The sequence below is a fragment of the Photobacterium sp. Ph5 genome (genome assembly GCF_022129445.1).
Taxonomy (GTDB): Bacteria; Pseudomonadota; Gammaproteobacteria; order Enterobacterales; family Vibrionaceae; genus Photobacterium.
Genome location: NZ_JADQAQ010000002.1, coordinates 1 through 167,139, shown reverse-complemented (window position 1 = coordinate 167,139; position 167,139 = coordinate 1). Strand labels below are relative to the sequence as shown.

The 167,139-nt window shown below is 37.9% G+C and carries 163 protein-coding genes and 3 pseudogenes; 78 read left to right on the top strand and 88 right to left on the bottom strand.

The annotated features are described in order from the left end of the window. Positions 1-210: 210 nt before the first annotated feature. The 10 genes from I3259_RS01700 (at position 211) to I3259_RS01655 (ending at position 8,350) form a co-directional block, all read left to right on the top strand. Positions 211-564 carry a hypothetical protein gene (locus I3259_RS01700; protein WP_238028032.1) on the top strand — a complete coding sequence of 118 codons (354 nt, stop codon included), beginning with the start codon at positions 211-213 and terminating at the stop codon, positions 562-564. 151 nt (positions 565-715) lie between these two features. Next, complete coding sequence (locus I3259_RS01695; protein WP_238028031.1) at positions 716-1,387, top strand: hypothetical protein; 672 nt, start codon at positions 716-718, stop codon at positions 1,385-1,387. A gap of 455 nt (positions 1,388-1,842) precedes the next feature. Continuing rightward, positions 1,843-2,283: a hypothetical protein gene (locus I3259_RS01690; RefSeq protein ID WP_238028030.1), complete on the top strand. Its 441-nt coding sequence runs from the start codon at positions 1,843-1,845 to the stop codon at positions 2,281-2,283. 303 nt (positions 2,284-2,586) lie between these two features. Next, positions 2,587-3,468 (top strand): NAD(P)-dependent oxidoreductase, encoded by an 882-nt coding sequence (locus tag I3259_RS01685; protein ID WP_238028029.1) that lies wholly within the window; start codon positions 2,587-2,589, stop codon positions 3,466-3,468. 195 nt (positions 3,469-3,663) lie between these two features. After that, on the top strand, positions 3,664-4,875 hold the full coding sequence (locus I3259_RS01680; RefSeq protein WP_238028028.1) for a hypothetical protein: 1,212 nt from the start codon (positions 3,664-3,666) through the stop codon (positions 4,873-4,875). A 965-nt stretch (positions 4,876-5,840) separates the two neighbouring features. After that, positions 5,841-6,365, top strand: coding sequence for a chloramphenicol phosphotransferase CPT family protein (locus I3259_RS01675; protein ID WP_238028027.1), 525 nt, complete (start codon positions 5,841-5,843; stop codon positions 6,363-6,365). A 128-nt stretch (positions 6,366-6,493) separates the two neighbouring features. Next, the gene (locus I3259_RS01670) at positions 6,494-6,712 is read left to right on the top strand and encodes a DUF6500 family protein (RefSeq protein WP_238028026.1); all 219 of its coding nucleotides are present in this window, start codon (positions 6,494-6,496) and stop codon (positions 6,710-6,712) included. 105 nt (positions 6,713-6,817) lie between these two features. Continuing rightward, positions 6,818-7,243, top strand: coding sequence for a GNAT family N-acetyltransferase (locus I3259_RS01665; protein ID WP_238028039.1), 426 nt, complete (start codon positions 6,818-6,820; stop codon positions 7,241-7,243). Positions 7,244-7,309: 66 nt separating this feature from the next. After that, the gene (locus tag I3259_RS01660) at positions 7,310-7,852 is read left to right on the top strand and encodes a DinB family protein (protein WP_238028025.1); all 543 of its coding nucleotides are present in this window, start codon (positions 7,310-7,312) and stop codon (positions 7,850-7,852) included. An 81-nt stretch (positions 7,853-7,933) separates the two neighbouring features. Beyond that, positions 7,934-8,350: a lysozyme inhibitor LprI family protein gene (locus tag I3259_RS01655; RefSeq protein WP_238028024.1), complete on the top strand. Its 417-nt coding sequence runs from the start codon at positions 7,934-7,936 to the stop codon at positions 8,348-8,350. A 74-nt stretch (positions 8,351-8,424) separates the two neighbouring features. On the opposite strand, the gene I3259_RS01650 is transcribed toward I3259_RS01655, so the two are convergent. Then, entirely contained in the window at positions 8,425-9,258 is an 834-nt protein-coding gene (locus I3259_RS01650; RefSeq protein ID WP_238028023.1) for a pyruvate, water dikinase regulatory protein, read from the bottom strand. 167 nt (positions 9,259-9,425) lie between these two features. Here I3259_RS01650 and ppsA point away from each other — a divergent pair, with 167 nt between their 5' ends. The 3 genes from ppsA (at position 9,426) to I3259_RS01635 (ending at position 13,076) form a co-directional block, all read left to right on the top strand. Continuing rightward, on the top strand, positions 9,426-11,801 hold the full coding sequence (gene ppsA, locus I3259_RS01645; protein ID WP_238028022.1) for a phosphoenolpyruvate synthase: 2,376 nt from the start codon (positions 9,426-9,428) through the stop codon (positions 11,799-11,801). A gap of 318 nt (positions 11,802-12,119) precedes the next feature. Next, positions 12,120-12,617 (top strand): DUF2867 domain-containing protein, encoded by a 498-nt coding sequence (locus I3259_RS01640; protein ID WP_238028021.1) that lies wholly within the window; start codon positions 12,120-12,122, stop codon positions 12,615-12,617. Between the two features lie 108 nt (positions 12,618-12,725). Further along, positions 12,726-13,076 carry a GlpM family protein gene (locus tag I3259_RS01635; protein ID WP_238028020.1) on the top strand — a complete coding sequence of 117 codons (351 nt, stop codon included), beginning with the start codon at positions 12,726-12,728 and terminating at the stop codon, positions 13,074-13,076. 99 nt (positions 13,077-13,175) lie between these two features. Here the strand turns inward: I3259_RS01635 and I3259_RS01630 are convergent, their stop codons facing one another. Beyond that, a complete protein-coding gene (locus tag I3259_RS01630; RefSeq protein ID WP_238028019.1) occupies positions 13,176-15,275 on the bottom strand; it encodes a S9 family peptidase in 2,100 nt (699 codons plus the stop codon). A 480-nt stretch (positions 15,276-15,755) separates the two neighbouring features. Between I3259_RS01630 and I3259_RS01625 the strand changes: the two genes are divergently transcribed. Continuing rightward, positions 15,756-16,286: a hypothetical protein gene (locus tag I3259_RS01625; protein WP_238028018.1), complete on the top strand. Its 531-nt coding sequence runs from the start codon at positions 15,756-15,758 to the stop codon at positions 16,284-16,286. Between the two features lie 249 nt (positions 16,287-16,535). Here I3259_RS01625 and I3259_RS01620 read toward each other — a convergent pair whose 3' ends face one another. The 5 genes from I3259_RS01620 to I3259_RS01600 form a co-directional block, all read right to left on the bottom strand. Next, positions 16,536-17,609, bottom strand: a complete 1,074-nt coding sequence (locus I3259_RS01620) for an acyltransferase (protein WP_238028017.1) — start codon at positions 17,607-17,609, stop codon at positions 16,536-16,538. Positions 17,610-17,775: 166 nt separating this feature from the next. After that, the gene (locus I3259_RS01615; RefSeq protein ID WP_238028016.1) at positions 17,776-18,600 is read right to left on the bottom strand and encodes a DUF2807 domain-containing protein; all 825 of its coding nucleotides are present in this window, start codon (positions 18,598-18,600) and stop codon (positions 17,776-17,778) included. A 304-nt stretch (positions 18,601-18,904) separates the two neighbouring features. Continuing rightward, positions 18,905-19,531: a TPM domain-containing protein gene (locus I3259_RS01610; protein ID WP_238028015.1), complete on the bottom strand. Its 627-nt coding sequence runs from the start codon at positions 19,529-19,531 to the stop codon at positions 18,905-18,907. Continuing rightward, a complete protein-coding gene (locus I3259_RS01605; RefSeq protein ID WP_238028014.1) occupies positions 19,525-20,283 on the bottom strand; it encodes a TPM domain-containing protein in 759 nt (252 codons plus the stop codon). Before I3259_RS01605 ends, I3259_RS01610 begins: the two co-directional genes overlap by 7 nt. Then, complete coding sequence (locus tag I3259_RS01600) at positions 20,283-20,882, bottom strand: LemA family protein (RefSeq protein WP_238028013.1); 600 nt, start codon at positions 20,880-20,882, stop codon at positions 20,283-20,285. Before I3259_RS01600 ends, I3259_RS01605 begins: the two co-directional genes overlap by 1 nt. 930 nt (positions 20,883-21,812) lie before the next feature. Between I3259_RS01600 and I3259_RS01595 the strand changes: the two genes are divergently transcribed. Together I3259_RS01595 and I3259_RS01590 are read left to right on the top strand one after the other, a co-directional pair. Beyond that, positions 21,813-22,217, top strand: coding sequence for a DUF6088 family protein (locus tag I3259_RS01595; protein ID WP_023935358.1), 405 nt, complete (start codon positions 21,813-21,815; stop codon positions 22,215-22,217). Further along, positions 22,214-23,153, top strand: a pseudogene (locus I3259_RS01590) (nucleotidyl transferase AbiEii/AbiGii toxin family protein). The gene I3259_RS01595 and the pseudogene I3259_RS01590 overlap by 4 nt, the downstream one beginning before the upstream one ends. Before the next feature lie 459 nt (positions 23,154-23,612). Here the strand turns inward: I3259_RS01590 and I3259_RS01585 are convergent. Next, positions 23,613-25,625, bottom strand: coding sequence for an ATP-binding protein (locus I3259_RS01585; RefSeq protein ID WP_238028012.1), 2,013 nt, complete (start codon positions 25,623-25,625; stop codon positions 23,613-23,615). Positions 25,626-26,068: 443 nt separating this feature from the next. On the opposite strand from I3259_RS01585, the gene I3259_RS01580 reads away from it, so the two are divergent. Continuing rightward, positions 26,069-27,004, top strand: coding sequence for a nucleotide-binding protein (locus I3259_RS01580; protein ID WP_238028011.1), 936 nt, complete (start codon positions 26,069-26,071; stop codon positions 27,002-27,004). Between the two features lie 264 nt (positions 27,005-27,268). Here I3259_RS01580 and I3259_RS01575 read toward each other — a convergent pair whose 3' ends face one another. Next, the gene (locus tag I3259_RS01575) at positions 27,269-27,847 is read right to left on the bottom strand and encodes a hypothetical protein (protein WP_238028010.1); all 579 of its coding nucleotides are present in this window, start codon (positions 27,845-27,847) and stop codon (positions 27,269-27,271) included. A 265-nt stretch (positions 27,848-28,112) separates the two neighbouring features. Further along, positions 28,113-29,600 carry a SulP family inorganic anion transporter gene (locus I3259_RS01570; RefSeq protein ID WP_238028009.1) on the bottom strand — a complete coding sequence of 496 codons (1,488 nt, stop codon included), beginning with the start codon at positions 29,598-29,600 and terminating at the stop codon, positions 28,113-28,115. Positions 29,601-30,057: 457 nt separating this feature from the next. On the opposite strand from I3259_RS01570, the gene I3259_RS01565 reads away from it, so the two are divergent. The 9 genes from I3259_RS01565 to nirD all read left to right on the top strand — a co-directional run bounded on the left by I3259_RS01565 (position 30,058) and on the right by nirD (position 42,094). Then, complete coding sequence (locus I3259_RS01565) at positions 30,058-31,095, top strand: ion channel (RefSeq protein WP_238028008.1); 1,038 nt, start codon at positions 30,058-30,060, stop codon at positions 31,093-31,095. Positions 31,096-31,341: 246 nt separating this feature from the next. After that, a complete protein-coding gene (locus tag I3259_RS01560; RefSeq protein ID WP_238028007.1) occupies positions 31,342-34,041 on the top strand; it encodes a nitrate reductase in 2,700 nt (899 codons plus the stop codon). 15 nt (positions 34,042-34,056) lie between these two features. After that, positions 34,057-34,944 (top strand): uroporphyrinogen-III C-methyltransferase, encoded by an 888-nt coding sequence (gene cobA, locus I3259_RS01555; RefSeq protein ID WP_238028006.1) that lies wholly within the window; start codon positions 34,057-34,059, stop codon positions 34,942-34,944. Between the two features lie 124 nt (positions 34,945-35,068). Next, on the top strand, positions 35,069-35,644 hold the full coding sequence (locus I3259_RS01550) for an ANTAR domain-containing protein (protein WP_238028005.1): 576 nt from the start codon (positions 35,069-35,071) through the stop codon (positions 35,642-35,644). Between the two features lie 257 nt (positions 35,645-35,901). Then, a complete protein-coding gene (locus I3259_RS01545) occupies positions 35,902-37,362 on the top strand; it encodes a CmpA/NrtA family ABC transporter substrate-binding protein (RefSeq protein WP_238028004.1) in 1,461 nt (486 codons plus the stop codon). Positions 37,363-37,371: 9 nt separating this feature from the next. Beyond that, positions 37,372-38,346, top strand: a complete 975-nt coding sequence (locus I3259_RS01540; protein ID WP_238028003.1) for an ABC transporter permease — start codon at positions 37,372-37,374, stop codon at positions 38,344-38,346. Between the two features lie 20 nt (positions 38,347-38,366). Then, positions 38,367-39,200: an ABC transporter ATP-binding protein gene (locus tag I3259_RS01535; RefSeq protein ID WP_238028002.1), complete on the top strand. Its 834-nt coding sequence runs from the start codon at positions 38,367-38,369 to the stop codon at positions 39,198-39,200. Positions 39,201-39,209: 9 nt separating this feature from the next. Next, positions 39,210-41,726 carry a nitrite reductase large subunit NirB gene (nirB, locus tag I3259_RS01530; protein WP_238028001.1) on the top strand — a complete coding sequence of 839 codons (2,517 nt, stop codon included), beginning with the start codon at positions 39,210-39,212 and terminating at the stop codon, positions 41,724-41,726. Next, complete coding sequence (gene nirD / locus I3259_RS01525) at positions 41,723-42,094, top strand: nitrite reductase small subunit NirD (protein ID WP_238028000.1); 372 nt, start codon at positions 41,723-41,725, stop codon at positions 42,092-42,094. Before nirB ends, nirD begins: the two co-directional genes overlap by 4 nt. Positions 42,095-42,193: 99 nt before the next feature. Here nirD and I3259_RS01520 read toward each other — a convergent pair whose 3' ends face one another. After that, the gene (locus I3259_RS01520; protein WP_238027999.1) at positions 42,194-42,445 is read right to left on the bottom strand and encodes a DUF2999 family protein; all 252 of its coding nucleotides are present in this window, start codon (positions 42,443-42,445) and stop codon (positions 42,194-42,196) included. Positions 42,446-42,691: 246 nt separating this feature from the next. Between I3259_RS01520 and I3259_RS01515 the strand changes: the two genes are divergently transcribed. Beyond that, entirely contained in the window at positions 42,692-43,111 is a 420-nt protein-coding gene (locus tag I3259_RS01515; protein ID WP_238027998.1) for a septal ring lytic transglycosylase RlpA family protein, read from the top strand. Positions 43,112-43,155: 44 nt separating this feature from the next. Next, positions 43,156-43,914, top strand: coding sequence for a hypothetical protein (locus I3259_RS01510; protein ID WP_238027997.1), 759 nt, complete (start codon positions 43,156-43,158; stop codon positions 43,912-43,914). 60 nt (positions 43,915-43,974) lie between these two features. Here I3259_RS01510 and I3259_RS01505 read toward each other — a convergent pair whose 3' ends face one another. The 3 genes from I3259_RS01505 to I3259_RS01495 form a co-directional block, all read right to left on the bottom strand. Further along, complete coding sequence (locus I3259_RS01505; protein ID WP_238027996.1) at positions 43,975-44,733, bottom strand: DUF2076 family protein; 759 nt, start codon at positions 44,731-44,733, stop codon at positions 43,975-43,977. 354 nt (positions 44,734-45,087) lie between these two features. Next, complete coding sequence (locus I3259_RS01500; protein ID WP_238027995.1) at positions 45,088-45,789, bottom strand: HAD family hydrolase; 702 nt, start codon at positions 45,787-45,789, stop codon at positions 45,088-45,090. Positions 45,790-45,941: 152 nt separating this feature from the next. Then, entirely contained in the window at positions 45,942-46,268 is a 327-nt protein-coding gene (locus I3259_RS01495; RefSeq protein WP_238027994.1) for a hypothetical protein, read from the bottom strand. Positions 46,269-46,492: 224 nt separating this feature from the next. Between I3259_RS01495 and I3259_RS01490 the strand changes: the two genes are divergently transcribed. Continuing rightward, positions 46,493-48,232, top strand: coding sequence for an amidohydrolase (locus I3259_RS01490; protein WP_238027993.1), 1,740 nt, complete (start codon positions 46,493-46,495; stop codon positions 48,230-48,232). A 75-nt stretch (positions 48,233-48,307) separates the two neighbouring features. On the opposite strand, the gene I3259_RS01485 is transcribed toward I3259_RS01490, so the two are convergent. Next, a complete protein-coding gene (locus tag I3259_RS01485) occupies positions 48,308-48,799 on the bottom strand; it encodes a hypothetical protein (protein WP_238027992.1) in 492 nt (163 codons plus the stop codon). A 511-nt stretch (positions 48,800-49,310) separates the two neighbouring features. Here I3259_RS01485 and I3259_RS01480 point away from each other — a divergent pair. After that, a complete protein-coding gene (locus I3259_RS01480; RefSeq protein WP_238027991.1) occupies positions 49,311-49,535 on the top strand; it encodes a PepSY domain-containing protein in 225 nt (74 codons plus the stop codon). Between the two features lie 54 nt (positions 49,536-49,589). Here I3259_RS01480 and I3259_RS01475 read toward each other — a convergent pair whose 3' ends face one another. The 4 genes from I3259_RS01475 to I3259_RS01460 all read right to left on the bottom strand — a co-directional run bounded on the left by I3259_RS01475 (position 49,590) and on the right by I3259_RS01460 (position 54,310). Continuing rightward, a complete protein-coding gene (locus I3259_RS01475) occupies positions 49,590-49,775 on the bottom strand; it encodes a hypothetical protein (protein WP_238027990.1) in 186 nt (61 codons plus the stop codon). Positions 49,776-50,248: 473 nt separating this feature from the next. After that, positions 50,249-51,490 (bottom strand): GGDEF domain-containing protein, encoded by a 1,242-nt coding sequence (locus I3259_RS01470; protein ID WP_238027989.1) that lies wholly within the window; start codon positions 51,488-51,490, stop codon positions 50,249-50,251. Positions 51,491-51,631: 141 nt separating this feature from the next. Next, positions 51,632-52,210, bottom strand: coding sequence for a DUF1415 domain-containing protein (locus tag I3259_RS01465; RefSeq protein WP_238027988.1), 579 nt, complete (start codon positions 52,208-52,210; stop codon positions 51,632-51,634). Between the two features lie 75 nt (positions 52,211-52,285). After that, positions 52,286-54,310: an exoribonuclease II gene (locus tag I3259_RS01460; RefSeq protein WP_238027987.1), complete on the bottom strand. Its 2,025-nt coding sequence runs from the start codon at positions 54,308-54,310 to the stop codon at positions 52,286-52,288. A 740-nt stretch (positions 54,311-55,050) separates the two neighbouring features. On the opposite strand from I3259_RS01460, the gene I3259_RS01455 reads away from it, so the two are divergent. Next, positions 55,051-56,958, top strand: coding sequence for a DEAD/DEAH box helicase (locus tag I3259_RS01455; RefSeq protein WP_238028038.1), 1,908 nt, complete (start codon positions 55,051-55,053; stop codon positions 56,956-56,958). A gap of 117 nt (positions 56,959-57,075) precedes the next feature. Continuing rightward, positions 57,076-58,091, top strand: a pseudogene (locus I3259_RS01450) (IS110 family transposase). 261 nt (positions 58,092-58,352) lie between these two features. On the opposite strand, the gene I3259_RS01445 reads toward I3259_RS01450, so the two are convergent. Continuing rightward, a complete protein-coding gene (locus I3259_RS01445) occupies positions 58,353-59,330 on the bottom strand; it encodes a helix-turn-helix domain-containing protein (RefSeq protein WP_238027986.1) in 978 nt (325 codons plus the stop codon). Positions 59,331-59,485: 155 nt separating this feature from the next. Here I3259_RS01445 and I3259_RS01440 point away from each other — a divergent pair, with 155 nt between their 5' ends. Together I3259_RS01440 and I3259_RS01435 are read left to right on the top strand one after the other, a co-directional pair. Next, entirely contained in the window at positions 59,486-61,336 is a 1,851-nt protein-coding gene (locus I3259_RS01440) for a beta-ketoacyl synthase (protein WP_238027985.1), read from the top strand. A gap of 74 nt (positions 61,337-61,410) precedes the next feature. Beyond that, positions 61,411-62,433: an HAD family hydrolase gene (locus tag I3259_RS01435; RefSeq protein WP_238027984.1), complete on the top strand. Its 1,023-nt coding sequence runs from the start codon at positions 61,411-61,413 to the stop codon at positions 62,431-62,433. Between the two features lie 76 nt (positions 62,434-62,509). Here the strand turns inward: I3259_RS01435 and I3259_RS01430 are convergent, their stop codons facing one another. Beyond that, positions 62,510-63,808: a DEAD/DEAH box helicase gene (locus tag I3259_RS01430; protein ID WP_238027983.1), complete on the bottom strand. Its 1,299-nt coding sequence runs from the start codon at positions 63,806-63,808 to the stop codon at positions 62,510-62,512. A gap of 367 nt (positions 63,809-64,175) precedes the next feature. On the opposite strand from I3259_RS01430, the gene I3259_RS01425 reads away from it, so the two are divergent. Beyond that, positions 64,176-65,540 carry an EAL domain-containing protein gene (locus I3259_RS01425; protein ID WP_238027982.1) on the top strand — a complete coding sequence of 455 codons (1,365 nt, stop codon included), beginning with the start codon at positions 64,176-64,178 and terminating at the stop codon, positions 65,538-65,540. A 71-nt stretch (positions 65,541-65,611) separates the two neighbouring features. Here I3259_RS01425 and I3259_RS01420 read toward each other — a convergent pair whose 3' ends face one another. Continuing rightward, positions 65,612-67,258 (bottom strand): ABC-ATPase domain-containing protein, encoded by a 1,647-nt coding sequence (locus I3259_RS01420; protein WP_238027981.1) that lies wholly within the window; start codon positions 67,256-67,258, stop codon positions 65,612-65,614. Between the two features lie 210 nt (positions 67,259-67,468). Between I3259_RS01420 and I3259_RS01415 the strand changes: the two genes are divergently transcribed. Continuing rightward, the gene (locus I3259_RS01415; protein ID WP_238027980.1) at positions 67,469-67,807 is read left to right on the top strand and encodes a gamma-glutamylcyclotransferase family protein; all 339 of its coding nucleotides are present in this window, start codon (positions 67,469-67,471) and stop codon (positions 67,805-67,807) included. Positions 67,808-67,883: 76 nt separating this feature from the next. Here the strand turns inward: I3259_RS01415 and I3259_RS01410 are convergent, their stop codons facing one another. Continuing rightward, on the bottom strand, positions 67,884-68,261 hold the full coding sequence (locus tag I3259_RS01410) for a DUF2541 family protein (protein ID WP_005364537.1): 378 nt from the start codon (positions 68,259-68,261) through the stop codon (positions 67,884-67,886). 236 nt (positions 68,262-68,497) lie between these two features. Then, the gene (locus tag I3259_RS01405; RefSeq protein ID WP_238027979.1) at positions 68,498-68,677 is read right to left on the bottom strand and encodes a prolyl oligopeptidase family serine peptidase; all 180 of its coding nucleotides are present in this window, start codon (positions 68,675-68,677) and stop codon (positions 68,498-68,500) included. A 96-nt stretch (positions 68,678-68,773) separates the two neighbouring features. Between I3259_RS01405 and I3259_RS01400 the strand changes: the two genes are divergently transcribed. From I3259_RS01400 to I3259_RS01390, 3 genes are all read left to right on the top strand, one after another. Next, entirely contained in the window at positions 68,774-69,247 is a 474-nt protein-coding gene (locus tag I3259_RS01400) for a GNAT family N-acetyltransferase (protein ID WP_238027978.1), read from the top strand. 377 nt (positions 69,248-69,624) lie between these two features. Next, positions 69,625-70,521, top strand: a complete 897-nt coding sequence (locus I3259_RS01395) for a phosphotransferase (protein ID WP_238027977.1) — start codon at positions 69,625-69,627, stop codon at positions 70,519-70,521. 87 nt (positions 70,522-70,608) lie between these two features. Continuing rightward, complete coding sequence (locus I3259_RS01390; protein WP_238027976.1) at positions 70,609-71,244, top strand: RimK/LysX family protein; 636 nt, start codon at positions 70,609-70,611, stop codon at positions 71,242-71,244. 52 nt (positions 71,245-71,296) lie between these two features. Here the strand turns inward: I3259_RS01390 and I3259_RS01385 are convergent, their stop codons facing one another. Next, positions 71,297-72,109 carry a DUF2797 domain-containing protein gene (locus tag I3259_RS01385; protein ID WP_238027975.1) on the bottom strand — a complete coding sequence of 271 codons (813 nt, stop codon included), beginning with the start codon at positions 72,107-72,109 and terminating at the stop codon, positions 71,297-71,299. A 273-nt stretch (positions 72,110-72,382) separates the two neighbouring features. Here I3259_RS01385 and I3259_RS01380 point away from each other — a divergent pair, with 273 nt between their 5' ends. Further along, a complete protein-coding gene (locus I3259_RS01380; RefSeq protein WP_238027974.1) occupies positions 72,383-72,748 on the top strand; it encodes a DUF3703 domain-containing protein in 366 nt (121 codons plus the stop codon). 121 nt (positions 72,749-72,869) lie between these two features. Here I3259_RS01380 and I3259_RS01375 read toward each other — a convergent pair whose 3' ends face one another. From I3259_RS01375 to I3259_RS01360, 4 genes are read right to left on the bottom strand one after another with little or no spacing between them, the layout of a single operon-like run. Further along, positions 72,870-73,727, bottom strand: coding sequence for a metal ABC transporter permease (locus tag I3259_RS01375; RefSeq protein WP_238027973.1), 858 nt, complete (start codon positions 73,725-73,727; stop codon positions 72,870-72,872). Continuing rightward, complete coding sequence (locus tag I3259_RS01370; RefSeq protein ID WP_238027972.1) at positions 73,720-74,610, bottom strand: metal ABC transporter permease; 891 nt, start codon at positions 74,608-74,610, stop codon at positions 73,720-73,722. Before I3259_RS01370 ends, I3259_RS01375 begins: the two co-directional genes overlap by 8 nt. Before the next feature lie 14 nt (positions 74,611-74,624). After that, positions 74,625-75,485, bottom strand: a complete 861-nt coding sequence (locus I3259_RS01365; RefSeq protein WP_238027971.1) for a manganese/iron ABC transporter ATP-binding protein — start codon at positions 75,483-75,485, stop codon at positions 74,625-74,627. Next, positions 75,485-76,396 (bottom strand): metal ABC transporter substrate-binding protein, encoded by a 912-nt coding sequence (locus I3259_RS01360; RefSeq protein ID WP_275949772.1) that lies wholly within the window; start codon positions 76,394-76,396, stop codon positions 75,485-75,487. The genes I3259_RS01365 and I3259_RS01360 overlap by 1 nt, the downstream gene beginning before the upstream one ends. A 196-nt stretch (positions 76,397-76,592) precedes the next feature. Between I3259_RS01360 and I3259_RS01355 the strand changes: the two genes are divergently transcribed. Together I3259_RS01355 and I3259_RS01350 are read left to right on the top strand one after the other, a co-directional pair. Then, positions 76,593-77,282 carry an SDR family oxidoreductase gene (locus I3259_RS01355; protein WP_238027970.1) on the top strand — a complete coding sequence of 230 codons (690 nt, stop codon included), beginning with the start codon at positions 76,593-76,595 and terminating at the stop codon, positions 77,280-77,282. Positions 77,283-77,308: 26 nt separating this feature from the next. Continuing rightward, positions 77,309-77,812 (top strand): GNAT family N-acetyltransferase, encoded by a 504-nt coding sequence (locus tag I3259_RS01350; RefSeq protein WP_238027969.1) that lies wholly within the window; start codon positions 77,309-77,311, stop codon positions 77,810-77,812. Between the two features lie 74 nt (positions 77,813-77,886). Here I3259_RS01350 and I3259_RS01345 read toward each other — a convergent pair whose 3' ends face one another. Continuing rightward, positions 77,887-78,240, bottom strand: coding sequence for an SMR family transporter (locus I3259_RS01345; RefSeq protein WP_107206869.1), 354 nt, complete (start codon positions 78,238-78,240; stop codon positions 77,887-77,889). 197 nt (positions 78,241-78,437) lie between these two features. Between I3259_RS01345 and I3259_RS01340 the strand changes: the two genes are divergently transcribed. Further along, positions 78,438-79,652, top strand: coding sequence for a hypothetical protein (locus I3259_RS01340; protein ID WP_238027968.1), 1,215 nt, complete (start codon positions 78,438-78,440; stop codon positions 79,650-79,652). A gap of 55 nt (positions 79,653-79,707) precedes the next feature. Here the strand turns inward: I3259_RS01340 and I3259_RS01335 are convergent, their stop codons facing one another. From I3259_RS01335 to I3259_RS01320, 4 genes are read right to left on the bottom strand one after another with little or no spacing between them, the layout of a single operon-like run. After that, positions 79,708-80,643 carry an amino acid ABC transporter permease gene (locus I3259_RS01335; RefSeq protein ID WP_238027967.1) on the bottom strand — a complete coding sequence of 312 codons (936 nt, stop codon included), beginning with the start codon at positions 80,641-80,643 and terminating at the stop codon, positions 79,708-79,710. A 4-nt stretch (positions 80,644-80,647) separates the two neighbouring features. Then, positions 80,648-81,460 (bottom strand): transporter substrate-binding domain-containing protein, encoded by an 813-nt coding sequence (locus I3259_RS01330; RefSeq protein ID WP_238027966.1) that lies wholly within the window; start codon positions 81,458-81,460, stop codon positions 80,648-80,650. A gap of 28 nt (positions 81,461-81,488) precedes the next feature. Then, the gene (locus tag I3259_RS01325) at positions 81,489-82,307 is read right to left on the bottom strand and encodes an amino acid ABC transporter permease (RefSeq protein ID WP_238027965.1); all 819 of its coding nucleotides are present in this window, start codon (positions 82,305-82,307) and stop codon (positions 81,489-81,491) included. 7 nt (positions 82,308-82,314) lie between these two features. Beyond that, complete coding sequence (locus I3259_RS01320; RefSeq protein WP_255721034.1) at positions 82,315-83,055, bottom strand: amino acid ABC transporter ATP-binding protein; 741 nt, start codon at positions 83,053-83,055, stop codon at positions 82,315-82,317. A 453-nt stretch (positions 83,056-83,508) separates the two neighbouring features. Here I3259_RS01320 and aroG point away from each other — a divergent pair, with 453 nt between their 5' ends. Further along, positions 83,509-84,561 carry a 3-deoxy-7-phosphoheptulonate synthase AroG gene (aroG, locus tag I3259_RS01315; RefSeq protein ID WP_238027964.1) on the top strand — a complete coding sequence of 351 codons (1,053 nt, stop codon included), beginning with the start codon at positions 83,509-83,511 and terminating at the stop codon, positions 84,559-84,561. A gap of 94 nt (positions 84,562-84,655) precedes the next feature. Here aroG and I3259_RS01310 read toward each other — a convergent pair whose 3' ends face one another. Continuing rightward, a complete protein-coding gene (locus tag I3259_RS01310) occupies positions 84,656-84,844 on the bottom strand; it encodes a hypothetical protein (protein ID WP_238027963.1) in 189 nt (62 codons plus the stop codon). A 279-nt stretch (positions 84,845-85,123) separates the two neighbouring features. On the opposite strand from I3259_RS01310, the gene I3259_RS01305 reads away from it, so the two are divergent. Beyond that, entirely contained in the window at positions 85,124-85,600 is a 477-nt protein-coding gene (locus I3259_RS01305; protein WP_238027962.1) for a hypothetical protein, read from the top strand. A 79-nt stretch (positions 85,601-85,679) separates the two neighbouring features. Here I3259_RS01305 and I3259_RS01300 read toward each other — a convergent pair whose 3' ends face one another. Next, a complete protein-coding gene (locus I3259_RS01300; RefSeq protein WP_238027961.1) occupies positions 85,680-87,119 on the bottom strand; it encodes a hypothetical protein in 1,440 nt (479 codons plus the stop codon). A 177-nt stretch (positions 87,120-87,296) separates the two neighbouring features. On the opposite strand from I3259_RS01300, the gene I3259_RS01295 reads away from it, so the two are divergent. Both I3259_RS01295 and I3259_RS01290 read left to right on the top strand, forming a co-directional pair. After that, on the top strand, positions 87,297-87,890 hold the full coding sequence (locus I3259_RS01295) for a rhomboid family intramembrane serine protease (RefSeq protein ID WP_238027960.1): 594 nt from the start codon (positions 87,297-87,299) through the stop codon (positions 87,888-87,890). Between the two features lie 49 nt (positions 87,891-87,939). Beyond that, positions 87,940-88,287, top strand: coding sequence for a DUF1840 domain-containing protein (locus tag I3259_RS01290; RefSeq protein WP_238027959.1), 348 nt, complete (start codon positions 87,940-87,942; stop codon positions 88,285-88,287). A gap of 4 nt (positions 88,288-88,291) precedes the next feature. Here the strand turns inward: I3259_RS01290 and I3259_RS01285 are convergent, their stop codons facing one another. Further along, entirely contained in the window at positions 88,292-88,909 is a 618-nt protein-coding gene (locus tag I3259_RS01285; protein WP_238027958.1) for a DJ-1/PfpI family protein, read from the bottom strand. A 175-nt stretch (positions 88,910-89,084) separates the two neighbouring features. Between I3259_RS01285 and I3259_RS01280 the strand changes: the two genes are divergently transcribed. Both I3259_RS01280 and I3259_RS01275 read left to right on the top strand, forming a co-directional pair. After that, on the top strand, positions 89,085-89,291 hold the full coding sequence (locus tag I3259_RS01280; RefSeq protein WP_238027957.1) for a DUF2986 domain-containing protein: 207 nt from the start codon (positions 89,085-89,087) through the stop codon (positions 89,289-89,291). A 147-nt stretch (positions 89,292-89,438) separates the two neighbouring features. Beyond that, positions 89,439-90,941: a DEAD/DEAH box helicase gene (locus tag I3259_RS01275; RefSeq protein WP_238027956.1), complete on the top strand. Its 1,503-nt coding sequence runs from the start codon at positions 89,439-89,441 to the stop codon at positions 90,939-90,941. 135 nt (positions 90,942-91,076) lie between these two features. Here the strand turns inward: I3259_RS01275 and I3259_RS01270 are convergent, their stop codons facing one another. Further along, the gene (locus tag I3259_RS01270) at positions 91,077-92,132 is read right to left on the bottom strand and encodes an endonuclease/exonuclease/phosphatase family protein (RefSeq protein ID WP_238027955.1); all 1,056 of its coding nucleotides are present in this window, start codon (positions 92,130-92,132) and stop codon (positions 91,077-91,079) included. Positions 92,133-92,210: 78 nt separating this feature from the next. Further along, entirely contained in the window at positions 92,211-92,834 is a 624-nt protein-coding gene (locus I3259_RS01265; RefSeq protein ID WP_238027954.1) for a 3'-5' exonuclease, read from the bottom strand. A 220-nt stretch (positions 92,835-93,054) separates the two neighbouring features. Between I3259_RS01265 and mrdA the strand changes: the two genes are divergently transcribed. After that, positions 93,055-95,040, top strand: a complete 1,986-nt coding sequence (mrdA, locus tag I3259_RS01260; protein ID WP_238027953.1) for a penicillin-binding protein 2 — start codon at positions 93,055-93,057, stop codon at positions 95,038-95,040. A gap of 92 nt (positions 95,041-95,132) precedes the next feature. Here mrdA and I3259_RS01255 read toward each other — a convergent pair whose 3' ends face one another. From I3259_RS01255 to I3259_RS01245, 3 genes are all read right to left on the bottom strand, one after another. Beyond that, positions 95,133-96,863, bottom strand: coding sequence for an ATP-binding protein (locus I3259_RS01255; protein WP_238027952.1), 1,731 nt, complete (start codon positions 96,861-96,863; stop codon positions 95,133-95,135). Then, a complete protein-coding gene (locus I3259_RS01250; protein ID WP_238027951.1) occupies positions 96,863-97,399 on the bottom strand; it encodes a heme NO-binding domain-containing protein in 537 nt (178 codons plus the stop codon). The genes I3259_RS01255 and I3259_RS01250 overlap by 1 nt, the downstream gene beginning before the upstream one ends. Before the next feature lie 163 nt (positions 97,400-97,562). Next, positions 97,563-98,084 carry a hypothetical protein gene (locus tag I3259_RS01245; protein ID WP_238027950.1) on the bottom strand — a complete coding sequence of 174 codons (522 nt, stop codon included), beginning with the start codon at positions 98,082-98,084 and terminating at the stop codon, positions 97,563-97,565. 264 nt (positions 98,085-98,348) lie between these two features. On the opposite strand from I3259_RS01245, the gene I3259_RS01240 reads away from it, so the two are divergent. Next, positions 98,349-98,804, top strand: coding sequence for an Ivy family c-type lysozyme inhibitor (locus tag I3259_RS01240; RefSeq protein ID WP_238027949.1), 456 nt, complete (start codon positions 98,349-98,351; stop codon positions 98,802-98,804). 162 nt (positions 98,805-98,966) lie between these two features. Here I3259_RS01240 and I3259_RS01235 read toward each other — a convergent pair whose 3' ends face one another. Further along, entirely contained in the window at positions 98,967-99,302 is a 336-nt protein-coding gene (locus I3259_RS01235; protein ID WP_238027948.1) for a hypothetical protein, read from the bottom strand. A gap of 210 nt (positions 99,303-99,512) precedes the next feature. Here I3259_RS01235 and I3259_RS01230 point away from each other — a divergent pair, with 210 nt between their 5' ends. Continuing rightward, positions 99,513-100,151, top strand: coding sequence for a glutathione S-transferase family protein (locus I3259_RS01230; RefSeq protein ID WP_238027947.1), 639 nt, complete (start codon positions 99,513-99,515; stop codon positions 100,149-100,151). A gap of 276 nt (positions 100,152-100,427) precedes the next feature. Here I3259_RS01230 and I3259_RS01225 read toward each other — a convergent pair whose 3' ends face one another. From I3259_RS01225 to I3259_RS01205, 5 genes are all read right to left on the bottom strand, one after another. Further along, a complete protein-coding gene (locus I3259_RS01225) occupies positions 100,428-101,219 on the bottom strand; it encodes a nitroreductase family protein (protein ID WP_238027946.1) in 792 nt (263 codons plus the stop codon). A gap of 325 nt (positions 101,220-101,544) precedes the next feature. After that, positions 101,545-102,324 carry a hypothetical protein gene (locus I3259_RS01220; protein ID WP_238027945.1) on the bottom strand — a complete coding sequence of 260 codons (780 nt, stop codon included), beginning with the start codon at positions 102,322-102,324 and terminating at the stop codon, positions 101,545-101,547. Further along, entirely contained in the window at positions 102,321-104,270 is a 1,950-nt protein-coding gene (locus I3259_RS01215; protein WP_238027944.1) for a hypothetical protein, read from the bottom strand. Before I3259_RS01215 ends, I3259_RS01220 begins: the two co-directional genes overlap by 4 nt. A 12-nt stretch (positions 104,271-104,282) precedes the next feature. After that, complete coding sequence (locus I3259_RS01210) at positions 104,283-104,792, bottom strand: RNA-directed DNA polymerase (protein ID WP_238027943.1); 510 nt, start codon at positions 104,790-104,792, stop codon at positions 104,283-104,285. Continuing rightward, positions 104,783-105,169: a hypothetical protein gene (locus I3259_RS01205; protein WP_238027942.1), complete on the bottom strand. Its 387-nt coding sequence runs from the start codon at positions 105,167-105,169 to the stop codon at positions 104,783-104,785. Before I3259_RS01205 ends, I3259_RS01210 begins: the two co-directional genes overlap by 10 nt. Positions 105,170-105,478: 309 nt before the next feature. Here I3259_RS01205 and I3259_RS01200 point away from each other — a divergent pair, with 309 nt between their 5' ends. Continuing rightward, positions 105,479-105,694 (top strand): DUF3955 domain-containing protein, encoded by a 216-nt coding sequence (locus I3259_RS01200; protein ID WP_238027941.1) that lies wholly within the window; start codon positions 105,479-105,481, stop codon positions 105,692-105,694. 82 nt (positions 105,695-105,776) lie between these two features. Here I3259_RS01200 and I3259_RS01195 read toward each other — a convergent pair whose 3' ends face one another. Continuing rightward, positions 105,777-106,874, bottom strand: coding sequence for a YdcF family protein (locus tag I3259_RS01195; RefSeq protein WP_238027940.1), 1,098 nt, complete (start codon positions 106,872-106,874; stop codon positions 105,777-105,779). Positions 106,875-107,230: 356 nt separating this feature from the next. Between I3259_RS01195 and I3259_RS01190 the strand changes: the two genes are divergently transcribed. Then, positions 107,231-107,617: a lysozyme inhibitor LprI family protein gene (locus I3259_RS01190; RefSeq protein WP_238027939.1), complete on the top strand. Its 387-nt coding sequence runs from the start codon at positions 107,231-107,233 to the stop codon at positions 107,615-107,617. A gap of 119 nt (positions 107,618-107,736) precedes the next feature. Here I3259_RS01190 and I3259_RS01185 read toward each other — a convergent pair whose 3' ends face one another. From I3259_RS01185 to I3259_RS01175, 3 genes are all read right to left on the bottom strand, one after another. Continuing rightward, positions 107,737-108,369 carry an SDR family NAD(P)-dependent oxidoreductase gene (locus tag I3259_RS01185; RefSeq protein WP_238027938.1) on the bottom strand — a complete coding sequence of 211 codons (633 nt, stop codon included), beginning with the start codon at positions 108,367-108,369 and terminating at the stop codon, positions 107,737-107,739. A gap of 218 nt (positions 108,370-108,587) precedes the next feature. After that, positions 108,588-109,277, bottom strand: coding sequence for a hypothetical protein (locus tag I3259_RS01180; protein WP_238027937.1), 690 nt, complete (start codon positions 109,275-109,277; stop codon positions 108,588-108,590). A gap of 163 nt (positions 109,278-109,440) precedes the next feature. Further along, positions 109,441-110,304, bottom strand: a complete 864-nt coding sequence (locus tag I3259_RS01175; RefSeq protein ID WP_238027936.1) for a LysR family transcriptional regulator — start codon at positions 110,302-110,304, stop codon at positions 109,441-109,443. Between the two features lie 196 nt (positions 110,305-110,500). Here I3259_RS01175 and I3259_RS01170 point away from each other — a divergent pair, with 196 nt between their 5' ends. Both I3259_RS01170 and I3259_RS01165 read left to right on the top strand, forming a co-directional pair. Continuing rightward, positions 110,501-111,106 carry a glutathione S-transferase family protein gene (locus I3259_RS01170; protein ID WP_238027935.1) on the top strand — a complete coding sequence of 202 codons (606 nt, stop codon included), beginning with the start codon at positions 110,501-110,503 and terminating at the stop codon, positions 111,104-111,106. A gap of 43 nt (positions 111,107-111,149) precedes the next feature. Then, a pseudogene (locus tag I3259_RS01165) lies at positions 111,150-111,578 on the top strand (DUF3291 domain-containing protein); the annotation flags it as partial. 164 nt (positions 111,579-111,742) lie between these two features. Here I3259_RS01165 and I3259_RS01160 read toward each other — a convergent pair. Both I3259_RS01160 and I3259_RS01155 read right to left on the bottom strand, forming a co-directional pair. Beyond that, positions 111,743-112,894: a YibE/F family protein gene (locus tag I3259_RS01160; RefSeq protein WP_238027934.1), complete on the bottom strand. Its 1,152-nt coding sequence runs from the start codon at positions 112,892-112,894 to the stop codon at positions 111,743-111,745. Between the two features lie 73 nt (positions 112,895-112,967). Further along, positions 112,968-115,088, bottom strand: coding sequence for a 5'-nucleotidase C-terminal domain-containing protein (locus tag I3259_RS01155; RefSeq protein WP_238027933.1), 2,121 nt, complete (start codon positions 115,086-115,088; stop codon positions 112,968-112,970). Positions 115,089-115,288: 200 nt separating this feature from the next. Here I3259_RS01155 and cutA point away from each other — a divergent pair, with 200 nt between their 5' ends. Together cutA and I3259_RS01145 are read left to right on the top strand one after the other, a co-directional pair. Next, entirely contained in the window at positions 115,289-115,606 is a 318-nt protein-coding gene (cutA, locus tag I3259_RS01150) for a divalent-cation tolerance protein CutA (protein ID WP_238027932.1), read from the top strand. Positions 115,607-115,855: 249 nt separating this feature from the next. Further along, a complete protein-coding gene (locus I3259_RS01145) occupies positions 115,856-116,878 on the top strand; it encodes a methylenetetrahydrofolate reductase (RefSeq protein ID WP_238027931.1) in 1,023 nt (340 codons plus the stop codon). 148 nt (positions 116,879-117,026) lie between these two features. Here the strand turns inward: I3259_RS01145 and I3259_RS01140 are convergent, their stop codons facing one another. The 3 genes from I3259_RS01140 to I3259_RS01130 form a co-directional block, all read right to left on the bottom strand. Beyond that, on the bottom strand, positions 117,027-117,326 hold the full coding sequence (locus tag I3259_RS01140) for a hypothetical protein (RefSeq protein WP_105062438.1): 300 nt from the start codon (positions 117,324-117,326) through the stop codon (positions 117,027-117,029). A 164-nt stretch (positions 117,327-117,490) separates the two neighbouring features. After that, on the bottom strand, positions 117,491-118,963 hold the full coding sequence (locus I3259_RS01135) for a DASS family sodium-coupled anion symporter (protein WP_238027930.1): 1,473 nt from the start codon (positions 118,961-118,963) through the stop codon (positions 117,491-117,493). A 307-nt stretch (positions 118,964-119,270) separates the two neighbouring features. Further along, positions 119,271-119,768: a cyclin-dependent kinase inhibitor 3 family protein gene (locus I3259_RS01130; protein ID WP_238027929.1), complete on the bottom strand. Its 498-nt coding sequence runs from the start codon at positions 119,766-119,768 to the stop codon at positions 119,271-119,273. Positions 119,769-119,937: 169 nt separating this feature from the next. Between I3259_RS01130 and I3259_RS01125 the strand changes: the two genes are divergently transcribed. Continuing rightward, the gene (locus I3259_RS01125) at positions 119,938-120,486 is read left to right on the top strand and encodes a flavodoxin family protein (RefSeq protein WP_238027928.1); all 549 of its coding nucleotides are present in this window, start codon (positions 119,938-119,940) and stop codon (positions 120,484-120,486) included. Positions 120,487-120,574: 88 nt separating this feature from the next. Here the strand turns inward: I3259_RS01125 and I3259_RS01120 are convergent, their stop codons facing one another. Both I3259_RS01120 and I3259_RS01115 read right to left on the bottom strand, forming a co-directional pair. Continuing rightward, positions 120,575-121,204, bottom strand: a complete 630-nt coding sequence (locus I3259_RS01120; protein ID WP_238027927.1) for a hypothetical protein — start codon at positions 121,202-121,204, stop codon at positions 120,575-120,577. 210 nt (positions 121,205-121,414) lie between these two features. Continuing rightward, a complete protein-coding gene (locus I3259_RS01115; RefSeq protein WP_238027926.1) occupies positions 121,415-122,281 on the bottom strand; it encodes a lipase in 867 nt (288 codons plus the stop codon). Positions 122,282-122,612: 331 nt separating this feature from the next. Here I3259_RS01115 and I3259_RS01110 point away from each other — a divergent pair, with 331 nt between their 5' ends. Beyond that, positions 122,613-124,310, top strand: a complete 1,698-nt coding sequence (locus I3259_RS01110; protein ID WP_238027925.1) for an SgrR family transcriptional regulator — start codon at positions 122,613-122,615, stop codon at positions 124,308-124,310. Between the two features lie 65 nt (positions 124,311-124,375). Here the strand turns inward: I3259_RS01110 and I3259_RS01105 are convergent, their stop codons facing one another. The 6 genes from I3259_RS01105 to ltaE all read right to left on the bottom strand — a co-directional run bounded on the left by I3259_RS01105 (position 124,376) and on the right by ltaE (position 128,914). Beyond that, positions 124,376-124,594: a helix-turn-helix transcriptional regulator gene (locus I3259_RS01105; RefSeq protein WP_005364730.1), complete on the bottom strand. Its 219-nt coding sequence runs from the start codon at positions 124,592-124,594 to the stop codon at positions 124,376-124,378. A 9-nt stretch (positions 124,595-124,603) separates the two neighbouring features. Beyond that, complete coding sequence (locus tag I3259_RS01100; protein ID WP_238027924.1) at positions 124,604-125,155, bottom strand: DUF2975 domain-containing protein; 552 nt, start codon at positions 125,153-125,155, stop codon at positions 124,604-124,606. A gap of 213 nt (positions 125,156-125,368) precedes the next feature. Then, positions 125,369-125,830, bottom strand: coding sequence for a hypothetical protein (locus I3259_RS01095; protein WP_238027923.1), 462 nt, complete (start codon positions 125,828-125,830; stop codon positions 125,369-125,371). Beyond that, positions 125,827-126,789 carry an ATP-binding cassette domain-containing protein gene (locus I3259_RS01090; protein ID WP_238027922.1) on the bottom strand — a complete coding sequence of 321 codons (963 nt, stop codon included), beginning with the start codon at positions 126,787-126,789 and terminating at the stop codon, positions 125,827-125,829. The genes I3259_RS01095 and I3259_RS01090 overlap by 4 nt, the downstream gene beginning before the upstream one ends. Beyond that, entirely contained in the window at positions 126,789-127,631 is an 843-nt protein-coding gene (locus I3259_RS01085) for an ABC transporter ATP-binding protein (protein WP_005364738.1), read from the bottom strand. Before I3259_RS01085 ends, I3259_RS01090 begins: the two co-directional genes overlap by 1 nt. A 278-nt stretch (positions 127,632-127,909) precedes the next feature. Further along, entirely contained in the window at positions 127,910-128,914 is a 1,005-nt protein-coding gene (ltaE, locus tag I3259_RS01080; protein WP_238028035.1) for a low-specificity L-threonine aldolase, read from the bottom strand. 248 nt (positions 128,915-129,162) lie between these two features. Between ltaE and I3259_RS01075 the strand changes: the two genes are divergently transcribed. Continuing rightward, the gene (locus tag I3259_RS01075) at positions 129,163-129,456 is read left to right on the top strand and encodes a hypothetical protein (protein WP_105062422.1); all 294 of its coding nucleotides are present in this window, start codon (positions 129,163-129,165) and stop codon (positions 129,454-129,456) included. 92 nt (positions 129,457-129,548) lie between these two features. Here I3259_RS01075 and I3259_RS01070 read toward each other — a convergent pair whose 3' ends face one another. Genes I3259_RS01070 through I3259_RS01060 form a run of 3 tightly spaced genes read right to left on the bottom strand, consistent with a single transcriptional unit; the run spans position 129,549 to position 131,813 of the window. After that, positions 129,549-130,886 (bottom strand): HAMP domain-containing sensor histidine kinase, encoded by a 1,338-nt coding sequence (locus I3259_RS01070; protein WP_238027921.1) that lies wholly within the window; start codon positions 130,884-130,886, stop codon positions 129,549-129,551. Beyond that, positions 130,876-131,535 carry a response regulator transcription factor gene (locus tag I3259_RS01065; protein WP_238027920.1) on the bottom strand — a complete coding sequence of 220 codons (660 nt, stop codon included), beginning with the start codon at positions 131,533-131,535 and terminating at the stop codon, positions 130,876-130,878. The genes I3259_RS01070 and I3259_RS01065 overlap by 11 nt, the downstream gene beginning before the upstream one ends. After that, positions 131,532-131,813: a hypothetical protein gene (locus I3259_RS01060; protein ID WP_238027919.1), complete on the bottom strand. Its 282-nt coding sequence runs from the start codon at positions 131,811-131,813 to the stop codon at positions 131,532-131,534. Before I3259_RS01060 ends, I3259_RS01065 begins: the two co-directional genes overlap by 4 nt. 313 nt (positions 131,814-132,126) lie before the next feature. Here I3259_RS01060 and I3259_RS01055 point away from each other — a divergent pair, with 313 nt between their 5' ends. Both I3259_RS01055 and I3259_RS01050 read left to right on the top strand, forming a co-directional pair. Then, positions 132,127-132,453: a peptidylprolyl isomerase gene (locus I3259_RS01055; RefSeq protein ID WP_105062419.1), complete on the top strand. Its 327-nt coding sequence runs from the start codon at positions 132,127-132,129 to the stop codon at positions 132,451-132,453. Positions 132,454-132,676: 223 nt separating this feature from the next. After that, a complete protein-coding gene (locus tag I3259_RS01050) occupies positions 132,677-133,336 on the top strand; it encodes a tellurite resistance TerB family protein (protein WP_238027918.1) in 660 nt (219 codons plus the stop codon). Between the two features lie 61 nt (positions 133,337-133,397). On the opposite strand, the gene I3259_RS01045 is transcribed toward I3259_RS01050, so the two are convergent. The 3 genes from I3259_RS01045 to I3259_RS01035 form a co-directional block, all read right to left on the bottom strand. After that, positions 133,398-133,718 (bottom strand): hypothetical protein, encoded by a 321-nt coding sequence (locus I3259_RS01045; protein WP_238027917.1) that lies wholly within the window; start codon positions 133,716-133,718, stop codon positions 133,398-133,400. Positions 133,719-133,879: 161 nt separating this feature from the next. Then, positions 133,880-134,158, bottom strand: a complete 279-nt coding sequence (locus tag I3259_RS01040) for a hypothetical protein (protein WP_238027916.1) — start codon at positions 134,156-134,158, stop codon at positions 133,880-133,882. Between the two features lie 153 nt (positions 134,159-134,311). After that, positions 134,312-135,376 (bottom strand): hypothetical protein, encoded by a 1,065-nt coding sequence (locus I3259_RS01035; protein ID WP_238027915.1) that lies wholly within the window; start codon positions 135,374-135,376, stop codon positions 134,312-134,314. Positions 135,377-135,770: 394 nt separating this feature from the next. Here I3259_RS01035 and I3259_RS01030 point away from each other — a divergent pair, with 394 nt between their 5' ends. Continuing rightward, positions 135,771-136,049, top strand: a complete 279-nt coding sequence (locus I3259_RS01030) for a hypothetical protein (protein ID WP_238027914.1) — start codon at positions 135,771-135,773, stop codon at positions 136,047-136,049. A 3-nt stretch (positions 136,050-136,052) separates the two neighbouring features. Here I3259_RS01030 and I3259_RS01025 read toward each other — a convergent pair whose 3' ends face one another. Genes I3259_RS01025 through I3259_RS01005 form a run of 5 tightly spaced genes read right to left on the bottom strand, consistent with a single transcriptional unit; the run spans position 136,053 to position 140,997 of the window. Next, entirely contained in the window at positions 136,053-136,994 is a 942-nt protein-coding gene (locus I3259_RS01025) for a hydroxymethylglutaryl-CoA lyase (protein ID WP_238027913.1), read from the bottom strand. Continuing rightward, positions 136,978-137,781, bottom strand: coding sequence for an enoyl-CoA hydratase-related protein (locus I3259_RS01020; RefSeq protein ID WP_238027912.1), 804 nt, complete (start codon positions 137,779-137,781; stop codon positions 136,978-136,980). Before I3259_RS01020 ends, I3259_RS01025 begins: the two co-directional genes overlap by 17 nt. Before the next feature lie 16 nt (positions 137,782-137,797). Then, the gene (locus tag I3259_RS01015; protein WP_238027911.1) at positions 137,798-139,405 is read right to left on the bottom strand and encodes a carboxyl transferase domain-containing protein; all 1,608 of its coding nucleotides are present in this window, start codon (positions 139,403-139,405) and stop codon (positions 137,798-137,800) included. A 13-nt stretch (positions 139,406-139,418) separates the two neighbouring features. Beyond that, the gene (locus I3259_RS01010) at positions 139,419-140,579 is read right to left on the bottom strand and encodes an isovaleryl-CoA dehydrogenase (protein ID WP_238027910.1); all 1,161 of its coding nucleotides are present in this window, start codon (positions 140,577-140,579) and stop codon (positions 139,419-139,421) included. 31 nt (positions 140,580-140,610) lie between these two features. Then, positions 140,611-140,997, bottom strand: coding sequence for a MerR family DNA-binding transcriptional regulator (locus I3259_RS01005; RefSeq protein WP_346015663.1), 387 nt, complete (start codon positions 140,995-140,997; stop codon positions 140,611-140,613). A 200-nt stretch (positions 140,998-141,197) separates the two neighbouring features. Between I3259_RS01005 and I3259_RS01000 the strand changes: the two genes are divergently transcribed. The 4 genes from I3259_RS01000 (at position 141,198) to I3259_RS00985 (ending at position 145,715) form a co-directional block, all read left to right on the top strand. Further along, positions 141,198-142,472: a thiolase family protein gene (locus I3259_RS01000; protein WP_238027909.1), complete on the top strand. Its 1,275-nt coding sequence runs from the start codon at positions 141,198-141,200 to the stop codon at positions 142,470-142,472. A gap of 36 nt (positions 142,473-142,508) precedes the next feature. Beyond that, positions 142,509-143,708 (top strand): enoyl-CoA hydratase/isomerase family protein, encoded by a 1,200-nt coding sequence (locus I3259_RS00995; protein ID WP_238027908.1) that lies wholly within the window; start codon positions 142,509-142,511, stop codon positions 143,706-143,708. 103 nt (positions 143,709-143,811) lie between these two features. Then, a complete protein-coding gene (locus I3259_RS00990; RefSeq protein ID WP_238027907.1) occupies positions 143,812-144,570 on the top strand; it encodes an SDR family oxidoreductase in 759 nt (252 codons plus the stop codon). Positions 144,571-144,833: 263 nt separating this feature from the next. Further along, entirely contained in the window at positions 144,834-145,715 is an 882-nt protein-coding gene (locus I3259_RS00985; RefSeq protein WP_238027906.1) for a VirK/YbjX family protein, read from the top strand. Positions 145,716-145,804: 89 nt separating this feature from the next. Here I3259_RS00985 and I3259_RS00980 read toward each other — a convergent pair whose 3' ends face one another. The 6 genes from I3259_RS00980 to I3259_RS00955 all read right to left on the bottom strand — a co-directional run bounded on the left by I3259_RS00980 (position 145,805) and on the right by I3259_RS00955 (position 150,764). Further along, positions 145,805-147,148 carry a TrkH family potassium uptake protein gene (locus tag I3259_RS00980; RefSeq protein ID WP_238028033.1) on the bottom strand — a complete coding sequence of 448 codons (1,344 nt, stop codon included), beginning with the start codon at positions 147,146-147,148 and terminating at the stop codon, positions 145,805-145,807. 20 nt (positions 147,149-147,168) lie between these two features. Further along, complete coding sequence (locus I3259_RS00975) at positions 147,169-147,831, bottom strand: TrkA family potassium uptake protein (RefSeq protein WP_238027905.1); 663 nt, start codon at positions 147,829-147,831, stop codon at positions 147,169-147,171. 401 nt (positions 147,832-148,232) lie between these two features. Beyond that, positions 148,233-148,622, bottom strand: a complete 390-nt coding sequence (locus I3259_RS00970; RefSeq protein ID WP_238027904.1) for a hypothetical protein — start codon at positions 148,620-148,622, stop codon at positions 148,233-148,235. A gap of 77 nt (positions 148,623-148,699) precedes the next feature. Next, positions 148,700-149,377, bottom strand: a complete 678-nt coding sequence (locus I3259_RS00965) for a hypothetical protein (protein ID WP_238027903.1) — start codon at positions 149,375-149,377, stop codon at positions 148,700-148,702. A 157-nt stretch (positions 149,378-149,534) separates the two neighbouring features. Then, a complete protein-coding gene (locus I3259_RS00960) occupies positions 149,535-149,891 on the bottom strand; it encodes a VanZ family protein (RefSeq protein ID WP_238027902.1) in 357 nt (118 codons plus the stop codon). Positions 149,892-150,005: 114 nt separating this feature from the next. Then, positions 150,006-150,764 carry a hypothetical protein gene (locus I3259_RS00955; RefSeq protein ID WP_238027901.1) on the bottom strand — a complete coding sequence of 253 codons (759 nt, stop codon included), beginning with the start codon at positions 150,762-150,764 and terminating at the stop codon, positions 150,006-150,008. A gap of 298 nt (positions 150,765-151,062) precedes the next feature. Here I3259_RS00955 and I3259_RS00950 point away from each other — a divergent pair, with 298 nt between their 5' ends. Further along, positions 151,063-151,269 (top strand): TOBE domain-containing protein, encoded by a 207-nt coding sequence (locus I3259_RS00950; RefSeq protein WP_238027900.1) that lies wholly within the window; start codon positions 151,063-151,065, stop codon positions 151,267-151,269. 61 nt (positions 151,270-151,330) lie between these two features. Here I3259_RS00950 and I3259_RS00945 read toward each other — a convergent pair whose 3' ends face one another. The 3 genes from I3259_RS00945 to I3259_RS00935 form a co-directional block, all read right to left on the bottom strand. Further along, the gene (locus I3259_RS00945) at positions 151,331-152,029 is read right to left on the bottom strand and encodes a spondin domain-containing protein (protein WP_238027899.1); all 699 of its coding nucleotides are present in this window, start codon (positions 152,027-152,029) and stop codon (positions 151,331-151,333) included. Between the two features lie 10 nt (positions 152,030-152,039). Beyond that, positions 152,040-152,741, bottom strand: a complete 702-nt coding sequence (locus I3259_RS00940; RefSeq protein ID WP_238027898.1) for a spondin domain-containing protein — start codon at positions 152,739-152,741, stop codon at positions 152,040-152,042. A gap of 142 nt (positions 152,742-152,883) precedes the next feature. Then, positions 152,884-153,411 (bottom strand): NAD(P)H-dependent oxidoreductase, encoded by a 528-nt coding sequence (locus I3259_RS00935; RefSeq protein ID WP_238027897.1) that lies wholly within the window; start codon positions 153,409-153,411, stop codon positions 152,884-152,886. 117 nt (positions 153,412-153,528) lie between these two features. On the opposite strand from I3259_RS00935, the gene I3259_RS00930 reads away from it, so the two are divergent. Both I3259_RS00930 and speG read left to right on the top strand, forming a co-directional pair. Then, positions 153,529-154,431 carry a LysR family transcriptional regulator gene (locus I3259_RS00930; protein WP_238027896.1) on the top strand — a complete coding sequence of 301 codons (903 nt, stop codon included), beginning with the start codon at positions 153,529-153,531 and terminating at the stop codon, positions 154,429-154,431. Between the two features lie 158 nt (positions 154,432-154,589). Continuing rightward, entirely contained in the window at positions 154,590-155,114 is a 525-nt protein-coding gene (speG, locus tag I3259_RS00925) for a spermidine N1-acetyltransferase (protein ID WP_105062386.1), read from the top strand. Positions 155,115-155,370: 256 nt separating this feature from the next. On the opposite strand, the gene I3259_RS00920 is transcribed toward speG, so the two are convergent. Next, positions 155,371-156,042: a glutathione S-transferase gene (locus I3259_RS00920; RefSeq protein ID WP_238027895.1), complete on the bottom strand. Its 672-nt coding sequence runs from the start codon at positions 156,040-156,042 to the stop codon at positions 155,371-155,373. 205 nt (positions 156,043-156,247) lie between these two features. Between I3259_RS00920 and I3259_RS00915 the strand changes: the two genes are divergently transcribed. Both I3259_RS00915 and I3259_RS00910 read left to right on the top strand, forming a co-directional pair. Then, positions 156,248-157,666, top strand: a complete 1,419-nt coding sequence (locus I3259_RS00915) for a coniferyl aldehyde dehydrogenase (protein ID WP_238027894.1) — start codon at positions 156,248-156,250, stop codon at positions 157,664-157,666. Then, complete coding sequence (locus I3259_RS00910) at positions 157,659-158,099, top strand: RDD family protein (RefSeq protein ID WP_238027893.1); 441 nt, start codon at positions 157,659-157,661, stop codon at positions 158,097-158,099. The genes I3259_RS00915 and I3259_RS00910 overlap by 8 nt, the downstream gene beginning before the upstream one ends. Positions 158,100-158,180: 81 nt before the next feature. On the opposite strand, the gene I3259_RS00905 is transcribed toward I3259_RS00910, so the two are convergent. Next, positions 158,181-158,753: an alkylphosphonate utilization protein gene (locus I3259_RS00905; RefSeq protein WP_238027892.1), complete on the bottom strand. Its 573-nt coding sequence runs from the start codon at positions 158,751-158,753 to the stop codon at positions 158,181-158,183. A 376-nt stretch (positions 158,754-159,129) separates the two neighbouring features. Between I3259_RS00905 and I3259_RS00900 the strand changes: the two genes are divergently transcribed. Next, positions 159,130-160,185 carry a serine protease gene (locus I3259_RS00900; protein WP_238027891.1) on the top strand — a complete coding sequence of 352 codons (1,056 nt, stop codon included), beginning with the start codon at positions 159,130-159,132 and terminating at the stop codon, positions 160,183-160,185. A gap of 165 nt (positions 160,186-160,350) precedes the next feature. Continuing rightward, entirely contained in the window at positions 160,351-161,589 is a 1,239-nt protein-coding gene (locus tag I3259_RS00895) for a trypsin-like serine protease (protein ID WP_238027890.1), read from the top strand. A 480-nt stretch (positions 161,590-162,069) separates the two neighbouring features. Here I3259_RS00895 and I3259_RS00890 read toward each other — a convergent pair whose 3' ends face one another. Further along, positions 162,070-163,062, bottom strand: coding sequence for a lipoate protein ligase C-terminal domain-containing protein (locus tag I3259_RS00890; protein ID WP_238027889.1), 993 nt, complete (start codon positions 163,060-163,062; stop codon positions 162,070-162,072). 340 nt (positions 163,063-163,402) lie between these two features. On the opposite strand from I3259_RS00890, the gene I3259_RS00885 reads away from it, so the two are divergent. The 3 genes from I3259_RS00885 to I3259_RS00875 form a co-directional block, all read left to right on the top strand. After that, positions 163,403-165,382, top strand: a complete 1,980-nt coding sequence (locus I3259_RS00885) for a methyl-accepting chemotaxis protein (RefSeq protein WP_238027888.1) — start codon at positions 163,403-163,405, stop codon at positions 165,380-165,382. A 2-nt stretch (positions 165,383-165,384) separates the two neighbouring features. Beyond that, complete coding sequence (locus I3259_RS00880) at positions 165,385-166,731, top strand: ABC transporter substrate-binding protein (protein ID WP_238027887.1); 1,347 nt, start codon at positions 165,385-165,387, stop codon at positions 166,729-166,731. Between the two features lie 113 nt (positions 166,732-166,844). Then, positions 166,845-167,139 (top strand): transposase (locus I3259_RS00875; protein ID WP_238027886.1); only part of this gene is annotated, 295 nt, incomplete at its 3' end.

Sequence of the window (167,139 nt, the reverse complement as noted above, 5' to 3'; positions counted from 1 at the left end):
AACGATTATATTGGTTAACCTCTAAAACTGTGGCCAGTATTTATTGACCACTACAGTCAAGCATATGGGAAAGGTGGAAGTAGGAATGCATTAGATAGACTTCTAAAGCATGAAACATTACAAAAAATAGCTTTATCTCCTAAACCAGATAATACAACACTATCGTTACTACTTCTTGAAATCGAACCTAACAATAAATTAATTACTGCGATGAATCCATTTGCAAAAAATAAAGATAACGATGGCCTCAGAATAAAAGCAGGGTTAGATAAATTATTTAATACCACTGAACAGGAAAGAATATCCTTATTCGAAGCTGCATTAATACGCTATTTTTACCCTCAATTTAATAAAGAATTTAAAGATAGTTTCCCTTCGACTAATTTAAAAGTATTACAAGATTGCTATAAAAAGGACTTTTCAGCTGTTTTTGCTGAAATCTTTATTGATGAACTACCTTTCAAACTAAGATCTGAGAAAGTAGGTGTTTCACATTATCATTGTGCTAAACATAATCTGCACATAGAAAAAGAAAGAGAAGCATTCTTTTATAGTGATTCGTAAATATTCGCCTAACAAATGCATCAACACGATTTACTACATTCGGCGTTGTAGGTTTGTCTTTGGTTTCAGTGATTAAGGTAGTAAAATTCAGCTTAATCTGCATAGTAGTAAACGTGTTATGCAGGCGTTATGAGTTTTAAGTAGGTAGTTAATGGAAAATAAACAGATTTTTGTTGAGCATCCTCGTAAGTTTTTTGCTAGAACTCAGGTAATGACTCGTTCTTATATGTGTATCGCTGAATCAGAATATAGCAATTGTATATTGGTCGAAAATGCAGATACTTCAAATTTTGATGATTTTGAATTAGCAGAACAAAGTAATAAAGCTACAGCACATGCGCTTAAGACAATAGTATTTTCAGCCATGTGTGTTGAAGCTGCAATTAATGATTATGCAGGAACACATTTAGGGGATAAGTACTTTGAAAACCATTTATGTAATTTGGATGTAGTATCAAAGTGGGTGGTAATACCAAAGCTTGTTTGTGGAAAAGAAATCAAAAAATCTTCGGCAGCATTTGGTGCTTTAAAACAATTAATTCGCTCTAGAAACCAATTAGTACATAGTAAATCTCGTGAATTAGATCCAACTAATCCTAAATTAATGGAGCAAATGGAAGCGGCAAATATAAAATTTAATTCGGATTTTAATAATTCACTTAAAGCTGTCTACTTATTAGCAATGGAAATGGATAATTTAGTCGGAATTTATAACCCCATTAGAATGATGGATAGAGCTAGCCCTTGGTTCGATGAACTAGCTGAACCAGTAAAAGTTTTATTTGATGAATGTAGAAAGATAGTCACAAAGAATAATTCATAACAAATAAGGATATGTGTCGCGAAGCCGACACCTATCCGAAGTGTTGGACAAGCCAAAGCCACCTTATATAAGCAAATGTTGGAAATATCGTGAAGGGGAATACCAAAAAGCAGTCGAGCGCTATCCTTGGTGTGAACCAATAACTTTAACATTCTAATTTATAATAAAATCCTCTTTAATTCTGAAGCGTTAAAGTCATTATCCTTATTATTTAACGTTGGTTATCTGGGGCGAAATATTCCCTCTAATTGCATGGCATGTTGGCAGTAGAGGCAAAAATTCTTTCCTTTTATGATTGATTTCAAAAAGAAAGAAATACTTTTTGCTAAGTCGATACCGATGATTTTATTCTGAGTCAGGGTCTTTACCTGCACATTGATTGAATAGCAACTTCGACGAGGTTCAGAATGTATTGTGATTATGAGTTTTTAGTTGCATCAGCTAAGGCATTTATTATGTTTGGAGGGATCTTTTTAGCAGCCTACCTTGCGTATCGAATTGTCCGCTTGTTGTTAGTTAAACTTTACGTATATCAAAGTCTAACTACGCGGACAAAATCTGATATCGCTAAAATCATCGAGTTGTCAGAAAAAATAACTGTCCCTGGTCGATTACCTGAAAATTATGGAGTGCTGTGGCGCAGTGCGATGAGGAATAGAGATAATTTGGACTTAATGAAAAGTGCTGTTGCTATATTTGAGTTAGCGTTATGTGGGTACAAACAGCCCGTTGGTGACTCATCCAATAAACTAGAACTCATTCGTCTGCTGGAACAGTTTAAAGAAGAAGCAACTACCCAGAAAAAGAGTTTCTATGAAACGAGTCAAGCAAAGTTAATTTCAGCGTCATATTTGCTAGTTTCAAAGCACTTATTGCAGTCTAAAACATCGCTATAGCATGAGTTAAAGCCATCTAAGGTTTATTATTTCGCTATCTTGTTTTTTGCAGCTGCAGGAAGTCGCTTTGTAGTCAATCAATGCGGACTTAACGAATTAAGTGCAGCAGGACTAATGTTGGTATGCTGTTTTTTGTTATTTATATGCCAACCAATTAGGAAAGCGAAGTGATAACAAAGCTATAAAATCGGCTTTAAAACATGTGGTATTCTCGGCTTACTTTTAGTTCAGTTTTTTATTTTTCGCCGTTTATGGCGGCATCAGCTGTTAAAATGGTTTCGTGTATTTAAATAGGCAGTAAAGTTGAAAATTTTAATTACAGGCACGGCAGGTAGAGTAGGTCGTGCAATCTACATCAACTTAATGAAAAACCATGAAGTTGTTGGAATAGATAGGACGCCATGTTCAACCGCTGATTACGTTGGGGATATCCGTGATACAGCTTTATTGAATAAAGCTTTAGAAGGTGTTGAGGTTATTATTCATACCGCGGCTCTGCATGCCCCTCATGTAGGGTTGGTATCTGACAGTGAATTTGAAGACATTAATATAAAAGCAACCGAGCAATTAGCCTTGATGGGTGTAAAAAAGGGCATTAAACATTTTGTGTTTACGAGCACGACAGCCCTTTATGGTTTTGCATCAACGCCAGAGGGTGTAGCGGGTTGGGTTAATGAAACAGTAATGCCAAGTCCTAAAACGATTTACCACAAATCAAAGATTCAGGCAGAACAGATACTTGAAAATATCTCCAATTTATTCAATTTACCTGTCACTGTTCTTCAAATGTCTCGCTGTTTCCCAGAGCCGGTAAACGTAATGGCTGTTTATCGTTTAACTCGTGGCATTGATGCTCGAGATGTTGCCAGTGCTCATGCTTGTGCTGTAGAAAAACGTTTATCGGGATTTAGACGTTATATCATTTCTGGACAAACACCATTTAGCAAAACATGTTGTGAAAAGCTGTATCAAAACGCGGATGAGATTATACGAGAGTTTGTTCCAGACCTTGCTGAAAGCTTCGCGAATCGAGGTTGGCGTTTACCTCAATCACTTGATCGTGTTTATGATTCAACGTTGGCACAACAAGAACTCGGTTGGCAGCCAAAATATGGTTATGAGAGCGTATTAAATATGCTCGATAATGAAATCGCTGAGGTTCTTCCAATCATAAGCCACAGCTAAAAATAAGGATATGTGTCGAGCAGTCGGCACATATTCGAAGTTTAGTGATGTATCTAACTAACGAGTAATGGGATGAAGTGCACTACTATCGTAATTGATGCTTGGTGTTCATTTATTTTGTTAGGTGGGGTGACTAAGGTGATATTGATAAAAATTATCTGAACGGATAGATAACCATAACGTAAGGATACAAAAATGGTCAAAAATCACTTTAGAGTTAATATATTTAACTACATTGGTAGCCTCTTGTTAATTACAGCGAGTAGTTCGGCTGCTGCATTTTATGATGCATACCCTGAAAGCGAAGGGCCTTATAGTAGCGGTCCAGCATCTGAAAATTTACAGTGGTTAGGTGAAGACTTCTCAAGTTACAGTGATGGTCAGCAGCTAGAATGTTCGAATAATAAAGGTGCCAGAGATCATTTTGATGTTACCTCAGGATGTTTACAGGCTAAATATGTGGATAGTTGGAAACTAGGTTGGACGGACGATAAAGTATTTCGTGTCGTTGCGATTGGTAAAGACAGCAATGACAGCGAAATAAAGTATACCGATCAAACGAATCAATATCGTGCGTACATTAAAACATGGAAAAACTCTGGCTCTATACCTGCATGGTCTGGTTTACATGCGTTTGCTCGTTATCAAACATCTGATGACTTATATGTCGGCTCTATTCGTTATGACGGTAATGTCACGATTAAAGTTAAATACCAAGGGGCTTATACCACTCTTGCTCAAACCAAATTAACCAATGGCGTTAAAAACTACCTTAATACAGCAGGTAAACTTGCTGCTGGTCAATGGTATGACATTCACTTTTCTGTTGTGGGTAATAAATTAACACTCGCTCTTGATGGTGTTGAACTATTGTCTGTTAACAACGATTTATTAACAGAGGGTACGATAGGTATCCGCACCGATAATCTTTCTGCTTATCTTGATGATTGGCAATTACTTCCTAGTGATTCAATTGTTGTCGATCCGCCAACCGATCCTGAAATACCCACTGATCCCGAAATACCAGCACAGGTCGTTGAGTTTATCCCCGGTAAAACGAACGTCATCAATGGTGATATCTATTCGTATGATGGACAGTGTTATCAAGCCCAAAATAACCCTGGCAGTTGGGAGGTTCCAAGTAATGCGTCATGGTTTTGGGTTGCGATTGAATGTATAGATAACCCTACGCCACCAACTGATCCTGAACCACCGACAGAGCCTGTGCCGCCAACAGATCCGCTACCACCAACAACCGCTGTTGAGTTTATACCGGGCTCAACAAAGGTTAAAAATGGAGATACAGTTACTTATAACAATATTTGTTATCAAGCAAAGAACAGTCCGGGGAGCTGGGAAACGCCTAGTGAGAATTCATGGTTTTGGGATGTGGTGAGTTGCCCATAGTCACCAGAATATAAAAACCTCAGTCTAATCACCGGACTGAGGTTTATTTTCAAACAAAGTCTAATTGGTTGAATAAACTAAACGATCTTATATTAATTAATATTACAAATATCTATAAAGCTAAAGTTGTTCAGGAATAATATGGTTTTTAAATTTATATTTAAGTTGGTGTTTATAATTGTATTTGTTTTGGGATTAATGTTGATTTTCATAGATATTATAAATACATATAATTATTCAAAAGTAAGCAGTTGGAAAAGTTCTAAAGCGAGAATAATTCAATCTGAATTAGTTTATAAAAATGTCGACTCAAGAGGTCGAACAAGGATGAAGTGGTGTTTTGAATTTTTGTATGAATATTACGTTAATAACCAGAGAATAACGTCAAATCAAATTCGGAAAGGAAATGTTGTTTATTGTTCAAAAAGCAAAGATTATGCTTATAAAGAAATAGCGAATTATCCTTATGGCTCAGTCGTTGATGTGTATTATGATCCTACTCGTGTTAGCGATTCAGTTTTAGAACTTAAAATAATTAATTTTCACTCCCCGTTACTTTTAGGTGTTTTTTTATCGGTACTAGGTTTTTTCGCATTTAGAATCAAAAGGTTCCGAAAAAGTAGTAGGTAACATCTAAGGGTATGTACATGTAGTCGACATCAATCCGAAGTGAATTGTTAATAATAAATATCTTATTGAATAATGACACGAATTTTCTTGATATATTTAATGGTTGATATGTCTAGCGATGTATCTAATTGGTGAGTAATGCGATGCAGTGCACTACTCTTGTTATCAATGGTTATCAGTCATTTACCGTATAAGGTGAGATGAGTAAGGTTTTGTTTATAACGATAATATAAATGATGTTGTTGCTCTGCATTTACCAACGTAATCTATGTTTTTTAATCTTCAGATAGCAACTCTATTTAATAAGTAATTAAACTAGAAAAAGGAATTAGATTATGTACCCAGATGTGATTTTACTTAACGGAACTGGAAGTGCTGGTAAAACGAGCTTAGCTAAAGAATTACAAGAATTATTATCCATACAATATTTAAATTTTAGTATTGATAGTGTTTTATATGCCTTGCCACCAACAGATTTAAGAAAAATGATAGAAGGCAATCATATAAATCGTTCTGGATATGATTATGGTCAATTAACCGAAGGCTACCATAATAGTGTTAAAGGGTTATTAGAAGCCGGTTGTAAACTTATTGTCGATAATGCTTGGATAAATGAAGATGAAATTAATGCGCTAGAAAAGACGTTGAATGGATATCACGTAGTACGTGTCAAAGTAATGTGCCAATTGGATATCTGTATAGCACGAGAATTAGCACGAGGGGATCGTGCCATTGGCTTAGCTGAATCGGAGTATCCACTAGTTCATCAATTTATGAATTATGACGTAACAGTCGATACAAGTGATATACAACCAAAAGAAGCCGCAATACAGTTATTAAAGCAATTAGAACTTTGCTGAATAAAAACTATGGCTAGTAAGTTGATATGTCGCGAAGCGGTTATTTCTATAGAATTACTATGCGAGCCATATTTTGAATACGTATTTGATTTGCATTGAGTAGTGAAGTGACAGGTTAATGGGAAATAATGAGAACGGTATTAAGAAATAAAATCATTGAAGTATGTGATAAGAAGATAGCTATCAAAGGTGAAAATGTTGGCGTGTCTTTTTATGCGTTTTTCAAAAACAAAAATGATGATCCAGAGCTATTAATGGAAGCGGCTGAGTGGTGGATCAAAACTCATCAACTCGATCATTTTGAAAAAGCAGCCAAGATCAAAGTAATGGTCGTCGCTGGTGAATAAAAATCCCGCTTTGATATCGCAGAATAATGGATAAATAAAGGCGTTAAGAGAGCTTTCATGTTAGTTTTCACGCACTGTTTTCGTTTATCGCCATTGGAGCAAATATTGAAAATTGAAGTATCTGTTCAGCCATCTGAGCATCAATTACAAGTGATAAGTGATGGTATTAGTGCATTTAACGCACCGTATTTACCCAATGATGGTGAGTTTGAATCAGGCTTACGTTTTGCGATTATGGCGCAGAATGATAAAGATGAATATATCGGTGGGCTGCAAGCGAGTGTGGTATGGAGTTATTGCGTGTTGGAGTTACTTTGGTTGTCGGAAGAAACTCGTGGGCAAGGTGTAGGCTCTCAACTTATCGAACAATTAGTGGCGTTCGCGAAAGAAAAACAATTAACACAAATACGTACTGAGACGTTAGATTTTCAAGCTAAACCGTTTTATGAAAAGCAGGGATTTAAAGTCTACGGTGAAATTAATGATTCACCGAAAGGGCATAAAACGTACTTCTTAGTGAAGGTGTTGTAATTAATCGAAATATCGCAGGTTTTTAATGCTGTATTTGAATAAACATTAAATGATTAAGAGGCAAAAATGGATTTATCCTCAAATTTTAGGATGCTGGCGCGGTATAACCAGCGAATGAATAATCAGCTATTAAGTGCATGTAAACAGCTTACAGATGAACAACTGTATCAAAATACCAATGCATTTTTTCCAAGCGTAATGGCGCATTGGAATCATATTCTGTTTGGCGACTTAATTATGCTGCGACGTTTAATTGCTAATAATATTGTTGAGGTTAATTCGGAGATCTTAGAGCAATTACCGGTAGCGAAAAGGATTAATGATACATTTGTAACAACAATGGATGAACTATCACAATTACGTACGTTAGTTGATACTGTGTATATTGATATAACAAAGGGATTTACCGCATCGACCTGTAATGAAATCGTGAAATATACAACAACAGATGGTCAGGTCATTGAGCGTTATGTTGGTGAGTTTTGTCAGCATATTTTTAATCACCAAACGCATCATCGCGGTCAAATGACCTGTCTTTTGAGTCAATTTGGTGTTGATTTTGGTTGTACAGATTTGCCTATGATTGTTCCCGAAGGTGCTCGTAGCTAGACATGCTTTTGGGTAGAGTAGGTTCAGTTGAGCTAATATCTTTGTTATTACATGTCGCTTATATTTTAATGAGGTTTCTCAATGAAAAAGTACCTGCTCATTACATTGGTTTGTTTGTCATTCCCGTCGTTTGCAGCCAAAAAAGTATTAGATTGCGATAACCCTCGTAACACATTAGAAATTAATGATTGTGCATCGTTAACGCTAACCTCTGCACAAGAAGAATTATCTAAATATTTAGCTGCCAGCGTTGAGCACAATAAAACAGATCCCGAGTTAGTGAAGGCGATAGAGCAAGCGCAAAAAGATTGGGAGGTGTATATGAAAGCGCAATGTAATGCTGTTTATACCCAATGGCGTGACGGTACGATCCGTAATGTGATGGCGTTAGATTGTAAAACCCAGCTTACCAAAGAAAGAACTCATGATATCTGGATGCATTTCTTAACTTATATGGACAGTACCCCTCCAGTACTACCAGAACCACCAAAGAACTAATATAAAAGCTCTGTACAAACCGGTTGTGCAGAGCTTTTTTAGTTGAAGTCATAAGTAGTCATTACAAACGAGCATTAGAATAAACGGCGTTGTAATCCAGTTCTTTCTAATATACGGGTTGAGATCTCTTCTACCGACATACTTGATGTATTGATATAAGGGATCGCTTCTCTGCGAAATAAACTCTCGACACTCAGTAGTTCCTCTTCACATTGTTTTTCACTGGCATAATCACTGTTAGCGAGTCGGCTGCTGCGAATTTCCGTTAAACGCTCTGGATCTATGGTTAAGCCAAACAGCTTATGACGATGAATTTCAAATTCAGGTAGTAAACGCATTTTTGCTAAATCTTCAGCAATAAACGGGTAGTTAACTACTCTTAAACCAAATTGCATTGCCATATAAAGGCTGGTGGGCGTTTTCCCACTGCGTGATACGCCAAGCAATATCAAATCAGCGTCTTCTAAACCACGAAGAGAAATACCGTCATCGTGGGAAAGGGTGTATTCGATAGCTGCTATTCGATCAAAATAGCCGTCTTGATCTTTACCGACACTGTGTGAGCGTTGCAGTTGTGGCTTTGGTTCTAGTTGTAGATCGTCGGCAACAAAATTAACCATGGTTTGTAAAACATCGTAGAACAGGGCGTTGGCTGACAGTAACTGTTGTTTAATTTCAGGTACGACCATAGAGAAGAAAACTAAAGGCTTTTCTCCCGTCGCTAAAAAAGATCGTTCAAGCTCTTTAATCACTTCAGCGACCTTGTGTCCATTTTCTGTGAAAGGAAAGGTCTGTTCATTGACTTTTAATGGAAATTGCGCAAGGACAGCATGCCCAACGGTTTGACATGTTATGGCTGTTCCATCAGAAATGTAGAACACGTCACGAGTTTTAATTTTGTGATGCATAATAAGTTCAAATAAGGATTTTTTTTTGAGATAAGATGTGAATAAAGTATAGAAAAGTCGTCGTATGTTCTGTAACTAATGCCACAACCTGACGAAAAAGTGGTTTTTTTACGCAGTAACGCAAACGATTGCTTTTAATTGGTAGCTGAATTATTTCGGAGATACACATGCAAAAGTACACCCTTTGGTTCAACACTTTATCAATGAATGATGTGAACCAAGTTGGCGGAAAAAATGCCTCGCTTGGTGAAATGGTATCAAACCTTTCAAATGCGGGAGTGTCTGTTCCTAACGGATTCGCGACTACCTCTTACGCATTCCATGAGTTTTTAGAGTATGAAGGGCTAAATAATCGTATTTACGATTTGCTTGGCGCTCTTGATGTTAATGACGTAGATGCATTACGTGAAACAGGTGCTACCATCCGTAATTGGATTTTAGATGCGCCGTTTCCACTTGAATTAGAACAGAGCATCCGTCGTGATTACCTTGAATTGATTGACGGTAATCAAGCACTTTCCGTTGCGGTTCGTTCATCTGCAACCGCAGAAGACTTACCCGATGCTTCCTTTGCGGGGCAACAAGAAACATTTCTTAATGTAAAAGGTGTTGATGCGGTATTAGAGGCAACGAAACATGTTTATGCCTCGCTATTTAATGATCGTGCGATTTCTTATCGCGTTCACCAAGGTTTTGATCATAAAGGCATAGCACTATCGGCAGGTATTCAGCGCATGGTGCGCTCCGATAAAGCAGCGTCAGGTGTAATGTTTACGCTTGATACTGAATCAGGCTTTGATCAAGTGGTGTTTATTACCTCATCTTGGGGTTTAGGTGAAATGGTGGTTCAGGGGGCAGTTAACCCTGATGAGTTTTATGTCCATAAACCAATGCTAGAAGCTGGGCATGAACCGATTGTTAGAAAGAATTTTGGTTCAAAACTCATCAAGATGATCTATTCAGATAATCAAGAAATTGGTAAACAAGTAGACATTGTTGATACTTCAGCTGAAGAACAGTACCAGTTCTCAATTAATGATGAAGAAATTAAAGAGCTTGCTAAACAAGCGATGATCATTGAAAAGCACTATCAACGTCCGATGGATATTGAATGGGCGAAAGATGGTATTGATGGCAAGCTTTACATTGTTCAAGCACGTCCAGAAACAGTGTGCTCGCAAGAATCTCAAAACGTAATTGAACGCTATGAGTTGAATAATAAAGCCGATGTGTTATTAGAAGGTCGCGCGATTGGGCAGCGTATTGGTAGCGGTAAAGTACGCTTGGTTGATTCGCTTGATCAAATGTCACTGGTTCAAGAAGGGGATGTCCTTGTCACTGATATGACAGATCCTGATTGGGAACCTGTGATGAAGCGTGCTTCTGCGATTATTACCAATCGTGGTGGTCGTACTTGCCATGCTGCTATTATTGCCCGTGAATTGGGTATCCCTGCGATTGTTGGTTGTGGTAATGCAACTGAAGTCTTAACAGATGGCACAACGATTACTGCTTCTTGCGCGGAAGGCGAAACAGGTTATGTTTACCAAGGTGAATTGAATTATGAAGTTCGACGCTCTGCGGTAGATGAATTACCAATACTACCAACCAAAGTGATGATGAACGTAGGTAATCCAGAGCGTGCGTTTGATTTTGCACAATTACCGAATGAAGGAGTAGGTTTAGCGCGTTTAGAATTTATCATCAATAAAATGATTGGTATTCACCCGAAAGCGTTACTTAACTTTGATGCACAAAGCGACGAGCTAAAAGCGCAGATCAGCGAGAAAATCAAAGGCTATAACGATCCTATTGATTTCTATGTAAGTAAACTGACTGAAGGCATCTCAACCATAGCTGCGGCATTTTGGCCTAAGCGTGTGATTGTACGTATGTCTGATTTCAAATCGAATGAATACAGTAACTTGATTGGTGGTAAAGAATTTGAACCCCATGAAGAAAACCCAATGCTAGGTTTCCGTGGTGCTTCTCGTTATATATCACCGGTATTTGAAGATTGCTTTGAACTGGAAACACAAGCGATAAAACGTGTTCGTAATGAAATGGGCTTAAAGAACGTAGAGATTATGATCCCGTTTGTTCGTACACCGAGTGAAGCTGCATCTGTGATTGAGTTACTGGCGAAAAACGACTTACGCCGTGGCGATCAAGGTTTGAAAGTGATCATGATGTGTGAACTTCCATCAAACGCAGTGCTTGCGGATGATTTCTTAAAGTACTTTGATGGTTTCTCGATTGGTTCGAACGATATGACGCAACTAACGCTTGGTTTGGATCGTGACTCTGGTGATGTTGCGCATCTCTTTGATGAGCGTAACCCTGCGGTTAAAGCAATGCTGAAAATGGCGATTGATGCAGCAACGAAAGCGGGTAAGTACGTCGGTATTTGTGGTCAAGGACCATCAGACCATGATGATTTAGCAAAATGGTTAATGGAGCAAGGTATTAGTTCTGTTTCACTAAACCCTGATACTGTGATCGATACTTGGTTAAAGCTTGGTAATGTGAATACCAGCCATTAATACTTATTACTAACTTGGTTGTACTGCTATGAAGGGCTCAGAGAATCAATCTCTGAGCTTTTTGCTATGGAGATTATAGTAATGTGCATTTGGTAATAGCCTTGATAAAGTCAGTTTTGACATTGTTATCCATAGATAAAGACAGTGAATTGAAGAGTCTGGACAGGATAAAAGTATCAAGGTGAAAAAAGTGTAGAAACGATGATGTAGATTAATTGTAAATATCATTTAGGAATGTGCGTTCGCACCACTTATCCCAAGTATCTGGAAATGGAATATTTGTTAATGTAGAGATACGTTTATCAGGGAGAGCTTACAATGATCAAAGAAATCACCTTTCCAAGTTCAGCAGGGATCTCAGGCAACGAAAAAGGCCGCTATTATCGTGATTCTTTTTCCTTCAATATTAGTCAACAAAACTTAAATGCCATTGATGTGTATTATGCTATTTTTGCCCATTTACCTAAGCCTGTAATTATTGCAATGAAAATAAGAAATAAGATTATGGGGTGGCTGGGTTTTTCAGCGGGCGCAACGGAAATGTCGTTACCAAAAGAGCAAATAGCCACAGGTAAACAAGCTGGTTTTCTTGTATTTGAATCGGTATCGGAAACGGAGGTAGTTGCAGCTGCTTATGAGAAAAATATGGATATGTGGTTATCCGTATTAAAGCTTTCTGAAAGAGAATACGCGGTTTCAACATTGGTGAATTTAAAAACACGATCTGGACGTTTATACATGGTGTTGATTAAGCCTTTTCATAAGCTGGTAGCTAAGTTCTGTATTGCTCAAGCATTGGGTGCAAAGCGTATTTAAACAGTTAATAAGGTGTAACACATTACTATTAACTCTTGTTTAGAATTTTAAGGTAAATTGCTGCTATCTAAGAAGTGATCACTGCGATCTGATAAAGGAAGATCATTGATGGTAGCGTTATTTTTCAAGTGTTTGTTAGGCGCTTTTGCTGTTTTGCTCATTGCGTTACTTTCTAAAAGTAAGAGCTTTTATATCTCAGGCTTAGTGCCGTTATTTCCCACCTTTGCTTTAATCGCTCACTACATTGTCGGCACAGAACGCACCATGGCAGATTTGCGTATGACGGCATTATTTGGGCTTTATTCGTTAATTCCGTATGCGGCCTATCTCATCGCTGTTTATTATTTTAGTTATAAATATGAGCTAGTTTGGACACTATCATTGTCAGCATTAGTGTGGGCGTTCTTTGCTTGTTTACTGCTGGTGGGATGGACGAAGTTCAGTCCAGTGTTGAGTTAATTGAGATACAGTAAGCATGGCGTGCTCGATGATTATGTTATTCTTGAGCACGCCATAAAATTAATGGGATTAAACCGATCTATTTAGCTTGGTGACTAATCACTTAGTCGATTTTTCGTTTAGTAAATCGATAAAGAAAGCATATTCTAGAGCATCTTCATGGAGTGCTTTAAAACGACCTGACGCACCACCGTGACCTGCTTCCATATCGGTTTTAAACAATAAACGATTATTGTCTGTCTTCATTTCACGCAGCTTAGCAACCCATTTCATTGGCTCAAAGTATTGTACTTGTGAGTCATGCAGCCCTGTTGTGATTAACATATTTGGGTAGTCGTGGTTACCGACATTATCGTATGGCGAATAACTTAACATGTACTCGTAATACTCTTTTTGATTTGGGTTACCCCATTCATCGTATTCGTTCGTTGTTAGTGGGATCGACTCATCAAGCATAGTCGTTACAACGTCAACAAACGGTACTTGTGCTGCAATTCCGCAATACAATTCAGGCGCTTGGTTGGCAATGGCACCCATTAATAAACCACCCGCAGAACCACCAACGGCAAAGATCTTATCTTTAGCGCCATAGCCTTGCTCAACAAGGGCTTTGGTCACATCAATGAAATCATTAAAGGTGTTTTGCTTGGTGAGTTTCTTTCCATCTTCATACCAAGGGCGACCTAGCATTTCAGAACCACGAATATGGGCAATCGCATAAACAAAACCACGATCAAGTAAGCTTAAACGTGATGATGAGAAACTAGGATCAATGGTTGAACCATAAGAACCGTAGCCATATTGATAAAGCGGATTGGTGCCATCTTTTTTAAATAAGTCTTTACGGTAAACCAAAGAAACAGGTACTTGTTTACCGTCACGAGCGTTGATCATCAAGCGCTCAGATTGGTAATTATCAGCGTTAAAATCACCTAGTACTTCAGCCTGTTTTAATAACGTAAATTCACTGTTATCAAGGTTGATATCAAAGTGAGAAGCTGGCGTTGTCATACTTGAATAGTAAAGGCGAAGCTTATTGGTATTAAGCTCTTTATTACCATAGAAGAAAGCGGTGAATGCTTCATCATTAAAGTGTAATTCACGCTCTTCATTGCTATCTAATTGGCGAACTGTCACATGGGTTAAACCATTTGAACGTTGCTGATATACAAGGTAGTTATCAAATAGCTCGTAATCTTCCAGCATCACCCCTTCAGCTGGCGCTATTACATCTTGCCACTTTGACTTATCACCAAGCTGATCGGTTGAAACCTTCATTAAGCGGAAATTAACAGCATTATAATTAGTCAGTACGTAGAACTGCTGTCCAAGTTTCGAAATACTGTACTCTAAGCCTTCTTCACGCGCTAAGAATGGTTTTGCAGTGGCGTTTGGATCGTTAGCATCGATAATAGAAACCGCACTGGTTTCAGTGCTTGAATGCCAAATATACACCAATTCGTTATCTTTACTTTTACCTATTGAGGTATAAAACGTTTGATCTTTTTCTTCAAAAATCAACACGTCTTCTGTTTGGTTTGTACCTAATTGATGACGATAAACCTGATAACCCAGTAAGGTTTGCGGATCTTTTTTGATGTAGTAAAACGCCTTGTTATCGTTTTGCCACGCAATAGAGCCACTGGTACCTGTGATTTCATCAGATAGGTATTCATCTGTTGTTAGGTTTTTTACTTTGATAGTGTAAATACGACGGCTAACGGTATCTTCACCATAAGCCAGTAAATTTTCATCTTGGCTAATGCTCAGGCTTGAAACGTTATAGTACTCGTGGTTTTTTGCCAGTTCGTTAATATCAAGTAATACGGTTTTATTCGTTCCTGCAAAATCGTCAGCTCGAACTGAAACAGGATATTCATTATCACCCGTTACTTCGCTTGAATAGAAGTAACTGCCTTGTTTTACGGGCACTGAATTATCATCTTTTACAATTCGACCTTTAATTTCGTCAAACAGCTGTTGTTGTAATGTTTCTGTATGCAGCATAACCGCTTCGGTATAGGCATTTTCTGCATTTAAGTGTGCAATGATCTCAGGATCACTGCGTTTATCATCACGCATCCAATAGTAATTATCAGTACGTGTATCACCATGGATGGTCATTTCATGTGGAACTTTTTTTGCGACTGGCGCTTTAAGTGAAGCAGCATGAACCACGTTTGTTGTTTTTGTATTCACAATAATGTCCTTCCAAGTATTTTCTTTTTATTGAGCATAAAAGAAAATTTAAAATAGGGTACAACGATTGCGATAAGGCGTTGTATTTGTTGTTATTTTTTTAAGTCAGATTTAAGTGTAAATAAAAGCGATAAGAGTTTAGTTACGGTTTTATTGTGCTCTGCTTATTTCTTATATCTTGGGGTATTTCTCTATTTTTCAATCCTTAGAACTAAAATCGTAGAATCAGGATCAAAAGTAATAGTGACCTATTTCTGGTTTTTTTATAATAAACAGTGAGATATGTAATTGAAGATTTCAATTTTATAAAAAAATAGTCAAGGTGTTGGTTTTAATGAGAAATTTATAAAATACACTGTTTGTTTTTTATCAGTAAGAGTGAACAGGCAGTAAAAAAGAATGCAATGTGATTATGGTCACAATTTTTCGTTTATTCAGGGCTAAGATAATAAATATAACTAATTGATAGTAGATATGTTTATGAAAAACGCGTGGGTTATAGCCTTAGGAATTGTTCTTGGCGCTATCGTTATTGGTGGGCAGTCTTTTTACCATTTATTGACCTCACAGAATATTCTTAATGTCGCAAGTGGTGAGGTTAGGCTGGGTGAAGTTTATGATGAGCAATTAACCACCACGGTTACGATTACTAGCGAGGATAATGAGAGACCTATCTTGATGATCACGGCAGATACAGATCAGATCGCAATGGATGTGAAGCAAGAGTTGAGTCAAATGGTAAAAGAAGCGAATGAAACGCTACCAGCACATGAAAAGATGCGTTTAGAAACGGCCTATTTTGATACAAATGTGAATATTGAGCTAACAACAGAAGTGGAATACCACTCTCAGTATCAGAAAGATATGCAGTTAACGATTGATGAAACCGAGTTGCCTCATCATGCTAGCGAGCAGTATCACTTTGCTGAAGCTGTCGATATGTTAAATACTTACGCAAGTAAAATGGATACGATTTACCATCAGAACGATTCCTTTATTCATAAAATCTAGGTCTTGTAAGGCGATCTGGATAGAGTGTACAGCTAGTGGGAAGAAGAGTAATGCTGTGTATCTCTCAAATGTAACATTAATCCTAATGGTTAATATCTAGCTGTGTGGGCGGACAGAAAGAAGCATACTTTTTGTAGAGGATATAGTGTAGATGGATTAGTTTGTGGTTGCTACTGTGGCTCATACGAAGAATTAATCTGATAGGCTGCGACTCCATCATCAGATGACAGAGTCACATGTTTAGCTTGTTCAGAAGATACGTTTTAGGACGGGTGTCTTACAAATAAGATAGCCAATCGCAAAAGAGCCTATCACCGAAGGAATAGCAATAACTACAAAGTTTATTAAGGGAGTCTGGGTCATAAAAGACTGGTAAAAATCTGCGGTCAATTTCATTGGGACATTCTGCACAACGTATGCAGCAAAAGCGGTACGGGTCAACATTGAACTCCATTGTCCCTTGGTATTGAAGAGCTCTTTGAAGCAATATAGTAGAAACATCGACATTCCTATCACGGTGAACCCACGAATAACCATATCTGCATCAAAACCATAGCTGGAAGCTATTGGTCTGATGAATGCTATAGCTATAATCCACATTAGGATCCCAGAAAACGCGTGTTTCAATTCCAGCTTATCCAGCCACTGATACCTATAAGCTAGGACGCCAAAGTAAAACATGCTGATATACATTGGAAAATTTTTAAGAAGGCGAAACCCTAAGAAAGTGCTGCCTAGCGTATCCATAAGATACAAGCCAAAGAAATTGACGGGAATCATTATTATGGTAAACAGTAGAATCTTCCAAAATGAAGGGATCGGTTTATCAACGAAAACTTTTTGACTCCCAGCGGTGATTTGAGAACAGAGTGCAAATACTCCGCTAAACACTATCAGGGTCCAACAGAACCAGGTAACTCCCAAATCAATATTTCCGGTAAGGAAAAAGCCTTTAATGTTTGATACGGCATAGTCAAGTGACATCATTGGAAGAATCACAAGCAAGGTCATTAAAGTAGGGATCCCGAGGCGTTTCAGTTTATCCAACATAAACTTTCCAGCCCCTTTACGCTCAAAGGAGGGGAGCACGAAGTAGGCAGAGATAAAGAAAAACAGCGACATAAAAAATGACGCATTGATATTCAAAAATGTGCCTAAAATCGTATATTGATATTGCATTGACTCTTTGACTTGGGGCAAATTAAATCCGATTGGTTCCAAGTTTGCAGTCATTGCACTATGGTGCAAAATCACAATTATCGTTAACACCCACTTGATATTATCCAGGTAGTCGTAGCGCTTAGCTTTTATTGAATTATTCATTAGTTTCCTGTTTTGTTTAACCTTTTTAAGCCCCAAAAAAGACAGCATGATAAGAATAAAAACAGCTGGTTTATGCGAGTGTTTTGCTAATTTAAACCAGTTATTTATTGTTTCTATCGAATCACAAGCTCGTGACGATTATCGTAGATAAGAGTAATGGGTAGGCTTACATTGAGTGTATTTGCCCTGATCCAGTTATTGATACCGATTTAAATACTGGTGAGCCTGTAACATAAAGATCACCACTACCTGAAATATTGACCGCAGCCTGATCTTTGACATCGGCATAAACATTTCCAGAGCCTGAAATATGAATATCGGCATGACTAGCCTGGACGCCTGATTTATATGTTCCTGAGTTCTCAAGTTTAATAGTTTGCAAATTTACCTTACCTTCTGAAATATTAATGGAACCACTATTGGCAAGTGATGAATCAAGGTTATTTGCATTAAGGTTGCTGATATCAATTGACCCACTATTTTTCAGGTTAAGCTGGAAGTTATTTGTATTTAAATTTCCAACTGAAATACTGCCACTATTAGCGAGTGCAATATTGGTTGAATCACTGACATTAATTTGTTTAGTCGAAATGCTACCGCTATTTTCGACATTTAAATCAAGATCTTTTGCCTTGATGTTAGAGGAAATAATAACTTTTCCTGAGTTCTTCGTACTAATTCCAGTGATGTCTTTCATAACAACGTAGTATTTCACTGAGTTAGGTCGATAGTTATTACTATGTTTTAGGCTTAAATTGAGTGTGTTCCAAGTTTTGGATACATCAAGTTCGGGTACGAGTGCCTTATCGATCTCTATTCTAAGAGAGTCCTTATTCCCTTGTTTGATGAAAAGATCACCCGCTGAATTTAAAGCGATCTTGGAAACCCCTTGAATATCTTTATGCATTGTTACGGTTTCAGCCATAGCTTTTGAAAAAGAGAGGGTACCAACAGCTAGTAACACTGTTACGAAAAGTGAGCTTTTTCTCATTGGACGTCCTTTTAATCGGTTAATTACGGCATACAATGTGGCTGTGTACGTTAGACAAAAAATATTCAAAGAAAATATAGTGATATTTTGTTAACAGCGACTGAGCAAATGTAAATCATTGCAACCAAATGATATATACAAGGTTGTTTAGTTAACAAATAACGGGACGTGATGTTAGGACGTAACACTGATTCAGTAGTCTAATACGTTGCTGCCGAGAAGCACCTAAATGCTTATATACACATAAAAATGGTAATAAAGAAAAAGGCGCTCAGTGAGCGCCTTTTGGGTGTGGTATTTGAGATTAACTAATCACGACTAAGCAATTAGGTAACTCATTTTTGTTTTCAGTTAATGGATAAGCATTAGCCAGTAACTTGCTTGATTGCTCTAAGCACTGCAGAAAGCCTTCATAGGTTTTTCCTGCGCGAACATTGGTTGTGAAATCAGCAACAATAGAGCTCCATGCTTCATCACTGATTTGTTCACTAATACCGAAGTCCGTTAATATTTCAACGTAATGTTCGGCTTCACAAACAAAAATCATCACGCCTAAATGCTGCTTGGTTCGATGAATACCATTGGCGAGAAATTGCTCTCTTGCCACAAGGCTAGCACGACGATGTTTCACTGCTTTTGGTACCAGACGATATTTAATCGCAGGGATCCTAAATAACAAGGTAAACGCGATAAAGCCGACTAACTGACATAATAGAACATCGTTTAACTCTAACCAAAAAGGTAAAAAATTGAGTAGGGCGGGAATAAATAACGCAATAATTGCTGCCCATAATGTCGGTACAAAATAATAGTCGTCGGCTTTAGTTGCAACAACAGTCATTAATTCAGCATCGGTTGTTTTTTCAATTTCCCCAATTACTTGGCTGATTGTTTCTAGTTGTTCATTAGTAAATAACTTCAAATTTACCATCCTCCTGATGCGCCGCCGCCACCAAAGCCACCGCCGCCACCGCTAAAACCACCGCCACTGCTGCCTCCGCCAAAGCCACCACCATTACCGCCAGAGCGAGGGAAATTCCCCGAACCAAAACCACCACTGGTGAATACATCACCATTGCGACGATAATATTGTGAACGATTACTTCTGCGTCGGCTAAAGGCGATAATTTGAATCACGATGACAAAGAGTATGAATAGGTAAAGATCATAAGACGGTTTTTCTTCTTGAACCACAGGCTTATATTCACCTTTAATTGCACCAAGGATCGCTAATACGCCATTTTCAATCCCTTTGGCAAATTGTCCTGATTTAAACTCAGGTTTTATTTCGTGGTTGATGATACTAATGGCTGTCGCATCTGGCAGTGCACCTTCTAAGCCATAACCAACTTCAATCCGGATTTTCTTGTCGTTATAGGCAACAATTAATAGCACACCGTTATCATGCTCTTTATTGCCAATCCTCCATTTACGACCGAGTTGATACCCATAATCGGCAATAGGGATCCCATTTGTTGATGGAATGGTAACAACAACGACTTGGTTTGAAGATTGTTTCTCTTCAGCCGCAAGCAGTTGCTCTAGCTGTTTTGTTTGCGAAGCATTAAGGATATGCGCATCATCCACCACACGTCCCGTCAGTTTTGGGAAGGTGGGTTGTGCAAAACAAACTTGGCTAACTAGCAACAAGAGTCCGGTAAAATACAGGACTTTTTTTATCATTAGAATGCTACCTTAGGTGCAACATCAGCATTGGGTGTCGTTGCTGAGAAGTTTGGTTTAACGGTTAAATCGCTATACATGATCCAATGCCAAATACGACCTGGGAAAGTACGAATTTCTGTATTAAAGGCTTTAACGCTATTAATGTAATCACGACGAGCAACGGCAATACGGTTTTCTGTGCCTTCAAGTTGTGCTTGTAGTGCGATAAATTGCTCATTGGCTTTTAAATCAGGATAACGCTCAGACACGACCATTAAACGAGATAGCGCACTGCTTAGTTGTCCTTGGGCTGCTTCAAACTTTTTAAACGCTTCTGGGTTGTTTAAAGTTTCAGGGGTAACCTGCATTGAAGAGACTTTTGCACGTGCTTCTGTAACAGCCGTTAAGGTATCTTTTTCATGGCTAGCATAGCCTTTCACCGTTGCTACAAGGTTCGGGATCAAATCAGCACGGCGTTGGTAATTATTTTCAACTTGTGCCCAGTCTGCATTTACTTGTTCATCGAGCGTTGGAATTGTATTAATACCGCAACCGGTCAGTTGGAGCAGTAAAGCGAAGCTAAATACCCATTTCAGTACTTTTTGAAAATTAAACATTCGTATCCCTTATGTTATGTATGGTCATGATTATATTTACGCTGTTATTGATAATTGAACAATGCAAAATAACGTAGTTTATACATGTTAAGTATAAATAAAATTAAATAATTATCATAAATATGTCATTGTTATTTTTAGTATAAAAAAACAATAAGACGCAATTATTATGGCAAAAATAAAGGGTGTGTTAGGTGGTTAGCACATTTTAATGTGTAATAACTATCTTACTTGTTACTAGCTGACTTTTTGGTGACTGTAAGTAAAGAAAGTGTGTTTCTTTGATAGTCGCGATTTCTTTGCGAATTGAAGTTAAAGAGGAGAGATGCTGTAACATTCGTCATGCTTAACGATGCCTTTTTACATTATGCATTGGCAATACATCTAACTCAGAATTGTCCAACATCGAGCTAGCTCAAATTTGCCCCATTTCGTGTTATGGCTGATGTTTGCAACATTTTCAGAAGCTACTTTTTGGCTCAATTTATTTCATGCCTTTAATGTAAAGTTAAGTGCACAATAATTAGTGGCGTTTTAAGTAAAGGCAGCAGTAGAAGCTCGATCCATGAGCGTACAACCAATACAAAAGTGTTGCTCACTGATCGTTTTAAAGCCCTACGAACGAGGTTACAGGTCAAAACAGCCCAAGACTAATAATTCCTCTCCCTGTCAGTGAGTACACATGAGCTTCATTCGGTAGTCACGCGCTATATAGCCATTTACTCCAATATAAAGGTTAGATTTAGAATTAGGTCGATTATAAATGCTAAAGCAGGTCGTTAATTTGTAAGTGTAAAAAATCAAATAAAAACATAATCATAAGTTGGTAATAAAAATATTCACGTCGTATTTTCTATTAAATGGATGCCGTAATCAAATTACGATGGGCTCAAGTATACTAAGATCAAGCACTATGTAGGAGGGTGAATTATGACAGCAACTGACCGTATTTATAAAAAGATAAAACGCTCTCGCCGCTATGTGTTCGAACGTAAAGATTTCGACAACTATGCGAGCTATAGCCAAATTGGTCGTGTCTTGAAAAAACTCGTGGATAAAGGTGTACTGATGAAAATCGGATATGGCTTATACACCAAGTCAACGATCAACAGCCTAACTAATAAACCGATGCCAATGAACCCCGGTGGTACTGACGCAATCATGCGTGAGGTCCTAAAATTGCGCGGTGTAGATTTTGAGATGGATGCCATGTCATTGAAGAGCATCAATGGACAGTCCACTCAAATACCAGCGTCTATCAGATACACGTGGGATTCTAAGCATTTCAACCGTAGCCTTAAGGTTGGTAATAGAGTATTGAATAATCGACAATGAGCATACCAAAACTAAAAAAGCAGTTTCTTGAAGTCTCTTATGCCCTCGACTTAGGTAACCCATCGATCACAGAAAAGGACTATTGGGTGGTGTCACTGCTTGCATGTTGGAAAACGTGGAAAGTGAGCACCACCGGCTCGTTTTTTCAGGTGGAACAGCTTTGGCCAAGTCCAACATTAAGATCCTGCGTATGTCTGAAGACGTCGACATAAAATTGATTCCAACTCAGGAATTTCTCGACAAGGGCACAGGTGCGAAGAAAAGAGCTCGTAAGGCGTTAGTCGAACACCTCATTGCGAGGTTAGTTGAGCACCCTTATCTGAATTACAGTGATAAAACGGTACGCGATGAGTATCGCTATGTCGAAATCGAAATAGAGTACCCTCAAAATACCATCAAGCACCGTGTCTACGACCTTATATCAAACTTGAGCTCATCGAAACCATTGAACTTCAAGGCGTTGAATCTCGCTCTATTTCATCGCTGGTAGCACAGAGCTACACGCAACCTGCCGAAGTAAGCGCTATGTCGTGTATTTCCATTGATTCGACGTTGGTTGAAAAAGTGCTTTTCATGTTACGCCGCACCATGTCAGTCAAGCGGGATCCAAAGCGTAAGGATGACGAAACATTGATTCGTCACATCTACGATGTTCACTGCATTAGCGCAGAGCATACGATTGATATAGACGTGTTAAAGCCGATGTTTGATACCGTGTTGGAAGAAGACAAGGAGCGATATGGAAACCAACATCAGGAGTTTGTTGACGATCCACGTAATGAGTTAAAGCTGGGATTAGAAGAGCTAGGAGCCAACGAGGAGTTTCGTAAACGTTTTGACGCGTTTGTGGCCCCAATGGTGTACAACACAGAACCACATTACTTTGATACCTGTTTTGCCTCATTAAAAGGTATTTCAGAGCAGCTTATTAGATAACCTTCCGATGCCTCCTGCTGCTTTTTGGCTACACTCCCAGTTGTAGGGGTACTATGCTGAAAAAGTCTAAGTTGGTTACCTCCTCTATCTCATTAACCATATAGCTCTAAAGATGTGGTTGATGAGCTTACTAAGCTAATTGATAGTTTCCCCAAATTTAAGTTATCCGAAGAAGGCGCTTGCGAGCGAATACTCCAGCTCATTTCTGTCCACATTCGAGCTAGCTTCCATGGCTAGCTCAGCAATGCCCCATTGTTTGATAGTTCTTTTACTCATTCGCATACTGTTCATAGGGTTTTGCCCTACTAGAAGTTATCCATTCTTCTAATGCTGTTCGTTGTGAATCCCCGTGTTGTATCACGGGGTAAATTCGACGTAACTATCAACCATTACAACACTAAAACGGTCTAATCAAATAATAGTCAAGTCAGTAGAGTTAGCAGCATGGCTCCGGCTAGTTTAGGATATTTCAGAACCCAGTTCTACAGCTCTTTCACTTAGTTGGTCTGGTGTTTTGTTCATTATGTTCTGAGCTTGAATTTCCAAATTATCTAATAGATGTTTATATTTTATTTTGTATCCACTAAATATGTTATCCCATGTTTTACAGAATATACGATGCTCATTCGACTCACTTTCAAACAACAGACCTGGCGTACCTTTAAATTGCTTTAGGTTCCCTCGAACTATGGATGTACTCTTATCTTGTCCCATATCTTTAGCTATTAGCAGGAACTCCCAATGGTGATTCCCATCCGTAAATTGGCGGTTGGACTCGATAACCGAAAAATACTTCATCAACTGGTTATAGTGAATATCTTTTATATTCTCAGAAGCGCGTTTTAGCTCAATGACTAAACATTTATAGTACTCTTTTCCATTTACATCGACTTCTTTGAATCGGCGAGTACAAAATATATCCATTTCGGCATTTTTATCTTTATGAGTAACAGAGCCCTTCTGGTAATAATCCTCGTTACCGTTAATTTCGAGTAATGCTTTTAGTGCGTCTTCAAAGTCTGGTTCTTCAGCAGTTAGTAAGTTGTATTGCTCACCAAATATCCATAGATTATTTTCAATAATTTTTTGAATATGCTTCTCTTTTGAATCTGAGGTATGATCATCAATGAGGCTCTTCAGGATATCTAGAACCTCTTGTCTCTTGGTGATTTTACTAATTGCTTTTGTGATGTTCGACAGTTTGTTGTCTTTTAGAATACCAGCTAGGTCACTTTCTTCTTTACTCGATAAGTTAATGACCCCATCAAGTATGCTAAACAAATTTTCTGAAGGACTAAATGAGATTCTATCAAGTAAACCGATAAACACTCTCATATGCTTCTTATTATCTTTGATTTTCCCGAACAAAGATGGCTCAGCTTGATAGAGTATTTTTATCGTATTTTTTAAAGTTTCTTCTTTATACTCCGCGATAATGTCAACTTCGCCCATTTTTCGATAGTTGGGGAAGATTTCATTTTCATCATATTCTTCGATTAATCGCTCAACCTCTTTGAGCTTATAGGAACGGTACGAATCAGAAAGAGCATTTCTAGATTTTGTAAGAACTTCGATGAACTCCGGACTATCAAGGTTGAAATTGTCATCTAAGTTTAGTTGACCTTGAGTTGGCTCAAAATTATCAAAAAAGTCTGATTCCACATATGCGCTGGTATAAAATCCAGCTTTTTTAAGCTTAGATGAGGCTTTGTAAATAACCTTTTGTGTTTTTTTATTTATAAAGTAAACATATGAGTTACATTTCGGGTTTTTAGCCCAAGTTACATAACGAGCAGAAAAGTCAAAACCACCTACAACGTATTCGTCAGGCGTAATTTTGTGGTCGATTGGTTTTAGTTTTTTTCCATCAATCTTTATAGAAGTCTGATCTGACACCAGTAAATAGCAAGAAAGGTGTGTTTGAAGGTAAGGCACTATTTGTTGGTCGAAAACCTGCTTGTTCAAGTCTGAATTGATGCGCTCATACTGGACTCGTGTACCTTTTCTGAATGCATCAGCATCTAATTTTGTAAGTTCTTTCCTACTAAATACACTTAGATTATCCGCATTCATAGTAATAGAGCAGGTACCAAATTTTGATTTACTTATCCATTTTGCTTCATGTGCAAATTTATGGAATGCAAATCGACCTAGACCTTTTTCGCCTTTAGTCATAGGGGATCTATAAGAACGTTTCTGAGAATCTTTATACTTTTTGAATGTAAAAGGGATACTGTCATACGGAATGCCATCGCCATTATCTGTAACAACGATTCTCATTATGTTACCGAATTCATTTAGCAATTCGATCTCTAGATTGACTTCTGTTGAGTTTGCATCCAAAGAGTTCCAAATTGACTCAATCATAGACTCAGCAAAATTGAATTTAGAGAACTCGCTCATTATCGCTGCATGTGAGGTTTCTATTGACTCTGCTATCTGTTCGTCTACCGTAGCAACTGAAGTATTCATGGTTTAATCCTTTTTATGTTATGAGCCAAGTTTAACTGAATAATACTCTCCTCGAAATATCAATAGTCACTAAATTTCATAGACCTATAAGTTTTTGAGATAGGTGTTGTACTTGTCTATATGAAGTAGAAGCATAGGCTTCAAAAATTAAAATCCGAACTATGAGTCCGGCTTGTTTCTCCTTGATATGACCAAAAAAGAAGACTGGCACTTAAACAAGGAATTTCATTGTTCCAGTCACAACCACCATATCAACATGTATCAAATAATGTTAGTTAAGCTCAATTAAGCTTTGAACTGCACCCAATCTTTCTAAATTATTGATTAGATGGAATTTATAACTGGTGTAGTTCTGTTGCGGTGGTAAAATATCTCTAATATAAGGAGAGTTTATGGCAACACTGGCAAAAAGAGATATCAGGCTACTAGAGACGTACTTGCAAATGAGCAGCGGTCATTTACTCGATTTCTCACACAGGACTTTGGCTGAGTTTTTTGAAGACTACAGCATTGATATTGATGAGGCTCAATATCAAGTAGGTTCTGGGTCGAAAGCTAACCGCATGAGAGGTTTTTGGCAAGTAAGTAGCGATATGGTCGTCGGACGTGTACTTAAAGGTTTGATTGACTACTACGATGATAAGCGTGCGTCTGGTTTTTATAATGACGCGTCTGGCTACAGTGATGAACTAAGGGATAAGTGTTTAAATATCGCCAATCAGTTAAGTCGTGGCACATACTCAACTCAACTTAATAGTCAACAAAGCGATATAGCCCCTATCAAGCAACCGATAGGGAATACGATTCAACCGTCATGGTTCCCCTCAACACAACAAACGACTCAAGCACCAGTGCGGCAAGATTTTCAAAAGGCTGTACAAGCGATATTTCAACAACCTGTACCAACTGAGCAACCAATGAATCCAGCAACCCAAGCCGGTAAACAGAAAGTGTTTATCGTACATGGTCATGATGACAACCTGAGAATGCAGGTTGAACTCTTTGTTAGAACTGTAGGCTTAGATCCTATAGTACTCATGAACCAAGCTAGTGGTGGTAATACTATCATCGAGAAGATTGAAGAGTATGGGGATGTGGATTATGCGATTGTCCTCTATACATCGTGTGATGAGGGTAGAAAAAAAGGAACTCAAAACTTAAAGGACCGAGCTAGACAGAACGTTGTCTTTGAGCATGGGTATTTCATTGCGCGACTAGGGCGTAAGAAAGTCTCAGCAATGGTTAAGCCTGAAGTTGAGATTCAAAACGACATTCAAGGAGTCGTCTATATACCAACAGACACAAACTGGCAAAATCAGCTACTTAAAGAATTTCATAAAGCTGGATTAAAATTTAATGCGAACGCACTGTTTTCCTAGATAAGCCCGTAAAGTTAGAAATTAGTTATTCTTGAGTGCACGGTTGCAATACCTCACGTAATCCGAAAAATCAGAGTACGCTTTTGTTCATAACTTACTTTTGTCCACAAATGAGTTAGCTATTTAGCTAACTCAATTGTGATCACAAAGCGACTCTGTAGCATCTTAACTACCTAACAAAAACGTAGCGATAAAACCCATTGTTATGATTAATAGTTAAGGCATCAAGCAACCCAATCGGGGGAATAATTGGGTTGCTTGATATTAGGCGTTTAACACCTTCTGATTGCTTGAGTGCCAATCAAAATAGGAGTTGTTACAACCATAGTTTCTTGTTGAGCCTTTTACAATTTTGATCGCATTATCTGAAGACTCAGAAAACGTAAATGGCTGGGTTGATTCGCTATACCAGTGTTTATCACCTTGATGAAAAGTAAGGCGAAAGTTCACAATTTGTAATGCATCGTTAATTTGATAAAAGCCCTGATCTTCGGTGGTTACTGAGGTCTGTATTTTTCTTGCTTTATCGTTATAAACAAAATCTGTGGTATGAATATCGTAATGGTTACCTGTTCGTATAATGTTGAGTTTTCCATTTATTACGATTTCAGCAGTATTGATATCAATCGGGCAGTGAAAGTTTTTTCTTGTTGATGTTTTATTAATACACTTTTTTGCCTGCTCTAGAATGGTTTGGTTTATATCAAGCTCTAACTTTGATTGCAGTGTTTTTTCTTGCTTAGAAAAATGCGCAATATTAGCCGTTGGTTGTTCGGTTTTATTGTAATAAAAGCAGCAAATCATAATCAGTGCTACTGCGCCTATAAGTCCATATTTCTTCATAACTATGTAATTGACTGTTGTTTTATTGCAGACAATAAACGAGGTGTTTAGGGCTGTAAATAGACTTGAGCAAGGGCAAAGCGAGTATCACAAAGAAATGACAAACGTGAATCGAATATGAAGACGAAGATAGTCATTGTTAAGTTCATGGCTAGGGGGTAAGCAGATAATTGCCAAAATTTAGTGTGTTTATATTAAAAAGTCAGTGAGCTAGTTTGTTGCTAACTCACTGATTATATAGTCATATGTTAACTATTGATTGTTATTAATGTCCAGTTAGCAGTGCATCAAGAGCGTCTGGTTTATCGTGTATACAGAACTTATCGACAATAGTACGGGATGCCGAGTTCATTCCAATGAGGTCGACATGAATTCCTGAACGACGAAACTTGAGAATGACTTTATCTAATGCTGTTACCGAACAAACGTCCCAGAAGTGCGCGGATGATAAGTCTATCGTGACTGTCTCTATCATTTCTTTAAAATCAAATGACTCGATAAACTTATTGGATGAGGCAAAAAAGACTTGTCCAATAATGACATACTCTCGGGATTTATTTTTCGTCAGATCACTTTTCTGAACGGTCATATGGCTAATTTGGTGCGCGAAAAACAATGACGCAAGTATTACACCGACTAATACGCCTATAGCCAAATTATGGGTTGCGACAACGATGCCGACTGTCGCTAGCATGACAAGGTTAGTCGATAGTGGGTGCTTTTTAAGATCCAATATCGATCGCCATGAAAAAGTACCGATTGCGACCATGATCATCACAGCAACTAATGCAGCCATTGGGATCTGTTTTATCCAAGGGCCAAGAAAAACAACCATAAATAATAAAAACACACCAGCAGCTAAAGAAGACAGTCTTCCTCGTCCACCTGATTTTATATTAATAATGGATTGCCCAATCATGGCACATCCCGCCATTCCACCGAGCAGGCCTGTAAAAATATTGGCAATGCCTTGACCTTTACATTCTTGGTTTTTATTACTTGCTGTATCGGTGAGATCATCAATGATAGTTGCGGTCATCATTGATTCTAATAAACCAACCGCGGCAAGTCCTATCGCATAAGGGAAAATAATACTCAGGGTTTCAAAATTTAGAGGCACATTTGGCCATAGAAAAATGGGAAGAGTATCGGGTAAGTTGCCCATATCACCCACAGTTCGTACATCTATTCCGAACATAATGGCGATAGTGGTTAAGGTTATAATACAGACAAGTGGTGATGGGATTAATTTTCCAATAACTGGGATATAAGGGAATAGATAAATAATACCAAGACCTGCCGCCGTTAATGCGTAGACATGCCATGTCACATTGGTTAATTCGGGTAATTGTGCCATAAAAATTAAAATGGCTAATGCATTAACGAAGCCTGTAATAACGGCTCGGGAAACAAAACGCATTAATTCCCCCAATTTTAAATAGCCGGCTAAAAGTTGCAAAATACCGGTTAGCACTGTTGTAGCAAGTAAGTATTCTAGGCCATGATCTTTGACTAAAGTTACCATTAACAGTGCCATAGCACCCGTTGCAGCAGAGATCATTCCAGAACGACTACCTGTAATGGCAATGACAACAGAGATACTAAATGAGGCGTATAACCCTACTTTGGGATCAACACCTGCAATTATAGAAAAGGCAATCGCTTCAGGAATTAATGCTAAAGCAACAACGATCCCTGCAAGTAAGTCACCACGAATATTAGACGTCCAGTCGAGTTTTAAATTTTTGAACATTGAATTCTCAATATTTACACGTCAACACGCACCTGAAAGAGATCAGGTATGAGTCTTATGTTTGTTTGATAAATTTTAGGCGCGAGAAATCAGCCCTGAGGACATAAATTTATAGCGCAAAGGAAAAGCCAAATACCGAAGATAGTATTGTGCTTAAGTTAGCTGTGATAGCTAGAGGGGGGAGAAACTAAGGCGGCGTAATTAACACGGAGATTAATATCCTCATACTGATAAAAAAAAGCAATATACAGCAATCGATAATAGAATTAAATGCTAATTAAAGACGTTGTTGTGAATAATTTGTAGTATTTAATGTTTCATTATTGGTGGTTGTTTTTAGTTATTTCTTTTGAAAGGTATATGAATGTTTTACAAGTTGAGTACGGCTTTTAAATAATTACTTTTAACAAGCTACGCTTAAATGTGAGGGTTATATTTATTTAAGTGTGGGGTGAATATGGGGCTGTGGTTATACCTACAACGGATCACGGTAAAATATTTCTCTCAATTAACTGGGCGAAATATTGCAGTTATCACGGGTCTATACATCGTAATAAGTTGGTTACTTCTGTTTCTTGTGGGTGAAAAACAATTAAGTAGTTCTTTCTCCACTTTCTTTTATTATTTAGTCGTAACAGCTTCTACTGTGGGCTACGGCGATCATTCTCCTGAAACCGCACTAGGTAAATGGATGGCTGCTCTATTTATTATTCCGGGGGGTTTAGGGTTATTTGCGATTGTTGTTGGTCGGGTAGCAACCTTGTTCGTGAGTGTTTGGCGACGTGGCATGTTAGGAAAAAGGAGTCTTCAAATGGAACAGCATATTTTACTGTTGGGTTGGAATGAAAATCGAACGCTTAGCATGTTACGAATGTTACTACATGAAGAGGCAGGGCGTCGGACGATTGTGTTGTGCACGCGTTCTGAAATCGAAAACCCTATGCCTGATAAGATTGAATTTGTCCGTGTCACTAGCTATACCAATGCAGAAGAAATGTCGCGTGCCAGTATAGATAAAGCCAGTTGTATTATTGTTGATGCGCTACATGACGATGTAACCTTAACTGCTGCATTATTTGCGGCAGGTCGTAATCCAAATGCACATTTACTGGCTTATTTTGATGATGAGGGGCTGAGCGATTTATTAAAGCTTCATTGTCCTAATGCGGAATGTATTCCTTCGGTTGCGATTGAAATGCTTGCTAAATCAGCCGTCGATCCGGGTTCGAGTTTGCTTCATCAAGAGCTATTGAGTACGGATAAGGGGATGACTCAATATGCGATTGATTACCCAACGGCACAACAACCAACGACCTTTGCATTATTGTTTGAGCATTTTAAATATCAGCACGATGCTATCCTTATTGCCTATGAAGACGGTAAGGGGATTCAAGTCAATCCACCATTAAACCAATCTATTACGCCTGCTACTCGTCTATTTTATATTGCGGATGAACGTGTTGATGATATGACGTGGCCAGAGTCTGCATCTTGATGACTCATCGTTGTGCAATGAAGCATTATATTGGTGCTATGGGAGATTACGGTAGAATTTAAAAAGTAAAAGGATAAAAACTAACCTACTGTTATTTAATAGTAATTTTTTATTTTTTCATGTTGGCATACTCACTGCATTAACTTTATTGCACATCACTATTACGTTAAGCATTGGCGCTTATCTCTTCCCGGGATAAGCGTTTTTTTTATTTCAGTGGCAGTGCGATATTGTTAAGGGGAAGGGATGATTAGCCAAGGAATTAAATCAGCATGCCCATATTGTGGCGTTGGCTGTGGCGTTGTAACAAAGCAGTCTGAGATTATTGGTGATGTATCTCACCCAACAAATCGTGGTGCACTTTGTGTAAAGGGTTCGTCACTCGCAGCCAGTATGAGCCAACCTAATCGCTTGTTATATCCTCAAATTAAAGGAGAAGTTGTCGAGTGGGATCAGGCAACCAGTCAAATTGCTGAAACCATTAGTCGTGTGATAGCAGAATCTGGTCCTGAAGCCATTGGTATGTACTTATCAGGTCAGTTATTGACGGAAGACTATTATGTTGCCAATAAATTAATGAAAGGCTTTATTGGTAGTAGCCATGTCGATACAAACTCTCGGTTATGTATGGCTTCTGCTGTTGCAGCACATAATCGAGCATTCGGTGAAGATATTGTTGCTACCAATTATAGCGATTTAGACAACACGGACTTAATTGTGCTGGTGGGTTCTAATTTAGCGTGGACTCACCCCATTGTTTTTAAACGTATCCAACAAGCAAAAAAACAAAATCCACTATTAAAAATTGTGGTGATAGATCCGCGTAAAACGGTAACAGCAGAGCAAGCGGATTTACATTTAGCATTGGCCAATGATACAGATATTGATATTTACAATGGGTTAATTCGTTACCTTATAGAGAACAATGCTGTTGATCGTGATTTTATTGCTCAGGTAACTGAAGGTTTTGATGCATTACAGCAAGAGGTAATGAAAGATAAATATTCATTGCTTGAAGTAAGTAAAAGTAGTGGCATTGCGATTGAGCAACTAGCAACATTTTACCAATGGATGAAGGAAGCGCCGCGTGCTGTGACGGTATTTTGCCAAGGGGTGAATCAAGCAAGTTGTGGTACAGATAAAGCCAATAGCATTATTAACAGCCATTTAGTTAGTGGAAAAATTGCAAAACAAGGTTGTGGCCCTTTTTCTATAACAGGTCAGCCTAATGCGATGGGAGGAAGAGAAGTGGGTGGTCTTGCTAATCAACTCGCCGCTCATCGTGGCTTTGATGATGATTCAATTTCGCAAGTTAAAGCATTTTGGCAAGCGCCTAATATCGCAACAAAGGCAGGGCATAAAGCGGTCGATTTATTTAAAAGCGTAGAAAACGGTGATATCCGTGTGTTGTGGATCATGGCAACTAACCCAGTGATTTCAATGCCAGATAACGAGCAAGTACGCCGAGCATTAGAAAAGTGTGAATATGTGATTGTCTCTGATATTACGCCTGAATCAGATACAGCAGCGTATGCAGATTGCTTATTACCAGCAGCGGCATGGGGCGAAAAATCAGGTATGGTAACAAACTCAGAGCGTATGATGAGTCGACAGCGGGCATTTACCGCAATGCCTGGTGAAGTTAAAGCCGATTGGCAAATGATTTGTGATGTGGCGAAGAAGTTAGGTTTTAGCAAAGCGTTTGATTATCAATCAGAAGCAGATATTTTCCGTGAACATGCAGCCTTGAGTGGGATTAATAATAGTACTGATTTGTTATTTGATATTTCATGTTTAGCACTGCTTAGTGATGATGATTATCAAACGTGGCAGCCGCAGCAATGGCCTCTTAATTCGACCAGTAATCGCGTATTTGAACAACATAATAATCTTCCTTTATTTTCTACCCCAACCAGAAAAGCCCAATTAGTCGTCACGCCTTCACCAACTGAAAATACGTCTTCAAATGTGATGTTAGCGCAAGATGCTTCTCAATCGATCTTCTGGCTTAACACTGGCCGACAACGTGATCAATGGCATACCATGACACGCACTGGGCATGTTCCCGTATTGGCACAGTCTGAAGTCGAGCCTAGTCTTTATATTCATCCAACCAGTGCTAAACATGTTGGGTTGGTTGATGGCGGCTTTGTTTGTATTGAATCGCTTGAGAGCTATCAAGATGTGAATAAACACCTTGCTCGGGTTGTTTTTGATTCGACACTTAGTCAGCAGCAAGTGTTTATGTCTATGCATTGGGCTGGGAAATACGGTGCGAAATCTGCTATCAATCAAAGTGTGATAGTGGCTTGTGATCCAATATCTGGTCAGCCTAGTTTTAAGTCTGCACAAGTAAAGCTAACACCGATCTCGATGGAATTTCATGGTGTGTCATTAGGGGATATTCCAGCAAAATTGGACTATGAATATGCCAGTTTCCAAACGTATCAGAATGAACATTATCAGCACAAAGGGATCTGGCGATATGCAGGTAATGTTTGCTTAGACAAAACGGCGCTATTGCGATCTTTATCTGGATCTAAACAGCAGTATTTATTAGTAGAACAAAAGTGGGGATTTGCCTTAGTACAGTTAGCCAAGGCTATTAACCCTGATGCTAAATTGAATACTACGGCGATCCATCTTTTTAGTGATCAGCCAATAAATGTTGATATGACAACCCTTGTAAACAGTGTTAATCAACCTTTTGTGATGACTGATGTGCTTGAAGCTCTAGGTTGTCAGCAGAGTAAACAAACGCTTGTCTGTAGTTGTTTTCAAATTACGGATCTGATGATTGAACAAGCGATTGTCACCAATAACATCACATCATTATCCGATCTTACTAAGCAATTAAAATGCGGTACTAATTGTGGTACCTGCCTACCACAAGTTGAACGACATTTTTTTGAAAGTCAGCAACTTATTCCAACTGTTCAATTATAAATGAAGGATGAAATCATGGATGATTTTTCAACAATCAAACGTACCGCTAAACAAGTATTAAAAAGCCGATTCCAGCCTCATGATGATCAGGGGTATAAAAAGGTACTGAGGCCGCTTTCACCTGCAAGTCGTAAGCCTGATCGCGGATTTGTAAGTTTAGTGGGAGCAGGCCCGAGCGATCCTGATTTATTAACGATAAAAGCATTACGCGCACTTGAGCAAGCCGAGGTTGTCGTTTATGACCGTTTAGTCAGTCAAGATATTATTGCGTTGGCTAACCCCGATGCTATCCATATTTATGTGGGTAAGCGTTGTGGTAAACCAAGTCTATCTCAAGAAGAGATTAATCAGATCTTAATATCAGAAGCGCTTAAAGGGCAGTACGTGGTGAGAATTAAAGGGGGCGATCCTTTGATCTTTGGGCGAGGAGGAGAGGAAGCCTTAGCTTTGGTGGATGCAGATATTAATTATGAATTTATTCCAGGTATTACTGCCGCGATTGGCTGCGCGGCTTCTGCTGGTATTCCTCTTACTCACCGTGAAGTTTCGCGTTCCGTTACTTTAGTCACAGGCCATGTAGCTACGGGGGCTTTTAATGCCTGGTCACAACTTGTCGCGAATGGGCAAACCTTAGTGTTTTATATGGGGTTAGAGAAAGCGCAACAGATACAAAACCAATTAATTGAGGCCAAGTTAAGTGAAGAGACACCTGTTGCGGTTATCTGTCATGGCTGCTCCGTTAATCAAGCGGTCTATATTGAACAACTTAAAGGACTCGCGGCATTAGCCGAAGATCTTAAAGGTGAATCACCCGCCTTGATCATTATCGGTGATGTGGTAGCGCTACGTGAGCAATTACAGCGCACAGCAAGGCAATTAACTGAGCAAGTGTGTTTGCTTTAAGGGACTGATTTTAAATAAATAGACTTATTTATAGTTTTGTTTTTAGAGTTGGCAGTCTAATTGCAATGTATGTAATAGGAAAATAACCACTTGTATAGAAAGACGTTGTTATCAAGGAAAGATTATGTCAGTTATCCCTATTATTATTTGCTGCGACAGCCAAGAAGAACAAAGCAAAATAGCGCAGCGTGTTGCCATTGATTTTAGCGTTGTTATCGAGGTTAAGTTTAATCAATTAGCTGGGATATTAACGCAATATCCTGACGCGACTATTGTGACTTCATGGCTACAGCCTTGTGCTGAATTAAAAGAGATCATCAAACTCACATCTTTAAATAGTACCCCTCTTATTATTTTTATTCGTAAATTTAATATTAATACTTTCAATATATTACCAGACCCAGAAGGGTATTTGTTACTGCCATCAACGGTTGACTGCGAGTTTGAAACTTGGATTGGGCGAGCAAAGCAAGTGCGTGATAACCAAATAAAACTGACGCAGGAAATTGCAGATTTAGAGCAAAAAATCATGGATAAAAAATGGATAGATAAAGCGAAAGGTTTACTCCAAAAACACCATGGTCTTAATGAGAATCAAGCTCATGACGCACTACGAAAAGCGGCGATGGATAATGGTTTGCCGATGGTGAAAATAGCGAGAAACTTAATTTCAACATTACAGAAAACGGAGCAATATTAGCTTTATTTACTTTGTTATCTGTTACTTATCTGGTGCGACCTGCACCATATTAAGGCAAATATAAATAAAACAAATAATCGAAATATCGTAACTAACTGTTTTTAATGTTTTTTACGATTTAAAAAAAATTGGCATAAATGATGGATTAACTAATGTGTAAGTTGTGCAACTGTATCACTTACACAAAAAAATTTTTGGTCGCACTTAAATAACCGACGAGAGCGATTAAATCCATAGCTACCATGAAGGTACTTGGGATGGCACCGAAGCCACTGTTTCTTAACCGAAACAGTGGCTTTTATTTTTTTAGTTGGGTAGGAAATATTATGGCTATAAAAGGACTCATGCAGCTCATCAAAAAATCGTACGGCGTCAGTTTATCTGCTTTGCTGTTTGGGGCGTTAACGGTCAATGCATCGCCGTTGGTGTTAGGAGAGCCTGAGAAAGAAGAACTAAAACTAGGTTTTATTAAACTTACGGATATGGCACCGCTGGCTATTGCTTATGAGAAGGGCTATTTCGAAGACGAAGGCTTGTATGTCTCTTTAGAAGCCCAAGCGAATTGGAAGGTGCTACTGGATCGCGTGATTGATGGAGAGTTAGATGGCGCGCATATGCTGGCCGGTCAACCACTTGGTGCAACAATCGGTATTGGTACCAAAGCCCCCATTATTACCGCATTTAGCATGGATCTAAATGGTAACGCGATCACTGTTTCCAATGAAGTATGGCAACAAATTAAGCCACAATTACCGGTTGATGAGAATGGAAAAGTTATCCATCCGATTAAAGCTGAAGCGTTAAAGCCTGTACTGGAACATTACAAAGATACCGGGAAGCCATTTCAAATGGGTATGGTTTTCCCTGTATCAACCCATAACTACGAATTACGTTATTGGTTAGCAGCCGCTGGGATCAATCCTGGGTTTTATGCCCCTGAAAAAGGCGATAACAGTGGGCAACGTGAAGCTGAAATCTTACTTAATGTCACGCCACCACCGCAAATGCCAGCCACTATGGAAGCAGGAACAATTCAAGGATATAGCGTTGGTGAACCTTGGAACCAACAAGCGGTAGCGAAAAAAATTGGGGTACCGATCATTGCAGATAATGATATTTGGAAGAATAACCCAGAGAAAGTCTTTGGTGTGACGGAATCATGGGCGAAAGAAAACCCTAATACGCATATTCGATTAGTTAAAGCCTTAATTCGTGCGGCGGCGTGGCTTGATCATAATGGTAATGAGAATCGCGCTGAGGCTTCAAAGATACTTGCTCGTAGTGAGTATGTAGGGGCAGATGAAAAGGTGATAGCAAATAGCATGACAGGGAGCTTTGAATATGAAGCTGGTGATATTAGACCAGCACCTGATTTCAATGTGTTCTTTCGTTATAACGCGACTTACCCTTATTACAGTGATGCTGTTTGGTCATTAACCCAAATGCGTCGCTGGGGACAAATACCACAAGCAAAACCGGATAGCTGGTATATCGATATCGCCAAACAAGTTTATCGTCCTGATATTTATCGATTAGCAGTGAATGCGCTGATTTCAGATGGCCTGATGAAGCAATCAGATTTTTCAGACGCCGATAATGAAACGGGTTTCCGCCCTCCACATAATCATTTCATTGACAATATTACCTATGACGGACGTAGCCCGAATGCGTATCTCGAGCAATTTTCGATTGGCTTAAAAGGCGATCAGCAGATCTAAGGAGAGATCATGTCAGCAACGATTAGTTTTCTTAAACAATTACCCGAGCAAAAAGTCATGTTAAAACGCTCATCCGAATGGTTACTACCAGTATTAGGCGTCTTGTTTTTTGTTGTGGTTTGGCACTTTTCAGCATTACAAGTGAAAACGTCATTAGGTTCATTACCGGGACCGGTTCAAACCGCTGAACAATTTGTGTTACTGGTTGAAGATCACCTGCAAGAGGGAGAAAAAGAACAGGCTTTCTATGAGCGTCAGGAAGTACGTAATGCTAAAAAATTAGCCGCTGATCCTGATGCCAATATTAAAGTGCGTGCTTACACGGGTAAAGCGACATTTTTCGATCAAATAGTCACCAGTCTAGTGACCGTTGCTTGTGGCTTTATTTTAGCATCCGTTATAGCGATCCCATTGGGGTTAGTTCTTGGACTCAATCACAAGTTATACATGGCGTTTAACCCCATTATTCAATTGTTAAAACCCGTATCACCATTGGCATGGTTGCCGTTAGTGACCATGGTGGTAAGCGCAAGTTATGTAACGAAAGATCCGTTAGTCGCAAAATCCTTTCTTAATTCAATGCTTACCGTCACCTTATGCAGTTTATGGCCAACCTTAATCAATACGGCCGTTGGCGTAACGAATGTTGATAAAGACTTAGTCAATGTGAGTCGAGTATTGCGTTTATCTTATTGGCAGCATATCCGAACAATTGTTTTACCCTCTGCAATTCCTATGATTTTTACCGGCTTAAGATTATCAATTGGTATTGCATGGATGGTGCTTATTGCCGCAGAAATGCTTGCGCAAAATCCGGGGTTAGGAAAGTTTGTATGGGACGAATTTCAAAATGGCAGTTCAGCATCATTAAGCCGAATTATGGTTGCAGTGGTGATGATTGGTTTTATTGGCTTAATGCTCGATCGATTAATGCTCATGATCCAAAAGCGTGTGTCATGGGATAAGCAGCAAGTGTTGCGATAAGGCGAAAAAGGAGAAGTAAGATGCAAAAACCATTACTTGAGTTAACTCAATTAGGGATGCGTTACCCTGTCGCAATGGGCGAATTTGTTGCTTTGAAAGACGTTAATCTAACCGTCAATAAAGGAGAGTTTATTTCCTTAATTGGACATTCTGGCTGTGGTAAATCGACAGTACTTGATTTAATCGCAGGACTTCAGATGCCAACCGATGGTGGGGTTATTGTCAGTAATAAAGAAGTTGCAGGGCCTGGGCCTGATAGGGCTGTAGTCTTTCAGCATCATGCTTTATTACCGTGGTTAACGGTCTATCAAAATGTTGAGTTAGCGCTTAAACAAGTCGCGATACATCAAAAACAAAAAGTGAGTAAGACCTTACTTAATCAGCAGGTGATGCACTATTTAGAGTTGGTGCAAATGACCCATGCTAGTGACAAAAAGCCTGATGAAATTTCTGGTGGTATGAAGCAGCGGGTAGGGATTGCTCGTGCTTTAGCAATGCAGCCCAATGTTTTACTGATGGATGAGCCATTTGGTGCTTTAGATGCACTGACAAGAGCACACCTGCAAGATGCCTTAATGGCAATTCAAGCTGAGCTTAATAATACCATTATTATGATCACCCACGATGTGGATGAAGCTGTGCTGTTATCTGATCGTATTGTGATGATGTCAAATGGTCCTGCAGCCACAATCGGTCAAGTATTAGAGGTTGATCTACCTCGTCCTAGAAATCGTGTTTCTCTCGCAAATAATGAACGGTATCAATATCTACGTCAGCAAGTTTTACAATTTTTATATGAGAAGCACTGCAAAGTTAAGCCAATGACTCAGCCAAGAACGCAAGAAGTCGCGTAAGGAGGCAATATGAACAACGGAATGGATAAACAACATCTTATTGTGATTGGTAATGGCATGGTGGGGCACCACTTTATTGATCAATTAGTCGATAAAGGCGGTTTAGCGCACTATTGCATTACGGTTATTGGTGAAGAGTCGGTAGCGGCTTACGATCGGGTGCAATTATCAGCGATGTTTGCTGATAAATCTCAACAAGATCTTATGTTGGGTGATGTGTCGTGGTATCAAAACCAAGGTATAGACTTACGGTTAGGGCAACAAGTTGTTGAGATCAATCGCGCGCAGCAAACGGTTAATATTCGTGATGTGGTTACCTCTGAGCTGATTTGCTTAGATTATGACAAATTAGTGTTAGCGACGGGATCAACACCATTTGTTCCGCCGATTAAAGGCAACGATCGTCAGAATTGCTTTGTTTATCGCACTGTTGATGATCTTGCGGCGATAAAGAATGCCTGTTCACAAGCCAAAACTGGCGCTGTTATTGGCGGTGGGTTACTTGGGCTTGAAGCGGCAAATGCCTTACGTTTATTAGGTTTAGAAACCCATGTCGTTGAGTTTGCTCCTCGATTAATGCCTGTTCAGTTAGATGATTTAGCGGGTGATTTACTGGCAAAGAAAATCACTGAATTAGGCGTTCATATCCACACAGATATGCGTACAGAAAAAATCACTGATGGGGAAACCGCGACTCATCGTTTATGGTTTGAAAATGACACGCCATTAGATGTCGATGTGATTGTTTTTTCTGCAGGGATTAGACCTCAAGACACCCTTGCTCGCCAATGTGAATTAGAGATTGGCGAACGTGGCGGTATTGTGATTGACGATACCTGCTTAACCAGTGATGCAAATATTTACGCGATTGGTGAATGTGCGTTATGGCAAGCTCGAATTTTTGGCCTCGTTGCACCTGGTTATAGCATGGCGCGTACTGTTGCTTCGCAATTAGTTAGCGATACAGAAGCTAAGTTTGTTGGTGCGGATATGAGCACCAAATTGAAACTATTAGGCGTTGAAGTGGCTTCTATCGGTGATGCACAGATGCGCACTGAAGGAGCGAAGGAAGTTGTATTGCAAGACAGTGCTGGTGGACGTTATAAGAAGTTAGTTGTGAATGCTGACAGCACGAAAATTCTAGGCGCTATTTTAGTGGGTGATAGCAGCGATTATGACGCCTTATTACAATGTTATTTAAATCAGACAATATTAACCGAGCACCCTGCACAACTGTTATTTGATACCTCAATGTTAGCGCCATCCACTGATGAAAATAGTGTGGTTTGTTCATGTCATAACGTTACTCGAGGCGCATTAATCAGCCAAGTACAGCAGGGGTGTCATGAACTCGGTGAAATTAAACAAGTGACGAAAGCGGGTACAGGTTGTGGCGGCTGTAGCTCCATGGTTAAACAAATTGTTGATGAACAATTAGCGAGCATGGGAATGGAAGTAAACAACCATGTTTGCCAGCACTTTTCTTATACTCGCCAAGAGCTTTTTCATTTATGCCAAGTGGAAAAAATTCAAGATTTTGAAACCTTACTCTCTACTCATGGAAAAGGGTTAGGTTGTGATATTTGTAAGCCAACAGCAGCATCAATTTTTGCTTCATTATGGAATGAGCATGTTCTCGAATCACCTTATCAACCACTGCAAGATTCTAATGATGCTTTTCTCGCAAATATTCAAAAGGATGGCAGCTATTCAGTTGTGCCTCGTGTCCCCGGTGGTGAAATTACGCCCGATAAATTAATCACCCTTGGTGCAGTTGCTAAAAAATACGATTTATATACCAAAATCACAGGTGGACAACGGGTTGATTTGTTTGGTGCCCAGTTATCACAACTGCCAGATATTTGGGCTGAGTTGATTGAGGCGGGATTTGAAACGGGTCATGCTTATGGTAAATCATTACGAACCGTTAAATCTTGCGTGGGTTCGACGTGGTGCCGCTATGGGGTTGATGATTCAATGGCACTCTCGATTGAATTAGAAAATCGTTATAAAGGGTTACGCTCACCGCACAAATTGAAATTTGCTGTCTCAGGTTGTACCCGAGAATGCGCAGAAGCACAAAGTAAAGATATTGGCATTATTGCAACAGAGCAGGGCTGGAACCTCTATGTTGGCGGTAATGGTGGTATGCGTCCACGTCATGGTGATCTATTTGCTGTTGATTTAGATAAACCCACCTTGATTGCTTATATCGATAGAATTTTAATGTTTTATGTAAAAACAGCTGATCGTCTACAACGAACATCAGTGTGGCTAGAAAGTTTAGAAGGTGGGCTCGATTATCTCAAACAAGTGGTTATTGAAGATAAACTTGCCATCAACACCTCATTAGAACAGCAAATGGAACATGTTATTAATAGTTATCAATGTGAATGGAAAACAACCTTATCATCAGAGCAAAAACTGAACCGCTTTCGTCAGTTTGTCAATCTCAAAGATGAAGAGATCTCTTTACCATATCAACGTATTAGAGGTCAGCGTATCCCTATTAAGGAGGAATTATGAGTGATGTGATGGAAATACCTCAATCAATAAAATCAGATCTTCGTTGGGTTAAGATCTGCCATAAAGATGATTTAGTTCCTAACTCTGGTATTGCCGCCTTAGTGAATCAACAACAAATTGCACTGTATTACTTGCCTAAACAAAATAACGTGGTCTATGCCGTTGATAATTGGGATCCTATTGCAAAAGCTTATGTTATGAGTCGCGGTATTGTTGGCGATCAAGATGGTGTGTTATGTGTCGCCTCACCATTATTGAAACAACATTACGATCTGGCTACAGGAAAGTGCTTAGAAGTGCCTGAGCATACCCTTTGTACATGGAAAACCCGTTGGGACAATAACGAATTATGGCTTTATATAGGTTAGTGAGCCTATCGTTATTGCAGTACGTTTTTGTCTAAATATAAAAATGCCGTTAGTAGGAAAACTACTAACGGCATTTTTGATCTAGAAGTTAACGCACAGTTATTTATTCAATTGTGCTTTTGCTTCTTCGACTTTTGAAAAGTCTAAACCAAGTTCTTCTACTGCTTCTTTGATTAACGCTGGATTCTGCATTACCTGCGCCATCAATTGTTGCAGCTTATCTTGTGGTAAGCCGAGCTGACTAATTGTTGTCATTGCTGCAAGAGGGTTCTGCGTCAATGTCTGAAAAATCTCATTGATTTGAGTATCGCTGATATTGTTCTCTTTTAGCAGGGCAATAATAGGGTTCATCACATGGCCTTTAACGACTAAATAAAATAGGTAATTAGTTTAACACTAGCTTTTCATTGTGAGTACTGTGAAATGACGTGTACTCAGAAGTAAAAAGATAGGATGAATAATACATAATGAACAGAAGATTAAATTTGGCGCTTGTATATCTGTAGGTTATAACTTTTACATAACCTTTACATACTGAAGATCAAATAGTTATATGATAGCGTTTAATTGCTCTGATGGTTATCTATAAGGATTACGATGTTTTTACCGAAAATGGCTACTCGACAATATATTTTATTACTGGCTTGTTTATTAACGGCAGGAGGGTGTGTAAATTCAGGTAATGAGGAATTAACAAAAACACGACCTGTTTTTAGCCATCAGCATCACGGTGAATACGGTAAAGCGTCATATTACGCCAATAAATATCAAGGACGTAAAACAGCCAGTGGACAGCGTTTTGATCAAAATAAACCCACAGCAGCGCATCGAACACTACCTTTTGGTACGCAAGTTAAAGTAACTAATTTAGCTAATAGTAAAAGTGTTGTTGTGACTGTTAATGATCGAGGCCCATTTACCAAAGGGCGAGTGATTGATTTATCTCGCTCAGCTTTTAGCGCGATCGGAAATACAGCATCTGGTGTGCTTAAAGTAAAAGTTGAGACCTTAAATTAGCCTGTATTAGTTTATCGCCATGACGATGATTGAAAGGATATTACATGATTTTAGAAACACTTCACCAGTCAGCACAAACTGTATTTTCAAATAAAATACGGTTAGTAAAGGCGTTACTTATTCCATTCATAGTGACGTATTTATTACGTTCGTTAAAAGTTTCAATGGCCGGTAGTGAGTTATATGAGGAAGTTATAGTTTTTGTACTCAATATAGCTATTTTCTTAGTATCTTCCATTATCTGTCTACGAACACAGCAAATATTAGACAGTCATGGTACAGATGATACTCGTTTTTCTAATTGGAAAGGTATCAGTTTTGATGCACATCAACGTCACTATACGGCTTATTTATTCTTATTATTTGGATTGCTAAATGCTATATGGGCTGTTTTTCAAATAGATTATGAATGGGTAAATAGCGGGATTTTATATACTTTATTGCTGCTTTTAGGTTGCGCTGGATGGGTGATTTTTTCTCTTCTATCATTTGTTTTACCTGCTATTGCTGCAGGTAAAAAAGCGTCATTTAAAGATGCTCTCGAGCTGACTAAGCATAAAAGATTGTATGCCTTTGTGATAGCAGGACTTTTGCCAGTAGCGTTGTATATGTTGTTTATCGGTTTACCTATTTTCTTATTATTTGCTAACCCTAACTTTGCGATGAGCCTTAAATTTATTTATGTGTTTATTTGGGGTGTTATTGTTATTGCAATTCCATTTATTATTGCAGCAGTTGAAGCTACGGCTTATCGTGCTTTAATGGATAATTCAGAAGCAACCGAAATTTCTAGTGTAGAATAGCTGATCTTAGAGAGATAAAAAAAGAGCGCTGATGCGCTCTTTTTTTGTTTTAGTAATCGATTATAGGTCGTCGTCGAAGTCACCAAAGCCACTGTCGTCGCCACCACCAAAACCATTGTTAGCGAATGTATCGTCGTCACCAAAGCCGCTGTCATCACCGCCAAAACCAGAATCGCCAAATCCTTGGTTATCATCAAAGCCTGAGTTACCAAATCCACCGGTGTAATCAGAGCTAAAGTTATTAGCTGTGTCGTCTAAGAAGCTGCTACCACCTTGGTCATCAAACGCTGGGTTTGCAACATCCGCTTCTGGTACAGCCTGATCTGCAGATGCTGTATCAGGTGCCGCATCTTGGGTTGTATCAGTTGCATCTGCTGCTGGCGCTGGATCTGCCGCTGCTGTATCTGCTGGCTGATCGTGATCAAATAGCATGTTACTAATTACGCTACCTGCAACCATACCTGCAGCAACACCTGCCGCTGTTTGCATAAATCCACCAAATGCACTTGGTTGGCGAACAGGTGGTTGTGGTGGTTGAGGAGCAGGGCGAGAACCACCAAACATACGGCTTAATGAACCACGGTTTGATTCTTCTTTATAGTACTCAGCATTTTTTTCTAAGTAGTCGTTCTTTTCTTTAAGCTGTTTTAGTGCCATTTCTTGTACAAGAACTGCTTGAGTAAGTTTGTAAATAGCATCAGGTTGAGAGGCTATTTCATCGGCAATGAATTTTTCAGCATCTGCATCTTTTTTGCTTTCTGGGCTTTGTTTGAGCTTAGTAGCAACGCTTTGAATAAGATCTTTTTCTTGTGGAGTCATGGTTTTTACCTTCTCAATACCCTATGTGCAGGGATAGCTTAATTGCGTAGCTGACTCTGAAATCAAAAAGAATCAACCTTGCTTTATAGGTTAGTTCGTTAACTGCATTATTCACATTATTCACTTGAACCGTAGCTGAATATACTAATACAAGGCTTAAATCTAAATAAAATGCACAGATAATGTATTACGAAAGTTGTAACACATCTACTCTTCGCCACAAAATATATCGGCGATTATTGTTACTATCTGTAAATGAGGGCTGCAATGTAAAATATCAATACAGGGACAAGTGAAAACAGCATAAAATCAAAAGTATGCTGTTGGTGCAACAATAATATACGTTTCCGTATGTTAGCGTAAGATATTGTTATCGTGTCGCCAGTCCATAATTGTCCACTCATTCATTTGAGCATGAAGCGATAGAGTAGGATCAGGGTTAACTGCAAAAGGTTTCTGAACGAATTGAAGCAAAGGTAAGTCGTTGATAGAGTCACTATAGCCGTAATAGTGACGAAAATATTGTGATTGTTCTGCAAGCCAAGATTCAAGACGCGTAATTTTACCTTCGCGATAGCTGAGTACACCAGATGTTTGCCCTGTATAGACACCGTTAATTGTTTCTAAATTAATAGCAATAGAATGAGATACGCCGAGTTTCTTTGCAATTGGTTTGACGAGATGTTCAGATGATGCCGAGATAATTATGATTTCATCACCACGTTTTCTATGCCATTCAATTCTTTTAATTCCATCAGAATAAACGGCAGGTAAAATGTCTTCTTCAATAAAACGTGTCACAAGTGCAGATATTTCTTGTTCCGTTTTTCCTACTAAAGGAGCTAATGTTTTATGCATATAGCTCTCCATATCAAGCTTACCTTTTTTGTAAGCTTGCATCATTTCAGCTTCTTGTTGCTTTAACGATGAAGAAGCTAGTTGGTTATTAACGAGAAATGTTGTCCAAAGGCTCGCTGAATCTGCTGCGATAAGTGTTTCATCAAGATCAAAAATGGCCAAACAAGGGCGAATGTTGTGCTCAAGATTAAGTGACAAATCTCATTCCTTACTAGTTGTTATCACGATAAATTGCTGATGAGGGTAGGGAGCTAGCATGACATTTTTGTGTCGTAACCATGTAATTTTTACTAATTCATGATTACGACAGATAAATGTAAACGGAAAGTATTGAGAGAGAGCAGAAAAGATTAAGCGATACTTTCTTGAATGAGTCGTTCATGAAGGTACTTACAGCGGTGATGTTTGGCAGTCTGATCATCAAACTCTTTTGTCATGTTAAAAGGCGTTCCCTTTGAAAAATACCAAAAGTACTTTTCGAGCTCTTTATTAAATTGACTCTCGGTACAACTAGCGACAGGTGCAAAAAAAGCAAAGGTTGTTAAGTCGTCTTTGTCTGAATTAACAAAGCTGCGCTCAAAGCCATTAAAGCCAAATGCTTTGACATTAGGAATGGGTAAACCTCCAGGCACTAAATGCGCTGGCACTGTGATTGTTACGCTTGTCATGCTCATCATGTCATCTCCATTGCGTATTGATGATAATTATACTCTACAGAAAAAGACGGTATTTCACTATAAAAATTAAATCTATCAAATATTTCCTTAACGTATTGATATATATAGTGATGATGGGAGTGGTGTTTTTTTGTGACTAATATATCTATTTTTAATGAAAAAATAGTAATTACGGTTAGATTGTTTAAGTTATATCTAGATAATTACTGTAAATAAAGGGATTTATGAAATATTCAACGCTTTCTTCCTTATTAATGCTACTGCTAGCATCTACATCATTTAGCGCTCATGCAAATGAAAATAAAGATCCTCAAACAACGATTTTCTACGGTGGCTCTGTGATCACTATGGAAAAAGCACAACCAAGAGCAGAAGCGGTTGTAACAAGTAAATATGGTAAAATTGTTTATGTCGGCTTAGAAAAAGATGCTTTGAAACAATATCCAAATTCAAAAAAAGTGGATTTAGACGATAAAGTATTGATGCCTGGTTTTATTGAGCAACACTTACATCCTTTTTTAGCATCGTTAACACTAAATATGCCGGTTATTGCACCAGAAGAGTGGAAGTTACCTTCAAAAACGTGGCCTGCTGTAACGAACCATGATGATTATATTGCAGCTTTGATGGCGCAAGAAAAAGCGTTAACAGATCCGAATGAAGTGCTATGGACATGGGGATTTAACAATTTCTTTCATGGCGAACTTTCACGACAAGAGTTAGATAAAATTTCAAACACACGTCCAATTGGTGTGTGGCATCGCTCAGCACATGAGTTTTATGTGAACTCTGCATTTATTAAAAAATTTGGTCTTAATCAAGATGATATTGATAAGTTAGGTAAAGAGGTTGCTGATCAGGCAAATCTAGATGAAGGTCACTTCTTAGAAGGCGGGGCATTAATTTACTTATTACCACGAATTGCATCTGAATTAGGTAACAAAGAGCGCTTTTCTGCGGGATTAAAGCAGATGGTGACCATGCTACATCAAAAAGGGGTAACAGCTTACAATGAGCCTGGAGCATTTATCCCTGATTATATGATCGATACATATCTTGAGATCCTTGGTGGTGAATCTACGCCGATGTATTCATTCTTTACGCCAGAAAGTAAAACGCCATATTTCACAAAAGGTAAGGAAGGCGTATTGAAGGAAGTTGAACGCATCACAACGACTTTACCAGAAGAAGGCAAGGTTCGTTTCTTTGATAAACAAGTTAAGTTGTTGTTTGATGGTGCGATCATCTCTCAGTTGATGAAGATGAAAGATGGGTATATTGATGGGCACCATGGTGAATGGATCCAAACGCCTGAGGATGTTGAAGCGATCACCAAGATTTTCTGGGAAAATGATTATCAAATCTTGGTACATGTAAATGGTGATCTTGGCGTTGAGAAGCTAATTAAGATTTTAGAAAAGCGACAAGCTGAATATCCACGTGAAGATCATCGTTTTACCATTATCCACTTTGCAAACTCTACAGATGAGCAAGTCGAGAAGCTAAAATCACTAGGCGCAATCATTAGTGTAAATCCTTATTACGTGACTGGCTTTAGTGAAAAGTTTGGTGAAGTTGGTTTAGGTAAAGAGCGTGCGCATTCAATGGTTCGCTTGGCAACGATTGAGAAAGAGGGTATTCCAGTATCACTTCACTCTGATGCACCAATGGCGCCATCAGATCCATTATTACTAGCATGGAGTGCAGCAACACGTATGACGAATGAAGGTAATGTTATTCGTCCTGATTTAGCATTATCGCGAGATGCAGCTCTGCGCGGTATCACGATTGAGGCGGCTTATTCGTGGGGTGAAGAAGAAACTCTGGGTAGTATTAAAACAGGTAAAATAGCTAATTTTACCATCCTAGAGCAAGACCCATATAAAGTGGATATTAAGACACTTAAAGATCTGCCAATTTACGGTACCGTATTTGAAGGTAAGTTATTTCCAATTGATAAGTAACAGACTGTAAAAGCAATAAAAACGCCTATTCATAGCATTTAAGCTGAAAATAGGCGTTTTAAATTATAGGTCTAATTAATCTTTAACCCATTGATCATTAACTTTCTTCAGTGCAACTTCTTCTGAAATTGTATCGACAACTTGACCTGCTTTGAAATCGCCGTATTTTGCTCCGTAAGCTACAACCATAACTTCTGAAGATAGGTTGTTCTTAAGGCTAGTTAATGCTGAACCTAAATCGTTTTTGGTTTGATCTGCGGCATTATTTTCTTTAGCTGGTTGCTCTGCAACTTTACGCATTGACTCTTTGAATTGATCAAGACTCTTTGTTGCAACAAGATCGTAAGTTACTTTTGCTTTGTAATCAGTTTTTGTATCAAGTAATACTTTATCAATCTTTAGATTCTTAACTTCAAACGGAGTTGTGTCAGCCGTAATACCAAGATTTGGTTGCTCGTATTGGCTTGATTGTACAACATTACTGATTGTTGATTCGTCAACTTTATCACTGCATCCAGCAAGTAATAATGATGATGCAATGGCTGCCGCTAAAACAAACTTTTTCATTGATAACGCTCTTTAAACGATGAAATATGCTTTAATTTATACCCCTTGAATGAATAAGGAGCAAGCTTGTACTAGCAAATCTTTCCTAATGCTAACAATTGTATACGAAATTGATGGGTGTTTTTTTACATTGTGATATACATAAAAATCTTTTTAATAAAGAATAAGATAGAAGTGATGTAAGAATGTAACATATGTACAAATGGAAGTAAGACTGGTTATAGTTGATTAAGATAAAGGAAATTAACATTGCCTTACTCTATTACATATTCTCTAAATCGAGAGTCTCAATATTGATTAATTCGTTACACTTAAATGAAATAAAAGCAGGGAAGAGATAATAGTTATATATAAATAACATGGGGTCGTTGATGATAGCGACATCTAATTTTTTTGGTTAATAATAGCTTGAATTGTTTCAGGCTATTGATAAATACGGCAGCTCAGATGGATGAAAAAGATGAAATTTAAGCTATTTGTGCTATCACTCAGCACTATGGGTTTGTTTTTTATGTCAATAGGTTACGCCGATCCGATAGAAAAGTCTTCAGACGTAATTAGCATCCCTAAGGCAATGAAAATTCTTGAAAAAGGTGGTTATTATGATTTTCGAAAAATTAAGGTAGTTCGAGAATATAATGAGATAGAAGTCGACGCCTTAAATAAAGATGGTCATCGTGTTGAAATTGAAATGGATCTCTATACTGGTGATATCATGCAAGAGCAGTTGTATTAAGCAATACAAAAACGGCGATGAATAATCATCGCCTGATATTAAATGATTACTTATTTAGTCGTGATCATCATAATAAAAACGTCCCTCTAGCGAGTAAGGGTCATTTTGGTCATATAAATTATGGTGCCCCCTCATTTTCTTTAATTGCTTCTCTAGGGTCCTGGCCTGATCAAAATGACCTTCTTGATAGGCAATAGATATTTTTTGTTCGATATCTTCAATTCTATCTTGGTTATTCATGTTCAGTCCTCCATCTATATCATTATCATATGCCACGATGAATAATTGCCAATTGAGATTGACCTTATAATTTTATACTAAAAATATATAACAATGGATTAACAACCTGTACTTTTTCAGTAATAAAATGAATCAAAGAAGCATTATGTTCATAAAAATAGTCATTTTGCATCGGTAAACGACCTATTCTGCTACCTGGTTAAATAAAGTGGTCAATTGTAAATATTGTGTGATATGTTTGATTTGTTGATAGTTTTATAAAGATAAAAACAAGCAGATTGTGAATAATCTGAGGCTATAAATGAATCAAGAGTTTGTGGATGTTCTTCAAAAATAGTATTGAATAAAGTTTGGCCGCTGATTATCAATACTGGATTGGTTGTTCTTTAGTTATATAAGTACATGACGTATTAAGCCCGATGTGTACATCGGGCTTATTTTTTATATTACTAGCGTGAAGATAAAAATTTTGGTTACTGTGCGTATTGCACACGATTTCTCCCCGCTTCTTTTGCTTGATATAATGCGTTATCAGCTTGTTTTAAAACATCTTCTGGTTCTTGTTCTAAATAGTTTTCTGCAACGCCAATACTGACTGTTACTTTCACTGATTTTGATGTTTGATCTTGTCCACGGGCTTTAGATCCTGCTCGATTACTGGTGGGACGCTTATCATGATCACGAATAATCATTTTATATTTTTCAATTTTTTCTCTTAATTCTTCAAGAAAAGGTAAACATTCGTGGATACTTTTCCCTTTGAATAAAATTGTGAACTCTTCCCCACCATAACGGTAGGCATTACCACCGCCATCAATATCTTTGATAAGAGTAGCAACTAATTTAAGCACATCATCACCAGTATCATGACCATACTTATCATTAAATTTCTTAAAATGATCAACATCAATCATTGCCAAGGTATAGGTTCTTCCCAAATGTTTAAGTTCGTTGTCTAAAGCACGGCGTCCCGGAATCTCTGTAAGTTGATCGATAAAAGCTAATTCATGACTACAGCTGATTATGTTAATGAGTAGTAATAGTGCGACAATACTAAATGCAACACTGGAAATGAATGGGTAATGAAAAAAGATAAAGGTTACAAAAGTAAACAGTAAACAGATAAAGACTGTTTGATCTGAACTATGGTTACGCTTTAAGAGTGTTGATGCGCTACTACAAACTAATGCGAGATTTAACAACAGTAAAACAAGAGGTAAGAGTGATACATTTCGATAAGAAAAAAGATAAGTATCCCACCATGAAGTAAGATCCGTAGCGTAAAAGTGTTTATACACTAAAGCAGCCCATCCCACTTGTAATAGCAGAAAAACAGCAAATAATGCACCAAAACGAGAAAATAAGCGCTTATCAGGCATGATATGTACTTGGAGAAGATTAAAGGGGAGTAAGCTTGCAAGTAAGCTAAAAATGAGTTTGACGTTGTCATTTGTCAAAGGCGTTTGAAGGTAATGAATGATGATCAGATATGAAACTAACATTATTAGTGCAACAAAACCGGTTCTACCTTGATTAAACGGTTGGCTTAGAAAAATAACAACTGCAAATAGAATATAGGGAATATTAACAAGAAGATCTTGATAGTTTGCCAATGATACTGCGGAAAAAGGTAATGCTATTAACATTAAGATTGCTATCGTTAGCGGGATCATTAACCGCATACCTGCTGAACGAAAGTGTGAAAAAGGGTGCATTAATATTAACCTTAAATAAATACGTCTGTTTATGAGCTAATACGAGCCTAATAATTAATCGTATTTATTCTCTTCCATGAATATGTTAGCCGTGGCGACTATTTTAGCTATATCGGCTAACACATCAATAACTTAAATTATCTATTTCTTTTCTAGGTATGGGAACAGTTGTTGAATTTGCACTGGTGTTAAATTCTCAACACAGTCAATATTTCGTTCAGGGATAGCTTCAGGATCAGGGTAATGCTTGAGTACCTTCTCCATACTTTCTTCACGGATCAAATGAAAAATAGGATAGGGTGAGCGGTTCGTTAGATTTTCAGCATCCTCAGGCTCTGTGCCATAAAAGCAATAATCTGGGTGAAAACTAGCGATTTGATATATACCACTTTTACCCAGTTGGACGACAAGCCCTTCGACTAAATCAAGGAATTGATTGTAATCGTCGAAATCCTCAAGTAAATAAGGTGCGACAACAAGTGTCGTTTCTAACTCTTGGGGTGGTGTTTCATCGAGTTCTTTAAGCTGCAAATAAATAGACTCAAGCAGGTCGTTTTCAGTCTTGTCACTGCTTACATGAATTTTAATTTGTTTGTTACGTTGAGGCTTAGCAGCAAAAGGGCAAAGGTTTAAACCAATCACAACATCATTGAGCCATTGCTGAACACTTTGCTCAATATCATTAAGCGTTTGATCATTTTTGGCGATTGTTGACTTCATAGACTGACTTTCCAATAATTTTAGTTATAAAAAAGGCCAGCAAAGGCTGACCTTTTTGAAGTGATAACAGAAGATTTACGCTTTAACTTCTTCTTTATTTTCTTCAGCTATTGCAGATTCAGTATTCTCTGGCTTTTCGGGCGCAGGGAATTGTTTTACTGGTTTAGCAATAAGTTGACGAGTTGCGCTTCGTATCTCAGCAAGTGTTACTTCAAAGGTATCGCCCAATTGATATTCTTTCACGCCATCAATGGTAATAATACCGAGTTCACCGCTACAGCTAATACGTTCTTTATTATCTAGAATTAATGAGCTAGGAATAAACGCGGCAGCGCCATTTTCTAATAGGCGCACACGCATACCTGCACGATTAATATCGAATACTTCAGCATTAAAGACGGTCGCATTTTTAACGGCGTCTTTTAGTAATCGAACATATAGCCAATCTGAAACATCACGCTCTGCCATGCGGTGGCGACGACGATGTAAGGCTATTTCATCACCAACATTATCATCAGGGGTTTGGCTTGGCTCATTACCTGTGATTAGCGCTTTTAATAAGCGGTGGTTAATCATATCGCCGTACTTACGGATAGGCGATGTCCAAGTTGCGTAAACATCTAAGCCCATTGCGTAGTGAGGAGCAGGTGTATTTGCCACTTCACTGTACGCTTGGAATTTACGTAAGCGATTATCTAAATAAGTGCTATTAAGTGTATTTAACCAACGACGTAAAGCACTAAACCCATTTAATTCAAGCAATTGCTCTTTTTCAAAAGGTGCTTCAGCATTGGTTAAAAACTCCATTGCAGTATCTAACTTTTCAGGGTTAAAGCCGCTATGAACGTTAAATACACCAGTGCCGAACTTTTCTTGAAGCGCACGACCAGCACAAATATTAGCTGTGATCATTGCTTCTTCAATCATACGATTTGCTGTACGACGCGCATCGGTATGAATAGCTACAACATCGTTATCTTCACTTAATTCAAAACGGTAATCTGGACGATCTGGAAATACAACAGCGTTCTCTTTACGCCATTTAGTACGTGCGTCAGCAAACGCTTGTAATGCACGAACTTGTTGTTCGATCTCAGTGTTTGGCATCCAATTTTCACAACTGCCATTTTCTAGGAAATCAGAAACGTTATCGTAAGATAGTCTGCCTTGCGATTTTATCCATGCTGCGAAGAAAGTAATATTATCTTGGATAACACCATCTTTATCGACAGTTACTCGGCAACAGAGAGTAGGGCGCTGCTCGTTTTCAATTAATGAACAAAGCTCATCACTTAATTCACGAGGAAGCATTGGGATATTGCGACCCGGTAAATAAATAGTAAAACCACGCTCACGTGCTTCATCATCCATCTTATCGCCAACAGCAATGTAAGAGGTTGGATCTGCTATCGCAATAGTAATATCAAAACTACCATCAGCATTTGCAATTGTGTAGATGGCATCATCCATATCTTTAGTTGATTCACCATCAATGGTAATAAAAGGTAAATCAGTGAGATCTTGGCGTTCAAGTGTTTCATCTAGCATCGTCCAGCTTTCTTGTGGTGCTGGCTCTGCATTGGGTAGTTCGTGGCGTGCTAACGTAACCCACCACGGTGCAATTTTGTCATTACTATCAGTGATTTTCTCTGTAATATCACAGAAGAATGTTTTGTTATTATCTACAAGAGGGTGGCGAGTTAGTGTTGCAACAACCCAATCACCTTCTTTAAGCGTTTCAGGATTCAATCCTTTAACTGCTTTTGCTTTAATTGCATCTTTAAGCTGAGGATGATCAGGCACAACGTGCAAACGATCACGAATTAGCTTTACTCGACCAATAAAGCGCGTCATTGATTGTTCAATTAGCTCTTGTGGTTCAGCTACTTCACGTTCCTTTTCTGTGCGAATAACTGCCATAACACGATCACCGTGCATAACATTTTTCATATACAGTGGCGGAACAAAAAAGCTTTCTTTGTTATCAGTTTCTAGAAAGCCAAAGCCACGATCAGTTGCTTTGATATAACCTTCCTTTTTAGGAAGTGTTTCTTGAATTTGCTTTTTAAGCTGTGCTAACAGCGGATTATCTTGAAACATTATACCTGGTCTCAGATTATTGACGTTGACACTATACTTTTTTGGGTTGATAAAACCAATATTTGAGCAAGATATTTTCGTTAAATGTGCATTTCATTAGTAGGATTTCATATAAAACGGAACATATCTTATGTTGCAACTGAAACATTTTAGGGAAAAGAGTATTTGGTGAAATGCTAAGTTAATAAAAATAAAGCACAGGGGGAAGAAATAGGTGTTAACACAAACTTTATAATGTTTTTTATTTTCATTAGTATTAGATGTTCTTATCCTTAAATTGTGATGGCTATTTAAATATTTAATTATCAATTATTTATGCGTTATTCTTTCACTGTTTAGTTAATCTGTGTTGCAGGCTGTAAATCAATCATTTTTTAAAAAAGAAAGGTAAAGAGAAGGTATTTGAAAATCTATTTATAAGATAAGAAAGTATTGGCAAGTAATGCAGGGTGATTCACTATTCTGGTTACTTTACTCCGTATATTTAAAGTATTAACAGTAAGATAGGTTAAATAATAACTGCCTTATGAATATTTATGTTTATCTGATGTTCTAATTGTTCAAGAAATAGTAATTTGAGACTTATTTTGTGACATTCCTCAATTTTTTCTGGCTTTTTATCAAGTATTACCTCACAATACGCCCCCTATTAGTCGAGGCCCGTGCTTGAGGTTGCTGTTGCAGAACCCGTATGTAGCAAAGGGGCCCCGTTTTTAAGTCGTTCATATATTGGGATCCCAATGCAAGAAACTGTAACAGAATTTCGCCAACTAGACTTGGCCGACACACTTCTATCTGCACTAGACAACATGGGCTTTGTAGCGCCAACGCCGATTCAGGCAGCGTCTATACCTCTACTACTAACTGGTACTGATGCCCTTGGTAAAGCGCAGACAGGTACTGGTAAAACAGCAGCATTCTCACTGCCTGTACTAAACAAAGTTGACTTATCTCAGCACAAACCACAAGCAATTGTTATGGCTCCAACGCGTGAGCTTGCAATTCAGGTTGCTGCGGAAATTAAAGTACTTGGTCAAAATATCAAAGGCCTAAAGGTTCTTGAAATTTACGGCGGTGCTTCAATCGTTGATCAAATGCGTGCACTTAAAAACGGTGCTCACATCGTTGTTGGTACACCTGGTCGTGTTAAAGACCTTATCTCACGTAAGCAACTTCAACTAGACGAAGTACATACTTTTGTTCTTGATGAAGCTGATGAAATGTTGAAGATGGGCTTCGTTGACGATGTAACTTGGATCATGGAACAAGCACCAGAAACAGCACAGCGTGTGCTTTTCTCTGCAACTATGCCTCCAATCGTTAAAGAAATCGTTGATCGTTTCCTACGTAACCCTGCACGCATTGACGTTGCTGGTGAAAACCGTACTGTTTCTAAAGTAGAGCAGCAGTTCTGGGTTGTTAAAGGCGTAGAGAAAGACGAAGCAATGAGTCGTCTACTTGAAACTGAAGATACAGATGCATCAATCGTATTCGTTCGTACTCGTCAAGATACTGAGCGTCTAGCTGATTGGTTATCATCTCGTGGCTTTAAAGCTGCGGCACTTCACGGTGATATCCCACAGTCGCTACGTGAGCGTACTGTTGATCACATCAAACGTGGTGTTATTGATATTCTAGTTGCAACTGACGTTGTAGCACGTGGTCTTGATGTTCCACGTATTACACACGTATTTAACTACGATATTCCGTTCGATGTTGAATCTTATATTCACCGTATCGGTCGTACAGGTCGTGCAGGACGTGCTGGTAAAGCGATTCTATTAGTTCGCACAAACCAAATCCGTATGCTTCGTACTATCGAGCGTGTTACTAAGTCTCGCATGGAAGAAATTCAACTTCCTCTACGTGATTTAGTTGCTGCATCTCGTTTAAACCGTTTAGGTGAAGAGCTAGCAGCACAAAAAGAACAAACAAGTGTAGAAGCGTTTGTTGAACTTGTAGAAAAACTACAAGAGTCAATCGATGTTGATGCAGCAACACTTGCAGCAATGCTTCTTCAGCGTCAGCAAGGTAACCGTCCTTTATTCTATAAAGGTCCAGACCCAATGATCGCTGCTATCGAACGTGAATCACAACGCCGTGAGCGTCGTGGTAACGATCGTGACCGCGGTGAGCGTGGCGACCGTCGTGAGCGCGGTGGTGAGCGCGGTGAACGTCGTTCATACAACAATGCTGACTGGGATACTTACCAGTTACAAGTTGGTCGTGAGCAAGGTGTTCAGGTTAAAGATATCGTTGGTGCAATCGCGAACGAACTAGGTCTAAGCAAAGAGTTCATTGGTGCAATCAAACTTGCTCCAACACATACTTTTGTTCAACTTCCTAAGAAGATGACAGCAGAAGTGGCTTCTCAGCTTAAGAAACTACGCATTCGCCAAAATGATGTTAAAGCAGTAGTTGTTGAAGGCGAAGTTCTTCGTGAACATCGTCCTCGTAGCGGCAACCGTGATGGTAATCGTGACGGCAACCGTGGTGGCTACCGTGGTAATCGTGAAGGTAATCGTGGTGGTGAGCGTGGTGGTGAACGTCGTTTTGACCGTAACCGTGGTAATGATACACGTGGTGGTTACCGTGGCAACCGCGATGGTGCACCTCGCACAGATCGTAAGCCTCGCACAGAAGCATAATTTATTTATTAAATTAGATTGCTAAATAAAAGCCGAGTTAATTAACTCGGCTTAATTAGATGGTCCGCCTCACTCTAAAGCCGCTAGGCTTTAGTTGTGAGTATTAGGAGGCGAACCATCATGTTAATTAAAGTACTTGGTATTGATTTAGGCAAAACTTCATTTCATTTAATTGGACACGATCATGCGGGCCGTGAGGTATATCGCAAAAATGTAACCGTACTCAACTATTAAAAATATTGCTCCAACTTGATAAAACTACTGTGGCAATGGAATCTTGTGCCGGATCTCACTGGCTAGCAAGAAAATGCCAACAGTTCGGACATAACACCAAACTAATCCCTCCTCAATACGTTAAACCCTATGTAAAAACTAATAAGAATGACTACATTGATGCAGATGCTATCGCTGAAGCTTCAACTCGACTTTCAATGCGTTTTGTTAGTGTCAAAACTGAAGAATCCCAAATTTTATCTGCAGTACAACGTATCCGTTCTGGGTTTATTAAAGAACAAACAGCAACGATGTGTCGCATTGGTGCACTACTACTTGAGTTTGGTATCACTTTTCCTCGTGGGCATGCGGCTATGGGGAAATTATTTCAGTGGCTTGCCGATAAAAATTACACCTTACCACCGCTTTTGCTCCAAGAATTAGCTGTTATTTATGAACATTATCAATATTTACATCAAAAGATTGCTGAGCAAGATAAAAAGATAAAAGCAGTTTTGAAAGAATCAGAAATGGGTGAATTATTACAAACTATCCCAGGTATTGGACCGATGATTGCGAGTGCATGTTTATCAGAAGTACCATCACCAAAAGATTTTAAAAATGGACGACATCTAGCGGCATGGATGGGTTTAGTTCCTCGTTAATATTCAACAGGAGGAAAATCCACACTATTGGGTATCAGTAAACGAGGGAATAAGTCATTAAGGACATTATTTATTCACGGGGCGAGGGCCCTGATTTCAAGGCCAAAAATAGCTGAAGCTATTTTTTGGGATTGGATAACAGAATTATTAAAACGAAAACCATTTAACGTTGTAGTTGTAGCCTTAGCAAATAAGTTAGCAAGGATCGCTTGGTCAGTAATGGTAACTGGATTGCCATTTAGAAAAATGAATTAATCAGATTTGCATGTGTAGAGAGATAACAGAACGGTTAAACCACCAGATAAAGGACCTGACACAAAAAACAGTGATTATACACTTTCGGCTTTTTAAGGATTATCTGGCGCGGAGCTTATCGTGGAGATGAAGTTTAAGTAAGTTAACTTCAATTAAACTCCGAATACATTAGCGCAAACCAACCTCGTTATCGAAATTTGCATTTGCAATAACGAGGCGGACCATACATTTTTGTGTCTATTATCCCGTCCTAAAATGTGTTTAGGCATTATAAGCTTTTGCTCTTACCATTTTACGGTATTGATTTGGAGTAACATCGAATTCTTTTTTAAAGATGGTCGAGAAATGATAGGTATCTTTATAACCCACTTGTTCTGAAACATCATTGATTGTCATTCCAAAATCGCGCAGGAGTTCTTTTGCGGTAGTCATTCGCATCTTTTGAAGGTATTGATGAGGAGCCAGTCCTACCTGATCTTTGAATTTACGATTGAAAGTGCGTAAGGGTAATTGACAATGCTCTGCGATACTTTTTGCAGTGATCGACTTACTCATATTGAGTCTGATCCAGTCTTGCGCTAAAGCAATTGATTCATCAAATTGTACTTGCCCCCCAATTTCATAAAATGGTTGATGATCGGATTTACTGATCTCATGTCCGTAATGTGTCTCTATTGTTTTAGCTATCTTTTGACCAAAATTATTAGTAATGAAATACAACACCATTTCGGTTTGAGAGTTAATACTTTCAGTACAATAAAGGCCATTAGCAGAGGTTATTGATGCCTGCTTATTGAGTTTTACTTTTGGATACAATTGAGAGAATTTCTGGTAAAAATACCAGTGAGTTGTTGCAGTTTGATCATTTAATAATCCAGTCTCAGCAAGCCAAACAACTCCAGTTCCGGTTGCAATAATCTTAGCACCGTTTTGGTATTGTTTAATGAGCCAATGAGGAATTTCAGGGTGTTTGGTGAGTGAAGCTAATGGGTTCCCCCACATAGGCGGTAATATAATGACATCAAACGTGTCATCATTATCAAATGTAATATCAGGTTGAATACGGATTCCTGCAGTTAATTTGGGTGATATTAGACTGGGAGCAATCACCTTTATTTCAAAAGGGTGAGCTTTTTGGCTTTTTCGATCACGAAGACTTGCAGCACTGGTAAGCATTTCAGCACTCAGTGATATTCCTGTGATCAAGGCGCGATGATAGAGCACAAATCCGATCTTCATACTTTTCCTACGAGATTAACGTATTAATTATGTTGCCTATTATTTTTATGTTTGGCGCATATGTCAGTTATTTTGGCATATATATAAGGTGATAAACAATCTAATACTGTTATTCTGTTTTAAAACAGTGTTTAAATAACAGTCAGGGATTTTAAATGGCAAAGTTACCGTTAATTGTAGGTTTAGGTGGTATTAATGCTGCTGGTCGTAGCTCAGGCTTTCATAGCTATAAATTGATGGTTGCTGATGTTCTCTCAGCCGATGTGATGCAATTAACATGGCAAGATCTCGCATATCGTATGGGATTAGAAACGGATAATAACGTTACAGCAGAAGTTATTGATGCGATTAAGGCAGGTACCTTTGTTCGTCGTATCGACTCTTTTGACCCTGATAATTTACTGTATCAATACAAAGCTAATTTAAATACGGACAACGATAAGATCTGTTTTACCTTACGTAAGTCTAAGTTGCCGACTAAAATTCCTGATAACTGGGAAGTCGTAGAGGATGGGAGCAAAGTACATATCACGGTTAATGGTAATCTTGATGCATTGATTGAAGATCGTGTAGCTTTCCCTGTTACCAGTGGTGGAAATATTCCTACTGGTTTCAATCCTGCTTCTTTATACAACTCACGTTTTCATCCTCGTGGTCTTAGTTTAACTATTTATGGCGCGTCAGATGCATTAAATTCATTGGGTATTGAGTGGGACGAAATCCTAAAGTATATCAAACCCGATGAAGTGTCGGTTTATGCGGGTAGCGGTTTGGCACAAATTGATGATAATTCGCTTGGTGGTATGCTTGCAGCCCCGCTTACTGGTGGGCGTGTTAGTTCTAAAATGATGGCATTGTCACTTGCTGAAATGCCTGCTGATTTTATCAATGGTTACGTGATTAATAGCATTGGAACTACGGGCACTAACATGGGGGCTTGTGCGACATTTTTGTATAACCTCCGCCAAGGTATGTATGATATTCAGCATGGTAAATCGAAAGTAGTGATTGTTGGTAATGCTGAAGCACCAGTGGTGCCTGAAATTATGGAAGGCTTCCGTGTTATGGGCGCACTGGCAGAAGATGTTCAATTAAAAACACTTGATAACAGTGATGAGGTTGATAATCGCCGTGCATGTCGTCCATTTTCTGCCAATGCGGGGTTTACGATGGCTGAATCAGCACAGTTTGTTGTGCTAATGGATGATGAACTAGCGCTTAAGCTAGGGGCTAATATTTACGGTTCAGTGGCAGATGTCTTCGTAAATGCAGACGCTAATAAAAAGTCTATTTCAGCACCCGGTGTAGGTAACTATGTCACCGTTGCAAAAGCTGCAGCACTAGCTAAAGCTATTTTGGGTGAAGAAGGCGTGAAGCAAACCTTTGTTCAAGCACATGGTACAGGGACGCCACAAAACCGTATAACAGAGAGCCATATTCTTAATGAAGTGGCTAAAACGTTTAACATTGATAATTGGCCTGTAACTGCAATCAAATCCTACGTTGGACATTCAATGAGCGCGGCTGCCGGTGATCAGCTAGTTGCATCACTTGGCGTATGGCAGCACGGTTGGATCCCGGGAATTAAAACCATTGACCATATTGCAGATGATGTTCATCACTCAAATCTGAATATATTAATGGATCATCAATTTGCCGGTGAAATGGGACAAGACTATAAAGCGGTAATTTTAAATGCAAAAGGGTTTGGTGGAAATAATGCTTCAGGTCTTGTTCTATCGCCTAAGCAAACACTGGCGATGTTAACGTCCAAATACGGTGATAATGTAATGGAACGTTATTATCAGACTAACCAAGCTATTTCCGATACATCATGTGCTAATGATAAAGATGCTTGTTACGGCAAAGAAACTATCCGTTATCACTTTGGTGAAACAGTCATGGATGAGAACTCAATCACCATGACACAAGATAGCCTATGTTTATCTGAATTTGAGCAAGCAATTGAGTTAAGCAAGATCAATCCATATTCAGATTATAGTTAAAAGGTATATTTCTCGCAATTATACAAGGGTAAGTTATTATTTGACTTACCCTTTTTAATAACTGGAATATCAGTGTGAATAAGAATAAAGCAATATTAATAGGGCTTGTGGGTGTAGTGTTATCACTGTTTACCTTACCAGCTTTCAGTGTCGAATGTCAGCAGAGTACGTCCTCGTTGCCGTTATGGGCAAAGAGCCAACCAAGAAGTGCATTATTGCGTTTTGTTGAAAAAGTAACTACAGAGGGTAGTAAGGATTATGTAAAACCCATTGATCGTATTGCTGTGATTGATAATGACGGCACATTGTGGTCGGAAAAACCAACCTATACTCAGTTTTTATTTGCCTTTGATCAAATAAAAAAGAAAAGTATGAAGCATCCTGAGTGGAAAACAACACCACCATATAGTTGGGTTTTAAATAACAATACTGATGAGATTTTTAAAAAAGGTTGGGCTGCGTTATTGCCTATTTTGGAAACTTCGCAATCAGGGATGACGCCAGCGCAATATAGCGAAGATGTCATTAACTGGCTTAAACATAATCAATCGCCACGTTTTAAACGTCCTTATACTGCGCTTGTTTTTCAGCCAATGATTGAATTGATTGATTATTTACATGCTCACCAATTTGATGTGTTCATTGTTACAGGAGCCGGTAGCGCGTTTGTAAAGCCTTGGAGTGAAGCGATATACCATATTCCAGCGCAAAACGTCATTGGTACTACCTTTGGTTATAGCTATAGCAATGGTGAATTAGAAAAAAATAATAAACTTGTTTATATCAATGACGGACCGCAAAAAGCGATTAATATTGAAACGATTATCGGAAAACGTCCAATTTTAGCAATTGGTAATTCGACAGGTGATAAAGCGATGTTGAAATGGACAACGTCACAACAAGGCACAAGTCTTGGGATGCTAATTCATCACACTGATGAAAAGCGTGAGTGGAAGTATGGCGCAGACTCGTTTGAGGGTAAGTTTACACCAGCGCTGATGGAAGCGGCGAAACAGAATAAATGGCAAGTCGTCGACATGAAGAATGATTGGTGTCAGATCTATCCAACTCAATCACAGCAGCGTGTATTGCCCTAAAATAAGAAAAGCCGAGCATAATGATATGCTCGGCTTTTTTGAACACCCTATTTATAATCAAACACTAAGTAAAAACTTACTTTTTAAGTGTTGTGATCTTCGTCGCTTTAATATTGATAGCACGACGTAAACGTGCGCGACGCTCTGCTGCAGATTGATCCTGCGTAGGGTTATTCTTACGGCCTTCACGCTGCGAGAAAGCTGGCTTTGAGTGCATACGCTCAAGTAGAGCATCGCGGCTTTTGGGTTCATAGCCAATTAATTGAACACGGTGAATACGTTGACCGATCAAGCGTTCAATTTGCACTAATGTTAATTCTTCTTCACGGCTAACAAAAGAAATTGCATTACCTTTTTGTCCTGCACGGCCTGTACGACCAATGCGGTGAACATAGTCTTCTGCAAGGAAAGGCATGTCGTAGTTAACTACATAAGGTAAGTTCTGAATATCAAGACCACGAGCAGCAACTTCTGTTGCAACCATTACACGAGCTTTACCTTCTTTAAACTCTTCTAATGCACGACGACGAGCACTTTGTGCTTTATCACCGTGGCAAAGTACTGCTTTAATACCGTCGAGTTTTAATTCTTTAACTAGTTGATTTGCTGTTTCTTTGTAATTAACGAAAACTAGCACTTGTTTCCAGTTCTTTTTACCAATTAATTCAGACAGCATTTCACGCTTGCGATCTTCATCAACAGGGTAAACCACGTGAGCAATAGTATCAGCAGTACTGTTTTCAGGTGTTACTGTAATACGTTGTGGTTTATGAAGAATATCAGACGCTAATGAATTCATTTGTGCTGATGATGTTGCTGAGAACAACATGGTTTGTGGCTTGGTGCGAATATCATCAAGAATAACGCGAATGGCGCCAATAAAGCCCATATCAAGCATACGGTCTGCTTCATCAAATACTAAGAATTCTAGATTTGCTAGCGAAACATTGTTCAGTTCCATATGCTCGATCAAACGACCAGGTGTAGCTACAAGAATATCAACGCCTTGCTCTAAACGTTTTTCTTGTGTTGACATTTTCTTACCACCAAAAATAGCAGTACAGTTGATGTCAGTATATTTTGCATACTCATTGATGTTGTTAGCGATTTGCTCTGCTAACTCACGAGTCGGTGCCAGAATTAATGCACGAACATTAAAGCGACTTTTTGATTTTGGTTTGTCAATTAATTTTTGGATAATTGGCAGTGAAAAAGCGGCAGTTTTGCCTGTGCCTGTTTGTGCTAGAGCAAGAATGTCAGCACCTCGACGTGCTTGAGGGATTGCTTTTTGTTGCACTGGCGTTAGTTTTTCATAACCGATCTCAGTTAATGCTTTAACTAAATCTTGAGAAAAACCTTGTGATAAGAATGACATGCTTTGTTCCTAAACTGTCGGCTAAAGCCGATTACATTCATAAACTCAGTTGCTTATGAATGCAATCATCTTGCCGCTAAAATGGTCGCGTATTATAGTCGATTGTAGATTAATTCGCTATCTTAACGTAATAGACGATTAATTTTGCTTCATAATATGTATTCATTAGTATTACTTATCATGTCGATAAGGATCTTTTTATGAGCAAAATATACCTTTAAGGTATTATTGTATAATAAATACAATATTTTAAAATTACATGTCAGCCTTAAAAAAAACCAGAAAAAAAAGGTACATCATACTTGTGCTTAGTTTGATCGTAACCTTAATCGTTTCGTTTCTGTATTGCTTCTTTGTGGGTCATACTGTGAATGAATCAGTTGCGTATAAAACGTATAATGCAGTTCATGAACCTGAAGAAAAAGTAATACGCAGTCATTATTATCAAATTCCTAAAGCTCAGCGAAAAGCGATGCTAGAACAAATTGTTGTGGATAATAAGGATTTGAAAGGGATATTTTATATCAAAGACGGTAAGTATATTTATTCTGATCGAGATGTAACTATTGATAAAAATGTGGTTACTGATCTTTCAAATAAGGTCAATGAATTTAAGAATAATGCAGTATATTTTTATATAGATAAAAAAGACATCTATGGCTCACCTGCTTTTATCTATATGTTTAAGTTCGGTAGTGGCTTCTATCAAATGATATTCTATAAAGAAGCGATTGCACCAACACCAAATAACTTATTTAGCTCTTATGTTGTGAGTAATATTGATCATACTGTTTTATCCGGAGATCAAAAAACCATGTTTACTATTGCAGAGAATACGCTGCATGGTTTGAGTATTAGCGTTATTACAGGAATATCATTAACGAGTTTTTTGTATATTTATATTATTGCCTTTATTCCTGTTTTAATTTCAATTTGGTTTATTTTTTCAACGATTAAAAAAATTCAAATAAAGCAAAATAACTTTTCTATTGATATTCGTTCAGGTATTAAAAATAAAGAATTTATTCCTTTCTATCAGGGGATATATTCTATTGAAGAAGAACGTTTTGTTGGTGCAGAATTACTGTGTAGATGGGATTATAAAAAACAAAAGATTCTCTCTCCTGGAAGTTTTATTAATATCTTAGAAGATTCTGGTCAAATTAATGATGTTACTTTAGGTTTATTAGGCCAATTAGCAAAAGATAAAATATTGTTGGATAGTATTAATCCTAATATGTATTTCTCTGTGAATGTCACGATTAATATGCTGTTAGATAATGACTTTGTTAACAGTGTAATTTATTTCATTGAGCAAAACCCATGCTTACAGAATCGCTTAACGTTTGAATTAACAGAGCGTGATAAACGTTTTGATTATATAGCGGATGTTAAAGAAGCGATGTGTTTACTACATTCACACAGTGTTAAGTGGGCGTTGGATGATTTTGGTACGGGATATTCTAATTTCTTGACAATGCATGAATTACCTATCGACATTATCAAAGTAGATCGGATGTTTATCTCATCTAAAAATGACATTATTTCATGTGACATTCTGACTAAAATTATCGAACTATTAGATACATGGAAGCTTCCTATTATTATGGAAGGTGTTGAAACAGAAGAAGAGCTAAGTAAAGTTAAGCACCTTTCTATTGATCTAGTGCAGGGTTATTACTTTAGTCGGCCGATGTCTGTTACGGATTTTACGCACCACGCAAAATCGTAAAAAGAAAGCCTGCGGATAATGTCTATCTCACATTATCCGCAGGCTTTTTGTCCATAATTAGATAATAGCTATTATTTAAATTCAGCTTTGCGCATACGGTTAAGTACAGCCATTACCTCAATTACGCGAGGCTTCGACATTTCGCCATATTTAGGCATCATATCAGCCCAATTATCATGTAGCATGTTAGCAAATGCACGCGCAGGGACTTTTTCCCAACCTTTAAGTTGTGCCAGTTGGAACCATAAGTAGCCAATAGCAAGTAACTGACTAGGATGAGCCACTTGTTCTAACGCTTGCAAATCAACGTATTCACGACCAAAGCGTAACGATGTTTTATCTTTTACTTGAATACGGAATTTTCCTTCTTCAAGTAATGCTTGTAGCGCGCTACGGTTGATTTGACGTGTACGAGGACGAACAATCACTTCTGTTCCTTCCGCTTTACGTCGGGTAGGGTGAGAAGCAACAACTTCACGTGCTTTATCTGTTACATCTACTGCTTCATAGTTATGCATCTGAATAACAGTATCGGCAACATCTAAATAGTCACCTGAGCCCCCCATAACAAGCATTACTGAGATATCATGCTGATCGCGAAGTAAAGCTATACGGTCAACAAGTGGCGTAATTGGCTCATCATCTTTACAAATCAGTGCCTGCATGCGCTCATCACGGATCATAAAGTTTGATGCAGAAGTATCTTCATCAATCAATAATGCTTCAGCGCCAGCTTCAATCGATTCTTGTAACCAAGAAGCTTGTGAGGTTGATCCTGATGCATTTTGGCTAGTAAAAGCTGTGGTGTCTTTACCCATAGGTAAGTTGCTGATGTACGGCGATAGATCAACATTATGAACACAACGACCATCTTCAGCGCGTATCTTAGCGGCATTGTAATTGGTTACAACGTACTCACGACCATCACCAGGGATATGATCGTAAACAGAACGCTCAATGGCACTTAATAGCGTTGATTTACCATGAAAACCACCACCAACAATTAAGGTAATGCCTTCAGGAATACCCATACCACGGATTTTACCTTTATGTGGTGCTTCAAGCTCTACTGCAAGGTTATCAGGGCTTGTAAAAGGTACTGCATTCGGAAGGGGTAAATCACTATTACCAGCAAGGCGAGGAAGAATACTTCCATCAGCAACAAAGGCTAATAATTTATGTGCTTTTAATTGTGCACGTAGTGCTACTTGATCTTCTGCTGCTTCACAATGAGCTTTTAACTCTTCCATTGGTAATTCGCGTGCAATCGTTGCACGGCGGATCATTTTTGGTAGGTGGAAAGTTAATAGATTCATTGTACGCTTAGCAATGATGGTACGACCGTCAGCCGGAAGGTTTACACGAAAACGTAATTCGATACCTTCGTCATCAAATACCACTGCTGTACGGTCAAGGATCACCTGTCCAGGCATATCAATAAGTACTGCATTATCTTGTTGTGATAAATCAGCAAAAAAGCGAGCAATAAAATCTCGTGCTGCACATTGATAGACTGAAGATTTTTCACGTAGCCATTCTAAGTCTGTGAGTGACCATGCACGACGAGCACGTACACGAGAAGCCGGAGCAAACGGATCCGATTGAACGGTATCAATATAAAAGTCGAAATCAACGAAGTGGTATTCACCGCGCATACTCGTATAGCTGCGGTAATTATGACGGTCAATTTTATGGAGTTTGGCTTCGAGTAATTGCATATCGCCTCGATATCGTTCGTTATGGTGCACAGCACCGAGAATCTAGTGTGTTCGGGGGCTGGATATTACACTAAAGTCTGATAGTTAGCATGTAAACTTTAAACGAGATCACAATAATTAGTGCTTTTTCATTATTGCTTTAAATGTGTCGTGTCCTTAGGTTTATAGTTTAGTTAATAAGATGTGACTTGTAGTGAGGATTCATCATTCGTGCTTAATACACTATTCGTTTATGGCACTTTAGCGCCAGAACAATCTAATGCCTACGTACTTTCTGATTTGAAAGTTTTTTGGCAAAAAGCGAGCGCAACTGGATTTATTTACCCAAACGGTAAAGGAGCGGCATTAGGTTATCCTGCGTTTGTACCGCAATCAGAAGGGGAACGTGTTCAAGGCTTACTCTTTACATCTGATGAATTGACAGCGTATTGGAAGCGTATTGATGACTTCGAAGGCGAGGGGGATGACCGTGTAGTTATCACCGTTATTCTTGACGATGGCTCTGAACAATCCGCATTTGTGTATCGTTTAAGTCCAAGTGAAATGTAAGTTGTTCAGGCAATATTATAGAAATATAAAAAACAAGAGCGCTATTAATAGCGCTCTTATCTTGAAATAAATTTGCTTATCGACGACCGAGAACTTTAATACCAGCGCTGCCATCTTCAGCACGGCCATGCACTTGAATATCTGTTACGCAGCGCTCATAAGAGAATCGACGCCAGTCTGTTTTTTCGTTTTTATCTAATTTGCGTTGAAACTGGAATACGCGCGAAGAACCATTTTGAAATTTAAAGACGACTTTTGTTAAAAACACATCACGTTCAGCTTTAATCTGAATCGATTTAGTATTACGACAAAGTGGTACAGGGATCTTAGCGTGACTATTTTTAGCTTCAAGAAGAATAGTACGACCTAATGTAAATGTATCAGCTGACGCTGTTGTTGAAAATGCCATCGTAGAAAGCATGATTGCAGCAGCCATTGTCGCTTTTAGTTTCATAAAGAAATCTCACAAGTAAAAACTGCACTGATTATAATGAGATAAATTCGAAATGGTTAAATAATGAGTTGTAAGAATCTGTAATTTAGTAATACAGAACATATGTCAAATAGTTGGGTGTTTTTTGTTTTATTTTGGTTATGTTGTCGCTATTTGAAAATCAGTTTGAACAATAATGTAAAAAAGGAAAAACGTGGTGCCATCCGAAAGGAGATGACACCGTTAATTATTAATAGTTAGCCTGCTGAGCGACCACCAATACATTGGCTTAAGAAATTATCAACTTTTCTCGCAAGTTTCCTTGTTTGTGTAGGAGTGCCATAATGATGACCAACGTTATTCATCTCCCAATACTGCACATCTTTTCCTGCTTTCTTTGCCGCTTCAACAAAACGACGAGATTGCTCTGGGATCACAACAGCATTATTTTACATTGATTAACTTTTATGCGGTTTAGAGTATAGTTATTATCGAAATAATGCTTACTTAAAATTCATCTGATAGGACCTAATATGCTTGTAATTTCGAGGTATGCAGAGAAGGATAAAGAGGATGTGAAAGCGGTGTCTTTATTTGATGAGCAAATCCTATTTGCCGCGACAGCAGATGACTTTTTAGAAAGTGAATCTGCAACAATGCATCTTCATGTGATTAAGCAGGATGGCCATATTGTAGGTTTCTTTAAAATAGATATTGCTTACTTTCGTGATGTGGATTTTTGCTCTGAAAATTGTATTGGTTTGCGAACCTTTGTCATAGACCAAAAATTACAAGGCAAGGGTATTGGTAAACAAGCATTAATGGCGTTATTTACTTATTTAGCGAAAAACTACTCAAATTATCAAAGGCTTTATTTAACAGTCAATTGCAAAAATACAGTGGCAAAGCGTTGTTATGAAACGGCTGGTTTCGCTTTTACAGGTGAGTGTTATCTTGGAGGTCTATTTGGGCCACAAGAAATTATGTATCATGACATTTTAAGGTAGCCGGATAACGTTATTATTAATTGATACTATTTCGCATTAGTCTTATTTGGAATAATAAGCTATAGATCACATTCCTCTCTGTATGATTTTTTATTTTGCTTGTATTTGGTGAATTAGAGCACACTTTTTATTTATTGCTAAAAAAGAGTTTTATCCGCTAATTTTTAGCTAGTGTACTGAGGTAAAGCTCTGAAAAAAATTAAATGTAACCAAAAGTAAAACATTTTAAGTTTTATTTACTGTATCTACTGGTCATATTGGCTGTTATGTTGCATTCTTAACTCATAATAAAGATTAAAAAGCCAATAAAACCAGTTGGTTATGCCTAAATGGTATTTATTGGTTACAGTTGCTAGATAACATCCAAGGTACAAAATATGAATAGAGCCCAGCTAAAAAATATTGCTGAAAAATCGTTTTTCGCAATGTTCCGACAAAAAGCTGATGTATGTGATATTCAGGAAACCTTTTATGGTTGGGTTGTATTTCTTGCCACAGGGAAGGCAAAGATTGTTGTTAAGTTTTCACGAGAAGTGGGTCGAATAAGTAAAGAAGTTGCGTGTTTACAGAAGTTACGCTCTATTGTGAGTTGTCCTGTACCGCAGATCTATTTATTTGGTCGAGAAGAGGGGTATGACTATATCGTGCTAGATTGGCTCGAAGGTCGGCCTGCGAATGAATTACCCAATAATAAATTCGCTATAGAGACATTCCGAGAAGATTACACTGATATTTTACTCGCATTACATGAACATCATCATCCACAGGGCTTTGAATTAAATAATGGTGGGTTTGATGGTGATTTTAATAATGCGTTCGATGACTGGATGAAAGATGTATACAAATACCTTTCCTGTTCAGCATCGCCATTTAGTTCAAAGATCAAAGATCAATATACTGAGCTATGGGAACGTCGTAGAGAAATATTAGCACCTATTGCTCATGAAGCATCTTCTTTTGTTCATGATGATTGCCATTTAGCGAATGTATTATTTGATCCTGAAACTTTTAAAGTTGCAGGATTGCTTGATCCTTGTGATAGCGGCTTTAAGCACCGTGAACTCGATGTCATTCACCTATTTGATGTGCGTGGTGATACGCATATCGCTGAACGTTATATTGAAAAACGCCAGTTAGATGATGGCTTTGAAGCACGACGTCATTTCTTTAGTTTGTGGGATGATGCTAAACATAGTCGTAACATGGGCTGGTATGATGAAAATTGGTTAGCAAATAAGTTTAATAAGTTTGAAGCAGCCATGAGTATGCAATGAGTTTGAGGGAAATAGTTGCCTATTTCCCTTTGTCAGTATTATGTTTTGTAAGGTATGGGTATAAAAGAAGAACGAAAAGGTTAACTTATGATGAATAAAGTAAGTCGAGTCTCTGCGTTTGTTTTACTGTTAGCCAGTTATCAATCTATGGCTGATAATCATGTTACATCATCTAAGTTTCCTGTTTCTTCTATCCCAGATCCTTTGAGTCAGCCTTCTGATCTTTTTCTCCCTGATACCAGTGATACTCAGTTTAATACTTCAAGCGATTTAATCCTTGCGCATAAAAGTACAAAATCAGCGAATTCATCAGTAAAGAAAGAAACACAAGATGGGTTGTTTATTTTAGGTCTGCATGAGTGGATCCTACTTGCATCATCAACACAGTATTTTTCCGCTTATATTGATCCTGTATCAGAAAATTCACGCATCGGTGTGAAGGATTTAGTTGAATTTGAGCGTGATGGAAAAGACTGGGTTAAGTTTAAACTGCTTGATAAAGAATATAAATTTGCCATTCTTGAAAAAGTTAAAGTACCAGAAAAAAGCGATAAATCTTTACCAGTTGTAAAGTTAAGAACCAAGCTTGGTGACATTAATGAAGAAATTGAATATGTGCTGATCAATGGCGGTAACGGTATTGTATTAGGTGAGAACTTTTTACGTGATCTCGCGATACAAAATAGAAAATATGATTATATTCAGGGGCGAGTAAAGAAATAAAAGCGAAGCTTAAACTCTATTCTTATTCGAGCGACTTCGCTTTTATGATTAATTATGCTTCAGCAATCACTTCGTAACTGGTGAACTTACGAATGTTAATCACACCAGTATCAAAGATCAGATATTGACCTTTAATGCCTTGCAAAATGCCTTCAACCACAGGCTCTTTATCAAAGTTGTGTGAGCTAATCTTGGTTGGGAAGGCATCAACAGGAAAATGAATATCAACAATATCGTTATCAAGATATTCAATCGCATCCTCACCATATTCGGCAGTGATTTCTGCAAGACGAGCTTTTACTTCTGGTAATAAAACTGAGGCTTTTTCTGTTAAATCGATCTCAGCATTGTCACCTTTGAGCATTGCACGCCAGTTGGTTTTATCTGCGACAAGCTCAGCAATAGCCACTTCCACTAAACCTGAAATTTGACGTGTTTTTACTTTAAGCACAGCAAGTGCTTGTGTTGCACCTTGATCAATCCAGCGTGTAGGTAGTTGGGTGTGTCGAGTAATACCGACTTTTAACCCCGAGGTATTTGATAGATAAACATAGTGCGGCACCATGCAGTTTTCTTCACCCCATTGTGGCTCACGGCATGTGCCTTTGTCGTAGTGACAAGTTTCAGGTTTCATAATGCACATATCGCATGACGCTAACTTTTTCATACAAGGGAAGCAATGACCTTGAGAGTAACTTTTCTTGGTTTTTTTTCCACACGATTGGCAAAAGATATTACCTGTATAGGTCAATTTAAGTGACTTACCGATCAAAGGATTTAAATGCAGTTGTTGATCACCGATAGGGAGATGATAGTCAACAACATCATTTAAGGTTGACTTCATTTTACTTAATGTTCCTTGCATACATTGCTCATTCGTTTGTTTTTATAGTGCGGTGATTTTAGCAGGTGGAAGAGGGAAGCGGCTATATAAGTGCAATGGAAAAATATGAATTCCCTCTTCGAAGTTTTAAATCGAAGAGACAATAAGCAAAACAATCAGCCTTTATGGGTGAAATATGTAAATGCCATAAAGTAAAAAGTGATCATTACCTAGAGGGAAGCGATAAACACTGGTGTATTTATTAGAGTGTTCTAATGTCAGAGATAGATATCAAGCATCATCATGGAGAGAGTTATGCTCAATCGATTTTCACAAAATATCTCTTATGCCGTAATAAAAGAATTGTCTTTAGCAAGGAAAGCGAGACGTAATAAAGATGTGGTATTAGAGTTCAGTCATTTAGAAAACGCTCACGTTTTGGGACAACATTCTACTTACTGGCATACTAAAATCCATTGCCATATGCTGTATTGGGCACGACGCAATGGTGATAGCCAAGAGCTAAGAGGGCAGTTATTAAGAGTCTTTGGCGCATTAACTAAAACTGCTGTGGGTCTTGTGCCTGAAGGAAATACAGGGGGAAGTAATGTAAGCCCTTTTAAACGCTTACCTATTTCAGCTTTACACCAACAAAAAATTATTCGCGCGAAACAAATGTAGTACTGTTAATACATTCAATTAGAAAAAGGCTACGCTAAACGGTGAAATGATTCTGAGATCTCTTGGGTATAATGGCTACCAGATTTGATAGCCATTATTTAATATAACAGTGTAGTAGAAATTATAATAAACTTACGGGCGTTTGTTTTACGACGGCTCGTTGTTTTATTGCATGGTAAGTAAACACCGCAATAAAGTTTATTGTCAGTAATAAGATAATCGTTGGTGCGGGAGCACTATCGATAAAGAAACTAAGATAAACGCCTAAGAAGCAATTTATAATAGAAATGAATACCGCTATTACCATCATGGTTTGAAAACGGCGGGTGAGCATAAAGGCTGTCGCACCCGGCGCAATCAGCATTGAAATCACTAATATCATGCCAACAGCTTTGAGTGCAGTAACAATCGCGAACGAGAGTAGCGCAAGCAATCCGTAATGTAATAGTTTGGTCGGAAGTCCAATAGCTTGTGCATGTTGATGATCGAAAATAAGTAAGAGTAAATCTTTACCTTTAATAATACACAGTGATCCAACAATGAGTGCAATTGCGCCTGCTTCTATAATATCACGCCAACTCGCACCAAGAGGATCACCAAATAGAATGTGGTCTAAGTGAATATCTGTGTGAATTTTCGTCATCATCACAATGCCGAGCGCGAACATAGCTGAAAATACAACACCCATAATTGTATCTTCTTTAATTCTGCTATTTTCTTTTAAATACCCAGAGGTTAACGCACAAAACATACCTGCGATAAAAGCACCAATCGTAAATGGAATCGATAAGACATAAGCAATAACAATCCCCGGTAAAACAGCATGGGAAATGGCATCACCCATTAAAGACCAACCTTTGAGAATTAAAAAACAAGATAGTAATGCGGTTGGTATCGCGATAAAAAAAACAATCAGAAAAGCTTGCTGCATAAAAATAAATTCAAAAGGCGATAACACTGTCGTTAATAGATTAGCCATGTTGAATTCCTTTCGTTTGCTTTAAGTTTTGGGCTTGTTTTAACGCTTGTTTTGTTTTTCTATGAGTTGCCAATCGACCATATTTAGGCGCAAATACAAAAGCTAAAGCAAAGAAAACAGTTTGTAATAACACGATGATCCCGCCTGTTGCACCATTGATAAAATAACTAAAGTAAGCACCAAGAAAAGCGCTGATCACACCAATAATTACACTGTAGATAATGACTATCGAGAAACGATCAGACAGAAAATAAGCAGTTGCACCAGGGATCACAACCATAGCAATAACTAAAAAGGCGCCTACAGTTTGCAATGCGGCAACGGTAGAGGCACTTAAAATACTAAAAAATACAATTTTTAAAAATGTTGGCGATAACCCAATGGTTTTAGCATGGTTTTCATCAAAGAAAACAACCATGAAATCACGCCATTTTACGCATAAAATTAAAAGAGAAAGGCAGCCAATGATGACGATTTGTAATGTATCTACTGGGGTTATTGCGAGAATATTTCCCATTACAATAGTCTGAATATTAACGGCGCTTGGATAGAGCGAGACAAGAAATAAACCGAGCCCGAAGAAAGCAGTAAAAATTAAGCCAATCACAGCGTCTTCTTTTAATTTACTGCGTTGGCTTAAAAATAACATGCCAGCAGCAGCTAAACCGCCAGAAAAAAAGGCACCAAAAGAAAAGGGGAGGCCTACCATATAAGCGCCAGCAACACCGGGTACGATAGAATGTGATAGCGCGTCACCAATCAGTGACCAGCCTTTCAGCATTAAATAACACGAAAGAAAAGCACAAACGCCACCGATTAATGCACTAACCCACATGGCGTTGAGCATATAGCTATATAAAAACGGCTCAAGTAATTGGTCCACGATTATCACTCCTTTTATTGCTGACGGGAAAGGGAGCGAGATTGCTGTTCACCGTTCTCACCATACATAACAACAGGACGCTCATGATCGGAAATAACCGATAATTTACGGCTATCGTCGTCTTCGTGAAGATCTTTCCCTGATAAAATGAAGTGTCGTAATACACCACCGAATGCGAGCTTTAAATTTTCCGGTGTGAAAATCTCGGTTGTTTCTCCTGATGCCAAAATGGTTTTATTAATTAAAATTGTGCGGTCACAAAAGTCAGGAATACTGCCAAGATTATGGGTGGAGACAAGCATGACTTTGCCTTCATCACGAAGCTCACGTAACAATGCCATGATTTGATCTTCTGTTTGAACATCAACGCCTGTAAAGGGCTCATCGAGTAATATCACCTGACTTTCTTGCGCGAGTGCACGAGCAAGAAATACCCGTTTACGTTGCCCACCAGAAAGTTCTCCGATTTGACGTTTACGAAAGTTAGTCATATTGACCCGTTCGAGAGCGATATTCACTTTTTCATGATCTATTTTTTTTGGGATACGCAACATATTCATGTAACCATAACGACCCATCATGACGACATCTTCAACCAGAACAGGGAAGTTCCAGTCTATATCTTCACTTTGCGGAACATAGGCGACCACATTACTTTTTAGCGCGTTTTTGACTGTATTATTAAGGATTTTCACACTACCTTGGCTGGTGGATACAAATCCCATAATGGCTTTAAAAAGCGTGGACTTCCCGCTGCCATTCATCCCGACTAGGGCTGCGATAGAACCTTGAGGAACGCTAAATGTCGCATTGTGCAGAGCGGTATGTCCGTTACGGTATGTCACCGTAATATTGTTTATATCTAATCCTATCATTATAAACTCAGCCCTTTAGCGATGGTTTGAGAGGTCACTTTAATTAGCGCTAGATAGGTAGGAACAGGACCGTTATTAGCACTCAACGAGTCAACATAAAGCACGCCTGCATAGTTAGCGCCTGTTTCTCGTGCGACTTGTTGAGCCGGTTTTGCTGAAACAGTACTTTCACTGAAAACCGCATGAATTTGATGTTGACGAACAGCATCGATAAGTTGACGAACTTGTTGAGGCGTTCCTTGGGCATCAGCATTAATAGGCCATAAATACAGTTCTTTTAGTCCAAAATCACGAGCAAGATAACTAAAAGCCCCTTCACTCGTAACAAGCCAACGCTTATCTACCGGTATGGTATTAATCTGATTACGAATAGGTGCAATTGTTTGCTTAATTTCTTGGGTATATTGTTGAGCGTTTTTATTATAAATATCTGCATTTTTAGGATCATGCTTAACCAGTGCTTGGCGAATATTTTCTACATAAATAATACCGTTTTCAGGTGACATCCAAGCATGAGGATTGGGTTTACCGTTATAAGGACCCTGAGTAATACTTAACGGCGTGATATTTTCAGTTACCGTTACAGAAGGAACATCGTGGAGGTTTTTGAAAAACTTATTAAACCAAAGCTCTAAGTTTAAACCGTTATAAAGAATTAAATCAGCACCTTGTGCCCGTTTAAGATCACCAGGTGTTACTTGATAATTATGAATTTCCGCATTGGGTTTAGTAATGGATTCAACAATAGCAGCGTCACCAGCGACATTTTTTGCCATGTCAGCAATGATTGTAAATGTTGTTATTACTTTAAATTTGTCATTAGCATGGCTGACTGTACTCATCAACAGGCCAATAGATAGCAGTACAGTATTTGTTACGTATCGTAATCGTCGCTTTTGATGAAAGTTCATCCTTTTTATCCCTATAAAGAAAGTAACATATATTCCTCAACGTTATAACAAACACAAAAACCAAATGCAATTGATAATTATTATCAATAAGGTGTTTTTTTGCTTTTATCCTCTCTCAAGGTTGTTTATACATGTTCAATCGGTATATTGGATTGATAACTAATAGTATTTATTGTTGACGAGTTAGGGGGAGGCGATGAAAAAAAGTGTATTGATAACAGGAGCTAATCGGGGCATTGGGCTAGGGTTAGTGAAACAGTACTTATCGCAAGGTTGGTTAGTTCATGCTACCTCGAGATCACTTGATACAGCATTAGATCTGAAAGATCTTGCTAGTGGTAATGCAGATCTCATTATTCACTCATTAGACGTAACCAACTATGAGCAGCTTAATCAGCTAGCCACTCAATTACCAAGCCTCGATCTTGTGATAAATAATGCTGGTTATTATGGCCCAAAAGGCTACGGCTTTGGTCAGACAGATGTTGAAGAATGGCGTCGTGTATTTGAAATAAATACGATTGCACCCTTAAAGTTAATAGAAAGCTTGTACCCATTACTCAAAAATGGGACTACAAAAAAAATAGCCTGCATGTCTTCAAAAGTTGGCAGCATGGCAGAAAATACTTCAGGTGGTGGTTATATTTATCGATCATCAAAAGCAGCACTTAATTCTGTAGTAAAAAGTTTAAGTAATGATCTTCGTGACGAGGGGTTTACGGTAATTGCTTTACATCCTGGCTGGGTACAAACAGAGATGGGCGGGCCTAATGCGCTTATCGATACAACAACATCAGCCAAAGGGTTATTTGAAGTTATTGAACACAGTTCCGTAAACCATTCAGGGGAGTTTATTAACTACGACGGAAAACGTATCGCGTGGTAATGTGATTGAAAAAAAGGAGTGTACTTATGGAAAATATCATTATTCGACATAGTGAAGATAAAGATATTTCGGGTGTTAAAGCTATTTATGAATCTGAAATTGCCTATGGTGGTACACTTCAACTCCCATTTCCTTCACTCGATCGTTGGACGTCTCGATTGTCGAATTTACCTCAAGGGTGCTATAGCTTGGTAGCGGAATATGAGGGAGAAATTGTCGGGCAGCTCGGACTTTCGGTTTGTGATAACCCAAGACGCAGGCATGTTGCGAGCTTTGGTATGGGTGTGAAAGATACATTTCAAGGTAAAGGTGTTGGTGGGCAATTGTTACAGTCGGCATTGATGTTGGCAGATAAATGGCTCAATGTACAACGTATTGAGTTAGAAGTGTATACAGATAACATTGCTGCAATGAAACTTTATCAAAAACATGGTTTTGAAATTGAAGGCGAGGCGAAAAACTTTGCGTTTCGTAATGGCGAGTACGTCGATGTATACCATATGGCGAGGCTACGCACATACACTGCATAATTTAGATAAATGCGGAAATGTAAAATGGCAGTAATCTACGAGATGATTACTGCCTTTTTTATTGAAGTGATTTGTTAATGGCCAACAGTTTTCGACAATAGATTAACAATTAAAACACCCACAATAATAAAACCAATACCTACAATTGCAGGTAAATCTAAGCGTTGTCCATAAATAAAAAAGCTAATCGTTGCAACTAGGACAATACCTGCACCACTCCAAATCGCATAAACAATACCAACAGGCATAGTTTTAACGGTGACAGATAATAGGAAAAAAGCGACAGCGTAACCGACAAGTACAACCGCACTTGGAACTAGTTTAGTAAATTGCTCAGCTTTTGGAATGAAAGACGTTGCGATCACTTCAAACACAATGGCAATAGATAAAGCTAAAAAAGGGGGCATAGATGTTAATAGTTTAAACATTACGATTATCTACCATTAAATAAGAGACGCGCATTTTAGTGTCAAAGAGCACGTTTTTCCTAGTGGTATTTATACAAATCATTCTTACTAGCGAGTAACAATTATTGTAGCAATTTAAAATATTTTCTATGTTTTTTGAACGAGTTGCTAATATATAAGTCTATAAATGGATAAAATGTAAAATAATGGATGGTTAAATGTTTAAAAATATAATAACAAGCTATGGAACTTTGTTATTTCTCTCGTTTGGAAGTGGCTCTGCACTAGCAGAAACACCTGTTACATATAATGTAAAAGCTGATAGTAATCAGCCTGATATAATTAAAGTTGATACAAAGACCAATGGTAATCAGGCGTTAACATGGGTTAAACCACGTCAATATCGAGATAATGAGTTTGCCCCTCAATTAACATGTTTAAAGCGTGATGGAACCTCTTCAATAATCGTTTATGGTCAACCTATTGCTTGTAGTAAAGTTACATGGGAAGTAACAACTAAAAATGTAGAGCCATCCAGTTATTCTCCATCAGATCAATATAATGCTCATAACTCAAAGCAGGGATGGTATGTACTGACGGAATGGAATACGTTACCTCGTATCAAAGAGCAGGATCAGATCCAAGTCTGTTCACCTGAAAAAGACTGTGCATTGATGCCAACAACATCTCAACCTCCATTTTTTATGGTTTGGGGAATGCCTAAAACTGTCGTAGATCTAGCTGGTAAGCAAGTAGTTATTCATTCTGATTTACCTCAACTTATAGAGGAAAAGGAATTATGGTTACCCACATTAGCAAATCAACTTAATGATTTATTAAAAGTATTTCCTGATAAAGAGTTACATAACTGGGGTATTACTTTTTTTGCAAAAGATAAAGCTGAGAGGCGTATTAGTGGCTCTTCCGGTGTACCGAATATTTTTGTGAATGTTTGGACGGATAAGGGAGTTGTAACTAATGAGTCATTACAATGGCTATTAAAGATATCAGCACATGAATCTTTACATTTGCTGCAAAATAAATTACCAGCTAATGGGTGGACAGGAGAGAGTTTAGCAGAATACTACGCATTAAAATCAATGGAAAATACTTCCTTTGCATTTAAAACCCCAATCCAGCGTTGGAATGATTTTGCTGAAAAATACCCTTTTTCGTCAACAGGTCTTGTTGAAGCAAATAAAAATGTCGATGAAAAGAAAGAATATCAATATTACCCACTATTCTATTTTAAGGGACCTGCGTTTTGGTACGAAGTAGATACAGCATTACAGAATAAAGGCAGTAATTTAGATCAGATTATTAAGTCTATTGATGTCATTAATGGTTATAAGCTATCGCCAACATTTGTGGCAATTATTACAAATAAGATAGGTAAGCAGCGTTGGAATGAGATAAAAAATAAGTATCTTTAATCCATCGTTAATGAAGTGGCTTAAGTAAATATAGAATACTTAAGCCGCTTCATATTTATCGAGAAAGATGGCGTAAACTACGTTTCTCTAATTTATTGAATAATAAAGATAAAGATAAGCACAAAATAAAGTATACAGCGCCGACAAGTAACCAAATTTCAAAGATTAACCCCGATGAGTTTGCCATTTCACTGCCGACGAAGGTTATCTCCTGTATAGAAATTAATGAAATAATGGATGAATCTTTCACGATAGAGATAAATTGACCAGCAAGTGCAGGGACGATGCTTGCGATGGCTTGAGGAAAGATAACAAAACGAAAGCCGTCAAGACGAGAAAGTCCAAGAGAACTGGCAGCCTCCCATTGCCCTTTATCTATAGCATCAAGACCTGAACGAATGACCTCAGCTATATAAGCCGCTGCAATTAAACCAACGCACAGAACTCCAGAAAAAAGGTTTTCCCATAACTGACTATTACCAAAGAGGATATCTTGCAAAAGACTCTCGCTACCATGGTAATTACGAAAAAGATTATCGAGTCCTAGTAATGGAACTAATTGGCTAGATATAAAGAAATAGAAAATGAAAACAAAAACCAGTGGCGGGATATTTCTGACTAATTGAATATAAGCATTCGCTGGCAGCCGGAAAAAGATAAAAGAAGAACGACGTCCTAAAGCTAAAAGTAGCCCTAATAACGCAGCAAATAGCATTCCCCACAGACTTAATCGAATAGTACTGATAATACCTTGAAAGAAATAAGGAAGTTCTCCGTTTTGACCAGGTGTAAAAACCAAATCAAAGGCTTTATGCCATTGCCAATGGTAATTAATGCCAACAGATGAGCGGTAATATAACCAGCCAATAAAACAGCCCATTATCACTAAGAGAATATAATCAAGCGGTTGAAGGTTTTTTAAAGAAAACTTAGCAGCCAGTGTCTTTTCTGGCTGCGTGAGTGTTTTCTTTGCAGTTGAGCAAGAAGACATTTACTTATTGACCTTCTTTTACCTGGTTCTGCCAATCAACAGTTGTGAACCAATAGTTATAACGTTCTTGTAACCAACCATCTTGAGTTCGAAGTAAAATCCAGTTATTAAAGAAGTTTAACAAGTTGAAATCACCTTGACGGATCGCAAAGCCTTCAGAGCCTTGGCTTAAACGTTCTTTAAATGGCAAGAATAGTTTGTCTTTGTATTGCAGCGTCATTTGCTCTGGCTTTGGTGTTGATGCTAATACGGCTTGCGCATTGCCATTTAAGACTTCTTGGAATGCTTGTGCTTCATCATCAAATTGACGTAATTTCGCTTTCGGGAAATACTTCTTCGCAGCTTGTACTGTTACAGCGCCACGACGAACAGCGAGCGTCACGCTACGTTTATTGTAATCAGCAATTGTGAGCTTATCGCCAGCTAACTCTTTATTGGCTGCAAGTTGAATACCTGAATGAGAGTAGGGTGTTGTAAAAAGAACACTCAGATTTCGTTGCGGTGTTATCGACATTCCGCCAATGATAACATCAAATTTACCTGCAAGAAGGGCTGGGATAATACCGTCCCATGCTGTAGGAATAAACTCTACTTTTACACCTGCATCTTTAGCGACACGTTTAGCGACATCAACTTCAAAGCCGATTAGTTCACCTTGTTTATCACGCATAGCCCAAGGCACAAATGTTGATAAACCTACACGTAATGTGCCACGTTCTTTAATTTGTTCAAGGGTGCTTTTATCGGCAGCAAATGCATGACTTGTTGTTAAAAAAAGACTGAGTGCGGTAACAAATACCGCAAAAAAACGCTTCATTACATATTCTCCATATCGTTAAAAATCATCAATGAGTAGGTGTAGCTAGTTTGTGCTCTAGTAGTGTTGCAAAAGCAGATAAAACTAAAGTTATACATAAATACATTGCCGCGATAGTAAACCAAATTTCAAATGGCATGGCTGTATCCGCAACAATATCTCGTCCTTGTGTTGTAAGATCAAATATAGCCATGATACTGACTATAGAGGAGTTTTTAACCAAAGAGACGGCCTCATTAGTTAAAGGCGGTAAGATACGACGTAACATTTGCGGTAAAATAATATAGCGATAACTATCTATTTTACTTAATCCAAGGCTTTCAGCTGCTTCAAATTGACCTTTAGGTATATTGATTAAGCCAGAACGGAAGATTTCTGCAGTATATGCCCCTTGAAATAAAGATAATGCCAGCACTGCTGTTGTAAAACGCTCTAGCCCTAATACAGGACCAAAAACAAAGTACAGTAGATAAATTTGTACCAGTAACGGTGTATTACGAATGAGTTCAATGTATCCACGCGCTAGGCCTCGACCGACAATAGAATGAGATAAGCGTAATAGCGCGGCAATTAAGCCAAACATGATAGTAAATATCAGGCTAATGGCTGATATTTTAAGTGTGATAAGTAAGCCATCAATAAGCTCTGCAGAAAACCACTCACCGTCTTCTTTAAAAAATAAATATTGGGGAATACGATACCATTGCCAGTTATAGTTCATTGCATCCGCACCGCTATTTAGTAACCATATAATAGCGAAACTAATGACGGATATTTGTAATAACCCACTGATCACAGGTTTTAGTATTTTGATGATAATCGATGGCGACTGAGGTTTAGCTATCATATTTACCTCAGTAACTTAGAATTTTTTTAAGGAATGATTGTGTACGAAGGTTTTGTGGCTGATCAAATAGATGTGCAGGTGGTGCAATTTCAACAATTTCACCTTCATCCATAAATACAACCCGATCTGCTACTTTACGTGCAAAACCCATTTCATGGGTCACGCATACCATTGTGATACCTTCATCTGCTAGTTCTTTCATGACATCAAGAACTTCATGGATCATTTCAGGATCTAAAGCAGAAGTGGGTTCATCAAATAAAAGAATATCAGGTTTCATACAAAGCGAACGCGCAATCGCTACACGCTGTTGTTGTCCTCCTGATAATTGACCTGGAAATTTATCGGCTTGATGCTCGATATGAACACGGGCTAGATATTGCTTCGCTAACGTTTCAGCATCAGCTTTTGACATGCCCAATGTGCGTCGGGGAGCTAAGGTTAAATTATCCAATACTGTCATATGCGGGAAAAGATTAAAGTGTTGAAAAACCATACCTACTTTGCCGCGAACAACATGTAGGCTTTTAGGATCTAATAAGTGATCTCTTACTATAATCTCACCTGAATCATACTGCTCAAGGCCATTAATACAACGAATAAGTGTCGATTTACCTGAGCCGGAAGGGCCACAAATCACTAACCGTTCACCTTTATGAATGGTTAAGTTAATGTCTTTTAATGCATGGAAATCGCCATACCATTTATTTACATGGTGGAATGCTATTATTTCGTCTTTAGCCAACAAGACGTACCTCGACTCATAAATTAGTAGCTTTTCACAATACAGAATAAACACCTCTGTATTGATACAATAGCTTTTACCTATTAAAAATAATTAATTATTTCAACATTATATAACAATGAACTTTTAATCTTTAGATGTCATCATTTAGATCAATAATGTGGGTCTGTATGCGTGATTATTACCCGTTTATTTAGAAGGTTCATAGCGATATATATCATAAAAGCAGTTGTTTTATGAGGTAAATTAGACGGAGTGTAACTATTTTGTTATGACATGCGATACACATTATTGTTATTAATGAAGTGAAATGGTTAAAAAATGTCGACTTTACTGTCAATAACCCATTGCACAAAAAGGGTTAAGGCGATAAGTTAAGAAATAACTATTTGGAGATAAGTACACTACATCGATTGACCGACATGGAAGTAGTGTAGCGATACGGGAAGTATAAGCATGCATAAAACAGATGATGTCCGCATTAGCGAGATCAAAGAACTATTACCACCAGTTGCAATATTAGAAAAATTTTCAGCTTCTGAAGCAGCCTCTGAAACAGTATATCAAGCTCGAAATGCCATTCATAATATCTTAAATGATGAAGATGACCGTCTTCTTGTGATTGTAGGCCCTTGTTCTATACATGATACTGATGCGGCAATTGAGTACGGAAAAAAGCTAAAAACGCTACGTGATGAGCTTAGCGCTGATTTAGAAATTGTTATGCGTGTTTATTTTGAAAAACCACGCACAACAGTAGGCTGGAAAGGGTTAGTTAATGACCCTTACATGGATAACAGCTTCCAATTAAATGATGGTTTACGCATTGGTCGTAAATTACTTCTTGATTTAACTGAATCTGGCCTACCAACGGCTGGCGAATTTCTTGATATGATCACCCCTCAGTACATGGGAGACTTGATCAGTTGGGGCGCAATTGGTGCGCGTACAACAGAATCTCAGGTTCACCGTGAGCTTGCATCAGGTTTGTCATGTCCAGTTGGTTTTAAAAACGGCACTGATGGCAATATCAAAATTGCGACCGATGCTGTTGGTTCGGCAAGTGCACCTCACCATTTCCTATCAGTGACTAAATATGGTCATTCTGCGATCGTATCAACGGCAGGTAATGAAGATTGTCATATTATTCTTCGTGGCGGCAAAGAGCCAAATTATAGTGCTGAGCATGTTAAAGCAGTAACCGATCAACTTGAAGCTGCCGGACACCGTTCTAAAGTGATGATTGATTTTAGTCATGCAAATAGCTTGAAAAAATTTGAGCGTCAGCCTCTAGTATCACAAGATGTTGGTGAGCAAATAGCGAGTGGTAACAAGTCTATCTTTGGTGTAATGATTGAAAGTCATCTTGTTGAAGGTCGTCAAGATATTGTTGATGGTGTTGAACCGACTTATGGTCAAAGTATTACAGATGCATGTATTGGTTGGGGAGACACTGAAAAAGTACTTCGTCAATTAGCTGCAGATGTACAAAAACGTCGCCAAGGGTAATTACAAGTGAGTTAATGAAAACCGACGTTTATAAGCGTCGGTTTTTTTATGTCTTTTTATACCTAAGGTATATTCATAAAATTTAGGATTAAAATTATTTCTCATTCTGATGACGATAACCATCATTAAATTCAATATCATAGCTTTCATCGTATTGGTGTTTTTCTATCAGGCTTTCGCAGTGAGGGAACTGGCAATAAATAGGGTATGTACGATGTAACCCATTTTCAATAAAGGCTTCAAGAATTCCATGAGTATCCGCAATGAGGGTTTTATCTTCCATATATCGACTCCAAACAAATATATGTGATCTCCGTATATGAATACTGTATCTTATTTAGTGTGGATTTATTGTCTTAATAGTAAGAAATATAGCTAAAGTGAATATTGTAATTATAGCTACTTTTATGATGTATAGATTTATTTACACTCTTGTATCTATCTAAATATGAAAAATATTATTAAATTTAAATGCTTATAAAAATATCTGCTATAACAATATACAGTGATATGGTAGATATTCATTAAAACATGTATACCAAAAAGAAATAGGATGGTGTGTATGAAGAATTTAATATTAAGCATGGTATGCGGATTATTTGTATTTATTTCATTAACTGTGCAAGCTGAAATTGTTTCAAAACCAATATTGCGAACAACAAGTTTGATTGAAACAGTTGATAGTTATGGAATGCAACAAGCACAGCAACATGGGGTGACTGTCTACCATCCAACATACGGTTATGCCGCTTATGAAAATATTTTCTGCGATGCAAAAAGCAATTATCAGCGTCAATTTATACATCTAGTATTAAGTTACTGTGTGGAACAAGGCGGAAAAATTGTAGGTAATTGGTGTGTAAACAAACAAAACACTATGCCGATTTTTAGTGCTGAATTGAATCACTATAGTTCTCAATGTAGTAAAGGATACAATGCCTCAATAATCCATGTTGTAGAGTTTTTACCCTCATTACAACACGCTAAACAAACACAACAGAATTGGTTACAAGTCGCAACAGCTTTCGGATATCACTAGTGATAATACCTTTATCGTTCATTTAAAAAAATGTGAAGAAGCTTATGTATGACTAAGTGACTTGAAATGGTATGTAATTTTACGCATAGTGGAACCATTGTTGTTCCAAATTATGTTTTATTAGCTCCGCTAAACCACAATTCTTCGTTTTTACATTCAAAGAGTCAGCCGAAATAACCTTAGGTAGTAAACCTTGATGATTAGGTTGATAAATAATACTGCATGTTGAACCTACATCAACATACAAGCTATAGTGCTTTGTTGGAATTTTAGGCTTAATAAAGTTGCCTCTACGATCAATTGAAATAGTAAATTCTTTAGGGTAATTAATAATTATTTTATGAGCGTATTCAGATGTAAAAGTATCGACAACTTTTGGGTTATCATATAACGCAATGAAAGCATTGAGTGGATTTGTTATCTCTAAATCATGGGATAGCAAACTGTGAGTTAGCATTCTGTTAAAAGCGCGGGAATGAATATCTATTTTATTATTTTTATCTAAAATAGAAGGCTCTATTATCTTATTCTTTTCTTCTTTCAATGATACTAACTGTTGCTTTAACATAGGCACAGAAGGACAGGTATGAGCACATAATTGTTTGCGTTGTAAATAATCATTTTTAAGATTTGCTAATTGGCTTCGTAAGTTATTTTTAAAATGTGTTTTATTTGTCTTTGTATCATAAAATCCATTTAAAAGCGTTAATTCATTCCACAGATTTACAGCGTTATTTTTAATTATTTGGTGAACAGCATTTTTATTATTGATTGATACATTACTAATTAAATAGTCAATATTGATATAGACACAATTATTGCTGTTTTTAGTCTTGATACTTTCGTAATCACCCCAAAATTTTTCGCATTGTGGTTTAGTTTTCTGTCGGATTTTAAAGTTCAAGTTATCATTGATATTAAAAGCTGTCGTAGGATCGTTAAGCACTACATTTAATCTGTCAATAAATAACTTTTTCGACTTAAAGTATTTCTCTCGTTGGAGTTCAAGTTCGTTTTCTACTCGTGTAATATTCTCCAAATAGTAGTCATTAGGTTGTTCAAGCAATGTGATTTTCTTTCTATAATCATTAGCTTCTATAGTATAACGCGCTAAAGTCTTATCGTAAGAATATTGTAGTGTTTGTGCATAAGCATTAATACGTAAGATATTCTGTGTATAATTTTTTTGGGCTTGTTTGAGAGCATTAATGAAGACTTGAGATTCTTGTAATTGAGTTTCTTCAAATGCGTATACAAGTTCGTTGATATTAGAAAGATAATCTTTAGAAGATAACCAATTGCTATGAATTAAAGTATTCGAAAGCTGGTTAATATTATTAAATGATGAAGGGACTTTTAACGGATTACTGCTTTCAGTAATAATAAAGCCATGAATATCATGAGATAGATTCTCATTATGTAAGATTGAAAATGATTCAAAGTCAATTTTTCTTTCAACATCACAAGCTGAGGTGATAGCAATGATCGATATTATAAAAAAATAACGAAATTTATTCATGATGCTTCAGTGTTAATTTTCAAGTGTGCGCTATTCTACCTTGTAATATTTTATACTTAAAGAGAGGTATATAAAGTTCGGGTTATTTTAGCTATAAATCATAAATAATATAGTTAGCTATAATAGTAAAGGTGATATTGCGTTATTATAATGTTTTTAGTGTGTGGTGAGTTTGTTATGTTTGACTTAAAAAAAGAATGGCGAGATGTTTTCTTGGTAATTCTATTGTTCTGGGGTCTTTCGTTTACAGCTTTTGTCATTAATCACATTCTAAATGGGGCATTAAATAGCTATGGTTTATTACCTCGACACGTTAGTCATCTCAGCAACATTGTGATCTATCCTTTTATTCACGGGAGTTGGTCTCATTTAATTTTTAATCTCACTTCTTTCACAATATTGGCTCTTGGCGTCGGGGTTAATGGTGTTGCTCGGTTAATTAATGTTATTTTATTGTGCTGGTTATTTGGCAGTATCAGCGTATGGCTGTTTGGACGAATCAGCTATCATGTAGGGTTAAGTGGGATCATTTATGGTATTTGGGGATACTTACTTATCTATGGATTAGTTTTAAGAAGTATCACGTCATTAATCATTACATTTTTAGTCATGGTTTATTTTAGCTCGATGATTTGGGGAGTCTTTCCGTTTAATTACTTAGTGAGCTTTGAAAGTCATTTATTTGGTGCTATAGCTGGCGGTTCTATCGGTTACTTTTTAGGAAAAAAAGATGGTGAAAAATTAAATTGCCGTTTCGATCGGAAACCCTAGTAAAAAATAATGGTCTAATTATTATCACAATTAAAGAAGGAGATGATTTATGCTAATTACATTTCATAGCAAAGGAAGTAGCGATATCACAATGTTTGGTGATATCGCTCAGCAGCTTATTCATATGATGGGTTTTTGTGAAACAGTGCCTGGTGCTATTCGTGAAGAAGATATTGCACAAGCGCTGACCAATCTAAAAGATGATATTACTAAGGCTAAACAAGAGACTAAGCAGGATGATATGACTGCGGATAGTTCATTAGAATCAAATCCACTTGATGCTGATTTAGATGATGATGAATTTGAGCCTGAAATTTGCTTATCAGTGCGTGCAATGCCATTAATCACACTATTAGAATCAGCACTAAATGAAAAAAGTTATGTAATGTGGGAATAGGGAACTATTGAACAATATGTAGTGGGGCAAAAGGATCGTCGTCAGGATCGTTTTGCCATAAATACTCCGCCTCAATAGCGACTTTTCGTGCAACATTGTCACCAAATTGGTAGGCAATAATCGCTAATGCCATATCTAAACCTGACGAGCAGCCAGAGGCCGTAAAAATGTTGCTGTCTCGTACCCACCGAGCAGATGATTGCCAGTCAACATGGTTTCCTAGTTCTTTAACCCAATGAAATTGTTTTTTATTTGTTGTTGCTTGGCAATAGTTGAGTAATCCAGCATTCGCTAATAAGGCTGAGCCTGTACAAACAGAGCAGATTAATCTTTGCGTGGACGCGATGCGCTTTAACCAAAATAATACTTTGGGATCGTTAATTACGGACTTAATTCCACTCCCACCAGGAATGAGTAAAATATCAGAGCTAAACGTATCGTTAAAACTTAACTGTGGTGTAATGGATATATGCTGCTGGCTGATGACTGTTTTTCCATCCACGGACACTGTTTGAGTATGATAAATGTCGGGTAATAAGCCAAACATCTGTAATGGTCCAAAAGCGTCAAGCAGTTGAAAATTATCAAACAACAATAGTGTGACAATTTGTGGTGTTTTCATTGTTATCGCCTATTGTATACCTATTAACGATTAGCATAGCTAAGATTTCGGAACCATTTGTCCGATATTGAGATGCTTTTCGAGACCTGTTGATGGATAAAGCTTGTTATTCAGCGCTGAACCATTACAATCAGCGCCTTGTTTAAAAATGATGAAAATATCAGCTGGCGCGATTATGAATAGAAAAAAGAAAATTAACGAAACGCTTAAAAAGAGAATGAAAAAGGCAAATGCTAAGTTACATAAAAGTAATAAGCCTCGTTATATCTCTAAAGCGGAACGTGCCAAGTTAGACGCTGAAGCGACACAACAAGTGTCTGCGGAAGAAACCATTTCACCATCAGAATCTGAAACTATGAGTACAGAAACAACGGTTTCATAGTTACGTACTTATCAGTAAATTTTCAACAGGGAAGGTAAGCATTACCTTCCCTGTTTTATTCTCATTGAACAGCACGTTTGTTCAATAGCTGGCTTAAATTAGCCACTACTATCGCCAAATTGGCGTTTTATATAAAAGAGAGATGCTATGAGTTTTGCCTCTTTAGGCCTATCTGCCCCAATTCTTGAAGCTGTTGCAAAGCAAGGCTACGAAAAACCATCACCAATCCAAGAGCAAGCGATCCCAGCTATTCTTGCGGGTAAAGATGTAATGGCGGCGGCCCAAACTGGTACAGGCAAAACAGCAGGCTTTACCTTACCTTTGCTAGAACGTTTAGCGAATGGTCGACCTGCTCGTTCAAATCACGTACGTGCACTTGTATTAACCCCAACGCGTGAGCTAGCCGCTCAGGTGGGTGAGAGTGTTGCGACTTATGGTAAAAATTTACGTTTAAGCTCTGCAGTTGTTTTTGGTGGTGTTAAAGTAAATCCACAAATGCTGCGTATGCGTAAAGGTGCTGACGTATTGGTGGCAACACCGGGGCGTTTAATGGATCTTCATAGCCAGAACGCTGTGAAATTCCGTGATGTTGAAATTTTGGTTCTTGATGAAGCTGACCGTATGTTAGATATGGGTTTCATCCGCGATATCCGTAAAATTTTAGCGTTACTACCAAAAGAGCGTCAAAACTTACTATTTTCTGCAACGTTTTCTGATGAAATTCGTGAGCTTGCAAAAGGATTAGTGAATAATCCAGTAGAGATTGATGTTAACCCACGTAACCAAACAGCGCGTACTGTGAAGCAGTGGATTTGCCCTGTTGATCAAAAAAAGAAACCTAACTTATTAACTAAGCTGCTTAATGAGCGTAACTGGAAACAAGTCCTTGTTTTCACCAAAACGAAGCACGGCGCTAATAAGCTTGCTACCCATTTAGAAAGTCGCGGAATTTCTGCGGCAGCTATCCACGGTAATAAGAGCCAAGGTGCGCGTACTAAGGCACTTGCTAACTTTAAGTCTGGTGATATTCGTGTACTTGTTGCGACAGATATTGCTGCTCGTGGCTTAGATATTGAACAACTACCACAAGTTGTTAACTTTGATTTACCACACGTAGCTGAAGATTATGTACACCGTATTGGCCGTACAGGTCGTGCTGGTTGTGTGGGTGAAGCAATTTCATTAGTGTCGGCAGAAGAAGCGAAAGATCTTGCTGCAATCGAGCGTTTGACACAGCAAGTGTTTGAACGTGAAATTATTGAAGGTTTTAAACCCACTAACGCATTGCCACAATCTAAGCTAGATACACGCCCGATTAAGCCGAAGAAGCCTAAGAAGCCTAAGAAGCCGAAAACGTTTGTTGCACGTGAAGGTGCAGCGACAGGTGAAAAGCGTAGCGCAAACAATAATAACGGTGGCGCAAAGCGTAAACCTGCCTCTCGCCGTCCACAGGGTCAGTCTACTGATACTGCAAACAACGAGAAGCGTTCAGAGCAAGGTGCAAGACCTGCACGTAAGCCACGCAATACAGATGCGAAACCACAATCAAATGGTGATCAGCCTCGTCGTCGTTTCAACGATGAAAAGCCGAAATCAGATGGTCGTCGTCGCTCTCCACAGCGTAGTCGTGCACCAAAAGCAACAGCGTAATAACGTTTAATACGTAAAGAAAAACGACTGATAAATATCTTTTGCGAAAAGGATATATCAGTCGTTTTTTTATGTGCTTATTTTATCAAACCGTGGTTATCAGCGGTTATCAGTTAACTGAAAGCTAGGTTGGTACTAGGATCTCAGTGACAAGGTCACAATAGGAATTGCGTGATCAGTACTGTAGCCGTCAATATCAAAGCTTGAATTGACCAAATGTTTATCTTCAGTGTGATAATGGCTAACTTCAAATAATGAGCCCAAATAATTCGCATTGAACTCCTGTGATAGCAGAATATAGTCCAATACCGATCCTTTGCCATTGTAGTAATGGGTAGCAGGGCGAATTTTCTCATCTTGTGGATTGACTTGAGTATAAAGCTGCCACCCATCGTAAAGGCAATAGAAGTTAATTAAGCGCTCCGTTTCACTTTCCGACATTCCGTAAACACGGTTTGCCGTTAATTCTTCTAAACAACTACTCGAAATTACATCGTTATAATCGCCACACAGTACCATCGGATTACTGGTTTGCTCGCGTCGTTTTACCATCGCAAGTTGCAGTAACGCCGCTTCCGTTCCCCGTAGCATGGATGATCCCCAATTTCCTAAACGTTGACTAAGAAAAGAAGCCAGCGCACTGCCTGACTTCGCGATTGTCTCAGGAAGAGGGTCGTCAAATAATGAACGTTTGGATTTTAAATGAGTGACATAGCAATCTGTTGCGCCAATATGAGGAATATCAACCGTCGCTCGCAGTGGCTTACGACTAAATGAGAATTCAGCCCAGCCCATTAATTGCGCCGCTTCATTATCAGCCTCTACTGCGATCACTTCTGTAATAGGAAATTTGGAAGCGATAGCGACGACAGGACTGCGATAAATAAAATCGCTTTCAACTTTAGGTTCATCAACGACCGCAAAATAGGGGTAGCCAATATCTAGTAATAATGCTTGCAGATTCTCAGCACTAAACACTTCTTGAAAACCAATAATATCCGGTTGTTGCGCTTCTAAAATCGATGTTAGCCAATGCTGTTTTTTATGCCATTGTTCGTAGCTATAAATATTTTCAAAATCATAATAGGCATTAGGGGGAGCAAGATAATTCAATAGATTAAAACTTGCGATTTTTATCTCCGACTGAGCGATAGGCACTAGGGGGAAATGTTCAGTATCTAGCTGTTGCAAAATCGAATTCTCAGTGAAGTTATTAAAAACTATATCGTTGTTTTAGCATACTTACGACGATGAATATACGACTTAATATTAAGCGTAGCGGTGAAACAAGGTTTCCATTTTTGCTTTCGGGGTTTTTGTTAGTTTACGCATCAATTCAAATGGAATATTTTGGATACCAAACTGCTGCTTAATATCTTCCAGCATTATTAACCATAAACGTGCAGTCATTTCGGAATCGGCTAACGCGCGGTGAAATACGCCATTGTGCTCAATGTGTTTATAATCCACTAACGTGCCTAATTTATGGTTCGGTGCGTGTTGATATAAACGACGCGCAATTAGCATTGAACAGGTAAACGTACCTGTATAGTGCCTGCCAATACCTGCAAGTTCTGCGTCTAAAAAGCGTTGGTCAAAAGAAGCATTATGTGCAACAAGATTGGCATCACCAATGAAATCAGTAAATGCGTCCATAACCTCATGGCAAGGTGGCGCACTACGTAACATGTTATTGCTGATCCCCGTATAACCTTCAATAAAGCTACTCACACGAAAACCAGGATTCATTAGTTGTTGGAATTGATCAACAATTTCACCATTAACTAATTTAACAGCACCAATTTCGATGGCACGATCGCCTTGATTGGGGGATAAACCAGTTGTTTCGAAATCGAGAACAACCACGCTGTCAGCGGAGCGAGAAAGGGTCATGGTAAAGCCTATAGAGAGAGAAGACAGTCATTTTAATGGTCGTAGAAGGCTTGTAAACTCTTCATACGCATTATATCGCTACAACAAAGGTTAAATTATCGTCAAACGAGCAACCAGTTATTACATTCTACCGAGAGATCACGCATTATACGAATGAGGCATAAATAAAATTCTCTGTTAACGACGGCACATATAGCCATTGAGATCTCATAAGCATTCTATGAAGAAAGAAAGAAGTCAATTTCGTGATCACCAAGCCGAAATGTCGCTATTTCAGCGTCGAGCGATTGCTGGGTTTATTGGGATTATCATTTTATCATTTGTATTAATCGGTAATTTGTATCACTTAGAAGTGCAAGATTACAGCGAATATAAAGCCCGCTCGAATGATAACCGCATTAAAATTATTCCTGTTGCACCTAATCGAGGCCGTATTTACGATCGAAATGGCGTTATTCTTGCGGAGAATATACCTGTTTATTCTTTAGAAATTATTCCAGAAAAAGTTGCACACCTCACTGAAACACTCGATAGTTTAAAAACTTTACTCGGTGTGACGGATGATGAAATAGCTTCTTTTATGAAGGATAAGAAGCACACCCGTAATTTTATGCCAGTGACATTGATTGATCAGATGACGGAAAAGCAAGTCGCTGAGTTTTCAGTTAATGAATTTCATTATCCAGGTGTTGATGTTGATGCCCATTTAGAGCGCTATTACCCTTATGGCTCAGCATTAACACATACCTTAGGCTATGTGGCTAAAATTAATGATCGTGATATTAAATCATTAAAAGAACAGGGTATTTATAGCAACTATAAAGCCACGCGCACGATTGGTAAGTTAGGTGTTGAGCGTTACTATGAAGATTTACTTCATGGTCAATCGGGTTATGAAAAAGTCGAAGTAAATAACCGTGGTCGCATTATTCGCACCTTAGAATATGTGCCACCTATTTCAGGTAAAGATATCAAGCTCACCATTGATCTAAACTTGCAGTTGTATGCCAATAAGCTATTAACCGAAGATGTAAAAGATCCAACAACAGGCAAAATAGTCACTAAAACTCGTCGTGGTGCTATTGTGGTTTTAAATCCGCAGGATAATGGCATATTAGCGATGGTATCAAGCCCTAGTTATGATCCTAACTTGTTTGTGCATGGTATATCTTCCAAAGAATACAGTAAGTTACTGAATAGTCCTGCGCACCCGCTGGTAAACCGAACCACATTAGGGGTATACCCACCGGGTTCAACTGTGAAACCACAAATTGCGGTAGCGGCATTAGCAACAGGAGTGATCACACCGAATACAGTACGTAATAACCCTGGCTGGTGGCGTATTCCTAACTCTAAAAGCCGTAAATTCCGTGATGATGTGCGTTGGGGACACGGTAATGTTGATGTGTATAAGGCGATTGAACAATCAGTAGATACCTTCTTCTACCAAGTTGCTTATGACATGGGTATTGATCGATTATCGACGTGGATGAATAAGTTTGGTTACGGCGAACTTACTGGCATTGATATTCGAGAGGAAACATCCGGTAATATGCCAACACGACAGTGGAAACTCGCACATACTAAACAGCCGTGGTATCAAGGCGACACCATCCCGATAGGTATTGGTCAGGGGTATTGGACGGCAACCCCAATGCAGATAGCTAAAGCGACCTCTGTAGTGGCTAATTCAGGTGTTGTTCATCGTCCGCACTTGTTATATGCCATTATTGATGGCAACAAAGAAGATATTGTTAAGTTTAAAAACTTTCCAAAAGTCGAACCTGTGCCATTAAAAGATTGGCAAATTGCTCAAGAAGGCATGCATTTAGTTACCACTAAGGGTACAGCACGTAAAGAGTTTCAAAACTTAGGGTATGAAGCCGCAGGTAAAACAGGTACCAGTCAGGTTTATACTATGTCTGATACTGAAAACTACGATGCAAATGAAATTGCTGAGCATTTACGTGACCACGCATTGTTTACTGGTTTTGCGCCGTTACATGATCCGAAAGTCCTAGTGTCTGTTATTTTAGAACACGGTGGATGGGGACGTAACGCAGCACCACTTGCCCGTAAGATCATGGATTATGTGTTAGTAAAACCAACCCTAGATCCTAAAACACAAAAGCAAGCTAAAAGTGATGAAACGAAAGCAGATACAGCGGTAGACGTATCAAAAACAGCAAATGTGAAGGTGAGTTAGTTGTGGTAAACGCTCATTGATTTAAAATATATAAAAGGTCACTTCGGTGGCCTTTTTTAGTATTTATACTTGTGACTGCTTAAGTGAAAGGTTTATTCAAGCTTGCAGCCCCAAATCGTCAAAATATCATGAAGCTCAGAAGCTAAATAGGGTTTACATAAAATGTCATTCATACCTGCTTGAATGCAGGATTCACGTTCAGCACTCGTTGTGCCAGCCGTTAACGCTATAATAGGTTTGGAATAGTGTTGTTTTCTCAATTCTTTGGTTGCGGTGTAGCCATCCATAACAGGCATTCTGCAATCCATAAACACCACATCAAACGACTCAATATTTAATATATCTAGTGCCTTTTGCCCATTATCAACAATCGTCGGCTCGATATGAACTTTATTTAGCATTAGTTTTATGATCATTTGATTGGTCTTTAAATCTTCAACTACTAATACTTTTAAATGTTTAATTGGCGTCTTATCTGGTTGCCTAACTTTGGCATCAAAGTGGGTATGCTCACTAATCGCTAGTGGGAGTGAAACATGAAAAGATGCACCACGACCGAGTGAGCTTTCAACCCGAATTGCTCCGCCCATTTGCTCACAAAGTTGCTTACAGATCACTAGCCCTAACCCAGTACCTTCATGGCTTCGTTTGCTGGTAATATCGACCTGGCTAAAAGGTTTGAACAACTTGTGTTGGTCGGAGTGATCAATACCACAACCACTGTCTTTTACCGTAAATTGCAGCTGTTTGTTTTGCCACCAAAGCTTCGCGTGAACAAATCCTTCAGGGGTGAATTTAATTGCGTTAGAGATCAAATTAACAAAAATTTGTTTAATTCTATCCTCATCACCAATTAAAACTTTTGGTAAGTCAGAGGAATAGTAAATATTAAAATCTAATCTTTTTTCGTGGGAACGATGGGTGAAAATATCTTCAAGTTTTACCGCCAATAAGTGGCAATCAAATGGCTTTTCAATAAGTTCTAACATACCGGAATTTATCTTACTGTAATCGAGTAAGTCATTTATGATTGCTCGTAGTAATTCGCCGGAGTGATTAAGTGTGGTTAAGAGTTTTTGTTGATCGTTATTAAGTGGCGTATCTTGCAATAATTCCGCAGAACCCAGTAAGCCATTAAGTGGTGTGCGTAATTCATGGTTGATCATCGCGAGAAAATCGCGGGTTGATTGCTCTGAATCTTCTGCTCGCTTTTTGGCATCAATGGCTTGGTTAAATGTCATTTGCCTGCCAATTACCGATCGAAACAATTCACAAAATAGTGCCATATGTTTTTGAATCGCTGGTAAACGATCTTCCTTACAGGCGACTCTGACAGCTAATATACCCATTTTCCCTCTGTTATTAATAATAGAGATCCAAAGGGTATAGTTATCTTGATCCCATAGTGAACTGGTCGATTCTATCTCTGCTGGAGGCGTCCATTGCTGTAAACGGCCACTGTAGTAACAACCTGATATATTAATATTATCAGCAGGATAAATGTTGATATGGCAACCTGAGATATAATTACCATCAACTAGGCTGTCTAATAATTGCTGAATACTTTCTTTTGTCGCACTGTGTTTTAAAAATAACCGCGCATAACGCAGTAATAGATTCTCCATTTTGTTCTGATAAGTTAAAAGTTCAGAATCAAATTTCGCCTGCAGTTGTAATTTTTCATAAGACTCAGTAAGCATTTGATTTGCATTGTAAAGCTCATGACTTTTTGCCTCTAATAATTTTTCAGCGGCTAATCTTGATGCATGTTCACGCTCGAATTTTTGCTTTAATAGAGCAATATGCTTTTCAGGATCGATCATTAATTATTACTCAATGACAAATGAAAGCGGACACAGTGTTTGCTTGTTGTTGGTTCAAGTGCGATATCAAGACGTTGCTCAAAATAATCGGCACACCCCTCTAGCAACCCTAAACAAACATAACCCATACAACGTGCTGAATGATATTCCATGGTCAGGGTTGTTTCGGTTTCATTTGAGAATTCAAAGCGAGGGGGAGTCGTATCGGGATAAAGCTTTTTTACTTCTTGATGTATGTATGATTCAACGCTGCGAATAAAATCAAAGGTGTTGGAATCGGAAAAATGATAGTTCGGTAATAAAGTGAGTAAGCGGGGGAAAACAGCACGACCAAATGTTTGTTGAAGGTTTTCAGCTGAAACGCCAGTAATTTTATGTAGGCAGATGATCAATTTAACTAAGCGTTGGTGCTCATAACTGCCTACTGCGGTATAAACCCCAGGATCATCAGCCAAATCTAGCATTGACTGGCATACTTCAAGATCGAAAGTACGTTCAACAATATCGAGAAATTCAGTAAAAATGATCCCTTTCATACTCTTCTCCGATGTAATCTAGATACTGACTTTAAGCGCTTCAATGAAAGAATTATAGTCTGTAACTTAGTATGGCAGAGATTGAAGGTTCGTCAAAAACAACAGGTTAGTTGTTGAAGAAAGAGGTAAATCACGAAGCCTATCGTCAGCTTCGTGACAGTATTTATTTTTGAATAAGGACAGTTTGTGAGGATTGCTGCGCTGAATGGATAAGGTGATTTTCCATCTCCGTTATTAATTGTTGCTGATTTGGTAACGGTAGTGCATATACATCAGAAACAAGGCTATGTTGCTTACCGTCTTCTGCATGTGTGTAAATCATGCCACATGCTGCGGGTTTACCTTTGAAAAAGCCAACATAAAGCGTCGCTTCTGCATTTGGTTCAAACATAGTCTGAGTTAAATACTCAATAACCGCTTCTTTTTCTTGTTCATTTTCCCACTGAGATGCACGAACTAAAGAATAACGAATAGTAAGAGGGTGGCAATCAACAGGGTAGAAAGATAAAGAGGATTCAGGTGTAGATAAAGAAGTATCAATACTGTGCGTCGTTAGGGCTGTTTGAGACAGCTGATACAGTTCTAATCCCTTTTCACTTAGCGGTGTTGGAAACTCAGCATCGGTAATATGGCTTGCCATCCAAGCGTTTTTTAAAGTAATCAGTTTTTCTGTAATAACGTGCATATTTTCGCTTCTTTTATTTAATTGGTTACACCTTAACTTAATTACGGTAAAGAAGGTATGTTAATTCAATTAATTGAATGAAAAACACTCACATATGTAAGTGTAATGTCAGTATTACGCTTTCTTTATAATGTTTGCCAAATTATAGATACTTTTTGCTCTTATATTGGATAGGGTGTAAGCCAGATAAGCGTTATCTTGTAAAAGTATTAGTGCCGCAGGCATAAGTGACTTGAGCGGTACTTAAATTTAGGAATGAATAAAATGAAAAAGCTATTATTAGCAACATCTATTGTTTTGTTACTTGCTGGTTGTAATGACCAAGCACCTAAAGAGCAAGCGCCGAATGATCAAGCGCAAACTGTCGCGGTAACTGAAACCGTTGTAGAGCAAACACAAGTAGTTGCGCCAGAAGCGCAAAAGCTGCCTAAATGGGTATCAGAAAATAAAGTAACGGCGCCACTCGATAATATTGTAGATGGTGATGAAACTTACAAAGCCGTTTCTTATTGTAAGCCGCATAATTGTGCTGGTGATTTTATGATCACTTTAACCGGTAAAGATAACAAAGATTATTCTATGATTGTGCATGTAAAAGATACCGATGGTGCAATCACAAAACCAAGTGAATATGCGACTTACCAATTTGTTGGTAATCCAGACAAAAACATGAAAGGTTTATTACAGCAAGCGTTACTACAAAATCCTAATTGGAAATAAATATATTTAGTCAACGTTTGAAGTAGGAATGATAAACGTGCCGTGATAGTGACAGCACGTTTTTTATGCCTGAGTTTTTTCAGCACGATGCGTCGTAAATGAAGAGAATAGTAAACGCAATATAGCTATTGTTGGCAATTCAATAATCTAAAATATCATACCTTATACTAACTCAACAGGGCCGTGATCATCACAGTGATCGCCATGTTGATGATGTAGCCTACTATTTACAATGTAATCAATATGATCACCATGTTGGATAGCCTCATGACCACAATCAGGGCCGTGAACATGATCGCCACATGCATGGCTATGATTACATTCATTAGGATGAGCATCATCAAATTCGATGACATGTTCATCACAGTGATCGCCATGTGGATGGTGTAATTTACCATTAACTAAATAATCGACATGACCATCATGACGGATAGCAGTATGACCACAATCAGGGCCATGGGTATGATCTTCGTGTGAATGAGTGTGTAAACAAGACATTATCCAATCTCCTTTTAATCGATAAGTGCCCTTTAATGCTATGCAATCAATCTTTTATGTTTATGACAGATATGTAGAAATGCGACTTATCTCACGGGTTACAACGGGTTATAAAACGATCGTTTCATTAAATTCATGCATTATTTAGTAAGATAGATGTGTGATTTTTAAAACGAATAATTCATCTGTTTTACAGGCAAGGAGCCAAGATTGTTCAAGCTTTACTATTACCCCAATAACGCGAGTTTAGCGCCACATTTTCTACTTCACCATGTAAAGGCGGATTACCAATTATTGCTGGTGGATAAAAAGTCTAACGTTCAGAAGTCAGCCGATTACCTGAAACTCAATCCAGCAGGGCGCATACCGACATTGGTGATAGGGGATCAAGCTATTTTTGAAAGCTCTGCTATTTGTATTCATCTTTGCGAACTCCATCCACAGTCAGGGTTAATGCCAGCAATCGGCAATCCTTTACGCCCGATGTTTTATCAGTGGTTAGCCTTTCTAAATAACACCTTACAAGCTGAGTTAATGGTACGTTATTACCCACATCGTCATACCAATGATGCCGCGACGATTGCGAATGTTGTTGCCGCGCAAGATGACAGAATTGCCGATGCACTCTCGATTATTAATAACCAACTTAAACACAATACATATTTGCTTGGTGACAGCCTAACCGCCTGTGATTATTTCTTGTTTATGTTGGCAGAGTGGTCGTTACCAATAAAACAATCACCACTGACATTTCCATATCTTGCAAAGTACCTAACGAACCTTTGTGATAACCCAAGCATTAAAGCCGTGTGTGAAATAGAAGGTATCGATCTCACGCCGTTTAAATAAAAATGCTGTTGATGCCTGTGTTTTCTGTACCTTGGCTACTTGCGGATTGAATAACAAAAAGCGGTCATTAATAGTGAAATCATTACTACTCATACCTTGCTTATTTCTGTCAGCTTGTAGCTTAACCCCAGATAAGACATCGCCTAAATGTATGCCCTTACCGGTAGGCGTGATTCTTTGTGGTGTATAGCAAGTAATTATTGCGATGAGGAAGAGCAAAAGGTGGGGATAAATGGCGGAAGACTCATTCGTTCCGCCATATTGCTAGGCAAGGGATCAGTGCTTAATAATCACTTCGCTGTTGTCTACACGATGGCGGTCGCCATAAATGCCATCTTCAGCGCGAGGGCCACAACCAATAATCATAGTGATTTCATCTTTAGGATTTAAACCAAGCAGTTGTTTAACGCGCTTAGAATCAAAACCTTCCATTGGGCAGGTATCGTAACCTTCCGCGCGCATTGCCGTCATAAAAGTCATTGCCGCAAGGGATGTGCTTTTATGTAAACACACACGTAAATCCGCCTTACTTACTTCACGTACCATCGGCTTTTTACGCCCTAAATACGCCACAATCACCTTACGAATAGCGCCCATGATGCCAAAGCGATCGTTACGGTATAAAAACGGGATTAACTTTTCATAGTATTTAACAGCGCGTTTAGACGTAGCATCTTCACGGCCATTAAAGGCATCACGAATTTGTGCGGCATTCATTTTTGCACGTTGTTTCCACTTATAAGGCGTAGTGGTGATAACAATTAACTCGCGTGCCGTTTTTGCCGCATTTTGCCCCATACACAGTTTTTCCAGTTGCTCGCGTTTATCATCACTGACGACACGATGAAATTGCCACAATTGCATGTTCGAACTGTTAGGGGACAAGGTTGCGAGGTTAAGTGCACGGGTTACTGCTTCATGATCAAAAGCACTGTCTGCATCATATTTACGTACCGAACGACGGCTATGCACCAACTCGGCATATTGCTCGGCTTTAGAAGATGTTGTTAATGGTGAAGAGGATGGTGAACTAGACGCAGTGCGTTCTTTTTCAGGTGTATCGATCATGCTGTAAACAACCTATGTAAGATGAAAATCGCTGTGCGTATTTCTACCTGTTATTGGTTTTTTAAGCAAGTCGGTGATCACGATGGGTTAATTATTCGACTAACCAACATTTGTCCTAAGTGTGTTAAGAACAAATGTGATTGCCATACATTAGTCTAAAAATACTATTTAAAGATATTTTAATGTAATGGTTAATCTATATATTAATCATTATGTGGGCTATTCAATTAAAAATCTATAATTTACTAATTTTTTACTGGTGTTCATGTTATTTATAATCAATAAAAACACTCCTAGATATTTAAGAGTGTTTTTATATATTGATTTATAGGTTGGATTGGCGATTTAAAATTTCTAAGAAAGCTGTTCTAAGAGCATTTATGTTTTTAACTATATCATCAATTCGATCAACGCTATCTTCATTAAGAAGATATTCAACAAAATCAGATAATGGTTCGTAATTTACTATATCATTATTAGATATAAACTCCTTATATCCAATACAAAAATAGTTGTCATCTGGTTTGCTAAACATAGATTCAGCAATATACATCTGCTCAAGAGATCTTATTATATTCCCATTAAAATTATCATTTCTAAATGAAATAGATATATTTTTAAGTAGTTCATATATTTCCATTTCATCTTTAACAGGTGAGAAAATAATTGAATCTCTTGTTCTTCTAAAAATCTCATTAAAAGCTAGAAATCTAGAAATATAATATTTTGTTGATAAATTATAATATTCATCAAACTCCAATCCAACTTCAAATTCTTTCTTTTTTTTTATATCACAAATTCTTCCATAGAGACCATTAGAGGAGGAAAGCATTATATTACACCACCGACCAATTTCTAACTCTTTTGACTTAATATTATCAACTTCTAAACTTAGAACTGACTTATATTTTTCAACTGAAATTGAAAGTTCACTTTTATATTTTTCAATCTCTAAATCAATATCTTTTTTATGATTAGATGTGGCTATCTTATTAAGATAGCTAATAACTGACTTAAATACAACACTCCCAATAAATGCAATAGTTGAAAAAGCCACTGTAAAAATCCCAGAGGAAATTAAAATATTATCTAAATATTGATTCATAATAGATCCATTATACTACTTTTATTGAAGTCTGGTGGTGTTGGCTTATATTCCTTATTAAGGATTTGATATGAATATTCTTTTATTTGAAACTCTCTTAATGAGCTAAGATCTATTTCAGATGAAATAATAACAGAGTTATCTCCACCTTTTACTTTTACTATATCTTTATTGTTTGATGATGTTGGTTGGCATATTCTACTATCGCCATATTTTGAATCATTAACTTGAGCTACATAACAGTGGAGATCTCTAGAGGATGATTCAATTATATTTGAAAAATAACCAATATCTTTATTGTATTCAGATGCAATTAATAGATCTATTTTCGATTTTAATTTTGCTCTATGCTCTATATTACTTAATTCAAAACAATTAAAGATAGAAAATCTACAGCCTCTCCATTTAAAAATATTATAAAATGGTTGTCTTTCAACTGGTATTTTATATCCATATCCATTTAACATGCTAATCTCTGATGGAGAGTAATAATTTTTAAGCCTTAAATCAACAATTAATGAATCAACGCCATCATTCTCTACTGGAAGTAATGTAACAATATAGTTGTAAGCATAATCATCTGAAATGATATGTTCCAATCCAAAAATAATACCTATTTTATTCTTTAATGAGAAGTTAGATATTGTTTTTAATAATGATATTGGAATGCTAACCTCAGGAAGAATTAACAAATCAACCTTTTCAATTTCTGCTTGATTTAAAATGTTATTTATCTTTTTCACTCTATATTTATCTAAAACTGGATTTCTTAAATAAGAGTGTTTAAATGTTTTTTCTGGTGTTGATATATTAACAATTCCAATATTTATTTTCGTCTTATTTGTTGTTGATTTCGATAAATCAACTGTTCTAAGAATATTAGACTCATTATTATCAATAACATTAAATGGCAATGGCAAGCCTGATAATTTATTGATGCTCTCATATTCATTAAATGAATGTTTTAATATGTCATTCTTTCTGCTTTTTTCATTAGAATAAACATTATTAATTATATTTTTTAATAGTACTTCGTGGAATTTAATATACCTTGGTGTAAACAAACATAAGTGACTATCTAAATCTTCAAGTTTTTGATTCTTATGAGGAGAAGAAACTAAATCATGATAGCCCTCCAGATCATGATAATCTGGTAATCTTTTATAATTTAACAATGGTTGTAATATGTAATTATGTCTACATAGATTTGAAAATCTAATAGAATTTACTATTCTTCTTAATTCAAACTCAGTATTAGAATTATTAAAGCAAGAACATAAGTTATTGACAATAATTTTATCTAGTAATATTGATGGCTTTAAAGAAATAGCCATTGCAATTGAAATAAGCAAATAATTTTTACATTCAGCAATTAAATTAATACTATCAATAATATTATCACATTTAATCATTTTATTTATGTTAAATATAATACCTTTAGTTAAATAAGGAATTTTTGAAATACTATTACCATCTACAACAATAAATGTATATAATTTTTCCCATAAGGAAAAAAGTTCTATTGAACTTTCTGAAGTGAAAAATGATACAAGTTCATTTATATTATTAGAGTTATTATGAATATCAGTTTGTAATGATAAAAATATTTGTTTTGCTAAAAATTTAGATATTCCAAACTTATCTTCTCTAATATCACTAATGTTTCTTATTTTACTTTTATCACCAAGATAATCGAAATAAAATGCTGATGAGTAAAAATTATTGTCCATATTATCAGAATCAGGTAGTAGTCTATATTCGCTACTGTTTTTTTTCAGATCTGAAACAAATTTATCTAAAAGAGCTGTTGATTTATTAGATGAAAAATGTAATATCTTCATCTTTTCATTTTTAATCCTTATTTCACTATATTTAGAATTGCAAGAAATTAACTCATCTTCTTCTTTTTTAAAAATACTATTATTAATTAAATATTTATTTATCACTTCATCTAATTGTTATTTTTTATGGCATGATTTAACAATCATTATATCATCAACATACCTAGCATAAAAATCTGGATTTAGTTTAAGATCAATGTCTTTATCTAACTCGTTTAGATAAAAGTTTGATAATATACCAGAAGATACAAGACCAATAGGAATAATTGAAATACCATCTTCAATATTTAAATCTAACTTTTTATTTAAGTGAGATGTATATTTTTTATGTATTTCAATGAAAATTTTTCTGATTGGTTCATACTTAAGATCACTAAAACCTATATCCGAGTTAAGATTGGATAAATTAATTCTTGCTGAATTATAATAATTTTTAATGTCAAGAGAGAAAATCAATACATCTTTATTGTTTGAAAGTAATTTCTTTGCTTCAGAAATAGAGTTATCCCTCCATTTCTGGTATTGATTGAAGTAAGGAATATAAAAAGATCCATCTTCATCAGGCTTAGTGTCATCATTAAATTTACATTTTAAATTTATTCTATTCGCATATGGTTTTATATGCATTTTTTTTCTAAAGTATAACCGACCTTTATAGACCATATCATTGAGCAAATATGAAGCTCAATAGGCATTCTAATGAATTCATTAGTTTCTGTTTTAATATTTTTTGATTCTGTTGTATTTGAAATAACACCATAGTTGTTAATTTTATCTAAGCTTATTTTTTTTAAAAAACTAAAGCTTGATATTCCATTAAATAGTTCATTCCAATAATCAGAATTAATATCAAATTTATTTATATTTTTAGTTAGGAGTGAAAGTTTATCTTTAAACTCAGCTGACTGTTCAAAAGAAGCAATTTCCTCTCTGAGTTTAAGATTTGAACTATCATAATAGATATGATTTTTTAATTTTAAGAAAGCTAAGTTTACATCATCCATATTTAATAGGCTTTTAACTAATAGTGGAAGTTAATAATAAATTATTTAGCTTTGCATGTCATTAAAAACCTTTTTAATCATATGGTTAAGTTACTTCCCTTCATCTAATGCTAATATCACATTTTTTGATATAAATAAGTCATCCATCTCTAACTCTTTTGTCTAAAAACGAGTTAGCTATCTCCATGGACTGTGTCTCACACAACGATTCTTTCGAGGCTGAGTTAGCGTACTTTTTAAAGTAGATTAGATAAGGTATGCACAATCCACAGTGGGTTTCGCTTGAGTGAATATTAAAGGTAGCTTCAGATGACGTTAATAAGTAGATACAGAGTCACTATCCTTTTGAGCCTTATCGGATGGGGTTGTCTCGCTATATACGCTTATAAAGGTTCTTATGTTGATGACAATGGCGTGTTAATTGAATCGTTTGGTTTTATTCCTCTGTTTTGGCTATTTCAATTATTGGCATTGGTGAGTCTGATTTATACCGCCTTGAAACGCAGAAAGCGAGGTAAGGTATAAGGTTTAAATAAAAGCGATGCTGTATCTCTACGGCATCGCTTTTTTATTATCTTTTCTATTCAAATGAAGTGGGTTTTAAACCTTAACGTGACTCCAACGGATATGAACGGTAACTCCACATGCCGTAAGTACGTAATGCATCACGGTAAATACCTAACAATTCACCATCGTTCGGTGTTACTAACTCTTTTAGTGGTTTGTCTGGGTAACTTACCGTATCAAAAGTGATGCTTTGTGGGCCAGTCTGCCAACTTGCGATCTCAAACAGGGTTTGACCACGGCGAACATGGCTTGCCGAGCTAATAATCGTGGCATGTTTTATATGATGACGTGCTAACGCATAGCTACTGAATAGGGCATTATCCACGGTGCTGGTGGCGTAGTTCTCTTCAATAATACGATCTTTACTAATGCCTTTTTCAATAAGCCAATCTGCCATTAGCTTACCTTCGGTTTTATGGTTCATTGGCACACCACCTGTTAATACGATTAACGCATCAGGGTTGGCTTTTGCCATAGCAAGGGTCGTTTCAAGACGTTCTACTAAGATGGGATGCATCGAACCATCAGGGTTTAGTGCATAACCTAAGGTGATGATTGCGCCTTTGTCGTCTAACTTGCCTTTCGCTGCTTTCTCTTTCAGTGGTGTTGCTACAATGCGATCAACAGTTGTGAAAATACGCTCAATATCAGCCGCTTTACCAGGGTTTAATTTGGCTAGTGTTGCCATGTGTTTGTCAGATTCAGCTTGGTTGCCTTTGAAACGCTGCCAAACAGCAAGGTAGGCATGTAAATCGATATCATCAGGTGCAACCGAAAGAGCTTGTTGGAAAAGTGAAATGGCTCGGTCTGCATTCTTGTTGTAGATCTGTGCATTAGCAGCAGAAATCAGTAAGTCGGTACGGTATGGCTCTAATTGGTAGGCTTCAAGTAATCGGTTGGTTACGATTTCCATATTGCTTGGCATTTTGGCGGTAAAGCCAGCATGAGAAACACGAGCCGGAGATTTAAACGCTGTTACTGCATCATTTAATAGTTGATCGACAACTTGACGCTTAGTAACGAATTGCGAGTAATCGGTAGAAGATTGAACCGTTGCGTCGTTAGCAGCAAAAGAATATGGCGCAGCAGTAAGTGCTAATGCGCCACTAAGGGCTAGGGCAAGTAGGTGACTTTTCATTTATATATCCAGAGTTTATTGCTGTTTATTGTCATAGAAGAAATTTTTATTCTATTTTTGCTGGGTATATAAACCGTGAAAAGTATCCCGATTTGTAATCTTTTGCTTTAACGATATTTGTTATTGTGATTAATCTCTTGTAATTGAGCTTTAGTGATTGATTATTACTATGCATGCTTATTTTAACTGTGAATAATGAAAACCTGCATTCCAGGGCTTTAGTCTTTTGGTTTGTTGGCTAAATATTATTCACGCCTGACATGTAGCCTGTAATGTTTTAAGAATAAATCCATTTACTATCTAATATTCAGTTAGTTAAGATTGTGGTTAGTGATGGAAATGAACAAGGAAGTACGATGAAAAAACGGTTTTATTACCCAATGGTTGTGGTTTTCCTGTCGCCAGCCTTCTTTAACACTGCGTTTGCCGATTACAGTAAAGAGTTTGATCAATGCATTGATACTTGGGGATCTTCAACACAATCCGTAGTTAGATGTATGAATGAGGAATTGCAGACAAGGGATGAATTACTAAATAAGGCTTATAAGCAGTATATGGCTAGAATTCAAGATTTTCGTAAAGAAGATCTAAGAAATACCCAACGATTATGGATTAAATACACAGATGCTAAATGTGGCATGCTTTATCATAGCGAAAGCGGCTCTGGTGGGTTAGAGGATTCAAGTGATTGTATGATTCAAGAGACTACTCTGCGTACGAAAGAGTTAAATGAGGGTTGGTAGTGGAAGCATGAAAAGGGTTGAAACGTCTTTCCATCAAGTTATAAAAAAGCTCGATGAATAATTTAAATCGGGCTTTTTTATCTATCCGTTCTGGTTATTAATTGCCAATAATTTGATGATTAGTAAGGGGCGACATTCGGATCAACACACTGGAAAATCTGACCATTAGCGTTACTTTTTAACAGTAATTCATGGCTTAATCGTGCAACTTCTCCCCGAGTAATCGCGCCGTGCACTTCTTTATGTTGTGATAGCTCGCCTTGCTGGGTTGGCTCACCATCTTTTAGTCCGCCAGGTCGAAGAATCGTGTAATTCAAATTGCTGCTTTGTAGCCAAGCTTCAGCGAGTGATTTTTCACGTACTGCGCTGCCAAAGCCTGCTTTTGCACGGTCTGAAAGGTATTGCCAACTATCACCACAACCCAGTGAAGTAATTAACAATAAGTGTTGTGAAGTGCTTTGTTCTAATGCATTTGTTAAGTAGCGGTGACCAATATAATCGACGGGTGTATCAGAGCGAAAACTGCCCATTGTCGAGATATTAAATGTGTTGTCGGGTAGGGCAGAAACAGCCGCTTCAACTTGTTGTTTATCTGTTGCGTCACAACAAATAGACGTGATGTTGTGCTCGGTAAGCTTGGTATTTTTATTAGGGTTACGTGCAATGGCGATAACATTTATACCTTGAGCATAAAAGTAGTCTACCATTGCAGCGCCTAAACCACTTGAAGCACCCCAAATTGCAATATTCATTAGGTAAAAATCCATCTCAAATAACGGTAATGATAATAGTTTGCATTATTATAATGACGGAGTCATTAGTTTGGTTGATTATCTGTTTGTTATTAGTCCGCCTTAGAGGATTGCGCCAAAGAAAAAGCGCTGCCATATCAGTGATGACAACGCTTTCATTTATAGACTAGTTTTTGTTTCAAAGAGGGCGTTTGAGTCTTCGGCTTAGCCGCTCAATATTATTCTGTTAGCGGTAACTCGACCTCACCATTGGCAGTTGTTTTCCAGTTGAAAGTTTTATCATCTTTCCCTGTAATTTTCGCTGTACCGTTTGCCAACCAGCTGTGTAGATTATTGGTATCTTCATTATAGTTAAATGGCGTGGTATTTAATGATTCTGCCGTCCAATAGGTAACATCTATGGTTTTATCGTCACGGAAGAAGCCTCTGAAGGTAACGGTTTGTACTTCGGTGGTTTCATCTTCAGTAAAGGTAATTGAGTTATCATCAACAAGGCGATAATTTAATGTGCCGTCGCTGATGCTGGCAGCATGAAATTTAACATTTTCTTTAGTTTGAATTTTGAAGGTATCTACACTGGTGCGGTTAATATCTAATTCACCACTGGTCAATGAAATACTAGAAAACGGCACTTGGCTTGCTGCATTTTTATGATCGGCGATGTTACAGGTAAAACCTGTGATATCCATGTCTGGATTTTTTGCTTGCTCGGCGGTAAAGCACTGCCCAGCAATATAAAGTACGAGTGTATTAATATCGGTTGAGATCTGGGCATAATTTTGTTTTTGTTGGCTCGATAAGCTATCGATATTTAGCCCAACGGTTTCTACAATCGCATCTTCAGCATCATTTGAACCACACCCCAGCAATAAAGCCGATGTCAAAGCTAAAAGACTCCATTTTTTCATAGCATATTCCTATTGTTTATGTATGAAAGATCCCAACAAAAAAGTCAGTATCTAAGTAATCGTACTTTTGAGATTAGCTAAAGCTTTTTGATTTGATTGTCTTGAAAGTAATACTGTTATTCAATTAAAGATAATCGTTTCTCATTTAATAGGCACTCAGTGTTTAGCACTTTTCTGTCATAAATTGTTCACACTGGTAACGATCAATCATGCGGTTGATACTTTCAGGTGAAAGTAAGAGGTGTGGCTTACTCGGTAGTGATAACACAATATCAACTACGGGTAAGCTAGGCAGGTGAGGGGCGGTAAGCTCAATTAAATCCTTCGGCATGCTGCATTTCGCCATCGCAGAAATTGCCAAGCCTTGCCTTACTATGCCTTTGTTGGCCGTTGCGCTGCTACAACAACTGACAAGTTGATAATGTCGGTTACGTTTTATTAAGCCTTCAATGGCTGCACCGTGGAATTTACAGTCGCGTTGGAATAATACAATCGGTAGTGGTTGCTGATTAACAATGTCGTGCTGTGGCGAGCCAACCCATATGCCTTTGTCGGTTTGGAGAAAATAGCCTTCTTGCGAGGTTGGCGAACGCGTAACAATAGCGATATCAAGTCGATTACTGTCGAGTAAACCTTTTAAATGTACGCTTGGCGCACAGGTAATTTGCAAGCTAATGTGTGGGTGTTCTTCACGGAGTAAAGCCACAATATAGGGCAAGATAGATTCAGCATAATCATCAGGACAACCAAGGTGGATGGTTTGTTGCGGTAACTTGTTTTTAAGCTCTAACAAGGCTTCATCGTGGGTTGCGATGATTTGGGTGGCATGAGTTGCTAAGCGTTGCCCATCTTCTGTTAATACCAGCATTCGACCATCTTTAGTAAATAGCTGGGTATTGAGCTCATCTTCGAGCTTTTTCATCTGCATGCTAATCGCAGATTGAGACCGAAAACTTTGCTTTGCTACGCGGGTGAAACTGCCTGTTTCTACGAAAGCTAAAAAGCTTCTTAATGCATCAATATCCATATGATCTCCCTCTATTTAGCAATAAAAACATAGCGTTAAATTACTTTTATAACAAGCGATAAATACTTCAATATTATTGATAGTTGGTATTCGTATTTTACGATAGTCGAATGGTGTTTTGCTGATTACAGTTAACTTTATCAGTGAGGGCAGGAAAGTGCTTTTAATATGAATCCAGACAATACAAGGAGTGGTTATGGTTGTGTATGGCGATTTACAGTCGGGAAATTGTTTGAAAGTGAAATTGATTTTGTCACTGCTAGGGATTGAGCATCAGTGGCAGCACATTAATATTTTGGAGAACGAAACTCATACGCCTGAATTTTTAGCGCTGAACCCTAATGGAAAAATCCCTGTTGTGGTGTTTGATGATGGTCGGGTGCTGTTTGAGTCGAATGCGATTTTGAGCTATTTCGCAGAAGGCTCTGAGTATTTACCCCAAGACCATTTTCTAAAAGCTAAAGTCTATCAATGGTTGTTCTTTGAGCAGTATTCGCATGAACCTTATATTGCGGTAGCACGTTACATTCAAGTCTATTTGGGTATGCCAGCAGACAGAGTTGAACAGTATGAAGCGTTACATGCAAAAGGGTATAAAGCCCTCGATGTGATGGAGCAGCAATTGTCGAAATCAAACTTCTTGGTAGGTGACAATGTCACGATAGCGGATTTTGCGTTATATGCTTATACCCATGTTGCTGATGACGGCGGTTATGATTTACGTGGCTACCCACACATTAAGCGTTGGTTGAAAGCGGTGGGGCAGTTACATACCAGTGTTGATATGGAAGAAGCGGTTTAGTGACGATATCTTACGCTGATGGTAACAACGTGGGGAATAAAACATGAAGCTGGCACAACTCAATATCGCAAAGGCAAAATACCCATTAGATGCACCTGAAATTAAAGAGTTTGTTGATAACTTAGATAAGGTGAATGCAATTGCTGAAAACAGTGATGGCTTTGTGTGGCGTTTAAAAGATGAATCCGGTGATGCGACGAATATTCAGTTATTTGATGATCCTTCTATCATCGTTAATATGTCGATTTGGGACTCGGTGGATGATCTTAAAAACTTTATGTTCCGCACGCATCATAAAGACTTTATGCGCCGTAAAAGTGAATGGTTCTATCGCTTAACTGAAGCTAATTATGTTTTATGGTGGATTGAAGATGGTGAGATCCCCACGCCACAACACGCGGTGTCGCGACTTGATCATTTACGCGAACATGGTGAAACGCCTTATGCCTTTTCATTTAAATCACGTTTTACGCCAGACGATTTGTTGCTGCTTGATCGCGCTGATCAGTTAGCGAAAGAAACTCAGGCCTCTTTCATTATGCTAAGTACTGCTGCCGATAACTTAAAAGCGCAGAACTTATATGAAAAAAATCATTATGAAAAAGACTCTGAATTTTTTACTTATCTAAAGCATTGCTAACGGTTAGCATTGATTGCTGGCTCTTCATTACTTTGATGATCAAAGATCTTACTGGCAATAAAGGCAGTAAATGGAATGGTAAGTACAATACCGATACTGCCTGCTAAACCGTGAATAATGCTTAACGCGATCACTGGGGTATTCATAAACTGTTCAACAGGCATTGAAAGCCCCCAGACCATCATAATGGTGGTGAGTGAGCTACCAGCAAACGCTAATATTAATGTGTTTGTCATGGTACCCATGATGTCTTTACCTATGTTCATGCTGGCAAGCATCAATTGTTTGGGAGAGAGTTTGGGGTTGGCTTGTTGTAGCTCTTGATACGATGAAGCAATAGAAATGGCAACGTCCATCACGGCGCCCAGCGCGGCAATCATAATGGTGACAAACATCAGCCAACGCACTTGAATAGGATTTTCTGTGGCAAGGTAAATGACATCCTCACCTTTATCTAAGTAAATACCTGATAGGTGTGCCCATTCGCCAAAGGTTTGAGCAAAAATACCTGCCATGATAACCCCAACTAAGGTGCCTAATATCGCACACAGACTTTTCTTGTTATAACCAGAAACTAGTATGAAATTAACGACTATTTTTATTGCCATTAATTCGATAGTGACTAAGGCTGGGTTTATTCCGTCAAATATGGCTGGAATTAATACGCCGATGATCAGTGCTGCGGTGAAATACAGTGAAATCACAGCGTTTAAGCCTGCGCGTCCACCAAAGAATAAAATCAGCCCAATAAAGACAACTGCCATGGTATAGATGGGAGTGGTACGCTGGTGGTTAAATGCCCAAAAATGGCTACCGTGAATGGTTTCGCGGATCATCAATATGAATTCTGATCCTTTATCTAATAACACGTTATGTTGGCGGCTCAAGGGGTTATTAAGTTCAACGGTTTCATTGGTATGTTCACCTTCAAGTACTTTTATTTTTAGGTGCTGTGTACCGCGATAAATCCCAGGCGCTAAATCATCTTCAAATACATTTTCATCTATGATGTTTTCTACTTTTGCAGAAACGAAATGCTGAGATTGTGTTTTATTTGGATGGAAAGATTGGCTTAACAAAGGGGAGTAAAGAAAAATGGCTGTTGAGAGTGCGAAAATAATGATAGGGAAAACGTATTTTTGAAACATGTGGCCTACAGAGATAGTCAGAGAAAAAAGCGGTAGAGAATGTCTACCGCTTGGGTGTTAAAAGCTAAAACGATTAGCCATTGTTATTTGGATCAATAGTCCAGCTACAGCCAAGATTAAGTTCTTCTGGCGTCGCATCAGCTTTCTCAGCAGCTATGTTTGGGAAATAAGTGTTTTTATCGTACATGTTTAACGCTTTACTAATGCTAGGGTATTTCACGTTATCTGGGTTGATGTGAATACACAGTTGTTTATTAGTAAACTGCTTCCAGATATCGCTATTAGCACGGTTCTTTGTGATTTCACCGTTCGGTGTTAACTGCAAAATATGCCAGTTATTTGTGGTATTTAGGTGCTCATCGTTGATGCTAATACCGTTATGCTCTGTTACGTAAGCGGTGATCATATCTCGAATTGCAGGCACGTTTGCATCACTTGAATCGTAGAACACATCATCTTTCGTGAACCAACCGTTAGTTACCCCTTGAGTACCAAAGCGGTATGAGTTCAGTGCTAGTTTGTATGTCGCATTTGGATCAAACGCTTTACCGTCAACAAGGGTGATGTCAACACGTTCACCAGCAGGTTTTGTAAGATCGACGGTGTATTCAATAGCACCATCGAATAAGTCGTAGTTATACGCTTGAACCTCTGGGTTAAATGAAACGGTTAAATCACCTTCTTTGTAAGTATTGAAGTAGTTGTATGACCACTCCATGTACTCTTTCAGGTGGGCACCTGTGATGTTTACGCCAATGAGTGCGTTATCGTATTTGTACAGGTTTGCGGAGTCTTTACGCTGGTAGTTTTGGCCATCACGAAGGTTAGACGTGTCGCTAAATAACGCTGCAGCAGAAATTGTCGCCCCTGACTTTTCACGCTCGATGAACTGAATTAAGTCAATCAGTGCGCTGTCTTGTACTTTTGCTTTGTGAATAGTGCTGTATAGACGCGTACCTAAGTCATCAACAAAGTAGTCTTCGTTTGTTGCTTCATCAGCACCGCCATCGCTAACAAAGTCACCGTCTACTTTCCCCAAAGTTTCTATAGCATCATTTACAGAACGGGTATGAATATCTTGGTATTCATCAACCATGTTCTGATTTTCTGCGATTTCTTTGGTATCAAGATTAGAAAGGGTGGTATCAACGATTTTCCATTTACCTGACGCATCTTTTTTAACGTCAATTTTCGCCATCGCTAAGTCTGAACCCCATTTACCCGGTTCAATGATTTTTACTGATCCTTGGCGATTACTGTCGTCGTATTTACCTGATTTTGCTTTGTCTTCAACTAGACCACTCTTCACACTAATGTCGTTACCGTTAGGATCGCCTTTTTTCACGGTTTCAATGTATGTTGCGTGTTCGTGTCCTGCCATGATCACATCAAACTTATCAGCTAGCTCTGCGGCAATATTGTATACACCAACACCTTGATCGGTTCGACCTAAGTGCAGCGCACCGACAATAATATCCGGTTGGTGGCGAGCAATAACATCGTCAACCACAGCACGTGTTGCATTTAGCTCGTCTTCAAACTTCAAGCCCTTGAAATGCTCTGGTGCTGACGCTTCCCAGTTAGGTACATAAGAAGGGGTTAAGCCAATAACCGCTACTTTACAGCCGTTAACGTTAAAAATTTGGAAGCCACGCAGATAGTTTGCGTTATTTGATTCCCATTTGATGTTGCTAGAAATTACTGCGCCATCAAAGTTTTCTAAGTTACGGTCAAGGAATGAACGATCAAAGTTAAATTCGTGGTTACCTGGCACCCATAAGTCGTAATTAAGATATTGTAACGCGTCAATCATTGGATGCGTTTCCATATCATTAAATAGCTGTGCTGAGTTGCCTTGTACCGTATCACCAATATCTAACAGAATAAGGTTAGGATCTAAAAGGCGTTGTTGCTCTAAGATAGTAGCAATACGGGTTAAACCTGCGTGTTTGTCTTCAGCATCAATGGCGTAGTCATAGCCGCGAAGGCGACCGTGTAAGTCAGAGGTTGCGGCTAATGTGATAGTTTGTTTGTTTACTTGCTGATCACCTTTACTCACGACTTCTGGGGTGTGGGTTAGTGTTTGTCCATCAATAACTTTATTGTTGTCATCATGGTGGTGGTGATCATCATTACAGCCAACAAGGGCGATAGAGACAGCTAGGCTTAATGACAGAATTTTAAATTTGCTCACTATTCGAGTTCCTTAACGAATATAAAGATAGTTTCTCTGTAGGGTAGAAACGGCGCGATAATAGGGGGCGAATGTAAGCGTTGTGTCAGTGCTATATGATGCTTCTGTCATTGATGTAAAGAATGGGACTTTGCTTGTAAATTCTTATTCTGAATAATTTGAGCCATTAAGATGAAAATATTAATAAGGGTGAAATAAGCATGACTGGTCAATATTGTGTTGTTTTAACAACGTTTTCAGATCCCAAGGTAGGGAAAACTATTATCAATGAACTGATTAGCCAGCGTTTAGCGGCGTGTGTACAGGTGATGCCTATTCAGTCTTATTATCACTGGCAAGGTGAAGTGAATTGCGATCAAGAGCAGCAGGTGCTTATTAAAACCAAAACATCACTGTTTGAAGAGGTTAAAGCCACGATTGTTGCGCTTCATGATTATGAAACCCCTGAGATCATTCAATTACCGATCACAAATGGTTTTGGTGATTACCTTTCATGGATTGACAAAGAATGTCGCTAATTTAACCCAGTAAGTTAAAAACAGTGACTTTTCTTTGATTTATCTATTGGGTTTAGGTAAAACTAAAGCATATATTGTGTTGCTAATTTGATAAATAACATAAATTTTCACCTTAAAAGTGAACGTAAAGGTAAGGCAACACACAAGGATGAGATAAACCGTGGCAAAAGACATTGCTACGGTTTTATAAAAATTAAGCAGGTGCTATCGATGAGGTAACGCACTGTGACAACATGGAAGTGAGCATTTATGTCGGATCAATTTCAACCCACCCCTGAATCTGAACTGCGTGTCCGTTATAACGACATTACACGCGGTGTTTATTTTATTGGTACAACACCACCAAAAACCAGTACGCCGATTGAAGATGTTGAAGGTATCGCTGATCGGTTAGTTGATCGTATTCGTGATCTCGCGATTGATGGTTTGATTGTTTACGATATTCAAGATGAAGCATCACGTACCAATAAGCCGCGTCCGTTCCCTTTTAAATCGACTCATGATCCTCGTCATTACTCATCACTATTGAATAAGAAAACCGACCGTCCTGTGATCACTTATAAGAGTGTGGTGCAGTCGGAAACTGAAGCGTTTGATGAGTGGCTAAATGAAGCGTGGGATGAATACCGTGTACGTGACATGGTATTAGTGGGTAGTCCATCGGCGAAAAATGATGTTTCACTGCCATTATCAACGGCATATCAAACGCTGGCTGAAAACCGTAATGACTTCTTTACTGGCGGTATAATGATTGCAGAGCGTCATGCAAAGAAAGGTAATGAGCATGAACGTTTGATTGAAAAGTATAAGCAAGGTTGTAACTTCTTTATTTCTCAAGCGATTTACGATACTCAAGCGACGATTGATATTCTGACGCGTTACGCGATTGAGTGTAAAGAGCAAGGTTTGAAACCGCAGCGTATTATCTTAACTTTCTCACCTTGTGGCAGTGCGAAAACACTAGAGTTTATTGAGTGGTTAGGGGTGAGCGTTCCAGAAGCAACAAGCCTACGTATTCTAAATGCGGAAAACCCACTGCATGAGTCGATTAAGATGTGTTGTAACAGCTTAAATCAGATCTTAGATGCGGTAGTAGAGTATGACTTACCACTAGGTTTAAACATTGAAAGCTTAACTAACCGTAAAGAAGAAATTGACGGTTCTATCTTACTTTACAAGTTGCTACGTTCTTCAATGGATAGCCATTTAGCAAAACATGAATTCCGTTTGTTAAAGCGTAAAGCACGTGCGAATAAACTTGCATCTGCTTAAATTGTTCTAGCAACAAAGATCGCTAATAAAATGGCTACCGACTTGAAAAAGCGGTAGCCACTTTTGTATCTATTCCGTTATCAATTCTCTTTGGAGAGAATAGCGTTAAGGTTTAGGTATTTGGCAATTCTCTTTGGAGAGAATAGCGTTAAGGTTTAGGTATTTGGCAATTCTTTTCTGATGCGGGTTCGCAGCCTCCGGTACATAATATATCACCAAGGTCGTTTTTTATCGCAAAGCCACCATCTTGTTTGGAGCACTGGTAGTTATCTTGTCGGTCTTTGATGCATTGCCCTTTACCACATAATGGGTTGCCGAGTTTATCTGCGTAAATATGACCAAAAGGTGGCGGGCATACATAGTCACCTAAGGTTGTTTTTAGACAGTAACTAGCACTCCATGACGGGAGAGAAAACAAGAGTAATGTTGCTAATAATATCGATCTCACAATGTATTCCTTTTCGCTAGTTTGAAAGCTGTAACGTTATATAAGCTATATGGCTTATTAAAAATCTGGCTATAGACCAAATTATAATGAAAAAAATGGCTACCATGTGGGTAGCCATCTTTGTATTGTTACTTATTAGTAGTCGGTTATCGGTAATAGTTCAATTACATCAAACCCAGTACCGACCACCAAATTAAGCCTGTGGTCATAAAGATAATGGCACCACCAATGGAAATGACCAGTCCGATCTTCATCCATTCTTTATCGTTGTGGTATTGGTAGCCCATCAAAAGTGGATTACGGGCGTGACTATAAGTCGTTAAGTTACAGCCAATGTTAGTAATACCAGCAACCGCTAAAATGGCGATTAATGGGTTAACACCTAAGACCATTAATGAGCCGATAATAACAGGCCCGAGTGCCACGACTTTCGCTGTACCCGATGCAAAAAAGTAAGCCGTTAATAAGTAAAAGCCCATCATTACAAGCAAAATAAGGGTTGGACCTGCATTGCCCATGCTGCTACTGATCATGTCTGAGACGCCATGTCCCACCCAACCAGTAAAGCCTAAGGTTTTTAATTGGCTTGCCATGCCCATTAATACCGCGAACCAGATCAAGGTATCCCATGCGCCTCTTTCTGCTTTAACGTCATTCCAATTTAAAACGCCAAGCACTAATAGTGCAGATAAACCAATAAATGCTGCAGTAGTTGAGTGAAGGCTTAATGCTTTACCGCCAACCCACATTATGATTAAGGCGATAAAGACGGCGATCAGTTTCCATTCTGCTTGTGTCACTTTCCCCATTTTCTTTAATTCAGCACGGGCAAACTCAGGTGCTTCTGGGGTTTGCTTGGTTTCTGGATTAATAAACTTATAAAGAATAAAAGGGATGGTGATTAATAACACTAATGCAGGAATTAATAAGTACATTGCCCAATGGGTAAAAGTCATATTGATATTTGCAACAGACGCTGCAATACCGACTAATGCTAAGTTACCTGCAAACCCTGTTTGAAAACCCACAGCTGATGCATCGTTCATTGCACTGACCGATGAGATCAAATACTTGCCAAGCTTGCTGTCGTCTTTATTAATGGTTTTCGCGAGAGAATCGGCAATAGGAGAAACAATGGCGGAACGCGCGGTATTACTAGGCGTTGCAGGCGCAATAAGGAAATCAGCTACACCTAAACAATAAGCAATACGCAGTGAGGATTGACCAAAATAACGTAATAAGACTAAAGCAATTCGGCGACCTAACCCTGTTTTGGCGAAGGCTCTTGCAATCATAAAGGCGATCACAATAAGCCAGATCAAGACGTTATTAAAATTGCTGGTGGCTGCCATAATTGCCGCTTTGGCGCTGGTTTCCCCTCCTGCGTGCAATACGGCATAAACGGATACTGAAATAATAGCGACAGCACCTGTTGGTAAAACATTAGCGACAATCGCAGCAATCGTTGCAATAAAGATAATTGCGGTGTGGTAAGCGGGTAAGGATAAACCCGAGGGAGGAGTGAATTGCCAAGCGATAATACTTAAGAGAATGATAACAACAGAAGGGATAAGTTTAATCGCTAATAGCGGCTCTGTAGGACTGGCTATAGACGATGATTGTTTCGCGTGTTCCATAAAAGCTCAACAGTTATCAAATTATGCTCTTATGGTATTTAAAAGGTTGTGCATTGCCTATGATCTGGATCAGAAGTTATTCCTTCTTGTAATAATCTTATTGGTAATATTTTATATGTCAGACATTTAAAATAATTGCAGCTCAAGGCTGTAAATGTATTCTGTGATAGACAGTGGTGGGATCTTATCAAAGGAGCTTACAATATAAGGTAAAATTGACCTGTTTTGAAAATAGGTAGGCTAACGGTGATTAAATTTGTTATGAACATGTATCCACAAATCTATTGTGTGGATACATGTTATACATTTACTTTTTAACAATATGGTGAATATATTCTGCTTGCACTTTTTTAGTAAATGCGTTGGGTCTTAATGCTTGAACTTGGTTAATGATGTCTTCTAATTGCCAGTTTTTTTCTAATAATAGGTGAGCGGCAAGTAAGCCTGTTCGTCCAGAACCTCCCATACAATGCAGTGCGACTTTTTCACCGTTATCTAATGCTTGGTGTAGTGCTGGGGAAATAGCATCCCAATGCGGCTGAAAGCTTGCATCTGGAGCGCAATCATCTTCTATTGGGATATTGAACCATTGAAGTCCGACTTGCTGAACAACCAGTGGTAAAGCATCTACATTCTTTGCTTTCATTTCCTTCATACTTAACGCGGTGACAACAACAGTGACGCCTTGCGTTTTTAATTGCTCAATACTTTTATCTAGCGATGTACCTTTTGTTCCCGGACAAGGGGTAAGTACCAATCCTGCCGAGTTCTTACTTATTGGTAATTCCCATGTTGGATGTGTCATACGGTATTTCCTTATTGTATTTTCCATTTCCAAACAGTTATACACTGCGATTATGACATATATGATTATTCATATGTATTGCTTTAAGGAAATGTCATTAATGATTGACCTCAGGTTAACGTGAGGTTTTATCCTGCGTTGAGGTTTACTGAGTTAATAAGGAAATTTCATGAAAGCGATTGCTATTGTTTATTTTTCACAAACAGATGTTACGGGTGCGTTAGTTGATGCGTGTTGTCATGAGCTTGAACTAGAACCCGTGGAGATGATTACACATAAAATTACAGGATCTGAGATTGTTGAAGGACGATTTGTTAATCACGATTTAATGGCAAAGCTACAGTGTTGCCAAGCGATTATTTTTGCCTCGCCAACTTATATGGGATCGGTATCGGCGCAGTTCAAAGCTTTTGCAGATGCGACAAGTGATATATGGTGCGATCAGAAATTAGCTGGAAAGATAGCGGCAGGGATCACCTCTGGCGGATCACCTAATGGCGATCAAACTGAAACGCTTCGATATTTTCAAATACTAGCATCACAACATGGCATGATTTGGGTTGGGATAGATAAGACTTCAAATTACAGTTCATTGGGCGTTAATCGGTTAGGGTGTCAGACGGGCGTTGTTGCAACATCAGAGGGGGGAAAGCCCTATGCTAATGATATTGCTACTGCAAAATATTTAGCGCGTCGTATTTATCAGTTTATTCAGTAAGTTGGTTTCAAGTTACACTGTAAGTTAATAGACGCGCTTATTTTCAATCATTAGCGGATTATCATTTCCGCTAATGATTATGTATGTTTTATTGTGCTAACTGCTCTTCTAAAGTTGAAATACGAAGCTCAAGTGATTGGATATAATCCAATACGCTTGCGCCATTAATTATAAGTTTGTCTGCTTCAATCAGAGGGGTTGTTAAACCGCCAGCATTAAGTGTGGTTAGGCTCTCTTGACCATAAACACGTTCTTGAAATTGTAAGCCGCTCGCTTTGAGTTTAGTTTCGTAGTTGGCGAAAGAAACTGGATCGTGTTTGATAGTTAACTCAGTTGAGTTCACCATTGTTTCACTTTGTCCGCCTTCCATCTTATTAGTGACATAAATAGAATCTTGAGTGATTTCAGTATAGTTGGTTAAGCCATTGCCAGATAAAAAGCGATTGGCAGTTACGCTGCTTTCAAAATCGTGAGGGCGTTCTGTACGTTTGGTATTTAATCCATATTGACATTCAGAAATATTTTCCCAAAACCATGAACTGTTAACATTCGTTCCTTTCTGTGGCGTATTTTGTGCTCGATAGAACGCTCCGTCTTTTTGTATTTCATCGCCATTAATATATTGCTGTTGTGGATCATATTGTGGGCAAGTAGCGGCGACAGAAGGGATAGATACTAGAGCCAACAGTGTTGTTATTGTAGATGTAGAGAGTTTCATTACCTTTCCTTATTAATTATATGAATAATTGAAGCAATATCGTTCTACTAGGTTTGTTACTGAAGTGTTAATTTCTGTTTGTTCAGTTATGCATAATTGCGATATAGTTCTCAGGCTAATGAAACCTCAACAATATATGCGACTAAGGTTTCTTGTTATGCGTCCTATTTGCCTTTTAGGAATTATTTAGAGGGGGGGGAAACTTGTTTGCTAGTGCTTATCAAAAAAGTCTTTATTACGAATATATTTTTGCATGAAGTGATAGCTAAAAGGGCGCATGATCCAACTAATTATTGATCGTGATAATCGTATTATGGTGGGAATATTTCGGTAAATTTTACCGTTGTGTAACCAAAGCATTTGCCCAACGTGCCAATGCATAAAAGGAATGGCGGGTAGAAAGGTGACAATATCAAGATCACAACAGATGCGATAGGTTTGTTGGTGAAGTGGATAATGCTTTTTAAAACTCCAAAAACCTGTAGCTGGCTGTCCGAAAGTGACCACACGCTTTATTGCTTTTGGGTAGTATTGGTATAAGTAGTCAGCACTGAGTACTGCCATTGCACCGCCAGATGAGTGCCCTGTTAGGGTAATATGCTTACCTGATGCAATTAGAGGTTTTATAACCGCTTGGATTTGCTTGATGATTTCGTTGTAATGGGATTGAGTACTGTACGAGGTTAAATGTGATGCTTGAAAGACATCTAGCTTTTGACTGTCACTTAAATCTGGATGACATTGATGAAAAGCATAGTTACGTCTTATGCTTTTTTGATGTATCAGATAATGATACCCCCAATGAACATGATATGGCTTAGGTTGTGATTCAACCTTTTTGGGAAAACACGCAAGGTTTAGTAGCCAATCCCATATGTTTTGTGAACCTTTAAAGACCAAAACGACGTCTTTACTCTCGCCCCATAAAATACGAATAATAGGGCGTCCCCAGCGGTCGATAATTTCTTCTCTACCCTCAGGCAAAAAACCATATTGGGTATGATCAAAATCATCAGGATAAGCAAGGTGACATAAAATCGCATATTGTTCATATTGATAGCGTTTTAGTTTCTTCATCGTATTCTGATTTGAGTTAACTTATTCACCAGCATAAACACAATATTTATCAATCTAATGACAATGGAAGAAAGAATAGGGGAAGCCCAACCTAAACATCATGAATTAGGTTGGACTTAATTAATGAGCACTCAGGATAAATAAACTCTTTGGGGGGAAAGAGCTTAGGTTAATGTTCATTAAGCTACAAATAGGTTTGTAGACTTATCAATATTTACGTAGATATCACACTGTAAGTAAGGCAATACTTGTTTTCATATCGACTGTTGTATTTTTACGCTAAAATGAGGAAGTTAAAAGAGAACAATACAGGGAATAAGGTTTCCTCTTTATGAGTGGTCAACGATTAAAATTACAATTCCAACGTTTGTACAACCATTTCTCAGGCAGGAATACTGAGACAAACCTCCATGATATTTCTGAGGTTTTATTTTGTACACGTCGTAATGTGCGTATGGTCATAAACAAAATGGTCGATAAAGGCTGGATCGATTGGCAGCCTGCCGTTGGGCGTGGAAAGCAATCACGCTTAATATTTAATAGCACTGACAGTGAGTTACAGTTTATGCAAGCGCGTAAATTAGTGACTGACGGCAAGTTAGAAATGGCCTTGTCGGTTTTAGAAAATAATGCTGAAAAGCTCGTGCAATTGATCCATGAGCAGCTTGGTATTTCGCATGTTCATGGTCGGCAAATTGTGCGACTACCTTATTACCGTAGCTTCGGTAATCTTAATCCTCTCAAGCCGCTTCGACGTTCAGAGCAACATCTAGTTAAACAAATATTTAGCGGATTAACTCAATTTAATGAGGAAAAAGGGGAAGTCGAACCGGATATTGCTCATGCTTGGGAAATGATCTCAACAAGGCATTGGCGGTTCCATATACGCCCTGCGATTCGTTTTCATGATGGGCGGTTACTTGAAAGCGATGATATTATTCAAACCTTTAATAAAGTGAAACAACAAGCGTTGTTTAAGCATATTGATGATGTTATTTCGCCCTTTGCTAATACGATAGATGTGTATTTAAAACGCGATGATCTTCACCTTCCTGCGCTATTAGCAAATATCAGTGCGGTGATTCAACCTGCAGATAATCATCGTCGTTCTGATGCAACCACATTTCCGGTTGGTACGGGGCCTTATAAAGTCACGATTAATGATAAGCAGCGTTTAAAACTTGAAGCATTTGATATGTATTTTGGTTTTCGTGCATTAACAGACGTGGTGGAAATTTGGATATTAACGGGTTTTTCTGCTTGTTATTTAAAGCCATCACTAGAGTTAGCGCAGACACAAAGTGCAACGGTATCTAATAAGTTAAGTTTAGATCAAGGCTGTAATTATTTATTATTAAATAGAAATAAAGGTTTAGCTCAACAAAAAGTTTGGCTAGATTATTTTCAATCTCGTTTAAACAGTTTGAGTATTATGCGCCATTTAGATCTTAATAAAGTCTCTAATTTTAAGATGATTAATGCTTATGGTCTATTACCAGGATGGATTTGCGCAACGGAATATCCACACGATATTGTTGTACCAACGACTAAACGCTCTGTGACACTGGCCTATCAACAAGAACATCCTATTTATCCTTATATGGCTGAATTGATAGCTGAAATATTAGCTAAAGATGGTATTACGCTAAAAGTAATTGAAATTGCTTTTGAAGATATCATGCAAGGTAAACAAGCCGATAAAATAGATCTCTGGTTAAACGGTATGAGCCTTGGGAGTGATAGAGCCGATGCGATATTACCGTGGCTATATAACTTTGAGCAAATTGAACGAGCGATGCCGTCTCAAGCATTTAAACAACTTGATACTCTTATTGATAATTGGCGGATGAATATTACACCTGAATTTCCATTAGAAGAGATTCAGAACTTATTGGTCAATACCGGTCAAGTATTACCATTATTCCATGCGTGGTTAGGTGTTGATGGTAACGGTGAATTGGAAGGGATGGCGTCTAATCAATTAGGTTGGTTTGATTTTAAATCGGTGTGGGTAAAACCAAGACACTAAGTCATGTCATTAAGTTTTGAAGTAAAAATAATAAGTAGGCGTTAAATAACACCTACTTATTTTATTTAATTATCGTTGTGATTTTCTTCAAATTCGAGAATATCACCAGGTTGGCATTCAAGTAATTCACACAACTTATCTAAGGTTGAAAAGCGTACTGCCTTCGCTTTACCATTTTTGAGAATAGATAAGTTTGCCTCTGTCATCTCCATAGCTTGAGCCAATGCTTTTAATCGCATTTTGCGTTTAGCCATCATGACATCTAAGTTAATACGTATTGTCATCGTCGGCTCTTAAATAGTTAAATTTTGTTCATCCGCAAGAATATAAGCTTCTTTCATCACCCATGAGATTATCAGTACAACGAGTCCCATAATAAGGGTTAAAAAGTCTACACCTACAAAACTAAAAGCAATCATTCTTTGTCCTGGTGGATTATTGAAACTGAGTACGAGAGTCATGATTGCTTGGTAAATCATTGAGCCGCCGACCCAATAAAATATGCTGTAGCCAAGCTTCTGGTAAATAGTTGCATTTTCTAAGGTAAAGATATTGTTATTTTCATAATTACGGAAGAGTTTAATTAACTTTGTTAGAGCATACATGATAATTGAGCAATAAATTAGGCTAACTAACGTTGCTATGAGTCTTGTTGTGAGTGTTAATGGCACTTGAGTAATATTATGTAAATCATCATATGATGTTTGTACTATTCCAGCGTTCGTTAAGTAGGCATATGGCGTATCTATGGTTAGCCAAAAATAGCAAACTAATATAGGCGTTAAAACGAAAAATAGTTGAAATAGTATACGAGCTCTTTTACTTTGCTTTTGGATATTAGACATGTGCTACCTCTTAAGTTGATGAGGCAAGGATAGAGACTAAACTTGAGATAAGCAATAAAAAATTATCGTTTTACGATAATTTATTTGTTTAATTATTTGTGGTGAAAAAGTATTTTTTACTGTAATGTTATGATAGATAAAGAAAAAACGAGCAATATTCACTTTTCTATGTGGAAAGTGAATATATGCTCGTTTTGATGTGCAGAATGGGATTTAATTTTTTGCCGAATATTTTAGATTCAAATGCTGTTGTGATTCCATAAAAGCGACATGCAAGTTAATGAGCTGGACACTTTCTTGCTGCCATTGAGGATCAGTTTGATGTTGGCAAAACTCAACCATAGCAACAATGATTCGATCTAGCTTTTTTAAGCACCAACGCTTTAGCTCTGCGCTATAACTTGCATCACATACGACGGCTTGAAGCTTGGCATAAGAAAGTTGAATGTAACCAAATGCCTGCTCGTTATAGCCTTGATGTTGATAATATTTAGTTAAGCGAAAACACGCATCTAACCAATAGGCTAAAGCTTCACTGCCAGTCTCATTGTCTAATTCATCCATCATGCTACTAGGCGTTTGTTGAATGAGAGAAACCAACTCTGAAAAATCATGGTTATGATTGGGTTGGTACCACGCTTTAACTGATTCTAACCAGCAGTGAAGTTTTATCATGCGATTTTATCCTCTTTAAGTGCGGCGACTTGCGCTTCATCCCAGTTTGCAACAAAGTGATTGTCTGCAACTTGGCGATGTCCTGAAACAGATTTTAGACTTATTGCACGGATCTTATCTGCGCTCTGTGAGTAATCTGGTTCTGAATTCACTAGTTTATTAAAGGGTAGATCAGGATCCGGCACTGCAGAGATTAATAATTTGGTATAAGGGTGTTGTGGGTTACGCAAAATAGAGCGCGTATCTCCCCATTCCACAATACGACCACGGTACATTACGGCGGTTTCTTCGGCGATATAATGCGCAGTGGCTAAGTCATGAGTAATATATAAAAAGCCAATACCTATTTTATCTTTCATTTCTTTCATTAGGTTTAACACACCTAATCGAATAGAAACATCAAGCATTGAAGTGGGTTCATCTGCTAGGATGATTTCAGCACCAACACCAATTGCACGTGCTAGATTCACACGTTGACGTTGACCACCACTGAGTTGGTGGGGATATTTGTCGAGATCTGCAATGGGTAACTCAACTAATTCCATTAGTTCATTTAAACGCTGCTCTACTGCTTCTTTTCCCTTTACTTGCTTATGAATTAATAGCGGGCGAGTGAGGTGATGGCGAATAGTATGAGTGGGATTTAACGATCCAAATGGGTCTTGAAATACCATTTGGACTTTACCGCGATAATTTAATACATCTTTACGTTTACAAATGGTATCAACATTATCGCCTTTAAATAAAATTTCGCCTTTTGTTACGCCGTGAACTTTAGTAATGAGCTTTGCACAGGTACTTTTACCGCAGCCAGATTCACCAACGAGTGCTAGAGTGCGCCCCTTATAGAGCTTAAAACTAATATTATCAAGAGCACGAAAGATTTCAGTTGAACCAAAACCACCGCCAGCAGTGAACTCTTTCACCACATTATTTAATTCAATAATTGGTTGTTCCATTACGATATTTCCTCTGCTGAGATAGAAACGTGTGGGGCGTCTTCATGAATATTAGGGAATGATGCCCATAACTTTTGAGTGTATGGGTGTTGTGGGTTGTTACGGATTTCACGGGCTTGATTGACTTCAACAATTTCACCGTATCGCATAACGGCAATGCGATCACAAAGTTGACTCATAAGAGCAAGATCGTGAGTAATAAATAATACAGAGAAATCGAATTCTTTACGTAGTTGATAAATCTGTTGCAGAATCTCACGTTGAACAACAACATCAAGCGCTGTGGTTGGTTCGTCCATAACGATAAGTTTTGGGTTTAGACATAGCGCTATCGCAATAACGAGCCTTTGACGCATACCACCACTAAATTGGTGAGGGTATTCAGATAAACGCTCGCGAGGAATATTAACCAGATCTAGCAGTTTTTCCGCACGCTCTTTCGCTTGCTCATTGCTGTAGCCAAGGTGATGGCGCATTACGTCAGCAAATTGCTCTTGAATAGGGAGTACGGGATTGAGGGAGTTCATTGCACTTTGGAATACCATCGCAATGTCTTTCCAGCGAACAACACCCATTTGTTGTTCAGTTAATGCGATAAGGTTTGTACCGTCATATTCAATACTTCCTTTTGTGATAAGTGCTGGCGGCTTATGTAAGCGATTAATAGCAAAAGCGATAGTACTTTTACCACATCCCGACTCACCCGCTAGGCCGAATATTTCACTTTTACCGATATCAAAACTGACTGATTTTACGGCTTTAAAGTCGCCATTGTCTGTAATGTAGGTGACTTCGAGATCACGTACTTTCAGTATTGGGTCTGAATGAAACGCTTGTTCCATGATGCTCTCCCTGCAAAGATAAAACTATATGATAATGAAAGTGATTATCATTAATATTCAAATAAGCTAAATGAGTGGGAATCGAGTTGCAAAGGTTCAAGTTAAAGAAAGTGAGGTAGGTATCAAAAAATCATGCAAAAGTTGAGTATTTTAAAGATATCTACCTATAGAGATAATCGTTATGTACAAAAAGGTTTTAGAGGGAGTAATAAAAGAAAAAAGAAGAAAAGCCCACACAAGATTATATTGCAACATTGTGTGGGAAGAGGCATAAATGATTAGAGAACTGCTTTTAAAGCTGCGATAAAAATATCAATATCGTCTTTTGTAATGTCTAAATGAGTGACAAATCGCAATGGGTTTCCTGTTGAGATCAAAATGTTTTGCGCTTTTAATGTTGTCGCTAATTGAGTTTGATCTATCTTGTTATCGACTTTTGCAAATAAGATATTGGTTTGTACGTGACTCATGTTTACATCAAAACCATTTACTGTATTTAATTGTTCAGCTAAGTATTTAGCATTGGAATGATCATCAACTAAACGGCTTGTATTTTCAGTCAGTGCAATTTTACCGGCAGCAGCAATGATTCCTGCTTGGCGCATGCCGCCACCGAGAACCTTACGCCATCGACGAGCACGCGCGATTAGTGCTTTATCACCAAGTAATAGTGACCCAATTGGCGCACCTAAACCTTTTGATAAACAAATGGTGAAAGAATCAAAGTATTTAACAATTTCAGTGATATCGACATTGAGTGCGGCGGCTGCGTTATAAACACGCGCACCATCAAGGTGAAGCTTTAAGTTATGTTGATCAACAAATTCACGTGCTTGTTGAAGGTAGCTTAGCGGTAATACTTTACCATTGATGGTGTTTTCGAGACTAAGAAGTGTTGTACGGGCAAAATGGGGATCATCAGGTTTAATTGCAGCTGCCAATTTTGCAAAGGGAAGTGTACCGTCAGGGGCATTGTCTATCGGTTGAGGTTGGATAGAACCTAACACAGCTGCACCACCGCCTTCAAATTTATAATTATGTGCTTGTTGACCACATAAATATTCATCTCCACGTTCACAGTGTGCCATTAATGCCAGTAAATTAGCTTGAGTACCTGAACTACAAAAAAGTGCAGCTTCAAATCCATGGCGTTCCGCTGCAAAATGTTCTAAATCATTAACGGTTGGATCATCACTATAAACATCGTCACCAACTAGTGCTTGGGACATAGCTTGACGCATTAAGGGGGAAGGGCGAGTTACTGTATCTGAACGAAAATCTATCATTTATTATCAGCTTCCTATTCTGTTTTATTTACTATATCACTGCGTCCTCTTTGCTTTCTATAGTCGTAGATTCTTGTTATTAAGCATATGATGACACTATGTTTAAAACGGATAATGTGACAATTATATTAATGTTGCATTCTTATAAAATATATTGGCTAAAGCATCTACACTTAAGAGGTCGGTTATTTATTGTGCAATTATTGAAGAGACTCTGAGTACGGCCACACTAGGAGGATGATGTGATGTTAGTGGAACAACGAGATTTTACCTTACTAGGTAAAAATCAGCGGCATGCTCATATTAGCGTAATCCCAACGGGTAAGTTACGCGTTAATATTCTTGAGGATAATGCAGAGCAAGAGGCTGAATTCTCACAATTATGGTTTAGTAAGACCGGAACAAAAACATTGCTAGTCTGCCGAGATGAATCGAAAATCAATTGGCAACTAGATCTTAGAAATCAAGACGCGAAAGAACTCGAACACCTTATTGAATCAGCGCAAGAAGATTATGAAATCTTAATGCGAGATTTATAACTATCATCAACCCTGGTGAATGGTTTGGTGGGTCAATTTGTGATTTTGCGATATGAGTGTGTTTAACCCTGCCAGTAACTAGCAGGGTTTTTTCAGTTTCTAGGGGTAGGTAAAATAAGGCTCGCTTTCAAACCGCCGCGCTGGCTTTTACTTAAAATTAAATCACCACGATAACTATGTGCTAGCTCATTGACTATGTTTAATCCAAGCCCTGTTCCTGGAGTACTTTCATCTAGTCGTACTCCACGGTTAAGTACTTGTTTGCATTTTTCTTCAGCAATACCAATACCGTCATCTTCAATAACAAGTGTAATTTGACCTGACTTGCCGGACTCTTGATAGACGCGAATCAAAGAGTTAGCCCATTTATAGCTATTTTCAATTAAGTTACCGATCATTTCATCAAGATCTCGACTTTCCACCGCTACCATCACATCACTTTCTAGTTCATTAACAAGAATGATATCGCGAGTAGCATAGACTTTATCCATAGCTAATGAAATGGCATCAACGCGGCTAGAAACAGCTGTTTTTGCGGCGAGAATATTTATGGCTCCAGCCATACGAGCACGGCCTAAATGGTAATCAATATGCTGCTGTAGTTGTTGTAGAGCTGGTTCTAGCTTGGCTTTTGTTGGCTCATCAAGTAAAGCAACTTCATTATTTAAAATAGCTATTGGGGTTTTTAATGCGTGAGATAAATTTCCTGAGTGATTACGTGCGCGTAACAATAACTCTTGATAGTGAAAAAGTAGGGCATTAAGATCATCAATAACAGGTTGGATTTCAACCGGATAAAGCCCTGTAAGCTCAGTAGAACGGCCTTCTCGAACTAGCTTTAAATTACGGCGTAATTTACGTAGCGGCCACAGTGACCAGCTAACTTGTAATGTAGTCAGCGTTAGAATACCAATAGCCATAATGGTCAAAATTAGCCATAAACCACGTGTTAGCTGTTGTAAGGTTTTGAGTAATCGATCTTGATTAATAGCAACTGAGAGTTCTACTGGATAATCACTATCAGGCAGTAAGAATTTACGCTTAACTACGATTAAAGACTGTTTGTTAGGACCTTCAAATCCATCTTCGTTATTCCCTGAAATGGTAGTATCCCATAACGAGCGTGAACGTAGATGCTGGTTATTGAGTTTGAGTGACCAATACAAACCGCTATAAGGGGAGTTAAATCTTGGGTTAGATAATCGACCATCAAGAAATACACGACCATGCGCATCAATATCGACGAGCGCTGTAATTTGATCAAGGTATAAATAAAGCTGAGTTTTTTCTTGGTCTATGAGGTAGCTTTTAATAAAGCTTGGCACAAGATAACCAGCCGTTAGTGTGATCGCTAATAGCCATATTGCAGCTGCGCTTAATAGGCGATTACGAATACTTGGCTGGCCTTTTTTACGCTTATTAATTCGCATTGATCCGATACCCAAGGCCGCGAACTGTTTTTATAACATCATTACCAATTTTCCGGCGGATACGACCAATGAATACTTCAATTGTGTTTGAATCGCGATCAAAATCTTGTTTATAGATGTGTTCAACTAATTCTGTACGCGAAATTACCTTGTCAGTATTATGCATAAGGTAAGATAATACTTTGAATTCAAGTGCAGTAAGATCAATAAGTTGACCTTCCCAAGTTACCTTGGATGTACGTGTATCAAGGCTTAAATTACCTGCTTGAATAACAGGAGAGGCATTACCTGTTGAACGGCGAAGTTGAGCTCTAACACGAGCGACTAATTCCACCATCTGAAAAGGTTTGGTTAGATAATCATCAGCGCCTGCATTTAAACCATCGACACGCTGTGTAAGTTCATTACGCGCACTTAAAATAACGACAGGAGAATTTACATTCTCTTCACGAATACCTTTTAAAACAGTAATACCATCGAGTTTTGGAAGACCCAAATCTAAAACAATAGCATCCCAAGGTTCTGATGTTGCACGGTAGAGAGCATCAATGCCATCACAAGAAAGCTCTGCGACCCAACCACTTTGTTCTAAACCGGCGATAATTTGTTCGCCTAATATTACTTCATCTTCTACAACAAGAATTTTCATTTTGGAGCCCTGATGACATTTTCTAAATGTCGTCCTTTTATTTTTAACATTTGTAAAGATTGAGCTTGATATTCAACTTTTATTATATTGTTTTCAGTATCAATAAGCTTTAATTCATAGATCCACTCACCATTATCTTCGTTGAGCTCCACTTTAATTATACGTGCTGATAACTGTTGAGAAACTTTATGTTGAAGGGCTGAATAAGGCTTTATTAATCCTTTTTCGACAGCTGTCATTACATCATCGTGATGCTCTTCATCGTGGGTCGTCGGCATTGCTAGCGCACCGAAAGTCAACGAACCAAGAAGCCCGACTATATATAAATATCTATGACGTATTTTCATATTTATAATTGTAACGTAACAACCATGAATGGAAAGTGAATGAGGAGATAATAATAGCTTTTAAAATAGCCATAAGTCGTTAAATTTTTAAGGTTTTATTCTAAAAGTATGATCCAGTTATGGTTGAAATAATATTGCATTAATAGCATGTTTATATTTTATTCAAATTTAGTGAATAGCTTGCTAGTTTAAGGTATTTATCGCAAAATTGCGCAATAAAAAGTAATGAAATAGGTAACCCACCATGGCTTCTAGCGCACACGCACTTCATATTTTAGTGAAACACAAAGAATTGGCTGATGATATTCTAGAACAGCTTAAAAAGGGTGCAAAATTTCAAGATCTTGCTAAGAAACACTCAACGTGCCCATCGGGTAAAAAAGGAGGAGATCTTGGTGAGTTCCGTAAAGGTGCAATGGTACCGCAGTTTGATAAAGCTGTCTTTTCTGGTAAAGCAATCAGTACCAGTGAAGCGTTAAAAAAGAAAAATAATAACTTACGTGGATTAATTCCAGAACCTGTAAAAACTAAATTTGGTTGGCATATTATTAAAGTTCTTTATACCGTTTAATGGATTATCGAACCAGCTGGATTTTATATTAACGCTCTTATTCTAGAGCGTTTTTTATGCTTTGTAGATACATAACAATCTTATTAATTATATCTATTGGTTGCTATTTGTGAATTATTCATGTGAATAAGGTAGTCAATTTACATTGATTTACGCTTTAAAGCTGTTTAATTAATCTTTTTTTCCATAGTATTAATATATCCCCTTGTTATGGAGAATGACGATGAAAGGTTTATTCGATCAGTTAATAAATCAAGCCAGTAATTATATGGAGAAGGGAAAAACCGTATCGAGTTCTAGCACCTCTGATTTATTAAAAGGAGCAACGGCTGGTGGGGTAGTTGGCGCATTATTAGGTAATAAAAAGAGTCGAAAATTAGCTAAGAAATATGGTGGTAAAGCTGCTTTAATTGGTGGCACTGCCGTGATTGGTACTGTTGCTTATCAGGCTTATAAAAAGTGGTCGCAAGAATCATCACATGCTTCTACTTCGTTAATGGACTCGCAGTCGACGATATCACAAAATACTCAATTGAGAACAAACCAAGACTTATTAGTTCAAGCAATGATTTTTGCAGCAAAAGCTGATGGTCATATTGATGAGCAAGAGAAAACAGCGATTGCACAATGGATGATTGAAAACGGGATCGCCCATGATATTGAAACAGTAATTGTACGATGGCTAAACGCTCCGTTAGATCCTCATGTTATTGCAGCGCAAGTTAGCGGTTTAGAGCAAGCATCTGAAGTTTATTTAGTTACATTATTGGCTATTGATGTTGATCATTTCTTAGAGCGTGCTTATCTCGGCGCATTAGCTAATGCATTAAAACTACCTGAAGGCTTAGTTCAGCGAATAGAAGAACAAGCAAATGTTATGTAGTGATTAATTTGATAACTCTAATATAAAGGGGCTAATTAAATATAGCCCCTGAATGCAAATATTATTTTGTTTGACCTGCTGGCATAGAGCTATTGATTCTTACAGGACCTAAACCAATAACACACTGTTTATAACCTTTTTCCCAGCCTTTTAAGTACGCTGCTTTGTTCACAGTGTCGTAGCTGTTTACGATGCTTTTTGATGGTAAAAACTGTGCTTCCATGGCATTTTTGCAGCCATCGTCATATCCTTTTTTTTCCGCTGGCGCCGTATCTTGTTTTACGACTTTTGTGATCACTTGTGGTTCAGGTTGCGGCATAGTTTGTGTTGCACAGCCTGAAATCAATAAAGTTAAGCCAATGAACGATAAATATTTATTCATAATATACTCAGTTAAATATCCACCTTGCTGAGAATTAAAAGGTAATGAGCAAGGTTTATAATTCTTTATAGGTATATTATAGCAATATCTTTAACCAAAGCGTAATCAGTATTATGGTGGCTGATATTGTGAATATTTTAAGCAATATGCGAAATACATTATTACTTAAGTGATATAACAATTTCTTTTGAAGAGCGAGTATCACTCCAATTTAATAATTGCGAATAGAAGTGTTTTAGTAGTATTAGATAAATACAAATGATACTGAAACTAGTTATAGCGTTAATACCTTGTTGAAAGTGGTTTGCACCAGAAAGAAGTAAGATAAAGCCAATTGTGACGCCAAGAAATGAGATCATTAGTAATAGCGGATAGCTTAGCTTAAAAAATTGATAGAAATGGAACAATACAGAGAAGATCACTTTCTTTAAATGAAACATAATGCACCCCCAAGCGTAAATATTGCCTGATTGTTAAATTATGTCAGTTGGTAATGATAGTGAAGTACGATAATAAGATTTTGTGTCATTGTTCATGGTTTGATAGTAACGATGAAGCAATATTTATGCTTCATCGTTATAGCCATACCATAATTAGTCTTGTGGTTCTGGCATGGTTGGTTTTGGAATGTAACGCCCTAAACGATCAATTTTTCTGTTTTTAGAAAAGAACATTTCTAGCTCAATCATGACACCAGGGTTGGCGTGATAATTATATTCTCGTGGAAATTCTAGCTGTGGACGTACACCTAAGTATAACCAGTGCTTGTAGATGCGTTTATTCCATGTAGCAGATACCCAGTAGTTTGTGACTTCTTTATTTTCTCCAGTATCAGCACTAATCCCTGTTGAGTATTCGAATAGATTTTTATCATCGTAGCGATGGAATAGTTCAAATTGTTGCAACAGTTCCCATTTATCGTCTTCTTTTAAGTACTGCGCACTCGTCGTAGTTTTGAATATTTTCGAGTGTTCAGGGTTGATTGCGTAATAGCCACTGAGTTTACTCAGATAACCTAATCCTTTTGAGTGGTAATAAAAGACTTGTTGTTCTAATTGAGTTGTCCAGTTTTCACTAATTGGATCAACACGTGTAACTCGCATTTTTGTGAAAGGATCAAGCGGAAGTTTTAACTTAATACCAATATCAAAGTCTGAATTCCAATTGCCAAAGTGGGCATCTTGTAGTCGGAAGGCTCCAACCGTATCGCCTGAAGTCGTTTTACTGCCAGTAGCAATACCACGTTGTTTACTTTCAAGGCTGTCGAAGTCACCAGGCTCTGAATCAATGATCAGTTTCCAGTCTTGTTTTACATGGGGCAGGTCAAGCTTAAAATAAACTTTGAATTCATTATCCAGTTTGCCGCGATAAGAGTAGGCTAAACGATTACGAATTCGTAAATAGCTACGATTGGTTAGTGCACTTTCGTCATCGTCTTTAGCGAGGCTTTCGTCGAGGTATTCGCCAATATCGTGAACAGTGTCTGTGAGTGATTTGTGCGAATTATCAACCCAATCCGCCATGCTTGATTGATTGTCAGGATCTGTACTCGTATCGCTAACGGGCTCAGCATGGCTGATACTTGGTATTATTGAGAATAAAAAAATGGGTAAACAAAGCTGTTTATAGCGTGTTTTAAATGAGAATATCGGTTTCAATTTGTTCAAATTTCCTTTCTGAATTCGGCACTATAGATCTAAAAAAACATCAGAATCCAGATGTTATTTTTACTGCAAATAGAGACACTTAAATTGTGATGATAGTGTGCTAATAAAAGTTGATTGTCTCAGTTGTTATATATTCATCACCGAATCATCATCTGAATGCTGTGTAATCACACTATACTGAAAATGACTTTTATGATTACGGCCTCATAGCTAGGATATTATTGATACACAGTATTTATCAATCGTTTTTGGATATTGTGGCTTATAGTCACAAAGTTTTTGTGACTTGTAGTTTAAATATTAATGGTTTGTTCTAGAACTTAATGACGGTTTTAGTTATTTCTGTTATTGCATGTTATGAAACTAAATGCACTCGAGGGAGTATATGGATAATTCAGAGATAGAAAGCATTAAGCGGGATATGTCAGTTAAAGTTCATGATATTTTTGATAACTTTGAAGAGCATAATAATCGATTACCTACGATGGAAGAGTTCCGGAGTATTTTTCATGATTGTGCTGATAATTATTTGGGCCCATTAGATAAACAGATTGTAGATGGCATCAATGCTAACTTAGAGCGTCAACGTATCCGTGAGCAACAGCTATGGGATGCTGTGAACGAGCTTGAATCTGAAGAACGAGTTCGTAGAGACGCTGAATAAGCTTTATGGGCGATGCGCCATAGCTAAAGCAACTTTAGACTGTGGTCGTATCCCCAATTGTTGGCAAAATGTTTGACTAATCAAGGTGAGTTTTTCTAAATCTATGCCGGTTTTGATGTTAAGCCCTTGGCATAAGTAAACAACATCTTCTGTTGCTACATTACCACTTGCTCCTGGTGCATATGGACAACCACCTAACCCCGCAATACTGCTATCTATTGTTGTTATCCCCATCTGTATTGCTTGATAAATATTCGCTAATGCTTGCCCATAACTATCATGGAAATGGACGGCGATGGCTTTTGATTGAATATGCTGATTTACACATTCCAACATGGTAGCAACTCGCAATGGTGTTCCTGTTCCTGTGGTGTCTCCCAATGACACTTGATAACAGCCCATCTCAATGAGAGTCTTTGCAATTTCTGCGACTTGTTGTGGTGGTGTCTTTCCTTCGTACGGGCAATCTGTCACACAGGATAAATACGCACGTACAGGTATCAAGTGTTGATGAGCTATCGCAATAACGGATTCAAAGCGTTTAAGGCTTTCATCAATACTGGCGTGTATATTGTTTTGTGTGAAGGTTTCAGAGCAAGAAGTAAAGATAGCGACTTCATTGGCATTAACGTTAATGGCCGCTTCTAGGCCTTGTAAATTAGGAGTGAGTGCTGAATAGAATATATTGGGATGACGTTGAATGTGCGAAAATACACTATCTGAATCAGCCATTGTTGGGATCATCTTTGGCGACACAAATGCACCTGATTCAATATGTGTTAATCCTGTCTGACTCAGTTCATTAATCAGCGCTATTTTAAGAGCAGTTGCTTTATCACCTAATGTTGAAAGATGAGGTTCGTTTTGTAATCCATCACGGGGACCAACTTCAAATATGGTAATAGCATCGGGTAGTGATAATTGAAGCTTATTCGTTAATGTCATTGGTTTTACTCCAACTTGCTGGGACTTTATCGAAAAAAGCTTGTATGCCTTCTTGTGCTTGTGGTGAGCATCTAACTCGGGCGATTAATTCACTGGTATATTGAATTAAACTCTGATCAATCATTGCGATTTCACATTGCCGACATAAGGTTTTAACTGTTGCAAGAGCCGCTGGGCTATTGGATAAGATTTGCTGAATTATTACCTGTTTTTCTTGTTGTACATCATCACAAATATGATGGATTAAACCAAGTTCGAGAGCTTGCTTTACCGTGATTAACTCGGCGGTTAACATAAAACGCTTTGCTTGGCGGATACCTATCGCACGGCAAACATACGGTGCAATTGTCGCAGGCACTAACCCTAACCTTACTTCACTTAAACAGAATTTAGCGTTGAGATTTGCAATAGCAATATCACAGCAGCAAATTAATCCTAATGCGCCGCCAAAAGCAGCACCTTGAACGACGGCGATGGTGGGAGCAGGAAAGTGGTTGAGTTGATTTAGAAGTTCAGCAAGTTGAGCTGCATCTTGTTGGTTATTTTGCTCTGTTTCTAAAGCCATGCTTTTCATCCAATGCAGATCTGCACCCGATGAAAAATGTTTTCCATTGGCTTCAAGTAGTAGACCGCGTATCTCTTGGTTTGTTTTTAGTTGATTAAGGGCGGTGAGTAGCTCACCGATGATTTCAGCATTAAAAGCATTCGATTTATCGACACGGTTTAAAGTAATGGTCGCGATGTTATTAGATGAAACCGAAACTAAGATATTTGGTTGTGTTTTCATAATACGACCTAAAGCGTTACATGCGGAAAATACCAAATCGGGTCTCTTTTATAGGTACGTGCTGAGTAATTGAAAGTGCCTGAGCTAATACATTACGGGTAGATTTAGGATCAATAATACCGTCATCCCACAGTCGTGCACTGGCGTAGTAGGGATGACCTTGTCTGCCATAGAGTTCTAAAATAGGCTGTTTTATTTGTTGTTCGTCTTGCTCCGTCCACGGTTTATTTTCTCGCTGTCGGATAGCTTGAGTGATTTGTGATAAGACTTCAGCGGCTTGCTCACCACCCATGACAGATATGCGTGCATTAGGCCACATCCATAACAGAGTTGGATCATAAGCTCTTCCACACATGCCATAATTTCCTGCGCCGTAAGAGCCTCCGATAATGACGGTAAATTTCGGCACATTTGCGCAGGCAACAGCCATCACCATTTTTGCGCCGTGTTTTGCGATACCTTCTGCTTCAACGCGTTTACCAACCATAAATCCGGTGATGTTTTGTAAAAACAACAGAGGGATTTTCCGCTTACAACATAGCTCAATAAAGTGAGCGCCTTTTTGTGCCGATTCTGAAAATAGAATGCCATTATTAGCAATAATACCAACAAGGTTCCCTTCAATAGCTCCAAAGCCACAAACAAGGGTATTGCCATACATGGCTTTAAATTCGTCAAATTCAGAGTCGTCGACTAGACGTGCGATGAGTTCTTTAATATCAAATGGAATACGGATATTAGTACCCACTATGCCGTAGATGTCATCCATGCTGTATTTAGGTGGAGAAACGGTGGAATCATGATGAGTGTTAGCACTTGGTATATTGCAACTAGCAATAGCATCACGAGCAAGCCTTAATGCATGTGTTTCATCATTGGCATAATAATCAGCAAGACCTGATTTCTTACAATGAACATCGGCACCGCCTAATTCTTGTGCCGTTACTTCTTCACCTGTTGCTGCTTTTACTAGAGGGGGGCCTGCTAAATAGATCGTTGCTTGATCTTTTACCATGATAGATACATCAGCCATAGCTGGAATGTATGCGCCACCTGCAGTACAGAGCCCCATAACAACGGCAATTTGAGGGATCCCTTTCGCTGACATTTTGGCTTGATTGAAAAAGATACGACCAAAATGATCTTTGTCGGCAAAGACTTCGGCTTGGTGTGGTAGGTTAGCACCGCCAGAATCAACAATATAAATACAGGGAAGATGACACTTTTCAGCGATTTCTTGGGCCCTAAGGTGTTTCTTTACCGTTAGTGGGAAATATGTTCCACCCTTAACAGAAGGATCATTGGCAATGATCATACATGCATGCTGGTGGATGTAGCCGATGCCAGCAATAATGCCAGCACAAGGTACGGCTTCGCTATAGACATTTAGTGCGGCAAAAGGTGCTATTTCTAACCATGTACTGTGTTTATCAAGTAACTGATGAATTCTTTGTCTTACTGGTTGTTTACCTTGTTCTTTTTGATGCGCTAAAGCCGTTTCTCCGCCACCTTGCTGGATTATTTCTAGATGGGTGTCTAAGTCGTCAACCAATAATTGCATCTCATGGTTATTGTTTTTGAACCATTGGCTGGTTGTATCTACTTTTGAGGTAAGTTGAGCCATGGCTTCTTACTCCTTAGCGAGCTGATTCTGAGAATAATTCACGTCCAATTAGCATGCGTCTTATCTCTGAAGTACCTGCACCAATTTCATAGAGTTTGGCATCTCGTAATAAACGTCCGGCAGGGTAATCATTGATATAGCCATTACCACCGAGTATTTGAATGGTTTCTAACGCCATTTTCGTGGCTAATTCAGCACTGAGCAAAATGACTCCTGCTGCATCTTTACGGGTGACTTCGCCGCGGTCACAGGCTTTTGCTACGGTGTAAACATAGCTGCGAGCTGCATTGAGTTGGGTATACATATCTGCAATTTTGGCTTGGATTAGCTCAAATTCACCAATCGCTTTGCCAAATTGTTTTCGTTCATGAATATAAGGGATCACGATATCCAAGCATGATTGCGCAATACCTAGCGGACCTGCGGCAAGTACTACGCGCTCGAAGTCTAATCCACTCATTAAGACTTTTGCGCCGTGGTCGACGTCACCCAGTACGTTTTGTTTCGGTACTTTGCAGTTAATAAAAACTAACTCGCAAGTATTTGAGCCACGCATACCTAATTTGTTGAGCTTTTGCGCAGTAGAAAAACCATTAAATTGTGATTCGATAATAAAGGCGGTAATTGCGTCAGTAGAAGTACGGGCATACACCACAAGCGTATTGGCTTCAGGACCATTAGTGATCCACATCTTATTACCGTTGAGTACAAAATGATCGCCGTGATCTTCTGCTTTTAACTGCATACTCATAACATCAGATCCAGCATTGACTTCACTCATTGCCAGCGCACCAATGTGTTCTCCTGTGATTAATGTAGGCAGGTATTGTTGTTTCTGAGCATCAGTGCCATTTCTAAAAATTTGATTCGCACATAAGTTGGAATGGGCACCGTAGCTTAATCCGATTGAGGCAGAAGCGCGGCTGATCTCTTCCATCACGATAACATGCTCTAAATAGCCCATCGCAGCCCCACCGTATTGTTCACCAATGGTGACGCCAAGTAAGCCCATTTGACCTAATGATTGCCAGAGATAATGGGGAAATTGATTATCTTGATCTATTTCGTTAGCGATATGGGCTATATGTTCAGCTGCATATAAGTTAACTTGTTCGCGCAGCATATTGGCAGTATCACCTAAATCAAAGTTGAGCGGTGCGTATTGACTATGCATGGTAAAGCCTCCTTTGCGGAAACAGTTGTGACTACTTATTTTTGTATAGATCTGATTTTATTAAAGCGTGCTTGCAGCGTTTTTTAGCGCGTTCAAGTTCAATCAGAGTGATATCAATATCAGCGCGTTGATGAGTTAGTTGTCGTTGTTTTTGTTCGATGATATCGATCATAGAAAGTAGCTGATCATGGCTTTTATTGTCATCGTATAAACTGAAGAGTTCCCCTATTTCTTGTAAAGAAAAGCCTAAACGCTTACCACGAAGTATTAAACCGAGCCGAATTTTATCTCGCCGTCCATAGACACGGTTTACGCCGTCTCGTTTAGGTGAAAGCAAGCCTATATCTTCATAAAAGCGAATGCTGCGTGGTGTTATTTTAAATTCGTTTGCAAGCTCGCTGATTTTGAAAGTCATCACATTGAGTCTCCTGCAATGTTAGATAGGTAAAACTTTTCACCTATCGGTTAAGCAGAGCAGTGATTTTGAGTAGTAAAATCCCAGCAAATCTTTCTTAACGTTTACGTAAATGTTAGTGCTATGCTTACAAAAGCGTCAAGAAATCCCCTAATATTCCTGCAAGGCAATGTTTTCTAAATTGACGTAAAGAGGTGATTGGTATGAGTAAGGATATTCTGATCGTTGCTGCTAAAAGAACGCCAATTGGGAGTTTTCAAGGTGATTTACGGCATTTTTCAGCATCTCAGCTAGGCAGTATTGTTATTGAAGCTGCATTACGAGATGTTAAACGTGCTCAGCCAACTGATACGACTCAAGAATATAATAGTGAGATGGAGTATGAGCACATTGCACAATTGATTGATGAAGTCTTTATGGGTTGTGTGTTAACGGCAGGGGTTGGGCAAGCACCTGCAAGGCAAGCAGCCCTAATGGCAAAAATTCCTGTATCGGTTTCCTGCACTACGATAAACAAGGTTTGTGGCTCTGGGTTAAAATCTATCTTATTGGCTTGCGATATGATTAAAGCTGGGGCGATTCGAACGGCTGTAGCAGGGGGCATGGAGAGCATGACCAATGCCCCTTATTTACTGACAGACAGCCGAAATGGTATGCGAATAGGCCATAAAGCAGTACTGGATCATTTATACCTAGATGGATTGCAAGATGCATTTGATGGGCATTTAATGGGCGTTTATGGCCAACAAACGGCGAGTAAGTATGATATTTCACGCGAAATCATGGATGAGTGGGCTATAAGGTCAATCAATAAAGCCCGCGAAGCGGATAATAGTCAGGCATTTCACGCTGAAATCGTCCCTATTACCGCTCAGAGTAAAAAAGCATTAGTGACGGTTGAAAAAGATCAGCACCCAAATCAAGTTAATCCTAAGAAAATACCAAACCTCCCACCTTTATTTTCGCAACACGGTGAACAAGGTACGATCACTGCGGCTTCATCAAGCGCTATTGGTGACGGTGCTGCAGCTTTAGTGTTAATGGAAGCTGAGCAAGTTCGACGACAAGGCTTATATCCACTGGCATCAATTAAAGGATATGCGAGTCATAGTCGTGATCCTGATGAGTTTACCATTGCACCTATTCATGCCATTAACCAATTATTAGATGATCTTAATTGGTCTACTGATGATGTTGATTTGTGGGAAATTAATGAAGCTTTTGCTGTGGTGACAATTGTTGCGATAGAGCAGTTAGGTATTGATGCTAAAAAGGTCAATGTTAACGGTGGGGCTTGTGCATTAGGCCATCCAATAGGAGCAACGGGAGCACGAGTTGTGGTGACATTGACTCATGCATTACGCCAAAAAGTACAAACCTTGAATGGTTCTACTGTGAAAACGATAAAAGGTGTTGCTGTAGTATGTGTGGGAGGAGGTGAAGCATTAGCAATTGCGATTGAAGTTAATGCTAAGTAAACCGTAAAAGAGTGGATCTAAGTTAAGGAGTAAGTGATGACAGGAATTGTTAATGTTTCCTATATCCGTTGTATTGATGGTCATAAGATCGGTGTATTAGAGCTGGATAATCCATCATCGCTTAATGCACTCACGTTAAACATGCATAAAACGATGTACCAGTATTTACAGCTTTGGCGTGAAGATGAAAGCATTGTTAGTGTGATCATTAAATCAGTGGGTGATCGCGCGTTTTGTGCGGGTGGGGATGTGCGTAGTATGTATTATGCAATGGAAAATGATCCTGCTTTAAATCATCAACAAAAACCACCAAAGATACCTTTAGATCAAATTGATAGTCACGTAGCTAAGCCATTTTTAACCGAATATTTCTCAGTTGAATATAGTTGTAATTTACTCATCCATCACTATAACAAGCCCGTTATTGCGTGGGGACATGGGTTTATCATGGGGGGAGGATTAGGATTATATATTGGATCAAGCCATCGCGTTGCTTTATCGAATACAGTATTAGCGATGCCAGAAATAACTATTGGTTTATACCCTGATGTTGGCGCGACATGGTTTTTAAATCAGCTTCCTGCCGGTATTGGCTTGTTTTTGGGCTTAACAGGCGCACATGTCAACGTCTGTGATGCTCGTGATTTAGCAATGGTTGATCATATTGTTCCAAATAGTGCTTATGATAATGTTGTCAATAAACTAAAGCATTACCCGTGGTCAATAGTATTGGCTGATATACAAAGCCAGTCATCGGTATCAGAAGCAGTCTCGACCATATTAAAAAATTGTGTTGTAGAAGATCGCACCGTATTACCAGCAAACCAATTGATGCCATACTTTGCACAAATTCAGGCGGCTTGTTTTGCTCAATCATTACCCACTATTTACGACCAAATTAATGCTATTGATGGTTTGGGGCTCTGGATTGAGACTGCAAAAAAAGTAATGAATGCAGGTAGTCCTATTACGGCGCACATTTGTTTTAAACAAATACAAGATTATAAAGATGCATCTTTACTAGACTGTATAAAAATGGAATTGGGTCTTTCGGTTAATTGTGGCTTGTTAGGTGAGTTTAAAGAGGGGGTCCGTGCGCATTTAATTGATAAAGATTATACACCTCAATGGATATATACATCAGTAAGCGATGTAGACGAAAACATAATTGAGCAATTATTTACATCTATCTGGTCTGAGCATAAAAATCCACTTAATCAGGTGAATATTAGCTAACTATTTATAATAACTTAGTTTTTATCAATAGAATTATAGTGATGGTAAAACATACGTTAAAGTAGCAAAGTTAAAAATTTTTGTTTTAATTCAGGAGCAATAAATGAATATTGAGAATAGCGTTGTTGTCATTACCGGTGCTAGTCAAGGTCTAGGCCAGATGATGGCTGTAACTCTAGCTCAAATGGGCGCTGAATTGGCTTTAATTGATATCAACTCAGCTGGGTTACGTCAAACACAAGATCAGTGTCATATGCTAAATAGTAAAGCAATGATTTATGAAGCTGACGTAACAAGCGAAGATGAGGTTGTTCAGGCATTTGCACACATTGTTGAAGATTTCGGCCATATTAATGTTCTAATTAATAACGCAGGAATTCTTGATGATGGCTTACTGGTAAGTGAGACTAATGGCATATTAACAAAAATGCCTTTAGAACAATTTCAAACGGTGATGGATGTTAATGTTACGGGTTCATTTTTGTGTGGACGAGAAGCCGCGGAAAAGATGATCAAAACAGAATCTCAAGGCGTTATTATTAATATTTCAAGCGTTGCGAGAGCTGGAACATTGGGCCAAACTAACTATGCAGCATCAAAAGCTGCTGTTGCTACTATGGCTGTGGGGTGGGCGAAAGAATTGGCAAAATACGGTATTCGTGTTGCTGCAATTGCTCCTGGTTTGATTAATACTCCGTTAGCAGACCAATTGAAGCCTGAAGTGGTTGAAAAAATGAAGGCATCAGCGCCATTAGAGCGTGTTGGTGATCCTGAAGAAATTGCTCACACAGTGAAGTATATTATTGAGAATGACTACTTCACTGGGCGTATTCTTGAAATTGATGGTGGGATGCGTTTATAACGTTAATTAGCCATAAAACATTGCATATAGTGCCATACCTCCGCCAACTACAAACATAATCATAGATACAGTAAAGGCGAATTTAGCAAGGTATGGCATTAATTTTTCCATATAAAGTTGACCTGTAGCTGAAATTAAAAATATATCCGAATAGTATTTGAACTAACGTTCTAATACAAGCTTGCCTCATGACTATAAATGTTGCTAATTCATTCTGATTTGGAATACTATTTCAGGATAGTATTCGAAGTAGTGAGTGTGTTATGGGATTTCTAGTGGAAGCTATTGAAGCTAACCAACATAGAAAAAGTGGTAAGTTAAAAGCCATTATTAAATATTTATTTAGACGTATTATTTATAGAAATGACTTTGAAATTATGAAACGTCATTTTGATACCGATGAAAGAAAGTTACTTCTAGTAAAACAGCCTAATTTTATTACAAAGCCTCTAACACCATATATTTCTATTAATTATACTCGACAAGATATTGAGAAAAAATTAATAAATCATTATGAGTGGTTTGAAAGTAACTTTAATACTGACGCTCGAAAAAAAATTTATACTGATAAATTAGTTTTAAGTGAGTTAATTATTAATGATAAAAAATGTTACGTCACATTGAGTTTTGAACGAAACTCAAGAAAGGAAGGTGAGTTAACACTATCACTGACAGATGACAAATTTAATCATTATTACTTAATTGCATTTACTGTTGATCACAATGACATCTACATTGGCTGTATGCAAGGCGGTGCTAACGATAATGGTTTTAGCCGCTTATTTACTAAGGCTTTTTATGGTTTACGACCAAAGTCATTTATGGTTGAAACATTACGTTTATTTGCCAATGATATGAATATTGAGCATATCTACGCGGTAAAAAATAGGGCACATGTATACACAGCTAAGCGTTATGGCAAAAAAGCGTCAACGATTAATCTTAATTATGATCAATTATGGCAAGAGCATAACGGGGAAGAATATGATGATGCATTCTATTCATTACCATTGCATACAGAACGTCGAGCAATGGAAGATATTAAACGTCCTAAACGAAAAATGTATCGAGAACGTTATGCTTGGTTAGATGAATACGATCAAGATCTTAAAGCTCAATTGGATGGCGTTACGATTAAACATTGATTTATTGTAGTGAATACATCTATTAAGCAATATAAAAAGGCTTGTCACGGTACATAGTGACAAGCCTTTTTTTATACTTTTTTAACTGATTAACCTGCCGCGACGTTATCTTCAGGGTATTTCAACAAGGTTGGTTTAGGGCGAGCTAACATGTAAGCTAAAGTTAGAGGGCCTAAACGTCCAATAATCATCACCACTATCATGATGTATTTACCCGGTTCCGATAAAGTAGCGGTTAAACCTGCTGTTACACCTACTGTCGCGAATGCTGAAATAGTTTCAAACATCACTTCATAAAATGGTGCTTTTTCTGTAATCATTAAGGCAAACATTGCAATCGTTAGCACAATGCCACTAACAACAATAATAGCGAGTGATTTCGTTACTGTTTGGTTTGAAATGGTACGCTTGAATAATACAACGCGGTCACGTTGTTTTAAGAACGACCATGTAGCCAAAATGGCAACAACAAAAGTAGAGACCTTAATACCACCACCGGTCGAGGTTGAACCTGCACCAATAAGCATTAGTAACATCATGATTAACAAACCAGGCTGAGTAAACTGACCAATATCAACACTATTGAAACCGGCTGTACGCGCTGTTGCTGATTGGAAGAAAGCAGCCAACCATTGTCCAGATTCATTCAGCGGTCCGAGAGTATGGCTATTATTATGTTCTAAAAGCCAAATCATGACGGTACCAACAAACAATAGAACTGGCGTGGCAATAATCATTATTTTGGAATGTAAAGATAGAAAGTGGAACCCACGATGGGCGTTTCTCTTAATATCTGAAATGACGGTAAAGCCTAAACCACCAAAGATAAATAGTGAAGAAATCGTAATAATAACGAGTGGATCGTTCACATAGCGTGTTAAGCCATCTGAAAATAAAGAAAAACCGGCGTTATTAAATGCTGAAATTGAATGGAATACAGCAAAGAACAACCCTTTTTCCCATCCCATTTGAGGTACCCAGCGTAGCGATAGAAAAAAGACACCAATTAGTTCACAAATAAGCACAAAGATAATGATGTGTTTAACAAGACGACGAATATTTGTAAATTTATCTTGGCCTAATTGCTCCTTAGTTAACGCTTGTTGACGCAAACTTAATCGTAAGCCAAACATGTAAAGTAAAACGGCTGACAATGTCATTTGTCCTAAACCGCCAATTTGCATGAGTAGCATTAATAGGATTTTACCACTGATAGAAAAATGTGAACCCGTATCAACGACACCTAATCCTGTAACACTGATTGCAGACGTTGCCGTAAATAGAGCATCGGTAAAACTCAGACCTGATACTGAAAATATAGGTAGTGTAAGAAGGATTGCAGCTGGTATTAAGATAGCTAAAAAACTAAAAATAATGATCTTTGGTTCAGACCATCTCTTATTACGTTTTTCAGTTTTAATAGGGACATACATGCCCCTGTTTGGAATGAAACTCATAGCTTTCTTAAAGTCTCAGTTAAGATATTTTCAGGTCCTGTGATAATTAAAATATCACCAACTTGTAGTTCAGTATCAGGATCGGGATCTTTACGTACTTCAGGACCACGTTTTAGTGCTAATACTTGAGTTGCGTTATGACCACCACATGGGTGTTCTGAAATTTTACGCCCCATATTTTTGGCTGTAACAACCACTTCAGCAAGTGAAATACCACTCCCTAAATCAGAAAACTCAAAAATACGTTTATCCAACATGTTACGAGCGATACGAATACCCATATCTCTCTCAGGGCGAATGATCTTATCTGCACCAATTTTAGATAAGATTTTACCATGAGGCGTGTCTTTTGCTTTTACCCATACGGTTTTAACCCCCGCATCTTTTAAGAGAAGGGTAGTAAGAATACTGGCATTAACATCTTCGCCAATTGAAACCATAACAAGATCATAATCATCTAGTTTAAGTTCTGCGATTGTCGCTTCGTTTGAACAATCAGCAACAACAGCTTGAGTGGCAACATCAGCTGCTTTACGCACGCAAGTTTCATCAAGATCAATCGCAAGTACTTGTGCACCACGTTCACTCAGTTCTTGACAAAGAGACATGCCAAATCTGCCAAGGCCAATAACGGCAAATTGTTTATCTTCAGGATTCATTGTTTTTCCCCAAACTGTTTTAGTGTAGCGTTTTAATTGTTTTGTGGTTGATTCAAAAAACATCTTTTCTAAAATGATGTAAAGATTATGGACGTATAAAAGTTGCCTTGCTCAATTAAGGGTACACAGTCGTTACACATTTCCAGTTATCAAAATAGATCGTGAATAGTGCTAGGAATCTTTTTGTAATACAAGATGGTTGAGAGATTGTATAGACTTCTCTGATCTTTTATAAGACCATAAAATTAAAGTAATCAATTGATTCTAAATTACTTTATCCAAATTTCACACCAACGTTTTCAAAATTAGCAATCTTATTTTTAGTACAAATGAGATAGTAATAAAAATTCAGGCACGTAATTGATGATTTTTTGCTCATTAATGCTTCCGATGTCTCGCATTTAGATGAGACGAGTGTAAATAACTAACTTATTTTGTCTTTTGTACTCTAAGACGCTGATATTTGAATTGTAATAGAGCATTTTACCTGTACCTTGAGTAAGATTATTGATGTTTTGGTAAGTATCAGATAGATCTCGATTATGTATTCTCTTTGATATGTAGTTTAATGCGGAACTGCGAGTACTAAAGTTGAAGCAGTTATCGGTACTACGATCAATGATTCCGTTATATTCAAATACAACCAAGTGATGATATTTCCCCCCTTTTTGTGTGGTAGTGGCATTATAGGAGTCATGCGCTATTTTTATATTTCGCTCGGTTATTGCAGCTTCACTTTTAGATGTTTTTTTTACTTCATATGCATGCCAAAAACCATCTAAGTCAGTCATGAAGTGTAGGTTCATACAATAGCTAGTAGAAAAAATAAAAAATAAGAATGAGCATGTGAATAAAAAGTAATAACGCTTCATATATTTAGTACTCTATCTAATTCTGAAAATAGCAGCTCTTTGTTTTTTATATTAACAATATGACTTTTATTGTTGGTGTTATTTTCTCTTAAGATAGAAAAAGTAATATTTTTCTTATCTTCGAAGTAAAAAAAAGTTATATTTTCATTGAGTAATCTTAATCGATCAATGATCTTGTTATCTATATTATTATCAATGTTATTTATGATTTTAACTGTGTGATCTCTATTGTTTATTTGATATGAGTATAAGTTATCATCAATGTATTCTTTTTTGGGTGCGTTGGATAATAAAAAAAATGACATTAACATTAACATTAAAAGTAGTGATAAGACCATAAGAAAACGTTTTAGAAAACTAGCCTCACCTTTATCAATACCGATTGACTTCAAATAGATAAAACCTAAATGAGAGATTAAAAAAGTACTACTATTTTGGTGGCTGTTGATTAAAACTTTTATATTATTAATAGCATCGGTAATAATATCTTCTGCATGACTGTCGTTTGGATAACAAATATCTTTTATTTTGTTTATTGTTATGATTTTGTTGGTGTTGTTAATAAGGAAATTAAGAATTTTCGCTTCATTAAATTCAAGGGTAACTTCTTGATTATCAACACTGATAAGACTTAAGTGAGGATAATAAGTAGTTCTACCAATATTGTAAGTCATTTTTTATTACCTCCTCATTATCAGAGTAAGTAGTGTAGAAAAAAAGTGACTTAAATCAAATATTATCTGTGTGTTTTTACGTTAAATTTACAAATACCGTATTGTTTAATGCGAAATGCAAATAATAAAGTTGTTAACTATTATTATTATGTATGTTTTACTTTGATAAAAATATCTTGTAAAAAATACGAGCAAGAATAAAACCTGAGATTAATCCTCCCGTATTAGCGGCTAAATCTAACCATTCACCATAACGATTTACATAAGGCTGGATTAATTCAATTGCTCCGCTCCATGCAATAAATCCGATAAATAACCAATACCAATTTTTAGGCATTTTTAATCCGATAGCAAAAATCAATGCACTATAGGCGATAAAGTGATGTGTTTTATCTGTTCCTGGTACTTGAGGTAAACTTGGCTGAGGTGAAAGTGATAGAATTGTAATTAGAGTTAAAATTAGTAGGGTGATAACTTTCCAGTTTATCTTTATAAAATTTAGTAATGTAGACATAATAAAAGCTTTATTCTATATAAGGTAACGATGACGTTTCGATCATACGTATTATTTCATAATGTTCAAGATAAGGATGAAGATAGATAGCAGGAATAACCCTGCTAACTATAGTTATTTTAAATTATCGAAATCAGTTTTATCTATTAGAAAAGGAGTATTGAGTAAATATGATTGGTTAACAAAATGCTCTGCAAGTGTTCTGACTGTGAGTAAATATTGCTCAAAATCCTCTTGGTGTTGCTGACTGATATGTTGCGTTAAAATAAGTTGGCATAGTTCGCCAGTAATTGAGTGAGAAATTTGTTCAACAAGTTTATATGTTGCTTGTTTTGAGAGCTGAAATCCCTCATCGATGTCTTGGTTAACAATCACTCGGCCGAAGACAAGATCGAGACTTTTCGTTATATCTTCCTGTGTTGTAAATGAGTTAATGAGTGTTGTTATTTGTTGAATAGACAAAGCAGAAATGACCATTTCACATTCAGTATTAAATGTTTTTTCAATCAATTCAGTTGTTTCTTTATGAGTTATGTGGGTAAGTGTTCCGCGTCTATTGGCTGCTTTAATAGCAAAGTCGTGTTGAGATTGGCGAATAACCTCAGTTAGTTTCTGACTCATTTGATCATAATTCTGAAAACTGACATCAGAACCATAATGGCAGTGTTTGCTAATGGTATTAAGAGACTCTCCTTGAAATGATTGTAGAAGTAGGTAGAGCGTGTAAGTGATCTTATTTTGAAAGATACACGCACTTTTTTTCGCACTATGACTGTTTGATGACTGATTCAACGCCATAGTAGTTAGGATTTGCTGCACAGCACTTTGAACTTCGAGTTCTAGGCTGGCAGTTTCGCATAACCTTGTGCTCATAAGCGTACTCCTTTAACGCTACTGCTCTTTAAGCATGATACAAAGTTATACGAATTTCACGTTTCGAACGTTTAAATGTGAGCAATCTTACCGATAACGTTTTTTTTAATAATAAAATAGAGAGTTACGATATTTTTTATAGTAAAAGCGTCTTATTTTTAATCAATATTCCTTTCGGTAGAGATATTTTAATTATTCTTTGTCGTAAATATTAACTGTTTATCTACACTATAAAAGGATTTATATAGTAGAGCTATTCGGCTTTGTTGAGCATTTCATTGACATGTAGGGCGGAAAAATGAAGCTAAGTGCAAGAAATCAGCTAAAAGGTATTGTCACTAATATTGACGTTGGTGCTGTGAATGTTGAAGTCACCGTTGAAGTTGCACCTAACGTTGAATTAACATCTATTTTGACGAAGAAATCGTGTGAATACCTTGGGCTTGCTGTGGGAAAAGAAGCAGTGCTTGTTATTAAAGCATCAAGTGTGATGGTGGCAACCTGAATACGTAAGTGAAAGAAGATTGCTGTATATGTAATACAGCAATCTTATAATAGTTATGCAATTAATTAGAGCGAGTAATCGTGAGTTTTGCTGCTGGATTTGTAAATCGGTGGGTAGCATTTAATGTGGATGTTGTTAATCCATCGGTAGCAGTTACCACTCCCGCATGTACAGTGATTTGATTGTTTGTATCATTTCGTTGCTCATTAAATCCTTCTCCACCACCTGCTGGGCCTGGGATTGTGGTTGCTGTTTCACTATTAGCTTCAGTGCCACTATCAAAAACATTTAACATTAAGGTTATGCTATCTCCTTTTGCCAATGTGCTGATCTTCTGGCTCCTCTCTGCAATGAAAGCGTCATTGGTGTTGACTAACATACTGGCGATTGAAAGGTATGCGAGCTCATTAGGATTTGTAACACTCACACTTTCACTGTTACCTGGCGCTATAATTCCAGATCCAGAAACGGCGTCATAAACATTATCATTATTATCTTTAATGGCAAGGTATTCACTGTTGTCACCTGACTCTGCAAGTTTTTCTAAACTCACACTAGCTGGATTTCCGATAGTGTATAAGTTGTAATTATTGCTATGCACGATAGCTGTTATGGGTGATAACGGCTGGTTATTTGTTAAGTTACTGACTGTGATGGTGTAGGTTTTTATTACTGGCTCATTATGACTATCGCTATTGCTGTTAGGACATCCAGATAAAACTAGAATACTTGCTGCAATGGGGAATATGGAAAGCTTCATTACAGACTCCTTATTTAACTGTCACTGTCATGATAGCCACAGGGTTTAACCAACGATGATCTGTACTACTTAAGTCACTTTGTCCGCCAGTTTGATTTGTATCGCCAACAGTACCAGGATGAATATGCACTTTGTTATTATGAATGCTGGTTTCGACCCCAGTTCCCCCTAAACCAAATGTTATGAATGGTGGATTTGGCATACTTGAAGAGAGCTCATCATTGGCTTCTGTTCCTGCATCATAACCGTTAAGCATAATGGTATATGTCCCCGCCTTCGAGGGGATCTCCCAGCTATCTAATCCAACAAAACCATCATTTGTTGGCAGTAACATAGCTGATAGTGAAAGGTGATTATGTGTAGTATTGATAGTGGTTGTGGTTGATTGTCCTGGGTCTAAAATACCACTCGCAGGGTTTTCAGTGACATCGCCACCTGCGTTAGAAATAAGAGAGGATAAGCCACTAATATCTCCACCTTCAGCCATGGATTTTAATTGCTCAGAAGCCGATGTACCGACATGAAATAGAGATTGAGAGTTAGGATGGGATGCGATTAAAAGTGGGGTGAAATAAATATTTTTTGTCGCATTAGTAATGGTTATTTCAAGTTCAGCTGCATGAATAGACGATGTTAATAATAACGAGCCTGTGAGTATAGCAAAATTTAATTTATTTATTGATAACGATGAATAAGCGGTAAGAGATTTCATATAATTATCATCCTTTCTACTTAGTTAATTATTTTGTATTAATTAAGTAGAAAGTGATAATAGGTATTTTATTTCGGTTAAAATAATATAAATTTATTTTTTTAAAAAAATCATCAACTTAAATTTATATTTTCGGGGACAATTACTGTCCTAATTTGTTAACTAATGCGACTAATTCCTGGTTTAAACTATCGTTAATCAATTTGTTTTTTTCTAAATCAAAATTCTGATAGAAACTAGGTATAGATAATGACCCTACCACCTCGGCTGCAAAATAAGGTGCAGACGTAACAGCACTATTTAATACGCTTGCAGCGCCACCAGGACCCGGAGAAGTAGCTAGCATGATCACAGGTTTATTTTGGAATACCTTTTGATCTATACGTGAGGTCCAATCGAAAACATTCTTATAAGCCGATGTATATGATCCATTATATTCCGCAAACGAAATTAAAATAGTATCCGCTTGGCCAATCTTATCGAAAAAGATTTGTGCTTGTTCTGGAATGCCTGAATTATTTTCACGGTCAATACTGTAAATCGCCATCTCAAAATCATTAAGATCTAAAATTTCAACGTCATCGGTATTAGCTTGTGATGCTGCATAAGTCACTAATGCACGGTTGATGGAGTGCTGGCTGTTAGATGCCGCAAAAGCAAGTAGTTTCATTTTTAAATCCCCATATCCACAAGTCTTTTAACAACATGCCGTTGTTAACCTTTGTGCAGAGTGTATATTAGAGTTCAGGTGTAATTAATATGCTAAAAGTGATTAGATAGATTCCATATGGCTAATAATAAATTGTTTGATGGCATCACAGTATTTGTCCAAGTAGTGAAGTGCGGTGGCTTTGGTGCAGCTGCTGAAGTTACAGGGCACTCTAATTCTTATGTAAGTAAAGAAATCGCCAAACTTGAAAGCCGATTAGGGGTTCGATTACTTAATCGCACCACAAGGAGCATTGCTTTAACTCCTGAAGGGAAGACTTATTATCAAGAGTGTGTACAACTGATAAGTGATGCAGAACAAGCTATTGCGGAAATAACACAAAGTACCGTTGAGCCAAAAGGAACGCTAAAAGTTAGTTGTCCAGTTTGGTTTGGTAAACATTATTTAGCTGATGTTTTCACAACCTATTTGTCTCGATACCCTGAAGTAACACTTGATCTAGATATGAGTGATAAGCCTATTGATGTGATTGCCGACGGTTATGATTTAGTTATCCGTGCGACTGCGAAATTAGATGAATCGAGTTTGATCTGTAAACGTATTTATAGCAGTAGAATTTGCACTGTTGCCTCTAAAGATTATATAAAAGAATATGGTCAACCTAAATATCCTTCAGAATTAGCATCTCATCATTGCTTTTGTTATAGCAATCTAAAAAAATCTAATGTTTGGGAATATTTTGATAGTGTGGGCAATAAAACGTTGGTTGAAGTACATCAGCGTGCAAGAAGTAATAATACTGAAATATCATTAGCTTTAGTTGCTGATGGTCACGGTATTATTCGTGTTCCAGAGTTTTATATTGAGTCGCAACTACAATCAGGCGAGTTAGAGATACTTTTTGAAGATTACATCTTTCCTCAGGTTGATGTATATGCGCTTTATCCAACACGTAAACATGTAGCATCTAAAGTACGTTGCTTTCTTGAATTGATATCGGAAATGGTCACAACGCCTTAAGTTAGTCAATTTTAACCATATATTATTAACAACGTTTTATAGAATATCTTGTTACAAGTTTTCTCTTTTTTTTGTGATGTTAAATGGTATTTTTTACGGCATTAGCAGTAAGGCTTTTGTCTTTACTGTACCATTACTATCAAGGATATAGATAAAATATGAGTAATGTTATTCGTCTACGTGCATTAGAGCGCACTGATCTTCGCTTTATTCATCAATTAAATAACAATCGCACGATTATGGCGTATTGGTTTGAAGAGCCTTATGAGTCGTTTGCAGAGCTTGAAGAGCTATATCGCAAACACATTCATGATAGTACTGAGCGTCGCTTTATTGTTGAAAATGAAGATGAAGAGTCAATTGGTCTTGTTGAACTGGTGGAAATTAACAATATTCACCGTACAGCGGAATTTCAAATTATTATTGCACCTGATTTTCAGGGTAATGGTTACGCGCGTACTTTAATTAACCGTGCACTAAACTATGCGTTTACGATTCTTAATCTTCATAAAGTATATTTGCATGTGGCAGTTGAGAATGAAAAAGCGATCCATCTGTATGAAGAATGTGGTTTCTTAGAGGAAGGCCATTTAGTGAAAGAGATCTTCATTAATGGTAAGTATTGCGATATTAAGCGAATGTATATCTTACAGGATGAATATTTCTTGAGCCGTAATAAGTAATTCGAATACCAGACAAGCTAATGGAGAGAAGAACTTGTCTGGTTTCTACTATTAGAATTAACGTATTAAGCTATTTAGATCGTTATTGCGAGAAAAGTTACCTATCTCAGGACCTGCAAAAAACTCGTATCCAATATTTTTGCTGGTATTGAAATACCAAGGTAATAAAGTCTTTTTTAAAGTACTTACTTCGTTTGGATTAGGGTTATGCTGATTCCAAACAAAATCATCACTAATTCACTAATTCACTAATTCACTAATTCGTCATGGTTACGTCATTGTATTCATTGGTGACTGTACTTCTACTATTATCCCATAATGGATACTTTTTCATTGCTTTTGAAAAAATAGGGCCTTGATAAAGGCTACTTAACCATTGCTTTATATTTGGATAATCAGTTTGTCTAAACCATTGACGTTCAATATGTGAAAATTGTCGTATAAAAGGTAATATCGCGTAATCAGCTAGGCTCAGTGTGTCTGTCATTAAATACTGATGATTGGACAAACGGTTTTCGAGATCGTTTAGAAATGATTCACAAAGTTTACGATATATTGGTACTTCTGGATTATGATAGCGAGCATCGGCTTTATAGTGATCTAATGCTGAAATATATTTATGATCATTTCTTGCGATAAGGCTGAGCATTTCAGGAAAGAAGTGAGGAGCATGACTCAATAGTAAATTATGAGGATCATTTTTGTTCAAAGCCCAGATCATGATTTCTAAACTTTCATCAATATAATCGCCATTTTCTAACACAAGTAAAGGCACCGTTCCTTTCTGTGTTATGTCTAACATTTCGGCAGGCTTTCGCCTTAAATCAATATCACGTTGCTCAAACTCAAGTTCAGCAAGTGTCAGGCTTAATCTTGCCCTAATGGCATAAGGACATTGTCTTAGTGTATATAAAATAGGTACTGACATATCTAAAACCTTCTACTCATCCCCTTTGTTATTGAGGGTAGTCTAAAATATCGCATAGTGCGTATATCTATGTAATGTATTGTATTTATTCATTCCCATAAGCTAACGAATTAGAGTATAAAGATCTGTGTTTACGATACGTTTACAATCTATGCAACGTTTCTTTATCTTGTTTTAATTTGATTCTGTGATGAGAGTAATACGGATGGATGAGCAGTTAGATCAATATATAACACAACAAAAACAGGCGTTTTTACAATGCCCTATGCCTGAATTACAAAAAAGGTTAACAGATTTAGAGAAGATCTCGTTATTAATTACGCAGAATCAAGATGCTATTTGCCATGCGATTGCACAGGACTTTGGTCAGCGTTCGGCTTCAGAAACAGCATTGCTAGAAATATTTACCAGCATTGAGTGTATTAAATATACACAAAAAAATCTGTCTCGTTGGATGAGAGTACAAAAACGTCATACCTCGCTGTGGTTTAAACCCGCTAAAAATAGAGTGATACCTCAACCTGTTGGCGTTGTTGGTATTATAGTGCCGTGGAACTATCCCTTATTTTTAGCTATTGCACCATTAGTTGCCGCGATTGCTGCGGGTAATTCAGTGATGGTGAAAATGTCTGAAAATTCCCAAGAACTCTGTCGATTGTTACAGCAGTTATTTACAGATACATTTGAGCTAGAAAAGCTGCGCTTTATTGCGGAAGAAGGAGGCACAGGTAAAGCATTTTCTGCATTACCGTTTGATCATTTAGTCTTTACAGGCTCAAGTACAACGGGCAAAGCCGTAATGGCAAATGCAGCGAAAAACCTTGTTCCAGTAACGTTAGAACTTGGGGGGAAATCTCCTGTCATTATTGCAGATGACTACGATCTCAATAAGGCATTAGAGCGAATTTTAGGCGGTAAAACTTACAATAGTGGTCAAACGTGTGTAGCACCAGATTACCTGTATGTTCCTGAGGCTTTGTTACCAGAAGTTGTAACGAAAGTGAAAAAGATTATTGCTAAGCGCTTTGTTGATATAAACCATCAAGATTACACGTCAATTATTGATAATCAGTCCTTTGAACGATTAGTAACGACATTAGAAGATGCAAAAGCGAAAGGGGCCGATATCTATAATTTGATCCCCAATTCAAAGCCAGATTTGAACTCGCGTAAATTCCCACTCCACCTTGTTACTGGTGTGGATGATACTATGCAAGTCATGCAGCGTGAGATTTTTGGCCCTATTTTACCTATCATTGGCTATCAATCGATAGAGCAGGTTATATCATCAATAAATAAAGGTGATAGACCACTGGCCTTATATCTCTTTTCTAACAATAAAGACTTACAACAAAAGGTTATTCAGCAGACACGTTCAGGTGGCGTCACAATTAATGATGTAATGTTACATGTAGCGCAAGATGATTTACCTTTTGGTGGTTCAGGCCATAGTGGGATAGGTCATTATCATGGCAAAGAAGGCTTTGAGCGTTTATCGAAGATGCGCCCAGTAATGTATCAAGCTTCATTGTCATCTATGAAGCTATTATATTCACCGTATTCTTCATTAGGTAAGCGTATGATTAACTTTATTATTAATCGTAAGTTTGGAAAATATGACTGATTATAGTCGCAGTAATGTAATTTATGTGGGCTTTTGGCAACGTGTTGTCGCAACGATTGTTGATACATTGGTTGTCACATTAGTCACTGCACCATTATTGTATAGTTTATATGGTGATTTCTTCTCGGTGGGAACAAGCTCGACTTTTGATCCTGTGAATGTAGTTATTAATTATGGTTTACCATTTATCGGCATTATGCTTTTTTGGTTCTACAAATCAGCGACACCAGGGAAAATGGCAATGAAGTCGATCATTGTTGATGCTACAACAGGGTATAAACCTACGGTTAAGCAATTTATTATTCGCTACTTAGGTTATTTTCTATCAGCAATCCCGTTAGGATTAGGTTTGCTTGCCGTTGGCTGGGATAAGCGAAAACAAGGTTGGCATGATAAATTAGCCAATACGGTTGTTATCAAGAAATTAAAATAAAAATCTGTAGTGGATAAAAAGCCCTTAACGATAAGATCGCTAAGGGCTTTCTTTTATCTATGATCAGCGAAGACTAAAGAATTACTTTTTAGTGTATGCTGCAATGATAACCATTTGAACGCCGTCTGCACGGCCTTGGATGTGAAGAGGGTTATCAGTCAGGCTGATGTTACGTACAGGCGTACCACGTTTAATTACCATGCTAGAACCTTTAACAGGAAGGTCTTTGATGATAGTTACGTTGTCACCAGCTTGTAGCTTAGCGCCGTTTGCATCAAGAGTAGGGATAGCAGCTTGTTCTTCTTCAACAAGACCTTTATCAGCCCACTCTTTAACATCATCTTCTAGGTACATCATGTCAACTAGGTCCATTGCCCAGTCAGTTTTTGAAGAAAGACGCTTAAGTTGACGGTAAGCCATTACTTGTACAGCTGGAACCTGACTCCACATAGAGTCGTTTAGGCAACGCCAGTGGTTTTCATCTGTTGTCTCTGGATCTTCAAGCTGACCACGGCAAGTATCACAAAGGTATACACTACAGCCTGCGCTCTTATCTTCAGACGCTGGAACTGCGTATACAGCTAGGTTATTTTCAGAAGAACATAGTTCACATTTTGATTCGCTACGATCTTTTAAAGCTTGTTCGATAGTCATGGGAATTGTCCATAGAGTTATTGTGGGCACATTATGCACATCAAATAAACAGAAGGGAAGAAAACAAGCGCGAGATCACGAAATTTATAGTACATCAGACTGTTTAGTACCCAATAGAAGCAAAATGTCATAGGAAATTATCCAGAAGCCAACTAAAAAGTAATTAATTTTTAACCTTTTTAACGTCTGATATTTACTCGATATTCTAGATTTTTAATGTCTCTATGAACAAGTAAGAGATCGTATGAAAAATAAGTCCATCTTCTTGTAGATATTTGTTCTATGTCACTAATTTTAATGTTGCACATATTTGCCTGTTAATTATTTGTTATCTTGTTAGGTCTAAATAAAATAATAGCTATTTAAGAAGGCTTGTATGAATAAAATAAAAACGTTGGGGCTAGCTATTGCGGGAATAGTGTCTTTTCCTCTTTCTGCCACGGCATCAGAAAGTGATATTAGTGCGTATATTATTGGTGGTAATGAAGTTCAGACAAATCCTGAAGAATTATCAACTGTGTATATTCAAGCTGGGACTTGGGAATGTACTGGAAGTTTAATTGCTAAACGTTGGGTATTAACCGCAGCACACTGTATAAGAACAGGTTCGCAAAATGCCTCATTGCAAACGATACCTACAGAAGATATTAAAATTTATGCAGGTGTAACAGGGCGTTCTGATTTTGAGCCGAACAATACTTATCAGGCTGTTGAAGTTATTGTGCATCCCGATTATTTACCTGAGGGAACAGTTCTAGTAGAAGGTACGAGTGAAACTCAATTAAAGACGCCTTATGTCAATGATATTGCACTTATCGCTGTTTCACGTAATGTAGATAATGGCATTATTGTTTCGTTACCTACAGAGCAAGAAGCATTTACAATCGAATCAGAAATATCTGATAGCAATCAAAAGTTAATTGCTCAAGGTTGGGGGTTAACATCTAATAGTGTTACTTTTGGGTCAGATGTTTTAATGGAAACTGAGCTTAGTTATTTTCCTACTAATGAGTGTTATAACAAAATGCTGGCTAGTAACGGCAGTTGGTTATCAAGTGGTGTTGATACTTTAAAGTTATGTACTCTTGAACAGAGTAGTGTTGGTGTGTGTAGAGGCGATAGTGGTGGTCCGCTCTATTATGAAAGAGCAGACGGTTCTAAAATTCAGTTAGGTATCACCAGCTTTGGAACTATAGAATGTGCGATTGGTCTTCCCGATGTGTACACTCGTGTTGGTGGTTATGATGATTGGATCAGTAATGTCATTACTGAAAAAACACCGACTCTTCCAGCCCCAGTACCTTTTGAAGATGAGTCAACAGACAAAGACAATACTAATAACACCGATAGTGGAGGTGGTGGCGGCTCAGTTGGCGTAAGTTTCGTGATGTCATTGCTGGCAATGGGCTGGTTAAGAAGAAAGCGTAGCTAATAACAATTAAAATGAGTTGCTGTGGGCTTGGTTTAATATTTTCTATGTTTGTTAAAACAAGTTACATAGAAAAAAGAAGCCTGTCGCAACTCGTTTATCTTTCTAAGCAAGCAATGAAGAGTATTCGGTATCATTAAATGAGCTGTATTTTAAAAGGATTTAATGATGGTGAACAAATTAACTCACTCTTTGAGTGTCTGTATTGCTTTAGGACTAAGTGGTTCTGTTTACGCACAAACAGAACAACATAATACAACGCCGTATATTATTGGTGGTTCTGAAGTCACGGTCGCAACTGAAGATAACTTCATGGCGTCACTGCGTTTTAATAAAGCGAATGAGTCACACTTTTGCGGTGCAACTGTTTTAAATGATCGCTGGTTATTAACAGCTGCTCACTGTGTCGTTATCGGTGGAGGAGCAGGGGCATCAGGATTGGCTGTAACAGCACCATCAGATATTACGGTAACCACTGGCCTTGTTGATAATGCGTCAGCAGATATTAAAGATATTTACTCGGCGACTCATGTTGTTGTTCACCCTGATTATAATCCTCTTATTTTATTGCAAGTTTCATCCGATAACGGTATTGATCTTGAAACCGAGATTATTAATACGGCATTAGATAATGACGTTGCTTTAATTCGAGTTAATCGTGATTTTGATGGCGTCGGTAAAGTTACGTTAGCATCAACCAGTTTAGCTGTTGAACTTGATGATAAATTAAAGGCTGAGTGGAACGAGAAAGATCTTCCAGAGAACGTCAAAGTTCAAGGTTGGGGGGTTACAGAAGCAATATCAACGTCAGAAGATGAAGAGACAGCGGAAGAAAATAACTTAGCCTATGAAGGTGATACATCAGATACCTTGTTGGAAACAACACTAGCAAGTTTTCCAATTGATAAATGTTATGAGCGCTTTGAGTCTCAAGATCCTGCCGGTATTTTTATCGATAGTCCATCAAACACGACTAAACTCTGTACATTACCCGCTCGTAAACTTGAAGGCTCTGACTTGATTGGTCCGGATGCTTGTTTCGGCGATAGCGGTGGGCCACTATTAACCCAAGATAACAATAGTAACTGGATTCAAATTGGTATTGTGAGTGGTGGTTCAGCAGGTGAGCCTCAATGTGGCTCATTAACACGTCCAACGTTTTATGCCCGAGTAGGTACTTATTATGGTTGGATTAATGAATCTGTTGCTGTATTACCTGAGCAAGCTATCACATTACCTGAATTTTTAGCCAAAGAAAAAGCGGACGCTGAAATGGATTGTAACGACAGTATTTCAGCTAATAATTGTAATATAGCGAAAGATGATAGTGGAAGTGGCGGTCATATTGGTGCTTTATCTTTAGTTTTACTTGGAATGATGACATTTTTAAGACGTAAGAGGCGTTAGTTGATTTACTCTTAATTAAAAACCATCAGTGTAAGCTGGTGTTTTTTTTATGTATGTTTTCTATATGGGGTATAGCATAAATTTATTATAAAGTTGTGTTGAATTATGAGTAAATAAAGTGATTTATTCACAGTATTTTCATGCCATAAATAAAGTGAAATTAATAATAATTCAAGGTTAATATTTGTGGTATTTTAATTTAACCTTATGAATTTTAATGCTTATTTTGTGTTATTCCTATTCGTTATATTTATAAAGCTATCGTTGGTATAAGTCTAGAAAGAAGTCACAAATCGTACCGATTATCCACAGAAGCTGTGCATAACTCTGTGGGAAAAGCAGATAAGCTAGATTTGGTGCCGCCTCTGCCAAAGTCAAGAAGTTGTTAATGAGAAAATTTGTGTAATTGATGCTCACTTGATTTAGTTCAATATATAGACATAAAAGTAAATTTTTCCTTAAAAGTTAGCACCTTTAGCGTTATGCAATTTCTTGTTGTAACCATTCGGAGAGTGCCATTAGTTCATTATAATGCCCTGAATGAGTGAGTAGCAGTCCACACACAATGGATATAATAGATTTGGCGTTAAAGGGATAACCAATCGCAGCTTGGCTTAAGTCATTCATCATATTGTGGTATTCAATAGGTGCGTCATAGTAGATTTTGGTGACGACTCCATCATCAACGTTTAATTTGAGTTCTACTTGTCCCCATGAAAATTTAGTCTCTAATGATTCAATAAAACTAGGTGACTGACCATAATTCCAGTCCCAACTTTTCAGACGGTAGAAATTGGTACTAAACTCAATCCAGTCTGGATGTTGGTTATTTACAATAATGGTATTCTCAACATTAAGATTGAGTGTTTTTTGAATACTATCGCTAATGTAATGACATAATTCATTATGCTCTAATGGACGAACATGTTGATTGATTGAGGTATAAGATCGTTCAAGGTTTTGATGGTTGAGAATAGAATAACGACTATTCATATATTTTGATATATCAGTAAGAGAGGTATTTACTCTTAAGGTAGTGTGAAAAAACAAATAATTTTCTGAGATTGATAGTGCTGTATTAGAAACTTTTTTGTTTTCAACTAAACACTCAAGGTCATCAGATATTGTGATATCAATTTTTAGTGGCTCAAATGTTCCCATTAATATTTGTTCAATTATGGCTTGAGTTAAATAATGAGTAGGGCCGATTAACGCAATATTTGTATGTGTCAAATCTTGATATATAGCACCGCCAATTGTATGACGCCGAACAATATTAATATTTTCATTCCGAAGTAGTTTTGGCTTACATACACGCCAAGGATTTTGGTCTCTTCCTATATTAACAGAACGCTGATTTTGCCATAAAAAAGCAATAATATTGTGACTATTGGCTTGTTTTAGGAGTGTTTCCTCAATCGCTTGGTTGAAGCATGGGTCTGTTGATTCCGAATAATAGATAGAAAGTTGCATGGAATTATCTCTTATCATCAATCTTTGAATTATAAAGGTATATTGTTGCATATACGCTAAGTTTAATTAAGTGAGATAAGTAAAAATTAAAAGTATTTATATGAGGTATATCGCATTAGTTGTTTTTTAATTTAAAAAAACTGTAACTTAATACCAAATTGGAATTTATAAGGGTTTTTGTTAAAATTAATAAATACCTTTACCACTATTTAAATAATAAAGTGTGATCTTGATATTGATTCTGTTGTTAATTTTTTATTTAGAACCGTGAAATAAGTATATTTATACTTATCTTATTTAATCAGCTGCGGCGTGATTTAATTATAAATAGAAGCATGTTATGTCATTATCAATAGTACAGCGCACCATTGTCGGCTTTATAATAATGTTTATTCTTATTGCCGTAGTTGGAAGTATTAGTTATATCAATACTAGTAGGATCCATGATCGTCTTACTGATGTAACAGAGGTATCGACGCCTATGGTTACATCTGCCAGTCAATTACTCGCGAGTTTACGTGAAAATCAACTAACAGTTGTTGATTATCGAACTACTCAATCGTCAAATTTATTAGCAGAAAAGAAAGAAGCGGTATCACAGTCTCAACGTGAATTTAACGCTGCAAAACAACAAGCATTGCAATATGCTGTTGATGAGGAAGCGAAACTAAAACTTTCAACGGCGCTCGCTGCAGCCGATAAGTTTTTTGAATTATCACAAAAAACAATTAACACGCACAATCAATGGGTTGCTGTTAATGACCGATTAACAGAGCTTAATTTGTCGTTTCTTCGATTAGAAGATACTTATCAATGGGCCGCGAATTTATTACTTCAACGTGCGAGTGTAAAACGTTCTTTAAGCAATCGAGCAGAACTTATTACCAGTGGTATTAGTCGTGACTTAAAAAATGTTCGTCGTGCTAATAAAAACACTAACTTTGAAAAACTAAGCCAAGTACTTGCTAAAGATATTGAATTAGCAAAACAAGGTTTAGAGCGTATTAATGTGCCGGAAGATGTGAAAGCGCGTTATGCGCGTAATTTACAACGTGTTCATGATTTAGCATTGGGTAAAACAGGCTTGTTGGCAGTTATGGCTGAAAATAACCAGCTAGAAAGTCAACTGTCAGCGCTGAATCAACAGTCTAATCAGCAGGTTGTTATTACTCAAACGGCACTTAATGACTATATGCAGTATGCGAGTAGCAATGCATCTAATAGTCGAAATGCTGCTGATGCTGCAGCCAACCAAGCGACGTACAGTATTATTATTGCCTGTTTGATTTCTGGTGCGATAGCGTTAATTATTGCCTTCACAACAGCAAAAAGTATCCACACGCCATTAGCACGTATTAATGCGGTGCTACGTAAGATGACGGCGGGCGATATGACTCAACGTACTAATTACCAATCTCAGTGTGAATTTGGTGCGCTGTCTCGCTCAATTGATCAGCTATCTGAAAGTATGGCTGAAATTCTTACCAAAATTAACGACGGCTCATTACAACTAGTAACAGAGGCAAATAAAACTGCCGTTACAAGCGAGCAAGCAATGAGTCGTGTCGAAGATCAAAAACAACGAACAGATCAAGTTGCTGCTGCAATTTCTGAATTAGAAGTCAGCGCGAAAGAAATTTCACGTTCATCTGATCTTACTGTGAGTGAAGTAAATGAAGTAAATCAAGCAGCACAACAAGGGCGAGACTTGGTTTTTAATAGTAGAAATATCACAGAACAGCTATCGGTTGACATTACTGAGGCGGTGGATATAACGCGTAAACTAGAAAGTTTTACGGTGAATATCGGTAGTATCTTAGATGTCATCCGTGGCATTGCTGAGCAAACGAATTTGTTGGCTCTTAACGCGGCGATTGAGGCTGCACGTGCGGGTGAGCAAGGGCGTGGTTTTGCAGTGGTTGCTGATGAAGTACGTGCTTTAGCAAATCGAACTCAACAATCAACAGAAGAAATAAATGAGATGATCGATAACCTTCAGCACAGCGCTGAAATGGTAACTAAGGTCATGGCGAGAAGTCATAAACAAACGGAACAATGTGTTGAACAGACACGCTTAACCGATGAAACATTACAAACGATAGCAGATCGTATGCACGTTATTCTTGAGATGGCAGAACAAGTTGCTCATGCCACCGAAGAGCAGATTTCAGTGAGTCAAGATGTCGCTGAGCATATTAATGGGATTGCGAGTGTTGCTTATAACGCAGAATCAGAAGCTCGTGAGTCTGCAAACAGTAGTGAGTCGCTGTCAAAACTAGCTGCAGAGCAACGCCAATTGATTGAACGATTTAAGGTATAAATATGAAACAGATAATAGCTTCTCCTTTTTATACAAAGGTTCAATCAACCTTATGTCGTAGTCTTGTTGTGGGTGGTATTGTATTTGCTGGTTTTTCATCGCTATCAGTGAGTGCAGAAGTGTATGATTCTTCACTAAAAGGTACGGTATTAGTTGATTCTTGGCGACAAGATGATGCGATTTGGAAAGAGAAGATTATTCCAGCATTTAATAAACATTATCCTAATATTAAAATCACCTATCGCTCACCAGAAGGGTTAACCTCATTTCTCGATGACTTGAATACTAATCTTGCCAATGGTAGCGCTGGTGACCTAATTGCCTGTCGTCCATTTGATGGTTCGTTAAAGCTGTTTAGTCAGGGACATCTTAGCGATATTACAGAAATGGCTGGAATGGAAAACTTCCCGAGCTTTGCATTGAGTCCTTGGCAAACTGATTCAGGTGCTCAGACATTCTGTTTACCGATGGCCTCTGTGATCCATGGCTTTTTCTACAATAAAGACGTATTTAAAAAACTCGACTTAAGCATACCTAAAACAACAGCTGAGTTTAATCATGTTTTGAATATGATTAAAAATAATGGTCAGTATGTGCCTTTAGCAATGGGCACGAATGATAAATGGGAAGCCAGTACTATGGGCTTTCAAAATATAGGGCCTAATTACTGGAAAGGCGAAGATGGGCGATTAGGGTTGATTAACGGCACTGAGCGTTTTGATTCACCCAAATACCGACAAGTGTTTCAGGAGTTAGCGAATTGGAATAAGTTTTTAGGTAAGGGTTATCAGACTCGTAAATATGCCGATTCTATAGAATTGTTCAAAACAGGGAAGGCAGCTATTTATCCTGCAGGTTCTTGGGATATCAGCACCTTTACAGGACAGCTTGATTTTGGCGTATTTCCGCCTCCGGTGGAAAATCGCGGTGATGAATGTTACTTCAGTGATCATACTGATATTGGTATAGGGTTAAATACCAAGGCACAGAATAATCCAGCGGCAAAAGCGTTATTAGAATGGATGACAACGGCGGAGTATGCTGAGCTATTGACTAACGCTATTCCTGGTTTCTTCTCGTTATCTAACCATTTCTTCGAGGTTGAAAACCCGATAGCGAAGGAAATGATGGGATGGCGTAATGAGTGTGATTCTACTATCCGAAGTGCTGCGCAGATTTTATCTCGGGGTAAACAGAGTTTTGAGGCTCAAATTGATCAAACCAGTGTTGCTGTCTTAAATGGCACAATGACACCAGAACAAGCGACACAGTTAGTTCAAGCTGGATTGGATTCATGGTATGTGCCACAAAGAGAAGCAAAAGTTGCGAGCCTAATTTGCCAAGAATAAACTGATAAGTACTTAAGAGAGCGATGGTCTAGAGATAGATCGTCGCTTAATTATATGGTCCGCCTCATCCTAAGCCGTTAGGCTTAGGGTAGGCTTTCAAAGAGGTGAACCATATGTCTACTATCCACATCTTAGGTATCGATTTAGGTAAACACTGCTTTCATGCTGTCGCACACAATTACGCAGGTAAAGAAGTGCTACGTAAGAAATATAATCGAAGCCAACTTCTTAAATTCCTAGCAAATTTAGAAACAACCACTGTCGCATTTGAAGCATGTGGTGGTGCACATTGGTTAGCGCGTAAATGTGCTGATTTTGGTCATCAGGTTCAACTCATTCCTCCTCAATATGTAAAAGGCAATAAAAATGACTTTATTGATGCTGCAGCTATCGCTGAAGCAGCAAGTC

Coding starts and splice junctions, on each gene's coding strand:
- I3259_RS00955 (WP_238027901.1), bottom strand. CDS start 150,764: ATGAGCACAAGGTTATGCGAAACTGCCAGCCTAGAACTCGAAGTTCAA.
- nirD (WP_238028000.1), top strand. CDS start 41,723: ATGAGTGATGTGATGGAAATACCTCAATCAATAAAATCAGATCTTCGT.
- I3259_RS01470 (WP_238027989.1), bottom strand. CDS start 51,490: ATGCACCCTTTTTCACACTTTCGTTCAGCAGGTATGCGGTTAATGATC.
- I3259_RS01045 (WP_238027917.1), bottom strand. CDS start 133,718: ATGAATAAATATTTATCGTTCATTGGCTTAACTTTATTGATTTCAGGC.
- I3259_RS01095 (WP_238027923.1), bottom strand. CDS start 125,830: ATGATAAAACTTCACTGCTGGTTAGAATCAGTTAAAGCGTGGTACCAA.
- I3259_RS01060 (WP_238027919.1), bottom strand. CDS start 131,813: ATGCCGACGACCCACGATGAAGAGCATCACGATGATGTAATGACAGCT.
- I3259_RS01240 (WP_238027949.1), top strand. CDS start 98,349: ATGAAAAAGCTATTATTAGCAACATCTATTGTTTTGTTACTTGCTGGT.
- I3259_RS01040 (WP_238027916.1), bottom strand. CDS start 134,158: ATGTTTCATTTAAAGAAAGTGATCTTCTCTGTATTGTTCCATTTCTAT.
- I3259_RS00890 (WP_238027889.1), bottom strand. CDS start 163,062: ATGCAACTTTCTATCTATTATTCGGAATCAACAGACCCATGCTTCAAC.
- I3259_RS01635 (WP_238028020.1), top strand. CDS start 12,726: ATGGTAGCGTTATTTTTCAAGTGTTTGTTAGGCGCTTTTGCTGTTTTG.
- I3259_RS01280 (WP_238027957.1), top strand. CDS start 89,085: ATGAATAGAAAAAAGAAAATTAACGAAACGCTTAAAAAGAGAATGAAA.
- I3259_RS01350 (WP_238027969.1), top strand. CDS start 77,309: ATGGAAAATATCATTATTCGACATAGTGAAGATAAAGATATTTCGGGT.
- I3259_RS01655 (WP_238028024.1), top strand. CDS start 7,934: ATGAAAAAGTACCTGCTCATTACATTGGTTTGTTTGTCATTCCCGTCG.
- I3259_RS01255 (WP_238027952.1), bottom strand. CDS start 96,863: ATGATCGATCCTGAAAAGCATATTGCTCTATTAAAGCAAAAATTCGAG.
- I3259_RS00975 (WP_238027905.1), bottom strand. CDS start 147,831: ATGAATCCTGAAGATAAACAATTTGCCGTTATTGGCCTTGGCAGATTT.
- I3259_RS01445 (WP_238027986.1), bottom strand. CDS start 59,330: ATGAAGATCGGATTTGTGCTCTATCATCGCGCCTTGATCACAGGAATA.
- I3259_RS01385 (WP_238027975.1), bottom strand. CDS start 72,109: ATGCAAGGAACATTAAGTAAAATGAAGTCAACCTTAAATGATGTTGTT.
- I3259_RS01510 (WP_238027997.1), top strand. CDS start 43,156: ATGATTTTAGAAACACTTCACCAGTCAGCACAAACTGTATTTTCAAAT.
- I3259_RS01295 (WP_238027960.1), top strand. CDS start 87,297: ATGTTTGACTTAAAAAAAGAATGGCGAGATGTTTTCTTGGTAATTCTA.
- I3259_RS01055 (WP_105062419.1), top strand. CDS start 132,127: ATGGCTTCTAGCGCACACGCACTTCATATTTTAGTGAAACACAAAGAA.
- cobA (WP_238028006.1), top strand. CDS start 34,057: ATGGATGATTTTTCAACAATCAAACGTACCGCTAAACAAGTATTAAAA.
- I3259_RS01075 (WP_105062422.1), top strand. CDS start 129,163: ATGTTAGTGGAACAACGAGATTTTACCTTACTAGGTAAAAATCAGCGG.
- I3259_RS01395 (WP_238027977.1), top strand. CDS start 69,625: ATGAATAGAGCCCAGCTAAAAAATATTGCTGAAAAATCGTTTTTCGCA.
- I3259_RS01585 (WP_238028012.1), bottom strand. CDS start 25,625: ATGAATACTTCAGTTGCTACGGTAGACGAACAGATAGCAGAGTCAATA.
- I3259_RS01180 (WP_238027937.1), bottom strand. CDS start 109,277: ATGAAAAAATGGAGTCTTTTAGCTTTGACATCGGCTTTATTGCTGGGG.
- I3259_RS01330 (WP_238027966.1), bottom strand. CDS start 81,460: ATGAAGCGTTTTTTTGCGGTATTTGTTACCGCACTCAGTCTTTTTTTA.
- I3259_RS01235 (WP_238027948.1), bottom strand. CDS start 99,302: ATGTCTTGTTTACACACTCATTCACACGAAGATCATACCCATGGCCCT.
- I3259_RS01495 (WP_238027994.1), bottom strand. CDS start 46,268: ATGATGAGCATGACAAGCGTAACAATCACAGTGCCAGCGCATTTAGTG.
- I3259_RS01015 (WP_238027911.1), bottom strand. CDS start 139,405: ATGGCTCAACTTACCTCAAAAGTAGATACAACCAGCCAATGGTTCAAA.
- I3259_RS01220 (WP_238027945.1), bottom strand. CDS start 102,324: ATGAATCAATATTTAGATAATATTTTAATTTCCTCTGGGATTTTTACA.
- I3259_RS01610 (WP_238028015.1), bottom strand. CDS start 19,531: ATGGTAAATTTGAAGTTATTTACTAATGAACAACTAGAAACAATCAGC.
- I3259_RS01285 (WP_238027958.1), bottom strand. CDS start 88,909: ATGAAAACACCACAAATTGTCACACTATTGTTGTTTGATAATTTTCAA.
- I3259_RS00885 (WP_238027888.1), top strand. CDS start 163,403: ATGTCATTATCAATAGTACAGCGCACCATTGTCGGCTTTATAATAATG.
- I3259_RS01595 (WP_023935358.1), top strand. CDS start 21,813: ATGACAGCAACTGACCGTATTTATAAAAAGATAAAACGCTCTCGCCGC.
- I3259_RS00900 (WP_238027891.1), top strand. CDS start 159,130: ATGAATAAAATAAAAACGTTGGGGCTAGCTATTGCGGGAATAGTGTCT.
- I3259_RS00930 (WP_238027896.1), top strand. CDS start 153,529: ATGGCTAATAATAAATTGTTTGATGGCATCACAGTATTTGTCCAAGTA.
- I3259_RS00995 (WP_238027908.1), top strand. CDS start 142,509: ATGACAGGAATTGTTAATGTTTCCTATATCCGTTGTATTGATGGTCAT.
- I3259_RS01130 (WP_238027929.1), bottom strand. CDS start 119,768: ATGACACATCCAACATGGGAATTACCAATAAGTAAGAACTCGGCAGGA.
- I3259_RS01300 (WP_238027961.1), bottom strand. CDS start 87,119: ATGAATAAATTTCGTTATTTTTTTATAATATCGATCATTGCTATCACC.
- I3259_RS01245 (WP_238027950.1), bottom strand. CDS start 98,084: ATGCACGTTATTACAGAAAAACTGATTACTTTAAAAAACGCTTGGATG.
- I3259_RS01065 (WP_238027920.1), bottom strand. CDS start 131,535: ATGAAAATTCTTGTTGTAGAAGATGAAGTAATATTAGGCGAACAAATT.
- I3259_RS00905 (WP_238027892.1), bottom strand. CDS start 158,753: ATGACTATCGAACAAGCTTTAAAAGATCGTAGCGAATCAAAATGTGAA.
- I3259_RS01460 (WP_238027987.1), bottom strand. CDS start 54,310: ATGTTTCAAGATAATCCGCTGTTAGCACAGCTTAAAAAGCAAATTCAA.
- I3259_RS01050 (WP_238027918.1), top strand. CDS start 132,677: ATGAAAGGTTTATTCGATCAGTTAATAAATCAAGCCAGTAATTATATG.
- I3259_RS01135 (WP_238027930.1), bottom strand. CDS start 118,963: ATGGAACACGCGAAACAATCATCGTCTATAGCCAGTCCTACAGAGCCG.
- I3259_RS00880 (WP_238027887.1), top strand. CDS start 165,385: ATGAAACAGATAATAGCTTCTCCTTTTTATACAAAGGTTCAATCAACC.
- I3259_RS01145 (WP_238027931.1), top strand. CDS start 115,856: ATGTCGGATCAATTTCAACCCACCCCTGAATCTGAACTGCGTGTCCGT.
- I3259_RS01090 (WP_238027922.1), bottom strand. CDS start 126,789: ATGGAACAACCAATTATTGAATTAAATAATGTGGTGAAAGAGTTCACT.
- I3259_RS01620 (WP_238028017.1), bottom strand. CDS start 17,609: ATGAATAATTCAATAAAAGCTAAGCGCTACGACTACCTGGATAATATC.
- I3259_RS01670 (WP_238028026.1), top strand. CDS start 6,494: ATGAGAACGGTATTAAGAAATAAAATCATTGAAGTATGTGATAAGAAG.
- I3259_RS01105 (WP_005364730.1), bottom strand. CDS start 124,594: ATGACAATACGTATTAACTTAGATGTCATGATGGCTAAACGCAAAATG.
- I3259_RS01560 (WP_238028007.1), top strand. CDS start 31,342: ATGATTAGCCAAGGAATTAAATCAGCATGCCCATATTGTGGCGTTGGC.
- I3259_RS00990 (WP_238027907.1), top strand. CDS start 143,812: ATGAATATTGAGAATAGCGTTGTTGTCATTACCGGTGCTAGTCAAGGT.
- I3259_RS01430 (WP_238027983.1), bottom strand. CDS start 63,808: ATGTCATTCTTATCACAAGGTTTTTCTCAAGATTTAGTTAAAGCATTA.
- I3259_RS01325 (WP_238027965.1), bottom strand. CDS start 82,307: ATGATAGCTAAACCTCAGTCGCCATCGATTATCATCAAAATACTAAAA.
- I3259_RS01375 (WP_238027973.1), bottom strand. CDS start 73,727: ATGGCTAATCTATTAACGACAGTGTTATCGCCTTTTGAATTTATTTTT.
- nirB (WP_238028001.1), top strand. CDS start 39,210: ATGAACAACGGAATGGATAAACAACATCTTATTGTGATTGGTAATGGC.
- I3259_RS01550 (WP_238028005.1), top strand. CDS start 35,069: ATGTCAGTTATCCCTATTATTATTTGCTGCGACAGCCAAGAAGAACAA.
- I3259_RS01275 (WP_238027956.1), top strand. CDS start 89,439: ATGAGTTTTGCCTCTTTAGGCCTATCTGCCCCAATTCTTGAAGCTGTT.
- I3259_RS00960 (WP_238027902.1), bottom strand. CDS start 149,891: ATGTCTACATTACTAAATTTTATAAAGATAAACTGGAAAGTTATCACC.
- I3259_RS01210 (WP_238027943.1), bottom strand. CDS start 104,792: ATGCATATAAAACCATATGCGAATAGAATAAATTTAAAATGTAAATTT.
- I3259_RS01615 (WP_238028016.1), bottom strand. CDS start 18,600: ATGAGAAAAAGCTCACTTTTCGTAACAGTGTTACTAGCTGTTGGTACC.
- I3259_RS00935 (WP_238027897.1), bottom strand. CDS start 153,411: ATGAAACTACTTGCTTTTGCGGCATCTAACAGCCAGCACTCCATCAAC.
- I3259_RS01000 (WP_238027909.1), top strand. CDS start 141,198: ATGAGTAAGGATATTCTGATCGTTGCTGCTAAAAGAACGCCAATTGGG.
- I3259_RS01120 (WP_238027927.1), bottom strand. CDS start 121,204: ATGAAACTCTCTACATCTACAATAACAACACTGTTGGCTCTAGTATCT.
- I3259_RS01365 (WP_238027971.1), bottom strand. CDS start 75,485: ATGATAGGATTAGATATAAACAATATTACGGTGACATACCGTAACGGA.
- I3259_RS01195 (WP_238027940.1), bottom strand. CDS start 106,874: ATGAAAAGTCACCTACTTGCCCTAGCCCTTAGTGGCGCATTAGCACTT.
- I3259_RS01410 (WP_005364537.1), bottom strand. CDS start 68,261: ATGAAACTAAAAGCGACAATGGCTGCTGCAATCATGCTTTCTACGATG.
- ppsA (WP_238028022.1), top strand. CDS start 9,426: ATGCAAAAGTACACCCTTTGGTTCAACACTTTATCAATGAATGATGTG.
- I3259_RS01200 (WP_238027941.1), top strand. CDS start 105,479: ATGACGTTAATAAGTAGATACAGAGTCACTATCCTTTTGAGCCTTATC.
- I3259_RS01575 (WP_238028010.1), bottom strand. CDS start 27,847: ATGAAGAAATATGGACTTATAGGCGCAGTAGCACTGATTATGATTTGC.
- I3259_RS01250 (WP_238027951.1), bottom strand. CDS start 97,399: ATGAAAGGGATCATTTTTACTGAATTTCTCGATATTGTTGAACGTACT.
- I3259_RS01290 (WP_238027959.1), top strand. CDS start 87,940: ATGCTAATTACATTTCATAGCAAAGGAAGTAGCGATATCACAATGTTT.
- I3259_RS01360 (WP_275949772.1), bottom strand. CDS start 76,396: ATGAACTTTCATCAAAAGCGACGATTACGATACGTAACAAATACTGTA.
- I3259_RS01115 (WP_238027926.1), bottom strand. CDS start 122,281: ATGAAGAAACTAAAACGCTATCAATATGAACAATATGCGATTTTATGT.
- I3259_RS01355 (WP_238027970.1), top strand. CDS start 76,593: ATGAAAAAAAGTGTATTGATAACAGGAGCTAATCGGGGCATTGGGCTA.
- I3259_RS00965 (WP_238027903.1), bottom strand. CDS start 149,377: ATGACTTACAATATTGGTAGAACTACTTATTATCCTCACTTAAGTCTT.
- I3259_RS00910 (WP_238027893.1), top strand. CDS start 157,659: ATGACTGATTATAGTCGCAGTAATGTAATTTATGTGGGCTTTTGGCAA.
- I3259_RS00920 (WP_238027895.1), bottom strand. CDS start 156,042: ATGTCAGTACCTATTTTATATACACTAAGACAATGTCCTTATGCCATT.
- I3259_RS01570 (WP_238028009.1), bottom strand. CDS start 29,600: ATGTTCAAAAATTTAAAACTCGACTGGACGTCTAATATTCGTGGTGAC.
- I3259_RS01085 (WP_005364738.1), bottom strand. CDS start 127,631: ATGGAACAAGCGTTTCATTCAGACCCAATACTGAAAGTACGTGATCTC.
- I3259_RS00940 (WP_238027898.1), bottom strand. CDS start 152,741: ATGAAATCTCTTACCGCTTATTCATCGTTATCAATAAATAAATTAAAT.
- I3259_RS00945 (WP_238027899.1), bottom strand. CDS start 152,029: ATGAAGCTTTCCATATTCCCCATTGCAGCAAGTATTCTAGTTTTATCT.
- I3259_RS01455 (WP_238028038.1), top strand. CDS start 55,051: ATGCAAGAAACTGTAACAGAATTTCGCCAACTAGACTTGGCCGACACA.
- I3259_RS01305 (WP_238027962.1), top strand. CDS start 85,124: ATGAAGAATTTAATATTAAGCATGGTATGCGGATTATTTGTATTTATT.
- I3259_RS00980 (WP_238028033.1), bottom strand. CDS start 147,148: ATGTATGTCCCTATTAAAACTGAAAAACGTAATAAGAGATGGTCTGAA.
- I3259_RS01520 (WP_238027999.1), bottom strand. CDS start 42,445: ATGAACCCTATTATTGCCCTGCTAAAAGAGAACAATATCAGCGATACT.
- I3259_RS01515 (WP_238027998.1), top strand. CDS start 42,692: ATGTTTTTACCGAAAATGGCTACTCGACAATATATTTTATTACTGGCT.
- speG (WP_105062386.1), top strand. CDS start 154,590: ATGAGTAATGTTATTCGTCTACGTGCATTAGAGCGCACTGATCTTCGC.
- I3259_RS00915 (WP_238027894.1), top strand. CDS start 156,248: ATGGATGAGCAGTTAGATCAATATATAACACAACAAAAACAGGCGTTT.
- I3259_RS01580 (WP_238028011.1), top strand. CDS start 26,069: ATGAGCAGCGGTCATTTACTCGATTTCTCACACAGGACTTTGGCTGAG.
- I3259_RS01110 (WP_238027925.1), top strand. CDS start 122,613: ATGAGTGGTCAACGATTAAAATTACAATTCCAACGTTTGTACAACCAT.
- I3259_RS01490 (WP_238027993.1), top strand. CDS start 46,493: ATGAAATATTCAACGCTTTCTTCCTTATTAATGCTACTGCTAGCATCT.
- I3259_RS01650 (WP_238028023.1), bottom strand. CDS start 9,258: ATGCATCACAAAATTAAAACTCGTGACGTGTTCTACATTTCTGATGGA.
- I3259_RS01690 (WP_238028030.1), top strand. CDS start 1,843: ATGTTTGGAGGGATCTTTTTAGCAGCCTACCTTGCGTATCGAATTGTC.
- I3259_RS01010 (WP_238027910.1), bottom strand. CDS start 140,579: ATGCATAGTCAATACGCACCGCTCAACTTTGATTTAGGTGATACTGCC.
- I3259_RS01400 (WP_238027978.1), top strand. CDS start 68,774: ATGCTTGTAATTTCGAGGTATGCAGAGAAGGATAAAGAGGATGTGAAA.
- I3259_RS01380 (WP_238027974.1), top strand. CDS start 72,383: ATGCTCAATCGATTTTCACAAAATATCTCTTATGCCGTAATAAAAGAA.
- I3259_RS01225 (WP_238027946.1), bottom strand. CDS start 101,219: ATGATCGATACACCTGAAAAAGAACGCACTGCGTCTAGTTCACCATCC.
- I3259_RS01505 (WP_238027996.1), bottom strand. CDS start 44,733: ATGACTCCACAAGAAAAAGATCTTATTCAAAGCGTTGCTACTAAGCTC.
- I3259_RS01175 (WP_238027936.1), bottom strand. CDS start 110,304: ATGGATATTGATGCATTAAGAAGCTTTTTAGCTTTCGTAGAAACAGGC.
- I3259_RS01545 (WP_238028004.1), top strand. CDS start 35,902: ATGGCACCGAAGCCACTGTTTCTTAACCGAAACAGTGGCTTTTATTTT.
- I3259_RS01185 (WP_238027938.1), bottom strand. CDS start 108,369: ATGAATATTGCAATTTGGGGTGCTTCAAGTGGTTTAGGCGCTGCAATG.
- I3259_RS01205 (WP_238027942.1), bottom strand. CDS start 105,169: ATGGATGATGTAAACTTAGCTTTCTTAAAATTAAAAAATCATATCTAT.
- I3259_RS01340 (WP_238027968.1), top strand. CDS start 78,438: ATGTTTAAAAATATAATAACAAGCTATGGAACTTTGTTATTTCTCTCG.
- I3259_RS01465 (WP_238027988.1), bottom strand. CDS start 52,210: ATGAAGTCAACAATCGCCAAAAATGATCAAACGCTTAATGATATTGAG.
- I3259_RS01640 (WP_238028021.1), top strand. CDS start 12,120: ATGATCAAAGAAATCACCTTTCCAAGTTCAGCAGGGATCTCAGGCAAC.
- I3259_RS01020 (WP_238027912.1), bottom strand. CDS start 137,781: ATGAAAACACAACCAAATATCTTAGTTTCGGTTTCATCTAATAACATC.
- I3259_RS00895 (WP_238027890.1), top strand. CDS start 160,351: ATGGTGAACAAATTAACTCACTCTTTGAGTGTCTGTATTGCTTTAGGA.
- I3259_RS01600 (WP_238028013.1), bottom strand. CDS start 20,882: ATGTTTAATTTTCAAAAAGTACTGAAATGGGTATTTAGCTTCGCTTTA.
- I3259_RS01475 (WP_238027990.1), bottom strand. CDS start 49,775: ATGAATAACCAAGATAGAATTGAAGATATCGAACAAAAAATATCTATT.
- I3259_RS01160 (WP_238027934.1), bottom strand. CDS start 112,894: ATGTTTCAAAAATACGTTTTCCCTATCATTATTTTCGCACTCTCAACA.
- I3259_RS01100 (WP_238027924.1), bottom strand. CDS start 125,155: ATGTCTAATATCCAAAAGCAAAGTAAAAGAGCTCGTATACTATTTCAA.
- I3259_RS01265 (WP_238027954.1), bottom strand. CDS start 92,834: ATGACCCTTTCTCGCTCCGCTGACAGCGTGGTTGTTCTCGATTTCGAA.
- I3259_RS01170 (WP_238027935.1), top strand. CDS start 110,501: ATGGTTGTGTATGGCGATTTACAGTCGGGAAATTGTTTGAAAGTGAAA.
- I3259_RS01345 (WP_107206869.1), bottom strand. CDS start 78,240: ATGTTTAAACTATTAACATCTATGCCCCCTTTTTTAGCTTTATCTATT.
- I3259_RS01125 (WP_238027928.1), top strand. CDS start 119,938: ATGAAAGCGATTGCTATTGTTTATTTTTCACAAACAGATGTTACGGGT.
- I3259_RS01680 (WP_238028028.1), top strand. CDS start 3,664: ATGGTCAAAAATCACTTTAGAGTTAATATATTTAACTACATTGGTAGC.
- I3259_RS01420 (WP_238027981.1), bottom strand. CDS start 67,258: ATGCAATTACTCGAAGCCAAACTCCATAAAATTGACCGTCATAATTAC.
- I3259_RS01675 (WP_238028027.1), top strand. CDS start 5,841: ATGTACCCAGATGTGATTTTACTTAACGGAACTGGAAGTGCTGGTAAA.
- I3259_RS01480 (WP_238027991.1), top strand. CDS start 49,311: ATGTCAATAGGTTACGCCGATCCGATAGAAAAGTCTTCAGACGTAATT.
- I3259_RS01660 (WP_238028025.1), top strand. CDS start 7,310: ATGGATTTATCCTCAAATTTTAGGATGCTGGCGCGGTATAACCAGCGA.
- I3259_RS00950 (WP_238027900.1), top strand. CDS start 151,063: ATGAAGCTAAGTGCAAGAAATCAGCTAAAAGGTATTGTCACTAATATT.
- I3259_RS01335 (WP_238027967.1), bottom strand. CDS start 80,643: ATGTCTTCTTGCTCAACTGCAAAGAAAACACTCACGCAGCCAGAAAAG.
- I3259_RS01540 (WP_238028003.1), top strand. CDS start 37,372: ATGTCAGCAACGATTAGTTTTCTTAAACAATTACCCGAGCAAAAAGTC.
- I3259_RS00985 (WP_238027906.1), top strand. CDS start 144,834: ATGGGATTTCTAGTGGAAGCTATTGAAGCTAACCAACATAGAAAAAGT.
- I3259_RS01390 (WP_238027976.1), top strand. CDS start 70,609: ATGATGAATAAAGTAAGTCGAGTCTCTGCGTTTGTTTTACTGTTAGCC.
- I3259_RS01605 (WP_238028014.1), bottom strand. CDS start 20,283: ATGATAAAAAAAGTCCTGTATTTTACCGGACTCTTGTTGCTAGTTAGC.
- I3259_RS01440 (WP_238027985.1), top strand. CDS start 59,486: ATGGCAAAGTTACCGTTAATTGTAGGTTTAGGTGGTATTAATGCTGCT.
- I3259_RS01625 (WP_238028018.1), top strand. CDS start 15,756: ATGAAAAACGCGTGGGTTATAGCCTTAGGAATTGTTCTTGGCGCTATC.
- I3259_RS01190 (WP_238027939.1), top strand. CDS start 107,231: ATGAAAAAACGGTTTTATTACCCAATGGTTGTGGTTTTCCTGTCGCCA.
- I3259_RS01025 (WP_238027913.1), bottom strand. CDS start 136,994: ATGACATTAACGAATAAGCTTCAATTATCACTACCCGATGCTATTACC.
- cutA (WP_238027932.1), top strand. CDS start 115,289: ATGACTGGTCAATATTGTGTTGTTTTAACAACGTTTTCAGATCCCAAG.
- I3259_RS01535 (WP_238028002.1), top strand. CDS start 38,367: ATGCAAAAACCATTACTTGAGTTAACTCAATTAGGGATGCGTTACCCT.
- I3259_RS01310 (WP_238027963.1), bottom strand. CDS start 84,844: ATGGAAGATAAAACCCTCATTGCGGATACTCATGGAATTCTTGAAGCC.
- I3259_RS00970 (WP_238027904.1), bottom strand. CDS start 148,622: ATGACTGACTTAGATGGTTTTTGGCATGCATATGAAGTAAAAAAAACA.
- I3259_RS01695 (WP_238028031.1), top strand. CDS start 716: ATGGAAAATAAACAGATTTTTGTTGAGCATCCTCGTAAGTTTTTTGCT.
- I3259_RS01485 (WP_238027992.1), bottom strand. CDS start 48,799: ATGAAAAAGTTTGTTTTAGCGGCAGCCATTGCATCATCATTATTACTT.
- I3259_RS01565 (WP_238028008.1), top strand. CDS start 30,058: ATGGGGCTGTGGTTATACCTACAACGGATCACGGTAAAATATTTCTCT.
- I3259_RS01070 (WP_238027921.1), bottom strand. CDS start 130,886: ATGCGAATTAATAAGCGTAAAAAAGGCCAGCCAAGTATTCGTAATCGC.
- I3259_RS01700 (WP_238028032.1), top strand. CDS start 211: ATGAATCCATTTGCAAAAAATAAAGATAACGATGGCCTCAGAATAAAA.
- I3259_RS01030 (WP_238027914.1), top strand. CDS start 135,771: ATGGATAATTCAGAGATAGAAAGCATTAAGCGGGATATGTCAGTTAAA.
- mrdA (WP_238027953.1), top strand. CDS start 93,055: ATGAAGAAAGAAAGAAGTCAATTTCGTGATCACCAAGCCGAAATGTCG.
- aroG (WP_238027964.1), top strand. CDS start 83,509: ATGCATAAAACAGATGATGTCCGCATTAGCGAGATCAAAGAACTATTA.